Consider the following 167198-nt stretch of genomic DNA (forward strand, 5'->3'; position numbering starts at 1 on the left):
GAGATCCATGCACGTGTAGCCGTATTAAATAAATTTACAGAATTAGGCAGACCTCATACCCAAGTTGTAACCTAAATTTTAGCAACTTAGGAAAACTTTACCTTCAAAGGCTTTATGCAACAAAGCCTTTTTATCTTAAAAATGAAATAATATTTTTTAAATAGCTATAAATGCTATTATTCATTTCATAAAAATTAATGAATACTGGATATTGTTCTTATGGATGAACAAGCTGAAAATTTAACACCGCTTGATCTGAAAATTATGCGTTGTTTACAAGAAAATGGACGCTTAAGTAACGCCGAATTGGCTAAGCTTGTAGGCATAAGTACTTCATCTTGTTGGAATCATACCCAGCGTCTTTTTAAAATAGGGGCAATCTTGGATGTTCGTGCGCGAATTAATCCTGCTACAGTACAGCGTGAAACAATTGTATTAGTAGGTGTGGTACTAGACCGTTCAACACCCGATAGCTTTCAAGCGTTTGAACAGGCATCGGGTGGTTTGGAGAATGTTTTAGAATGTTATCTAGTTGCTGGAGAAGTCGATTATTTTCTAAAAATTCGTGTTAAAGATTTGGCTGCTTTTAACCGATTTCATAGTGAGAAAATTATTGCCTTACCAGGAGTAAGGCAGGTTAGAACATTCTTTGTACTCAATGAAGTCAAAACAGATGGCATGCTGGCATTTTAAAAGTTCAGTATGTTCATCTTTATAGGCTAGGCAGCTTACATCGTTGAAGTTGCCAACTTTAACCCAAATCCAAAAAATAAAATGCCAACTAAGAAAATACTACTTGCTGCAATTTTATGGTTTTGTTTAAAAAATGCCGAGAGCTTAATTCCAGAGAAAATAAGCGCTGTTAAATAGCTAAAGCTAATAATCTGTAAAATAACCGCTAAAATTAAAAAACTTAAAGCTGGATAAGCGTAATCTGGATTAATAAACTGAACAAAGAAAGATAAGAAAAATAAAATCGCTTTCGGGTTAAGTAAACTAATACTTAAGGCGGTTTTATAAGGGTGAATTTTATCTAAAGTAGGTAAATCAGCCATTTCTGGTTGTGGTTGATTACGTAGTTTCCAGCGTTGAATACTGCCTTGTAAAAGCTTAAACCCTAAATAGGACAGATAAAGTGCACCGACGAGCTTGAGAATAATAAAAACCCAAGGAAATGCTTTTAATAAAGAAGCAGCACCCAGTACGGTACAGAGCATTAAAATAAGATCACCAGTAAAAATACCAAGTGCACCCATATATCCGGTTTTAATCCCGTAGCGTGAAGCAATTGACATCACATAAAGAGAATTGGGTCCGGGTAATAACACAATTAGGAATGTACCAATAATATATGTTGTTATATCTGTTATGCCGAACACAAGAAACCCAATAAAAAACCGATTTTTGTCATAATAACAAAAATCGGCAATTTTGTATGAAAAGTGCAGTTTTTAAGGTTTAATTTCTGCATCAATTCCAAAAGATTGACGTAATAAAAAACTTAATTGGTCACGAGCTTTAATAAAGCCATCAACACCACCTTGTAAAAGTTGGAATGCCATTAAGTCATGATTAAGTTCGTCTTTAAAGCTTTGTTCATCTTGAGCAGGTCTAACAATAGCCTCTGCTTGTTTTGCTTGGGTTTCATCAAGTGCAGCTTTAACGGTACGTGTATCTTGCTCAAGCTGGGTAAGTAGCCCCGGTGAAATCGTTAGCAAATCACATCCTGCAAGGCCAAGCACTTGATCAATGCTACGGAAGCTCGCACCCATCACTTGAGTTGGAATATTTTGCTGCTTGTAGTAAGTGTAGATTTTCTTAACTGAAACCACACCTGGGTCTTTTTCGATTGGGTAAGCGTCTACACCTTCAGCCTTTTTGTACCAGTCTAAAATACGGCCGACAAATGGTGAGATTAAAGTCACTTTTGCATCTGCACACGCTTGCGCTTGGTGTAAACCGAAAAGCAGCGTGAGGTTACAGGCAATACCTTCAGCTTCAAGTACCTTAGCAGCTTGAATACCTTCCCAAGTCGACGCGATTTTAATCAAAATACGTGACTGATCAATACCATAACCTTTGTAAAGTTCACATAATTCATGCGCTTTTTTAATGGTTGCTTCAGTGTCATATGAAAGGGCAGCGTCAACTTCGGTTGAAACTCGGCCTTCAATGAGTTTTAAAATTTCTACGCCAAATTTTACGGTTAAAATATCAATGGTTCTTTCAATCAACTCATCACTTTTATAGCCTTCTTCTTTGGCTTGATAATAAGCATCTTCAATCAGCTCTTTACTTTCTGGTTGTTCTGCCGCTGCCGTAATTAATGAAGGATTCGTTGTAGCATCTAAGGGACGAAATTTACGAATGGCATCAAGGTCGCTACTGTCAGCAACAACGGTCGTTAATGTTTTTAATTGGTCAAGTGCTGTATGAGTCATTGATATTCAACATCTTCAGTAATAAATCTTATGTTTTCTTTATAGCACAAACTCTATCCATACTGTCGATATATCAATTGTTATGTTTCAAAGAAAAACGTTTATGTTGTGCATCTAAATTGAAATTATTTTAAGGGACCTGCTGCATTCGCTTATTGCGAATATAGTCAATCAAAAACCGTGCAGCAGCACCAAGTTCATTTTCACGGCTCCAAACTAAGTCGACGTAATATTCAAAATGCGGTGTAAAATCAAATACATCTAATGCTTTTAGCTTGTTGTTTAACTCAGGGTTTTCTTTAAACATTTCTTGTGGCAGTACCCCCCAACCTAAATTATGTAAAATCATTAGGCATGCGGAGTGGTGGTTGTCTGTACGCCAGTAGTGTTTTGAAAATAATAATTCGGGTTTTAACGTCTCATCTCGACTTGCCACCACAATTTGTCTCGTACCCAAAATCTGCTCATAAGAAACATACTCTTGGCTTGCGAGCGGATGGGTTTTTGAAATAACAGGAATTAAAGCTTCACGTTTGAGTTCTACAAACTGCTCTCTATTGTCTAAATGCTCACGTTCAAACATAAGGGCCAGTTGGGCAGAGCCATCTAGTAACATGTTAAGTGCATCTTCTTGAGGGGCAGACACAATATTAATTTGTAGGTCAGGGAAGCGGCTTTCTAACAGGCAAACATAGTCAGTCCAATTGGTATGTAACAGCTCAGATACCACAACAAGAGTGAGGTTTGGTTCAAGACCAGTACTTAATGCATGGGCGTGTTGTTTCCATTGATTCATTTCAATTAATAGTTGCGCCGTTTTTTCATATAGCACTCGTGCTTCAGCTGTTGGGGTAGGTTCACGACCTTTACGTTCAAATAATGTCAGGTTCAAATCGATTTCTAAATTGGCAATAGACATGCTTACAGCAGAAGGAACTTTTCCAAGTTTGCGTGCTGCTGCTGAAAAGGAGCCAGTTTCAATCACGGCCTGAAACATGAGCAATTGTTCTTGATTTATATTCATCTGTCAAAAAAACTGAAAGAACCTGATTGGATTAATCAAAATTATAAAAATAAAATACACATTATCCAAGTAATTATTGAGTATTTAAAAATGTTGATTTCCAAGAGAAGACTCATTCATGCAATCAGTTATGAAGGAATTTTATTGGTCATCATTGCGATTGCATTAAGTTTTATTTTTAACATGCCGATGGAAGTGACCGGAACACTCGGTGTGTTTATGGCAGTGGTTTCAGTTTTCTGGAATATGATTTTTAACCACTATTTCGAAAAAGTAGAGCATAAATATAATTGGGACAGAACGATCCCTGTGCGGATTTTACATGCGATTGGTTTTGAGGGTGGTTTGCTGATTGCGACTGTTCCAATGATTGCATATATGATGCAGATGACAGTGATCGATGCATTTATTTTAGATATTGGCTTAACCTTATGTATTTTGGTTTATACCTTTATTTTCCAGTGGTGCTATGACCATATTGAAGATAAGTTTTTCCCAAATGCTAAAGCTGCATCACTTCATTAAAATTAACTAGTTAAAGTAAAAAAGCACCCATCAGGGTGCTTTTTTGGGTGAATCGTAAAATTATTTCTCTACGATTGCTACAACGCCTTCACCACCTGCTGTACAGATCGAGATTAATGCACGACCTGAACCTTTTTGATTAATCAATTTCGCAGCAGTAGCCAAGATACGACCACCAGTTGCAGCAAATGGGTGACCTGCACCTAAAGATGAACCATTTACGTTAAGTTTAGAGCGGTCAATTGAACCTAAAGGTGCATCTAAACCAAGACGTTCTTTACAGAATTTTTCATCTTCCCAAGCTTTCAATGTAGATAACACTTGAGATGCAAATGCTTCATGGATTTCATAGAAATCGAAATCTTGAAGTTTAAGGTTAGCGCGCTTAAGCATACGAGGTACTGCATAAGCAGGAGCCATCAATAAGCCTTCTTTAGGGCCGTTCTTACCAATGAAGTCAACAGCTGCTGTTTCAGAGAAAGAAAGGTAAGCTAAAACTTCATGGCCGTTTTCTTTTGCCCATTCTTCAGATGCAAGCAATACAACAGAAGCACCGTCAGTTAACGGAGTTGAGTTACCTGCAGTCATTGTTGCAGTTTCGCCTTTACCGAAAACTGGTTTTAACTTAGCAAGTTTTTCAACTGTACTGTCTGCACGTAAGTTGTTGTCACGGTTAAGACCTAAGAAAGGAGTCATTAAGTCATCAAAGAAACCACGCTCATAAGCAGCAGCAAGTTTTTGATGGCTGCTTGCAGCTAGCTCGTCTTGTGCTTCACGAGTAATACCCCATTCTAAAGCAGTGATTGCTTGGTGCTCACCCATTGAAAGGCCAGTACGTGGTTCACCATTGCTTGGTGCATCAAGAAGCTTTTTAAAATCAATTTTTGTTAAAGCTTTAAGGCGGTCTTTACCAGTCTTAGCAACATTGAGCTCAAGTAAAACTTTACGTAAACCATCACCTACAGCAATCGGCGCGTCAGAAGTTGTATCTACACCACCTGCAATACCTACATCGATTTGACCAAGTGCAATTTTGTTGGCAACGACAAATGCTGCTTGTAAACCTGTACCACATGCAATTTGAATGTCATAAGCAGGAGTTTCAGGAGCAAGATCTGTGCTCAATACAACTTCACGAGTCATGTTGAAATCACGGCTGTGTTTCAAAACAGCGCCCGCAACAACTTCACCAATACGCTTACCTTGTAAATTAAAGCGTTCAACCAAACCATTCAATGCTGCTGTCAGCATGTCAGAATTAGACGCTTTGAAATAAGCAGTATTTGAACGTGCAAATGGAATACGGTTGCCACCAATAATTGCAACGCGGCGAACAGTGTTTTGACTCATGGTTTTATCCTGTTGAACAGACGGTTTGGTTTTTGTTGCTTTTGGTGCTGCAGCTACATTTGAAGATGTAGACGGGGTTGCTGAAGCAGCGCTCTTACTACGAGGGTTACGTGCAGGTGCAGTCGTTGAACGAGTACGTGTCGTTTTTTGTGTATTAGTTGCTGCTTTAGGAGTAGTGCTGTTACGCTTAGCCGTGTTAGAAGCCGACTTTGATGTATTTGACACTTTTTCCTGAGCAGAATTCTCGACTGCTGGATTTTCTTGAGTTGTTTTGCTCATAAGGCTTTTCCAAGCATAATAACGATATTCTTGTAAGCTACCTTAACACAATTCAAATAGACCTGTATTGACTAGAATGACATTGTAGATAGCATTCAGGTCAAGACATCCAAAGATGAACTCAAGTATGATTTGGAGTAACTCTAATGAACGACTGATTTCATATTGTTTCTGTCCATCTCATAACATAATGAAACCTGTCGTAGAAAATTCATTTCTTTGAGAGATAATAATCATGACTGATCAATACCAAGCATTTACACAATCTCCTATTGGTAAATTCGTTGTTAAAAATTTGGGTTTACCATCGCCAGTTGCATTAGAGCGTTTTGAAAGTGCTCAGCCAGTAGTGAATGGTGCAGTATTGGTTGGCGCAGCGCCATCAAGTGTATTGTCTGGTGCGATTGCACAAGTACTTAGCAATATTCATGCTGACAGTTATGTAGGCAACAATGTAGCATTACAGCAAGAAGCTGCAAAAGTTGGTTTAAATTTACGCCCATTCAATGCAGGCGACAAAGAATCAAAATTCAAAGCAGTAGTATTTGATGCTTCTGGTATTCAAAACTCAGAACAGTTAAACGAACTTTATAAATTCTTTAATCCGATTGCACGTCAAGTTGCAACTTCTGGTCGTGTAATTGTGATTGGTACAACGCCTGAAACTGCAAAAACTGTAAAACAGGCGATTGCTCAGCGTGCACTTGAAGGTTTTATCAAATCTGTAGGTAAAGAGTTTAAAAAGGGTATTACTGCACAAGTTGTTTATGTAGACGAAGGTGCTGCTGCAAACCTTGAATCAACTTTACGTTTCTTGCTTTCTCCACGTTCAGCTTATGTGTCTGGTCAAGTAATTCGTGTATCTAAAGCAGATGTAGTTGATGTTGATTGGGCAAAACCACTTGCTGGTAAAACTGCATTGGTAACTGGTGCGAGCCGTGGTATTGGTGAAGCAATTGCACATGTGTTGGCGCGTGATGGCGCTCATGTTATTTGTTTAGATGTACCACAACAACAAGCTGACCTTGACCGTGTAGCTGCTGACATTGGTGGTTCTACATTGGCAATTGACATTACTGCTGCCGATGCAGGCGAAAAAATTAAAACTGCTGCGGCAAAACAAGGCGGTTTAGATATTATCGTTCATAATGCAGGTATTACTCGTGACAAAACTTTGGCAAACATGAAGCCAGAGCTTTGGGACTTGGTAATTAACATTAACTTGTCTGCTGCTGAACGTGTAAATGACTACTTGTTAGAAAACGATGGTCTAAATGCAAATGGCCGCATTGTTTGTGTATCATCAATTAGTGGTATTGCTGGTAACCTTGGTCAAACCAACTATGCTGCGTCAAAAGCTGGTGTGATTGGTCTAGTGAAATTTACTGCGCCTATCTTAAAAAATGGTATTACCATTAACGCAGTAGCACCTGGCTTTATCGAGACTCAAATGACTGCGGCAATTCCATTTGCAATTCGTGAAGCTGGTCGCCGTATGAATTCAATGCAACAAGGTGGTTTACCTGTTGATGTAGCAGAAACAATTGCATGGTTTGCATCAACTGCGTCTACTGGTGTAAACGGTAACGTTGTACGTGTGTGTGGTCAAAGCTTGTTGGGCGCTTAAGCACTTTTAGCTAAATAGGGGTGCTTGTGCATCCCTTTTTTATTCAAGAATCTATAAATTATAAAAGGTTAGGTATGAATACTCGTCATTTTAGCCAACTACCAAAAGCGGCATTGGCTTATCCAAAAGTAGTACAAGGCTTAATTTTTAAAAAGCCTCAGGGGCCAAAAATCTTGCCACAAGTTGAATATGTGGTAGACCGTCTTGAAATTGATCAGAGCCATCTCAAAGCTTATAACGAAGTATGTGGCTTCCAAAATAATGGTTTTGTACCGGCAATTTATTTGGCTGTGCTTTCTCAAAGTTTACAAATGCACATGATGACAGCAGAAGCCTTTCCATTTCCAATTTTAGGTTTAGTCCATATCCGTAACCAGATTAAACAAACCAGACCAATTGGTGTAACTGAAAAACTCACTCTGTCATGTAAATTTGGGGAACTAAAACCGCATGATAAAGGTGTTCAGTTTGACTTTATTACTACGGCAAAAGTTGGCAATGAAGTAGTGATGGAAGGTTTAACGACTTATTTATCTCGCCAAAAAGTCGAGAAAAGAGTAGGTGAGAAAGCTAAAGAAGAACAAGCGCCAGCTTATGTTCCAAAGGCAGAGTGGGATATTTTAGAAAACACAGGCCGCCGTTATGCGAAAGTGTCTGGTGATTTTAACTTAATTCATATTCATGCCATTACAGCAAAAGCATTTGGCTTTAAACAGGCCATTGCGCATGGTATGTGGAGCAAGGCTAAAGCATTAGCGAATCTTGAGTTACCTAATGCTTATGAAGCAGATGTCTGGTTTAAGCTACCAATGTTCTTACCGTCAAAAGTTGAGTTTTTAACTGCTAATACAGACAAAAAGACTGACTTTTTGATACGTAATGCAAAATCGAAAAAACCGCATGTTGCAGGAACTGTAAAAACATTATAAAAATATCAGCAGCCTGAACAGAGGTTTGGGCTGCTTTTGAGCAAAATAACAAAAAATGCAAGGAACTTCATGTGATTAAAGAAATTTTACTGGCCGATACCCATAACTATCACGGTATTTTAGATGAACGTTTTATTGATTTAGCCCACCAATTTAGCCGTCTTCAAGACGCTAGAACAGGACAAGGTGGAGCTGCATTAGCGGTTTATTTTAGAGGCCAGAAAGTTGTAGATATTTATACAGGTCTCAAATCACAAACTGAAGCTTGGCAACCCGATACTTTGGCAGTTTGCTACTCTACAGGTAAAGGCGTACTTGCAACCTTAGCGCATATTTTAGTCAGTGAAGGTTTTTTAGAATACGATAAACCAATTGCGACTTATTGGCCTGAGTTTGCTCAAAATGGTAAAGAGCAAATCACTTTACGGCATGTGCTGAGTCATCAAAGTGGTATGTTTGATATTCGAAATATTATTGAAAGTGCGAGGGAAATGCTGGACTGGTCACATATGTTAGATGTGATGGCAGCCACCAAGCCAAGATTCCTTGCAGGACAGGGCAATGCATATCAAGCCTTAACATTTGGTTGGCTTGTCGGTGGCGTGCTTGAAAAAGCAACTGGTCAATCTTTAGATCAGCTCATGCAAAAATATCTCGTTGAACCGTTGCAGTTAGACGGTGCTTATTTTGGTACACCTGCAAGCGAACTGGATCGAGTAGCACGATTAATTATTCAACCAAAATCAGAAAAACCAGCACCTACTCAAGCTGAAAAACCTAACAAACCTCAGCCGCGCAAAAGTTCACTTTCTGAAAAAATGATTACTTGGACTGGACAAGACCCGCAAGATTTTCAGGATGCCATGATTCCAAAAGGAATGAAGAATTTTAGTTTCTTTAGTGATGAGGGATTACAAGCAGTTATTCCAGCAGCAAACGGTACATTTACTGCAAATAGTCTTGCTAAAATTTATGCGATGCTAGCAAATCAAGGCGAATGGAATGGACAACAACTCATTCGCCCAGAAGTATTTAAAGAACTCAGTACCATTCAAAGTTATGCACGTGATCGTGTTATGCCAATTCCGATGAATTGGCGCTTAGGATATCACCGCATTATTACGATGGGTAAACGCGCTAAAAATGGATTTGGACATATTGGTTACAATGGTTCAGGCGCATGGTGCGATCCTGAGCGTGACCTGAGTTTTGCCTATACTCATAACTTTCAAATTGGTTCAATCACGGGTGATTACCGTTTGTGGGGGCTTACTCAAGAAGCCTTGCGTTGCACTGACCAAATTTTAAAAGGCCGTAAAGGTTGGTTCTAATTTTAGTGTTTTAAGGCTGGTATTTTAATTAATGCCAGCTTCTATATTTATAATAATTCTAGACGAATAATTGCTTCGGTATGACGCTTAAAGTCTTCTTCAGCTAAACCTTGTAAACCAAGTTGATAAATACCTTCTAATCCACATACAAAGGCAATGAGCCGCCAAGCTATGTCTGTTGAATTAGATGTATTTTTAAATTCACCTTCTTTCTTGCCACATTCAATTGCTTGCACAATAGATTCATGCCAACTCTGCATGGCAAGGTTATACGCCTTTCGTATTTCCGCATCTTGTTCAATCAAGAGTTCAGCCTCATTCCATAATCGTAAATAAGGCTGAAGTCTGTCGATATTTTCTGCACCTAACAAAATGAATAGCCTTTGAAATTGGCTAGTGGTTTTTAGGGCTTGTTCAATTTCATCAAGTTGTTCCATGAGCTTTAAAAAAGCTTCAGCTTTTAAATGAGATGCTGAAGAAAAGTGGTGGTGAACTTGTCCAGTTGATGTTTGTGCTTCTGTTGCGATTCGGCGTACCGTCATGGCTGTAAAACCTTCAGCCAAAGCAACTTGCATGGCAGCTTGCAGAATCATTTCTCTGCGTTGATCGCGATTAAGATAGGCCATGTTTCTTTCACCTGACTGAATTCGACACAAATTACATTAAAACTAAAAGTTGGACAAGTGTCCAATTGTGTATATAATAACCATGATTTGAACACATGTCCAAGTTTTGGATATTGAAGAGCGTTATGCAAAAAAAATGGTTAATCCTGACAATTATCGTCCTTATTTATTTACCAGTTACGATTGATGCAACGGTGATGCATGTTGCAACACCGTCTTTAAGTGCAGCATTGAATTTAACTGCCAATCAGCTTTTATGGGTCATTGATATTTATTCACTGATTATGGCGGGTTTGATTTTGCCGATGGGTGCACTTGGTGATCGTATTGGCTTTAAAAAATTATTATTTATTGGAACTGCAATTTTTGGAGTCGGTTCCTTGGCTGCGGCTTTTTCTCCAACAGCTTACGCCTTAATTGCTTCCCGAGCAGTTTTAGGTTTAGGGGCAGCGATGCTTATTCCTGCCACTTTATCAGGTATACGTAATGCCTTTACCGAAGAAAAGCAGAGAAATTTTGCACTCGGTCTGTGGTCTACAGTGGGTGGTGGCGGAGCAGCTTTTGGTCCATTGGTTGGTGGTTTTGTACTAGAACACTTCCATTGGGGAGCTGTATTCCTCATTAACATTCCGATTATTTTAGTCGTTCTAGTCATGATTACGATGATCATTCCAAAACAACAAGAGAAAACTGATCAGCCAATTAACTTAGGGCAAGCTTTAATTTTAGTCGTGGCAATTTTAAGCCTCATCTATTCAATCAAATCGGCGATGTACAACTTCTCGGTACTTACAGTCGTGATGTTTGTGGTGGGTATAAGTACTTTAATTCACTTCATTCGAAGCCAAAAAAGAACGACCACGCCAATGATTGATCTGGAATTGTTTAAACATCCAGTGATTTCTACCAGCATTGTGATGGCAGTTGTTTCCATGATTGCTTTGGTTGGCTTTGAATTACTCTTGTCTCAAGAGTTGCAGTTTGTGCATGGGTTTTCTCCATTACAGGCAGCCATGTTTATTATTCCATTCATGATTGCAATTAGTTTAGGTGGTCCATTAGCTGGTATTTGCTTGAATAAGTGGGGGCTTAGACTTGTATCTACTGTTGGTATTTTAATAAGTGGATTTAGTCTATGGGGGCTTGCCCAGCTTAACTTTTCGACCGATCACTTTTTAGCGTGGACGTGTATGGTCTTTTTAGGCTTTAGTATTGAGATTGCCTTACTGGCTTCAACTGCTGCGATTATGTCATCTGTTCCACCACAAAAAGCAAGTGCAGCAGGTGCGATTGAAGGTATGGCCTATGAACTTGGAGCTGGTTTAGGCGTCGCTATTTTTGGGTTAATGTTGTCTTGGTTTTATAGCCGCTCAATTATTTTACCAGCAGAGCTTCCATCGAACTTAATTGAAAAAGCGAGTATCTCGATTGGTGAAACCATGCAATTAGCTTCTAACCTTGAAAGCCATTTGGGAGGGCAATTAATTGCAGTTGCTCAGCAAGCTTTTAGCTATGCACATAGTTGGGTACTCACTATTTCAGCTATTTGTTTCTTCCTTTTAACTGTATTTGTCTGGTTTAGCTTTCCTAAGAATGCAAACTAAAATAAAGGGTAAAAAGAGAGATTTATCTTTCTTTTTACCCTCAAATGTCTTTTTTAATATTTTCTTTATAATAAATTTAGTTATTTAATTCTCATAAACAACCCATTCTTTAATAAATTTCATGTTTTTATTTCAAAATGATTCAATATTCATGTAATTGAAATTTAATGAAAAATTGATTTATCGAAAATTGACTGTAAAAAAATGGTTTGTTAACCTGCTATTCGAAAATCTAAAAACAAATAAAAGAGGCCGCTGTGAATTTTAAATTAAAAACATCACTTATTATTGGAGCAATTGTTGCGTCTTCACTTGTGTATGCCGCAACTGTACTTTCACCAAATCAGAATAATAATAGTGGATCAATACCATCTGGTTATTCAGATTTAGAATTTTCTTTAGCAAATGGGAATTGGGTCAAAAATCTCTCTTTACCAGCAAGTGCTAATAATTCGGACAAAATTACAATTCGTTCTAGTGCTGCTTATAGTAGTTATTTAGATACTTCTAATACGAATATTCCGTTAGAAGTGTTGAAGATAAATAGTGGAGATGTTTATCAATTCATCTTTAATAGCAGTCAAAATAAATGGATTGCTCAGTTAGCGACGGTTAGTCCTACCAATGGTACTAACTATGAGGTCGTACCTTTAACAACCGCATCAATGCAAAAAGTACTCATTCAAAATGACAAATGGACACAAACCATTGCATTACCGAGTGATGTACGTGACGGAACAACCGTACAAGTTGTTTCTACAGCAAGTGCACGCTCAGAGATTGATAAAACAAATTTACTATTCCCGAGCAGTTTTATATTAAAAAATGGCTCTGAATATTGGTTTAAATATTATTCTGCTTTAGGAAAATGGGTTCCAGAGTATATAAAACCTCAGAAGCTAAATGTTCAGCAAATCGGAGCATCTTTAGCCGCGGTAAGTAGTCCACTTACCGAAATTGCATTTGGAGATGGGAACTGGGTCTCGAATTTCACTTTGCCTACCACTGCAAGCGATCGGGATAGAGTTATTATCAAGTCTACAGCGACTTGGTCAGCAAAGATTAATAATACCAATGTTAATAGCCAAGCGACTTTAACGCTTAAAACAGGCGATCAATATGAGTTTATGTATGTAAGTGATAAAGGCTATTGGCAGCTGATCTCTTCACCAACAAAGGTCATTGATTCAACGGCAACAATCCCTGCAACTTTACCGAATATGACTCAGCCCACTTTAAAGGTGAAACTGTCTACATCAAATTGGCAGCCGACCTTGCACCTACCAGCTCAAGCTCAAGTCGGGGATAAGGTGGTTATTGTGTCGAATGCATCGGCAAACACCTATATTAATGCTGCTAATGGCTTGTCTACTGCAATTAAAAATGGTGAAAATCGTCGTTTTATTTACACTGCTCAAGGCTGGACAGTAGATAGTTATACAATTGATATGTTGTTAGTTTCTAGTCCAGAAGTAAATGCAATTTTAGGAGAGAGCGCTGCAAAACTTAGAATGATTGAAGGCGTAAATCTAACAAACTTAACCGCTGAAAATTCAAATGCGCGTTTTTACTTAAGAGATGTGGGCTATTTAACTTATAAAATCCCTGCTACCACTTTAAAAGAAGCGATCTCGACTGGACGAGATGACACGACGGTACAAAATGAGCGTAAACGTGTATTGGCAGACGGTCTTTATTATCAAGGTAATGAGCCGGGCGATGGCGGTTGTGGTTGGGCTTGGATCAATGCTTCGGCATATAACATGATTGGAGCAAATGATATTGCAGGTTGTTCTTTCGCGGCCATGCGCCATGAAGTCGGGCACAATCTTGGCTTGTACCATAATGGTTCAACCAATATTGGCTCAGGTTTTGCTCATCCGTTAGGAAGTACCGCAATGGGTGGTAATAATATTAATTTCTATTCTAGCCCGTATCTATATAACCCTAAATATGGTGTACGTTTAGGTGTAGAAGGAAAAATTGATGCGGTTAGTGTGATTAACCTGAACGCACAAAAAATTTCTCTATATAACTAATCTCTATTTTTAGCTGTAAATAATGAAGAAAAATAAATTGTTAATAGGAACTGCTATCGCTTGTGTGGCGTTAGCAGTTTTAATCTGGTTTGCTTTTTCACAGCAAAGCTCTTCTGCTTTAACGTCGCCTTTAGAAAGTCGACAAGAGTATGGGCCAAAAGTGGCAGATCGTCAGAATGAATTTGCTCGTCAAAATATGCTGAATTTGAGCCCCTCAGAAAAGGAAAAATTGTCTAGGCAACAGATTTTTTTTAATGAAATAGAAAAAGATCAGCTTCCTTCTAATGTTAATTTTCCGCTACTTAAAAATGCGAAAGGTATGGTCATTAAATATGATCCAAATGTGATTGAGCTTAAAAAAGCGGGTGACACTGTTAAGTTTCAAATGTTGGAATATGGCATTAATCGCACAGGTAAAATTGTAGAGATTGAACCTGTTGACCAAGATATTGTTCGGTGGACCGGTAGATTTGACCAAGGCGATCCGAACCAGAATTTCTTTACCATTACTCAAAGTCAAAAAGACCACTATACGATCATGCAAATTTTTACCGAGAAAGGAAATTATTCAGCTGAAATTAAAGATGGTGTAGGGCTCGTGCAAACGATGGATGAAGGTGTAACTGATCAAGAGCTTCATCATGATCATCCTTAGGCAAATAAACACTTCTGGCTTTGAAAAAGAGAGTGGTTCGCAGTTTATCTGTACGGATATGAGCTTTATGCGTTCACACTCTTTTAAAAACAAAGTATGCTTATGCCTGTAACAAGGAGCATACATGTATCAAGTACTTGCTAGAAAATACCGTCCACGTAATTTCAATGAGTTAGTGGGGCAAAACCATGTTTCTCGTGCATTAAGTAGTGCATTGGAACGCGGTCGTCTTCATCATGCTTATTTATTTACAGGAACGCGTGGTGTAGGTAAAACTACAATCGCCCGTATTTTAGCCAAGTGTTTGAACTGTGAAACAGGTGTGACTTCTACGCCATGTGAAGTCTGTGCAACCTGCAAGGCGGTAAATGAAGGTCGTTTTATTGATCTGATTGAAATTGATGCTGCTTCAAGAACAAAAGTAGAAGATACACGTGAACTTTTAGACAACGTTCCTTATGCGCCAACGCAAGGTCGTTTTAAAGTTTACCTGATTGACGAAGTACATATGTTATCGACGCATTCTTTTAATGCGTTATTAAAAACATTAGAAGAACCACCAGAACATGTTAAGTTTCTGTTTGCTACGACTGACCCACAAAAGCTACCGATTACGGTTATTTCACGGTGTCTGCAATTTACTCTACGACCTTTAGCTGTAGATGAAATTACCAAACACCTGGGCGCTATTCTTAAAAAAGAGCAAATTAATGCCGATCAAGATGCAATTTGGCAAATTGCCGAATCTGCCCAAGGTTCACTGCGTGATGCATTATCTTTAACTGACCAAGCCATTGCTTATGGTCAGGGTGCGGTACATCACCAAGATGTTAAAGAAATGCTTGGTTTGATTGACCGTACAATTATTTATGATTTGATTTTAGCGGTTCATCAAAACCAACGTGAAAAAGTGAGTCAGCTTTTATTGCAATTTAGACATCAAGCGCTAGATGTTTCATTGGTGCTTGACCAGCTCATTTCAACATTGCATGAATTGGCAATTTTGCAATATCTACCTGATTTGAGTTTGAAATATAGCGATGAAATCAATCGCAAAATCATGCAGCTGTCTAAGCTGATTTCTGCTCAAGATTTGCAGCTTTATTACCAAATCGCATGTAAAGGTCGTTCAGACTTGCAACTTGCCGTAACGCAAGAGCAAGGTTTTGAAATGTGTATTTTACGCTTATTGGCTTTCCGTCCTTTAGCTCCTAATGAAATTTTAGTTTCAGAGCCTGTTCAACAAAATGGACAAGCAGAAGTAGATTTAAATTCGCAAGCACAGCAAACAGCTCAAGAGATTGCTCCTATAAGTACTGTTCAGCCGGTTGAAGTTATTAATCAACCCGTTATGGTTGAACCTGAACCTGAACCTGAACCTGAACCTGAACCTGAACCTGAACCTGAACCTGAACCTGAACCTGAACCTCAGTCTAATCAGGATTTAATGGTATTTGATCCAAATCATCATGAGCTGATTGGGCTTGAGTCAGCAGTTGTTCAAGAGACTGTTAGTGTTCTGGAAGAAGATTTCATTCCCGTGCCAGAACAAAAGGCAGTACAAGTTCAGGCTGAAAACCAAGCTAGACAAATTGAACCAGAGCCAACTTTTACGGCTGAGCCGCAAGGTTTGTTTGAAACATCTGATACCGAGTTTTCTCTTGGTCAGGATGCACCTGTAACTCATGACTTGGTTTCTGAACCTATTATTGAGCAGCAACCTTTGGTGCAACCCGAAGTGGTTGTTGAAACTGCTACAGCTGTAGAAGAATCTAGCGCAACTGATAACGGGCAGTTGATGATGCCTCAGGATATTTTGAAGCTTTCTGCTCAAGTTTTGGAAGGTGAGTGGACACTTGAAAAATGGGAATACTGGTTTAGAAACAGCCAGCTTTCTCCAGCCGTCCAAGAACTTGCTCAACATGGAGTGATGACTGGTGAAATTGGTGGTAACACGGTTTTCCATATTCCTCAAGAATATGAAAATATGTTGACCCAGTTACAACAAGGCCTCATTGATGCATTAAACCAGCAATGGCCGAATACACAATTTACGGTTGAGTATGGTGCAGTTAATGCATCTACACCTTATGTCATGCAAAGCATTCGTAAAGAAAAAGCTTTCCATAGAACGACAGAGTTATTACAGCAACAACCCGTTATAAAAAGCCTCATAGAAACTTTTGATGGCGAACTCCAAAATATTCAATTAAAGCCATAAATTTACATAAATTTTGATCTGGTGAGAAATGTGGAAATAATCGAATTTTCATATTTTTCACTGGATTGAAATATTCAAGTCACGCCACTGTCATTGTACTTTTCTATGTTAGCCATTTTAGATTTTAAATGGACTATATATCGTCATGAAAAGGCAATGCACAGGAACAACTTCCTTTAAATATTCTTATTTTTTATTGATCGGCGCCATTCTGCTGAGTGGTTGTAACGACTCATCAAATGATAATTCAAATACACCAGAGACAGGTAAAAAGCCTGTAATGCGCTGTGCTCCTTAAACTTAAATAATAAAAAGAACCTGATCATGATTACACGTCGTAAATTTTTAAATTACTCTTTAAATATGGGTTTTGGTGCTGCGGCATTGGCAGCTTTTCCATCTAGTATTCAAAAAGCTTTAGCAATTCCTGCAAATAATAAAACGGGTACTATTCAAGATATTGAACACGTTATTATTTTAATGCAGGAAAACCGATCTTTTGATCATTACTTTGGTACGTTAAAAGGTGTTCGAGGTTTTGCTGACCGCTTTACAATTCCTTTGCCAAATGGTCGTAAGGTTTGGGAACAGCTTAGACGCAATGGGCAAGTTTTAACGCCTTTTCATTTAGACGGTACAGCCAACAATGCACAGCGTGCAGATGGCACACCGCATACATGGAATGACAGTCAGTTAGCTTGGGACAATGGCCGTATGGCGAATTGGCCAACTTATAAGACCGACATATCTATGGGCTATTTTAAAGAAAAAGAAATTCCATATCAGTTTGCACTTGCCAATGCTTTTACGATTTGTGATGCCTACCATTGTTCCATGCACACCGGAACAGATGCGAACCGATCTTTTCATTTAACGGGTACAAATGGGGCAACGCCGACCAAGCGTTCATTTGTAAACAATGAATGGGACTGGATTGATGGTAACCCCGCTACGGCAGATCGCGGTTATACATGGAAGACCTATGCCGAGCGTTTAGAAGAAGCAGGGGTAAGCTGGATTTGTTATCAAAATATGCCGGATGAATGGGGCGATAATATGCTTGGTGCATTTCGTTCCTTTAGAAAGGCAAACATTGCTTCTGGCTACCCAGTTGCAAGTGGTGGCGAACCGAATAAACCGTATGCCGATACGGGCCAAAAACTACCGTATAAAGCCTATGATGCTGCAACGGATAATGCCAAAAATCCACTCTATAAAGGCATTGCAAATACACTACCAGGCAATAAACCTGAAGAATACCTTGACGCTTTTAAAAGAGATATTCGTGAGGGTAAATTACCGCAAGTCTCTTGGATTAATGCGCCATCAATTTACTGTGAACATCCAGATCCTTCAAGTCCAGTTCAAGGGGCATGGTTTATTCAAGAAATTATTGATGCATTAACTGCTGTGCCAGAAGTCTGGAGTAAAACAGCACTGCTTATTAACTTCGATGAAAATGATGGTTACTTTGACCATGTACCGTCACCATCTGCGCCATCACGACTTGCAAATGGTCAGTATGCTGGCAAATCGACATTAAGCAGTGCCGATATGCAGGATGAATATTTTGACCACGCTGCGCCTGAAGGAAGCCATTCTCAGCCTACACCTGATGGTCGTGTTTATGGTCCGGGCCCGCGTGTTCCTTTATATGTGATTTCTCCGTGGAGCCGTGGTGGTTGGGTAAACTCGCAAGTGTTTGACCATACGTCCGTGCTCATGTTTTTAGAAAAACGTTTCGGTGTAAAAGAGCCGAATATTAGTGCGTACCGCCGTGCAGTGTGTGGTGATTTGACCAGTGCATTTAACTTTAAAACACCAAATGCAGATGCTTTACCGCAGCTTGATGGTAAACAAACACGTGTGCAGGCAGATGCATTAAGAGAAAATCAAGAAGCTTTGCCAGCTGTTCCTGTGCCTACGGATATTAAGTTACCGATTCAGCAAAGTGGCATACGTTTGTCGCGTGCGCTACCTTACGAATTGCATACCAGTGCACGCTGTAAAGCGGACGGTAAGGTACAATTAATATTCTCTAATACAGGTACGCAAGCTGCGGTTTTTCATGTTTATGACAAGCTCAACTTAGACCGTATTCCAAAGCGTTATATTGTCGAGCCGAATAAAACTTTAGATGATGAATGGGATGCTTTAAAAGATAACCTAGGTCGTTATGATCTGGGTACTTGGTCCAAATGGCTATCATCGTCACTTCAAAGGAGATGCTCAACGCATTGTTGATAGTGGCGTTAAACCTGAAGTTCGCGTCTGTTATGACATTGCCAATGGTGATGTTTATGTCGAACTTATGAATGAAGGAACCAAGGATGCAATATTGACGGTAAAACCTTGTGCATATCGACAAGATGCGCCATTACAACTTACTGTAAAAGCAGGACAGGTTGTTAAACAACATTGGGCTTTGGCTGACGTCGGGCATTGGTATGATTTTGAAGTAACTAGTCAGAGTGATCCGTATTATTATCGACGTTTTGCTGGTCGGGTCGAAACGGGTGAAGACTCTTTTAGTGACCCTGCAATGATGTAATTTTAGGTGGGCAAAAAGAACAGATCATTTTCTTTTTGCCCCATTTTTCATAATAAATAACTTTTTAAAGCTTCACGAACTGACTCAGAAATGGGCACAGTCTTACGCGTTTCGCGATCTACAAACACATGTACAAAATGACCTTGAGCTGAGGCTTGATCTTGACCTTGTTTAAAGATCGCTAATTCGTAACGTAGTGAAGTCGTACCGATTTTACCAATCGCCACACCTACCTGAATAATTTCTGGAAATGATAACTCTTGTAAAAAGCTACAGGCTGAATCAACCACTAACCCAATTGATTTTGCTTCATGAATATCAAAACCTGTTTTTTGAATGAGTAAAGCATTGGCGGCTGTATCGAAGTAGCTATAGTAAGTCACATTATTCACATGACCGTAAATATCATTATCTGCCCAACGCGTTTGAATGTCTAAAAAGAACTTAAATTGATCTCGGTTTTTTAAAACTGGTTTAGTCATTAATGAATCGCCTGATAAATTGCCAAAGCAGCGGCTTCTGTCATGTCTCGTGGGTTATTTTGTAGTAAGCGAGTTTGCAACATGGCATCTTGAGCAAGCCGAGGTAAACTCGACTCATCAATACCCAAATCTCTAAGTTTTAAGGTCAAGCCACTACGGTCTAAGTGGTTCTGCATATGGTCAATGAACAGATCACACAAGCCATCAGTGCTGCCATTGCTATATGGGTCTAACCATTGCATAAGTTCCGCATAGTATTTTTTTGCATTCGGCGCATTAAATTTTAAAACTTCAACCAGAACTAAGGCATTGGTATGTCCATGCGATAAATGAAAATGCCCACCCAGTGGATAAGCTAAAGCATGTACAGCCGCAACGGGCGAGTTTGCAAATGCTTGACCTGCCAGCATTGAACCAAAAAGCATGTTTTGACGTGCTTCTAAATCATTACCATCTTTAAGAACTTTCGGTAAGTTATGGTTTAGTAGCTTCAAAGCATTCTTAGCTAAAATATCGGTATAAATATTTTTCTTATGTTTAGAGGTATATGCCTCAATGGCATGTACCATCGCATCGATACCTATTGCAGCAGTAATAAGCGCTGGAAGGTTTTGAGTAAAAGTAGCATCAAGAATCGCAGTGTCTGCGTACAGTACTGGAGAGACAATCCCCATTTTTGTTGTCTCGCCAGTAGTCACAATTGAAATAGGTGTTACTTCTGAACCTGTACCCGCCGTCGTTGGAATTAAAATAAGCGGAAGGCGAGCTGTGGTGACTTGGTTTACGCCATACATATCTTGCAAACTTTGAGTCTGGTCGGGGTGGGCGAGTAAAGCGATTACTTTTGCAACATCTAAAGAACTACCACCACCAAAGCCAATAATGGCATCTACATTTTGCTGTTTTGCATAGTTAGCTGCATCTAAAACGACTTGTTCTGGTGGGTCAGCCTGAACATCTGCATAAATGTCATATTCAATATTGAGCGTATCTAAAATTTGAAGAATGGTTAGATGTAATTGATTTTTGATCATGCCTGCATCGGTGACTAGCAATAACTTACGGTAAGTTTTTGAAGACAAAACATTTTGTAATTCTTGTATAGAACCTAAGTCAGAAATGATATTTGGAACGGTTTGAAACTGAAAATGGCTCATATACGTTATTTCCTTATTCTTGAACATTATTGTTGAATGGTTCTATAAGATTCAATCTTTAAATAACTTAGCACAGGACACCTTAAAATAAAGTAGTTCTAGGGCAATTATGTTGGGTATTAGATGACATAAACACTATTGTTATCTGTTTGGGATCGAGAAGGATGTGCAGATGATGCATAAGTTATTTAAAAAGGCATTGAATGGTGGGCTTTTTGTTATTTATAGGCTGGTAGAGATTTTCTGGCAAGCTTCTAATTTATATAATGCCTTAACAATTAATAATTTTATTCGGTTCTAAAAATGAAAATTTCTAAAATTTTACTTAGTGTCATTGGATGTGGTTGCTTCATGTTTAGCTCAGTAGCGATGGCAAAAAACAACTCTGGTGTATTTTCACCTCAAAAGGGTGTAATTTGTGACAAATACATATGCGCAGACAAAAAAGGTATCTCAAAAAAACTTACAACTAAATACTTAGGTCCTTATAAGGCGAATAAGGCTTTCTCTCAAGGCGATTTTGATACTTCAGCATTTACACTCTCAAATGGTGTGTTCTGTGATACCAAAACAAAACTATGTCATGTCGATCGATACTTTGAAAATGGACATCGTAGTAAAATTGATAGAAATACGACTGATAAGTTATTTAAAAATAAATAAATTTTTTAAAAAATTATAAATTGAAATAACCTCATGAAAGCAAATTTTTTACCATGTACCCTGCTAACTATCGACTAATGGTGGGGTTTCTTATTATTAAGTATTTCTGTAATATCAATTTAATAGTATAAGTTGTGAAAAGCCAAATAATTGATTTTATAAAGTAAAAGGGAGGAGTTCATTTTTTAATAGTTTGAATTAAATAATTATTTATCTTAATTCGCGTTGAGGTTGTATAGACGTTACTAAGTAGGAAATATGATCAAGTAACTGCTTCTTATTTTAGGTTTAAGCGTCTTTTCCATTAGGACTTTTTAATGAAAAGTGAAAGTGGGTCTTTTTATTTTTAAGAAAAAGCATAATTGATTTGAGATGGGATTTACATGTTGATGTATACAATTAGATATGTTCATCGGAACAATACTTACTATATCGCTTCAAATAGCGAGGGAAAATTTATTATTTTTGAGTCACTTGATTCTGAGTTCCGAATGGGCCATCAAATTTCTTATGAGAATGGGATAATATTTAATTTGACACTAAATGACGAAACGGATGCAGTTATTAAGCTGGAGAGTAATGAAAAAGGGGCCTATGAGTACTTACATTCAATTAAGTAAATAAGCTTTGTTTTTTGAGAAAAAAACTATGCTATGTTTATTTGCGCTTTAGTGATGAGCAAGTTTAATTCATGAACTGTTTACTAAAAAAAATCAATACAACCACTACGACCTTCAGAAAAGGCTGCGTGTGATTTTTTATTAGAGCGAATTAATAAGATACCCCAACCCAGCCAATAATGGCTGGGTTTATTTTTCTCTGCACATTATTGGTATTTTAGAGAGAAAGATTATGGATAAAAGTCATAACTCAAAATCAGCTTTACTTGTGATTGATATGCAAAATGGCCTATTCAATGCAGAGTCGAAACCTTGTAACCATCAACTTATACTTTCAAATATTCTTAAGCTGATAGAACATCACCGATTGAATAACAGACCCATTATTTTTGTACGTCATGTAGGCGACAAAAATACACCCTTAGATCCAGATAGTCCGAATACTCAACTAATAGCAGACTTATCTTTTAATTCAGATAAAGATTTTGTTATTGAGAAAACTTATCCGAGTAGCTTTAAGAATACGGACTTAAAAGAACTGTTAGAGAGACTTGATATTAAACAAATTATAGTAACTGGAATGAAAACTGAATATTGTATAGATACGACTATTAGAGCTGCCTCAGAGGCTGGATATAAAGTAATGGTAGCCTCTGATGCACATACTACATTTGATTCAATATATTTAAGTGCCCAATATATAATTGATCATCACAACCAGATTTTTAGGAATGCTTTTGCTAAGGTAAACACTACAGAAGAGCTCATCTCTTAGTTTTAATTTATAAATAAAATCGTAAAGATAAGTGCTCTGATAGGTGGTTGAATGGTCTTACAAGGGCATGATTTAGTAAACCCGAAAGGTCTTTTTTATTTTTAAGTATTTCTGTAAGATCATGGGGTTGCTTTAAACAACAATAAACCTTAATGATCAGCGCAAAAGTCATAAGGGGAAGCCTACTTGAAAGAGTAGGCTTTTTTTATTTTTAATATGATAGCTTTCGAACTTGTATCACTGAACTTAAGATGTAGAAATTTATTTTTTAGAATGGATAAGTTTAAGTTCCAAATTATTCAAATCTATAACTTGATTAGATGAATCAACAAGTTTTAATTTCAGTTCTTCATCGGTACTTTTATCAAAAACTTTGACTACATCTTTACCTTCTTCAATAAAATTACCACCTGACTCAAGCATCGCGAGTAGAACAATATTTAGGCTTTTACCCTTTTTAGTGAGTAAATATTCTTTACGCTCTCGTACGCCAACTTCTTTATAAATTGATAGTTCGAATATTTCTAATTGGACAAGATGTTTGAGGCGATCGGTTAAAACTTGCTTTGATATACCTGTATTTTCTAAAAAATCATTAAATTTCGTTACCCCATAGAAAGCTTCTCTTAATAATAAGATTGTCCATCTGTCATTCAATATTTCTGTAATTTTGAATATCCCACAGACGTCTACGGGAAATTTATGTTCTGGAATAAATTGATTTGACATTAGGGGAGGCTCCAATTAGGATGAGTCTTTAATTTAGACCTAGAGTTAATTCAGGTAGCATTATGCCATTTATAAATATACAAACTATAGAAGGTTTACTCGATAAAGACAGTAAGGCCGAACTTTTTAAACGCATAACAGACTTATTTGTAGAAATAGAAGGTAAAGGTAATCCTGCTTTTCGGGAACATGTCTGGATTCGTATTGATGAATATCCACCTGAGCAGTGGCAATTAGGTAGCTTAAGGCCAACGAAGGAAATGATCGAGTTAATGAGTTCAGAAAAATGATTTATCTAAAGCCCTATGAGTAGGGCTTTTATAATTGAATATGATTGCTATCTCTAATTAAATTCAAAATAAAAGTTTAGCGAGTTTATCGCCTGATTTATCAACTTTTAATGTATTGATAAACATTATTTTCCTTTTCAACCCAACTGAGTTTTGACAAAATGCAACAGGCAATTAGGGTCAAGAAAGACTTGGCCAGATTTGTAGCTTGTGGGAATTTTGAAATAACTTTGCAAGCAATCTATTTATTTTTATGTAATTCAAATGTTTGGAACTAATTTCTAATGGAAACACAATATAAGGTTTTATGTGTCTGTTTAGGAAATATTTGCCGCTCACCCACCGCTGAAGTGGTTTTCAGACATTATTGTGATAAGCATCAACTCAATGTAATCGTCGATTCGGCTGGAACGAGTAATTATCATCCAAATAAAGCACCTGATCAGCGTAGCCAAATGCATGCTAAAAAAAGAGGCTATGATTTGTCGTCTTTACGTGCTAGACAACTTTCAACTCGAGATTTTTTAGATTTTGATTTGATTTTGGCAATGGATCATCAAAATTTTGAAGATATTCATGATTTGCTACAAAACGCTATATTTCAATTTGGCAGTCATCAAATTCGAGCAAAAATTGCATTAATGAGTGAGCATGATCCGCAATATCCAAAACAAGCTTTGCCTGATCCTTATTATGGTGGTGAGGAAGGCTTTGAGCGTGTACTTGACCAATGTGAATCAAGTACTTTAGCGTGGGTTAATATCTTAAAAAAACAGTTGAATGTTTAGGAATAGGTTTTTCAATACAATGCAAATTCAAAATCAAGTACAGCTTAAGCCATTCAACACTTTAAGTTTAGATGTGACAGCATCTCATTACACTAAAATCACCTCTATCGAAGATATTAAAGCTGCTTTGGATTTTGCTAAACAGCATGAGTTAAACGTACTTGTTTTGTCTGGCGGTAGTAATATGTTGTTGCCGCAGCAGATTAATGCGCTAGTTATACATCTTGATATTCAAGGTATAGAAGTTTTATCTGAAAATCAGGATTTTGTTCAAGTTAAAGTAGGTGCAGGGCAGGTTTGGCACGATTTTGTTTTATATAGTACTAAGCAGAACTGGTATGGCCTGCAAAATTTAGCACTTATTCCAGGATTGGTTGGTGCTTCACCAGTACAAAACATTGGTGCTTATGGCGTTGAAGTTGGTGAGTTCATTGAGTCAGTGCAAGTCTATGACCGACAGTTTAAAGAGATCAAATCAATTTTAGCAGCAGACTGTCATTTTTCTTATAGACATAGCATTTTTAAAGATGATCCGACACGCTACATCATTACGCATGTCACCTTTAAATTACCTAAGCAGCCTCATTTAAAGTTAAATTATGGTGATTTAAAGCAGGCAGTTGGAGACAATCTAACTGCTGAAAATTTACAAAATCAGGTTATTAACATTCGACAAAGTAAACTTCCTGATCCTAAAGAATATCCAAATGTAGGAAGTTTCTTTAAAAACCCAATAGTAAATGAGCAAGAATTTGAACGTTTAATCACACAATTTTCAACAATTCCACATTATCCTCAAGCTAACGGTAACGTTAAAATTGCAGCTGGTTGGTTAATTGATCAAGCAGGTTGGAAAGGTAAGCAGTTGGGTGTGGTGGGTATGTTTCACAAACAAGCATTGGTTTTGGTGAATTATGCCAATGCATCTCTTGCTGATGTGAAGAAAACTTATCAGGCTGTACAGCATGATGTTGATCAGCATTTCCATGTTATGTTAGAACCAGAACCTGTGCTTTATAACAGTTTAGGTTTAATTGAAAATCATACGGAATAGTTTTATGCCAAAAGTACATTTAATGGTACGTTTTGTACAAGTAGTCACTGTGCTATTTGTACTATTAGGCTGTTTCGTAGTTTTTTTATATTCACCATTTTATTCAAAACTTATTGTAGCTGGGCTTAACTATTTTGTGCCTGTGGATGTGAATGAAGTGGCTGCGGAAAGCCAGAGAAAAGCTGCCTTAAGTGAACATGATAACTTAGAGCCAGGTTCAAATTTATGGATTGCTCGTCAAGCTTATTTAAAGTTGACCGAAGATGCTTTACGTGAGAAAAAAGCAGCAGATTTGGGCTACATCCAAGAAAACTATAAAGCTTTGCAGCAAATTATTCTTTTAGAAGAAAAAGAACAAGAAATGGAAGAAGAGCAAGAAACTTCAGCTGTAAGTGTTCCTTTGGTTGCTAAAAACTCAGAAATAGATGCAGCTGATGAAACAAGTGGTCCTATTGATGAAGCACTTTTTATTAACAGCTCAGAAAATAAAGCGCTTACAGAACAATACACAGAGTTTTTGGCAAGAAAACCTGTAGTACCCGAGCATCAAAAAGCGGTAAGCGAGCCTGAGCAGAAAGTTGAAGATGTCAGTAAAAATCCACTTCAACCTCAACCAAAAAAACTGTCAGAACCTTATGCAATTGTGGTGTTAGGTGGTGGTTTAACTTTAGATAAAAATGGCAAAGACATTGTAGTTAATAGTTATACACGTTTAAGACTGGAAAAAACGTTAGAAGTTGAGCAACAAAATGACCTACCGATTGTGTTGAGTGGTGTTGAGGCACCTTATATGCAGGCATGGCTAAAAAAGCGTGGGGTCGATGCAAAGTTATTAGAACAAAAAAGTATGAATACTTGTGAAAATACTCGTTTTAGTTCGTTACTGCTTCAAAAGAAAGGTGGTGCTCCTACGGTAATGTTAGTCACAGATGAATATCATATGCCGCGTACACGTCGCTTATTTGCTTTGAATGGTATTGAAACGATTCCTGTTATTGCTCCAATGCCAACAGCACTTACACGTTGGCAACCGAGTGTACAAAACTACGATCATAGTCGTCGTGCAAATTATGAATTACTTGCGACAATTCGTGACATGCTATTTGGTTCAAGTGATTGTCGAGAGGTGCCTTAATGTCTGAGATCCCATTTCTCAATCCTGCCGTATTAAAACAACTAGATTTACCGGTGCCTAACCGTGATCTCACTCCGCAAGTTTTAAGCCCTCTTAATTTAAATACATTAGAAGAACCTTCTCGTGAACTTTTAGCATATCGCAAATTATACGGTTTACATTTACTCGACTGTGATCACTGGCAAGGCTATGTCCAAATGCCTTTATTCCGTCTACATGTTCAAGTTTTTAAGCCTAAATTAGACAAAGTACAAGGAACTGTCTGTTTATTACATGGTTATCTTGAACATAGTGGAATATATCAGCCGATTATTCGTGAAATACTTGAACAGGGTTTTAGTGTAATTACCTATGACTTACCTGGTCATGGTTTAAGTAATGGTTCACCAGCAAGTATTCAAAATTTTGATCATTACCAACAGGTTCTGATGGCTGTTTATCGATATGTTAAACATGCAGATCAGTTACCTAAGCCTTGGGTCGGGATAGGTCAAAGTACGGGTGGTGCAATTTGGATGCATCATTTGCTTGAGTATGCAGAAAAACGCCAAGATCCAATTGTTGATAGAGTTTTATTACTTTCACCTTTAATTCGTCCAGCTAAAACAGCATGGTGGCATAATCCAGTGGGACTTGGCATTATTCGCCGCATTAAACGCCAAGTACCAAGACACTTTAGACGTAATAATCATAATCCTGAATTCTTACGTTTTATTCGTTTAAAAGATCCATTGCAGCCACGCATGATGGGTATGGACTGGATTTTGGCAATGTCGAAATGGATGCAGGAAATGGAAGAACGACCTGCTTGTCGTATTCCTGTCTGGTTGGCGCAAGGTGCATTAGATCAAACAGTAGATTGGCGTTATAACATTGAGTTTATTCGCCGTAAGTTTAGGCTTCAAACCTTATTAATGCTTGAAGAGGGGTCTCATCAATTAATTAATGAGCGTGCAGATATACGTGCAGCTTTAACAGGTTTGATTCCAGCCTTTTTGCATGCAAAGCCAAAGCATTTTTATTATTAAAAAAGTAATGCACTCAATCTAGTCAATAGATTGAGTGCATTAGTAGTCAAATCAGATGATTATTTTAAACTCTGATAAAGCTCAACGAAGTTTTTATAGACCGAAGATTGTTTCTGTGGAGAATACATATTGCGCTCAATAATACCTTTGTCAGTTTTAACTAGAACATTAATGTTTTGAGCATTTTTAAATTCCTGTAAGAATTGACTTGGAATAATAAAGTATGTCGTCGAGTGCTTAGGAACAAGTCGACTAACATTCGTTTTCTCAGTAGCTTGAGCTGGTTTATAATTAAACTGCTTTCCATCGATATCAAATACTAACGAATTAATATCATAGAAGTTGTAACTACTACTTAAATGAACATCTACACGAACTTGATTTTTCTGTTTTTCATTCCATTTAACCAGTAAGCTTGGACAAAGTTCTGTAGGTAAGCAATTAAGCTGACCAGCTGTTTTTAGCTCAGATGTTGCTGTCGTGGTATTAGACTTATACGAGGTTGTGCTACAAGCTGCTGTAAGTAAACAAGTACCTAATAAAAATAGGGCTTTTTTCATAATGTAATTCCAAGAAAGCACGTTTAATATTATTTATCTTAAAGATGATAAATTTTACCCCTCATTAAAGAGTTTTTGGACTTAAAAAAGCAAATGGTTTCGTAACTTTAAATTCAGATGTCGCGTCACCTGCATATATATGGCTCTGCTCAGGTCCAAGATCAAGTCTTCGCGTTTTACCGTCTTTAAAATTTATTTTCTTTAAGTCAACCCAAAATAAATTTGGTGATAAGGCTGACTCAAAAAAATAAAGCATCTGTTTATGGTCTGCAACAGTTCTCCAGCGAGTCGATGAAATATTAGGCTCTTCTTGTGTGTTTAAACCGTATGGAACCGATGCATTACGAATTACGCTAAATACAGAAGCCTGCGCTTGTTTCATATCATCATTTTTAGGAATTGCATTGATATAGAATGAAGCGCGAGCAAAACGGTCAGAAGCTCGGTTTGTACCAGGAAGCATAACGGTACCACCAATTTGTTTCCAATATTCTGCCAATGCCAATTGTTTATCAAAAGTAGGTGAGTTAGTCATGATTTGATAACTTCGGCTGTGGTGAATAACTTGCTTACCACCAATGTATTCAATAATTGCGCTATCACCCGTTTTATCTGAAATAGATAAATGTAGTGTCGTTAATCTCGTTTCACCTGGAACGCTATCAGTTACAATTGTATAAGGTTCTTTCTCAAGCGCTTTCACAGCCTCATCTACGGTTGCGAAATTATCAAGAACATATTGTGCCCAAGCGGCAATACTTAACAGTGGTTTATTTGATTTTTTTACGTCAGGATATTGAGATTCAACTAGCCATAAGACATTTGCAACTAAACCAGCCTCATTCATTCCATCAGTTGTAGAGACTTCGTAACCGGTTGCAATAACGCTGCCATATTTAGAAGTCCATTTTATTGATTTAGATCCTGCACTTCCATCGCGGGCAACACCACTTGGCAAAATCCATAAATTCGTACCCGTATCAACCTTCCAGTCCATCGAGCGGGCAGTAATAACATGTTGATTATTGCCTAAATAAACTGCACGTGTACAAGCAACTGCATAGCTACTTAACCCTACAGCCAATGCGACAAAAGATGAAATGAATGTTTTCTTTAACATGAGAATACACCTTCTTGTTATAACAATTTGAGGATATTTATTTAATAAAATTAAAGCATGTATATTATTTATACTTTAATAGTAGGTGAAAAATACATTAAATACAAACTAAAATAAGAAACTAATTTAAGTAGAAATCACATATAAGTTTAAAATAGAAAAGAGCATCACACTTAACTATGATGCTCAAATTATCAAGTTAATATAAGTTAAAAATGATTGGCATCAGCCATATTCCACATTCGGTAATAAAAATTATCACCATCATTATTAAGTTCAGATTGTAAAAGCTCTCCATCTTTTAAGAAAAAGTGCAATTGAGCATAATTCTTAATTTCACGGTCATTTACACGTTGCGCCAAATGATGGGCTTTAATATCCGAAGGATGGCGTAAGCCAGCAGCAGCAATCATTTCAGATAAAGCATGTAATGTATTTTTATGAAAATTAAATACACGTTCTGCTTTAGTTGGCACATGTAAGGCTTTTTGGCGATCTTTATCTTGGGTTGCTACGCCTACAGGGCACTGATTCGTATGGCAACTTTGAGCTTGAATACATCCAACTGCGAACATGAATCCTCTTGCTGAATTGACCCAATCTGCACCTAGTGCAAATGTGCTAGCAATATCAAATGCACTAATAATTTTACCACTTGCACCAATTTTAACTTGGTCTCTTAACCCAGCACCTACAAGTGTATTATGTACAAAACGTAAGCCTTCACGTAACGGTGTTCCAATATAATCACTAAACTCAATTGGCGCTGCGCCAGTTCCACCTTCAGAGCCATCTACTACAATAAAATCAGGAAAAATTTTCGTTTCAAGCATTGCTTTTACAATGCTCATAAATTGCCAAGGTTGCCCAATACACAGTTTAAAACCAACAGGTTTTCCGCCAGATAAAGTGCGTAACTTTTGCAAAAAGTGCATCATTTCAATTGGTGTGGAGAAGCTAGAATGTTTTGCTGGTGAAATACAGTCATGATCACGAGAAACACCACGAATTTCGGCAATTTCAGCAGTAATTTTATGCTTAGGTAAAATGCCGCCATGACCTGGTTTAGCACCCTGTGAAAGTTTTAACTCAATCATCTTGATTTGTGGTAATTGAGATTGTTTAGCAAATTTTTGCTCGTCGAACTTTCCATCTAAAGTACGGCAACCAAAATAGCCACTGGCAATTTGCCAAACAATATCACCACCATTTTCTAAATGATAAGGACTGAGGCTACCTTCACCTGTATCGTGATAAAACCCGCCTAATTGTGCTCCTTTGTTTAATGCGCGTATTGCATTTGCACTTAAACTACCGAAACTCATGGCAGAAATATTCATAATAGAAGCGCTATAAGGTTGAAGGCATTGGCTATTACCAATTTGAATCCGAAAGCTCTTTGGGTCTGCCGGTGGACATGGGCTAATTGAATGAACAATAAATCGGTAATCTTCTTGATATACGTTAATAATTGAACCAAAAGGTTTGTCTGCATTTTCATTTTTAGCACGTTGATAAACTAAACTTCTTTGCATGCGCGAGAAGGGTAGTGCATCTTGATCGGCTTCAATGAAATATTGGCGAATTTCAGGACGTATGTCTTCAAATAGAAAACGAAAATGGCCCATGATCGGGTAATTTCTTAAGATAGAGTGCCTATTCTGTAATACATCATATAAGCCTACTAGACTTAATATACCTGTAAGCACCCATAATCCATTGAGTAAAGTATCAGAAATAAAATAATAGATACTATGTGGTGTATATACAGTTCTGAACCAAGTGATACTAAGTGCAGTAAAAATACATAAGAACCAGATAGAATGGCGTGAAAAAAATGTATTGAGAAATTTATGTCGAATAATTTGTGCTGGACTCGCCATATGTGAACAAATTCCTAATGTTTTACTGGTAGATACCTTGCCAAGAAGCAACTTAAACTACAAGTATGGAATTGTTAGTTTCAATGAGGTGGAGGTCAAAAGTAGTCGATGATGCTTAAGATTAAAAAGTTTAGTATTCTTATATGCCCAGAGCACTATTTACTCATTTTTTAAAATTTGGATATTTTAGATATTATTAAGTTTTAGATTAGGAATAACTCTAATAATATTTATATATTATACTTTTAAGATGAGCGTTTATTGATTTTAAATATGTGAATAATTACAGAAATAATTTTTTTTAAACCGAGCTTTAATATTATAAAAAATTATTTTTTTATGTTTATTGCTGTTTTCTTAAATATTTAGCTAGGCTCTTAGAGCCTTGTTTGCTTGTAATTTGATCGTAAGTGTAAATTTTGACTTGTTGATCTGATATTTTTTAGATTTGTTTTTTGGTAATATTTGTAGATTGATATAGTATTTTAGACCGATCTTATTACAACTATATAGCACTCTAAAAATTAAGTAGGGAATTGGAATGAGCTGGAAGTTATTAACAATTTCTGTTTTTTTTACTGATGTACTTTTATTAGTTTTAATGTTTTATCTAGGCTATGATTTTGAAACTTTTAAGAAAGTTGCTTTAGTTGAATCTTGTCTAGTTGCAGTTGCTATCATTTTTGATGCTATGGAACAAAAAAAGAAACCTATTTTTCCAGGAAGTATTGTCTATCCCTTATTAGGTATTTTATTTATTTTAGGCTTCACACCTATTCTTGATTTTTTTGCTGTAAGACCTAAAGGATTTCATACTTGGGACATAAAAAATATTTTGATCATTGATGCATATAGTGAAAATTATCCATTTAATAAGTTGGCTTGGTACGGAAACGCTTATGTTCAGCTTAGCTTTGCGATGGTAGGTGGGGTGTTGGGGTTCATTTTTCATTTGGTATTTAGGAATACTTAAGCAAGTATGTCTTTCTTTATCAATAATTTTATCTTGTTCTAAAGTTAAGGAAATCAATCAAAGCATATTCTAAATTCTTAGAATTCTTATTCATTAAATTTTAATTTCTTATTCATTTAAAATATATAGAATTAAAAAAATGCCTATTTTTTAATCTTTTAATCTAATATTAGTTCTGAAAATAATGAAATATAAAAAATGATGGTAAAATTTAACTAATGAATTTTTTGTGATTTTTTAATAAAACTAATAAAAAATTGAATAAAATTACCGGAAATTTCTTTAAAAAGTGGTACATACCATATAAATACTTATAATTGAGAAATCCATCGAAATTTGACTTGTTAATAGATATTTAAAATGAAATGAATAGCTATATTTTTGTTGTTTTTTTGTATGATGCGCGCACAGTAGAGTAAAAAAAAAGACGCTTTGAAAAAACAGTCAAAAAAGCTAGTGATTGGATTGGGGAAGGCTAGTTTTTACATCTATTAATTCTTATTGGCGTAATGTAAAAAGGTTTTCAATCATGAAAAAATCTCTCATCGGTTTATCTGCAATTGCTATGGGTTTAATGTCTATCACCGCTGCAAATGCTGCAACGGCTACTGGTACATTAACTGTTAAAGCCACGATTACGAATAGCTGTGTACTTAATACTTCAGCTACAGGCACAACTGCAAATGCAATCTTAGACTTCGGTACTTTGAGTTCTCTTGCGAGCAATGTAGATGCAGACACGACTACTACAGGTGGTACTGCAATTAAAGTCCTTTGTAACAACACTGTGCCATGGACTTTGGCGTTTGACGCAGGTAAAAATGCTCAGACTACTCAACGCCGAATGATTGGTGGAGCAACAAGTAACGAATATATCCCTTATAACCTTTTCTCTGATACTAACCGTGCAACAGCAATTGGTATTGCAACAACAGCTTATAGCGGTACAGGCACTGGTGCAGTACAAACAGTGAACGTATATGGCCGTATCCCTGCTGGCTCAACTTTACCTAGTGCGGGTAGCTATGTTGACACAGTAACTGTGACTGTGACTTATTAATTTTTTAAATAAGTTCTGTTCATTGTTGTCGCTAGCTCTTTTGTAAGAGCTAGCTCTAGCTTAATTTGAGAAAAGTAATTCTGGGCAAGTTATGAAAAAAATATCTTTGTTGCTACAAGTTTATTGTTATTTTTGCCTAGTGTGTTAAATGCTGCCTCAATACGTCTTTCTCCTGTGAATGTTGAAATATTGAGTGATCAATCTGCGTCCTCAATTAGTTTATATAACCAGTCGAACGAAAGTGCTGACTTACAAATACGTATATTTGAATGGACTCAGAATGCTGGACAAGATCAATTAATTCCAACAGATGATATTGCAATTAGTCCACCTTTCTTAAAATTAAAACCGAATGATTCTTATAATTTACGTGTAGTCCGCATTAAGCCAGAACCAATTTCTGGTGAAAAAACTTATCGTATTATTCTTGATGAATTACCAAAACCTATCGATAGTCGTAAAGCATCTCAAGGTGTAAATGTATTACTTCGCTCATCATTACCTGTATTTGTAGTGAATAAAGATGCGATGACTAAACTGAGTTGGTCAATACAGCAAGACCAAAGCAGTGCTTATCTTACTATTAGTAATGTTGGCAATCGCCACGCGCTTTTAAATAATTTAACACTTGTGGATACTACTTCTAATAAAAGTTACCCGATTAAAGTAAATACCGTAAATGGTTATATTCTTTCTGGAAAGTCAAGAAACTTTAATATTAGCCCTGATTTTAAATTCCAAGCTGATCATAAATATAATATTTCATTGAATATTAACGGTAAGCCAGCATCTCTTTAAAGAGGCACATATGAAATATCTCGTAAGTGCTTTGTGTGTTATGTACTTGCCGATTCATGCTTTTGCTGAATCATTACAAGACAACACTAATGCCGCTTTGCCTAATATTCCGGAAGTTTCAAACGCCGCTTTTCAGACCTCTGGTTCTGATAAAGGCTATATACAACTATTTTTAAATATTTCTATCAATTCTAATACTTCTACCGACTTAATATCGGTACATCAAGATCAAGATAGAAAATTATATATACGCGTCCATGACTTAAAAGCCTTAAGACTGAAAATGGATGAGCATATCCCTGACAGCCAATGGGTATGTATTAATGAACTGAAAGGAATCCAGTTTAAGTATCTGGAAAATGAGCAGTCTCTAAACTTACAAGTTCCTGCGAGCATGTTGAGTGATTATTCTGTTGACTTAACTGGTCAACCGACTACAAACACCAACTTACTAAAAATGAAACCTTTAAATGCTGCAATTCTGAATTACAGCATGTATCACACTATTACCAATGATGAGAGTATTTTCTCAGGTTCGGCAGAAGGGATTTTTAACAGCGCGCTTGGTAATTTTTCATCCGGTATTTTATATAACGGTAGTAATGAAAACAGTTATAGCCATGAGAAGTGGGTACGTCTGGAAAGTAAATGGCAATATGTAGATCCTGAAAAAGTTAGGATATATACCCTAGGTGACTTTATTTCCAATAGTTCTGACTGGAGCAGTAGTGTGCGTCTTGCCGGTTTGCAGTGGTCGAGTGCCTATACTCAGCGTGGTGATATTGTTACTTCTGCGCTGCCACAGTTTTCCGGTTCAGCGGCGCTACCTTCTACACTGGACTTATACGTTAACCAGCAAAAGATTTATTCAGGTCTCGTGCCTTCAGGTCCATTTGATGTTAAGCAGCTCCCGTTTATTTCAGGAAATGAAGTCACACTGGTAACAACTGATGCAACAGGTCAGCAAACCATTACTAAAAAACCTTATTACTTTTCATCGAAGATTCTGGCAAAAGGTATCAATGAGTTTTCAGTCGATGTTGGGGTTCCGCGCTACAACTACGGACTGTACTCAAATGATTATGATGATGCCACCTTTGCCTCTGGTGCAATTCGTTATGGTTATAGCAACTCACTGACTTTAAGTGGTGGTGCAGAAGCTTCCACAGATGGTCTTTCCAACGTGGGAACAGGCTTTGCCAAGAACCTGTTTGGTGTCGGGGTGATTAATGCAGATATTGCAGCAAGTCAGTATAAAGATGAAAATGGCTATTCGGCTTTGGTTGGCTTAGAAGGGCGAATTAGCAAGAATATTTCATTTAACACCAGCTACCGTAAAGTATTTGATAACTACTTTGACTTGGCACGGGTGTCTCAAATTCGATATTTAAAAGAAAATCAGATTAATGCTGAATCACAAAACTATTTAAACTACAGCGCGCTGGCAGACGAGATTTTTAGGGCAGGGATTAACTATAACTTTTATACGGGTTATGGTTTTTATGTCGGCTATAACCAGATCAAATACAGTGATCACTCGTATAAGTTACTGTCTGCCAACTTAAGCGGAAGTTTAAACAAGAACTGGGGTTTTTATAGTTCTGCATATAAGGATTATGAGAACCATAAGGACTATGGCATTTACTTTGCGCTGCGCTATACGCCATCTACCAGAGTCAATGCAATTACAAGTGTATCTAATGATAGTGGTAAGACAACCTACAGACAAGAAATCAATGGATTTACCGATCCGCAAATTGGTTCATTTGGATGGGGCGGTTATGTTGAACGAGATCAAGATGCACATACTAACAATGCATCGGTCTATGGCTCTTACCGAGCACGAGCTGCGTACCTGACAGGTCGCTATAACCGAATTGGAGATAATGACCAAGTTGCACTTTCAGCGACAGGATCTTTAGTTGCAGCAGCAGGCCGTATATTTGCGGCCAATGAAATTGGAGATGGTTATGCTGTTGTCACCAATGCTGGACCGCAAAGCCAAATTTTAAATGGTGGAGTAAATTTAGGAGAGACAGATAAGTCAGGAAGATTCTTAATTGCGAATTTAAGACCGTATCAATCTCATCATATCTATCTAGACCCATCTTATTTACCACTGGAATGGGATGTGACAACGACCAATCGAACAGCACTTGTGGGCTATCGCCAAGGAACTTTAGTTGACTTTGGTGCTCATCGAGTTGTTTCAGGATTAGTCAAAGTTGTAGATAAAAATAACTCGCCATTGTTACCGGGTTATAGCGTCCGAATTAATGGACAGCAAGATGCGGTAGTGGGCTATGATGGTGAGGTCTTCGTTCCAAACCTATTAAAGCAAAATAAACTTGAAATAGACCTTCTTGATCATGGTTCATGTCAAGTTAATTTCACTTACGAAAGTCAGCAATACAGTGCTAAAAAATTGGGGCCTTATGTATGTCAATAAGTATTGTAAGTCATAGTTCCTACACGCTAGCCAAAAAGTTTTCATCTACTTTAAAGTATGTTTTAGCTAGTTTATTGTTATTGGTGCTTTATGCTTTTTTTAGTTCAGCACATGCTACCTGTACAGTAACTGGTGGAAACACAACTGGTTCTTATAATTATACAGCAGCAAATATTAATAGTGATGCTACCATTACTTATACTGGGAATATCCGCTGTACGAGTGGTGGAAGTAATGCTCAAATATCAAAATATATGTGCATGAAGACAGTATTTACTGGAGCAACTACTTCAAATAGTAATGTTTCATTACCTTATACGGTTATTGCAACTGTAGGTGGAGCAGGTTTTTCTACTACAAATCAAACTTCAAACTTTTGGTATGGTCCTGTTACTACAGTGGCACCAAATAATATTATTAGTTACTCAGTAAGTATTAAAGTTCCAGCAAGATCGGGTTCTTTAACAGCCTATCCGGTAGGGACTTATATTGGTTCCGTTCAAGTATTTTGGGACATGCAAGCAAATTCGAGCAGTGTATGTGAGGGTGATAGTGGCGGTGGCTGGGACTCGGGTAATATGACGATTACAGCTAACTATGTAGTACCAAGTTTCTGTCAGTTAGATTCCACATCAAATGTCGATTTTGGCAATATTAGTGATATTGGTACAACAAGTCGTGACTACACGGCTCAAGGTGCGATTAATGCAACTTGCAACAATGGAACACCTTATAGCATTTATTTGGGTGACGGCAATAACCGTATAAGCGGTGGATTTAGACGTATGACCAATGGAAGTAGTCAATACATTCCTTATCAGTTATACAAAGATTCTGCTTATGGCACAGTGTGGGATGCTACAGGTGGTACAACAACGGTGGGTGGTTCAGGTGGAGTGTCAAAGACAGGATCTGGCACTAGCCAAATTTCAAATGTATATGGAAAAATTCCGCAAGGAACCGCTATTTCAAGTACGCCCGGTAACTACTCAGATAGCATAGTTGTTACAGTGACTTACTAATATGCTGCCAACTCACTATTCACTTAAAGTAAGCAGATAGTGAGTTGGTAAGTGTATGTTTGTTAAGAATTTTATTTAGTTTGTAGAGAGCTTTGTTTTCGTATTAGTAATATAAACAGTGTGATTAATAAGCTAAATCCGAAAATAGGCAAACTAATTCCTAAAATAATAAGTGTAAGTACCGTGATTATTTTTTGTTGATTGCTTGCGCGCCTCCAGACCAATAAAGTTTGGCTAACAAAATGGTTAGTCGTAAGTTTTAAATTAGACGTTTTAAACCAAGCTTTATATGCATAAATAATCATGATACATAGCCCAAGAGCATATAAGGCGAGTATCAATTGATTGATCCAACCGAATAACACTCCAATATGAGCATCGACCCCCCAGCGTGTAAGTTTTGCAAATAACGAGTAATCTTTAAAAGCTAGTTTGTCGATGACTTTGTGTTGATGTACATCAATCGCTATACTGTCTGCTTGAGTTGGCCATTTACGCTGTAGTTCAGTAACAGTCCAAGCCTGATTTGCATCAACTGGTGGTTTGATTTGTATTTGGGCTGAATGAATTCCATTTGCCCTAGCAATTGCTAATGCAGAGTCGAATTCAGTTGGCATGATCTCTAAATCCGAAGTTTCCATGACCATACTATGATGTTCTTTATGCTCATCATGAGATATTTGGGGTAATGGAGCATTATTTAAAGTTGTGGATAATGTTGGTGTTTGCCAATTTAACCATTGACGAGCGATACGAATATTATCGCCAGCCCATTGAGACCATGTAAGACCAGTAATCGAAATGAACAATAAAAGTGGTAATAGAGTCAAGCCGATAGAGCTATGCCATTTTAATAAACGATTTTTAGATGTTTGTCTGATTTTAAAATTTTGACGACGTTTCCACCAACTATATAGGCCCGTTAGGGTTAAAATGCCCAGCCAGCTTGCAGCAAGTTCACTATAAAAACGACCCCATTTCCCTAATAATAAATTACTATGTAATTGATCTAAGAATGTACGAAATGGAAGTACTCCACTGGTCCCATATACAGTAAGTTGACCTTTTATAGAGAGTGTATAAGGGTCTACAAAAACAGCTTCATTATTTAAATGATGAGCCTTATCAGAAAAAATAACTCGTGTTGTTTGTGTTGAGCTTGGAGCTGGCCTCACTTCTGTAATTTGTGCAGATTCGGGCATCACTTTTTTTGCTGCCTCAACCTGTTGGCTTAGTGAGTGGGTATCTTTATTTAAAGGCTGAACATATAGTGTATCTTTATAGATAGATTGTTCTATCTGAGGAGTAATTGCATATAGAAGACCTGTAAACGCCGCAATAAATATAAATGGGGCAATAAAAATACCAGCATAAATATGCACAAGACGGAAAAGACTACGCCAAAAGCTAGGGGTATGAGGCATGTTGAGAGGTATCAAACAAACTTTGGTGTGAAGTATATCTACTTTATACTTAAATTTTAAAATAATTAAGGGGGTGAGGGTGTTTTGTATATCTAAGCAATTGTAAGAAAGGCTTTTTTAAATTAATAGATTAGAAGATAGAAGTAGACTATGTTGACTACATTGAATAACTGTCGAAAAATATATTCATTTATGGTTATGGGGCAAACTTAAGCCTTTGTTTGGGTGAGTATGAGAAATAATTTATCAATGATTAAATTTCTATTAAATTCATAGTTTATAATTGAATTTTATATAATTAAATAATTTATATATCTATGAAAATTCATCATTTGCGAAGTGCAACTTTTATTATAGAAACTGGGCCTTATTTTATTTTAATTGATCCGATGTTGGGTGATAAAGGTTCGCTTCCTGCTTTTTCATACATCCGCTTTAAGGCTAAAAAGAATCCTTTAGTTGATCTACCTTTGAATGCCCAAGAATTATTAAACAAAGTTACCCATTGTTTAATTACTCATAGCCAAACTTTTGGAATAAAAGCATTTCAACATACTGATCATCTAGATCAAAAGGGTGAGGACTTTCTTATTCAAAAGCAAATTCCTGTTTATTCATTTCAAAATGATGTGTCGTATTTATCTAAATATGGGATAAATGTTCAGGCAGGTATTGATTACTGGAAAGAAATCGAGTTTTTAGGTGGAAGATTGGTTGCGATACCAGCGCGTCATGGGCATGGCTGGATTAGTAAATTGATGGCGAATGGTTGTGGCTTCTATTTAGAATTGCCAAATGAACCTTCTTTATATATTAGTGGTGATACCGTACTCACTCATGATGTTAAAAATGCCTTACTTAAATTTCGACCTGATATTGCGGTAGTTGCTGCGGGACAAGCGCAAATGGATGTGGGGCAGCCGATTCTTATGTCGAAAAATGAAGTATGCGAATTTATTGAGCTTTCGCCTAAATATGTTATTGCTAATCATCTTGAAGCATTAAATCACTGTCCTGTAAAACGAGATGAGATAAAGCAAATTCTGCGTGAAATGAATGCAGTTGACCGTGTACAAGTACCCGATGATGGACAAACACTTATTTATGAAAATTAAGACAAAATTTAATCAATATTTATTAAATGAAAATCTTGTAATTCCATATTTTCTATTATGAATAACGCTATGAGTTTTTTATGTAAATGATAGAATTGCGACGGTCGGTAAGTTGATATCTACTTTGTCTAACTGATGCACAGTCTACAAAATGTTTAAGATTAAGTTTGTAGACTGTTGAACTACAAGTGAGGGTAAATGTAGATATACATATGCAACCATCTAAAATTTTAACCTATTGAAAATACAAAGGTTTATCACTTGCTCCCATCACTTACAATCCAAACCAGACTTGGTGGATTCTACTTTTTCTATTATTCCATTGTTGGTACATTCATGCCGTATTGGAATTTATATCTTCAAGATCAAGGATTTAATTATCAACAAATAGGTATTTTATCATCTATTGCGATTGTGACACGATTTTTTGCACCTTTAGTTTGGGGTTGGATCGCAGATAAATCTGGTAAAAGAATGCTTTTGGTGCGACTGGCAACTTGGATGGAAGCCTGTATATGGTTGGCTATTTTTATAGTTCCTAATACCTTTCAATCTGTCGCTTTACTCATGCTTATTTTTAGTTTTTTCCAAAATGCAATTTTAGCTCAGTTTGAGGGGGTAACCTTATTTTGGTTAGGTGATCAAAGAGCAAAACTCTATGGGAAGATTCGAAAATGGGGATCAGTTGGATTTATTGTAGGTGTATTTACTATAGGTGCCATTTTAGAAATTATTCCAATTTCTATGTTGCCTATTTTATTGCTTGTTATTGCTTCACTTGCATTTATTTGGGCTTTCACTATTCGTGAGCCTGAGGGAGCTCCAACTTCTCAAAAGCATTTAGAGCCTTTATTACCTGTGTTAAAGCGCCCGGAAGTTGCTGCTTTTTTTACAATCGAATTTATTCTCCTTTTTTCGCATGCACCTTTTTATAGTTTTTATAGCAACTTTCTAAAATCTTTAAATTACAGTACGACTGAAATTGGCTTCTTGTGGGCAATGGGGGTTGTCTCTGAAATCGTAATGTTTGCATATGCGGCTACTTTCTTCAAATATTTTTCTTGGCGTAGTCTTGTTGCTATATGTTTGGTTTTAACCAGCATACGTTGGTTGCTAGTCGCTCTCTTTTCTCATTACTTTATAGGTCAGCTATTTGCACAATGTTTACATGCTTTTAGTTTTGGTCTATTTCACCTTATTGCAATGCGGCTTATTTTTCAAAACTTTTCAATAGGACAGCAAGGTCGTGGACAGGCTTTATACAGTACCATGTGGGGATTGGGAGTGGCATTTGGAAGTATTTTAGCGGGTCATTATTGGAAAACTCTGACTGGTGAGCATATTTTTATGATTGCTACGCTCGTTGTGCTATTCGGTTTGTGTTTTGTATTTTGGTTACCCAAACAAATTGAAAAGCCAGCTTCTTAATCGAAACATCACTAACATTGTTAACATTACGTGGTTAAGTGGCTAAATTGTTTTATGGAAAGTATTTATTCGTTACGGTTGAAAAATATTGTTTTTATATGGTTATGAAGCAATGTTTTTCTAAAAAAATGTGCTAACTTAAACTCATGCGTTTAATGATTAATAAATCTATGAAAAATATTTATATTATGGGATTATTATTAGCTTTTTCTGGTTTTGCTATGGCTGAAACAGCAACGCAAAAGCCTGCTGAACAGCCTGTTCGAACTGCAAGTAATCCTAATGCTATACGTATTGTTACGCGTCCTGAGATTATGGGATTATGGGGAATGGAGATTCCAAATAATAAGAAATGTGTAGAGTACTATAACTTCCGCAGTAGTAATGATGTAGTGATCAAAAGTGGTGAGGAATGGTCATATGGTATTTATGAATACCAGCCATCTGATGACCCTAAAGAGCAGTTATCTGCTTTAGTTATGCAGATTAAGTTTGATAATAATAAAGTAGATTGCTCTGGTCAGCAGCAAGATCAGACTGGTGATGTTTCCCAATATTTTGTGCAGTGGAAAAATGACCATACTATTAATTTCTGCTCAACTGCTAAAGGTGAGCAATGTTTTGCAACTTTACGTCGAATGTTGCCATAAATCTAAATAGATATAAAAAAGCCTCTTATTTAAGAGGCTTTTTTATTATGCATGTTATGCAGTTTCAGCTTTCTTCTTTTCTTCCAATTGTTTCAACAAGTGCTTTTCAAGGTAATGGATGTCCATTGCCTGTTCACAGAAGCTTTTGTCTTGCAAGATAAGATCTTTATGCAAAGGAATGTTGGTTTTAATTCCAGTAAGAATCATTTCGTCTAACGCTTGACGCATACGAGCAAGCGAAGTTTCGCGATCTTTACCATGAGAAATTAATTTTGCAATCATTGAGTCGTAGTATGGAGGAATACTATATCCAGGATAGATATGAGAATCTAAACGAATACCTGCACCGCCTGGCGCATAGAAGCTCTCAATTTTACCTGGTGAAGGTAAGAAAGTTGTTGGATCTTCTGCATTAATACGACATTCAATAGCATGACCACGAACTTCAATATCTTTTTGTTGAAGCTCTAGACCTAAACCAGCTGCAATACGTAATTGTTGCTCAATGATATCAACACCAGTAACCATTTCAGTTACAGGGTGCTCAACCTGAACACGAGTGTTCATTTCGATAAAGAAGAATTCACCATCTTCGAACAAGAATTCAAATGTACCTGCACCACGATATTGCATTAACTGACATGCGTTAACACAAGCTTCTAAAATATCAGCACGTGCTTTTTCTGGTAGATTTGGAGCAGGAGCTTCTTCTAACACCTTTTGGTGACGACGTTGTAATGAACAGTCGCGATCATATAAATGAATCGCATGACCATTACCATCACCTAAAACTTGAACTTCGACATGGCGAGGTTTTTGTAAGAAGCGTTCCATGTATACGGTGTCATCACCGAACCACATTTCTGCATCACGTTGAGCCGCTTGAACTGACTCAAGTAATGTGTCTACGCGTTCAACAATACGCATACCACGACCACCACCACCAGCTGCCGCTTTAACAATGAGCGGGAAACCGATTTCTTTAGCTTCTGCTAAAGCGTTGTGGATAGTTACAGCATGGTCACAACCAGGTACTGTAGGTACACCAGCTTTTTTCATTGCAACAATTGCAGAAACCTTGTTACCCATTAAACGAATATGTTCTGGGCGAGGGCCAATAAATGTGAAACCCGAGCTTTCTACAATTTCAGCAAACTCGGCATTTTCTGAAAGAAAGCCATAGCCTGGGTGAATTGCATCAGCACCAGTAATTTCTGCAGCAGTAATAATTGCTGGGATGTTTAAATAGCTGTCACTACTTGCACCCGGACCAATACATACTGCTTCATCAACGAAACGTAAATGCATCAAATCTTTATCAGCATCTGAATATATACCGACAGTTTTGATTCCTAATGTTTTGCAAGCCCGAGTAATTCGTAAAGCGATTTCACCACGGTTTGCAATTAAAACTTTTTGCAACATAGTTGTCCCCGGGGTATTACGCGCGATAACGGAATAAAGGTTGACCGAATTGGATCACATCACCATTTTTCACTAAAATTTCTTCAATCACGCCGCTTTGAGTTGCTTCAATAGGGTTCATGATTTTCATTGCTTCGATAATACCCAAAGTCTCACCAGCAGATACAGTTTGACCTACTTTAACAAATGGTGCTTCACCTGGGCTTGGAGCAGCATAGAACACACCAACCATAGGAGAAGTTTCAACTGCTCCACGTGGGGTTTTTGCAACAGGTGCTTCAGCAACAGGAGCTGCTGGAAGTGCTACACCAGCCGCAGCAACGACAGGATTACGACGAGTTAAAGCGATTGATTGATCACCTTCTTTAACTTCAATCGCTTGCAAGTCAGACTCAATCATTAAATCGATGAGTTTTTTAATTTTGCGGATATCCATGGGCGACTATTCCTGAACTAGTTTGGGTTAGATGGTTGAATTTTTTCAATAGCGTAATCGAGTGCAAAGCTATAACCTTTTGCACCTAGACCACAAATCACGCCAATTGCTTTGTCTGATAAATAAGAGTGGTGTCTAAACGCTTCACGTGCGTGAACATTTGACAAATGTACTTCAATAAATGGAATGGCAACGCCAAGTAGAGCATCACGTAAAGCAACTGAGGTATGAGTAAGGGCAGCAGGGTTAATAATAATAAGTTTTACGCCTTCTGTTTGTGCCTGATGAATACGGTCAACAATGGCACCTTCCCAATTGCTTTGAAATGTATCGAGTGTAATAGAGGCTTGTTTAGCTTGAGCAATAAGTTGTTGGTTGATATTGTCTAGGGTAAGATGACCATATACTTCTGGTTCGCGTTTTCCCAGCAAATTCAAATTCGGTCCATGAATTACCAAAATGGTCGAACTCATTCAGATTGCTCCAGCTCTAAAGTTGCAAATAGTCTTTGCAAGATGTCTGCAAAGTTTGCTTATTATGGCATATGTTTCTACAAGTTTTTTATAATTTCTTTTAATTGTCGCAGAAAGGGTACACCAAATTCGGCTTATATATTGTAAATTTTGCGACGAATTAGCAATGTTAAAAAATGACAAAATTTCAAGTAATTTAACAAGGCTCATTTTAAACCGAATTGACAAAAACAGTTCATGTATTTTGTGTAACGACGGTATGGGCATCTTCAATTGTTAACATTTCATTCCAGCGAGTTAGGTAGTTTTTTGAGCGATGGCATTGTTTCATTTGCCAAGATGGATTGCGCGAGTGATATCCCACTTGTAAATAATGACTACCAAAACGCTTACGAACTGTACCTAAAGTTTCCATTAATTGTTGTCTTTGATGAATAAGTTCCAGAGGCTGCCATAAATCATCAATGTGTTGTTGACGCGCGTGTAGACCACAAAATAATACTCCAATTTTTATATAACTTTTATTTTCTTTATATAAAACATCAATTTGATGCATTGCTGCTTTTGTGATTATGCATAAGTCATCTGTTGCATAGTGAAGACCAATGGCCTGAGAAGTGGCTTTTTTATAAGGTGGCTTATCGGTTTTCTCATAAAGCATGACTTGAATGCAGGCACAAAGTTGTTCTTGTTTCATTAAGCGGCGATGCGCTCGATTAAGATGAAAAATAAGTGCTTGTTTAATAATCTCGATACTGGATAAAGCTTGAGCAAAACTTCGTGACGCTAAAATCCTTTTAGTTGGAATACTAGGATCGTCAAGTTCAATACATGATTGGCCTTTTAGCTCACGAATAGTACGTGCCATGACCACAGAAAATGCCTTTGCCATATGATGTTCATTGGCAAAAGTTAAGTCTAGGCATGAATATACTTCATAACTTTGTAGTTGTTTGACTAATTGGTAGCCAATTCCCCATACTTCTTTGACCGATGTCTGTTGCATGAGGTCTTCCATAATTAATGGATCTAAGGTGATGAAATTACAGATTCCCTTAAAACTTTTAATTTTCTTAGCAAAATGATTGGCAAGTTTTGCTTGTGTTTTTGAATATCCAATTCCAATACAACAAGGTAGACCTAACCATTGGAGGAGAGTCTCTTTCACCTTAAAGCAGTAGTCAGATATATCAATAGATTGAAGGTAAGGAGTGAGATGAATAAAGCACTCATCTATAGAGTAAGCTTCTATATCATCTGGAGAGAAAAATTCACCGAGAACAGCAAAAAAACGACGGGACATCTCGGCATATAAAGTGTAGTTGCTTGAATAGACTTGAACACCAGCTTGCACGGCATCTTTCTCAATTTGAAACCACGGTACTCCCATCTTAATACCTAAAAGTTTTGCTTCTTCACTACGTGACACAACACAACCATCGTTGTTAGATAAAACAACTACAGGTTTATCAATGAGTTTGGGGTTGAAAAGTCGCTCACAGCTGACATAACAATTGTTAATATCAACCAGTGCATAAACTTCGCGGTGTGAGATCTCTCTCATTATTTCATCCCCCCAAATTCATCAACTCAAAATTCATATTTTGAATTTGTAACATAATCAAGTTAACAAAATTATGCACAGATATCTAGGGGAGTTCTGTTTGTTCGTCGAAATTATGAAAAGGATGTAAAAGTAATGAATTGTCAGTTATTGATATGAAAATGTCTGAAAATGATATGTTTAGATAGATATGATCATTTCCATAAGCGGACCGAAAAAGGTTGGAACCTTTATGTATGTGGTAACGGTGGTATGAAACCACGTCATGCCGAGTTACTTGCATCTGACCTTGATAAGGCAACGCTCATTCGTTACATCGACCGTTTCTATATGTTCTACATTCAAACCGCAGACCGTTTACAACGTACGAGTGTATGGCGTGACAACATGGAAGGCGGTCTAGACTACCTTAAATCTGTGATTGTTGAGGACTCTCTTGGTTTGGCTGCCGAGCTTGAGCGCCGTATGGAACACATTATTGGCACATATCAAGACGAATGGCGTACTGCGGTAGAAAATCCTGAAGTTCGTAAACGCTTCCAAACGTATATCAACGCAGGTGCAAATGAGCAGGCCGATCCACACATTCAATTTACAACTGAACGTGGTCAAATCCGTCCATTAACCGAAGCTGAACGTTCAGAAGACCGTATTCGAATGGTTGAAGCATAAAGGAGAACTTATATGAATATTGTACAAGACAAAAATATGCTTCCTGATGATCAATGGATTGACGTTTGTGAACTTGATGATTTAACCCCAAACACCGGTGCAGGAGCGCTAGTGGCTGGACAGGCTGTTGCGATTTTCCGTGTAGGACATGAAAAACGTGTTTACGTGCTGAGTAATAAAGATCCGTTTAGCCAAGCGAATGTCATGAGCCGCGGCATTATTGGTGATTTACAAGGTGAGCGTGTTATTGCATCGCCAATCTATAAACAACATTTTAGTTTGGCAACGGGTCGTTGTTTAGAAGATAAAGACCAAAAATTGGCGGTTTACCCGAGCAAAATTGTTGATGGCCGTGTTTGGGTCAATGCGGTGCCGAAAAAAACTTATATTACCAATACAGGTGTATCACAAGACAAACTTAAACTGGTGCTGATCGGGAATGGTTTAGCAGGAATGCGTTGTCTGGAAGATTTACTTGATATGGCACCAGATCGTTATGAAGTCACGGTGATTGGTGAAGAACCTTGGGGTAACTATAACCGTATTATGTTGTCTCCGGTTTTATCGGGTGAAAAAACCATTGAAGATATTATGCTGCATCCACCGAAGTGGTATGACGATAAAGGCATTAAATTTATTGCTGGTGATAAAGCGGTAAAAATTGATCGTCCACGTAAAGTGGTTTACACCGAAAAAGGGCAAACTGTTGATTATGATCGTTTGATTTTGGCAACAGGTTCGGCTCCGTTTATTCCACCAGTTCAAGGTGTCAACTTAAAAGGGGTGTTAACTTTCCGTGATATTTATGACGTTAACACCATGATTGAGTACTGCGGTTCAAAAACTAATGCAGTCGTGATTGGTGGTGGTTTACTCGGTTTAGAAGCAGCCTACGGTTTAAAACAACGCGGTATGAATGTGACAGTATTGCATTTGATGGACCGCATTATGGAGCGTCAACTTGATGGGCGTGCAAGTCAGTTACTGCGCCATAGTATTGAACAAAAAGGCATTCAAATCATTACCGAAGCTAATACAGAAGCGTTAATTGCTGATGAAAACGGTCATGTCAAACACATCCGTTTGAAAGATGGCACAGTGTTAGATGCTGACCTTGTGGTGTTTGCTGTAGGTATCCGTCCGAATATTGCTTTGGCGCAAAGTGCTGGTCTACGTTGTAATCGTGGTGTGTTGGTGAATGACACCATGCAAACGTTTGACCCAAGTATTTACGCGGTGGGTGAGTGTATCGAACACCGTGGTCAAACTTTTGGTTTGGTTGAACCACTGTGGGGGCAAGCTTTTATTTGCGCGACCCATTTGGCTGAACACGGCAGCTTAACTTTTAAAGCACCGACCGTACCGACTCAGTTAAAAGTCAGCGGTGTCGATGTGTTCTCTGCGGGCAATTTTGAGCCGAAAGATGATTATGAAGACATTATCCTGAACGATGAAAAACGCCAGATTTATAAGCGTATTATCATTCAAAGCGATCGGGTAATCGGTGCAGTATTGTTTGGAGATACTGAAGATGGCATGTGGTATGCAGAGTTAATTGCAGATCAAACTCCTGTTTCTTCATTTAGAAATAAGCTGCTATTTGGTCGAGATTTTGCATTAAAAAATGCAGGCTAAATAGGGAAAGGAGCAGTTATGAATAGTATTCCAAGCGTTGAAATCGATAGCTCCGACCATGTTGCAAAAACAACTAAAACAACATGTCCATATTGCGGTGTAGGTTGTGGTGTTAGTGTAACCGTTCAACAAAAACCTCAAGGACCTGTGGTGCAAGTTGAGGGAGATGCTGAGCATCCTTCCAACTTTGGACGCTTATGTATCAAAGGTAGCCGACTTGCGGATACTTTGGGGTTGGAAACACGGCTACTTCAACCGATGTTTGGTCGTAAGCCACATCGGACTGTAACGACATGGGAGGCAGCAATCAATAAAATTGCCGATAAATTCCAGTCTTGTATCGATCAATATGGTCGCGACAGTATCGCATTTTATGTTTCAGGTCAGCTTTTGACTGAAGACTATTATGTGGTGAACAAGTTTGTAAAAGGCTATTTGGGTACTGCAAATATCGATACTAACTCACGCCTTTGCATGTCATCTGCTGTGGCAGGTCACAAACGTAGTTTCGGTGAAGATATTGTGCCTGCAAGTTATGAAGATTTTGAACATACAGATATGGTGGTATTGGTTGGATCTAACACCGCATGGTGCCATCCTGTGTTGTATCAGCGGATTATGCAGGCAAAAAGCCAAAATCCGGATATGTTTGTGGTCGTGATTGACCCACGCTTTACCAGTACTTGTGAGCAAGCGGATTTGCATTTGCCGATTTTACCGGGTCAAGATGTCGCTTTATTTAATAGCCTATTCCAATATCTATATCAAAATGGTCATGCCGATCAGGCATTTGTAGAGGCTTATACCGAAGGTCTGCAAGATGTTTTGGCAAGCAGCGAGCCAGAAGCTAATGTGGAATATGTGGCAAAGCGTACAGGAATTGCACTTGATAAAATGCAACAGTTCTTTGAGAAATTTGCACAGACTGAAAAGGTAATTACGCTATTTTCAATGGGTGTTAATCAATCAAGTCAGGGTGTGAATAAAGCTAACAGTATTATTAACTGTCACTTACTAACAGGCAAAATTGGAAAGCTCGGCGCTGCACCATTTTCGATGACAGGTCAGCCCAATGCTATGGGAGGCCGAGAAGTGGGTGGCCTAGCCAATATGCTGGCAGCGCATATGGACTTAGATAATCCACTACATCAAAAAGTAGTGCAGACCTTTTGGGATAGTCCATTTATTGCGACTCAAGCTGGCTTAAAAGCAGTTGATTTGTTCCGTGCTGTTGAAGCTGGAAAAATTAAAGCTATCTGGATTATGGCGACCAATCCAGTGGTAAGTTTACCAGATGCCGATCAGGTGAAACGTGCATTAGAAAAGTGCGAATTGGTCGTTGTGTCAGATATCTGTGCCGATACGGATACTACGGCTTACGCTGATATTTTGCTTCCAGCTTTAGGTTGGGGTGAAAAAGATGGAACCGTTACTAACTCTGAGCGTCGTATTTCACGTCAGCGTGCATTTTTACCTGCGCCGGGTGAAGCAAAAGCAGACTGGTGGTCAGTGAGTCATGTCGCGAAAAAATTAGGCTTCGATGGTTTTGAATTTACCAGTGCTGTTGATATTTTCAATGAGCATGCAGCGTTATCTGCACAAGACAATGCAGACATAAATACTCGTGCAGAAAGTAATAATTTCCGTTATTTCAATCTAAAAGGTTTAATGAACCTAAGTAATGCTGAGTACGATGCTCTGCAACCAGTGCAATGGCCAGTGTGGAATAAAAACCAAGACGCTAAAGCCGTTCAACAATTGTTTGGGAAAGGGCAGTTTAGTCATAAAAATGCCAAGGCAAAACTGATTCCAACTGTTGTAATTGATCCAGTTCATGCAGTTTCAGAAGATTATCCGCTCATTTTAAATACAGGGCGTATTCGTGACCAATGGCACACCATGACGCGTACTGGCTTGTCACCAAATCTGACCAGTCATCGTGCTGAACCATTCTGTGAGATTCACCCAAGTGATGCTTTGAAGTTTGGCGTACGTGATCAAGGCTTGGTAGAAGTTCGTTCGAAATGGGGTAGTTGTGTACTACGTGTAACCTTCTCATCGGGTGTGCGTCGTGGGCAAATTTTTGCGCCAATTCACTGGACTGAACAATTTGCGTCCGATGCCCGTATTGGCAAAGTGGTTAACCCAGAAGTCGATGCCATTTCAGGTGAGCCCGAGTTCAAGCATACGCCTGTAACTATTCAACCGTTCTATACCACTTGGCAAGGCGTGCTCTATATTCGTGAAGGATACGATTCGCATATTCAAGAATCGCTACATCACTGTGCATGGTGGACTAAAGTCAAAATGGTGAAAACCAGCCGCTATGAACTTGCAGACCGCCAAACTTTTCATGATACTCAAAAGAATCTGAAAAGCTTTTTACCATTTGCCGATGAAACCTTTGAATGGTTAAGCATAGAAGATATTTCGTCACAACTGAGCCATAGCGTTATTTTGAAAGATGGCATTGTAATTGCAAGTCTATATATTGCACCTCCAGATTTATTGCCAGACCGTGATTGGGTGGCGAGTCTGTTTAAACGAGAACGTTTGAGCGCCTTACACCGCAAAGCATTGCTTGCGGGTATGCCGATGTCGGCTACCAATAATGATGGGCCTTTGGTGTGTAGTTGTTTTAAAGTAGGTAAGAATAAAATTATCGAAGTAATAAAAACACAAAACATTACCCATGAAAAACAGGTTACTGCATGTTTAAAAGCAGGTGGAAACTGTGGATCATGTTTACCTGAAATTCGTGGCTTGATTAAAGCTTGCCAACAAGAGGTGGAAGTGTGAATAAGGGATATCCCGTAACTGATCTGGTCATTCTGGCAGGAGGACAAGCCCGCCGTATGAATGGTTTAAATAAGTTGTTGCAACAATTTGATGGTGAACCCCAACTCATTAAAATTCATCAGAAATTAAGATCATCCGTGTCTGAAATTTGGGTGAATAGTCATCGCGACTATTCAATCTATCAAAGTATTGTGCCCGATATTAAGTGTTTTCAAGATGATGCTTCCGGTTTTTTCGGTCCACTTATGGGGATGAAAAGTGCATGGTCTCATGTAGAAGCAGATTATGTTTTATTTATTCCTTGTGATGTGACTTATATACCTACGCAAGTCGTTGCGAAATTACACAGCACTCTTCGGAAAAATAAACAGGCTCAGGCAGCTTATGTTTCAATTAATGGTGATGCCTTATATCCATTTTGCTTATTAAAACGTGAAAGTCTCATCACCATAACGGAGCAAATTGAAAAGCAACGATTAAGTTTGAAAGAATGCTTTAAGCTTTTGCATGCGCAAGTCGCTATATTTCAAAAACAGAATCTTTTTTTTCATAGCATTAATTCATTGGATGAGCTTCAGCAATACAAACAAATCAAAGCATTTAAAGAAATTTTTACAGCAAATTAACTTCGGATATTAGCGCTTTAAAATTTACATTGGTCGAGTGAACCACATTTTTAATCTTTGTACGGTTGACTATTTATTATTTAAGTTCTATTTTGGAACTTGATGTTTCGTTGCATTGAAATGTATAAAAATAAAGGGAGTCAAAGGGCATGGTTGAAGCGCTGAAGCAAAATAAAACAGATGTGACCGCATGTATTTTATGTTCAAGAAACTGCGGTTTGAGCGTAGAAATTCAAGATAACCAATTTGTTAAAATTAAAGGTAATCCTGAGCATCCATTTTCTCAAGGTTACATTTGCCAAAAAGCCGCAAGATTACAGCATTACCAGAAACATGCAGACCGTTTAACCGCACCTTTAAAACGCCAACCAGATGGCTCGTTTCAAGAAATTAGTTGGGATGTGGCAATACAAGAAATTGCCGATCAATTGGTTCAGATTAGAGATAAATTTGGTGGTACTGCTTTTGCTTCGGTTGGGGGCGGAGGTCAAGGCAATCATCTCGGTGCAGCTTACGGGCGTCAACTTTTGCTAGCCATGAAAAGTTATTATGCTTACAACTCTCTTGCCCAAGAAAAAACGGGTGATTTTTGGCTTAATGGGCGTTTGTTCGGTAGTCAGGCCTGCCATACTACAGAAGATGTTGAACATGCAGATTACGTACTTTTTATTGGAACGAACCCGTTTCAGGCCCATGGCATTCCCAACGCACGAGACACACTAAAACATATTAAAAAAGATCCGAACCGAACCATGGTGGTGTTTGACCCGCGTGTTACCGAAACAGCCAAACAAGCAGATATCCATGTGCAATTAAAACCAGGGACGGATGCTTTTTTAATGTCGGCTATGATTGCGATCATTATTAAAGAAAAGCTTTATGATGCAGCGTTTATTGAGCAACATACACATGGGTTTGAAGAAGTAAAAACAGCATTTAGTCGTGTGCCGATTGAAGACTATATTGCCAAAGCAGATGTTCCAGTCGACTTGATTTACCAGGTTGTTCGAGACTTTGCTAAAGCAAAAAGGGGCTGTGTACGTATCGATTTAGGTATTCAACATACTTTGAATACAACATTAAATGGTTATTTAGAAAAGCTTTTATATTTATTGACTGGAAACTTTGGAAAGCAAGGTACCAATAATTTGCATACCATGTTTATTCCAATTTTGACCGATACGGATGAAAGAAAAGCAAAATATCGACGTAGCGTTTACCATAAAATGTTCCCGATTTCCGGGTTTTTCCCGCCTAATATTTTACCCGATGAAATATTAAAAGCAGGGGAAAAGCGAATTCGTGCTGTGTTTGTAGATAGTTGTAATCCACTATTAACTTACCCTGATACACCAGCTTTTGAGGAAGCCTTTAAAGCATTAGATTTATTGGTTGTAATCGATGTTGCGATGACAGAAACCGCGAGACTTGCACACTATATTTTGCCTGCTCATACTCAGTTTGAAAAATGGGAATTTACTGGTTTTAACTTGGAATTTCCTAAGAATGGTTTTCACCTGCGTCATCCCGTTTTGGCTGCTCAAGCAAATACTTTACCGGAAGCCGAAATTTATACTCGATTACTGGAAGCTATGAATGCTATTCCGAAGAGTTTCCCAGTTTTAGAAAAAATAGCTGCGGTCGCCTCGAAAAAAACTGCCTACTTACCCTACTTGTCGGCGCTAGGACTTACCTTGGCACGACATAAAAAATATATCCCTTTTGCTGCCTCTATCATTTATCGAACTCTTGGCAAACGACTTGGCAATTCTGCAGATTCAGTTGCTTTTTTATTGCCGCTATCTATTCAATATGCTGTTTTACATACCAAAGCAGTACGCCGTGCAGGTTATAAAGGTAATCCGTTAACACAAGGAGTCAAACTATTTGAGCAGATACTAAAGCAACGTTCAGGTATGGTTTTATCTCAACATGAATATGATGAAGTCTGGAAACTGGTGGCTTATAAAGATAAGAAAATACGTCTTGCAATTCCCGAGATGTTAAGTGAACTCGCAAGCTTGAAAAGCCATAACGTTAATATTGAAGAGTTTCCTTTCATTCTTTTATCAGGTGAACGCCGTAGCTACAACGCCAACCAAATTTACCGTGACCCTGCTTGGCGAAAAGTAGATGCAGAAGGTGCACTACGTATTCATCCCGAAGATGCAAGGCACTTAAATGTAGATACAGGAGAGCAGCTTAAATGTATTTCACAACATGGAGAAATTCAGGTAGCTATTGAGTTGGATGATGGGATGAGAAGAGGTGTTGTGTCACTTCCACACGGCTACGGTATGCGCTTTCAAAATGGAGAACCGATTGGGCCACAATTAAACTTACTTATTTCTGCTGAACATTGTGATCCATTATCTAAAACGCCTTACCATAAATATGTACCCATCCGTCTAGAAAAGTGTTAGAAATAGAATCAAGTAAAACATAGATTTTATCGTGCGAACTTGAGATTCATTTTTTAATTGTTCTTGAGACGGTGCGGTGGAAAGTCTATAAAAAATTTAAATATTATGGAAAATAAGTAGAGCTGGAACAAATTTTGCTATTAAAGATCAAAGCACTATTAAGATGCAATTTTTTGTATTTGATTGTTCATAATCGGTGCTCGCAAGATTTGAAATGTTCTCGATATGAGTGCAAATGATGAAACAATACCACTCTGAAACTGCGCCAAGCCTTCTGCAAGATCAATATGGGCGTATCAAGCGTAAGTTACGAATTTCTGTAACTGATCGCTGTAATTTTAAGTGTGTATATTGCATGCCTGAACATCCTGAATGGTTAAATAAACAAGACTTGCTTAGTTTTGAAGCGCTCTTTCAATTTTGTCATTTTATGGTGCAGCAAGGTATCGAGAGTATTCGCATTACGGGCGGTGAACCATTAATGCGTCAAGGTGTTGTTCATTTCATACGAGACTTACAAGCTTTAAAAGCATTAGGTTTAAAACGTATATCGATGACTACAAATGGTCATTACCTTGCTAAATATGCTAAACAACTAAAAGACGCTGGATTAGATGATCTAAACATTAGTTTAGATAGTCTTGATTCAATTCAATTTAAAGAGCTCACTAAGAAAAAGTTAGAACCAGTTCTTGAGGGTATTCAAGCTGCTAAAGATGCAGAACTACCTTTTAAAATTAACTGCGTATTAATGAAAGATAAAAATGACGATCAAATCTTACCCATGGTGAAGTGGTCAATCTCCAACCATATTCCTTTACGTTTTATCGAGTTTATGCCGCTTGATGGTGATGCACTTTGGTCAAATAAAGATGTGGTAAGTGAGGCTGAAATTTTACAGGTATTGCAACCGTATTATTCGGTACAAGTCATCGAGCAGCAACATGAGCCAGCGCGTCAATATCTAATTAACGGTAGCTACCATTTAGGAATTATTTCCACAATTACGCATTCATTTTGTCATCAGTGTGACCGTATACGACTTACCGCAAAAGGCGAACTATATAACTGTTTGTTTGCACCGCAAGGCTTAAATATTAAACCTCAGCTTGAAGCATTGGTAAGTAAACAAAATACGCCAGAATACGAGATGACAGTCCAAAATTTAAATGATTTGGTTCATCCTTATATCTGGCACAAAGCCAAAGGCTTTCATGCCTTACAACATCAACAAACCCGTAAAATCAGTATGCATATGCTTGGGGGATAAATGCAGCAATCTATCCAAATTAAAATCGAATCATTTGGTGCAATTGAAAAATTGCTTCCACAAAATCTTTCGTTAGTTTTCCCCACCGATATTTTAGTTAAAGATGTCTTAGATGAAATTGTTTTATTGCATCCAGAATGTACACAGGCCATGGAAAAATGTGCATGTGCGATTGGTGATAATGTCATCTCCAGACAAGCTACATTAAGTGAGGCATGTACTTTGGTTTTATTATCACCAGTTGCAGGAGGATGAGCCATGCGAGATTTTGCACGTATACAAGAGCAGGCTTTAAGCTTAGATACTTTTGATCCTATTGAATCATTTCCTGAATGCGGTGGAATTGATATTTTTATGGGTACAGTTCGTAACCATCATGAAGGTAAAGCTGTTAAAGCACTGAAATATACCTCGTATAAACCGCTTTCTGAAAAAATGATACGTGAAATTGAACTAGAAATTGAGAAAAAGTATCAGGTATCTTATGTGCGAGTGGTTCATCGGATTGGATATCTAGATGTCGGTGAAACAGCCATTATTGCGATTGCGTATGCAGCCCATCGCCGTGAAGCTTTTCAAGCATGTGAGGAAGCAGTCGAACGGGTAAAACATGAAGTGCCTGTCTTTAAAGAAGAGTTCTTTACAGATGGCACGAGTCATTATGTAGAGGGTTGTTGTATTCGTAAGGATGCTCCACACGACCACAAGCATCACCATCTTGCCGGCCATGAACACTCACACTGAAATAAGTAAGAATAGGATAAATAATGAAAAACGTTGGAATGAAGCCGGAAAGTTATCGTGTTGCCGAAGCACAAGCGATTTTATATGCGCCACCACACTGTATTGAATTATTAAGACAGGGGAATACCGAAAAAGGGGATGCATTAAAAACTGCACGTGTTGCAGGAATTTTGGCAGCAAAACGAACTGATGAGCTGATTCCTTTGTGCCATCCACTGCCGATTTATCGTGCAGATGTTGAATATGAATTAGAACATGATTTTGTAAAGATTATTACCGTGGTCGAAACCATTGGCCCAACTGGCGTAGAAATGGAAGCCTTAACGGCTGCAAGCCTTGCAGGGTTAACCATTTATGACATGTTAAAACCGCATTGTGAACCAGAAGAGCTCTGGATGGATCAATGTAAATTGCTTAAGAAAAAAGGTGGAAAATCACACTTCAAGCGAGTTCTTCGTCAACCTGTTTCGGCTGCGGTTATTGTATTGTCAGATACCGTAGCAGCGGGCAGAAAGCCCGATACTGCCGGAAAATCTGTGGTTGAAACGTTAACTGAAGCAGGATTTGATCCGATTCACTACCAGATTTTGCCAGATGAAGCGGATACCTTAAAAAACTTAGTGCTTGAGTTGAGCAAATCATATGCTTGCATTATGACTGTTGGTGGTACAGGAATTGGCAAGCGTGATATTACGGTTGATACGCTAGAGCCTCTTTTAGAACGTAAATTAGATGGTTTAATGGAAGCCGCACGTTCATTTGGACAAAAACGCACGCCATATGCTGCTATGTCACGTGGAGTGGCAGGGTTTATTGACCGTTCGTTAGTGGTGACTTTACCGGGAAGCCGGGGTGGAGCAAGCGAATCAATGGCTGCTATTTTACCTGCCTTAGTCCATATTTTTGATGTTTGCCGTGATTTACCGCATCCAGGAGGCTATGAATAATGTCAGGTTGTGGTGCTGAGCGTGGATTAATCAGTATAGATGAAGCGCTAGATTTAGTGATTAATAAGCCTAGAAACTTAAACTCTATTCAAAAGACTCTAACAAATAGCCTAAGTAGTTATCTTGCTAAAGATATTTACTCTGAAATTAATCTACCAAGCTTTTCTCAAAGTGCGGTAGACGGTTATGCGCTTTGTAGCCATGCAGAAGATTTAAATAATCAAAAGTTTCAGGTTACTGGCGAGATTCGTGCCGGAAGTGAGAGTCATGACATACTAAGTGAAGGTCAGGCGATTCGTATATTTACGGGCGGCAAAATTCCTGAAGGGACAACGCATGTAGCACGGCAAGAAATCGTATCGGTTATTTCGGCTCAAGAAATTTGTTTAACGGAACATATACGCCCTCAAGCTGATATCCGTTTTACTGGTGAAGAAATCCAGCAGGGGCAGTTGCTTGCTCAAGTAGGACAGTTTCTAAATATTGGAAGCTTGGCTGCTTTAAGTATGGCGGGAGTGCAAGAGCTTACTGTTTATCGTAGACCAAAAGTTGCAGTACTAGTCACAGGTGATGAAGTTGCTCAAACAGCAGATGATTTAATTGATGGAAAAGTCTTTGATGCAAATGGGCCTTTATTAAAAGCTTGGTTTATAGATTATGGTTTAGATATTGAACTCATTCACGTGGCAGATGAAGCTGAACAGGTCACTCAATACTTTAACCAGTTAAAAGACAGCTATGATGTCATCATAACAACAGGCGGAGTTTCGGTAGGAGACTACGACTTTGTTCGACCATGCGCTTTCGAAGTTGGGTTTGAACAAATCTTTTGGAAAGTTAAACAAAAACCGGGTAAACCTTTATTCTTTGCCGAATACCATAATTCACAAGCTAGCCATTCTTGCTATTTGTTAGGCCTACCAGGCAATCCGGCTGCGGTATATGTAGCAATGCAAGTTTACGGTAAATCTTTGCTTGATGCATTGCAGGGCAATAGACAGGGACCAGAATGGTTTACTGCAATTTTAGAGCATGATTTAAAAGAAGATGCACGTGAGCGTTTTTTACGAATGTATGCTTATTTTGATGCAGGACAACTTAGAGTAAAAAGTTTGGCTAAGCAGCAGTCCCATATGCTGAGTAATCTTATGCAAGCCAATTGCTTAGTACGTATTCCTGCGAGTACAAAATTAGAGTCAGGTACATTATTAAAAGGAATTTTTATTTCAAATTAGCCTACAAATAAGCTGAATATGATTAATTTATACTTATAAGTTAATCATATTTTATAAATATTTCTATTCATGGTTATTTAAAAAATAAGCATCATAAGTACATTAAAAACTTATTTTTAAGCTGAATGTTGCATATAACATATTAAGTGGTTTAGGGTATGAATAATAAGGCAAGTAGGCCAGTTCTATATTGAGGAAAGCATAAAGATGAAATGGGATGACATCGGTGATCAACCTTGTTCTGTTGCCCGCATGCTATCAGTAATTGGTGATCGATGGACGATGCTAATATTACGTAATGCTTTTATGGGAATTCGCCGTTTTGATGATTTTCAAAAATCGCTAGGTGTCACTCGTCATGTCCTATCGGATCGTTTAAAGCGTTTGGTTGAATACGAAATTTTAGTCAAAGCTCCTTATTTTGACCGTCAGGAACGCTTTGAATATCGTCTCACTGATAAAGGATTTGAGCTTTATCCAATTATATTATCTATGGCGAACTGGGCAGATAAATGGATGGATCAAGGTTTAGGTAAACCATTGGAATATCGTCATAAAGCTTGTGGTCATAAATTTGAACCAATCATGGTATGTTCGGTCTGCCGTGAACCTTTACATGCAAAACAAGTTCAAGTTACAGCTGGACCGGGCTATTTTGCTTATATAGAACAAAAGCAAAAACAAGCTTAAAGTGTTTTCTTTAAAGACTCTTGCTGAAGTGCCTCTGTAAGAGTCTTATAAATATAATCATGATTTGATTGGGTAATATTAAAACGAATAAAGTGGCCTGCCGATTGTGCTTGGCTAAAGGCATTACCCGGAGCAAGAATTACTTCTCGATTCAGACAAAACTGAGCAATCTTCGCTGCATCTACTCCTTCGGGTAACCGACACCACACAAAAATTCCAGCCTTTGGTTCAATCCATGGTTCTATTCCAATCGATTTAAGTTTCGCTATTGTTTCCTGCATGGCTTGAGCTAAACGAACTTTTAACACATCTAGATGCTTACGGTATGAACCATCGGTTAAAGCTGTGTGTAAAATCTTGGCTGAGAGTCCATTGTGAGAAAAACTGGTGGCTATTTTTAAATCGGTAATTTGATCAATCCATTCTGGTTTCGCAATAATGTAGCCGCAGCGAATAGAAGCAGAGAGCGTTTTAGAAAAACTTCCAATAAAAATCACGCGTGAAAGGTTGTCTAGGGCCGCAAGTCGTGGCGCTGAAGTATGTTCAAAATCTGAAAATATATCGTCTTCAATCACAATCAAATTCGACTGCTCAATGAGTTTTAATAATTGATGAGCGATCGAAAGTGAGAGTGTTGCACCAGTGGGATTGTGTATTCCAGAATTTGTAATGTAAAGCCGTGGATTATGGGTCTCAATCGCTTCTTTAAATGTTTCTAAATCTGGACCATTTGATGTGTAAGGAATACCAATAACTTTAACTTGATGAACTTTAAGTAGGGCATGGAAGTTAAAGTAGCAAGGGTCATCAATCAAAACAACATCATCTGGTTTAAGTAAAAAACGGCAAACCAGATCAATAGCTTGAGTGCCGGAGTCAGTTAAAAGAACTTGGTTTAAGTTTGCTTCTATACCTTTACTTTGCGCTCGCCTAGCGAGTAAATCTCTTAATGCTGGTAGCCCTAGAGGTGACGAATAGCCCATTAAGGTATCATCTTCGTTACGTGTAGCAGATCTTAAAGCTTTACGAATACTTTCAAGTGGCATCCAGTCATTTGGTAACCAACCACAACCAGGTTTAAATGCATCGGGTTTTGCTTCCAAAGACTGACGCGAAATCCATAACGGATCTATAGAACGATCTAATTTAGGGCCTAATTCACTTAAAGCTAAAGGGGCAAGCGGTCCTACGACATAAAAACCGGAGCCACTACGAGATTCAATTTTACCTACGGCAATTAACCGCTCATAAGCTTCAACAATAGTAGAAACAGAAAAACCTAAATCTTTGGATAGTTTACGTACAGAAGGTAAACGGGAGCCTGGCGTTAAAGAACGATTTTTAATTTGCTGTTCAATCTGTGAAATAACAAGCTCGATTTTTGTTTTTGACTGATTCACGTTAACCATCTCTAACTGTACTGCTTATTTATACATAACAGTTTTTTAAAATTGTACTGCTTTGTATCTGGTTTTGATACCATATCACAGCTTAAATTCTTCGTATAGTTGCGGAGAATAATATGCAAAAGTTTATGAATGGTTGGGTAAATGGTTTTATTGGGGTTGCGATTTTTGCAGGCTCATTACCAGCCACCCGTGTTGCGGTTACCAGTTTTGATCCTGGTTTTCTCACGGCGGCAAGAGCAGCCATTGCGGGTATTTTGGGTTTAATTCTTATCTTTTTGCTTAAAGAAAAAAGACCTGCTAAACAATATTGGGGGCCACTTGCTATAGTTGCTTTAGGTGTTGTGGTGGGTTTTCCCTTATTTACGGCACTTGCTTTGCAATATATGGATGCAGCACATTCAATTGTCTTTGTGAGTCTTCTACCGCTCGCTACTGCCATATTCGCAGTAGTGAGAGGTGGAGAAAAACCAAATTTATTTTTTTGGATATTTGCAATTTTAGGCAGCCTGATTGTTTTTACCTACATGTTTTTTTTGTCGGGTGAAGCTTCTTTTGGCATCGGCGATTTATACATGCTTATTGCAATTATTCTATGTGGATTTGGCTATGCGGAAGGCGGAGTACTTTCGAAAAAAATAGGTGGATGGCAGGTGATTTGTTGGGCGCTTATTTTAGCTTTACCAATTATGCTGTTTGCTACTATTTTTTACATGCCCGTTTCTTTCCAAGATGTATCTACATCGGCGATAGCAGGGCTGGTTTATGTATCGTTATTTAGTATGCTTATCGGGTTCTTTTTCTGGTACAAAGGACTTGCACAAGGCGGTATTGCTGCAATTAGCCAGCTACAGCTTTTACAACCTTTAATGGGACTCGCGATTGCCGCACTGTTATTACATGAACATGTAAGTTGGTCGATGTTAATGGTAACGGCAGTAACAATTCTATGTGTCGCTGCCGCTAAAAAGTTCGCATAAAAAATTTATAAACAATTTGCTGGTTTAGGAATGCCTGCCAAACGACTGAGATGGCGCGCAACTAAACCGGTATTAAATTTTTGCTGTAAAACAGCATTATTGATATCAGGACTGACGGTTTTCATTAAGAATTTAATGAGGGGACGAGTCGCTGGAGAATGCCCAAATTGCTGATAAAATTGGCGAACCGCAGCTAAAACTTCAAAATGCCAATCTGTTAATTCAAGATCGAGAGATTTGGCAAGTTCCTGTGCGACTTCTGGATTCCAAATCGTATAGTCGACTAAATGACCATCTTGATCTAATTCTAAATTCATAAAAATGAGCCTAACTATATTATTTCAAAGAAATACATCGATTAAATTGTAAAACCAGATCCGCAAACTGGTCATAATTTAATATCTTAACGTGAGCTAAGGTTTCTGCATCAATTAAATCTTTTTCATGAGACAAACAAGAAACTGAGCCAAACTGCTGACAAATGCTTACGGAAAGCTGTGCGGTTGAATCGCCCATAAAAACAACCTGATCGTCTTGATGAAAAAGCTTTTCAAGTTCTTCAATAATACGAGGGGTATGGTGATAAGAAGCTTGCACCAGATAAAGTGTTGATTGCGTCATTAAATTTACACCTTTATCTACCAATATAAGACATGATCGAAAGATTGGATGAGTTCAGTATCTAACTGAACAAACTCTAGCTCCTGCTCACTGTTTTGAACAAAAGGATGCTGTTTATTTTTGGTCTCAACAAGAATGGGACTCAAGTCATAAAACTCAAAGCTATCCACCATGTTTGAAGCAATTTTAAAAGCATGCTGCAACTGGTCAAAGTTATGTTCATTTTGTAAGAGGCTAAGAGCTGCATCTTTCAATAATACTTTGACTGGTGAGCCAAAGGTTGCTAAAACCATACTAGCGGCGAGGCTTTCATTGACTTGTAGGCTGGTTAGATTGGCTTGGGTCAAAATAACGAGTACAGTTTTCACACAATATACCTTTTAAAAGCAACAATCTAAGTTAACAAAGTAACTTAGAATTGAAGAAGACGAGAGGCTGACTGTACTGCATCAGCAAGTTCACCTAGTCCAACTAACTCAAAGTTGTTCGCTAGGTTGTGATGACTAAGTTGATGGCGACTCGCATTTTCTGCATCGGTAATACCACGTGCAAGGGCGGCGCTGACACAGACAGGAAGTCGGATCGAGAGCTTTTGCCATTCATGCGTTAAATTACGCTGGTCGTCAGGAACCCACTGAAAATCATTCGCAACCTGAACGCCATCTTGGTAAAAGAATACACGAAAGTCTTCATTTTTACTTTTGAGTGCCTGAGCAAGGCCCAGCGCATGCCAAGCATGGATTGAAGTAGGAGCAGAGGTTATTAGTAGTAATGTACTCATTGAGAATTCACTATGGTCATACGTCTAAATGGGCGTAGATACATTAAGAGAAAGGTAAGTATACAATGATTTTAGTGACAGGTGGTTTAGGCTTTATCGGTTCACACATTGCATTGAGTCTGTTGGCTCAAGGCCAAGAAGTGGTTATTGTCGATAATTTGGCTAACTCGACCTTGCAAACGCTTGAGCGGTTAGAATACATCTCTGGTATGTACGTTCCGTTTGTTAAACTTGATGTACGTAATACACCTGCATTGAATAAGGTATTTGAACAATACTCAATTGATGCAGTCATTCACACCGCTGGTTTTAAATCTATTGAAGAATCTAACTTAAAACCGCTCGAATATTACAACGATAATGTCAGTTGCATCATGAGTCTATTACGTGCGATGCAACGTACAGGAGTTCGTCATTTTATCCATTTATCTAGCTTGGCTGTCTATGGAAAATCTGATTTAGAACTGAGTGAAACACAAGATTTCAACTACGCTTATCCAAATCCATATATCAAATCTCAACAGATGATTGAAGAAATCATTCGTGATACCTATAAAATTGATCATGAATGGAAAATTGCGATCTTACGCCTATCAAATATTGTAGGTGCTTTTGAGCATGGTGTGTTAGGTGAGTATGTTGCACAGCTTCCTAAAAATATTGTACCGCTTGCATTGCAAGTTGCAGCCATACAGCGTGATTTAATTGAATTACAAGACCAAGTGTCTACCGAAGACCATACTGTAGAGCGTAGTTTTCTACATGTCTTAGATGTATGCGAAGCTGTAAGTTCAACTCTACTATGGCTACGTGATCAAACCCATTGCTGTGAAGCATTTAATATTGCACATGACCAAGTACATTCAATTCGTCAGTTATTAGATGAAATTTCACAAGTGACCCAAGCTGAAATTGCGACACAATCGGCAATTTATAAGCATGAAGAATTGGCTCAACTTGGTGCAAATGTAGGAAAAGCAAAAACTTTATTACAATGGAATCCGAAACGAACTTTAAAGCAAATGATTGAAGATGAATGGAGATTCTATCAAAACACATTAAATGGAAGATAAGATAATGATTCTTATTTACAATAATGAAATGCTTGAGTACGATACTAAAATTAACTAGCCAAAGCAAAAATTGCTTCAGCCCGTGAGTTCTTTAACCACATAACCGAGGTTTCTATGCAAACACGAATTGAACATGACACTATGGGTGAGATTGAAGTTCCAAATGAAGCGCTATGGGGAGCACAAACCCAACGTAGCTTACAGAACTTCAAAATCGGGCAGGAGCGTTTACCCCGTGCCATGATTCGAGCGATGGGATTGGTAAAAAAAGCAGCAGCAATAACCAATGCAGAGTTAGGACAGTTACCACAAGATTTAAGTCAATATATTGTGGGCGCTGCCGAAGAAGTGATTGCAGGAAAATGGGACTCACAGTTCCCACTCGTAGTTTGGCAAACAGGTTCTGGTACACAAAGCAACATGAACTGTAATGAAGTGATTGCCAATATTGCCAACCAAAAATTAGGTGAAGTGCTGGGCGCACAAAAACCAGTACATCCAAATGATCATGTCAATCGTGCGCAATCTACTAATGACTCATTTCCAACAGCGATTCACGTAGCAGCAAGTTTGCAAATTAATGAATTGCTGATTCCAGCTGTAGAGCAGCTTAAAGCAACTTTGCAGAAGAAGTCCGATGAGTTTCACGATATTGTTAAAATTGGTCGTACTCATTTGCAAGATGCTACACCATTAACCTTAGGCCAAGAATTTAGTGGTTATGTTTCTCAGCTTGAGCACGGTTTAGTACGTCTACAACAAGCTTTAACTGGTTTATATGAGTTGCCATTGGGCGGCACAGCAGTAGGAACAGGGTTAAATGCTCATCCTGACTATGCTGTTAAGGCTGCAACTCAGCTTGCAGCTTTAACAGGTTTGCCATTTGTTACTGCTCCTAATAAATTTGAAGCACTTGCAGGGCGTGATGCCGCTGTTTTTGCATCAGGTGCATTAAAAACGCTTGCAGTAAGCTTAAATAAGATTGCTAACGATATTCGTTGGTTAGCAAGTGGGCCACGCTGTGGTTTTGGGGAAATTCGCATTCCTGAAAATGAACCAGGCTCAAGTATTATGCCAGGTAAAGTGAACCCAACTCAAAGTGAAGCAATGACCATGGTGGTTGCACAAGTGCTTGGCAACGATACCACTATTAATGTCGCTGGTGCTTCTGGTAACTTCGAGTTAAACGTATTTATGCCAGTGATTGCTTATAATTTATTGCAATCTATTCAGCTTCTTGGCGATGCATGCAATAGTTTTAATGATCACTGTGCGGTTGGAATTGAACCTAATCGCGATAAAATTGATCAGTTCTTGCATAACTCTCTCATGTTAGTTACTGCATTAAATCCAGTTATTGGTTATGAAAACTCTGCAAAAGTAGCGAAAACTGCTTATAAAGAGAATAAGACTTTAAAACAAGTGGCTGTTGAGCTTGGTTTAGTAACAGCAGAACAATTTGATGAAGTCGTTAAACCTGAAAAAATGGTTTCGCCAAATAGTAAATAAGCGGTCTATATAGCCATCAGCAGTATCATTTTGTACTGAATGTACAGTACTACTGATGGCTATTATGTTTACACCTTAAATCTAGAGTTGTTCACATGTACTCTAACGTATAGGTCGAAAATAAAAACTACACTAGTAGATCTTCTATATATTCCCAACCATTTGCTTTCATTTCTTCAAATTTTCTTTTTACTTCTTCTTTTGTGTATTCATGAGCGTCTTTTGCTAAAAGAACATGATATGAATTAGAGGCTGGATCTATAGTGACCTCTGTAATTTCTATCGGTTCAATCACACCATTTTCGGTCAAACCAAGATCGGTAAAGCACATTCCTTTTAGTGGAATAACACTGCATTCATATTCTTTCGAAATAAAATAGTGATTTGAATAAGTTGAATAGGTACGTGAAGCGCGGATCTTCATTGATCTCTCCTTTATTTGTAGGGAAGACCTCAATAGTTTGGTGTCTTTTAACAGTTAAAACTGTTTAATTTTTATTGTTTATTTACTATGAATCTTTGTTTTTTATAATTTTTAACCTTCTATCTCAAAATTTCTTATAGAAGCCTTCCATTAAAAGAAGGCTTCAGAATATATAAAAGCTTATTTTAAAATTTTGTAAACTTTCTCTTTGTATTCGTCATTGGAAATGACTCCTTTATCATATTGCTGTTTTAATGATCTATATTGTTGAATACGAATATCTCTTTTGAGACCTATATCATCATGATTTCTAATGTAGTAGAGACTTCGGTCATGATCACTCATATTCACAGTTGGATCTGGAGAGTGAGAGTATGTATTTTGTGGTTTCTCATCTTGATATTGTTTGGCAATTTCAAAAAAATCTACTGCTTTCTTGTTTGAATCGGAACGAAAAGGATTGTGTTGTGATTCGTTAAACTTATGATTTGAATTGTTTATCTCAAGCATACTTCTATGGCGATTTGATTTTTGGTCATAAAACTCTTGTTCAGTTGGGAAGGTAATCGTTTCAGAAAATACAGAAGAAGAAAAAGTACAAATACTTAAAAATAATAAAATTAACTGTGATCTATTCATTTCTTTGGGAGCCAGATGAAATTGAGTAAATCACTGTATTGTAACATTAAATCTTAATAAGAGGCTGAGTTGTAGTATATTTAATGAGCGCTCACTTTTTGAGCTATTAATTCATATCAGCGCTCTTTACAAAGTTAATTGAATTTAATTGTTCTTATATAGCTTAATCAAACTAACTTAGAGTTGAATAAGCTGTCATAATTGTTAAAATGCCCACCTTATCCTGTTTTTGTATTGTTTTTAATTTGCATTTATTTTGCGATATAGAAATTAAACACATAATAAACAGTTGCTTAGCTAAGGATTTTTGAATGCTCTCGATTTATTTAACAGATACCGAACAACATGTGCAGTTTAATGATTACCCAAGTGATCAGCCTGTTAAATTTCTGTTAAATCTTAAAAAGATTTTTCCAAGTACTGGTGATTTACTGTTACCTGTTTTACCCGAAGATAATAATCTGGAAAACGTAACTTGGGAATCAACGACAAAAGACTTTGAAATCTTCAAAAAATTGTTGGCAGGTTGGGGTGTTATTGAGCTTCGTTTAAATGCAATCACAACATATAAAGATAAAAATTTTGCAAATGAGCTCATTAAACAAGCTCAATCTAAACGTAAAAAAGTAGCACAAAAAAATCATCAACTGTCTTTGGTCGCATTGGATTATATTTTTATGCACGAAATTCATGCACTCATTGATGCTGAGTTGGTCACAATTGGTGAGAAGTTTTATTTACCAGCTTTGAGAGAGCAATGGAAAGGTCTAGTTTCTGACCAAGTGCTTGAAGGAAAGCTCTAATAAATAGCAAAAGGTGAATTCAAATAATTCACCTTTGTTTATAATTAAATCAAATACTTTCTTATTTAATTGAATTGCTATACAAAAGTTTACAAGAAAAGAATGCGTTTTTTTAAAAGTGGCAGATACATTGCTTATATAAATACAAAATTATTGCGGGAGAGAGGTTCTTAGGAACCCGCCGAAGGAGCAACAGGCCCGGAAACTCTCAGGCAAAAGGACTGTAATAATTAAAAAATCTGGAGAGCAGCTTAAGATTTATAAGCATGAAGAATAAAAACTTATAAGTCATAAACTCACCGAAGGGGAAGATCGAAATGCTAAAAGGTAGTGTTTAGGTCGAAACTCTCAGGTACAAATGACAGATGGGCTGTACTGATGAAATGTTTTTGCATTTCAGAGGAGTCTGTTATGCCACATGTTATTGTGATTGGTGCAGGAATCACAGGGGTTACTTCAGCCTATGAATTATCTCAATTAGGTTACCAAGTCACAGTGATTGATCGCCATCTTTATCCAGCTATGGAAACATCATTTGCAAATGGAGGGCAATTATCTGCTTGTAATGCAGAAGTCTGGAACCAGAAAGCGACCGTTATAAAAGGTTTTAAATGGATGAGGCAAAAAGATGCTCCTCTATTACTTAACCCTTCTTTTAGTTTGCACAAATATAGCTGGTTAGTTGAGTTTCTATCTCATATTAAAAATTATGAGGCTAACACCATAGAAACTGTTCGCTTAGCATTGCTCGCTCGTAAGCGCTTGTTTGAAGTCGCTGAAAAAGAGCAGCTTCAATTTGATTTGGAGAAACGCGGTATTCTTCATATGTATCACAGTAAGGCTGATTATGATGTTGCTAAACAGGTGAATGACGTCTTAAACAAAGGTACTTTGGAGCGCTATTCAGTTTCACCAGAGGAAATGAAGACAATCGAGCCATCTTTAACTGGTGATTACTTTGGGGGGTATTACACTCCAAGTGATGCAACTGGAGACATTCATAAGTATTCAACTTCTTTAGCTGAAAAGACTAAACAATATGGTGTTCAGTATAAATTTGGGCTTGAAGTGACTGATATTAAGTGTCACACAGATAAAGTAGTGTTGAATTGTCAGCCAAGTGCTGAACATCCTCATCTTTCTCAATCAGATAGCTTTCAATTGGAAGGTGATGTTCTGGTTGTTTGTGGTGGTGTTGGAAGTTATCAGTTGGCTGATATGGTCGGTGAGCGTGTAAATGTTTATCCAGTTAAAGGCTATTCAATTACTGTCCAATTGAAAGATGAGAAAAGTATTAAAAATGCGCCATGGGTGAGTTTGCTTGATGAAAGCGCCAAAATTGTAACGTCTCGTTTAGGCCAAGATCGTTTACGTATTGCAGGTACTGCTGAGTTTAACGGCTATAATCGAGACATTCGAGCGGATCGTATTCAACCTTTAGTGAATTGGGTGAATCGTAATTTTGACATTTCAACTGAGCATGTTGTTCCATGGGCAGGTTTAAGACCGATGATGCCTAATATGTTGCCAGTCGTAAAACAGTCTAAACAGCCACGAGTTTTTTATAATACCGGACATGGCCATTTAGGTTGGACTTTATCAGCAGCGACTGCTGTTTTGGTGAGTCAAGATATTCTGCAGAAATATCCAGCTTAAAAAAGAAAAGCCAGTGTAGATTCACTGGCTTTTTTGTTTTATATCAACTAATCATATAGTCTATAAACACCAGTAAATCGTTCACAGCCTTTTTGTTGGGTTTTCACTACAAGTAAGGTCTTTTGGAAATCGAACTTATATTTGCAGTTATGTTCGTTGTCTAAAATTTCACTTTTTTGTTCAGGAGAGCTATAAGCCATTAGTGAAATAGTTTGCGTATCTTTTCGGTTATTCGGATTACGGTAAGCTAATCCTTCGATTTTGATTTTATCTTTAGCAAGTTGATGAATTTGTAAATGAACAGGTTGAGCTGCAATATGCCCATTTTCAAATTTAAGATAATGCTGCGTTAGGGTTTGCTTAAGTGATGCATAAAAGTTTAAATCATCCCCACGTATATCAAACTGTTGTTGAAAACATGAAGTATTTTTGCATTGTTGAGTATGTTTAAACCACAAAGTCTGTGTATCTTGTAGAAGTTTTAAGGGGGCATCTGTAACTAAGTATGCAGAAAGATATTGATTGTTGAGTTGCTTACGCGCTTCACTAAAGGTTTTTGAGCAAATTTTGAGCTCAGATTTTGAATTTGAGCAGTCCATAGATTCTGCAAAAACAAATGGTGAGCATAAACAACTCAATGTCACGACAAAACTTAATCTTTTCAATTGATTCATATCAGTATTCGACGGCATGATCGCTTATACTTTCAGTCTACTTTGCTAAGTGTACTATAGCGAAACACAACAGCTGAATACAAGATTTCTTAAGTTTTTATAGAAGGGAAGAGTTGATATGGTTGCTCAAATTCGTATTGGACAAGGACTGGATGTACATGCCTTTGAAGAGGGTAACTTCGTAACTTTGGCTGGCGTTCAGATCCCACATACGCATGGCTTAAAAGCACATTCTGATGGTGATGTTGTGTTACATGCGCTATGTGATGCTTTACTTGGAGCACTGGCGCTTGGTGATATTGGTCAGCATTTTCCAGATACCGATCCAGAGTTTAAAGGAGCGGATAGCCGTGTACTGCTAAAACACGTTTATCAATTAATATTAGACCGTGGTTATCGTTTGAATAATGCTGATCTTACTGTAGCTTGCGAACGTCCTAAATTAGCGAAACATAATTTAGAGATGCGCCAAAGCATTGCAGATGTTTTGAATGTGGATTTAAATCAAATTAGTATCAAAGCGACCACCACCGAAAAACTTGGGTTTACGGGTCGCCAAGAAGGAATTTTAGCAACAGCGACAGTATTAATCTCTAATTAAACTAAATCATCAGTTTGTTGCAAAGACTGTTGAAGTTCTAAGGTAGCCTTACGGCCTTGTAGCTGTAAGGTAATGCTATGGATTAGTCCTGTCCAGGTTTCATTGGGTTCCCAAATTTCGTGCAGTAAATCTTGAGAAGTTGGCATGTCCATATTCATATAAAATTGTCTGTATACGTACATGAGACAACTTACACGTTTGTTTTTGGCACAATGTACCCAAACAATTTCATTTTGAACCAAATGATCAATTAAATCTAAAACCAATAAGCATTGGTCAGAAGAAGGTGTTTCCCAGTCAATTGGAATATGAATGTAATTTAAACCATGCTGAAGACAAACCTGATCTTCATTTTCAATACAATTCGATGAATTTGTCAAAGCTAAATTGATAACAGTACTACAGCCATACTCTTTAATGAGTTTGAGCTGTTCAACGGAAGGTTGTGCTGAACTAAATAAGTGTTCGTGAATAATTGAAAATGCAGGGATTTGAGATAGTGATTCTTCAAGGGTTGTCATAATCGCACTCTACAAGAGTAGGCTTGGCTTATTGTGTAGAATGTTATACACGATTCTAGAGTGTAGTTGAAATATAGACTGTTTATATATTCGGCAACATCGTGAAAAATTTTAAAAAATAAACAAGAAAAATAAGAGTTTTATGGAAATAAAAAAAACAGCACCTTAAAGATGCTGTTTTTCTATCGAGATTAAGCTTTTTTCAAATTTTCATTCAATAAAAATTCCATTAAAGCTTTCTGAGCATGTAGGCGGTTTTCTGCTTCATCCCATACGACTGAATTTTTATGATCAAGCATGGTTTCTGAAATTTCTTCACCACGATGTGCTGGTAAACAATGCATAAATAAACAATCTGGATGTGCAAGACTCATCAGTTTTTCATTGACTTGAAACGCTGAAAAAGCATTCTTACGTAATTTTTGTTCTTCTTCTTGTCCCATGCTTGCCCATACGTCTGTAACGATAAGGTCAGCATTTACAGCAGCATCTTCAGCATTGTCAAAAAGCTCAACACAATGTCCAAACTCCGCTAAAAATTCAGGTTTAGGTTCAAAACCCTTTGGCGAAGCAATTTTTAATTTAAAACCCATTAAATGTGCAGCTTCAATATATGAATTACACATATTATTGCCATCACCAATCCAAGCTACGGTTTTACCTTCAATACTACCGCGATGTTCAATATAAGTTTGCAAATCTGCAAGTAACTGACAAGGGTGGTGGTCATCGGTTAGGCCGTTAATCACAGGAACTTTTGAGTAAGATGCAAAGCGTTCAACAATGTCGTGACCAAAAGTACGAATCATCACAATATCAAGCATGCTTGATATAACACGTGCTGAGTCTTCAATAGGCTCACCACGACCTAGTTGTGTGTCGCGAGGTGACAAAAAGATGGCACTGCCACCAAATTGGTTAATACCAGCCTCAAAAGAAATACGAGTGCGTGTGCTCGATTTTTCAAAAATCATTCCCAATACTTTACCAACAAAAGGCTGATAAACCTTATTGCCTTGTTGCATTTTTTTTAGTTCACTTGCGCGTTCTAAGATGCGGTTAAGTTCTAATGTGGATAGATCACGTAAAGTCAGGAAATGTCTTAGAGCCATGTAGCTACTCCATAATAATTGTCTTTGAAATACAACAATTATCTGTTGTTGGCTGGGTGGATGTGGAGAAAAAGAAGTCTACTATACTATAAGCATTTTAAAATGCAAAAGAATTAGACTTTATGGTGGCCTTTTAAGAAAATGTCTACACAATATTCAATATAATCAAAAGCTTCTTTCTCATTGGGTAGAGCAGGCATACCCATAATCATACGCCACTCAATATCGCGTAAAATCCCAAAGTACATGAGTGAAGAATGATAAGGAGAAGGACATGTGATTTCTCCTGCATTGTGCGCAAACTCTAATGCTTGAGTAAGAGTATTCTGTAAGTTGTGTACCCATTTGTCATAAAGGTATTGTATGAGGACTGTATTACATTCGGTCTGTTCGATAATAAGTCGTAAAAACGCGATATGTTCCGGTTGAATGATATGAACGTAAACACGTTCGAGCGTTTGAATCAGATATTCTTTTAAAGTACTTTTTTCAGGATTAAATGGAATACATACATCTTTAAAAAACATTTCACGCTTATAGTCACAAATAGCGGTAAAAAGTCCTTCTTTATTTCCAAAATATTTATAAATAGAGGCCTTTGAACCACCTGCATGATTTACGATATCGTCAAGAGATACAGCATCATATCCTTTTTCCAAAAACAGCTCGGTTGCGCTTAGCAATAAAGCTAAACGACGTTCGATACCGCGGCGCGTCTGAGGTTTGTCACATATAGGATGATGTGACTCAAGGACTGGATCATGCATAAAATTTAATAACAACGATTAATACTGCTTAGCTAGTATATCAAAACTATCTTTACCGATGGACATTGCTATATTCTTCGATTGTCTGCTAAACAATCATATAAGTATGAAACTGAATAAATATTTTAAAATATAAAAGCTTACACGATCTTTTGGAGTTTTTTAGTGATGTAACTATATGTTCACGTTTTATTTTAAAGATTAATTTCCTTATCAATAGATATAAAGAAAAAGCGGCTAAAATCAATTAGCCGCTCTTGTTGTGTATTTTACAATTAAGCTTCAGACAACGTTGCTTTATGTTCGTCCTCATCATCGTCATCAGCAGAATCCATTCCTAGTTCCTTTAACTTTCGGGTTAGGGTGTTGCGTCCCCAACCTAATAGTTCAGCTGCATGACGTTTGCGTCCACGAGTTTGTTGTAGGGCAGCATTAATTAATGTGCGTTCAAACATCGGTGTTGCTATATCTAAAATCTTCATTTCGCCATTTTTGAGCTTTTGAATTGCCCATTGATTTAATAGCTCATCCCAATGATGTAAAGAAATACGCTCAAAAGACGGGGCTGGCTGACTAGTTTCACTAGTTTTTTGAAGTGGTACTTGTTTTAGTTCAGAAGGTAAATCTTCTGGATAAACTTCACGACCAGTAATCATGACAGTTAACCAACGACAGGTATTTTCAAGCTGACGTACGTTACCTGGCCATGGCAGTTGTTGCATATAGTCTGTTGTTTCAGTACGTAAAATCTTTGGACTTACACCTAACTCTTTTCCTGCACGGGCCAAGAAGTGCTGAGCAAGCATTGGTATATCTTCGCTACGATGCGCAAGCTTAGGAATATGAATACGAATTACATTTAAACGGTGATATAAGTCTTCACGGAATCGACCTTCATTCACCAATTTTTCTAAATCTTGGTGTGTTGCAGCGACAATTCGGACATCCACTTTAACCGGGATATGTCCACCAACTCGATAAAATTCACCATCTGCAAGTACGCGAAGTAAACGAGTCTGTGTTTCAAATGGCATGTCACCAATTTCATCAAGAAAGAGAGTTCCGCCATTGGCTTGTTCAAAACGACCTTGATGTTGAGTGTTTGCGCCTGTAAAAGCACCTTTTTCATGACCAAATAATTCCGTTTCGATTAAGTCTTTCGGAATTGCTGCCATGTTTAGCGCAATAAATGGTTTGGCACGGCGCGGTGAATGCTTGTGTAAAGCATGTGCAACGAGCTCTTTACCAGTTCCTGACTCGCCATTAATTAAAACAGTAATGTGTGATTGCGATAACCGCCCAATTGCTCGGAAAACCTCTTGCATGGCAGGAGATTCACCAATAATTTCTGTCGATTGTAGCGGAGAAGCAGTTTTTGTAGCTTCTTGCTGCTGCAATTTATTGATATGCAAAATCGCACGATTGACTAAAGCTAAAGCTTCATCAATATCAAATGGCTTTGGTAAATATTCAAACGCACCAGTTTGATAGCTTGATACAGCTGACTCTAAGTCTGAATGAGCTGTCATAATAATGACGGGTAAGTCGGGGTGTGTGTTTTTTACTTTGGATAAAAAAGTCAACCCATCGATACCAGGCATACGGATGTCAGTTAAGATGACATCGGGCGCATCATGATGTAAACGTTCGAGTGCTGTTTGAGCTTCTTCAAAATTGGTGACGTCAAATCCTTCTTCTTTAAAGGTCTTTTCAAGTACCCATCGCATGGCGCGATCGTCATCAATAACCCATATTTTATTTCGCGACACGGTCTGACTCCCAAGGTAAATATAAGCTAAACATTGTTTTTCCAGGAACTGATTGGCATTCAATCATTCCGTTATGTTGATGCATAATGTTCTGTGCAATACTCAGGCCAAGCCCTGTACCTTTTGCTCGTCCTGTAACCAACGGGTAAAACACAGATTCTAAAATGCTTTCTGGAATACCCGGTCCATTGTCTTCAATATCAACTCGAACAGCCGAGCGGTTGAGCACACCATTAATAGTGACTAGACGTTGAATTCGGGTACGTAAAATTAATTCGGGTTCTTGATCTATAAAAAATGACTTATTTTCTGTAATCGCTTGAATAGCATTAACGCTAATATTGAGCATAACTTGAATTAATTGGTCTCGGTCAGCATTCACATCTGGCAAAGACAAATCATAGTCACGCGTAATTTTAATTTTTTTCTTGGTTTGGTTTGCAATTAAAGACCGAACTCGTTCCAAAGGTTCATGAACATTTACGTTCTCATAACTCGGCAGTTGTCTTGAACCTAACATAGTGTCAGCTAAGTTAGTAAGACGATCTACTTCATTAATAATAACATCTGTAAATTCCGCATAACTCTCGTCATTCAAGCTCCGAGCAAGTAATTGAGTGGCACCTCGTATCCCAGCCAGTGGATTTTTAATTTCGTGAGCAACGCCTCGAACCAACTGTCTAGCCACTTGATGTTGTTGAATTAAGTTTTCTTCTTTAGAAATTTTCAACATACGGTCAATTGGATTTAACTCAATAAGTAAAAGTGGATGGTAACTTTTACCTGCATTTAATTGTGAAACCGTATAATCAACATGTAAGTCTTTAAAGTTGACATTAATCACAGCTTCACGACGTGTATAAGGTTGTCCTGTTTTTAAAGTATTGAGTAAGGCTTCATGTGTATTAAAGGTATCATCTGGCGCATGAAGTAAATTTAAAACTGGCTGCCCAGAAGCGCGTAGCAAACTAATGTCGAAAAGTGCTTCGCAAGCTGAATTCAAATAAAAAATATTAAAATTACTATCGATTAATAAAATCGCAGTAGTTAAATTGTCTACCAAAAGGCGATAGTCGATAGGTGCGTGTTGATCCATTAGCGAATCGTTCCTGTCTTAAAATGGCGCAATGGCATCTTCATTGGTTATCGGTATTCACCGTTATAGAACATGAATGATGCAAAATGTACGCCAACTTTGTTTATGGATTATTTTGAGGTTTCAAGCGTAATTAAAGCGCGCTAAAATCGTTCTTAATATCTTTTGGTCAAAAATAGCAGCCTACTTGCTAATAATAACATGTTCCAACTTGGTGCAATATTGGGTTTTGGTGCAAATATTGGTTGTATTTTGGTGCATTACACAAAGAGTGGGGTTTCCACCTATGCGTGAGACGAGAAAAGACATACAATACGCGCATTCAAGTGGAGCGCAGATTCATGAAGACCCCCAAAGTCGGTTTTGTTTCTTTAGGTTGTCCTAAGGCATTGGTAGATTCTGAACGAATTTTAACTCAGTTAAAGACTGAAGGTTATCAAGTTGCATCAGATTATGATGGTGCTGATTTAGTAGTTGTTAATACCTGTGGTTTTATTGAATCTGCGGTACAAGAGTCGCTAGATGCAATTGGCGAGGCCATGAGTGAAAATGGTCGAGTAATCGTTACAGGATGCTTAGGTAAAGATGAAGATAAAATTCGTCAAATGCATCCGAACGTTTTAAAGGTTACTGGTGCAGCAGCTTATCAAGATGTGATGGAAGCTGTACATGAATATGTACCAGCACCGCCGAAACATAATCCTTTTATTGATCTTGTTCCTGAACAAGGTATCCGTTTAACGCCTAAGCATTATGCTTATTTAAAAATATCTGAAGGCTGTAACCACCGTTGTACCTTCTGTATTATCCCGAGCATGCGTGGTGATTTAGTATCACGTCCAGTTGGTAGCGTGTTAGAAGAAGCAGCTGCTTTAAAACGCGCAGGTGTGAAAGAAATATTGGTTATTTCACAAGATACTTCAGCTTATGGTGTAGATACTAAATATAAGTTGGATTTTTGGAACGGACAGCCAGTAAAAACCAAATTCTTTGACATGTGTGAAGCACTTGGTCAGCTTGGAATTTGGGTGCGTCTACATTATGTATATCCTTATCCACATGTTGATGCAGTGATCGATTTGATGGCTCAGGGTAAAATCCTGCCTTATCTAGATATTCCATTCCAACATGCGAGCCCACGTGTTCTTAAATTAATGAAGCGTCCGGCGCATAGTGAAAATACTCTAGAAAAAATTAAATTGTGGCGTGAAAAATGCCCGGATCTTGTGATCCGTTCTACTTTTGTGGTTGGTTTTCCAGGCGAAACTGAAGAAGATTTCCAGATTTTGCTAGATTGGTTAGTTGAAGCTCAACTTGATCGTGTAGGCTGCTTTACCTACTCACCAGTAGAAGGCGCTACGGCGAATGATTTACCAGATCATGTGCCAGAAGAAATTAAGCAAGAGCGTTACGAGCGCTTTATGCAAGTGCAGCAGCAAATATCTGCTGCCAAATTACAAAAACGTATCGGTCAAACGATGACTGTATTAGTCGATGGTTTGGAAGATGAATATCCTGTTGCTGTTGCACGTTCTTATGCCGATGCTCCGGAAATTGACGGTAATGTCTTCGTAGAAGATATCGATAAGAGCACGATTCAACCAGGTGATATGTTGGAAGTCGAAATTACCGATGCGGATGAATACGACTTATTTGCAAAGTTAATTAAAATTAAATCGGTCTAATCGAATCACGATTCAAAAAGCATTCAGTTTAAGAGGTCTTGGAGCAAAGTCATGGCGGAAACAATAAGCCCCCGTTATTCACGAATTTTATTAAAATTATCTGGTGAGGCATTATCAGGTAATAAAGATATGGGTATTGATGCTCAAGTTTTAGATCAGATGTCACTTTCTATTGCACATTTGGTGGGCTTGGGTGTGCAAGTAGGTATCGTTGTTGGTGGCGGTAACTTATATCGTGGTAGCCAGTTACAAAAAGATGGCTTAGTTGGCCGTGTAACAGGTGACCAGATGGGTATGCTTGCAACTGTCATGAATGGTTTGGCAATGCGTGATGCATTAGTGCGTCGAAACATTAGAACTCGTCTTATGTCTGCATTACCAATTGGTACTGTTGTAGAGTCATATTCAAGCCGTGATGCAATCCGTCATTTAAGCCAAGGCGAAGTTTGTGTTTTCGTTGCAGGAACAGGTAATCCATTCTTTACAACTGATACAGCAGCATGTCTACGTGGTATTGAAATTGAAGCAAATTTAATTTTGAAAGCAACCAAAGTAGACGGTGTCTATAATAAAGACCCAAGCAAATACGAAGATGCAGTCAAATATGATCATTTAACATTTGATCAAGTGTTGGATGAGAAGCTAGGCGTTATGGATTTAACAGCAATTTGCCTATGCCGTGACCACAATGTGCCATTGCAAGTATTTGATATGAATAAATCTGGTGCGCTTTTATCAGTTGTGATGGGTGAAAAAGAGGGTACGCGCGTTACTAAATAATGTACGTGTGCTGCAAAGCTCTTTATACTAGCGCTAAATTAAATTTGTTATATACATCCTTGAATAAATAAGTAAGGAAGATCATATGATTAACGATCTGAAAAAAGACAGCGAACAGCGTATGATGAAAACTCTTGAGTCTTTGGAACAAGGGTTTAATAAAGTTCGTACCGGCCGTGCACACCCATCAATTTTAAATGGGGTAATGGTTCCTTACTATGGTTCTGATGTGCCTTTAAACCAAGTAGCGAACGTTGGTGTTGAAGATTCTCGTACGCTTATCGTTCAACCGTTTGAACGTACAATGGTATCTGCAATTGATAAGGCAATTCGTGAAAGTGATTTAGGTTTAAACCCTATTACTGCTGATTCAATTCGTGTACCTTTACCAGCTTTAACTGAAGAAACACGCCGTGATATGCAGAAAGTTGCACGCAGTGAAGCTGAAAATGCAAAAGTTGCTATTCGTAACATTCGTCGTGATGTTTTAGGTGATATCAAAGCATTATTGAAAGAGAAAGAAATCTCTGAAGATGATGAGCGTCGTGCAGGTGATGATATTCAGAAAATCACTGATAAATATGTTGCAGAAGTAGATAAACGTCTTGCAGCGAAAGAAGCAGAATTGATGAAGGTCTAATTTTATGACCGAATCAGAAGAGTATCATCTTCCTCAGCATGTTGCCATCATCATGGATGGCAACAACCGCTTTGCCAAGAAAAATCAAATGCAAAAAGGCGATGGGCATCGAGAAGGTAAAAATATTCTTGACCCTATTGTTGAGCATTGTATAAAAACTAGCGTTCGTGCTTTAACTGTTTTTGCATTTTCGAGTGAAAATTGGAATCGACCACAATATGAAGTCGATCTGCTTATGAAGCTTCTTGAAGAAACAATTCATGAGCAAATACCTCGCATGAAAAAATTCAATATTGCTTTGCGTTTTATAGGGGATCGTTCTAGATTACCTTCACATTTAGTTGCCTTAATGGAAGATGCAGAGCAACAAACAGTACATCATGACGCCATGACATTAACTATTGCGATTAGCTATGGTGGTATGTGGGATATTGCAAATGCAGCTAAAGAGGTTGCACAAGCAGTTTCTCGTGGTGAAATTGACGCTGATCAAATAAATGTTGATTTGTTCGGAAAATATGTCAGTCTAAACGATCTGCCAGCTGTGGACTTGTTGATCCGTACAGGTGGAGATTTCCGTATATCTAACTTCTTGTTGTGGCAAGCAGCTTATGCGGAACTGTATTTTACGGATACATTATGGCCGGAATTTACAGTCGAGGAATTCGATCATGCACTGAATGTGTTTTCAGGGCGTGAACGTCGTTTCGGTAAAACATCTGAACAAATTCAGCAAGAGAAAATCGAGAAATTATAATGTTAGAGCGGATTGTTACCGCATTGGTACTTGTTGCAGTTGTTTTGGGCTGTATGTTTGCTACGCAATCACATTATCCAATGTTGGTACTTATGATTGTGGCGGCAGCGGTTGCGGGGTATGAATGGTATAAGTTAATGCCTCATGAAGCTGGTGCGGTAGTAAAGCCTAAAGCATGGGGTTATGGTCTACTTGTTGCCTTTGTTTCTGGTGTTGCCTTATTCTTTCATGACATTGCATTGTTGCTATGGTCTGCTTCAATTTTAACTTGGCTCGTTAGTGTATATTGGGTTAAGTCTTTTCCTGAATTTGATGGTTGGTATAACGCGACTCTCTATATTATTGGTTTAATTCTTATCTGTGCAGCAGTGACCGCAATCTTTGTAGTATGGCAAAGCTCACCATGGTGGTTGATGTATTTGTTCTTGCTTGTATGGGGTGCAGATAGTGGAGCTTACTTTGTAGGCCGCAAATTTGGTAAAAGAAAGTTGGCACCCACAGTAAGTCCAAATAAATCGCTAGAAGGATTGTATGGTGGTATTTTAACTACAGTGGTTGTCATGCTTGTAGTGCAATATCAATATTTAAACCTAACTTGGGTTCAACAACTTTTATTCCTGATCTTATCTTTAATTACAGTATTTGGTTCAGTATTAGGTGATTTGTTTGAATCAATGATCAAACGTCGTGCTGGTATTAAAGACTCTGGCCGTGTGTTGCCTGGTCATGGTGGTGTGTTGGATCGTATTGATTCTTTACTCGCAGCAGCCCCGATTTTTGCAACGGGAATGTATATATTAAAGCTTATTGGTGTAGATTTATAGATGACACAATCTGTTTGCATATTGGGTGTAACTGGTTCTATTGGACAAAGTACCTTAAAAATTTTAAGTCAGCATCCAGATAAGTATTCAGTCTTTGCAGTTTCGGCATATAGTCGAATTTCTGAACTTGTTGAAATCTGCAAACAGTTTCGTCCTAAAGTTGTTGTTGTGCCTGAACTGAAGATAGCTGAATTAAAAACATTATTTGCGCAACAAAACATACAAGATATTGATATTTTAGTTGGGCAAGATGGTCTGATTGATATTGCATCACATGCTGACGTTGATATTGTAATGGCTGCAATTGTAGGTGCTGCAGGTCTTTTACCTACTTTGGAAGCTGTTAAAGCAGGTAAACGAGTATTGCTTGCAAATAAAGAAGCATTGGTGATGTCTGGTGAAATCATGATGCAAGCTGCTCTTGATCATCAGGCATTATTATTGCCAGTGGACTCAGAACATAATGCTATTTTCCAGTCATTACCTCATAATTATTTAGAAGTTGAGAGAACTGGGCAACCACAATTAGGTGTATCCAAAATACTACTGACGGCATCTGGTGGTCCCTTTTTAAATCATTCCCTAGAACAATTGGAACATGTAACACCACAACAAGCATGTAAACATCCAAACTGGTCTATGGGCCAAAAAATCTCAGTTGACTCAGCTACTCTTATGAATAAAGGGTTAGAGTTAATCGAAGCATGTCATTTGTTTTCAATATCTGAACATTTTGTTACAGTTGTTGTTCACCCACAAAGTATTATTCACTCTATGGTGCAGTATGTTGATGGTTCAACATTAGCACAAATGGGTAATCCTGATATGTGTACGCCAATAGCACATGCATTAGCATGGCCTGAGCGTTTACAAACAAGTGTTCCTGCTTTAGATTTATTTGAGTATTCTCAACTTAATTTTCAAGCTCCGGATACCCAAAAATTTCCTGCACTAAATCTTGCGAGACAAGCAATGCGTGCAGGAGGTTTGGCGCCTACCATTTTGAATGCAGCGAATGAAATTGCTGTTGAAGCATTCTTAAAGGAAAGGATTGGATTTACACATATTCCGCAAGTGGTAGAGCATACTTTGCAAGATTTAGAGAATGCAGCCGCTGAGAGCATTGAGTGCATTTTAGACAAAGATAAAATGGCTCGCTCAGTAGCTCAACAATATATATCAAGTATTGGAGGCTGAAATGAATGCTCTTTTTATGATTGCAGCAGCGGCTCTTTTACTTGGTCCATTAATTGCAATTCATGAGTTTGGTCATTATTGGGTTGCACGTAAACTTGGTGTTAAAGTTTTAGTTTATTCAATTGGCTTTGGTCCAACTTTACTCAAATGGACCTCTAAAAAGTCCGGCATTAAATATCAGCTTTCTGCTTTACCTTTAGGCGGCTACGTTAAAATGTTAGACGAGCGAGAAGGTAATGTGGCAGAACAAGATTTACCATATGCTTTTAACCGTCAAAAACCATGGAAACGTATAGCTATTGTTGCGGCAGGGCCATTAATTAATTTGATTTTTGCCGTATTGCTTTTTTGGGTTTTATTTTTGCCAGCGCAACAACAATTAAATACTAAAATCGGTAAAATTATACCAAACTCGCCAGCTGCAGCTGCTCAGTTACATGTAGGTGATAAAATTATTGCTGTTGATGGCAAAGAAACAGCAACTTGGGAAAAGTTAAATTTTGCTTTGATCGATCGTGTAGGTGAAACCGGTACTGTAAATATCGATGTAAATCGTGCAGGCACCGAGAAAAATTTTGTATTACCGATAAAAGATTTTTTAAAAAACCAAAATGAATCTGCACTCGATGTATTAGGCTTCTTACCTTATCGACCTGTAATTCCTGCTGTTGTAACAGATTTAACAGCAGATGGTGCTGCAATTCGTCAAGGAATGAAAGTGGGTGATCGTATTGTTGCGATTGACGGTCAGCCTATGAAAGATTGGTTTGATGTTGTTGAGGTTGTTCAGCGCTCTCCAGAAAAGTTACTTAATATTGATGTGTTGCGTCATCAACAGTTGGTTCATTTGCAAGTGATGCCACAAGGAAAACGCGATAATATGGGACAAGTAAATGGTGTTCTTGGTGTAAAAAGTGACGCTGGAAAAATTACAATTCCTGACGAATATAAGCAAACAATCCAATATACTCCAATACAAGCTTTTGAAATGGCTCTTGATAAAACTGGCCAGATCTCTAGCATGATTTTGAACTCAATAGTGAAAATGGTAAAAGGACTTATTGGATTAGAAAATCTTTCTGGACCTATCACTATTGCAAAAGTAGCTGGGCAAAGTGCAGAAATGGGATGGCAAACTTTTATCTCTTTCATGGCATTGATGAGTGTAAGTCTTGGAATTTTAAATTTATTACCAATTCCAATGTTAGATGGTGGCCATCTAGTGTATTACATCATTGAAGCTATTCGAGGAAAGCCTGTTTCTGAACAAATACAAATGTTTGGTCTGAAAATTGGTATGGTACTGCTCGGTAGTATGATGCTTTTAGCTTTATTTAATGATTTTATGCGTTTGTAAACGTGTATGGATTTATAACTTACTGGAAAAAACTGGCATGCGGCACACACATTTTTTAATGCCTTTGGCACTTGTTAGCGCTATGGCAGCGGTACAACAAGCATATGCAGCTGATGATTTCGTTGTTAGAGATATTCGTGTAAACGGTTTAGTCCGTCTTACTCCTGCAAATGTTTATACCATGTTGCCAATCAACAGTGGCGATCGCGTTAATGAGCCGATGATCGCCGAAGCAATTCGAACATTGTATGCCACGGGTCTTTTTGATGATATTAAAGCGTCAAAAGATAACGATACTTTGGTTTTTAATGTTATTGAACGCCCTATTATTTCAAAACTTGAATTTAAGGGTAATAAACTTATTCCTAAAGAGGCGTTAGAACAAGGCCTTAAAAAAATGGGTGTTGCAGAGGGTGAGGTTTTTAAGAAATCTGCTTTGCAAACCATTCAAACAGAATTAGAGCAGCAATACACTCAACAAGGTCGTTATGATGCTAGCGTTACTGTTGATACCGTTGCGCGACCAAATAATCGCGTTGAATTAAAAATTAATTTCAACGAAGGAACGGCAGCAAAAGTTTTTGATATCAATGTAATTGGTAATACTGTTTTTAAAGACAGTGAAATCAAGCAAGCATTTGCTCTTAAAGAAAGCGGCTGGGCTTCAATCGTTACACGCAATGACCGCTATGCGCGTGAGAAAATGGCTGCAAGCCTTGAAGCATTACGTGCTATGTACCTTAACAAGGGTTATATTAATTTCAATATTAATAACTCTCAACTTAATATTAGTGAAGATAAAAAACATATCTTTATTGAAGTTGCAGTTGAGGAAGGTAATCAGTTTAAATTTGGCCAAACTAAATTTTTGGGTGATGCACTGTATAAGCCTGAAGAATTACAAGCCTTAAAAATTTATAAAGATGGCGATACTTATTCTCAAGAAAAGGTAAATGCTGTTAAGCAATTACTTTTGCGCAAGTATGGTAATGCAGGTTATTACTTTGCTGATGTAAATATTGTTCCGCAAATTAATAATGAAACTGGTGTTGTTGACCTAAATTATTATGTTAATCCAGGTCAGCAAGTTACCGTACGTCGTATTAATTTCACTGGTAATAGCAAAACTTCTGATGAAGTATTACGTCGTGAAATGCGTCAGATGGAAGGTGCTTTGGCAAGTAATGAAAAAATTGACTTGTCTAAAGTTCGATTGGAGCGTACAGGTTTCTTTAAAACTGTTGATATTAAACCTGCCCGAATTCCAAACTCACCTGATCAAGTCGATTTGAATGTAAATGTTGAAGAACAACATTCAGGTACCACAACATTGGCGGTAGGTTATTCGCAAAATGGTGGTATCACGTTCCAAGCAGGACTTAGTCAAACCAACTTCATGGGTACTGGTAACCGAGTTGCAATTGATTTGTCTCGTTCAGAAACTCAAGATTATTATAATTTAAGTGTCACTGACCCATACTTCACCATTGATGGAGTAAGCCGTGGTTATAACGTTTATTATCGTAAAACTAAGCTAAATGATAACTATAACGTTAATAACTATGTAACCGATAGTGTGGGTGGTAGTTTAAGTTTTGGTTATCCTATTGATGAAAACCAAAGTTTAAGTGCTTCAGTTGGTGTTGATAATACTAAAGTCACCACTGGTCCTTATGTCTCTACCTATGTACGTGATTATTTATTAGCAAATGGTGGTAAAACTACTGCAACTAGCACCTATTGTTTAGTAGATCTCGACACGAGTGGGAACTGCCCAACTGGTCAAACTTCTGATCCTTATGGAAGCGCATTTGATGGTGAATTCTTTACCTATAACTTAAACTTAGGTTGGTCATATAACACGTTAAATAGGCCGATTTTCCCAACATCTGGTATGTCTCACCGTTTAGGCCTCGAAATTGGTTTACCAGGTAGTGATGTTGATTACCAAAAAGTAACTTATGATACACAAGCTTTCTTACCAATTGGTAGTTCAGGCTTTGTACTTCGTGGCTATGGTAAGCTTGGTTATGGTAATGATTTGCCGTTCTATAAAAACTTCTATGCTGGTGGTTACGGCTCTGTTCGTGGTTATGACAACAGTACCTTAGGCCCTAAATATGCTAGTGTAAATTTACAAGAAACAAAACAAAATGATTCTTCACCTGAAAATGTGGGTGGTAATGCTCTAGTTCAATTTGGTACTGAGTTAGCATTACCTATGCCATTTAAAGGCGATTGGACTCGTCAGGTACGTCCTGTACTGTTTGCTGAAGGTGGTCAGGTCTTTGATACTAAGTGTAATATTAATAACTCTGTTTATGGCAGTAAAGGCATGACCATTAATGGTCAGTCAATTTCAGATGTTAAGAAATATTGTGAAGATAACTATGGCTTCGATTTAGGTAATCTACGTTATAGCGTGGGTGTGGGTGTAACTTGGATTACTATGATTGGGCCACTGTCACTTAGCTATGCATTCCCGTTAAATGATAAACCGGGTGATGAAACTAAAGAAATCCAGTTTGAAATTGGTCGTACTTTCTAAGTACGACTTCATTGAACAACGAAATAAGGAAAGTGATTATATGAAAAAATTAAATGCATTAATGTTAGGATTGGGTTTAACGGTAGCTTCAGTGGCAGCTAATGCAGCTGGTTATGGCGTAATTGATCTAGCTAAAGTTGTTGAAAGTAGTACTTATTTGAAACAACAAAATGCAAGCTTAAACCAGTCTGTAAAACCTACAACGACTAAACTTGAGCAATTGGGTAAAGAGTTAGAGGGACTTCAACGTCAGGCCCAAACTCAAGGCCAAAAAATGAAAGAAGATGATATTAAGAAATTGCAATCTCAGTATCAATCGAAATTAAATGAATTTAATTCTACACAGCAAGGCTTACAATCTAGAGTTCAAACTAGCTTACAAAGTATGAATACAACGTTTGAAACAAGAGTTAAGCAAGCTGCTGAACAGTTACGAAAAGAAAATAATCTTGACTTTGTTTTGAATAAAAATTCAACTGTTGCCTATGACCCTAAGTATGATTTAACTGATAAAATGATTCAAAAGGTTAATTCAATGAAATAAATTAATGAAAGTGCAACAATATCGTTTAGATGAATTAGCTCATCTGGTTCAAGGTGAGCTAATTGGTGAAGGTAGTCTTCAACTTTCGAACTTGGCAAGTTTAGAAAAAGCTAATTCAAACCATATTACTTTTATAAATGGTGAGAAATATCTTGAGCAAGCCAAAATGAGTAATGCTGGTGCCTTCATTGTTACAGCTACTTTAAAAGAACTTCTTCCAGAAAAACATAATTTCATTATTGTTGAAAATCCTTACCTTGCATTTGCAATTTTGACTCATGTGTTTGATAAAAAGGTTTCCATAACGGGGATAGAAAGCACTGCTCAAATTCATCCTTCTGCTATTATTTCGGAAACGGCATATATTGGTCACTATGTGGTTATTGGTGAAAATTGTGTGGTAGGTGATAATACGATCATTGAGTCACATACTAAACTTGATGATTATGTAGAAGTTGGAAAAGATTGTTTTATCGATTCTCATGTCACCATTACGGGTAGCTCTAAATTACAAGATCGTGTGCGTGTACACTCGAGTACTGTGATTGGAGGTGAGGGCTTTGGCTTTGCGCCATATCAAGGTAAATGGCATCGTATTGCTCAGCTAGGTTCGGTCTTAATTGGAAATGATGTTCGAATTGGATCAAATTGTAGTATTGATAGAGGTGCACTTGATAATACAATTTTGGAAGATGGAGTAATTATTGATAACCTTGTGCAAATTGCACATAACGTTCATATTGGTTCAAATACTGCTATTGCAGCCAAATGTGGTATTGCTGGAAGTACAAAAATTGGCAAAAACTGTATTCTAGGTGGAGCATGTGGAGTATCAGGTCACCTTTCAATTACCGATAATGTGACTTTTACTGCAATGTCAATGGTCACAAAAAATATTTCTGTTGCAGGAACTTATTCATCGGGAATTGGATTATTTGAAAATAGTCATTGGAAAAAGACTGTTGTACGCTTGCGACAATTAGCAGATGTGCCATTGACCCAAATCACTAAACGACTTGATCATATACAGGCTCAAATAGAGTCTCTTGAATCAACTTTTAATTTGCGTAAATAGAATATTATGACCGAGTCAACTACCCCTAAATTTGCCATCCCTGAATTACCAATGCAGATTCAAACGATTCGTCAATATTTGCCGCATCGTTATCCATTCTTGTTGGTTGATCGTGTGACTGAAGTTACTGACAATAGTATTGTTGGTTATAAAAATGTTTCTATCAATGAAGAGTTCTTACAAGGACATTTTCCAGAATATCCAATTATGCCTGGTGTTCTAATTGTTGAAGCACTTGCTCAAGTTTCAGGTGTTCTTGGTTTTATTATGAACAATGAAACGCCAAAACCAGGTTCTTTGTTCCTGTTTGCTGGTGCTGAAAGAGTTAGATTTAAAAAACAAGTAGTTGCAGGTGACCAACTTGTATTAAAATCTGAGTTGGTAATGCAAAAGCGCGGCATTTACAAATATAATTGTACAGCTAGCGTTGATGGCATTGTAGCAGCAACCGCTGAGATTATGATTTCACACCAAAAAACAGAGCAGGCATGAGCAATCACGATTTAATCCATTCTACCGCCATTATTGATCCATCTGCAGTAATTGCTGCAGATGTTCAAATAGGACCTTATTGTGTTATTGGTCCTCAAGTGACTATTGGTGCTGGTACTAAATTACATTCTCATGTGGTAGTAGGTGGTTTTACCAGAATAGGCCAAAATAATGAAATCTTTCAATTTGCAAGTGTTGGTGAAGTTTGCCAAGACCTCAAATATAAAGGTGAAGAAACTTGGCTTGAAATTGGTAACAATAATTTAATTCGCGAACATTGCAGCTTACATAGAGGCACAGTGCAAGATAATGCATTAACCAAAATCGGTAGCCATAATCTATTGATGGTAAACACGCATATTGCACATGACTGCATTGTAGGTGACCATAATATTTTTGCTAATAATGTCGGTGTCGCTGGGCATGTACATATTGGTGATCACGTTATTGTGGGCGGGAATTCTGGAATTCATCAATTCTGTAAAATTGATTCTTACAGCATGATTGGTGGTGCTTCATTAATTCTTAAAGATGTACCTGCCTATGTGATGGCTTCTGGTAATCCTGCTCATGCTTTTGGTATAAATACTGAAGGTATGCGAAGAAAAGGTTGGTCTAAAAATACAATTCAGGGTTTAAGAGAAGCTTATAAATTGATATTTAAGTCTGGACTGACTTCTGTTCAAGCTGTTGAACAAATTAAAATTGAAATTTTGCCTTCTGTTCCAGAAGCTCAATTATTAATTGATTCTATTGAGCAATCAGAGCGTGGAATTGTACGCTAATTAATAAGACATAAAAAAAGACACTGTTAAACAGTGTCTTTTTTATGTCTAAATTATTTTTTAAAGAATTTAACTTCTTCAGATTTAGGATATTGCGTAAGTAATTTGTTCTTATATTGGTTTGCTGATGCAATATTCTTATCAACATCCTTTGCAATGCTATACAGTTGATACAATGCTCGAGGAGCTTTACTAGAGTTTGGATATTGATTCGCAACAATATTATAGTTTTTCTTCGCTTCATTGTAGTTCACAGGGTCTGTGGCTAAATGAAATTCAGCTAACCAAAAGTAAGCATTACCTGTATAAATACTATTAGGGTGGTTTTTAATAAAGTTTTGCATTGGGGCAATAGCTTTTTTCGCTCCGCCCTGTTTGTAAGCATCTAAAGCTACTGTATAAGCGGCTTTTTCTAATTCAAGTGGATTTGACTGGTTTTGAGCAGCAGTAGTTTGTTGAGCGTTTGTTACTGGTGCGCTAGGCTGTTGTCCAGAGGTGGTTGAAGTAGGCGGAGCTGCAACTACTTTGTTGCCATCTGTAGGCTGAGAAGAAGGTGCTGATGTATTTGTAGTGGCGCTACTATCGGCAGTCGTATTTGAGCTATCATCTTGGGTCGCACTGTCTGGGTCAACTTTTTGATGTAGTAGCTCTAAACGTTGATCTAAGTCTGTATAGCGGTTGGCTAGATCTTTCTTTAGTTGCTCAATATCATTCGCTTGTTCTTCTAATTGTCCTCTTAATGTGCGGATATCATTCTCTAATTGTTGATTTTTTTGCATCAACTCCCAGTTTAAATTGGTGGGAACTGAAATATTGCTTGAAGAAGTATTAGATGCACTACCATCATTTTGACTTAAACCACGAGACTCGATAGGAATATTTGCGTATAGAGAAGTGGTACTCATTAAGGCAATAAATAATAAAGAATGCTTCTTCATTTGCATGTGTATAAATCCATAATTTTATATAAAAGCCACCTTGAACACCGGAATATAAAAATCAATTCACTAAATATCTAAGGTTTTTCATTGATCAATGCAATTAAAACAGTTAACAGTTTAAATGCAAGGTTAGTTTACAATCTTCAAGCATATTTTATGCAAAATGAAAAAAGAACTTAAGCTCATAAAATTACATTTTCAAATTTTAAGCGATTATTGTTGATGAATTAATCAATCGAAACAGAAACTTGCTGAAAATGGTATAGAAGGGTTGCATCTCTTTTAAAAATCTCTATACTTTGTTTTGCAATGGTAGCCCCGCTGGTGGCTTCGCAATTGTACTCTGTGAACCCCGCCAGGACCGGAAGGTAGCAACGGTAGCAGATCTATGATGTGCCGAAGTTTTGCTAGTGGGGCTGCCACCTTTCTTTTAATCCAATTTTCTTTGGATTGCTTTTAAAATTACATCTAAATCAAACCCTCTATACTGTAAAAATCTAATTTGTTTTGCTTTAAGCTTTGGATCCTTTTCAACAACTTCTCCAAATTTCTTAACTTTAAGCTGATAAGCTTGCTCTACCCAATCAATTTCGTGAATTTCATCAGCGATTAAATCGTTCTCAATCTGTTTGGTTTTTAAAGCTTGTTGAATGCGTTTTGGACCTTTACCTTTACGAATCTGACTTGCAAGCATTTGCTCTGCAACACGTTGGTCGCTTTGATAGTTTTGCTCAGATAACTCTTCAACGAGTTGTTTCACTTCTTCTATATTTTGTGCATAACGGGCTAATTTCTCAATCAGTTCTGCTTTAGAGTAGTCTCGGCGAGTAAGTAAAGCAAAAGCATATGATCGTAAACGCTGGCCAGTAAGTGGGGGGCGCTGTTGAGATTGCTCGTCGTTTCTTTTGAACATATAAGTTTCCTTGTAAAAAAACGCCCCGAAGGGCGTTTTATGACTCATCTATAATTAAGATTCTAATAAAAGATCTGGCTCTTCTTCGTCATCTTCAACTTGTACCGCACCATTTGTACCTGTGGTCAGCAATTGCTCTCGAATATTGCGTTCAATCTCTTCAGCGATTTGCTTATTTTCTTCAAAATAACGAATCACGTTATTCTTACCTTGGCCAATTTTATTACCTTGATATGAATACCATGCACCAGCTTTTTGAACGATATCTTGTTGAACTGCCAAATCTACAAGTTCACCAAGTTGGTTAGTGCCTTTGCCGTATAGGATTTGGAAAATAGCTTCTCTAAATGGAGGAGCCATTTTGTTTTTAACGACTTTAACTTTAGTTTCTGAACCAACGATTTCGTCGCCTTCTTTTACTTGACCGATACGACGAATATCTAAACGAACTGACGCATAGAACTTAAGAGCGTTACCACCCGTTGTAGTTTCTGGGCTACCAAACATAACACCAATTTTCATACGAATTTGGTTAATGAAGATAACCATACAGTTTGAACGTTTAGCGTTACCCGTAATTTTACGAAGCGCTTGGCTCATAAGACGAGCTTGTAGACCCATGTGAGAATCACCCATCTCACCTTCGATCTCTGCTTTAGGTGTAAGGGCAGCTACCGAGTCCACAACGATTAAATCAATTGCGCCTGAACGGACAAGCATATCGGCGATTTCAAGTGCTTGTTCACCATTATCAGGTTGTGAAACAAGTAGATTGTCAATATCTACACCAAGTTTACGTGCATATTGAGGATCTAGGGCATGCTCGGCATCGATGAATGCACATGTACCACCAGACTTTTGACATTGGGCGATTGCTTGCAATGTCATTGTGGTTTTACCAGAAGATTCAGGACCATAAATTTCGATAATACGGCCTTTGGGTAAACCACCAATCCCCAATGCGATGTCTAAAGTTAAAGAACCTGTAGATACGGCTTCAACTGCTTGAACAGTGTTATCACCGAGACGCATAACCGTATTTTTGCCAAATTGCTTTTCAATTTGACTCAAAGCGGCTTGTAATGCTTTGCTTTTATTCTCATCCATCTCAAAAACCTCAATACTCTATGTTCATCACGTTTAACCCAAGTGGATGCATTGAATCTCAACTTGTTTCACAGGGCTAATAGTGACAGATTTTTTCTTTAGCTTCTATATCTTATATATGTGAGTGCGACATAACTCGACGTTTCTATTCATCATCATAAGACCAATGGTCTTCATAATGTTGATCGTTATCCTGTTTAAACCGATTGATTTGTCGCCGATCTTTCTTACTTGGTCTATGGTCAGGTCGAGCTAGATTATGCAATTTTCGTTGGGACGCAATCAACTCCCGTCTCGCAATACTTACTTCAGTTTCTTCATAAAGTTGCTGCGCAACTGGAGCTGGTCCTCGGGTGTTGGAAAGTGCTTTGATAACAACTGTCTTTTTTTCGAAACCTTGTTGAACAACAAGTTCCATTCCAACACGAATTTCTTTAGAAACTTTTACACGCTCATTATTGTGATGTACTTTACCACCTTCAATTGCAGCTTTAGCAATAGAACGAGTCTTAAAAAAACGTGCTGCCCATAACCATTTGTCGACACGCATCGTGTCTACAGCATCGTTTTCATGCAATTTTGACATCATTATCCTTTCTATCAGTTTGATTCAAAACAGACAGTAGCTCTGTAAGCTGATCTAGAGCTTTATACTCTAAATCTTGTGGCTGTCTTTTACTCTTAAGAGTTGAGGGCTGTAATATAGTAAACAAGTGTCTTATACCAAATTTTTCTGCAGTTTTTAAAACTTGAAGAGTATCGTCTAAAAAAATAGTGGTTTTTGGTTCAAAATAATGCAAGCGTTGTAACTCTTGCCAAAACTGAAGATCTTCCTTCGCATAACCCATTTGTTCACTAGATACAATCACATCAAAAAAATCTTGAATAGGGATGTTATCAAGTTTTAATTGTAAACTTGCGCAGTCTGCATTGGTCACTAACCAACATTGATAACCTTGTTCTTTTAGAGCATTAAGTAGCTCCATACATCCTGATCGTGTTTTAATTTTGTGTTGAAATTCTTTCTGAAGATTTAAAACATCTACTCCAGTAGTTTTCGTCCAATAATTTGAGGAGTACCATGAAAGAGTATGCTTATTACTAAGATAAAACTGAGTCAATATTTCTTGGCTTTCTGTTAAAGAGAGTTGATGCGTCTGAGAATGCCGTACAGGTAGACATTCGTTCCAGATAAAGTCGTCAAAAGCCAAATCTAACAAAGTTCCGTCCATATCGAAAAGCACTATTTTAGCCATGTTTTAAGGACTCCAATTTGAATAGACAAGGAAGAAAGTTAGGCTAAGATTATAAGCATTAAAGCCTATAAAAACGGATTGATTTGTTATTATTTCATCATTCAGAGGTCTATCGAGGCTGATTAATAATGGTTGTTAAAAGTGATAAATTCAAATGCTGCCAAGGACTTGATTGTTATTGTGAGGTAGAGAGTCTAATCAAAATTGAGTTATCGCAATTCTGATCAATTTATTCAAAATAATAAATGGAACTTTAAATGATGGGAATCTATCAATAGTACTCTTATGTCTATAAAAGTAGTAATCGCACTATTTTGATTTACATAGTGTACGTATTGACGAACATTTTATAAATTGAACTGTGCATGTTTAAAGTTATATTAAAAATTATCCGAATAATAATTTAGAGTAGGCAATGAAAATTGGATTTATTGGAGGAGCCAATGATGGCATAGTTATCAATGCCGCAAATGGCATTGATACTTATAAACTTGAATGGCATTACAAGGCTGAAAAGCACTGTCAAGAACCATCACTAGGGCTAAATGGTCCTGAATATGACTATTACAATTTATTAATTTTGAGAAAAAACAAAGAGGCAAAACTTTTCTATGTTTTAACTACAATGGACAAAGAAGCTATTGCAGATAAAATTAATGAGTATTGGGATCATTCAACTTCGGTAGGTTATGACTTTGATGAATAGCTCTGGTTTAAATTTATTAGTAATCTTTGATCATATCACTATTTAATATACTCATAACTCAAATTAAGGATTGTATATTTCATAAAGAACGTGTTCTTGAAGTGCGTGTCCATCTGGAAGCTTGGGATGATTGAAGTGTTTAACTTTACGCATTCCTAGTCTTTCCATTAAAGCTTGAGAAGGCTTATTCACTGTTGCTGTAAAAGAAACCACTTTATCTTTATTAAGCACATTGAAGGCATAGTCTAATGCTGCTTTTGCTCCTTCTGTAGCATAACCTTTTTTCCAGTATTTTGTAGCAATCCTCCAGCCAATTTCAATACAAGGGGAAAAATCAAATTGTTCTGGTTGGTCGTGTAGGCCAATAAAAGAGTCCACTTGCTGGCTTTTTAGTTCGCTACTGTTATTGGGCTTGTATTGTGCTGGCTGTAGGTACCGAGATTACCGCTGTAGCTGACTATATGAAGCTTTGGTTCCCCAATGTAGGCTCTTGGGTCTGGATTGGTTTTTTTTCACTAACTTTACTTGTTGTAAATGCCTATAGTGTTAAAGCCTTCGGACTAGTTGAGTACTGGTTTTCCACAATCAAAGTTTTTGCCATTATCGTGTTTATTCTTTTGGCTATTGGTATCTTGACTCAAAGCAATCAGGGAATGAAGCAAGTTGTGACTAATTTGTCAGGGCATGGAGGCTTTTTCCCCAATGGCTTTAGTGGGGTATGGATTGGTGTCATTATTTCAATATTTAGTTATTTAAGTATAGAAATGATCGCCGTCGCAGCTGGTGAAGCAAAAGACCCTGAAAAAGCAGTAAAAAAGGCATTTAAAAGCACAGCACTCCGACTCATTTTGTTCTATTTATTGTCCTTATTTCTAATCGTTACTTTGGTGCCATGGACGGTTTTGATTGGAGCAGATGCAACAAGTCCTTTTGTTATGGTCATGAAGATTGTTGGTATTCCATATGCCGATAGTATTTTAAACTTTATTGTAATTGTAGCTGCCTTATCTGCAATGAATAGCATGCTTTATATTTCAACTCGTATGTTGTTTAGCTTGTCCCGTGCAGGTGATGCACCAAAAGTTTTTGGCCGAATCAGTAGCAACGGTGTACCAGTAAATGCACTGTTGTTATCAGCGGTGGGGATTGGTATTGCTAGTATTGTTTATACGATTAATCCAGCTTCTGCGTTTCCAATCATGATTGCGCTATCGATGTTTGGTGCATTGTTCACGTGGGGCAGCATCTTTGTAACACATATGTTTTTTAGAAAACATATGGCTCAGCAAAGCATCGAGCTGAAATTTAAAATTCCTGCTAGTCGATTCATCTCACTATTTGGTTTTATTGCGATTTTGAGTATTACAGTAACCACTTGGTTTACCAATGAGTTTAAATCTACTTTACAGTTTGGCGTACCTTTGGTGCTTGTTCTGATATTTTGGTTCTACTTAAAACGTTCAACCTTAAAAGTAAGTCTTAAGTCTACTGAAGAGACATTGAAGTAATCGCGATATGAGACAATATGACAATGCTACAACGGTAGCAAATGAAGGTGAAATATTAGCAAGCTTTCAATATAGAAGCTTGCTAAGTTATCAGGCCTATCATCACGTAAAAGATATTAAGTATGGTTCACAGAACCGATCAACGATGGATTTTTTCCCTTTAGAACATGCCAATAAAACCGTGATTTTTATACATGGGGGATATTGGCAGTGGTGTGATAAATCGGACTTTGCCTTTATAGCACCATATATTTTGGCAAAAGGAGCGCAGTGTGTACTTGTAGAATATGACTTGGCTCCTCAAAGCCATATTTCACAAATTGTGGCTCAGACTCAAAAAGCCCTAGATTTTATTGCACAGCAGAATTGGAAAACGGATGAGGTTTTATTAGTGGGCCATTCAGCAGGGGCGCATCTCGGAGCATTATGTTTAAGCCACCCTTTGTTATCTGAGGTGGCTTTATTAAGTGGAATATATGATTTAGCACCTATACAAGCGACTCATTTAAATCATGCATTAAAGTTATCACAAGACGATATTTTAAAATATAGTCCTATTCATCGGGAAGAGAATGTTGATATTCCTTGTACGCTTTTGTGTGGAGAGTTGGAGCTAAGTGAGTTGAAATGGCAAAGCCAAAACTATTTTGATCATAAGTGCAAACAAAATCAGAATCTTATGTCATTAGATATTATTTCGGAAGTTAATCATTATTCTATTTTAGATTATTACTTTAAGTATATATTTTAATAAAATAGAAAATGCGAAATATAAAACTTTGGGAATTAAATTGGATAAATTATAGATTTTAAAAATCAAAAACTTATCCTTGCTCTATAAAAGAGAATACCTCTATCTCAATTGTTAACTTAAGTGTATAGACGGGTTTAAGTGATTGTTAGACCCTCTATGGTAAATCAATTACTTGAACCTAAAGCTAGATTATATATATTTATTTAAATTTTAATAATATATATTCATTGTTTGTTATATGTGGATTGAACTGTAAACTTTGTCACATTTAATTAACTTTTTATTGATATATATGCTTAAGAGTTGACCTAAACTAATATCTCGATTAGATTAAAAAGATAGTGTTTTCTCTCTACGCGACAAATTGTTTAGCTGTTGCTTAGATGAGTTTTATAGTCCGTAGCTTCCCAAGATACGGACTTTTTTATTTTTAAACTTTGCTGTTGAAAGGTGTTTTTAGTACATAAAATCATCAAATTTGCTCATACTTATAGTCATAAGTCACTAAATTTATCAAAGAGGTATTGAAAATACATCTTTAAGCGATTATAGTAGTTCAAGCATATACTGCGTCTGTAAAGTTATTTATTTTTTAATACCCTCATATTTTTTAATATGGGGGTATTTTTTATTAAGAACTAAATCAATAATTAATATATTTATACATTTCTGATACGAAAAATTTGTAGTTGAATAAATTGTAAAATTCTTATGGTTGATAATTTGATTGAATTTTTAAATAATTTTTAAAAGTTTGGTTGTTTCTAAGATTTTATGGATATTTTGAAGTTTCTAAAAAGTTTTAATACAGTTGGTACTTATTTGACTGTTATGCTAGTTGTTTTAATAAGTATGCTTTTATATTTTTATATAATTGCTCCTCAAACGTAAAAAGAAAGGTCCTGAAGGACCTTTTTTAAATTTTTGCATGAGTACCATATTTATCTATCATAATTGAGCTCGCTTCATTTAGACCGCGAACAGTTGCTTTAATATTGTTCTTTTGAAATTTATTTACTACAGAATCTAGCATAGCAACTGAAGTTACATCCCAAATATGAGAATGGGTAAGGTCAATAATGGCTTCTTTAATATCTTCTTTAAAGTTAAAGCCTTGCATAAAATTTTCAGATGAACTAAAAAATATTTGACCACTTAACTTATACAGACGAGCTTCACCTTCTAAGGAGGTTTCTATACGAATATCATTTTCAAGTTTATTTGCTAAGAAAAGTGCTGAAAGTAATACGCCCGTCAATACGCCTAACGCTAAGTTATGAGTGGCAACTACCACGATAACAGTACCAATCATAACAACATTACTGCTTTTAGGATTGTTTTGAAATTGTGTTAGGGAACTCCACTTAAAAGTACTAATAGATACCATAATCATGACAGCAACAAGGGCCGCCATAGGAATAATCTTTAACCAATCATTTAAAAATACAACTAAAATAAGTAAGAATATGCCTGCGCAGAAAGTAGATAAACGTGTGCGGCCACCCGATTTTACATTAATCATTGATTGACCAATCATGGCACAACCGGCCATACCACCCAAAAAACCTGAAGCAATATTAGCAATGCCTTCACACGTAACTACACGACATCACTAAACAGTGATGAGTTGTTTACAAGAAATAAGAGGATGTAAACTTAAGGTGGCGTAAGCATCATGGATATAGAGTTTGAAGCATTTAAAAGTGTTTGAGGAATAGCATAAGATCTAAAAATTAATAAAAGAGATAAGAATAAATTTAAGTTGTTTAACTTAAAAGAACTTTATAAAGATGTTGAGCTCTTTTTAATAGCTACTTTTATGCAACAGAGCCTTTCATAAATTTGGATTTTAATAAATGTGCTATTCATCATAATACAAATCATATAGAGAGCATGTACCAAACTTTTGCTAAAAGTTTAAAAATTCTCGTAAATTTTGAAAATTCATAAGGTGGACATATGAATAAACATTTATTGACTAAAATTGCTTTAATGGGTGCTGCCCAGATATTTGCATTCAATACAGCGTTTGCTGATATTCCTCTTACCCCTGCACAATTTGCTAAAGCAAGAACAGAAAATTTTGATAAAAAAGTTATTTTGTCTAACTTAAATAAACCGCATGCTTTGTTATGGGGGCCAGACAATCAGATTTGGTTAACTGAACGAGCAACGGGAAAGATTATAAGAGTCAATCCTGAGTCTGGTAGTGCAAAAACAGTGTTTCAGGTTCCTGAAATTGTGAATGATGCAGATGGACAAAATGGTTTATTAGGCTTTGCCTTTCATCCTGATTTTAAACATAATCCTTATATCTATATTTCAGGTACTTTTAAAAATCCAAAATCTACAGATAAAGAACTACCAAACCAAACGATTATCCGTAGGTATACCTATAATAAAACAACAGATACATTTGAAAAACCTGTCGATTTGATTGCAGGTTTACCATCATCGAAAGACCATCAGTCTGGCCGTCTTGTTATTGGCCCCGACCAAAAAATCTATTATACAATTGGTGACCAAGGTCGTAACCAGTTGGCTTATTTGTTTTTACCAAATCAGGCGCAGCATACCCCAACTCAGCAAGAGCTGAATAGCAAAGACTACCATACCTATATGGGCAAGGTATTACGCTTAAATCTGGATGGAAGTATTCCTAAAGATAACCCGAGCTTTAATGGGGTAGTTAGCCATATCTATACTTTAGGGCATCGTAATCCACAAGGTTTAGCATTTGCTCCAAATGGAAAGCTTTTACAATCTGAGCAAGGTCCAAATTCTGATGATGAAATTAATCTCATTTTAAAAGGTGGGAACTATGGTTGGCCAAATGTAGCGGGTTACAAAGATGACAGTGGTTATGCTTATGCCAACTATTCGGCTGCAACTAATAAATCACAAATTAAAGATTTGGGTCAAAATGGAGTAAAAGTAACCGAAGGCGTTCCAGTGACTAAAGAGTCTGAATGGACTGGGAAAAACTTTGTAGCGCCTTTAAAAACGTTATATACAGTACAAGATACCTATAACTACAATGATCCAACGTGTGGTGATATGACTTATGTCTGCTGGCCAACGGTTGCACCGTCATCGGCATATGTATATACGGGAGGCAAAAAAGCGATTCCGGGATGGGAAAATACATTATTGGTACCATCTTTAAAACGTGGGGTAATTTTCCGTATTAAGCTAGATCCGACATATAGTGCGACTTTGGATGATGCTATCCCGATGTTTAAAAGCAATAACCGCTATCGTGATGTGATTGCAAGTCCTGAGGGCAATGTTTTATATGTACTGACCGATACAGCGGGGAATGTGCAAAAAGATGATGGTTCTGTAACGCATACTTTAGAGAATCCTGGTTCTCTTATTAAATTTACGTATAACGGAAAGTAGTTTATGTAAAAAACCCAGCTCTATAGCTGGGTTTTTTATACAAGTTTAGATTTATTTATTCAGTTACGACTAATACTGGTACATGGATTTCTCCTAACAGTGCTTGAGTCACACTTCCTAGGAAGAACTTTTTAAAACCTTTTCGCCCATGAGAACCAATCACTAATAAATCAGCTTTTAGCTCAGTTGCTGCTTTGATAATTTCTGTGTGAATTGTTTGACCTTCAACAATCTTTGTTTCAACAGAGATTCCGTGTTGACTAAATTGCTCTTTAGCTTGATCTAAAATGCCCTGAATCGAAGCTCTCGCTTTATTAAAGTAATCTTGCGCGATTTCTGTACTATCGATGATTTCAACTGAAATAAAAGGATCAATAGTGAGCGCATATACTAAAGTGACTTTACTGTTAAATGCTTTTGCAAGACTTGCAGCATGGTTAACGGCAATAAGTGAAGTAGGAGAACCATCGACCGGAACTAAAATATGGTGATAACTCATATATTGCTCCTTATTGCCTTGTGGCAATATTTATTGTTGAAGAACTAAAAATTAGTTATCGTTATGATTATATTATCGCCAATTTTATGGTTTTTATTGTGTGTTTTTAGTGTGTAAAGCGAGCGACTTCTTTTGAATATTCAGACTAATTCATAGAATAGTGGCTTTCTATATAAGCCTGACCTTGTTTAAGAATAGATATAACCTGATTCGCATCAATAGCTTGTTCAAATAAGAAACCTTGTCCAATGTTATATCCGAACTGGAGCAGTAACTCTTGTTGTTCTGGTGTTTCAATACCTTCTGCTATTAGCCTAAGGGAAAGATTGGGTGCAAGTAAGCCAATTGCTTGGACGATTGCATAAATTGATGGGTCATGTTGCATCTTTTGTATAAAGCTACAATCGACTTTTATGCAATCAATTGGATAGTCTCGTATATGCGTTAGAGAAGAAGATCCTGTTCCGAAATCATCTAATGCAATGCGTACCCCATGTTGCTTTAGTTTATTGAGTGCACGAATAACATATTCAGAACCACGATCACCAAGCATATGCTCAGTAACTTCTATTTCAATTAAATGTGTAGGAACATCAAACTGATAAATCTTTTTTAATAGACGTTCAGCGTAATTGTCTCTTAAAAATTCAACTGGCGCTGCATTCAGAGATACAGGAAGTGGCTGAAAACCTAATTTTATCCATTTAGCCATATCATGCAAAACTTGATGTTGCATGATTTCACCAATTTTACTCGCTAAATCATAATCTTTAAATGCTTCAGCAATCTGGGAGGGTAATCCTGTTTGAGCTGATGTTGTGTGCCAACGCAATAATGCTTCAAATCCTACGACAGTATGGGTTTTTAAATCAACTTTAGGTTGATAGTAAGGTTGGATGGTATGGTGACGAATAAGTTGCCGAGCAATGTTAAGCTGTGATGCGATTGCTTCGGTTAATTGCATCATACTGGGGTTATACATACGTATACCACCACGACCTCGAGCTTTTAAGTCATGTAATGCCATGTCTGCACAGCTTAATAAACTCGACTGATCAACAGCATCTTGCGGGTAAATGGCACAGCCGATACTCATTCCACCGTTGAGCACATTGCCAGCATATGTAATAGGGTGATTGAGTTGTTGAAGTAATACTTCAGCGATACCTCGAATATCATCTTCATCTTTTAAATGACTAATAATGACCGCAAATTCGTCTCCACCTAATCTAGCAACAATACATCTTTCATGATCTACGCACTGATTAAAACGTTTCGATAGAATTTTTAGCAAGTGATCACCAGCACTATGACCTATAGTGTCATTAATGTGCTTGAAATGATCTAAATCAATTAAAAGTAACCCTACGCTGGTTTGAGTTTCTCTTGAGTAAGTTAATGTACGTTTTAGTTGTAGTTTAAATGAACGTCTATTAAATAATCCGGTAAGTTCATCTCGCTCACTAATGTCTCTAAGACGATTCTCAGTAAGATATTGCTGAGTAACGTTCCGAGAAACACACAATATTTGAATAATTTCGCCGTTTGTATGTTGGATTGGGGTAAGTATATTGTCCCAATGTTCAGGATCCTGATTGGGTAAAGAACTCATGCCAGCGAATCGAGCTACTTTACCTTGCAAGGCTTTTTTTAACGCAACTCTTCCACGTTTACGTATATGAAGTGGTAAAAGGTCTAACCATGGCATTCCAAATTTTTTTTTATTTTCAGGCACGCCTAGAGCAACGCATCCTGATTTATTCATATGAGAGACTGTGCCATCTGTATTTAAAACTTTAATACAATCGACACTGATATCAAGCATTTGATTTTGTATATCAATATCTTTACGTAAGCTTTGTTGTTCTTGGATGTCTTGATCAATGTCTAAAAAACTAATAAACCATTCATTTTCATGCAAAGATTCATGATATTTTGACAATTGAATTGAAAGCTTACACCATCGATAGTGATGGCTTTTATGTAAAAGACGACATTTAAATTCGATTCTTGATTGGAGTCGTATAGCATCTAACCATTTGTTTTTAACTTCTTCTAAATCGGCAGGGTACACGAAATCTAACCATTGTTGAGATAATGGGGCAGAAGTATCGTGCCAGTATTTTGTACACTCCGTATTGCAATATAAAATTAAGCCTTTTTCATCACTAACCCATGTCGGTAGAGGAATCTGCTCAACAATAAAATGCTTTTGGGTAGTGTTCGACATTGAAGTCATAACATGCCTAAAAATTGCTGAAGAATTAAACTATTTATAAACTGTATTGTAATAGTTGTGTCGTCAGCACAAAAGCTATAAAAACTGGACGTTTGGTGTTTTTTTGAGCTTAAATAAATGTTTTTCTAAAATAGAATTGTAATTACTCATGTATGCATATGTTATTTATTAATTTTTAATTCTATTTAGGTTACTAAAAATAGAGTTTTAACTTTAAAAAAATATGCTTATTTTTGTAAAAAAATTGTTATAAACAGTAGTTTATATATTAGAAAAAGAAGAGATTATGGAGGTAAATAAAGGAGATAAAATATTTTTTAAGGCACAAGTTAGTTTAAATTCACTATTTTACTTAGAAAAATTTATATAAAAAATTAATTTAAATTATTAAGCACAAATACAATAAATACTATTAAGTTTACAAAAATAATATAAAATAAGGCCTTATATTATCGTAAAATTCATTCTGTCGAAAAGGATATATACATCCTTTTTGTGCATTTTATAGCCTACATTTTCCCCAAGATGTAGGTTTTTTTTATGCCATAATTTTATCATGTTACTGTTTATTAACTTTTAAATTATATAAAAAAAGCCATGATGGCTTTTTATACGGTTTCTGGTTTTTTCAATTGTTGTTGAATATAAAGGTTCATATAATACTGCTCTATATAGTCATCAGCATAATTGTTAGCTAAAGTTTTTGTAGCTACCTGTTCATGCTTATTATAACAATTAGTTTCTAAATCCTTCTCAAGTACCCACCATTGACGGTTAATACGACGTACCTGAAACTTATCACTTTTATATTTTCTTTTAGCCATTTTTCCAAAAATTACGATGTAGATAATAGAAGAGAGTTTCTACTGGAGTTGAAAGAACAAGTCAACACGCATAGTGTTTAATTGACTACTTTATGAAATTTAAGTTTCGAGTCATGGTCAGTAAATGTAAAAAAGCCCTCATAAGAGGACTTTAAAATTCAGTAAGTTATAGAAAGTAATTAACGAGATAGATTCTTTAAAAGCATTTTTAAGCTTTCCATCATTTTTTCTAACTGTAAAGGGGTTATGCCTTCAAAAGATTGCTCAAGTACGACGCTGGTTAGGTCATTAATTTTATTTATCATTTCAGTGCCACGTTCAGTAAGATATACACGTGTAATACGTCCATCAGTTTGGCAAGAATATGTTTCAACTAAACCTTCGTCTTTTAAGCGATAAACAATTTTAGTTGTTGTCGACATCTTTGAAATGATCATGTCAGATAGCTCAGAAACACTAGCATGTGGTTTGCTACTGAGTGCAAGCATAATCCGTCGACGAGAATTATCTAGGCCATATTTTTTAAGGGCATTGTCAATATTCTGAACATATTGAGCATGGACCTGAGTAATCCAATAATATGGAAAATCTTCAAGAGTGAAAGATTCTGTTGTAGGTAAAAAACGCGCATACTTCTTTGTCATTGACTTTTCCCCATACCTTGGTGGATCGCATTTTATGAAACTAATCTTAATAGTTGAAAAATATAGTTTCACTAAGCAAGTTATATCAGGACTTTAGGTCGTGAGCAAAATTTATATTGTTTGATTTGACAAGGACAAACTATAAATTTTGCTAATCTGATAAAACTTATTTCTTACCGTTGATTTGAACTTGGCTGCTCGCTTGTTCGTAAAATGAACGATATCTCTTTGCCAGAGAATCCTAGAAAAAAAAATTTGTTTTGAATGTGACATTTCTCTAAATATTTTTTGTCTACAAAGTCATAACCATAAAAAATAAATGCATTTAATAAAGAAATATTTAATATAATCAAATAATTATTATATATTTGCAGCTAAAAAATTTACCAGACATTTAACATTATTCATTCACTAACTTAACTAAATAAAAAATATCTTCATAAATATTTGATTATTAAGTAATTTAATTTTTATTATATTTTAAAGGTTTTAACTTTTTTGATTAATTATTTTAACTTGAATATTAGATTAATTTTTTGACAATTAAGTTTTGTTTCATTGTTGTTTTTTTGTTTGTTTTTGGTATAGTGCGCGTTCAAAATAGAAATGAAAATTTTTGCGTATTCATGATGAAAAAAATATTAGTTAGTTCAATATTAGCTTTTACTATCGGTTTGAATGGCTGTGCGAGTATCATAACTGGCCCTTCACAGATCGTTACGTTTACGAGTGTGCCTGAATCAGCATCTATAGAGATAAAAAACAGAAAAGGTGTGAAAATACATACTGGTCAAACACCTGTTACTGTTAGTTTGAAAAAGGGAGCTGGATACTTTAAGCCTGAAAAATACGAAATAACATTCAGTAAAGCCGGTTATCAAACTAAAACTGTAGAAGTAACTGGAACATTGAGTGGGTGGTATTTGGGTAATATTCTTTTTGGTGGCTTAATTGGAATTTTAATTGTCGACCCATTTACTGGCGCAATGTTTAGACTAGCTCCTAAAGACGTAAATGCAGTTTTAGAAGCTCAAAACTTAAAAGATGATTCTAACCAGAAACCAACTCTTGCAGTGGTATTAGCCCAAGACCTTCCAGAAGAAATTATGGCGCGAGCAGTTCAGATTCAACATTAAAAATTAGCTAGTAATAAAAAGGGAGAATTAATATTCTCCCTTTTTATTAACTTATGAGTTTGTTAATAGTTTTTCTTCTTGGTTCCTTTTTAGGATGGCATAACTTACACCTGTTACGATGCTTCCGGCTGCAATTGCTGCTAGATATAACCAAGCATGATTAATTGCATTTGGAATTAGAAGTACAAATACACCGCCGTGTGGGGTAACGAGTTCACAGTGAAATAAAGCAACCAGTGCTCCAGTTACTGCGCCACCTAAAATACAAGTTGGAATAACACGCATTGGGTCTTTTGCTGCAAATGGAATTGCACCTTCTGAAATAAAGCATAAACCAAGCACGAAAGCAGCTTTACCTGCATCTTTCTCGCCTGTACTAAATTTATTTCTAGCGAGGAAGGTTGCAATTGCCATGCCTATTGCAGGAACCATACCACCTGCCATAGTGGCTGCCATTGGCATATAGGTATTGGTTGTAAGTAAACCAACCGTAAAAGCATAAGCTGCTTTGTTAATTGGGCCACCTAAATCAATACACATCATACTTGCCAGAATAATTCCCATTAATACGGCATTTGTGGTGCCCATGTTATTGAGGAAATCTTTCATTAACTCAAAAATATGTGCTACAGGTTGACCAACCACATAGAACATAATGAGACCAACAAATAATGTTCCTAATAGTGGAATAATTAAAATAGGTTTAAGAGACTCTAAGCTAGTTGGTAGTTTAAGTTTTTTGGCAATAAATAATGCGATATAACCAGCAAGGAAGCCAGAAACAATACCACCTAAAAAGCCCGCTTGTAGCTGTGCAGCCAATAATCCACCAATTAAACCAGGGGCAAGACCAGGGCGGTCTGCTATGGAATATGCAATATAACCTGATAGCATCGGTACCATCAGCATAAATGCTGCTGCACCAATCTGTTTTAATATAGCTGGCAGGCTACCAACTTGTTCTGCGGCATTCAGGCCAAAACATAAAGAAAGTGCAATTAATAGACCACCTGCAACAACCATGGGTAGCATATAAGAAACACCAGTTAATAAGTGTTTATATACTCCAACTTTTTCAGTTTTCTCTTTATTTTCCGTTGTAGCTTGTTGTTTACCTTGTTCTAAAACTTGTGCATTCGCAATTGCCTCTGCAAATGCCTTGTCGGTTTGTTTTAAGGCAAAGCCAGTACTGCATCGATAAACACGTTTTCCTACAAAACGGTCTGTGTTGACTTCAATGTCAGTTGCAAGAATAACAATATCGGCATCCGCAATCGCTTGTGCTGACAAAATATTCTTCGCACCCACTGAACCTTGAGTTTCTACATCGATTTGATATCCAAGTCTCTCTGCACCTTGCTGTAACGCTTCGGCTGCCATAAATGTATGGGCAACTCCAGTTGGGCAAGCAGTAATTGCAACAAAGTGAGTTGCTGCATTTGAAGTCTGTTTAGGTTTTTGAACCCATTCATTCGCTGGTTTCGAGTGTTCAAGCGCAGTTAACAGTGCCTTATCTGCATCTTCTTTAATATCTTCAATAGAAACTAGAGATAAAGTACTTTGACCAAAAATATTTATGTTTTTAGGTTGTTGCCCAATAATAATCACATGATTAAAGTCATCACTTGATTCAAATTCATCGAGTGAAATAACACTGTGTTTATAGCCATGTTGTGTTGCGACTAAAGCAAGTTTACGAGCTAAAATCAAAGCATTGACTTGCTGTTGCGGACTATTCGTGACAAATAATAAATGTTTAGCAGTTTGCATCAGATTCACTCAATGAATTGATAGTAGTTTGTGCTTTTAATTGGTCTAGAACTTCTGGATTAGGAATTCGAAAACCAATTTGTGTTACAGCATGGCTTGCAATTGCTGTCGCAGTTTTTAAAGTTTCTTCAGGAGAAAGTTGGTTTACAAGTCCGTGAATCATACCTGCTAAGAGAGAGTCACCAGCACCGACTGTACTTTTTACAATAACTTTTGGTGCTTGAGCATGTAGGGGGTGTGAGGCATGCAGCCAATTTACGCCACCTTCACCCATTGAAATAACCACATGCTCAATATCGCTTAAGCTGTCAAAAAGTTTTCTTTGTTCAGCATAGCTTGTTGCAGGACGTTGATAACTTTCTACGAGCTCATCAGTATTAGGCTTGATCATCCAAGGTTGACATGCAATTGCGGCAACCAAAGCTTTACCACTAGTATCTAATGCAACTTTTTTATTTTGTTTTTTGATTAGTTTAATAAGTTGTTGTAACTCATCAATACTAAAACCTTGGGGTAGGCTACCAGCTATTGCAACCACTTCAACTTGTGGTAACAGAGCTTCAATCTTATTAAATAGGCTTTGTTTGTCTGTTTCAGAAACAAAGAAACCTTTGCCGTTTAAATCGGTCATCCGCCCAGAATGCTCAGCAATTTTTATATTTTGGCGTGTTTCGCCATCAATATAAATGAATTCGGGTTGAAATTGAGCTTGGGTAAAATGTGTATCGAAAATTTGTCGATTATGCTCGCCTAAAAAACCAGTTACGATGACATCGTGACCTAAGTCTTTTAATACTTGTGCAACATTAAGGCCTTTACCAGCCGCATGAATTTCTACCGACTTTTGTCGGTTTACTTCACCTACCTGTAACTCATTTAGTTGGATGGTTACATCAATTGCAGGGTTTAAAGTAACTGTTAAAATTTTAGCCATTACTATTCCCAATTTTATAAGTCTTGTTCAGAGAGCTGGCGTACAGCAGGAGCGCTATCACACAGTAAAGCTTGTTGCGCAAGTTTTTGAGCATGACTATAGCTCAGCGTACGAATTTGGGCTTTTACTAGTGGAATGCTATTTGGTGACATACTCAGTTCGTCCACGCCCAATCCCATGAGAATAGGTACAGCTTTCGGATCTGCTGCAAGCTCACCACAGATGCCGACCCATTTGCCGTGTTTGTGGGCAGCTTTAACAGTTTGATCAATCAAGTTCAGAATACTTGGGTGTAAACCATCTGCTTCAGCTGAGAGTATTGGGTGGCCTCTGTCAATCGCTAAAGTATATTGAGTCAGGTCATTTGTACCTATACTGAAAAAGTCGACTTCTTGTGCAAGAATTGGTGCAAGCAAAGCAGCAGAAGGAACTTCAATCATAATGCCAACTTGTAAATTGTCACATGGATGTTGAGCCCTTACTTCATCAAGAATCACTTTCGCAGCACGCCATTCTTCAACGCGCCCAATCATAGGGAACATAATTCGTAATGGACGATTATCCGATGCTTTTAATAAAGCAGTTAATTGCTGTCTTAAAAGCTCGGGGCGTCTTAAAGTTAAACGAATTCCTCTTAATCCTAAGAATGGGTTCTCTTCCTCAGCAATTGGTAGGTAAGGTAAAGGTTTGTCACCACCTACGTCTAATGTTCGTACAACAAGTGGGCGGCCAGCAAGTGCATCTAATACCACTCGGTAGTCAGCTTCTTGAACAGTTTCACTCGGTGCACTGCTATGAGACATGAAAACCAGCTCTGTACGAAGTAATCCAATCGCTTCTGCACCACATTCTACTGCTTGTGCTGTTGCTTGAACTTTACCTAAATTTGCCGCAATTTCGATTTGGTGTTGATCTAAAGTAATAGCAGGTTCTTGGCTATGACGTTCGGCTTCTTCACGAATTTGACGCTGTTGCTCACGCTCTTGCTTGGCTTGTTCGATTTGAACTGTATCTGGATTTAAAACAAAAGTTCCTGTGTCACCATTAATGAGTAGGGTACTTTTCTGATCAATTTCCAAGACTTGTTCACCAGCACCAACAATAGCTGGAATGCCTAAAGCACGTGCTACAATTGCACTATGAGCACTTGCACCGCCTATAGCAGTCAAAATACCTGCAACACGGTCTTTGTTAAGACGAGCGACATCGCTTGGCCCAACATCATGCATAATTAAAATATACGGCTCTTTAGGCTCTTCAATAACCACTTCGCCACATAGTTGTGTTAAAACACGGTCACCAATATCACGTAAGTCTGTTGCACGTTCAGCGAGTAAACGATCTGGTAATGCTTCCTGCGCTTTAGCCGCAGCCTCAATGTGATCATGCCAAGCAGCTGGCGCTGATAGATTGTGGTTAATTTTTTGATAGACACCATTAATCAAATCAGGGTCATCAAGCATTTCTAAATGAGCTTGAAAGATTTGCTTAATTTCAGAAACATCGGATTTGGCAATAACTTGATGGATATTGTTTTTTACGGCATGTAATGCAATATCTAAATTTTCTTTTTCAGCTTTTACGCTTAAACCCATACGTTCATATTGATAAACCTTTGGTTTAATCACATGTACTGGTCCAAAAGCCAAACCGCTTGATGCCGCGATTCCTATGTTGTTGTTTCCTAGTGTTTTTGCGCTTGATGGAGATGGTTGTAAAGAAACCTGTTCGGATACTTGACTGGTTGTTGCTATTGCTTCGACTTCTTCGCCTAAGCCTTGCTCTACTGCAAAAATCACTTTATCTAAGGCATCTACTGCATCGGTTTCTGGTTCTGCAATAAAACGTAGAGTTTGACCACGTTTACAACCTAAGGCTAAAAGACGAGTTAAACTTTTAGCGGAAACAAAGTTGCCATCATCTACAGCAACTTGGATGTCGCCTTGAAAAGTTTTGGTCAAATTGACTAAGTGCGTAGCTGGTCGAGCATGTAAGCCATGTGCATTTGCTAATACCACTGAACGTTGAGGCCAGTCTGGAATAACATCAGCCCCAATAATTTTTGCAATTTCGTTTGGAGTTTGGGTTTTATCTAACTCTGCAACTTGTTTTGGGTTGAATAAAATATCAATTAAACGATTAAATCTTGCATTATCGAGCTGATCATTCGCTGCTATACAAACTAATGTATTTAGCTTTTTCCCATTTAGTTCTAAAACGTTTGATGGTTTAGTAATACTAATAGCAGGTTGTTGAACAAATTGATTGCTAGAAATAGACCAAATTTGATCTTGTAATTGAATGGCTTGTTCTGGATTGAGTGAACTTAAGAAACCACATTTTACAAAATTATGTTTTTTTAGTGTCTGAGAAGCTGTCCAAAATAAATCTTCGATATCTTGTGCATCAATTTCAGTTTGGATGAGGTTTTCATGAAGTGCTAAAGATAGTGGCTGAGCTTGTAGTAATTCTATAATTTGTTCAGGTTTTGAAGCATTTTTTACTTGTTCACTTACATCATGCATTAATGCGCGAGTAAGAATTTGCAAAACTTGCAAATGTTCATCAGATTTTGCTGCAATAACGACAGCTAAATAGATTTTATTTTCTCCATCCCAAATTACGCCTTCCGGAAAATGGGCTAAGCGAATACCTGTTTTTAAAATATATTCACGTGATTGGGGAGTGCCGTGTGGAATGGCAATACCTTGGCCTAAATAAGTCGCGCTTTGTTGTTCACGATTGATGAGTCCTGTTATATATTCAGGTGTAACTAACCCATCATTTTCTAATATATCTACTAGACACTTTAATGCATGTGTTTTATCAACAGCATGTTGATTCATATGAATATGTTGAGGCTCTAGTGCTAGCATAATTATCCTTGAACAATTTCTTTGGCTTTAGCTAAAACAGAAAAAAAGAAGCTGTATGCATTAAACAAGTATATTTACTTATTTTTGACAACAGCTTCAGATGAATTACCTTAGCAGAACTTTAAATGTATATCGACGCATTTAAGTAAAAAGTAGTTCGTTTTTAATACAAAAAAACCTCTAAGTAGGATTACTGACTTAGAGGTGAAAATAAAAGCAGAGTTTAATGATTAATTTCTTGTTCTAAAATAGACCAAAGTTTTTGATGTGATTTTTTGAATAACAACATATGGCCAATTGATTTATATCCTAAATCTTTTGGATTAAGTTCAATCATTTTTTTATTTGCATTTGGATATAGACTTAATAATTCTTTTACATTGCATTTGGTTGCAATCTCATCGTCATCAGCCCAAATCGCAGTAATTGAACACTGAATTTCTGAATGAAAATCATGAAAAATAGTCTTGCCGATGGCATTTTTGACATATCCGGGATGGCTACAAAATTCTCGCCATTGTTGAGCAACTTTTTTAGGTAGGTTTTCTCCCATACCAATGAATTGAGTTGCGCCATATCCTTTAACGAGACTAGAAATAGGGAAGATAAGATTAAACATCACTGGCGCTAGAAACTTAGTTTTTCCTTTAAGACCTTTAATATTTCCTGTTGAACATGCAACGGCTATAACTTTTGCGACTTTATTATAATTAGGCACGACCCCAAGTAATTGTCCGCCAGCACTGTGTCCAATAAGAATAACCTGATCTGCTCCAGTTTTAATTAATAGAGCATCAATGGCAGCTGGTATATCGAATATGCCCCAATCGGTAATGCTTGCGCTACTTTGCTTTAAAGTACCATGTAGTGATTCACCAATTCCTCGGAAGTCAAAACTCAATACATCGTGGCCTTGTTGGCTTAACCATGCCGCAAAGGAGTGATAAAAGTTTTTAGTAATACCCGTTGCTGGACAAATAAGAATAGGGTGGTCAGCTTTCTTTTCTTGAGCAGGATAAAATTGTGCTGCAAGTTGATAGCCATCTTTACAGGTAATCCAAAAAGATTCAAAAGTCTTATCCATATATTTAGAGCTAATTATTTAATCATTCATCTTAATGTACATGAGTTCTGAAAAGGTACTTGATTAAAATGTGACTATAAAGTCAAGATTTATGTTATACAGCTCTTCAAATTTTAATAAAACGAATAAAGGAAATGATGGAAATATCGAAAGCTGTACAGTTGGCTATTGTCTTTAGTGGTGTCTTTTTATGGATAGGAATGTTAACAGGGGTATGGAAATATTGGCAAATTCGCCGTTCTGAATTAAGCCGTGCACATTATTATGTAGACATTGCACATAGAAGTAGTTTGCTTTATGCAGCAGCTACACTCACTTTGGCTGCATTAAGCTATTTCACGGTTTTAAGTGAAGATATAGCTCTATGGTGTGTATTTGCAAATATACTATTTTTTAGTTTCTCAATTTTAGTTTATATCATTCATGGTTTTTTGCAGGATACGAGCAATCAGTTTAAGCAACCACATAGATTAGGGCATTTTAGTTTACCGGCATGGTTGATGACTTTCATGATGATTGCTTTAATTATTACTGAGTTATTAGCCACTGCTATTTTACTAATGGGAACCATTCTATTATTTTTAGGTAAATAAAAAATGGATGATCGCTCATCCATTTTTTTAAATTCTATTATTTCTGTCGACTCATTCGTCTTTTAGCTAATTTTCGCATTTTGTGATCGACAAAGGCCCATACACAAAATACAAAAGAAACAACCATGGCGTATACAAAGTACTCGGGTTTCAGATTCCCTTTAATCATACCTTGAAACAGTAAAGTGAGCATAAGAGCAAGCGTGGTTACTCCATACACAACTGAATCTTTACTGTTCAGAGTGTTAATGAAGACTTGTTTGTTGAAATGTAATGATAACATCTCCATCCCTCCTTGTGGTTGCGCTAAAACCAAATGTTTTAGTCAAGAATAAGTTTAATGTTGTACTTGTATTTTTAGCTTAATTCAATAGTCAATTGAAAATTTTTTGAACAGTTTTATGAAAACCTCTATATTTATAAATAGTTAAGGTATAAGAAAGGTAAATATTAAATATTTTTGTATAAAATACTTAATATTTTAGAAAAGAGAAATTTTTAGGTGAAAAGTAAAATAATTTCTCTTTTCTTACAATTTGCTTTAGTTGCTTTGTTTCTTTAAAAACACATCAATGGCATGTTGTGCAATTTCAGCATCTTCAAAAGATTGGACACCAGAAACACCAATTGCGCCTAAAATCTGGCCTTCATAAATAATCGCTTTTCCGCCTTCTAGCATACCTTTAGCACTTGGCAGACTTAAGAAACCAAGACGGCCATTTTGAAGAAGTTCTTCGTAAAATTTTGAAGGGCGGCCGCTCATTGATGAGCATTTAGCTTTTTCTAGACAGATATGTGTACTGAGAGGAGAAGCGCCATCTAGACGTTTCATAAGTAATAAAGAACTTGTTTCATCAACAATAGCGATACTCACTTTAAAGTTATGTTCTATTGCATATTTTTGAGCTTCTTCCATTAAAAACTCTGCATCTGCTAATGTCAGATAATATTTACTTTTCATTTATGCTCTTCTTTCCTGAGTAAGCTAAAAATTATTTTAGTATAATATTACAGTAAAAATTAATTATATCTATAGTTGAATTGTCATCAAATACTGGTGTTTGAAATAAAATGCTGGTTGGGTAAACGCAGCATTTTATTCGATATATAAAATCATGTTTGGGTAAAACTCGATTTCAAAAAACACCAGATTAAATGTTTTTATGTTTAACTTTATCGATAAGGGTTGTTACCGCAAGAACAATTAAAGATGGGATCAGCCATGCTAGGTTTTGTTCATTTAATGGTAAATGCTGAAGGAAAGTAGGAAGATTATCTCCAAAACCTGCAACTTTAAGCCCATCGATGATTCCGAAAATGAAAGCAATACTTGTTACCGAACCAACAATAAAAGACGGCTTATGCCAAAATTTCCAGAAGAAGCTAAGCATAATCACCACAATAGCAGGTGGATAAATTGCACTTAAAACTGGAACAGATACGGCAATCAGTTTGGTCAATCCAAGATTAGAAATAATGAAAGAGAAACCAACTAGAATGAAAACTAAAAGCTTATAAGGTAACTTGGTCAATTGGGCAAAATATTCACCACATGCACAAGTTAAACCAATTGCAGTCACCATGCAGGCTAAGAAAATGAGGCCAGTTAGGAATAATGAACCCATATTACCAAAAGCATGTTGAACATAGGCATGTAAGATTACAGCACCATTTGCTGCATTTGGTGCAACTTCGTGGCTACCCAAACCTAATTTAAATAAGCTTAAGTAAACTAAAGTAAGACCAACACCTGAAATAAGGCTAGCAATAATTGCATATTTGGTTACTAGTTTGTTATCGGTAACACCGCGCGAGTAAATTGCTTGAATAATTACAATACCAAATACTAAAGCTCCTAAAGTATCCATCGTCAAATAACCATTTACGAAACCTTCTGAAACAGGAGAGTTCACGTAATGATTGATTGGAGCAGGAACATAGCCCGAAGGAATCATAACCGCTGCAATTCCTAAAATTGCGAGAGCAATAATTTTTAGGGGAGCGAGTACATGTCCAACAGTATCTAAAAGCTTGTTTGGATATAACGAAACTACAGTTACAAAGGAAAAGTAGATTGCGCTATAGATTAAAAGGCTACTACTTGATGTTCCAAAATATGATGAAAAACCGATTTCATATGAAACAGTTGCAGTACGTGGAGTCGCAAATAAAGGACCTACTGATAAATAACAAACAACAGTTAAAATCAGACTTGCTATTCGGCCTAAAGGAGAACTAATAATTTCAATGGAACCCTGCATGCGAGAGAGTGCCATAATCGTAATGACAGGTAGGCCAACTGCAGTAATCAAAAATCCTATGGCTGCCAACCATACATGATCACCTGCTTGTTGAGCGACAATGGGAGGAAAGATAATATTGCCAGCTCCAATAAAGAGCGCAAAGGTCATAAAACCTAAAGCAATAATATCTCCAGTACGAAGTTGTTGCATAAATCAAATTTAACAAAAAAGAAAGAATTTTAGAGCAAACGAGAGCATGATCAAGCGCTATTTTATGTGAAAAAGCTTTTTTTCCGACCTTATAAATCATTCAGAGATATGAAAAATATCAAGTGGTTAAGTTATCTAGTTGAAAAACCTTTGAAAGAAATAAAGAAAAGATTTTTTATATCTGACTTTTTAAGAAAATTATGTAAAAATAAAAATATCAATTTCTATTATGAATGTTGAATATTTGGGCATTTACAGCTTCCTGCCTACTCTACATCCGTTCTAAAATATTCGAAATTAACTTACATTTTTGTAGACATGGTAAAAGCAATGTCTACGAGGATAAAATTGAATGAGAGCTTCTACTGTTACAATTAAAACTGAACAAGACCTGGAAAAATTGCGGATTTCTGGCCGTTTGGCTGCACAAGTTTTAGAAATGATAGGTGAGTATATTAAACCCGGTGTAACAACCGAATATTTAGATAATATTTGTAATGATTACATCATAAATACGTTAAAAGTGATTCCTGCCAATGTGGGTTACCACGGTTTCACAAAAACAATATGTACCTCAGTTAACGAGGTGGTTTGTCATGGTATTCCTTCACCAAATAAAATTTTAAAAGATGGTGACATTATTAATATTGATGTAGCGATTATTAAAGATGGCTACTTTGGTGATACAAGCCGTATGTACTATGTGGGTAATGTAAATCCACATGCCAAAAAACTAGTTGAAACAACTTATGAAGCAATGGTTGCTGGTATTCACACAGTTAAACCTGGGGCAACTTTAGGCGATATTGGTTACGCTATTCAATCAGTTGCTCATCGTGAAGGGTATAGCATTGTTCGTGAATATTGTGGGCATGGGATTGGTAAAGTCTATCATGAGCAGCCTAATATTCTGCATTATGGGCAACGCGGACAAGGATTAGTTTTGAAGAAAGGTATGGTCTTTACGATTGAACCTATGGTGAATGCAGGGAAACCTCAAGTTAAAGAATTAAACGATGGTTGGACGGTTATTACTCAAGATCTTTCTTTATCTGCCCAATGGGAACATATGGTCGCTGTTACAGATACAGGTTTTGAATTGTTGACACCGTGGCCAGAAGGTGTGGGAAGCTATCCGAAAATTTAATCGCTAAAAGTATAAAAAGTTCGATGTCTCATCGAACTTTTTTATTTTTTAATATTATGAATGCTCAGAAAGATGCTCTACCAAATAGTCAATAAATACGCGTACCGCTGGAAGCAATCCTCTACGAGACGGATAAACTGCATGAAATATACCATGAGCCGCTTTCCAGTCTGGCAAAATTTGTACAAGCTGGCCGGATTTCACAAAATCTTCAGCAGCTGTTTCTGGTAATAAGGCAATACCGCAATTTTGACTTGCGAGTTGGGCAAGCATATAAAGATTGGTCCCCATCACAGTTGGACTGACTTTGACTTTTTTTAATTGATTGTCTGGTCCATGTAAGGTGAATTGTTGATCTAAATGCTCTTCAGATAAGCTTAAAATACGATGCTCACTCAATTGTTCTGGCGTCTTTATATTACCAAATTCATTTAAATAAGCCTGACTTGCAAATAGACTCTGCTCTATAAGTGAAAATTGTCTTAACACTAAGCTTGGATCATCATCTAATTTAGATCTGACACGTAAAGCAACATCAATACCTTCATTAATAACATCAACACGGCGGTTACTTACGATAAGTTGTAAGCGTATTTCAGGATATTTTTTTAAAAAGGCCGGCAAAATTTTAGGTAGTTGGTTTTGGGCAATATCTACAGGAACACTTACTTTGACCACACCTCTAGGTTGAATACTCAAGTGGTCGACTAGATCATGAGCAGCTTGAGCAGCATTCATCATGACTTGAGCATGTCTATAGATATCCATACCAATGTCAGTAACGGCGAAATGGCGTGAGCTGCGTTGTATTAGACGAACTCCTAAATTTTCTTCTAAATTATAAACACGACGACTTAATTTTGATTTTGGGATGTCAGTAACACGTTCAGCGGCGCTAAATCCACCATGCTCAACAACAAGGGCAAAACAATAAAAATCATCAAGATCGGTGAGCATTAAGATATCCTATTTATGCAACACTAAAGATTTTACATTATTATTTTTGCAACGATAAAGTTTGATTTTAATTTTTTGTAAAAAGCATATAAAAAGGACTCGAAAAGCAAATTTAGATGGTTTGAAATGCAAATGTAATGACATTGAAATTGTGTTGTGTGTCGTTTTTCGAATTAAAAATCAAATATGGTGTTTATACGTTATTTTTCATAAAATATATTTTTATCAAATTTTTTTAAAGTATGTCTTACCAGTTAGTTGAATTAAAAGATGCAACTGCAAATATTCTTTGCCCAATTTGTAAGCTTGCAGTTATTGATTGGTCACAAGAGCAATACGTTCAACCTTGTGAACATACATTGTTTATTGCAATGGATTTAGGCTTTGAATTTGTGGCTGACCGTTTTGAAGAATCTATGACTCAAAATGTAGATGAGTTACATGAAGATCCAAATATGAATGTTTTTGACGCGATAACGAGCACATCATATAAAAATTTGACTATTTTAAAATCAGATCTTGGTGTTGATGGTTTGTTCCGTTATGTCGGCATAAGTGATTGTTAATTTGATGAGTATAAAAAAGCCAATCTTTCGATTGGCTTTTTTATTATTAAGCTTCTGGAGCTGCGCTATATTGTTCAACTAATGGTTTTAATTCGCCATTTTGGAACATTTCAAGCATGATATCGCTACCACCGATAAGTTCGCCATTTACCCATAGCTGTGGGAAAGTAGGCCAGTTTGCAATTTTTGGTAAAGTTGCACGAATATCAGGGTTTTCTAAGATGTTCACATATGCGAATGGACGACCAATTTGACTGAGCGCCTCTACTGCACGTGCAGAGAAACCACATTGTGGAAACTGTGGAGTGCCTTTCATGTAAAGTAAAACGGGATGCTTCGCAATTTGATCGCGAATTAACGCTTCAGTATCACGTGCTTGTTCAGTCATATGTAGATCCTCAACTAATCTTGCAGCATTATAGGGTGTGTTCACATTGGTTTGCAAACAACCTTACTGTCTAAAGTTGCATAGAATATTCAATATTTTATTGTATAAACCGAAGTGATAGTAAAAAGCAGACGAAATTTTAGATAAATGAGTGATGAGCCTTTTCATCAGCGCAAGTTTTTGTTTATATAAACCCTTCTTAAAACCTCATACAACAGAGTTCGTGATGACTGATATTACCCTAGCTCCAGTACAACCTGATCAACCAACACACTTAATGGCTACTTATGGTCGCCAAGCGATCAGTTTTGTCCGAGGCCGAGGGGCATATCTATACACACAAGATGGTACAGAATATTTAGATGCATTAACGGGTATTGCTGTCTGTGGTTTAGGACATGCTCATCCTGCTATTGCTGAAGCAATTGCTGAACAAGCAGCAACGCTTGTACATACCAGTAATTTATTTGAAATTCCTTGGCAAACTGCTGCTGCTCAGAAGCTTGCTGAAGTTTCTGGTATGGAAGAAATCTTCTTTTCAAATAGTGGTGCCGAGTCAAATGAAGGTGCAATCAAAATTGCTCGTAAATTTGGTACTCAACAAGGTATAAGTCTGCCAAAGATTATTGTGGCTGAACAATCATTTCACGGTCGTACTTTGGCGACACTCTCTGCAACAGGGAACAAGAAAGTACAAGATGGTTTTGCTCCTTTAGTAGAAGGCTTTATTCGAGTGCCATTTGGTGATATCGAAGCGATTCAAGAAGCTGCTCTACAACATCCAGATATTGTTGCTATTTTGATTGAGCCGATCCAAGGTGAAGGTGGTATTAATACTGCGCCACAGGGATTTAGCTATTTAGAAGAAGTTCGCCATCTTTGTAATCAGCACAACTGGTTGATGATGTTAGATGAAATTCAAACTGGTAATGGTCGTACTGGTAAATACTTTGCATATCAACATACCAATATTATTCCAGATGTTTTAACCACTGCTAAGGGATTAGGGAATGGTTTTCCTGTGGGTGCTGTAATGACCCAAGGTAAAGCTGTAGGGTTATTAGGGCCTGGTAGCCATGGATCGACTTATGGTGGTACGGTATTGGGTTCTCGTGTGGTTTATACGGTAATTGATACAATCCAGAAGGAAAATGCAGTAGAGAATGCAGCAGTAGTGGGGAACTATATTGTTGATCAATTACGTGCTCAATTAGCAGATAAAGGCGTACAGGTGCGTGGTTTTGGTATGATGATTGGTATTCAATTACCTAAAGATTGTGCTGAACTCGTTGCGATTGCTCGTGATGAATACAAGCTTATTATTAATGTAACAGCAGGTTCTGTAGTTCGCTTATTACCTCCAATTAATATGACTCAAGCTCAAGCTGATATTTTGTTAGAACGTTTAGTTGCTTTAATTACCAATTATCTTTAAGTTTTAAAGGCAATAAAAATGGGCGATTAACGCCCATTTTTATTTTGTACGTTTAGCCAGAAATATATTGCTTTAATTGTTCAATTAAAACTTTTTGGTCTTCCATTGCTGCTTTAACTAAGTCACCGATTGAAATAAAACCAACTAGTTTTCCATTTTCTAATACAGGTAAGTGACGTAAATGACGATCGGTCATGAGCTGTAAACATTCTTCAACTGTATTGTTTAGGCCTACAGTGATTACTTTTGCTGTCATAATTTCAGCAACTGTTGTGCTATAAGACGAGCGTTCCATTAGAGTTACTTTTCGAGTGTAATCACGCTCAGATAGTATTCCGACTACTGTTTCACCCTCTGCTACGACTAAAGCTCCAATTCCTTTTTCAGCCATAATCGTGATTGCTTCAAGGACAGTTGCTTCGGGCGAGATTGTGAAAATAGCTTGTTGTGATTTGTTCTTAATTACTTGTGCAACGATAGTCATTTCTTCTGTCCTGTTGTTTTATCATTTTGATTTAAATTAGCCTGATTTTAGAAAATTGCAAAGACTCCATAGTCACTCAAATACAAGTTTTATGCTCAAGCGTTCAAAAAGCACTCTATATGTGGTGGCTTAAAAAATTAAGCTACCTGCCATTTAGGATGATTAAAAAAGAAATGATGCATTTGCTGAGTAGATAACTTTAACTTGCGGTGAGATGAATTAAACAAAGCAGGGGTAACTTTTAACCGTGTTAAGGTTGGTAGTAAAGATTCATGGAAGTCTTTTGGAGTGATTTTTCTAGGTTTGTAATTAGGCCAGTGAGTTTTAGCATATCGATGCGCCTGAACTCCATTTAACCAAAACGGGAAAATAAAATCTTCCTGATCCGATTTAATGGCCCATCCTTCGTCAAATAGTCCCCAAAGAACCCCGCAGTACATCATGGTTCTTAAAATATAAATCTTGATCATCAAGTCTTTAGAAACCGGTTGTAGATTACTTAAATTATTCATTTTTCAATTTAAAGGTTTTTAACTTATCTAGCTTATTATAAGAGAATCACATGACATTTCAGTTTAAACAGGTGTCAAAACGTAAACAAATATTGATGACTAGAAATATCAATGATAAATACCAAATAAAAATATTGTTTTCTTAGGTATTGAAGAATCTTATTGGGCTTATGATTTATTTAGTTTTTACGGGTATAAAACGCCACCTGAGCAAGACAAAGCGACTAAAGCTTTGGTGAAGCGCAAGAAAAATAGCAATTTAATTTGTCTATATTGATAACTTTGGCTTTTTATAGACGTAAAAAACGCCACCTAAGTGACGTTTCTTTATGCTTGCATGGTGGCCAGTTTCTGCCAATATTGTGCTTTCAGGGAGTCACGTTCAACACGGAAACCTTGATAGTATAATTCTGCTAAGAATAGTGCAGCTTTACCGTGACCAGCACGAGCAACTTCTTCTAACTGTGCAACTGCATCTTGGAAATTCATTTGAGAGTGAATTGTGTTAACCGCAGTTGCGTATACATGTTCTAAATCATGATGAGAGATACGTTGAATCATATAAAACTCCTTATTGTAATTATGATTACTTTTTCTAAAGGTCGCTGCCTTTAATCTAATTTAACTTAGAATTGTTAAACTAATATTACAGATTAATTGATTTGTCAACTATTGATCAGCTTTCTTTATTTCACTATTAGGATACATGATTAAACATTATTCGCAAATAATTTTGAGTAAAATCAATATGAGAATAAAAGACAAGGAGAATAACTATGACAAATACAATCGATGGCTTTGTTTTTGATACTCCTCCTAAAGAGGACCAAATAATAGAGCTTGCTCATTATCATCGTAAATTATTAGACGAAGCAATTTTTCATCAAGAAATACATTTAGGTGATTATTGTTTGGCACAAAGGAAACGCGTTTTTGATTACGCTAGCCAATTAGATCCTAGTCAAAAAGCTCAGTTCTATAATATATATGATGGTGAGCTTAGAAAAATTGCAGATGAAGATGAATTGCACCCAGCAGATGCAGAAGAAGGTTTGAGCATTTTTGCTATGTTCCTTGTTTTAGTGATTATTGCTGCAATTTTATACTTCTCTGTAATTCGATCTCTCATCAGCTAAAGTTTGCGATCCAGTAGGGATAAAGAATATTAGCCTTACTGGATTTTGATCTTGTGCTGAAGTGCATTGAACCCTACACTACATAAATTAGAGGTAGGTCATGCTCACATTCAAACAAAATTTTCTTAAATTAAAGTCTGAGTTAAAGGCAGAGCAATGTTTTAATCTAGTTGTGATTATTATTATTGCCTGTATTTTTGTACTTTCTTATTTAGCATTACTTCGTCCTGTCAATTCAGAGCAATACCAAAGAATTGTACAACTTTCTCGACAGGCGACTTATCCTAGAACTCAGGATATGGCTGAGTTGATTATGACTCAATCTGAGATTCATCGAGCAGAGTATCTGAAATTAATGCATGCTTATCAATTTGAACACAATCATATCAAAGAATATCCAGCATTAGCGCAAGAAGATACTCAATAAGTATTGTCTTTATTTCAACAAGGTTTTGCTCGCTATAGGAGCAGGCAAAAACTTGAATTTATGCTAAACTTTCCGTTTTTTAACACGCTGCTTTTCAAGGAATCGGCATGCAACAACAATCGAATATGCAAAATAAATTCTTGATAGATGCTGAGATCGGGGATGACGATGTCACATTGCCTAATTTACCTGCTATCGATGTTCCTATCGTTGAATCACCTGTTAAGCAAGAAGTAAAAGTTGAAGAAGCTGTTGAAACTACACCTTCTTTAGAGTCAGAAAAGCCAAAATCTGGTTTCTTTGGACGAATGAAAGATGGTTTGACTAAAACCCGTCGTAATTTCACTGATGGTATGGTCAACATCTTAATTGGTGGTAAAGAAATTGATGATGAGTTGCTTGAAGAAGTAGAAGAGCAGTTATTAGTTGCTGATATTGGTGTTGAAGCAACCAAAACAATTATTACCAACTTGACTGAACGTACCGCTCGTGGCGATTTGATTTATTCACATTCACTTTATAAAGCTTTACAAGAAGAGTTGGTTGCTTTGCTTGCGCCTCGTGTTAAGCCTTTACATATTGACCCAAATAAATCGCCATATGTGATTTTAATGGTTGGTGTGAATGGTGTAGGTAAAACAACGACAATTGGTAAACTTGCTAAGCGTTTACAAGGCGAAGGTAAAAAAGTAATGCTAGCTGCAGGTGATACATTCCGAGCAGCTGCTACTGAACAATTGCAAATTTGGGGTGAGCGTAACGATATTTCTGTTGTTGCTCAAGGCCACGGTGCGGACAGTGCTTCGGTTATTTTTGATGCTTTTGAAAGTGCGCGTGCAAAAGGTATTGATGTACTAATTGCGGATACCGCAGGTCGTTTACATAACAAAAGCAACTTGATGGAAGAGCTTAAGAAAGTTAAGCGTGTTATGCAAAAAATTGATGCAACCGCACCGCATGAAATTATGTTAGTAGTGGATGCTGGTACAGGGCAAAATGCAATTAACCAAGTACAAGAATTTGACCAAGCAGTAGGATTAACTGGTATTACTATTACTAAGTTAGATGGTACTGCCAAAGGTGGTGTACTGTTCAATATTGCAAGCCGTACTCATGTGCCAATTCGTTTCATTGGTGTTGGTGAAAAAATTGATGATTTAAGACCGTTCTCGGCGAAATCATTTGTAGCAGCATTATTTGAAACAGAAAAATAATGTTTAGTTAAGTTGATAAGACCTCACGAAATAGTGAGGTTTTTTTATATTAATATCTTTTTTTATTGTTGCGAAAATAAAACGAACTGTCATATTTTTAATGCTGATTATAAGAAATGAGTTTCATAGACTATATTCATTCCCAAACAACGGCCAATGGTCAATCAAATAGGTAGGAAATAACAAAATGTCTACTTTCTTAGATAAAATTAAAAACCGTCGTACTATTTATGCAATTGGTAAAAATGTTGCATTAGATCGCACTAAAATTGAAGAAACAATTCGTGAAGCGGTTAAACATAGCCCATCATCATTCAACTCACAATCTTCACGTGTAGTGACACTTTATGGTGAATCACATGCTAAATTTTGGAATTTAGTTCGTGAAGCATTACGTAAAATTGTTCCTGCAGATTCTTTTGCTGGTACAAATGCGAAAATTGATAGTTTTGTTGCTGGTGTTGGTACAGTATTATTTTATGAAGATCAAGCTGTTATTAAAAGCTTACAAGAGCAATTTGAATTGTATGCAGACAATTTCCCAGTTTGGTCTGAACATTCAACTGCAATTGCTCAGTTCGCAACTTGGACGGCACTTTCAGAGCTAGGCTTGGGTGCATCTTTGCAGCACTATAACCCAATTGTTGACGCAGATGCTGCTGCTGCATTTGATGTACCTGCAAATTGGAAATTACGTGCTCAGCTAGTATTTGGTTCTGTTGAAGCTCCTGCTGGTGAGAAAGCATTTATTAGCGATGAAGATCGTTTTAAAACATTCAACTAAGTTTGGTTGATGAAAAGAGCACCTTGTAGGTGCTCTTTTTTTTGCTTGAAAAATGGGTTGTAACTTTGTTTTAAAATAGATAATGACTAAAATTCAATAATATATTTTAAAAAAATTAAGGCTAAGTTTGTATACATAAAGCTTGTCATAAAATGGTCATAATCATGTTGCATATTGCTCATGTTTTTACAAACTATTAAATATTATAGAGACGTGAACAGATGACTTTAAGATTAAGTGTTGCTGCGATTGGTTTATTACTCAGCGGTTCAGTATTTTCAGCAGTTACAATTACAGCACCAGAGGAAATTGTAATCCTTGCGGTGAATGGTCAAGAAGTCAGCTCTGGATTATTTCGTTCTTCTAAAAATAGTTACAAAGTCGATGCCGGCGAAACAAACTTAAGTGTACGTTATCAAGAATATTTTGAACATTTAAATGGTGAGCACGATATCGTTAAGTCGGGCGTGGTTACAATTCAAACACCAACATTAAAAGACGGCCAAACTTATAAGCTGGCGATGGTTGATGTGCCAAAAAAATATGAACAAGCAAAGAAATATGCTGAGCAACCAACAGTGGCTTTATATAATTCAAATAATGAACTAGTTGTTCAGCAAACTGGTGCAAACAACGAAGCAAAACCTTGGTTTGCAACTGGCTTGTTGGGTAAGGTCGCTGACTTTACAACAAAACCTTCTAAACCTCAGCCTCAAGCTGTTTATGCTGCTGCCAAGCCATCTACTTCTCAAGTTACTACATCTGTTGCTGCCACCGTTCCTTCGACAGGTGCTGCGCAAAGCAATGATCAACGGTTGGTTGAAGTGTGGCAGAAATCTTCTAAAGCTGAGCGTCAAAAATTTATGGCTTGGTTGGCAGAACAATCAAATTAAATTATTGCTATTCAAAATAAAGCCGATTTAATATCGGCTTTATTTTTATAATATTTTAAATAGCCTAAGTATATTTATGATGAATTTAAATTTCCGTCTAGCAGAATTGAGTGACATAACATCATTGGTCGATTTAATTAATCAATCGTATAGAGAGCAACAAGGTAGAAGCTGGACAACTGAAATTGAATTTGTAAAAGGGCAACGTATTAGCCAAGAGCAACTACAACAGCAATTAGAGTTGTCTAATTCATTACTAATAGTTGCAGAAATAGATTCTTCTAAAATTGTTGCGTGTATCGGGTTAAATTTTCAGAATAATAATGTTGAGATTGGAACGTTCTGTACCGATCCTAATCTACAGAACATGAAAGTTGGCCGCTGTGTTTTGGAATATGCTGAACAGTTTGCTTTGCAAAAAGTCCCTGAATTGGAGAGTGCGATCATGTATGTATTAGATGTTCGTTCAGAACTGATAGCTTATTATGAAAGACGCGGATATACAAAAACAGGTCATGTAGAACCATATCCATATGAAGCAGATGTTGGAGTTCCTCTTGTGCCTATACAACTGATTGAAATGAAAAAGGACCTCAAATGAGGTCCTTTTTTTAGGTTAAAAACCAGATGTAATAGCCTAACAGCATAAGAGGCCAAGCGATCCAAGGGCTAAATAACCATTTCCATAACCAGAAGTGGGGTACGAAACCAACACCATAGATAAACCCTCCGGAAATTCCCACCATAACCAGCATAAGCTGACTATGGTTGTAGTGTCCGTTTGCATCTAGCATCAGTGAAGGATGAACCAATAAAATTGCAGCAAGCGGCAATGCCAACAGAAAGGAAATGGCCATTGCAAATGCTTGAGCTTTTCGTTGATTTGATGTTGTCATTGCATTTGCCATGATCTATTCCTCATCTAAATCTTGATGATGTTCGATATAAAGCGCACTGAGTACACCCGCAAAACATGCCATCAAAATTCCAAGAATCCATGCGAAATACCACATATACTTCTCCTTATTAGTACAAGCTGTGCGAGTTTGACTCGATATGTTTGTTGGTAATCACGCCCCACATTTTGTAATACGACCAAGTGGTATATATCAAAATGATTGGAACAAATATACAAGCAGCAACTGTCATAACGCCTAAAGTGCGATGGCTTGATACAGCATCCCACATTGTTAAGCTAGAGTTCGGATTAACACTCGATGGTAACAAAAATGGGAAGAGAGCAAACCCAGCAGTTAAGATCGCACCTACAATCATTAAGCTTGTTCCAGCAAAACTTAAACCTGCTTTTGCTTTTGATGCCGTAAAGAGTGCGATAAGTGCCCCTAAAATTGCGAGAACTGGAGCAACTTTAGTGATTGGATAGTTACTGTAATTGTTCATCCAACCGGGGTTATTATTTGTGATGACTTGTTTCGCCAAAGGATTAAGGGCAGCATTTGGATCAATTGCGGCTGCATAGCTATAACCTGGTACTTGACCGAAGTACAACCATGCACCAATGACAAGGAAACAAATTAAGAATACTGCTGCCATAATTTGTGTGGCTTTAGCAGAACGTTGTTTTAAAGCACCGTCTGTGCGTAGCATTAGCCAAGCACCACCATGCGCACACAACATAGATAAACTAACAATACCGCAAACTAAGGCAAATGGGTTAAGAAGAGCAAAGAAGCTACCTGAATATTCAGAGCGCAATGTGCTATCTAAACTAAAAGGGATACCTAAGAATAAATTACCGAACGCTACACCGAAAACTAGAGCAGGCACGGCACCACCTATACATAGTCCCCAATCCCAAGAGTTACGCCATTTTGTATTTTCAAGTTTAGAACGATAGTCAAAACCTACGGGGCGTAAAAATAGGGCAAATAGCACAAGTAATAAAGCCCAATACATTCCCGAGAATGCAACTGCATAAACCATTGGCCATGCAGCAAATAAGGCACCACCTGCGGTAATAAACCAAACCTGATTTCCATCCCAGTGCGGTGCAATGGTATTAATAGCCGCACGGCGTTCATTATCAGTTTTACCAACAAAAGGCATAAGTGCCATTGAGCCCATATCGAAGCCATCGGTTAAAGCAAACCCGATGAGTAAGACTCCAACTAACACCCACCATATGATTTTTAGGAGTTCGTATTCAATCATGATAAAGCCTCCCCATTAACAGCTGCTTTTGTCTCTTGCTTTTCAAAATGATATTTACCAGTGTGAAGTGAGCTTGGTCCTAAGCGAGCAAATTTAATCATTAAGTACATTTCAATAATTAAAAGGACAGTGTAGAACGCTGCTAACGCGAGGATAGAGCCCCATACATCACCTGTACTTAAACTCGAAGTTGATAAGTGAGTTGGTAGAATTTCACCAATAGACCAAGGTTGACGGCCACCTTCAGCAACGAACCAGCCTGTTTGAGCTGCAATCCATGGAAGTGGTAACGCAAACAATGCATATTTGAGTAACCACGGTTTATTTTCAGCATTTCTTTTTGCTACAGCCCAAGTGGCTAAAATGAAAAGAAGCAACATTAAGAAACCAGAGGCCACCATTGCACGGAATGAGAAGAATAGAGCAGTCACATTTGGAATGGTGTCTTTAACAGCGGCTTGAATGTTTTGTTCACTTGCATCCACGACATTTGGTGCGTATTTCTTAAGAAGTAAGCCATAGCCTAAATCTTTTTGATTTTTTTCAAATGAAGCTAATAACTCTGGTGAACGGTCTCCAGCACGTAGTTTTTCAAGTTCAGCATAAGCAAGCATACCGTTACGAATACGGACTTCGTGCTGTTGCATTAAGTCTTTTAGACCAGTGACTTCTTTGGTTGTTGAGCGAGTTGCAATTAGACCTAATGCATAAGGAATTTTAACTGCATAGTCTGTTCGCATTTCTTCATGGTTTGGCACACCAAATAAAGTAAATGGAGCAGGAGCAGGGTGAGTATCCCATTCTGCTTCAATTGCAGCGAGTTTAGTTTTTTGTACATCACCTAGTTCATAACCAGACTCATCACCAAGCAAAATCACTGAAAGTGTAGAGGCAAGACCAAAAATGGCAGCAATCGCGAATGAACGGCGGGCAAAAGGCAGATCACGTTTTTTAAGTAAGTAGTAACTTGAAATTGCGAGTACGAAAATTGCACCTGTTACGTACCCAGCAGAAACAGTATGTACAAACTTAACCTGTGCTACAGGGTTAAAAATAAGTGCACCGAAATCTACAAGCTCCATACGCATTGTTTCAAAGTTAAATGCTGCACCTACAGGGTTTTGCATCCAGCCATTGGCAACTAAAATCCAGAGAGCTGACATATTAGAGCCAAGGGCAACTAACCAAGTAACCCCTAAATGCTGTACTTTACTCAGACGGTCCCATCCGAAGAAGAATAAACCGATAAATGTTGACTCAAGGAAAAATGCCATCAAGCCTTCAATTGCTAATGGGGCACCGAAAATATCACCAACATAGTGTGAGTAATATGCCCAGTTTGTTCCGAATTGGAACTCCATGGTGAGGCCAGTAGTTACGCCTAAGGCAAAGTTAATACCGAATAGTTTTCCCCAAAATTTAGTCATATCCTTGTAAATTTCTTTACCCGATATAACGTAAGTGGTTTCCATAATAGCCAGAATGAATGCAAGGCCTAGGGTCAAGGGTACGAAAAGAAAGTGATACATTGCGGTCATCGCAAACTGGAACCGCGAAAGATCAACCACGCTTTCAGAAATCATCAACGTGTCTCCTTAATATGGGAAGTATTATCGCCAGCAATATGCTCAGCGACTTGATTGTCGAAATTTTTGGGGATGGTGGGAGCATCAAACCAAATATGTTTGATTGTTAAGAGAAGTACGACTTTAATTATTAGAATAATCGTGATTTCTCTAACTAATTTGGCATTTATATCTAGATTTTTAAGGCTCATAAAATAAACCTCGATACATATTAATTTTATTATTAATCAAAATATATTAAAAATAAACAATAAATATATTTTAAATAAAAACTTAATTATATTATTTATTTAAAACAATAGCTTAGGTGTTTAAATAATTTAAAATAAAATATCTTACTAAAATGGTTTGAATTGATTGTTAAATCCAACTAAAACACTTGTAAATAATAAAAATTAAATCCAACTAAAATGATTGGTTATTTTTTATTCTGAGTGTTTTGGTTGGTTTAAAATAAAAATTGAACAAATAGAAGGGAGTGGATATGACTCAGTTAAGAAAGAGCATCCATAAAAAAATATTGTTTTGATAAATCTTAAAAAGAGTATGAAAGTGTAAAATTAGTCTGGTGCAAATAAGTCGTTGGACATCGAAATCTTTTTTGCAAGATAATGGCTTTTTTGAACTCTCACTAAAATCACTTGTGAATATAATTCTAATTCACCATATTCTGGTTCAACTTGAACATAATGTAGTTGACCAAATTCATCTCTTACGCGTGCTTGAGCTGAAAAACCTGGTCTAGCACTGCCGCTTGAGATAGTTGCTAGTCGTCCTAACAGATTGTAATTGGTGTGAGTGAGCTTTGGTTTAATCACTTGGTCAAGACAGTGGATCATGAATACAGTAAAAAAGATTGCGATTACCAGTGCAGGAATAATTAAATAAAAAGGAGTAATAAAGTAATGCTGTATTGCAAAGAAAGAGAGTTGTAAGAAATAACCTGCAAAGCTGAAATTAATAAGTAAAAAAACGAAAATTAGAGCTTTAGAAAATTTAACATTCAGTAATGGGGAATTAGTAAGCCAGACGGGTGCAATTTTTTTAAGTAGTTGGCTTGGACGTAATCCAATATACATACCAATGGTTTCTACCACGCTGAGCAATATCAAAGCCACAACACTTAAATGAAATGGCATAAGATAATAATTAAAAAAGAAATCAGCCATGGTAGAAACTCTAATGTTGATGATCTTAGTCTACGATATAAATACCGCCATCTGAATGGACTTTAATCTCAACTTTATTTAAGAAATCACCTAAACAAGGACCTGATATACATTCACCAGTTTCCACGTTAAATAAAGCACCGTGAGTAGAACATTGAATATATTCTTGGTCTTGATCTAGAAATTGATTTTCTAAGTATTCAAGTTCTGTTTGCAAATGTGGGCATAAATTCTGATAAGCATAGAATGAGCCATCACGCTGTGTAATGAAAATAGTCGTTCCTTGTAAAGTGTCAAAAGCTCTAGCTTCACGCTCAGGAACTTCTTCCGTCATACAGATCCTTTCCATTTCAAGCACATTCCTTCTGAAAATTTTCAAGAAGTTTAGCATAGTCATTAATGGCTAAACGAGGACCAAATTGAGACACAACTTCACTAGAAATTAGGATGGCTAACTGTGCAGCAGCATTTAAATCTTCGTGATGGTTTAATGCATAGAGGAATGCGCCTGCAAAAGCATCACCAGCGCCATTTGTATCTACAGCTTCTACGTGACGACCTGCCACATGAAAATGTTGCGTAGGGTTTGCAACTAAAGCACCTTTTGCACTTTGTGTAATCACAATGGTGTGGTTTTTAAAGCGTAATTGAGCAAGTGCATCTTCTACGGTAGTCGTATTGGTATACATTAAAGCTTCTTGTTCATTACAGAACAATAAATCTACACCATCATCCATCAGCTCTTCTAGACCTTCACGGGCATATTGAACCATTGCAGGATCTGATAAAGATAAAGCGATTTTAACGCCGTGAGCTTTTGCAATTTCTCGTGCTTGTTTTACTGCTTTACGAGCTGTTTCACTTGTAGAGAGGTAACCTTCAATATAGAGCCATTTTGCTCTTTTTAACGGCTCAAAATCGATTTGATCTTGAGAAAGTTCAGCCGTAATACCTAAATAAGTATGCATGGTACGCTCAGAGTCTGGGCTAATAAGTACCATACAGGTACCTGTTACACCTTCACTGATTGACTTAGGAGTGGTTTGGATGCCAGCTTCGTTTAGACCTTGTAGATAAATTTCGCCCAATTGATCATGACCAACACGACACCCATAAAAAGCGCTACCGCCTAATGCACTAAAGGCTACAGTTGTATTTGCTGCAGAACCACCACTTGCTTGACCTTTGTAATCTTGAGTTTGCTTTAATTTTTCATATAAAGCAGATTGTGTTTCACCGTCAGACAACTGCATGGTGCCTTTTTGTAAGCCTTGCTGACTAAGAAAATCATCAGACACTTTAAATTCTTGGTCGATTAATGCATTACCAATTGCAAAAAGATCTACAGTTGCCATATGTGTTGTCACAGAGTAAAAAATCAGATTTATAAGTTTACACCATTGCTCACCTTTGCTGTAGTTTGTTGAATAAAATTCAGTTAATTCAGCGATTAGCAGACGAAGTGTGTTTTGACTAGGCTATTGAAATAATCCTTTTAATAAATATTATCAATTAATAATGATTCTTGATAATATTTACAAAGGTATAGTATTTCATTGAAACTTCGCGTGAAATTATTCGTAGCGAACTTACATGAAGCGTTCTATTTTATTTGTTTCATCATTTGGGGTTATAACAGGCCATGTATATGCCGCAGAGACAGACTCACAGGTCCTAACCAATCTTCCAACAATTTCAGTAAAAGCGGAGAAGGAAAAAAGTTTAAAACAAGAAGTGGGACAAGCATCTAGTGCCACTAAGGGACTGATGCAATTAAAAGATGTTCCTCAAATTGTAAATGTTGTACCGAAACAAATTTTAAGAGAGCAGACAGTGACATCTATGCAAGGTGCCTTGCAAAACGTTGCTGGTTTGAGCTTTAGTGTCGGGGATGGACAACGTGATCAGGTCATGATTCGCGGTTTCTCAGCAATCACAGATAACTATGTAGATGGTATTCGCGATGATGCATTGTATTTCCGTGATATGTCGAATGTTGAACGAGTTGAGGTACTAAAAGGACCTGCTTCTGTACTTTATGGACGCGGTTCGGCGGGTGGGTTGGTCAATAAAATTAATAAAAAGCCAATGGATGAATCTTTGCGTGAAGTGAGCCTGATTGGTAGTACTACAGGTCAACGCCGTGCAGAAGTCGATGTGAATGAAAAAGTAGCAGAGAATGTTAAGGTTCGTTTAACTGGTGCAGTTGAAGACTCAGATGGTTATCGTGATCAGGCCTTTTTAAAACGTCAGGCGGTGGCTCCATCAGTACAGTGGGATATTAGCGATAAAACTAAACTTTTACTTCAGGCTGACTATTTGCATGATGATCGTTTAGCTGATCAAGGCTTCCCGACAGATCCAATTACAGGTAAACCTGTTAAAACAAATCCTAAAACTTTTTATGGTGCATTAAACGGTAAAGAGGTCGGGGATGTTGACACTGAAATCTCAAGTCAAACTATCAGCTTAGACCATGAGTTTAATGATCAACTCAAATATCATGGTGCAGTTCGCCACTATAACTACTCATTAGACCGTCAATATAGTGTTGATACGCATCCTGCTGATAAGTCAAAAATTACTCTGACTCAAAATAAACGCTTGCGTAATGAAGATGGCGTGTATATTCAGCAAGAATTAAGTAGTTTATTTAATACTGGTTTCTTAAAGCACAATACTTTGATTGGTGCGGAATATAGTAAGCAGCACAAAGATGAAATACTTTGGCAAGGCGCTAAAACCACAACTGATTTGTATAATCCTGAATTAGAGTATTGGGCTCCGATTAATACAGGCTCAACAACTGCACGTAATAATAATAGTAATACCTTTGAAAACTACGGTATCTATTTACAAGACTTAATGACAGTTACAGATCAGCTGAAAGTTTTAGTTGGTTTACGTTATGACAATCTATCTCAAGATCGCAATGATAAAGTGAAGTCTCAAATATTAAATAGAACTGATAACACCTATTCTCCACGAATCGGATTGGTTTATCAGCCAGTAAGCAATATTTCACTCTACACTTCTTATAACCGTTCTTTCCAGCCTTTAGCTGATTCATTTGTTTTATATACAAATAGTGCTGATTTAAGTCCTACAAAAACTGAAAATGTTGAAGTCGGTGTGAAGTGGGATGTAAATGATCAATTGAATGTAACATTGGCTTTATTTGAAATGAGCCAAACCAATATTCAAAATCAAGATCCAGCTAATCCAACGCAAGCACTGTTAGCAGGCGAACAAAAAACCAAAGGTGTTGAACTTTCATTAACAGGTCAGTTGACTGATCAATTGTCCGTGTTAGCTGGCTATTCTTATATGAATGGTAAGATTGAAAAATCGACCATTGGATTTACGGGTAATCACTCAGCGCTTACGCCAAACAACACAGCTAACCTGTGGTTAAAATACCAAATTAATGATCATTGGTATGCCGCTGTAGGTGGTCGTGGTGAATCATCACGTTTTAGCGCGCCAGACAACAAAAACGTTTTACCAGGTTATGCTGTTGTAAATGCAGCTTTAGGTTATCAAAGTGAACGTTATGATGTGAACTTGAACTTAAATAACTTGTTTGATCGTGATTACTTTGTTTCAGGTCATAGTGGAGCAAATGATTCAAACATGATAGGTGACCCGTTAAATGCACAAGTCGCACTTCGCTATCGTTTTTAATTAACAAATATCCAAAAAAGCTCATCGAAATGATGAGCTTTTTTGTGTGTTGTATAGCATATAGATAGTATTAAAAGGTTTTGTTCTGCTAGGATACAACCACGTGGGCTATGTGTTTGATATCAAAGCTATGCCCATGAAAACTAATACTCAACAAAAACATAGTATTTTACTTGGTTTTTGTTCGCCAATCTCAAGCCGACTCAGGCTATAATGAGACTTATTCACTTATCCGATATGTTAGGAGATCACATGACTGTAGATGTCACTGAAACCATTTCTCAAACTGTTCACCCTGCGTTTCAGTTGCTACGTCAGCACCATGTTGAAGCATTAGATATTTTAGTGTCTGAATATAAGCATAAAGTCACAGGTGCGGTGCATTATCACTTGGCAACTGATTATGATGAAAATGTATTCCTTGTTGCGTTCAGAACACAACCGATGGATTCTAAAGGAACTGCACATATTTTAGAGCATACAGCTTTATGTGGTTCTGAAAAGTTTCCTGTTCGTGACCCATTCTTTTTAATGATTCGCCGTTCATTAAATACATTTATGAACGCGTTTACAGCAGCAGATTGGACAGCCTATCCATTTGCAACTCAAAATAAGAAAGATTTCCAAAACTTACTCTCTGTTTATCTTGATGCGGCTTTTTCAGCAAATTTAAATCCTCTTGATTTTGCTCAAGAAGGTATTCGTATTGAACTTGAAAATGACCAACCTGTATATAAAGGCGTAGTGTTCAATGAAATGAAAGGTGCAATGAGTGCACCGTCTGATCAGCTTTATCACCAGTTGGCTCATCATCTATTCCCTGAAACTACATATCACTACAACTCAGGTGGTGATCCTAAAGATATTCCTGATTTAACCTATGAACAGTTAGTCGAATTTTATAAAACTCATTACCATCCAAGTAATGCGGTATTTATGACCTTCGGTAACCAAACGGCATATGAGTTACAAGAGCAATTTGAAAAACTAGCTCTACATAAGTTTGCTGCGGGTACAACTTTATATTCAAAACCAGAAAAACGTTTAACAGCACCTGTAGAAGTTACAGAAAACTATGCTGTTGATGGAGATGAGTTAAAAGATAAAACTTACCATGTATTGTCTTGGTTGTTACCGCAAGCGAGTGATATCAAACTACGTCTAGGTATGCGTTTGGTTGAAGGTGTTTTACTTGAAAACTCCGCGTCGCCACTACGTCATTATTTAGAAACTTGTGGTTATGCTCAGTCAACTGGTCCATTAATGGGCGTAGATGACAGTAACTTTGAAATGACATTCTATTGTGGCGTTCAAGGTTCAAACCCAGAGTATGCAGAAAGCTTTAAAGATGGTGTTTTAAAAATTTTACGTGAAGTGGCTGAAAAACCAATTGATTCTGCTTTGGTTGATGCGATTTTGCATCAAATCGAATTGCATCAACGTGAAATTAATGGTGACGGTACACCATATGGCTTAAGCCTGATCTTAAATGGTTTAAGTGGTGCTATTCACCATAATGACCCAATTCAAATTTGGGATGTTGACAGTGCCATTGCTCAGGTCAAAGAAGAACTCCAAGACCCAATGTGGTTATCTAATTTAATTCAAACACATTTGCTGGATAACCCGCATCGTGTCCAAATGACTTTAGTACCGGATGCAACTAAGTCTGTAAAAGAGCAAGAAGCTGAAAAGGCACGTTTAGCTGCGATTGGTGAAAAGCTTACTGAAGAAGACAAAGCAGAGATAGTTGCTAAAACTAAAGCATTACAAGAACGTCAAGATACGCCAGATAATCTTGAGCTATTACCTAAAGTTGGTCTAGAAGACGTTCCTGCTGACTTGCATATTGTACAAGGTCAATTGCGTGAAATTATCTGTAATCGAATGGATACGCCGTTGAATTTGTATCATGCCGGAACGAATGGTATTTACTATCAACAAGTCCTCATTCAGATTCCTGATGATGTTGTTAGCTCACCATATTTCAATTTGCTCTCTATCTTAATGGGTGAAGTTGGTGCAGGTGAGTATGACTATCTTGAACTACAAAACTTACAAACAGCTGTAAGTGGTGGTTTGGGAATGGGTGCTTCGTTACGCAGTAAAGTTGATGATAAAGACAAAATTAGTGCTTGGTTAACTTTAACGACTAAATCTTTAACTCAGAAGTTCGATGCGATTCATTTATTAAAACTAGCATTTGAACAACTTCGCTTCGATGAGAAAGAGCGCATTATTGAGTTGTTACAGCAACGTAAGACACGTTGGCAGTCTCGTTTATCAGGAGCTGGTCATAGTTATGCGATGCAGATTGCATCTCGTAATATGAGTGCATTAGCTCAACGCGACTATCAAAACACTGGCTTAGGTGCGTTGAACTGGTTGGGTGAGCTTGTTACTAAAATTACTCAAGACGATGCCGCTTACGATGCACTTATTGCTGAATTGAAGCATATCCATTCCAAATTATTGCAAGCACCTAAACAGTTCTTATTGGTATGTGAAGAGCATCAGTCAGAGCGTTTAGTTGAAGAAATTCAAAATGTTTGGGATAAGCTAAACGTTGATAAAGCAGCAACTAAGTTAACTGAAGTTGAGCAAGAAAATACGAACGAACATGAAGCATGGTTAATTCAAACCAATGTTCAGTTCTGTGCTTCTGCATATCAAGCAGTTGAAGTGTCTCATCCAGATGCAGCACCTTTAATGGTGTTGGCAGCCTACTTGCGTAATGGTTTCTTACACAGCGCTATTCGTGAAAAAGGTGGTGCTTATGGTGGTGGTGCTAGTTATGATGGAAATGCATGTTCATTCCGTTTCTTTAGTTACCGTGACCCACGTTTAGCTGAGACGTTTAAAGACTTTGAAGCGAGTGTGCAATGGTTGCTAAATACAGAGCAACAACCTCATCAACTAGAAGAAGCAATTCTTGGTCTGGTGGCGAGTATGGACAAACCTGGTTCACCGGCAGGTGAAGCAATTACAGCATGTTATGCACTGTTACATGCAAGAACTCCAGCTTTCCGCCGTACCTTACGTGAAAGACTATTGCATGTGACTCTAGAAGACTTACAACGTGTTGCGCGTCAATATTTAGTTGAACAAACACCTGTAAAAGCTGTGGTTGCACCTTTTGCAAAACGTGATGAATTGCAGCAACTGGGCTTTACAATTAAACAAGTTAATTAAAATAAAAATTGGAGATGAACATGGCGTTCAGACAATTTGAACGCACATCATTACAGCTAAGTATGGGAACCCTGCTTAGCTGTTTATGTGCGTCGGTGGCATATGCTGACACCTTAGCCCCTGTAAAACCTGCGACCGTAGATGCATGTGTTGCCCTTGCTTCAAATGCTGATCGCCTAGCTTGTTATGACTCTGTATTTAAACCCTCGGCTTTGCCCGCTCTGCAAGCTGCAGCAGTTCCAGAGCCTGTTAAAAAAGTTGATGAGCCTGCTGTTCAGCCTGAAACATTTAAAGAGAAGGTTGTAGATACGGTTAGTAATATTAAAGTAATAGGGAAGGCTCCAAAAATTGAGCCTACCACTTCTTTACTAGACCAACGGTGGGAGTTATCTGAAAAGAGTAAGCTTGGTGTTTGGAATATTCGTGCTTATCAGCCTGTCTATTTACTACCTGTATTTTGGACTAGTGATAAAAATGAATTTCCAAGTAGTCCAAATCCCAATAACACTGTTAAAGAAGCTCAAGATTTGAAATCGACGGAAACTAAATTTCAAATTTCTTTAAAAACTAAAGCTTTGGAAAATATTTTTGGCAACAATGGTGATTTGTGGGTGGGGTATACGCAATCTTCACGTTGGCAGACATTTAATGCTAAAGAATCTCGTCCTTTCCGTGAAACGAACTATGAGCCTGAAGCAAGTTTAATGTTTAGAACAAACTATGAGTTGCTCGGTTTAGATGGTCGTTTATTAGGTGTAACTTTAAATCACCAGTCAAATGGTCGTTCAGATCCGTTATCTCGTAGCTGGAACCGTGTCATTTTTAATGTGGGCTTAGAGCGTGGTAACTTTGCTGTCATGCTTCGTCCTTGGGTACGCATTAATGAAACTGCCAAAGATGATAACAACCCTGATATTGAAGATTATGTTGGGCGTGGGGATTTAACTGCTTTTTATAAGTGGAAAGATAACGATTTCTCTTTAATGCTACGTCACTCACTAAAAGGTGGTGATGACTCTCATGGCGCAGTTCAGTTTGACTGGGCGTTCCCAATTAGTGGTAAGTTACGTGGTCACTTTCAGCTATTTAATGGATATGGTGAAAGCTTAATTGACTATAATCACCGTGCAACTTATGCAGGTTTGGGTGTTTCACTCATGAACTGGTACTAAGTTCAAGTTGATAAAAATGCCGCTGTAAAAGCGGCTTTTTTTATTAACCAATTTGAATGTTGGCCTGAGGATGTTTGAGGCGACTCTTTTTAGGTGTGGCGATCAAATATGCCAGAGTTAAAGGTCCAAGTCTTCCTGCAAACATAAGTAGGCTTAAGATAAACAGGCTACCATTATGTAAATCTGGTGTAATACCACGAGAGAGTCCAACTGTGCAGGCTGCCGATACCGCTTCAAATAATAAGTTCATAAAGTCAGCTTTCGGTTCTAAAAGCAAAAGTATGAAGAACCCAATAAATATAAGAATGCTGGTAATTGCAGTAACTGCTAAGGCCTTATAAGTAGTTTCATGAGAAACAGAATGATTGAAGACTCTAATTTCATCTGTACGTCTTAGAAATGAAAGTACACTTAAAACCAATATCGCAAAGGTTCCTACCTTAATACCACCAGCGGTACTGAGTGAGCCGCCACCAATAAACATGAGCAGCATCATAACCAAGGAACTACTATTAGTCATTGCACCTGTATCAATAGTATTAAACCCTGAAGATCGTGGAACCGTCGCTTGGAACCAAGCATGTAAAGCTTGATCGCCTACACTCAGCATTCCTAATGTATGTGGGTTCTGCGCTTCTAGAGCCCAGATTAATATGAAGGCGACTAAATTAATAATCGCAATTGTTGTAAGTATTAGTTTGCTATTGGGGCTTAGTTTTTTCCACTTTTTGTTCTGTTTGATATCCATCAAAACTAAAAAGCCAAGTCCACCTAAGATATAAAGTAAACTCACTGTAAGGCAGATGACATAGTTGTTTTGGAATCCCATTAAACTATTATTAAATAAAGAAAAACCCGCATTGTTAAATGAAGAAATACTATAAAAAATTGCATAATACAAACCGCGAGCAAAACCAAACGCAGGTGTAAATGCAGTCGTAAGAATTATGGTTCCGATCAATTCAAAAAGAAAAGTATAGGTGACAACACCTTTTGCAACAAAAGTCACTTTAGAGAGGCTAGTTTGACCGAGACTGTCTTGAGCCATCATTTGCTGCTTAAGACCAACTTTCGGCGATAGACTTAGTGCAGCCAAAATTGCAAAAGTCATGAAGCCTAAACCACCTGACTGAATCAGTAATAAAATAATGACTTGCCCAAAAAGTGTAAAAGATTGATGAATATTTAAAACAGATAAACCTGTAATGGTAACCGCTGAGGTTGCTGTAAATAATGCATCCATCCAGCTGACATGTCCGTTATTGGCAATAGGAAGCTTAAGCAACAATGTGCCGAATATAATAAATGCTAGAAACCCTAACGCTAATAAAGATGGAGGACTTAAATTTAGTGTTTTGTGTGGCTTAGGTTTAAGAGACATATTTTCTAGTTCGTTTTCTTATGAGAAACAATGTGAGAGTTTTTTAAGTTGCTGTAAATGACCTTCCAAAATAATAATATCATGCATTTTTAAGGTAAAAGTCTCATCAGTTTCAAATAGAATTTGCTGCTGTCTTTTTACAAGTAGTGTTTTAACCTGTGGTGCTTGCTGCATAATTCCATACAAGTTAATACCATTTAATTTCTCGGGAATATCAATTTTCACAATATAGTGATCATCATCTAAAGACATGTAACGACTCACCATAGGGTAATTGAGTGCTTGCGCAACACGTACGCCCATGTCTTCTTCAGGATGAATGATTTTATTGATATTGAGGTGAGACAAAATTGTGTGGTGGGCTTTAGTTTTTGCTTTTACCCAGATTTTATCAATACCGAGATTTTTTAAATTCAGCACACATAAAATACTGGCTTCAATATCTTCACCAATTGCAACGACAACTGCATCACAATTTTGAATGTTTAATTCATCTAGTACATGTTCATCTGTAGCATCAGCAATGACCGCATGAGTTAAAACATCGGCAAGGTTCTCTACATTCTTTTTGACTGTATCAATGCCAATAACATCATGATTTAATTTTGTGAGTTCTTGAGCAACTGTTGCTCCAAAACTTCCCAAGCCGATGACCGCGAACTGTGCCATAAATAACCTTTTATACTTAATTAGGGCTTTATTTTTAATGAAATTTTCTTTGAGATAAAGACAAGCAATGTAAATATAAAAAATATTGGGCTTAAATTATAAAAAAGCCGACAAATTTGCCGGCTTTTTATCAAAATAAAAGATTATTTCAAGAAACGCTTATAACCCACATTGTCAGTAATTTCTGCATATGGATAGCTAATTTGCTCTAGAGTTTCGATTAAGCCATCTGGATTTTGTTTGGCATCTGTTGCTTGTAAACCAACCAATACGCGACCTTCAGCAGCACCGTGGTTACGGTAATGGAACAGGGTAATATTGTGGGTTGGGCCTAAACGAGTTAAGAATGTGAGTAATGCACCTGGACGTTCAGGGAACTCAACACGGAACAATCTTTCATCGTCAAGATTGGCATGACCACCAATCAAGTAACGAATATGCAATTTAGCAACTTCATCATCAGATAAATCATCGACAACATAATTTTGTTGTTTAAGTTGCTCTAAAATTTCATGACGTTCAGCATCACCACCTTTTAAGCTAATACCCACAAAAACTTGTGCTTCTTCTGTGTTATTTGCGCGGTAGTTAAATTCGGTAATATTACGACCTTGTAGGGCACGGCAGAAACCTAAGAATGCGCCTTTTTCTTCAGAAAGCGTAACCGCATAAATTGCCTCGCGTTGCTCACCTAGTTCAGTACGCTCTGCAATGTAACGTAAACGGTCAAAGTTCATGTTGGCACCACAAACAATCGACACCATGTTTTTACCGCTAATTTTATGCTCAGCTACATATTTTTTAATACCAGCTAAGGCCATTGCACCTGATGGTTCAACAATGCTGCGGTTTTCATCAAAGGTATCTTTAATTGCAGCACAGATTTCATCTGTATTTACAGTAACAATATCTGGCTCAACAATTGGGCCAGAATTATCTGATTTGCGAAGACGAATAATATCAAACGGCAAAGCACCAATTTGGGCAACTGCTGTACCATCTGCAAATAAGCCTACATGTGGTAGCACTACACGTTCATTGGTTTCTAAAGCTGCTTTTAAGCAAGCAGACTCTTCATATTCAACACCAATTATTTTTACATGTGGTGCAACTTCACCTAGGTAGGCAGCTACACCAGCAATTAAACCACCACCACCAACAGCAACGAATACATATTCCACATCGCGCCATTGGCGTAAGATTTCATTCGCAATAGTACCTTGACCAGCAATAACCAGTTCATCGTCATAAGGAGGAATAAAAACTAATCCTTCTGCTTCGGCACGTTGTTGAGCATATTTGTTTGCAATATCAAAGCTATCGCCATGTAATACAACTTGGCCACCTAATCGCTTAACTGCCTGAACTTTAATATCTGGAGTAGTGCTTGGCATAACAATAATTGCAGGAATGCCTAAACGTTGACCAGATAATGCCACGCCTTGTGCATGGTTGCCCGCAGATGCACAGATTACACCGCGCTCAAGTTGGTCTTTCGGTATTTGACTAATACGGTTATAAGCACCGCGTAATTTAAAAGAAAAAACTGGTTGTAAATCTTCACGCTTAAAACGAATTGTATTATTTAATTTTTGACTAATTCGTGGAGCTGCTTCGAGAGGTGTTTCAATTGCAACATCATAAACCGTTGCTTGTAAAATTTGTCGTACCACACGAGACAGCATGTTCATCTTCCCTATAACAGTTTAAAATAGGAAATTATTGTAGCAAACCCTTGTGCATTTGCGCCGATTATTGGCGCATAAATGTCAAAAAATAGTTGAGTGATGTAATGAGCCTATATGCAACCCAAGATGAAAAGAAACAAGCTGCTGCGAAAGCTGCTTTAAAACACTTACCCAAAGGTGGCATTTTAGGGGTAGGAACTGGAAGTACTGTAAATTTTCTAATTGATTTATTGCCTGAATTGCAGTTAGAAGCAGCGGTAGCAAGTTCGCAAGCAACAGCAGACCGTCTTAAAAAATTAGGTATCGAAGTGGTTGATATGAACCATGTAGGTGGTTTAGACGCCTATGTTGATGGTGCAGATGAAATTGACCGTCATATGCATATGATCAAAGGCGGCGGAGCAGCATTAACTCGTGAAAAAATTGTAGCTTCAATTGCTAAAAAATTTGTATGTATTGTTGATGATTCGAAATGGGTAGATCAACTTGGTCGTGATTTCCCATTACCAGTAGAAGTAATTCCAATGGCGCGCTCTGCTGTAGCTCGTAAATTGGTCAGCTTAGGTGGTGATCCAGTTTACCGCGAAGGTGTGGTGACAGATAATGGAAACGTTATTTTAGATGTATTTAATTTGAACATCTTAAATGCAATTGATTTGGAAAAGACCATCAACAATATCCCAGGTGTTGTAACTAACGGTATTTTTGCGTTAAACCCTGCAACTATTGCAATTGTTGCAACAAATAATGGTATTGAAGAGCGTACTGCACAGTAATGTCTGTGGAAATGCCAGAAATTAAAATTGTTCGTCACGTAAGGGCAAGAAAATTGCGCTTACGTGTTGAGCCTGCCTCTATACGACTGACTGTCCCGCTATTTTGTAGCAAGAAACAGATTCAGCAGTTTTTGGCTCAGTCTGAACAATGGTTGATCGAGACGTGGAGTAAACAGCAACACGTTCAATCAGCATCGTTTGAGATTCCTTCAGAAATTTCTTTTTTCAATAGAGAACAGCCTTTTCAAGTTGTTGTACAAAAGCAACATCGTATTTTTCAATTTGATTGGGAAAATAATTATTTATTCATTAAAGACCAACAACCTTATCAAGCTTTACAAAATGCCGTGATTGCTTATGCCAAACAAGAGTTGCCACTTCTTTTGTCAGAGCTTAGCCAAAAAACTCGGCTGAGTTATGCAGAATGTGCAATTCGATGTCCTAAAACACGTTGGGGAAGTTGTAGTAGTCAACATAATATTATGCTGCATGCAGGCTTGGTTCTTATGCCAGCCCAAATTACCCGTTATGTTTGTATTCATGAGTTAGCACACACCAAACACTTCGATCATAGCCCTGCATTTTGGGCCGAAGTTGCAAAGTTCGACCCTCACTATATGCAGAACCGCAGACAATTAAAAGCCAATCCATTGCCTGCGTGGTGGTATATAACAGCTTAGCTAAAGCTACATTCCAATTGTTTTGTTTGTAATACATCTGGGGCTTTGCGGCTATCAAGGCCAGCTTGGGCGCTGACAATTTTATTGGCTTTAATATGTAACTGTATAAAATTATATTGCTGCGTTGAGTTATTTGGTTCAGATGAGCTTGAGTTAAGTAAGTAACTATAACTTGCAGCATCTGTTTGCAGTAAGTTGTCTGTACTATCCGCACTCAATGCAGAACGATAAATCTGAGAACCTTGAATTAACTCAATTTGTCCATTTGCACGGAAATTAAGTTGGCAGCCTGATGCGCTGTTTTCATAGTGACCGACTAAATAGTCTGTGGCAGGTAGTTTAGGGTCAGAAATATTAATGCTGGTTAAGCCTTGTTTACACGGATAAGCCGAACCATTACAAGTGGCTGTAATGCCGCTAAAGCCCACTGCACGTCGATAATCACCCGCACCATCTATACGGAAAAAATCAGTAGTATTTCCAGAAGGCACAACCCCAGAATAGAGTTTTTTCTGCAAAAGAGCATATCCTGTTTGGTCTAAACTAGACTGACTTTGTGAATCTGCCAGTTGCAATGTGGCAGCTTTTAAATTAGTAGCAAAATAATCACGAGTTGCTTTTTGATTAGCTGCAATGTCCAAAAGCGTATTTTTTACAGGCTCAATATTATCTGGTGAAGGGCTAAAAATAGGTGTCATGGTTGTATTATCACCAATAAGTTTTTTGCCATCTAAATATCCATCTTTTAAATCGGTTGCAAGGCTATTTGTAAGTTCTTGATAAGCATTCAAATTGCCGTGGATCGTATTCCAATATTGTAAATATCCAAAGCTAAGATAGCTGTCCACATAAGTACTGGGTTGCTTTGTTGAATACTGTAATAAATTTAGAACAGTCAGAGGGCTAGCTGGACTCAAGCTTGGTATGGCTGCATCTTTAAATGCACTAATAAGCGCTGTGTAAACATCTTGAGAAGCCAAGTCAGCATGAGATACTTCAATTAAGTTCGGATTTATAGTTTCTTGTGGCAGTTGACCTGATCGGATTACAGCACGTTGATAAATTGCTTCTGAAGTTGGACTAATCAGTTGAGTTTTATTACTGATTGAGCTTGGGGTAATAAAAGCGTGATAAACACCAGAAATACTTTGATATTTAGAATTAATCGGGTCAAATACTTGAGATGAAGCCTGAGTTATGACTTCAACTCGATAAAGACGGTTCAATTTAGTACTTGGAAGCTTAATATTATAACTTGTTAAACTCGCAACTTGGGTATCAATCAAAATACTATTATCGGTATTGTCATAGACCTTAAGTTGAATATTACGCATTTCGACAGGGGTTTTAAGTGTGAAATCTGTCGTAACTTCAGGAGTTGGCACAGTAGGTGTCGTTGTATTAGATGAACTGCTACTACTGCCACCACCACATCCCACAAGGACTGCGCTTAAAATTAAAGTACTAAGGCCGAGATAAGTGCGCAACTTTGTTTCTTTTGATTGATCAAGCATCCTAGCTCTCCAAAAATGAGTCTGGTATTTATTTACTGATATTTGTTTGGTTCTGACAGACCAGCAAGTGCTATGTAATTAAGGCTAAAAATAAAAAAATTAAAATTACCAAGCATGAAATGGTTTTGTAAGCCTGGACATCCTGTCATACTACCGCAAGTATAGATTCAATATTTGAGGTAATGCACGTGATTTCTGTCGGAATTGTTGGTGGAACTGGTTATACAGGCGTTGAACTATTACGTATTTTATTACGACATCCAAAAGCGCAGGTTCGAGTTCTGACTTCACGTACAGAAGCAGGCAAACCAGTTGCTGATATGTTCCCAAACTTACGTGGGCATACAGATCTTCAATTTTCAGATTTAAATATTGATGCATTAAAAGAATGTGATGTTGTATTCTTTGCGACCCCACATGGTGTTGCGATGCAGCACGCAAAAGATTTGATCGCAGCAGGGACTAAAGTTATTGATTTGGCAGCGGACTTCCGTTTACAAAATCTTGAACAGTTTGAAAAATGGTATGGCATGGAACATGCGTGTCCAGATGTACTGAAAGATTCTGTTTATGGTTTAACTGAATTAAATCGTGAAAAAATTAAGCAAGCTCAAGTCATTGGTAACCCAGGTTGTTATCCAACAACTGTTCAATTAGGTTTGGCTCCACTTTTAAAATCTGCACAAGCATTGATTGAAACTAAAAACATTATTATTGATGCTAAATCAGGGGTTTCAGGTGCTGGCCGTAAAGCAAGCTTAGGCATGATTTACAGTGAAAATGCCGATAACTTTAAAGCCTATGGTGTTGCAGGTCATCGCCATCATCCAGAGATTGTTGAAGCATTAGAAAATATTGCGGGACAGAAAGGTGGGTTTGATGGTCTATTATTTGTACCGCATTTGGTACCAATGATTCGCGGTATGTTGAGTACAATTTATGTGGACTTGACAGAGACAGGTAAGCAAACAGACTTACAAGCTTTGTATGAAAACTTCTATGTAAATGAAAAATTTGTAGATGTTATGCCTGCAAACAGCTCACCTGAAACACGTAGTGTGCGTGGAGCAAACGAGTTGCGTATTGCTTTGTATAAACCGCAACCAAATAAACTCATTATTTTGGTGGCGCAAGATAACCTTGTAAAAGGTGCATCTGGTCAAGCTGTACAAAATATGAACCTTATGTTTGGTTTTAATGAAGACGAAGGCTTACAAGGGATTGGTTTATTACCATAAAAAACTCTTTTTTGCTTCACACACATTTAAATTTCGATTTAAATGTGTGTCTTGACTCTGATCTTAAACACTGAGATGACGATGCAAAACTCGGAACAGACGACTTCTGTAGAAAGTTCGTTGCAAAAGAAAAAATTTTTAAACACTAATAAACCTTTGTTTATTGGTGCCGCTATTTTAGTAAGTGGTTGTTTTGCGCTCGGCTATACAATTGGACACCGTCAAGGTTTAACTGTTGTAGGTTACGATGCAGATGCAGAGCAATTGGTTGAAGTAGTGCAAAAGCAAAAAACAGCGTTAGATGCAGTCAATAAAAGCCTGAACGCTGCTGTACAAGAGCGTGATGTTGCTGTTACAAATGCGAATGATCTGTTTACAGCACTGAATCAAGCAAATGCTGATAAAACACAACAAGAAGGTATGAGTAATATCTACCGAGAAATTTTAAGACAACGCGGTGGTTTAAGCTTAACGATTCAAAATTTGGCAATTAAGCCATTACCAGAAAATGCTTATGAATATCAGCTTGATCTGGTACAAGTGAGTCCAAGTAAACGCCGTGCTTCTGGCTCAGTAGAGATTAGGCTGATTAAAGATACAGAAGTTTTGGTTGTACCGCTTGAAGATAAGAACTTTAACTTCACTGATTTTGAGCGTTTAACAGGCCGTTGGACCATGCCTAAGGGTTTCACACCTCAGTTTATTGAAGTGCGTTTAACGGGTGGTTCTGATACACCTGTGATTAAGCGTTTTAGTTGGCAGCGTGGTGCACCTGTCGAAACACCTTCTGCTTTTGTTGCAGAAATTCCCCAAGCTGAAGCAAATTCACAATAGTAACATCATATGCGAACAAATAAGCGTCAAACAAATTTAAAAGATATTAAGGCTTCTTTTCAGCAGTCTGGCTATGTCGATTGGCACTTCAATCCACGCTTAAGTGATTCGCAAAACGAAGATCATGATGGAGACGTTGTTGTTCAAACAGCACCTCCCGAACTCAAGCGTCCGCCCTTATATGCAGTAGTATTATTGAACGACGATTACACACCAATGGACTTTGTAATTGAAATTTTACAACAATACTTTGCAATGAATCTTGACCAAGCAACTCAAGTAATGCTAACAGTACACTATGAAGGTAAAGGTACTGCCGGGGTATATCCAAGAGACATCGCGGAAACCAAGGCAAACCTTGTTAATAATTACGCTCGATCGCAAGGTCATCCATTACTTTGCCAGATTGAGCCTAAAGCATAAGGGGGTCACATGCTCAGTCGTCAATTAGAAGTATCATTACGTTTGGCTGTTAGCATGGCTCGTCAAAAGAGACATGAGTTTCTTACAGTTGAACACTTACTATTAGCCTTACTCGATAACGATTCGGCTGTGAATGCATTAAAAGCATGCGGAGCTGATATTGTTTCTTTACGTAAAGAATTAGAAGAATATGTAGAACAACATACTCCTAAGCTTGGCGAAAATAGCGAGCAAGCTCCACATCCAACTGAAAGTTTCGACCGCATTTTGCAACGTGCAATTTTCCACGTTCAATCGAGTGGTGGTGATCGTACTGTTGAAGGTGCGGATGTTTTGGTCGCAATGTATTCAGAGCGTGATTCTTTTGCTGTTTATTTACTTAAACGTCATCAAATTAATCGTTTGACTTTGACTCAATACTTGTCTCATGGGACACGTAAAGACGAAGTTCAGGTTGAAGAAGAAGTTGAAGACATTGAGGGTGAAAGCAATTCAGGCAATGCAGGGCCATTGGAACTTTATACGCTTAATTTAAATGTTGAAGCGCAAAAAGGAAAAACAGACCCACTTATTGGCCGTGAAAAAGAAATTGAGCGTACAGCGCAAATTCTTTGCCGCCGTCGTAAAAACAACCCATTGCTAGTGGGTGATCCAGGTGTAGGTAAAACTTCAATTGCAGAAGGCCTTGCTTGGCTCATCGTAAATGGTAAAGCACCAAAACCGCTGAGCAATGCAGAAGTATATAGTCTCGACATTGGTGCATTGGTCGCGGGTACAAAATACCGTGGTGACTTTGAAAAACGTTTAAAACAATTGCTGAATGCTTTGAAGAAAAATCCAAATGCGATTTTATTCATTGATGAAATTCATATGATTATTGGTGCAGGCTCAAGTATGGGCAGCACTATGGATGCATCGAATCTCATTAAACCAGCTTTGGCAAATGGTACTTTACGTTGCATTGGTTCAACGACTTTCCAAGAATATCGTCAGGTATTTGAAAAGGATCATGCGTTATCTCGTCGGTTCCAAAAAATTGATGTAAATGAACCAAGCATTTCTGAAACTATCGATATTTTACGTGGCTTGAAAACTAAGTTTGAAGATTTCCATCACGTACAGTATGACGACAAAGCTTTGGTTTCTGCGGTTGAGCTTTCTGCGAAATTTATTAATGATCGTTTCTTGCCAGATAAAGCAATTGATGTCATCGATGAAGCAGGTGCTCAGCGTCGCTTAAAAGCAGAAAGTGAAGACAGCTTAATTACTGTTGAAAATATTGAAGACATTGTTTCTAAAATTGCGCGTATTCCGCCTAAGACTGTGTCTAAAGATGATAAATCAGTACTTGAAAATCTTGAGCGTGACCTAAAACGTGTTGTCTTTGGTCAAGACGAAGCAATCACTGCATTGGCTTCTGCAATCAAGTTGTCACGTGCTGGTTTGAAATCACCAGACAAGCCTGTGGGTAGCTTTGTATTTGCTGGTCCAACCGGTGTTGGTAAAACTGAGGTTACGAAGCAATTAGCAAAACTTTTAGGCGTTGAGCTTGTTCGTTTCGATATGTCAGAGTATATGGAGCGTCATGCTGTTTCTCGTTTAATTGGTGCTCCTCCGGGTTATGTAGGTTATGACCAAGGTGGTTTGCTCACAGATGCGATCCATAAAAATCCGCATTGTGTCTTGTTGCTTGATGAAATTGAGAAAGCACATCCTGATGTGTTTAATCTGTTGTTGCAAATCATGGACCATGGTGCGTTGACAGACAATAATGGCCGTAAATCTGACTTCAGAAATGTCATTATTGTATTGACCACAAACATTGGTGCAGAAAGTATTTCACGTGCAAGCATTGGATTTACAGAGCAAGATCATAGCTTAGATAACCAAGATGCAATGAAGCGTGCATTCTCACCAGAGTTCCGTAACCGTTTAGACAGTGTTATTCAGTTTAAAGCTTTACCAACCACAGTGATTGAATCTGTAGTTGATAAATTCTTAACAGAATTACAAGCACAGTTAGATGAAAAGCGTGTGGTTCTAGATGTAGATCAAAGTGCGCGTGACTGGTTGGCAACCAATGGTTATGATCGTTTAATGGGTGCTCGCCCAATGCAACGTCTCATTCAAGAACACTTGAAGAAACCATTAGCTGAAATGATTCTGTTTGGTGAACTTGCAGATCATGGCGGTAATGTAGCGGTATCAGTGAAGAAAGAAGAGGGCAAAGCAGTTGGTCTTAAACTTGAAGTTTTTGAAGATCACCATACGGCAGAACCAGCTTAATTTATGTTAATTGATAGTCTTTCTATAACCCGAATACTCAGTGTGTTCGGGTTATTTATTATTACTGCCATCGCTGAGATTTTAGGGTGTTACTTTCCTTATCTTATTCTAAAAGAAGGGAAGTCCGCTTGGTTGTGGTTGCCGACAGTCTTAAGCTTGGCTCTCTTTGTTTGGTTACTTACATTACATCCCGCAGCCTCTGGACGAATTTATGCGGCCTATGGTGGTATTTATATTTTTACCGCGCTGATGTGGCTACGTTTTGTCGATCAGGTTGCTTTAACGAGATGGGATATTTTGGGTGGGTTGATTGTACTTTGTGGTGCCAGTTTGATTATTTTACAGCCGCAAGGATTAATCCGTTAATTATGAAAGTGGCCAGTTAAGTTTTAAGTGAAAAAGTAAGAAATATTTTCGCAAAAAACACTTGTCAAACTCATCAACAATGCGTATTTTAGATTTAAGGAACATTTTTTAATATTTGAGATAAAGATGTTAAATCAATCTGTGAATTCTAACGCTTACTTTTATTTCTGGCAATTTAGATAGTTGCCTGAGCGTATTCGGGCACGAAAGTTGCCCATCACAGTTAATACCTGATCGGCAACCCCGATCAGGTTTTTTTATGCTTTATCTTTTTCAAATCGAGGAACTCAAAATGAACAACATGACTTATTCATACTTTAGCAACTTTTATTGGTTTTACTTTTGCCTACCTTTGCCAACGAATAGATCCAAAACGCTTAAATAAATGATCGGACTGATTCGGTTTCAGTCCAAAGGAAAAGACCAATGAATGCTTTAAATACTCTACTAACTCAAAGTAATACAAAAGAAACACCAGTTAGTTTACCTGTCCAGTTAAAAGCTAAATATCCGCTTGTGCAGACCTTCGCACGTCAAATTGCAGAACACCGCCAAATTATTCAAAATATTCTTGCTGGTAAAGATCAGCGCCTCATGGTTATTACTGGACCATGTTCAATTCATGACCCAGTTGCGGTTCTTGAATACGCAGAAAAACTGCAAAAATTACAAGAAAAAGTTAAAGATCAAATATTCATCGTGATGCGTGCTTATATTGAAAAGCCGCGTACAACTGTGGGTTGGAAGGGTTATATGTATGATCCAAATCTTGATGGATCATCTAATCTACAATTAGGTTTAGAAAAATCACGTGAGCTTTATTTACAAATTATTGAAAAGGGTTTGCCGATTGCGAGCGAAATTCTAAGCCCAATGGCAACGGGCTATTTTGATGATTTATTGGCTTGGGGTGCAATTGGTGCTCGTACCAGCGAGTCTCAGATTCACCGTGAAATCTCAAGTCACATGCCATATAGCATTGGTTTCAAGAATGGTACAGATGGTTCAATTCAAATTGCTTTAGATGCTATTCAGTCGGCACAAAATGAGCATCAATTTTTAGGAATGAATCAGCAAGGTTTACCTTCAGTTATTCAGAGTGCTGGAAACCCATTGCCGCATTTGATTTTGCGTGGAGCAAATCATGGTCCTAATTATGATTTAGCTTCAATTCAGGCAATACGTGAAAAACATAAACTAAACCTTCCTGCATTAGTTATTGACTGTAGTCATGGCAACAGTGGTAAAGATCCTTTACATCAACCAGAGGTTTTACAGCAAATCGTTGCTGAGCGCTTAAAAACGCAAGTAAAGGGTGTCATGATTGAAAGCCATTTAGTTGATGGTAATCAGAAAATTTCATGTGAAATGACTTATGGGCAGTCAGTGACAGATGGTTGTTTAGGCTGGGATAAAACGGAGCAGCTTTTGTTAAGCGTTGCTGAACAATTAAAGGTAAATGAGTTAGCTCATTCAGCTTAATATTTTATAAATTTAAAAAAAAGGGATCTGTTTTAGCAGATCCCTTTTTTTAAGAAGCATGTTTTAGTTCGGATAAAAAAGTGGTGATTTCATGACCGAATTTTTTCGGTTCGGTTAATAATGGTGTGTGACCTGAGCGCTCGAAATAAATTGCTTTTGCATTTTCAACACTGTGTGCAATCAGTGTTTGACCAGTTTCTGGGTAAAGTGTCGAATTACGGCCAATAAAGAAAGTAGTAGGGCACTGTAATTGTTGAAGTGCCTCACGATAATCTTCATTGTGAAAAAGATAATTTTCGACATACCAAAATAAGTAGTCTAAACGTTGAATGGGTAATAGATACTTCTGTAAAAAAGGTTGTTTTAAAGCCGTTTTAAAAACAAATGGACTAAATGGATTGTTGCTTTGCAATTCAATAAAATCTACCCATAATCGTACAAGTTCCTGACGGTCTGGAAGCGATAATTCATAAAGGTATTTGGCATTTTTGTGTTTTGCTAATAATTGATAAATATCATTGAGTAGTTGTTTAAATTGAACATGTAGCGGGCCAAATAAACCATATTGCCACGTTGAATCTACTGATATTTTAGGCGTTTGATCAATATGTAAATAGGCTTTTAATTGCTGCGCCAGATGAGCATGCTTCATACCATGCATTGCTGTGGTAGCGCCCATTGAGTAGCCCATTAAAATAAAGTTATCAAGTTTTAATTGCTCAATTAAATGGGCAATATCTTGCCAATGACTAGAAATGGCATCTTGCTCGGGAATGGCACAATTTTTTGAACCGCCAAAACCACGCCAGTCAGGAATAATAAACTCGTATTCTTTACGATTTGCATAGATAAAAGGTAGCCATTGCCAACTCTGCATACCTAATCCAGATAATACTAATACCGGTTCACCACGACCAACACGGCGTACAAATAAACTTTCCTGATCGGGCATGGTGTAATAAGGCATGTTTATTCTCCAGATACGTTATCTTGAGCAAAAAGTTTTAATTGAGGAATGACTTGTTCTAACCATTTGATCCATTCAGTTTCCATGGTAATACCGAGTTCCAAGATCATTTTGTGGATATATAGCACTCGATTATTCAAGTCATCGTTGTCTTTAAAATCTTTATCATAAATACTTTGATAAAGCTTAAGCTTTTCTTTGTGTAAACCAAGATGTCGCAATAGTTCGGGCAATATTTGATTATTGCTCAATTGTGCTTCTGCACGCAATCTTACCATTAAGTCATCTCTAAGCTGTGCAGGTTCACTTTGCTGTGTCATCCATGAAGCCAGTTCTATACGCCCAAGTTGTTCGACCTGATAAGTTTTTTTTCGGCCACTATCCATCTCATTTTCTAAAGTAGAGACCCAGCCTTTTTTAAGCATGTTGTTGAGTTCACGATAAATTTGCTGATGTGTGGCATTCCAAAAAAAGCCCATAGAACGGTCAAAACGGCGAGCAAGTTCAAAGCCAGTGCTTGGACGTTCTAGTAAGCTGGTTAGTAAAACATGGGGAAGTGACATGGCAATCCGTTTGTAAGCAAAAGTAAAGTGTGACTCATAAGATTATGCAACATGTTGCATAAAAGTCAAAATTTGATTATAAATTTGTGCAACAAGTTGCATTAAGCAAGCATATTAGCAAGCCAAGGAGTTGTTATGTCGTTATATCCACATTTATTAAAACCATTAGATTTAGGTTTTACGACATTAAAAAATCGCGTATTGATGGGATCTATGCACGTTGGTCTAGAAGAGGCGTCAGGTGGTTACGAACGTATGGCAGCTTTTTATGCAGAGCGTGCTAAAGGGGATGTTGGACTCATTGTTACTGGCGGTATTGCACCCAATCAGGCAGGTTTAACCTTTGCTCATGCTTCTAAGTTAGATAGCACAGAAGAAGCTGAAAAACATAAAGTCATTACCGAAGCCGTCCATGCTGCTGGCGGAAAAATTGCATTACAAATATTACATACAGGCCGATATTCTTATCAGCCAGAAATTGTTGCGCCTTCGGCAATTCAAGCACCAATTAACCCAATTAAACCTAAAGCAATGACTTCTGCAGAGGTTCAACAAACGATTGATGATTTTGCAAACTGTGCGAAGCTTGCGCAATATGCCGGTTATGACGGTGTTGAAATTATGGGCTCTGAAGGTTATTTAATTAATGAGTTTATAGCAGCAAGAACAAACCATCGTGACGATGAATGGGGTGGTAGCTATGAAAACCGCATTCGTTTTCCTATCGAGATCGTAAAACGCACACGTGAAATAGTCGGTGAAAATTTTATTATTATTTATCGTTTATCGATGCTTGATTTGGTTGAAGGTGGCTCTACTTTAGAAGAAGTCATTCAACTTGCTAAAGCGATTGAAAAAGCAGGCGCTACCATTATTAATACAGGCATTGGCTGGCATGAAGCCCGTATTCCAACAATTGCCACAAAAGTACCAAGAGCTGCATTTACTTGGGTCACCGAAAAATTAAAAGGCGAAGTTTCAGTTCCATTAATTACCTCAAACCGTATTAATACACCTGAAATGGCTGAGCATGTATTAGCATCGGGTCATGCTGATATGGTTTCAATGGCACGTCCAATGCTTGCAGATCCTGAGTTTGTTTTAAAAGCAAGTGAAGGTCGTAGTGATGAAATCAATACCTGTATTGGCTGTAACCAAGCCTGTCTTGATCATATTTTCTCTATGAAAATCGCAACATGTTTAGTTAACCCTCGCGCATGTTATGAAACAGAACTGATTTTTAAAGAAGCACAAAATCAGAAGAATATCGCTGTCATTGGTGCAGGACCAGCAGGTTTAAGTTTTGCTGTATATGCGGCAGATCGTGGACACCAAGTTAAAATTTTTGAAGCAAGCCATCAAATTGGTGGTCAGTTTAATATCGCAAAAACTGTACCGGGTAAAGAAGAGTTCTACGAAACATTACGTTATTTTAATCGTCAAATTGAACTAAGTCCAAATATTGAACTTGTATTAAATCATAAAGCAACTTATGAAGAGTTAAGCCAATCGGGCTTCGATGAAATTGTAGTTGCAACTGGTGTAACACCTCGTCAATTACAATTTGAAGGTATTGATCATCCAAAAGTGTTGAGCTACTTACAAGTACTTAAAGAACGTGTACCAGTAGGTCAACGTGTTGCCATTATTGGGGCAGGTGGTATCGGTTTCGATACCGCTGAATATCTAACCCATGAAGGTGAAAGTGGTAGTTTAAATCCTGAAAAGTTCTATGAAGAATGGGGTATTGATACTCACTATGAGCATGTTGGTGGTTTAAAGCAGCCGAAAGTTGAGGCCTCTGAGCGAGAAATCTATTTGTTACAACGCAAAGCTTCTTCTGTGGGTGCGGGACTAGGTAAAACAACTGGTTGGATTCACCGTACAGGGCTTAAGAATAGAAACGTGAAAATGTTAGCAGGCGTACACTACGAAAAAGTCGATGATCAAGGACTTCATATTACGGTTGATGGAAAACCAACAGTGCTTGAAGTTGATAATGTCGTAATTTGTGCGGGCCAAGAATCATTTACGGCGATGTATGACCAATTAAAAGCAGATGGTAAGAATGTTCATTTGATTGGTGGTGCTAAAGAAGCCGGTGAGTTGGATGCTAAACGTGCTATTCGTCAAGGTGCTGAACTAGCAGCGGTTCTTTAATGAGTTAAGTGAGCATTGTCTTAATTAAGAGAATGCTCACTACTAAAACCAATTTGAAGGAAAAGAAAAATGACACTTGTAACAACGAAACAGTCATTAGAAAAATGGCACCACATGATTCAATCAAACGACTTATCGAACTTAAATGATTTGCTCGCAGATGATGTCGTTTTCCGTTCACCGGTTGCTTATAAACCTTATGAGGGAAGACAAGTTGTTTTCTTTATTCTTACTAATGTGATTCAGGTATTTGAAAACTTTACCTATCACAGAGAATTCTACACAGAAGATGGCGAAAATGTAGTGCTTGAGTTTAGTGCGAATGTAGGTGACAAATTATTGAAAGGGATTGATATGATCCGTTTTAATGAGCACGGTAAAATTATTGATTTTGAAGTAATGATTCGTCCAATGAGTGGTTTAGCTGCATTGGCTGAACAAATGGGTGCAAGAATTACTCAGTTCAAACCTCAATAGTTTTTTATTAAATAGCCTAAGTTTTTTGAGGTATATTAAATGTGGTTAAAACTTTCAACATTGCTTTTATTGCCTATATTATTTGTGCAAGGCAATAAAGTCCGAAAGAATACTCCACGTTTATTAGAGCCTAAAGGTGAACGAGAAGGTGGCATTGGTCAAGGCAAGCCTTTATCTCTGCTTATTTTGGGAGATTCAGCAGCAGCTGGCGTGGGTGTAGAAACACAAAAAGATGCTTTGTCTGGTGCTATTATTCAAGAACTGCAAAATGAATTTTTCCTCCAGTGGAAACTTCATGCCAAAACTGGTGATACGACCCGACAAGTTTTTCATGCTTTACAGCATTTAGAAGAGCGGAAGTATGATGTAATTGTGACATCTATTGGTGTAAATGATGTTACTAAGTTGACTTCTGCCAAATCATGGATCCAACAACAAAAACAATTATTTGAGCATATTCAGAAACGTTTTCAACCAAAACTGATCATTGTTTCTGGAGTGCCTCCAATGCAACATTTCCCAGCTTTACCCAATCCATTGGCTTGGTTATTTGGGCAATATGCAGAGCAAATGAATCAAAAATTACAGCAATGGTTAGCACCACAGAGCCAGTTTAAATTTCTTCAATATGATATTGAAACTTTTCAAGCCATGAATTTGACAATGGCAAGTGATGGTTTTCATCCTAGTAAGGAAGTTTACGAAATTTGGGGAAGGCAGATTGCAGCTTTAGTGCGGCAATCATTTCACTCATAGTCATAGGTAGTCATTGGATATGGGCATATCTGTTTTTAGTAAAATTAAAGATTTCGGTTCAGAGTTGTTCGATTTAGTATTAGGGGCAGAGCATCCAAAAGTTTATTATGATCCTCAAGGGCAAATAAAAGATGTGTTGGAGAAGCTCCCTCAACTCAAGCAGAAATATCGTCCTACACCTTGGTTGACGAATAATCATGTTCATTTACTCTATTTCGATCTTATTAGAAAACAATCAATAAAATTGGAATATGACCGGATTGATCAACTTACGATGAGTGATGGCGGTATTACCGCAATTGCTTGGTATGGTTATAATTTACCAGCAGATACACCAACGGTTGTAATCATGCATACCATTACAGGTACTCCTGAGAGTATGCGTGAGTTGGTGCGCGATTTAAATCAATATACAGGCTGGCGAATTGCATTATGCCTTCGCCGTGGTCACGCAGGTTTACCAATGCCTGTGCCACAAATTTCTCTTTTTGGTTCAACTCGTGATTTAAAAGAACAGCTTGACCATATTCAAAGCTTATTTCCCGCATCAGATTTATATGCGGTAGGTTCATCGGCAGGTACAGGCTTGCTTGTTCGCTATTTGGGTGAGCAAGGTGAAGATACGCCTTTTAAAGCTGCCTTTGCGATGTGTCCAGGTTATAACACGGAAATTGGTTTTAAAAATGTTCATCCTTTTTACAGTAAAATGATGACCAAAAAGCTCTTTAAGTATTTTATTTATCCGTATCAAAATACGTGGAGCAAAATTGCATCTTTAGAAAAAGTTTTATCGACTACCAATTTAGAAGAATTTGAAAAAGAATACTTCGAAATGGCTGGTTTTCAAGATTACGAAACTTACTGTAAATCTATTAACCCGATTTATGTTTTTGAGAATATTAAAATTCCATTAGTGATTTTGAATGCTGAAGATGACCCAGTTTGTTCAATTAAAAATTTGGAGCCATATAAAGAGCCAATTCAACAAATGAGTACTGTAGCTGTAGTGACAACTAAAAAAGGGAGTCATTGTGCATTTTATGAAGGGTGGCGTAGCACTTCATGGGCAGCACGTCTCATGTCTGATTATTTTTTAATTGAACGTAATAAATAGACAATCATCAAATGCATCAATAAAGCCCAGACTTTGGGCTTTATTTTTTTACCCCTTAAGATAAAAGTAGTGATTCATTTATTCCAAGTTTTACTTTGGTAGCAGCAACCAGAGCTTTCTCATCTGTTTGGTTGGGGTGAAAGTTAAAACGATAATATTCAAGAAACTTTGGAATTAAAGCTTTATATTGTGTGCTTGCAAAACCAAAAAAGTTGCGCCAAGTTTTAAAATTAGTCAGTTGTTTGTCGCGTTTCATTAAAATAATTTGGTAAATGGTCGAAAAAGCGGTAATCAGGATTAAACTAAAAGTAAATACTGAAATACGTGGAATATAAGCACTTAATCCGTTGCCATATAAATGCTGATATAAGTCGAATGCAACAGCTTTGTGTTCGGTTTCTTCTACGCTGTGCCATAGCCATAAGTTACGAATAGTAGTATCAGTCATAAGCTCATTTACTGATTGCATCATGCTAACTACAAGTACTGCGGTGTAGTGCTCTAAACCAACCGTTACAAGTAAATTCCATTTTTTGCTAAAAACTTTTTCAATACCTTTAAGAATAATCCCTGTTGCTTTTTCTAGAGACTCAGGATTTAAACCATGCTGCTGTGCACTAACATGAAAAGCATGATGCTCTTTAGAATGCATTGCTTCTTGGCCAATGAAAGCACCAATCTCTCTGTCTAAAGTTTCATTTTCTTTTGCCTTAGCACGTAAAGCACGCACAGATCTAACAAAGTATGATTCTCCTTCGGGAAACAAAGTAGAAAGACCTGTGAAATAATGGGTGAGTGAGGGCTCGTGATTGCACCAATAACGTGGAATATTTTCAAAATTGTAGTCCATACGACGTACTGGAAAAGAGGCGGGTACACGGTTTAAAGCTGTTTTCATTTTCTTGCTCCAATCTTTTTATCTTTAAGTTCTAAAAAGGAACTTGATGATAGAAAGTATAAGTAGATAGGGTTGGAGTCAATGATTTTTGAATGGATGAAACTAGATTGTCCCGAAATGATAGGCAGAGAAGTTTTGAAGATAAAAGCAAAGAAATTAAATTTATTTTTATTATGAATATTATATAAATGCCCAAATCAAAAAATTAATTTGGGCATTATCCGACACACGCTTAGTTCTTAAGCGCTGGTGTTGCAGCGGCAATTGCAGCAGCCACTGCATCATCTTCTGTCTTAGCAGATTCAGTTGCTTTAGCTGGTTTTGACTGAGCTTTTTCAGCTTTAGGTTCTGCTTTAGCCTCAGTTTTCTTTTCTGGTTTAGGTTCTACTTTTGGTGTCTCAGATTTAGGTTGTTCAGCAACTTGTGTCTGTGAAGATTCATCAGAATGTGCAGGACGAGTTTCACGGCGAATTTCAGTTGTAGTGTTGTTTGTTTCTTCACGATGAACTTCAACTTGTGGTTGTGCTTCAACTTGAGCTTCTTGATGAGTATCCACACTCTCTAAAGACTCAAATTTTGCAGGCTTCGCTGGTTGAGGTTCTGAAACAGCAGTTTCAACCTTGTCTTGCTCTTCTTCTTTAGGTGTCTCTTTTTTAACGCATGCGGTTAACAATAGTCCAGCCGCAATTGCAGCACAGATTAAAAGTTTTTTATTTGCCATTGCCCTAAACAACATTTAATTGAGGAGTTGGCATTATAACAGTAAATAGCAATGAAAAAATCATGTGAGATTGAGCTAATTTTTTATTAAAAATGCTGCTAGAATAACCAGTTGTTTATTGTTCTTTGAATTGATGCGGTTTGACTTTGCTTTATAGGGGCAGAGTACAGTAAAATTGCCAAACATTGTAGGCCGATTTCGGCTTGATTGTATGAGAAACTTAATGACCCATTTTATTTTTGTCACTGGTGGTGTGGTTTCATCACTAGGTAAAGGTATTTCTGCTGCTTCTGTTGCTGCACTTTTGGAAGCTCGTGGCTTAAAAGTCACAATGGTTAAAATGGATCCTTATATTAATGTCGATCCAGGGACAATGAGCCCATTCCAGCATGGTGAAGTTTTTGTTACCGAAGATGGTGCAGAAACCGACCTCGATCTGGGTTATTACGAACGTTTCTTACGTCGCGCTAAAATGACCAAGCTAAACAACTTTACGAGTGGTCGCGTATATCAAGACGTTTTAAATAAAGAGCGTCGTGGTGATTACTTGGGTGGTACAGTTCAGGTTATTCCTCATATTACCGATAATATTAAAGAACGTGTTCTTCGCGCAGGCGAAGGCTATGATGTTGCTATTGTAGAAATTGGTGGCACCGTAGGTGATATCGAATCATTACCGTTCATGGAGTCGGTTCGTCAGTTAATGGTTGAGCTTGGTCATAAACGTACCATGCTTATGCATTTAACCTTGTTGCCATATATTAAATCGGCAGCAGAGTTGAAAACTAAACCAACTCAGCACTCTGTAAAAGAGTTACTTTCAATTGGTATTCAGCCAGATATTCTGATCTGCCGTACTGAATATGATGTAGATGTTGATACTAAACGCAAAATTGCATTGTTCACTAACGTAGAAGCGCGCGCTGTAGTGGTATGTAAAGATGCGAAAACGATTTATCAAATTCCACGTACATTCTATGAACAAAACGTTGATGACTTGATCTGTGAACGTTTTGGATTTAATGATCTTCCAGAAGCAAACCTAGAAGATTGGGACAATGTAGTCGAAGCATTGTTGAACCCTGAATACACTTTACGTGTAGCTATGGTTGGTAAATATGTTGAATTACCAGATGCTTATAAGTCTGTAAATGAAGCATTATTACATGCTGGTATTAAGAATCGCGTAAAAGTACAAATTGATTACGTCAATGCTGAAGAGCTTGAGAGTCAAGATGTATCTATTTTAAGTACAGCTGATGCAATTTTAGTTCCAGGTGGTTTTGGTGAACGTGGTACTGAAGGCAAAATGAAAGCTATTCAGTACGCTCGTGAAAATCGTATTCCTTTCTTAGGAATTTGTTTAGGCATGCAATTGGCAGTTATTGAATATGCTCGCCATGTTGCAGGTATGCCAGAAGCTTCTTCTACAGAATTTAACCGCTCTACAAAATATCCACTTATTGGCTTAATTACTGAGTGGTTGGATGAGCGTGGTGAATTACAACAACGCAGTCTCGAATCTGATTTGGGCGGAACAATGCGTTTAGGTGCACAAAAATCAGAATTGGTTGAAGGCACAAAAACACGTGAAGTCTACGGAAAAGCTGAGATCACTGAACGTCATCGTCACCGTTATGAAATGAATAACCGTTTCATTGAGTCGATTGAAAAAGCTGGTATGAAAATTTCTGGTTATTCTTCAGCACAACATTTGGTTGAAACTGTAGAAATTCCTGAACATCCTTGGTTTATTGCTGTACAATTCCACCCGGAATTTACAAGTTCACCACGTGATGGACATCCATTATTTGCTAGTTTTATTGACGCTGCGAAAACTCAGCATCAAAAAAGTAAATAATGCGATTTAAATAAACTGGGAAAGTTTAAATGTCACAATTAAAACCACAAGAAGTTGTACGTTTAGGCAATATACAAATGGCAAATCATTTGCCATTTGTATTATTTGGCGGAATGAACGTACTTGAATCAAAAGATTTAGCTTTTGAAATTGCAGAAACGTATGTAGATATTTGCAAACGTTTAGAAATTCCTTATGTTTTTAAAGCGAGTTTCGATAAGGCAAATCGTTCTAGTCTACATTCATTCCGTGGCCCTGGACTTGAAAAAGGTATTGAATGGTTAGGTGATATTAAAAAGCATTTTAATGTTCCGATCATTACTGATGTGCATGAACCATATCAAGCTGCACCAGTTGCAGAAGTAGCCGATATTATTCAGTTACCTGCTTTCTTAAGTCGTCAGACTGATCTTGTTGAAGCGATGGCAAAAACACAAGCTATTATTAATATTAAGAAAGCCCAGTTTTTAGCACCTCATGAAATGCGTCATATTCTGCACAAATGTTTAGAAGCAGGAAATGACAAACTCATTCTTTGTGAACGTGGTTCAGCATTTGGTTATAACAATCTTGTTGTAGATATGCTTGGCTTTGACATCATGAAAGAAATGAATGTGCCAGTTTTCTTTGATGTGACACATGCGTTGCAAACCCCTGGTGGTCGTGCTGACTCGGCAGGTGGTCGTCGTGCTCAAATTACAACTTTAGCACGTGCTGGAATGGCAACTGGCTTGGCTGGGCTATTCTTGGAAGCTCATCCAGATCCAGAACATGCAAAATGCGATGGACCTTGTGCATTACGTATGTCACAACTTGAGCCATTCTTGGCGCAAATAAAAGAATTGGATACTTTAGTTAAAGGATTCAAAAAGTTAGACACCCATTGATGCAGTAATCTGCATCTCGTTATTCATTCAACAGAGGAATTGTTCATGAGCCAAATCGTTGACATTCGTGCACGTGAAATTTTGGACTCTCGTGGTAACCCAACCATCGAAGCAGACGTAATTTTAGAATCTGGCGTTGTTGGTCGTGCATGTGCACCGTCTGGTGCTTCAACTGGTTCTCGTGAAGCTTTAGAACTGCGTGACGGTGATAAATCACGTTACTTAGGTAAAGGCGTTCGTACAGCAGTTAATAACGTTAATACGTTGATTCGTGATGCTTTGTTGGGTAAATCAGTTTTTGAGCAAAAAGACATTGATAACACAATGATCGCGCTTGATGGCACTGAAAACAAAGAAAAATTAGGTGCTAACGCAACTTTGGCTGTGTCATTGGCTGCTGCGCGTGCTGCTGCTGAAGAAAAGAAACTTCCTCTTTTCCAATACATCGCAGATCTTCGTGGTCAAACAATTTTGACAATGCCTGTACCGATGATGAACATCTTGAACGGTGGTGAGCATGCTGACAACACTGTTGATATTCAAGAGTTTATGATTGAGCCAGTAGGCTTCACTTCATTTGGTGAAGCTTTGCGTGCTGGTGCTGAAGTATTCCATTCTTTAAAATCAGTTTTAAAGAAACAAGGTTTGAATACTGCTGTGGGTGATGAAGGTGGTTTTGCACCTAACCTTCGTTCAAACGAAGAAGCAATTACTGTAATTCTTCAAGCAATTGAACAAACTGGTTATAAAGCTGGTTCAGATATGATGCTTGCACTTGACTGTGCATCTTCAGAATTCTACAAAAACGGTCAATACGTTTTAGAAGGTGAAGGCAACCGTGCATTTACAAGTCATCAATTTGCAGACTACTTAGCTGGTCTTGTAAATCAATATCCGATTATTTCAATCGAAGATGGTTTAGATGAATCTGATTGGGAAGGTTGGAGCTACTTAACTTCAATCCTTGGCGATAAAATCCAATTGGTTGGTGACGATTTATTCGTAACTAACCCTAAGATTTTACAACGTGGTATTGATGAGAAAGTTGGTAACTCGATTCTTATCAAATACAACCAGATTGGTACATTGACTGAAACTTTAGATGCAATCTACCTTGCTAAAGCAAATGGTTACTCAACTGTTATTTCTCACCGTTCTGGTGAAACAGAAGATTCAACTATTGCTGATTTGGCAGTAGGTACTGCAGCTGGTCAAATCAAAACTGGTTCACTTTGCCGTTCTGACCGTGTTGCTAAATATAACCAATTGCTTCGTATTGAAGAAATGACTAAAGCGGCTTACCGCGGTAAAGCTGAGTTCAAAGGTTTAAACTAATCTTTTGAATAATGCTTTGCTTATTTAAATATTGATGAAAAATTAATATTTAAAATAAAAGTGCTATTTCTACTTCTTAGAAATAGCACTTTTTTTATTTATCCTAAACGCCGAGTTTTTAAAGATTCAGCCCAACTATGATGATGACAACGAGAACATTGTTGATCGAGTTTATTTAAAACCTTAGTCTCGCCACATTTCATACAAGAATAAAAAGTATTAATTTTAAGTACATCAGCTTTATGATAGGCATCTGGGAATAAAGGAAGTCCCCATTTAACATCTTCATCCTCATAATAAAGCAAGCTCAAAATCCCATCGGACTCAAGTAAGGCTGTTCTGACTTGACCTAAGTGTTCTACATTCTGTTGCCGCATTTCTGAGAAAAATTCATCGTGAGAATATGTTTGTTTCTGAAAATCTTTGTAGACCAAAAGACCCTCTTTGACGACGCAAAGAGCTCTTCCTTCTAACAATGTTTCAATTTTTTTGTGCTTTATCATACCCCAAGTGATAAGGCGATATAAAAAGAGGATTGCAACAAAAACTACTAAAGCGTGTGCAATTGGAACGTCTTTAGTAAACATAGGGTCACCAGCTGCAGATCCTAAACATAAAATGATAGCTAGTTCGAATAAAGAGAGTTGTCGAATACCACGTTTACCAGATAGTCTTAAAAAGCTAATGATAATAATGAACATGACAGCGCATCTTATTAAAATTTCTAAAGCAAAGCTCCATGTGGTATCACCAATAAAAATATTAGAAAGATCCATCTTTATCTCGCTTTTTCAAATTTTACAGATAGGGTAGATTTAAAATTCATAGCAAAATAAAAATCAAAAAACTATAGTTTTTAATTGGTTATTGGTTAAAAATACAAAAGATGTGTGATCGTGTATTAATTAAAAATAAATGAAATTCGTAGTGCGATTTTAATACATAGATTATTGTAGTCTCTCAAGAATAATTATTTTGGTTTGGCCTATGATCTATGTGGCACTTGCTGTTATTGGAGTTCTTTCAGGGCTGATTAGTGGAGTAGTTGGAACTGGATCATCAATTATTTTATTACCAATTCTTGCTTATATTTTTGGGGCCAAACTTGCTGTACCTATTATGGCAATTGCTGCAATTATGGGGAACATTTCACGTGTGATAATGTGGCGTAAAGAGCTTAATATTAGAGCATTTCTTTTATTTACAAGTTTGGGCATACCAGCAACGATACTAGGAGCCAATACATTATGGGTGATGTCATCTGTATTGTCTAACTTATGTATAGGTGTATTTTTCTTCTGTTTAATACCGATTAGGCATTATGCCAAACGTCATAGTTTTAAATTTAGTTCATGGCAAATGGTCATTGCTGGGGGAGTGCTGGGCTATATCACAGGTGTTGTTTTTTCGACAGGCCCCTTATTACTCCCAGTTTTTAATGGTTTCGTTTTAACGAAGGGAGCTCTCTTGGCGACTGAGGCTGCCGCTTCATTTGGTATCTACGTAACAAAAAGCTTAACTTTTGGTGCACTTGGCGTTTTAAAACAAAATATTTTAATTGCGGGAGTTGCTGTTGGTTTTTCTCTAATTATTGGCAATTATATTGGCAAAACTTTTGTAATAAAGATGTCTGAGAAAACTTTTGATTTATTGCTAGATTGTATGTTGGTGATTGCTGGTTTTTCGATGATATTGGCAGTTTTTAATCATTCTTAACAATCACTTTTATATGCATAGATTGATTTATAAACAGTTGTGTTTATAAACATTATTTTCCTTTCCAATTGAGTTTAATTTTGACAAAATGAAACATGTCACAATGGTTAATTTAAAGTAATATGGCCATTCATAGTTTTGCAGGAATGTTGCAGGAATTTTGCATGTCGCTTGTAAATTGTCATACAATACAAAAACTTAATAAAGTTTTTAATTAAAGCTCTTAATGCTATGTTAGAAGTATTTCGATCCACTTCAAGCAAACTTATTTTGCTACTGGTTATTGTTTTAGTAGCTATATTGCAATATCAGTTCTGGTTAGGTGAGGGTGGTTATTTTCCTCATCAAGCACTTATGCAGCAAATTCAACAACAAGCTGAAGTAAATGATGAGCTTAAAGAACGAAACCGTATTTTGGCAGCTGAGGTTTTCGACCTAAAAAATGGTACGGAAGCGATAGAAGAACATGCTCGTCTGGATCTTGGTTTGGTTAAGCCTCACGAAACATTTGTTCAAATGAGTACAATCAGTACTAATTATAAGCCTATTTATATTGACCCGAACGCTAAAGTAGATTTGGAAACTAATGAGACACCTCCATCACCAGATATCCCAGACTAAACTATGGGCAGTTATTCCTGCTGCTGGTTCAGGAAGTCGTTTTTCCAAAACTGAATTAAAGCAATATCAATACATTCAAGATGTGACAGTGTTAGAGCATACTGTTAAGCGTTTAGCTGAGCTTCCATTAGCTGGCTATGTCTTAGCAATTGGTGCGCAGGATACTCTTGCTTCTACTTTAGCTTTTAGCGAAAAGCATAAGGCACATTTTTGTAATGGTGGTGCTGAGCGAGTCCATTCGGTTTTAAATGCGCTAAATTATCTGTCACAAATTACAGATGAAGATGATTGGGTGTTGGTACACGATGCTGCACGACCTTGTGTAACTCTTGATTGCTTAAATGCTCTTGTTTTGCATGCGATAAGTTCAAATCAAAGTGCTATTTTGGCAATTCCTGTGCGCGATACGTTGAAGCTTGTAGATAAAGAACAGCAGATTAATAAAACGGTAAGTCGAGAGTTATTGTGGCAGGCTCAAACGCCTCAAATTGCAAAAATTGGGACACTTAAAAAGGCGATTGAACAAGCGCTCATTAATAATTTGACTATTACTGATGAGGCAAGCGCGCTTGAGTTTATGGGGGAGAGCGTACATGTAGTTATGGGACGGTCTGATAATATAAAAATTACTTATCCCGATGATTTAGAACTTGCGCGTTTGATTCTGCAATCACAATCTTAATATTTTATATACTTAATAGCAGGCTATTTTATTTTAAAATAGCCTAAGTATACGTTTCATTTCTACACATCTATTCAAAATAATTTATATTTTTTTTATAGCGGAAGTAGATAACATCATTATGTAATTTAATTAGATAATGTTCGATAGTCGAACAAAAAAATCCTAAATCGAACAAAAATGTATGTAGCTTACTAGATCAAAATCTGAAAATTATCAAAAATAATCAAAAGGGAAATCTAAGGGAAACACTCGGGATTGAGTGAAATATTTATCTATCTTATTACCCCAGTGTGCCTATTTTCTTACCTTTCTCTTCTTCAATGAGCACAATGGAGTTGTCTAATGATTGACAAAAGTAAGTCCTCTCTTAGCGAGGTTCTATCGCAAATTAAAGATGGTGCAACCATTCTGATTGGTGGTTTTGGTACCGCAGGACAACCCGCTGAACTCATTGACGGTCTTATTGAACTGGGTATTAAAGATTTAACCATTGTCAGCAATAACGCCGGTAATGGCGATTACGGTCTGGCTAAACTGCTTAAGGCTGGTTCGGTTAAAAAAGTGATTTGTTCTTTCCCTCGTCAGTCAGACTCTTATGTGTTTGATGAACTTTACCGTGCTGGGAAAGTTGAGCTTGAAGTGGTTCCACAGGGTAATCTGGCGTGTCGTATTCAAGCTGCTGGTATGGGTTTAGGTGCTGTATTTACACCAACAGGTTTTGGAACACTTTTGGCCGAAGGCAAAGAAACTCGCGAGATTGATGGGAAAGATTACGTACTTGAATATCCGATCAAGGCTGATTTTGCCTTGATTAAAGCCTATAAGGGCGACCGCTGGGGCAATCTGGTTTACCGTAAATCTGCACGTAACTTTGGCCCGATTATGGCCATGGCTGCGGATGTCACGATTGCTCAAGTTTCTGAAGTGGTTGAACTGGGTGGATTAGACCCTGAGCACATCATCACCCCAGGTATCTTTGTACAGCATGTTGTACAAGTACAACCCGCACAATAAGCAATAAGGAGAAATAACATGAGCTACCAGAAACTCAGCCGTGACCAGATTGCAAAACGTGTGGCACAAGATATTCCAGATGGCGCCTATGTGAACTTGGGTATTGGTTTACCAACCAAAATTGCGAGCTATCTACCTGACGACAAAGATATTTTCCTTCATTCTGAAAATGGTCTATTGGCTTTTGGCCCACCGCCAGCGGCAGGTGAAGAAGACCCTGAACTGATTAATGCGGGTAAAGAGTTCGTGACCATGCTTGAAGGCGGCAGCTTTTTCCACCATGGCGACTCATTTGCCATGATGCGTGGTAGTCACCTTGATATTGCGGTACTTGGTGCATTTCAGGTGGCAGCGAATGGTGATTTGGCGAACTGGCACACGGGTGCACCTGATGCGATTCCTGCCGTAGGTGGTGCGATGGATTTGGCTGTAGGTGCTAAAAAAGTATTTATCACCACAGACCATGTGACCAAGCAAGGTGAGCCGAAAATTGTGGCTGAGCTGACTTATCCGGTAACGGGTAAACACTGTGTTGACCGTATTTACACCGATCTTTGTGTGATTGATGTGACTAAAGATGGTTTAAAGGTGATTGAGAAAGTTGACGGTCTTAGCTTTGATGAGTTACAGGCTTTGACTGGTGCAACTTTGATTGATGCGACTCAAGGGTAAGGAAGTAGGGAAATGACATTAAAAAACGCTTATATCATCGATGCCATCCGTACTCCATTCGGCCGTTATGCCGGTGGCCTTGCACCTGTCCGTGCCGATGACCTTGGCGCTGTGCCGATTAAAGCTCTCATGCAGCGTAACCCAAATGTAGATTGGGAACAGGTCGATGATGTGATCTATGGCTGTGCCAACCAAGCGGGTGAAGATAACCGTAACGTCGGCCGCATGTCAGCACTGCTTGCTGGTTTGCCGTATCAAGTACCAGCAACCACCATTAATCGTTTGTGTGGTTCATCACTCGATGCGATTGCTATTGCTGCCCGTGCGATTAAAGCAGGTGAAGCGAACTTGGTGATTGCAGGTGGTGTGGAAAGCATGAGCCGTGCACCTTATGTAA

Annotated in this window: 159 protein-coding genes, 1 other RNA gene, 5 pseudogenes and 1 riboswitch; of the genes and pseudogenes, 96 read left to right on the forward strand and 69 right to left on the reverse strand. The window is 37.4% G+C overall.

The features are described from left to right. Positions 1 to 219: 219 nt before the first annotated feature. The gene (locus tag MSG95_RS07130; RefSeq protein WP_004701051.1) at positions 220 to 693 is read left to right on the forward strand and encodes an Lrp/AsnC family transcriptional regulator; all 474 of its coding nucleotides are present in this window, start codon (positions 220 to 222) and stop codon (positions 691 to 693) included. Positions 694 to 728: 35 nt separating this feature from the next. Here MSG95_RS07130 and leuE read toward each other — a convergent pair whose 3' ends face one another. From leuE to MSG95_RS07145, 3 genes are all read right to left on the reverse strand, one after another. Next, the gene (gene leuE, locus MSG95_RS07135; RefSeq protein WP_004701054.1) at positions 729 to 1379 is read right to left on the reverse strand and encodes a leucine efflux protein LeuE; all 651 of its coding nucleotides are present in this window, start codon (positions 1377 to 1379) and stop codon (positions 729 to 731) included. 72 nt (positions 1380 to 1451) lie between these two features. Then, positions 1452 to 2441 carry a transaldolase gene (gene tal / locus MSG95_RS07140; RefSeq protein WP_077166286.1) on the reverse strand — a complete coding sequence of 330 codons (990 nt, stop codon included), beginning with the start codon at positions 2439 to 2441 and terminating at the stop codon, positions 1452 to 1454. A 130-nt stretch (positions 2442 to 2571) separates the two neighbouring features. After that, positions 2572 to 3465 (reverse strand): LysR family transcriptional regulator, encoded by an 894-nt coding sequence (locus MSG95_RS07145; RefSeq protein WP_077166287.1) that lies wholly within the window; start codon positions 3463 to 3465, stop codon positions 2572 to 2574. 90 nt (positions 3466 to 3555) lie between these two features. Here MSG95_RS07145 and aceI point away from each other — a divergent pair, with 90 nt between their 5' ends. After that, a complete protein-coding gene (aceI, locus tag MSG95_RS07150; protein ID WP_151819556.1) occupies positions 3556 to 3990 on the forward strand; it encodes a chlorhexidine efflux PACE transporter AceI in 435 nt (144 codons plus the stop codon). A gap of 60 nt (positions 3991 to 4050) precedes the next feature. Here aceI and MSG95_RS07155 read toward each other — a convergent pair whose 3' ends face one another. Continuing rightward, positions 4051 to 5619 (reverse strand): acetyl-CoA C-acetyltransferase, encoded by a 1569-nt coding sequence (locus MSG95_RS07155; protein ID WP_077166308.1) that lies wholly within the window; start codon positions 5617 to 5619, stop codon positions 4051 to 4053. A gap of 235 nt (positions 5620 to 5854) precedes the next feature. Here MSG95_RS07155 and MSG95_RS07160 point away from each other — a divergent pair, with 235 nt between their 5' ends. The 3 genes from MSG95_RS07160 (at position 5855) to MSG95_RS07170 (ending at position 9506) form a co-directional block, all read left to right on the forward strand. After that, on the forward strand, positions 5855 to 7246 hold the full coding sequence (locus MSG95_RS07160) for a 3-oxoacyl-ACP reductase (protein ID WP_019458676.1): 1392 nt from the start codon (positions 5855 to 5857) through the stop codon (positions 7244 to 7246). Between the two features lie 74 nt (positions 7247 to 7320). Further along, positions 7321 to 8175, forward strand: a complete 855-nt coding sequence (locus MSG95_RS07165) for a MaoC family dehydratase (RefSeq protein WP_077166309.1) — start codon at positions 7321 to 7323, stop codon at positions 8173 to 8175. A 71-nt stretch (positions 8176 to 8246) separates the two neighbouring features. Then, entirely contained in the window at positions 8247 to 9506 is a 1260-nt protein-coding gene (locus MSG95_RS07170; RefSeq protein ID WP_077166310.1) for a serine hydrolase domain-containing protein, read from the forward strand. Between the two features lie 47 nt (positions 9507 to 9553). On the opposite strand, the gene MSG95_RS07175 is transcribed toward MSG95_RS07170, so the two are convergent. Next, on the reverse strand, positions 9554 to 10132 hold the full coding sequence (locus tag MSG95_RS07175) for a TetR family transcriptional regulator (RefSeq protein WP_019458679.1): 579 nt from the start codon (positions 10130 to 10132) through the stop codon (positions 9554 to 9556). A 125-nt stretch (positions 10133 to 10257) separates the two neighbouring features. Here MSG95_RS07175 and amvA point away from each other — a divergent pair, with 125 nt between their 5' ends. From amvA to MSG95_RS07200, 5 genes and pseudogenes are all read left to right on the forward strand, one after another. Then, positions 10258 to 11736 (forward strand): multidrug efflux MFS transporter AmvA, encoded by a 1479-nt coding sequence (gene amvA / locus MSG95_RS07180; RefSeq protein WP_077166311.1) that lies wholly within the window; start codon positions 10258 to 10260, stop codon positions 11734 to 11736. A gap of 257 nt (positions 11737 to 11993) precedes the next feature. Next, positions 11994 to 13775, forward strand: a complete 1782-nt coding sequence (gene cpaA, locus MSG95_RS07185) for a metalloendopeptidase CpaA (protein ID WP_077166312.1) — start codon at positions 11994 to 11996, stop codon at positions 13773 to 13775. 22 nt (positions 13776 to 13797) lie between these two features. Next, the gene (gene cpaB, locus MSG95_RS07190) at positions 13798 to 14430 is read left to right on the forward strand and encodes a metalloprotease secretion chaperone CpaB (protein ID WP_077166313.1); all 633 of its coding nucleotides are present in this window, start codon (positions 13798 to 13800) and stop codon (positions 14428 to 14430) included. A 124-nt stretch (positions 14431 to 14554) separates the two neighbouring features. Further along, the gene (locus MSG95_RS07195) at positions 14555 to 16651 is read left to right on the forward strand and encodes a DNA polymerase III subunit gamma/tau (protein ID WP_324645001.1); all 2097 of its coding nucleotides are present in this window, start codon (positions 14555 to 14557) and stop codon (positions 16649 to 16651) included. A 324-nt stretch (positions 16652 to 16975) separates the two neighbouring features. After that, a pseudogene (locus tag MSG95_RS07200) lies at positions 16976 to 19202 on the forward strand (phosphocholine-specific phospholipase C). A 47-nt stretch (positions 19203 to 19249) separates the two neighbouring features. Here MSG95_RS07200 and MSG95_RS07205 read toward each other — a convergent pair. Next, entirely contained in the window at positions 19250 to 19684 is a 435-nt protein-coding gene (locus MSG95_RS07205; RefSeq protein ID WP_031983137.1) for an acyl-CoA thioesterase, read from the reverse strand. Further along, complete coding sequence (locus MSG95_RS07210) at positions 19684 to 20841, reverse strand: iron-containing alcohol dehydrogenase (RefSeq protein WP_324624915.1); 1158 nt, start codon at positions 20839 to 20841, stop codon at positions 19684 to 19686. The genes MSG95_RS07205 and MSG95_RS07210 overlap by 1 nt, the downstream gene beginning before the upstream one ends. A 303-nt stretch (positions 20842 to 21144) precedes the next feature. On the opposite strand from MSG95_RS07210, the gene MSG95_RS07215 reads away from it, so the two are divergent. From MSG95_RS07215 to MSG95_RS07225, 3 genes are all read left to right on the forward strand, one after another. Then, positions 21145 to 21504, forward strand: a complete 360-nt coding sequence (locus MSG95_RS07215; protein WP_190977673.1) for a YcgJ family protein — start codon at positions 21145 to 21147, stop codon at positions 21502 to 21504. A gap of 389 nt (positions 21505 to 21893) precedes the next feature. Further along, complete coding sequence (locus MSG95_RS07220) at positions 21894 to 22124, forward strand: hypothetical protein (RefSeq protein WP_031944961.1); 231 nt, start codon at positions 21894 to 21896, stop codon at positions 22122 to 22124. 232 nt (positions 22125 to 22356) lie between these two features. Next, positions 22357 to 22899: a cysteine hydrolase family protein gene (locus MSG95_RS07225; RefSeq protein ID WP_151819617.1), complete on the forward strand. Its 543-nt coding sequence runs from the start codon at positions 22357 to 22359 to the stop codon at positions 22897 to 22899. A 261-nt stretch (positions 22900 to 23160) separates the two neighbouring features. Here MSG95_RS07225 and MSG95_RS07230 read toward each other — a convergent pair whose 3' ends face one another. Further along, the gene (locus MSG95_RS07230; protein WP_077166164.1) at positions 23161 to 23628 is read right to left on the reverse strand and encodes a winged helix-turn-helix transcriptional regulator; all 468 of its coding nucleotides are present in this window, start codon (positions 23626 to 23628) and stop codon (positions 23161 to 23163) included. Positions 23629 to 23690: 62 nt separating this feature from the next. Here MSG95_RS07230 and MSG95_RS07235 point away from each other — a divergent pair, with 62 nt between their 5' ends. From MSG95_RS07235 to MSG95_RS07255, 5 genes are all read left to right on the forward strand, one after another. Beyond that, positions 23691 to 23918, forward strand: coding sequence for a tautomerase family protein (locus tag MSG95_RS07235; protein WP_077163375.1), 228 nt, complete (start codon positions 23691 to 23693; stop codon positions 23916 to 23918). A gap of 284 nt (positions 23919 to 24202) precedes the next feature. Further along, entirely contained in the window at positions 24203 to 24706 is a 504-nt protein-coding gene (locus MSG95_RS07240; RefSeq protein ID WP_004701092.1) for a low molecular weight protein-tyrosine-phosphatase, read from the forward strand. A 19-nt stretch (positions 24707 to 24725) separates the two neighbouring features. Beyond that, positions 24726 to 25760, forward strand: a complete 1035-nt coding sequence (gene murB / locus MSG95_RS07245) for a UDP-N-acetylmuramate dehydrogenase (protein WP_077163374.1) — start codon at positions 24726 to 24728, stop codon at positions 25758 to 25760. 4 nt (positions 25761 to 25764) lie between these two features. Next, on the forward strand, positions 25765 to 26895 hold the full coding sequence (locus MSG95_RS07250) for a YdcF family protein (protein ID WP_077166163.1): 1131 nt from the start codon (positions 25765 to 25767) through the stop codon (positions 26893 to 26895). After that, positions 26895 to 27923, forward strand: coding sequence for an alpha/beta hydrolase (locus MSG95_RS07255; protein ID WP_004701095.1), 1029 nt, complete (start codon positions 26895 to 26897; stop codon positions 27921 to 27923). The genes MSG95_RS07250 and MSG95_RS07255 overlap by 1 nt, the downstream gene beginning before the upstream one ends. A 59-nt stretch (positions 27924 to 27982) precedes the next feature. Here the strand turns inward: MSG95_RS07255 and MSG95_RS07260 are convergent, their stop codons facing one another. The 3 genes from MSG95_RS07260 to MSG95_RS07270 all read right to left on the reverse strand — a co-directional run bounded on the left by MSG95_RS07260 (position 27983) and on the right by MSG95_RS07270 (position 31486). Beyond that, entirely contained in the window at positions 27983 to 28486 is a 504-nt protein-coding gene (locus MSG95_RS07260; RefSeq protein WP_308964945.1) for a hypothetical protein, read from the reverse strand. Between the two features lie 61 nt (positions 28487 to 28547). Beyond that, positions 28548 to 29603: a linear amide C-N hydrolase gene (locus tag MSG95_RS07265; protein WP_324645002.1), complete on the reverse strand. Its 1056-nt coding sequence runs from the start codon at positions 29601 to 29603 to the stop codon at positions 28548 to 28550. A 209-nt stretch (positions 29604 to 29812) separates the two neighbouring features. Beyond that, entirely contained in the window at positions 29813 to 31486 is a 1674-nt protein-coding gene (locus tag MSG95_RS07270; RefSeq protein ID WP_077166294.1) for an FMN-binding glutamate synthase family protein, read from the reverse strand. Between the two features lie 541 nt (positions 31487 to 32027). On the opposite strand from MSG95_RS07270, the gene MSG95_RS07275 reads away from it, so the two are divergent. From MSG95_RS07275 to MSG95_RS07295, 5 genes are all read left to right on the forward strand, one after another. Next, complete coding sequence (locus MSG95_RS07275; RefSeq protein ID WP_077166295.1) at positions 32028 to 32459, forward strand: hypothetical protein; 432 nt, start codon at positions 32028 to 32030, stop codon at positions 32457 to 32459. Positions 32460 to 32988: 529 nt separating this feature from the next. After that, positions 32989 to 33519 carry a spore coat U domain-containing protein gene (locus tag MSG95_RS07280; protein ID WP_019458698.1) on the forward strand — a complete coding sequence of 177 codons (531 nt, stop codon included), beginning with the start codon at positions 32989 to 32991 and terminating at the stop codon, positions 33517 to 33519. Positions 33520 to 33621: 102 nt separating this feature from the next. Further along, positions 33622 to 34317, forward strand: coding sequence for a molecular chaperone (locus MSG95_RS07285; protein ID WP_324645010.1), 696 nt, complete (start codon positions 33622 to 33624; stop codon positions 34315 to 34317). A 40-nt stretch (positions 34318 to 34357) separates the two neighbouring features. Then, on the forward strand, positions 34358 to 36766 hold the full coding sequence (locus MSG95_RS07290; RefSeq protein WP_324624641.1) for a fimbria/pilus outer membrane usher protein: 2409 nt from the start codon (positions 34358 to 34360) through the stop codon (positions 36764 to 36766). After that, positions 36757 to 37788 (forward strand): spore coat U domain-containing protein, encoded by a 1032-nt coding sequence (locus tag MSG95_RS07295; RefSeq protein WP_151819621.1) that lies wholly within the window; start codon positions 36757 to 36759, stop codon positions 37786 to 37788. The genes MSG95_RS07290 and MSG95_RS07295 overlap by 10 nt, the downstream gene beginning before the upstream one ends. Before the next feature lie 71 nt (positions 37789 to 37859). Here MSG95_RS07295 and MSG95_RS07300 read toward each other — a convergent pair whose 3' ends face one another. After that, the gene (locus MSG95_RS07300) at positions 37860 to 39212 is read right to left on the reverse strand and encodes a PepSY-associated TM helix domain-containing protein (RefSeq protein ID WP_077166214.1); all 1353 of its coding nucleotides are present in this window, start codon (positions 39210 to 39212) and stop codon (positions 37860 to 37862) included. A 317-nt stretch (positions 39213 to 39529) separates the two neighbouring features. On the opposite strand from MSG95_RS07300, the gene MSG95_RS07305 reads away from it, so the two are divergent. The 3 genes from MSG95_RS07305 to MSG95_RS07315 all read left to right on the forward strand — a co-directional run bounded on the left by MSG95_RS07305 (position 39530) and on the right by MSG95_RS07315 (position 42405). Then, positions 39530 to 40327 carry an MBL fold metallo-hydrolase gene (locus MSG95_RS07305; RefSeq protein WP_077166215.1) on the forward strand — a complete coding sequence of 266 codons (798 nt, stop codon included), beginning with the start codon at positions 39530 to 39532 and terminating at the stop codon, positions 40325 to 40327. Between the two features lie 261 nt (positions 40328 to 40588). Further along, the gene (locus MSG95_RS07310) at positions 40589 to 41755 is read left to right on the forward strand and encodes an MFS transporter (protein ID WP_213033587.1); all 1167 of its coding nucleotides are present in this window, start codon (positions 40589 to 40591) and stop codon (positions 41753 to 41755) included. Positions 41756 to 41901: 146 nt separating this feature from the next. Continuing rightward, positions 41902 to 42405 carry a hypothetical protein gene (locus MSG95_RS07315; RefSeq protein ID WP_004701120.1) on the forward strand — a complete coding sequence of 168 codons (504 nt, stop codon included), beginning with the start codon at positions 41902 to 41904 and terminating at the stop codon, positions 42403 to 42405. Between the two features lie 54 nt (positions 42406 to 42459). On the opposite strand, the gene accC is transcribed toward MSG95_RS07315, so the two are convergent. The 4 genes from accC to MSG95_RS07335 all read right to left on the reverse strand — a co-directional run bounded on the left by accC (position 42460) and on the right by MSG95_RS07335 (position 46303). Continuing rightward, positions 42460 to 43830, reverse strand: a complete 1371-nt coding sequence (gene accC, locus MSG95_RS07320) for an acetyl-CoA carboxylase biotin carboxylase subunit (RefSeq protein ID WP_004701123.1) — start codon at positions 43828 to 43830, stop codon at positions 42460 to 42462. Between the two features lie 16 nt (positions 43831 to 43846). Next, a complete protein-coding gene (gene accB, locus MSG95_RS07325; RefSeq protein WP_004701124.1) occupies positions 43847 to 44266 on the reverse strand; it encodes an acetyl-CoA carboxylase biotin carboxyl carrier protein in 420 nt (139 codons plus the stop codon). A gap of 17 nt (positions 44267 to 44283) precedes the next feature. After that, positions 44284 to 44739 carry a type II 3-dehydroquinate dehydratase gene (gene aroQ / locus MSG95_RS07330; protein ID WP_004701126.1) on the reverse strand — a complete coding sequence of 152 codons (456 nt, stop codon included), beginning with the start codon at positions 44737 to 44739 and terminating at the stop codon, positions 44284 to 44286. 235 nt (positions 44740 to 44974) lie between these two features. Further along, positions 44975 to 46303, reverse strand: coding sequence for a Y-family DNA polymerase (locus tag MSG95_RS07335; protein ID WP_077166216.1), 1329 nt, complete (start codon positions 46301 to 46303; stop codon positions 44975 to 44977). 210 nt (positions 46304 to 46513) lie between these two features. On the opposite strand from MSG95_RS07335, the pseudogene MSG95_RS07340 reads away from it, so the two are divergent. The 11 genes and pseudogenes from MSG95_RS07340 to MSG95_RS07390 form a co-directional block, all read left to right on the forward strand. Further along, positions 46514 to 46975, forward strand: a pseudogene (locus tag MSG95_RS07340) (nitrite reductase (NAD(P)H)); the annotation flags it as partial. Between the two features lie 12 nt (positions 46976 to 46987). Then, on the forward strand, positions 46988 to 48610 hold the full coding sequence (nirD, locus tag MSG95_RS07345; RefSeq protein ID WP_077166222.1) for a nitrite reductase small subunit NirD: 1623 nt from the start codon (positions 46988 to 46990) through the stop codon (positions 48608 to 48610). Positions 48611 to 48628: 18 nt separating this feature from the next. Further along, a complete protein-coding gene (locus MSG95_RS07350) occupies positions 48629 to 51409 on the forward strand; it encodes a nitrate reductase (protein WP_077166223.1) in 2781 nt (926 codons plus the stop codon). Continuing rightward, entirely contained in the window at positions 51406 to 52035 is a 630-nt protein-coding gene (gene mobA, locus MSG95_RS07355; RefSeq protein WP_077166224.1) for a molybdenum cofactor guanylyltransferase, read from the forward strand. Before MSG95_RS07350 ends, mobA begins: the two co-directional genes overlap by 4 nt. A 149-nt stretch (positions 52036 to 52184) precedes the next feature. Beyond that, on the forward strand, positions 52185 to 54458 hold the full coding sequence (locus tag MSG95_RS07360; protein WP_151819523.1) for a molybdopterin-dependent oxidoreductase: 2274 nt from the start codon (positions 52185 to 52187) through the stop codon (positions 54456 to 54458). A gap of 229 nt (positions 54459 to 54687) precedes the next feature. Beyond that, positions 54688 to 55728: a GTP 3',8-cyclase MoaA gene (gene moaA / locus MSG95_RS07365; RefSeq protein ID WP_077166225.1), complete on the forward strand. Its 1041-nt coding sequence runs from the start codon at positions 54688 to 54690 to the stop codon at positions 55726 to 55728. Beyond that, positions 55729 to 55983 (forward strand): MoaD/ThiS family protein, encoded by a 255-nt coding sequence (locus MSG95_RS07370; RefSeq protein ID WP_077166226.1) that lies wholly within the window; start codon positions 55729 to 55731, stop codon positions 55981 to 55983. A 3-nt stretch (positions 55984 to 55986) separates the two neighbouring features. Then, positions 55987 to 56472, forward strand: a complete 486-nt coding sequence (locus tag MSG95_RS07375) for a molybdenum cofactor biosynthesis protein MoaE (RefSeq protein WP_077166227.1) — start codon at positions 55987 to 55989, stop codon at positions 56470 to 56472. A 23-nt stretch (positions 56473 to 56495) separates the two neighbouring features. Further along, the gene (gene moaCB / locus MSG95_RS07380; protein ID WP_000799986.1) at positions 56496 to 57419 is read left to right on the forward strand and encodes a bifunctional molybdenum cofactor biosynthesis protein MoaC/MoaB; all 924 of its coding nucleotides are present in this window, start codon (positions 56496 to 56498) and stop codon (positions 57417 to 57419) included. Next, a complete protein-coding gene (locus tag MSG95_RS07385; RefSeq protein WP_077166228.1) occupies positions 57419 to 58654 on the forward strand; it encodes a molybdopterin molybdotransferase MoeA in 1236 nt (411 codons plus the stop codon). Before moaCB ends, MSG95_RS07385 begins: the two co-directional genes overlap by 1 nt. Positions 58655 to 58861: 207 nt before the next feature. After that, entirely contained in the window at positions 58862 to 59344 is a 483-nt protein-coding gene (locus MSG95_RS07390) for a winged helix-turn-helix transcriptional regulator (protein WP_019458721.1), read from the forward strand. Here MSG95_RS07390 and MSG95_RS07395 read toward each other — a convergent pair. After that, positions 59341 to 60744: a PLP-dependent aminotransferase family protein gene (locus tag MSG95_RS07395; protein WP_077166229.1), complete on the reverse strand. Its 1404-nt coding sequence runs from the start codon at positions 60742 to 60744 to the stop codon at positions 59341 to 59343. The two genes, MSG95_RS07390 and MSG95_RS07395, sit on opposite strands and share 4 nt — an antisense overlap. Before the next feature lie 122 nt (positions 60745 to 60866). Here MSG95_RS07395 and MSG95_RS07400 point away from each other — a divergent pair, with 122 nt between their 5' ends. Then, a complete protein-coding gene (locus tag MSG95_RS07400; RefSeq protein WP_213033588.1) occupies positions 60867 to 61730 on the forward strand; it encodes a DMT family transporter in 864 nt (287 codons plus the stop codon). 5 nt (positions 61731 to 61735) lie between these two features. Here the strand turns inward: MSG95_RS07400 and MSG95_RS07405 are convergent, their stop codons facing one another. The 4 genes from MSG95_RS07405 to tusD are packed head-to-tail and all read right to left on the reverse strand — an operon-like array spanning position 61736 to position 63132. Then, complete coding sequence (locus MSG95_RS07405; RefSeq protein ID WP_001047539.1) at positions 61736 to 62047, reverse strand: TusE/DsrC/DsvC family sulfur relay protein; 312 nt, start codon at positions 62045 to 62047, stop codon at positions 61736 to 61738. Between the two features lie 19 nt (positions 62048 to 62066). Continuing rightward, positions 62067 to 62351 (reverse strand): DsrH like protein, encoded by a 285-nt coding sequence (locus MSG95_RS07410; protein WP_077166230.1) that lies wholly within the window; start codon positions 62349 to 62351, stop codon positions 62067 to 62069. A 17-nt stretch (positions 62352 to 62368) separates the two neighbouring features. After that, the gene (locus MSG95_RS07415; protein ID WP_077166231.1) at positions 62369 to 62719 is read right to left on the reverse strand and encodes a hypothetical protein; all 351 of its coding nucleotides are present in this window, start codon (positions 62717 to 62719) and stop codon (positions 62369 to 62371) included. A 44-nt stretch (positions 62720 to 62763) separates the two neighbouring features. Further along, positions 62764 to 63132: a sulfurtransferase complex subunit TusD gene (tusD, locus tag MSG95_RS07420; protein WP_000105719.1), complete on the reverse strand. Its 369-nt coding sequence runs from the start codon at positions 63130 to 63132 to the stop codon at positions 62764 to 62766. A 65-nt stretch (positions 63133 to 63197) separates the two neighbouring features. On the opposite strand from tusD, the gene galE reads away from it, so the two are divergent. Together galE and fumC are read left to right on the forward strand one after the other, a co-directional pair. Further along, the gene (gene galE / locus MSG95_RS07425; protein WP_151819522.1) at positions 63198 to 64205 is read left to right on the forward strand and encodes a UDP-glucose 4-epimerase GalE; all 1008 of its coding nucleotides are present in this window, start codon (positions 63198 to 63200) and stop codon (positions 64203 to 64205) included. Between the two features lie 114 nt (positions 64206 to 64319). Then, entirely contained in the window at positions 64320 to 65714 is a 1395-nt protein-coding gene (gene fumC, locus MSG95_RS07430; RefSeq protein WP_077166233.1) for a class II fumarate hydratase, read from the forward strand. Positions 65715 to 65841: 127 nt separating this feature from the next. Here the strand turns inward: fumC and MSG95_RS07435 are convergent, their stop codons facing one another. Both MSG95_RS07435 and MSG95_RS07440 read right to left on the reverse strand, forming a co-directional pair. After that, positions 65842 to 66138, reverse strand: a complete 297-nt coding sequence (locus MSG95_RS07435) for a hypothetical protein (protein ID WP_077166234.1) — start codon at positions 66136 to 66138, stop codon at positions 65842 to 65844. 180 nt (positions 66139 to 66318) lie between these two features. Beyond that, positions 66319 to 66777, reverse strand: a complete 459-nt coding sequence (locus MSG95_RS07440) for a hypothetical protein (protein ID WP_068933673.1) — start codon at positions 66775 to 66777, stop codon at positions 66319 to 66321. A gap of 311 nt (positions 66778 to 67088) precedes the next feature. Between MSG95_RS07440 and MSG95_RS07445 the strand changes: the two genes are divergently transcribed. Further along, positions 67089 to 67580, forward strand: a complete 492-nt coding sequence (locus MSG95_RS07445; RefSeq protein WP_077166176.1) for a hypothetical protein — start codon at positions 67089 to 67091, stop codon at positions 67578 to 67580. Positions 67581 to 67726: 146 nt separating this feature from the next. Then, positions 67727 to 67814, forward strand: a riboswitch (glycine riboswitch). 177 nt (positions 67815 to 67991) lie between these two features. Next, a complete protein-coding gene (locus MSG95_RS07450) occupies positions 67992 to 69236 on the forward strand; it encodes a D-amino acid dehydrogenase (RefSeq protein ID WP_077166175.1) in 1245 nt (414 codons plus the stop codon). A gap of 47 nt (positions 69237 to 69283) precedes the next feature. On the opposite strand, the gene MSG95_RS07455 is transcribed toward MSG95_RS07450, so the two are convergent. After that, positions 69284 to 69928 (reverse strand): A1S_1983 family putative colistin resistance protein, encoded by a 645-nt coding sequence (locus tag MSG95_RS07455; protein WP_213033586.1) that lies wholly within the window; start codon positions 69926 to 69928, stop codon positions 69284 to 69286. A gap of 100 nt (positions 69929 to 70028) precedes the next feature. Between MSG95_RS07455 and ispF the strand changes: the two genes are divergently transcribed. Beyond that, the gene (ispF, locus tag MSG95_RS07460; RefSeq protein WP_077166174.1) at positions 70029 to 70511 is read left to right on the forward strand and encodes a 2-C-methyl-D-erythritol 2,4-cyclodiphosphate synthase; all 483 of its coding nucleotides are present in this window, start codon (positions 70029 to 70031) and stop codon (positions 70509 to 70511) included. Here ispF and MSG95_RS07465 read toward each other — a convergent pair. The 5 genes from MSG95_RS07465 to glnL all read right to left on the reverse strand — a co-directional run bounded on the left by MSG95_RS07465 (position 70508) and on the right by glnL (position 75776). Then, on the reverse strand, positions 70508 to 71032 hold the full coding sequence (locus MSG95_RS07465; RefSeq protein WP_077166173.1) for a protein tyrosine phosphatase family protein: 525 nt from the start codon (positions 71030 to 71032) through the stop codon (positions 70508 to 70510). The genes ispF and MSG95_RS07465 overlap by 4 nt on opposite strands. A gap of 191 nt (positions 71033 to 71223) precedes the next feature. Next, on the reverse strand, positions 71224 to 72144 hold the full coding sequence (gene argF, locus MSG95_RS07470; RefSeq protein ID WP_004701186.1) for an ornithine carbamoyltransferase: 921 nt from the start codon (positions 72142 to 72144) through the stop codon (positions 71224 to 71226). A gap of 113 nt (positions 72145 to 72257) precedes the next feature. Next, the gene (locus tag MSG95_RS07475; protein ID WP_004701188.1) at positions 72258 to 72911 is read right to left on the reverse strand and encodes a TetR/AcrR family transcriptional regulator; all 654 of its coding nucleotides are present in this window, start codon (positions 72909 to 72911) and stop codon (positions 72258 to 72260) included. Positions 72912 to 73186: 275 nt separating this feature from the next. Further along, positions 73187 to 74680 (reverse strand): nitrogen regulation protein NR(I), encoded by a 1494-nt coding sequence (gene glnG / locus MSG95_RS07480; protein WP_004701189.1) that lies wholly within the window; start codon positions 74678 to 74680, stop codon positions 73187 to 73189. Next, on the reverse strand, positions 74667 to 75776 hold the full coding sequence (glnL, locus tag MSG95_RS07485) for a nitrogen regulation protein NR(II) (RefSeq protein WP_004701192.1): 1110 nt from the start codon (positions 75774 to 75776) through the stop codon (positions 74667 to 74669). Before glnL ends, glnG begins: the two co-directional genes overlap by 14 nt. Before the next feature lie 341 nt (positions 75777 to 76117). On the opposite strand from glnL, the gene rimO reads away from it, so the two are divergent. The 12 genes from rimO (at position 76118) to lpxA (ending at position 88460) form a co-directional block, all read left to right on the forward strand. Further along, positions 76118 to 77461 carry a 30S ribosomal protein S12 methylthiotransferase RimO gene (gene rimO / locus MSG95_RS07490; RefSeq protein ID WP_004701193.1) on the forward strand — a complete coding sequence of 448 codons (1344 nt, stop codon included), beginning with the start codon at positions 76118 to 76120 and terminating at the stop codon, positions 77459 to 77461. Between the two features lie 51 nt (positions 77462 to 77512). After that, positions 77513 to 78241, forward strand: a complete 729-nt coding sequence (gene pyrH, locus MSG95_RS07495; RefSeq protein WP_000852257.1) for a UMP kinase — start codon at positions 77513 to 77515, stop codon at positions 78239 to 78241. Positions 78242 to 78326: 85 nt separating this feature from the next. Beyond that, complete coding sequence (gene frr, locus MSG95_RS07500; protein WP_004701195.1) at positions 78327 to 78881, forward strand: ribosome recycling factor; 555 nt, start codon at positions 78327 to 78329, stop codon at positions 78879 to 78881. A 4-nt stretch (positions 78882 to 78885) separates the two neighbouring features. Next, on the forward strand, positions 78886 to 79638 hold the full coding sequence (gene uppS, locus MSG95_RS07505) for a polyprenyl diphosphate synthase (RefSeq protein WP_019458734.1): 753 nt from the start codon (positions 78886 to 78888) through the stop codon (positions 79636 to 79638). Then, a complete protein-coding gene (locus MSG95_RS07510) occupies positions 79638 to 80462 on the forward strand; it encodes a phosphatidate cytidylyltransferase (protein WP_077166172.1) in 825 nt (274 codons plus the stop codon). The genes uppS and MSG95_RS07510 overlap by 1 nt, the downstream gene beginning before the upstream one ends. Next, complete coding sequence (gene ispC / locus MSG95_RS07515) at positions 80463 to 81659, forward strand: 1-deoxy-D-xylulose-5-phosphate reductoisomerase (RefSeq protein ID WP_077166171.1); 1197 nt, start codon at positions 80463 to 80465, stop codon at positions 81657 to 81659. Between the two features lies 1 nt (position 81660). Next, entirely contained in the window at positions 81661 to 83016 is a 1356-nt protein-coding gene (gene rseP, locus MSG95_RS07520; protein ID WP_019458737.1) for an RIP metalloprotease RseP, read from the forward strand. 37 nt (positions 83017 to 83053) lie between these two features. Continuing rightward, positions 83054 to 85564: an outer membrane protein assembly factor BamA gene (gene bamA / locus MSG95_RS07525; RefSeq protein ID WP_049065199.1), complete on the forward strand. Its 2511-nt coding sequence runs from the start codon at positions 83054 to 83056 to the stop codon at positions 85562 to 85564. A 40-nt stretch (positions 85565 to 85604) separates the two neighbouring features. Then, complete coding sequence (locus tag MSG95_RS07530) at positions 85605 to 86108, forward strand: OmpH family outer membrane protein (RefSeq protein ID WP_004701206.1); 504 nt, start codon at positions 85605 to 85607, stop codon at positions 86106 to 86108. A 4-nt stretch (positions 86109 to 86112) separates the two neighbouring features. After that, a complete protein-coding gene (gene lpxD / locus MSG95_RS07535; RefSeq protein WP_004701209.1) occupies positions 86113 to 87183 on the forward strand; it encodes a UDP-3-O-(3-hydroxymyristoyl)glucosamine N-acyltransferase in 1071 nt (356 codons plus the stop codon). A 6-nt stretch (positions 87184 to 87189) separates the two neighbouring features. Next, a complete protein-coding gene (gene fabZ, locus MSG95_RS07540) occupies positions 87190 to 87675 on the forward strand; it encodes a 3-hydroxyacyl-ACP dehydratase FabZ (RefSeq protein WP_000140523.1) in 486 nt (161 codons plus the stop codon). Then, the gene (lpxA, locus tag MSG95_RS07545) at positions 87672 to 88460 is read left to right on the forward strand and encodes an acyl-ACP--UDP-N-acetylglucosamine O-acyltransferase (protein WP_077166170.1); all 789 of its coding nucleotides are present in this window, start codon (positions 87672 to 87674) and stop codon (positions 88458 to 88460) included. Before fabZ ends, lpxA begins: the two co-directional genes overlap by 4 nt. A gap of 53 nt (positions 88461 to 88513) precedes the next feature. Here the strand turns inward: lpxA and MSG95_RS07550 are convergent, their stop codons facing one another. Next, positions 88514 to 89404, reverse strand: a complete 891-nt coding sequence (locus tag MSG95_RS07550) for a YbgF trimerization domain-containing protein (RefSeq protein ID WP_077166169.1) — start codon at positions 89402 to 89404, stop codon at positions 88514 to 88516. 316 nt (positions 89405 to 89720) lie between these two features. On the opposite strand from MSG95_RS07550, the gene ffs reads away from it, so the two are divergent. Beyond that, positions 89721 to 89817, forward strand: an RNA gene (gene ffs, locus MSG95_RS07555) — signal recognition particle sRNA small type. A 14-nt stretch (positions 89818 to 89831) separates the two neighbouring features. On the opposite strand, the gene MSG95_RS07560 is transcribed toward ffs, so the two are convergent. The 4 genes from MSG95_RS07560 to MSG95_RS07575 all read right to left on the reverse strand — a co-directional run bounded on the left by MSG95_RS07560 (position 89832) and on the right by MSG95_RS07575 (position 92677). Further along, positions 89832 to 90314 (reverse strand): regulatory protein RecX, encoded by a 483-nt coding sequence (locus MSG95_RS07560; RefSeq protein ID WP_019458742.1) that lies wholly within the window; start codon positions 90312 to 90314, stop codon positions 89832 to 89834. Between the two features lie 54 nt (positions 90315 to 90368). After that, positions 90369 to 91421 carry a recombinase RecA gene (recA, locus tag MSG95_RS07565; RefSeq protein WP_004701217.1) on the reverse strand — a complete coding sequence of 351 codons (1053 nt, stop codon included), beginning with the start codon at positions 91419 to 91421 and terminating at the stop codon, positions 90369 to 90371. A 145-nt stretch (positions 91422 to 91566) separates the two neighbouring features. Next, complete coding sequence (locus MSG95_RS07570; RefSeq protein ID WP_077166178.1) at positions 91567 to 92007, reverse strand: RNA-binding S4 domain-containing protein; 441 nt, start codon at positions 92005 to 92007, stop codon at positions 91567 to 91569. After that, entirely contained in the window at positions 91991 to 92677 is a 687-nt protein-coding gene (locus MSG95_RS07575) for an HAD-IA family hydrolase (RefSeq protein WP_191106228.1), read from the reverse strand. Before MSG95_RS07575 ends, MSG95_RS07570 begins: the two co-directional genes overlap by 17 nt. Positions 92678 to 93092: 415 nt before the next feature. Here MSG95_RS07575 and MSG95_RS07580 point away from each other — a divergent pair, with 415 nt between their 5' ends. Next, on the forward strand, positions 93093 to 93383 hold the full coding sequence (locus MSG95_RS07580) for a hypothetical protein (protein WP_077166168.1): 291 nt from the start codon (positions 93093 to 93095) through the stop codon (positions 93381 to 93383). 63 nt (positions 93384 to 93446) lie between these two features. On the opposite strand, the pseudogene MSG95_RS07585 reads toward MSG95_RS07580, so the two are convergent. After that, positions 93447 to 93758: pseudogene (locus MSG95_RS07585) on the reverse strand (GNAT family N-acetyltransferase); the annotation flags it as partial. Here MSG95_RS07585 and MSG95_RS07590 point away from each other — a divergent pair. From MSG95_RS07590 to MSG95_RS07600, 3 genes and pseudogenes are all read left to right on the forward strand, one after another. After that, positions 93755 to 94891, forward strand: a pseudogene (locus MSG95_RS07590) (amino acid permease); the annotation flags it as partial. The pseudogenes MSG95_RS07585 and MSG95_RS07590 sit on opposite strands and share 4 nt — an antisense overlap. Before the next feature lie 7 nt (positions 94892 to 94898). Continuing rightward, positions 94899 to 95642 (forward strand): alpha/beta hydrolase, encoded by a 744-nt coding sequence (locus tag MSG95_RS07595; RefSeq protein ID WP_077166298.1) that lies wholly within the window; start codon positions 94899 to 94901, stop codon positions 95640 to 95642. 777 nt (positions 95643 to 96419) lie between these two features. Further along, positions 96420 to 96536, forward strand: a complete 117-nt coding sequence (locus MSG95_RS07600) for a hypothetical protein (protein ID WP_077163328.1) — start codon at positions 96420 to 96422, stop codon at positions 96534 to 96536. Positions 96537 to 96561: 25 nt separating this feature from the next. On the opposite strand, the pseudogene MSG95_RS07605 reads toward MSG95_RS07600, so the two are convergent. After that, positions 96562 to 97236, reverse strand: a pseudogene (locus MSG95_RS07605) (SulP family inorganic anion transporter); the annotation flags it as partial. Between the two features lie 368 nt (positions 97237 to 97604). Between MSG95_RS07605 and MSG95_RS07610 the strand changes: the two are divergent. Further along, a complete protein-coding gene (locus MSG95_RS07610) occupies positions 97605 to 99047 on the forward strand; it encodes a glucose/sorbosone family PQQ-dependent dehydrogenase (RefSeq protein WP_077166297.1) in 1443 nt (480 codons plus the stop codon). A gap of 55 nt (positions 99048 to 99102) precedes the next feature. On the opposite strand, the gene MSG95_RS07615 is transcribed toward MSG95_RS07610, so the two are convergent. From MSG95_RS07615 to MSG95_RS07630, 4 genes are all read right to left on the reverse strand, one after another. Beyond that, on the reverse strand, positions 99103 to 99546 hold the full coding sequence (locus MSG95_RS07615) for a universal stress protein (protein ID WP_002050707.1): 444 nt from the start codon (positions 99544 to 99546) through the stop codon (positions 99103 to 99105). A 145-nt stretch (positions 99547 to 99691) separates the two neighbouring features. Continuing rightward, positions 99692 to 101785, reverse strand: coding sequence for a GGDEF domain-containing protein (locus MSG95_RS07620; protein WP_151819504.1), 2094 nt, complete (start codon positions 101783 to 101785; stop codon positions 99692 to 99694). Positions 101786 to 102393: 608 nt separating this feature from the next. Beyond that, on the reverse strand, positions 102394 to 102609 hold the full coding sequence (locus MSG95_RS07625; protein WP_004701241.1) for a hypothetical protein: 216 nt from the start codon (positions 102607 to 102609) through the stop codon (positions 102394 to 102396). A gap of 179 nt (positions 102610 to 102788) precedes the next feature. Continuing rightward, positions 102789 to 103253 carry a MarR family winged helix-turn-helix transcriptional regulator gene (locus MSG95_RS07630; protein WP_002050629.1) on the reverse strand — a complete coding sequence of 155 codons (465 nt, stop codon included), beginning with the start codon at positions 103251 to 103253 and terminating at the stop codon, positions 102789 to 102791. A 629-nt stretch (positions 103254 to 103882) separates the two neighbouring features. Here MSG95_RS07630 and MSG95_RS07635 point away from each other — a divergent pair. After that, positions 103883 to 104389 carry a hypothetical protein gene (locus tag MSG95_RS07635; protein WP_077166078.1) on the forward strand — a complete coding sequence of 169 codons (507 nt, stop codon included), beginning with the start codon at positions 103883 to 103885 and terminating at the stop codon, positions 104387 to 104389. Positions 104390 to 104440: 51 nt separating this feature from the next. Here the strand turns inward: MSG95_RS07635 and MSG95_RS07640 are convergent, their stop codons facing one another. The 4 genes from MSG95_RS07640 to MSG95_RS07655 form a co-directional block, all read right to left on the reverse strand. Beyond that, positions 104441 to 106159 (reverse strand): fructose-specific PTS transporter subunit EIIC, encoded by a 1719-nt coding sequence (locus MSG95_RS07640; RefSeq protein WP_039250593.1) that lies wholly within the window; start codon positions 106157 to 106159, stop codon positions 104441 to 104443. After that, the gene (gene pfkB, locus MSG95_RS07645) at positions 106146 to 107093 is read right to left on the reverse strand and encodes a 1-phosphofructokinase (RefSeq protein ID WP_077166075.1); all 948 of its coding nucleotides are present in this window, start codon (positions 107091 to 107093) and stop codon (positions 106146 to 106148) included. Before pfkB ends, MSG95_RS07640 begins: the two co-directional genes overlap by 14 nt. 14 nt (positions 107094 to 107107) lie before the next feature. Further along, positions 107108 to 109969, reverse strand: coding sequence for a phosphoenolpyruvate--protein phosphotransferase (gene ptsP, locus MSG95_RS07650; protein WP_077166074.1), 2862 nt, complete (start codon positions 109967 to 109969; stop codon positions 107108 to 107110). 223 nt (positions 109970 to 110192) lie between these two features. Next, complete coding sequence (locus MSG95_RS07655; RefSeq protein ID WP_019458755.1) at positions 110193 to 111053, reverse strand: alpha/beta fold hydrolase; 861 nt, start codon at positions 111051 to 111053, stop codon at positions 110193 to 110195. A gap of 137 nt (positions 111054 to 111190) precedes the next feature. Here MSG95_RS07655 and MSG95_RS07660 point away from each other — a divergent pair, with 137 nt between their 5' ends. Then, positions 111191 to 111646, forward strand: coding sequence for a hypothetical protein (locus MSG95_RS07660; RefSeq protein WP_077166072.1), 456 nt, complete (start codon positions 111191 to 111193; stop codon positions 111644 to 111646). A 37-nt stretch (positions 111647 to 111683) separates the two neighbouring features. On the opposite strand, the gene MSG95_RS07665 is transcribed toward MSG95_RS07660, so the two are convergent. The 3 genes from MSG95_RS07665 to brnQ form a co-directional block, all read right to left on the reverse strand. Continuing rightward, entirely contained in the window at positions 111684 to 111929 is a 246-nt protein-coding gene (locus MSG95_RS07665; protein WP_004701257.1) for a hypothetical protein, read from the reverse strand. Between the two features lie 258 nt (positions 111930 to 112187). Next, entirely contained in the window at positions 112188 to 112607 is a 420-nt protein-coding gene (locus MSG95_RS07670) for a GlcG/HbpS family heme-binding protein (protein WP_002050687.1), read from the reverse strand. A gap of 190 nt (positions 112608 to 112797) precedes the next feature. Beyond that, the gene (brnQ, locus tag MSG95_RS07675) at positions 112798 to 114099 is read right to left on the reverse strand and encodes a branched-chain amino acid transport system II carrier protein (protein WP_019458757.1); all 1302 of its coding nucleotides are present in this window, start codon (positions 114097 to 114099) and stop codon (positions 112798 to 112800) included. Positions 114100 to 114451: 352 nt separating this feature from the next. Here brnQ and map point away from each other — a divergent pair, with 352 nt between their 5' ends. Continuing rightward, positions 114452 to 115246: a type I methionyl aminopeptidase gene (gene map / locus MSG95_RS07680; RefSeq protein WP_039250584.1), complete on the forward strand. Its 795-nt coding sequence runs from the start codon at positions 114452 to 114454 to the stop codon at positions 115244 to 115246. 54 nt (positions 115247 to 115300) lie between these two features. On the opposite strand, the gene MSG95_RS07685 is transcribed toward map, so the two are convergent. After that, the gene (locus MSG95_RS07685) at positions 115301 to 116203 is read right to left on the reverse strand and encodes a LysR family transcriptional regulator (protein WP_039250583.1); all 903 of its coding nucleotides are present in this window, start codon (positions 116201 to 116203) and stop codon (positions 115301 to 115303) included. A gap of 242 nt (positions 116204 to 116445) precedes the next feature. Here MSG95_RS07685 and MSG95_RS07690 point away from each other — a divergent pair, with 242 nt between their 5' ends. Further along, entirely contained in the window at positions 116446 to 116769 is a 324-nt protein-coding gene (locus MSG95_RS07690) for a hypothetical protein (protein WP_077166071.1), read from the forward strand. Between the two features lie 46 nt (positions 116770 to 116815). Here MSG95_RS07690 and grxD read toward each other — a convergent pair whose 3' ends face one another. After that, complete coding sequence (gene grxD, locus MSG95_RS07695) at positions 116816 to 117157, reverse strand: Grx4 family monothiol glutaredoxin (RefSeq protein ID WP_002120913.1); 342 nt, start codon at positions 117155 to 117157, stop codon at positions 116816 to 116818. A gap of 226 nt (positions 117158 to 117383) precedes the next feature. On the opposite strand from grxD, the gene MSG95_RS07700 reads away from it, so the two are divergent. Beyond that, positions 117384 to 118592 (forward strand): aspartate aminotransferase family protein, encoded by a 1209-nt coding sequence (locus tag MSG95_RS07700; RefSeq protein ID WP_019458762.1) that lies wholly within the window; start codon positions 117384 to 117386, stop codon positions 118590 to 118592. A gap of 52 nt (positions 118593 to 118644) precedes the next feature. On the opposite strand, the gene MSG95_RS07705 is transcribed toward MSG95_RS07700, so the two are convergent. From MSG95_RS07705 to MSG95_RS07715, 3 genes are all read right to left on the reverse strand, one after another. Then, on the reverse strand, positions 118645 to 119076 hold the full coding sequence (locus MSG95_RS07705; RefSeq protein WP_004701271.1) for a CBS domain-containing protein: 432 nt from the start codon (positions 119074 to 119076) through the stop codon (positions 118645 to 118647). Between the two features lie 137 nt (positions 119077 to 119213). Continuing rightward, on the reverse strand, positions 119214 to 119588 hold the full coding sequence (locus tag MSG95_RS07710) for a DUF2750 domain-containing protein (RefSeq protein WP_004701273.1): 375 nt from the start codon (positions 119586 to 119588) through the stop codon (positions 119214 to 119216). A gap of 327 nt (positions 119589 to 119915) precedes the next feature. Further along, positions 119916 to 120149, reverse strand: coding sequence for a hypothetical protein (locus tag MSG95_RS07715; protein ID WP_002121063.1), 234 nt, complete (start codon positions 120147 to 120149; stop codon positions 119916 to 119918). A gap of 215 nt (positions 120150 to 120364) precedes the next feature. On the opposite strand from MSG95_RS07715, the gene MSG95_RS07720 reads away from it, so the two are divergent. The 6 genes from MSG95_RS07720 (at position 120365) to MSG95_RS07745 (ending at position 124643) form a co-directional block, all read left to right on the forward strand. Next, positions 120365 to 120724, forward strand: coding sequence for a hypothetical protein (locus MSG95_RS07720; RefSeq protein ID WP_004701275.1), 360 nt, complete (start codon positions 120365 to 120367; stop codon positions 120722 to 120724). A gap of 100 nt (positions 120725 to 120824) precedes the next feature. Then, a complete protein-coding gene (locus MSG95_RS07725) occupies positions 120825 to 121151 on the forward strand; it encodes a hypothetical protein (protein ID WP_004701277.1) in 327 nt (108 codons plus the stop codon). Positions 121152 to 121258: 107 nt separating this feature from the next. Continuing rightward, entirely contained in the window at positions 121259 to 122365 is a 1107-nt protein-coding gene (ftsY, locus tag MSG95_RS07730) for a signal recognition particle-docking protein FtsY (protein ID WP_077166070.1), read from the forward strand. 187 nt (positions 122366 to 122552) lie between these two features. Continuing rightward, positions 122553 to 123149, forward strand: coding sequence for a nitroreductase family protein (locus MSG95_RS07735; protein WP_004701282.1), 597 nt, complete (start codon positions 122553 to 122555; stop codon positions 123147 to 123149). Positions 123150 to 123370: 221 nt separating this feature from the next. Further along, positions 123371 to 124042 carry a DUF2057 domain-containing protein gene (locus MSG95_RS07740; RefSeq protein ID WP_077166069.1) on the forward strand — a complete coding sequence of 224 codons (672 nt, stop codon included), beginning with the start codon at positions 123371 to 123373 and terminating at the stop codon, positions 124040 to 124042. A gap of 76 nt (positions 124043 to 124118) precedes the next feature. After that, positions 124119 to 124643: a GNAT family N-acetyltransferase gene (locus MSG95_RS07745; RefSeq protein ID WP_077166068.1), complete on the forward strand. Its 525-nt coding sequence runs from the start codon at positions 124119 to 124121 to the stop codon at positions 124641 to 124643. Positions 124644 to 124653: 10 nt separating this feature from the next. On the opposite strand, the gene MSG95_RS07750 is transcribed toward MSG95_RS07745, so the two are convergent. From MSG95_RS07750 to MSG95_RS07785, 8 genes are all read right to left on the reverse strand, one after another. Continuing rightward, entirely contained in the window at positions 124654 to 124953 is a 300-nt protein-coding gene (locus MSG95_RS07750; protein WP_081400415.1) for a cyd operon YbgE family protein, read from the reverse strand. Beyond that, positions 124954 to 125055, reverse strand: a complete 102-nt coding sequence (gene cydX / locus MSG95_RS07755; protein WP_002120988.1) for a cytochrome bd-I oxidase subunit CydX — start codon at positions 125053 to 125055, stop codon at positions 124954 to 124956. A gap of 13 nt (positions 125056 to 125068) precedes the next feature. Beyond that, a complete protein-coding gene (gene cydB, locus MSG95_RS07760; RefSeq protein ID WP_019458767.1) occupies positions 125069 to 126214 on the reverse strand; it encodes a cytochrome d ubiquinol oxidase subunit II in 1146 nt (381 codons plus the stop codon). Then, positions 126211 to 127797 (reverse strand): cytochrome ubiquinol oxidase subunit I, encoded by a 1587-nt coding sequence (locus MSG95_RS07765; RefSeq protein ID WP_004701290.1) that lies wholly within the window; start codon positions 127795 to 127797, stop codon positions 126211 to 126213. The genes cydB and MSG95_RS07765 overlap by 4 nt, the downstream gene beginning before the upstream one ends. Further along, positions 127797 to 127991: a cytochrome oxidase putative small subunit CydP gene (gene cydP / locus MSG95_RS07770; RefSeq protein WP_004701293.1), complete on the reverse strand. Its 195-nt coding sequence runs from the start codon at positions 127989 to 127991 to the stop codon at positions 127797 to 127799. Before cydP ends, MSG95_RS07765 begins: the two co-directional genes overlap by 1 nt. Positions 127992 to 128360: 369 nt before the next feature. Then, the gene (locus MSG95_RS07775) at positions 128361 to 128969 is read right to left on the reverse strand and encodes an OB-fold-containig protein (RefSeq protein ID WP_077166067.1); all 609 of its coding nucleotides are present in this window, start codon (positions 128967 to 128969) and stop codon (positions 128361 to 128363) included. 25 nt (positions 128970 to 128994) lie between these two features. Beyond that, a complete protein-coding gene (locus MSG95_RS07780; RefSeq protein ID WP_004701295.1) occupies positions 128995 to 129303 on the reverse strand; it encodes a Rieske (2Fe-2S) protein in 309 nt (102 codons plus the stop codon). A gap of 16 nt (positions 129304 to 129319) precedes the next feature. After that, on the reverse strand, positions 129320 to 130324 hold the full coding sequence (locus MSG95_RS07785) for an adenosine kinase (RefSeq protein WP_077166066.1): 1005 nt from the start codon (positions 130322 to 130324) through the stop codon (positions 129320 to 129322). A 238-nt stretch (positions 130325 to 130562) separates the two neighbouring features. Here MSG95_RS07785 and MSG95_RS07790 point away from each other — a divergent pair, with 238 nt between their 5' ends. The 3 genes from MSG95_RS07790 to MSG95_RS07800 all read left to right on the forward strand — a co-directional run bounded on the left by MSG95_RS07790 (position 130563) and on the right by MSG95_RS07800 (position 137017). Further along, positions 130563 to 132653, forward strand: a complete 2091-nt coding sequence (locus MSG95_RS07790; RefSeq protein ID WP_077166065.1) for a TonB-dependent receptor — start codon at positions 130563 to 130565, stop codon at positions 132651 to 132653. Positions 132654 to 132905: 252 nt separating this feature from the next. Next, positions 132906 to 135845 (forward strand): insulinase family protein, encoded by a 2940-nt coding sequence (locus MSG95_RS07795; protein ID WP_077166064.1) that lies wholly within the window; start codon positions 132906 to 132908, stop codon positions 135843 to 135845. Positions 135846 to 135865: 20 nt separating this feature from the next. Continuing rightward, positions 135866 to 137017, forward strand: a complete 1152-nt coding sequence (locus MSG95_RS07800; protein ID WP_151819506.1) for a phospholipase A — start codon at positions 135866 to 135868, stop codon at positions 137015 to 137017. A 43-nt stretch (positions 137018 to 137060) separates the two neighbouring features. Here MSG95_RS07800 and MSG95_RS07805 read toward each other — a convergent pair whose 3' ends face one another. From MSG95_RS07805 to ilvA, 3 genes are all read right to left on the reverse strand, one after another. Then, the gene (locus tag MSG95_RS07805; RefSeq protein ID WP_077166062.1) at positions 137061 to 138398 is read right to left on the reverse strand and encodes a TrkH family potassium uptake protein; all 1338 of its coding nucleotides are present in this window, start codon (positions 138396 to 138398) and stop codon (positions 137061 to 137063) included. A gap of 18 nt (positions 138399 to 138416) precedes the next feature. After that, the gene (locus MSG95_RS07810; protein WP_004701301.1) at positions 138417 to 139067 is read right to left on the reverse strand and encodes a potassium channel family protein; all 651 of its coding nucleotides are present in this window, start codon (positions 139065 to 139067) and stop codon (positions 138417 to 138419) included. Between the two features lie 143 nt (positions 139068 to 139210). Then, positions 139211 to 140758, reverse strand: coding sequence for a threonine ammonia-lyase, biosynthetic (gene ilvA / locus MSG95_RS07815; protein WP_171220315.1), 1548 nt, complete (start codon positions 140756 to 140758; stop codon positions 139211 to 139213). Positions 140759 to 140859: 101 nt separating this feature from the next. Here ilvA and rpiA point away from each other — a divergent pair, with 101 nt between their 5' ends. Next, on the forward strand, positions 140860 to 141531 hold the full coding sequence (gene rpiA, locus MSG95_RS07820) for a ribose-5-phosphate isomerase RpiA (RefSeq protein ID WP_004791976.1): 672 nt from the start codon (positions 140860 to 140862) through the stop codon (positions 141529 to 141531). Continuing rightward, positions 141531 to 142211 carry a SprT family zinc-dependent metalloprotease gene (locus tag MSG95_RS07825; RefSeq protein WP_077166061.1) on the forward strand — a complete coding sequence of 227 codons (681 nt, stop codon included), beginning with the start codon at positions 141531 to 141533 and terminating at the stop codon, positions 142209 to 142211. Before rpiA ends, MSG95_RS07825 begins: the two co-directional genes overlap by 1 nt. Here MSG95_RS07825 and MSG95_RS07830 read toward each other — a convergent pair. Continuing rightward, the gene (locus tag MSG95_RS07830; protein WP_077166060.1) at positions 142208 to 143725 is read right to left on the reverse strand and encodes a hypothetical protein; all 1518 of its coding nucleotides are present in this window, start codon (positions 143723 to 143725) and stop codon (positions 142208 to 142210) included. The genes MSG95_RS07825 and MSG95_RS07830 overlap by 4 nt on opposite strands. 182 nt (positions 143726 to 143907) lie before the next feature. On the opposite strand from MSG95_RS07830, the gene argC reads away from it, so the two are divergent. The 6 genes from argC (at position 143908) to MSG95_RS07860 (ending at position 150354) form a co-directional block, all read left to right on the forward strand. Further along, entirely contained in the window at positions 143908 to 144963 is a 1056-nt protein-coding gene (gene argC, locus MSG95_RS07835; protein WP_077166059.1) for an N-acetyl-gamma-glutamyl-phosphate reductase, read from the forward strand. A gap of 75 nt (positions 144964 to 145038) precedes the next feature. Continuing rightward, on the forward strand, positions 145039 to 145797 hold the full coding sequence (locus tag MSG95_RS07840) for a DUF6776 family protein (protein ID WP_077163309.1): 759 nt from the start codon (positions 145039 to 145041) through the stop codon (positions 145795 to 145797). 9 nt (positions 145798 to 145806) lie between these two features. Continuing rightward, a complete protein-coding gene (gene clpS, locus MSG95_RS07845; RefSeq protein WP_077166058.1) occupies positions 145807 to 146220 on the forward strand; it encodes an ATP-dependent Clp protease adapter ClpS in 414 nt (137 codons plus the stop codon). Between the two features lie 9 nt (positions 146221 to 146229). Beyond that, the gene (gene clpA / locus MSG95_RS07850; RefSeq protein ID WP_077166057.1) at positions 146230 to 148506 is read left to right on the forward strand and encodes an ATP-dependent Clp protease ATP-binding subunit ClpA; all 2277 of its coding nucleotides are present in this window, start codon (positions 146230 to 146232) and stop codon (positions 148504 to 148506) included. A 3-nt stretch (positions 148507 to 148509) separates the two neighbouring features. Further along, positions 148510 to 148872: a YnfA family protein gene (locus MSG95_RS07855; RefSeq protein WP_049065675.1), complete on the forward strand. Its 363-nt coding sequence runs from the start codon at positions 148510 to 148512 to the stop codon at positions 148870 to 148872. Between the two features lie 426 nt (positions 148873 to 149298). After that, entirely contained in the window at positions 149299 to 150354 is a 1056-nt protein-coding gene (locus MSG95_RS07860) for a 3-deoxy-7-phosphoheptulonate synthase (RefSeq protein ID WP_077166056.1), read from the forward strand. A 49-nt stretch (positions 150355 to 150403) separates the two neighbouring features. On the opposite strand, the gene MSG95_RS07865 is transcribed toward MSG95_RS07860, so the two are convergent. Both MSG95_RS07865 and MSG95_RS07870 read right to left on the reverse strand, forming a co-directional pair. Then, the gene (locus MSG95_RS07865) at positions 150404 to 151321 is read right to left on the reverse strand and encodes an alpha/beta fold hydrolase (protein ID WP_077166055.1); all 918 of its coding nucleotides are present in this window, start codon (positions 151319 to 151321) and stop codon (positions 150404 to 150406) included. Positions 151322 to 151323: 2 nt separating this feature from the next. After that, on the reverse strand, positions 151324 to 151884 hold the full coding sequence (locus tag MSG95_RS07870; RefSeq protein WP_004701316.1) for a PadR family transcriptional regulator: 561 nt from the start codon (positions 151882 to 151884) through the stop codon (positions 151324 to 151326). Positions 151885 to 152019: 135 nt separating this feature from the next. Here MSG95_RS07870 and MSG95_RS07875 point away from each other — a divergent pair, with 135 nt between their 5' ends. The 4 genes from MSG95_RS07875 (at position 152020) to MSG95_RS07890 (ending at position 156391) form a co-directional block, all read left to right on the forward strand. Beyond that, positions 152020 to 154044, forward strand: a complete 2025-nt coding sequence (locus MSG95_RS07875) for an NADPH-dependent 2,4-dienoyl-CoA reductase (RefSeq protein WP_077166054.1) — start codon at positions 152020 to 152022, stop codon at positions 154042 to 154044. A 69-nt stretch (positions 154045 to 154113) separates the two neighbouring features. Beyond that, complete coding sequence (locus MSG95_RS07880) at positions 154114 to 154521, forward strand: nuclear transport factor 2 family protein (RefSeq protein ID WP_077166053.1); 408 nt, start codon at positions 154114 to 154116, stop codon at positions 154519 to 154521. A 39-nt stretch (positions 154522 to 154560) separates the two neighbouring features. Beyond that, positions 154561 to 155277 (forward strand): SGNH/GDSL hydrolase family protein, encoded by a 717-nt coding sequence (locus MSG95_RS07885; protein ID WP_077166052.1) that lies wholly within the window; start codon positions 154561 to 154563, stop codon positions 155275 to 155277. 19 nt (positions 155278 to 155296) lie between these two features. Further along, positions 155297 to 156391, forward strand: coding sequence for a YheT family hydrolase (locus tag MSG95_RS07890; protein ID WP_077166051.1), 1095 nt, complete (start codon positions 155297 to 155299; stop codon positions 156389 to 156391). Positions 156392 to 156446: 55 nt separating this feature from the next. Here the strand turns inward: MSG95_RS07890 and MSG95_RS07895 are convergent, their stop codons facing one another. Together MSG95_RS07895 and MSG95_RS07900 are read right to left on the reverse strand one after the other, a co-directional pair. Beyond that, positions 156447 to 157289, reverse strand: coding sequence for a metal-dependent hydrolase (locus MSG95_RS07895; RefSeq protein ID WP_139344809.1), 843 nt, complete (start codon positions 157287 to 157289; stop codon positions 156447 to 156449). A gap of 232 nt (positions 157290 to 157521) precedes the next feature. Continuing rightward, on the reverse strand, positions 157522 to 158010 hold the full coding sequence (locus tag MSG95_RS07900; RefSeq protein WP_004701329.1) for a hypothetical protein: 489 nt from the start codon (positions 158008 to 158010) through the stop codon (positions 157522 to 157524). Positions 158011 to 158233: 223 nt separating this feature from the next. Here MSG95_RS07900 and MSG95_RS07905 point away from each other — a divergent pair, with 223 nt between their 5' ends. From MSG95_RS07905 to eno, 3 genes are read left to right on the forward strand one after another with little or no spacing between them, the layout of a single operon-like run. Then, a complete protein-coding gene (locus MSG95_RS07905) occupies positions 158234 to 159871 on the forward strand; it encodes a CTP synthase (RefSeq protein WP_004701331.1) in 1638 nt (545 codons plus the stop codon). A gap of 29 nt (positions 159872 to 159900) precedes the next feature. After that, complete coding sequence (gene kdsA / locus MSG95_RS07910; protein WP_077166050.1) at positions 159901 to 160758, forward strand: 3-deoxy-8-phosphooctulonate synthase; 858 nt, start codon at positions 159901 to 159903, stop codon at positions 160756 to 160758. Positions 160759 to 160803: 45 nt separating this feature from the next. Beyond that, positions 160804 to 162093 (forward strand): phosphopyruvate hydratase, encoded by a 1290-nt coding sequence (eno, locus tag MSG95_RS07915; protein ID WP_077166049.1) that lies wholly within the window; start codon positions 160804 to 160806, stop codon positions 162091 to 162093. A gap of 98 nt (positions 162094 to 162191) precedes the next feature. Here eno and MSG95_RS07920 read toward each other — a convergent pair whose 3' ends face one another. Further along, on the reverse strand, positions 162192 to 162869 hold the full coding sequence (locus MSG95_RS07920; protein ID WP_151819508.1) for a DUF421 domain-containing protein: 678 nt from the start codon (positions 162867 to 162869) through the stop codon (positions 162192 to 162194). 211 nt (positions 162870 to 163080) lie between these two features. On the opposite strand from MSG95_RS07920, the gene MSG95_RS07925 reads away from it, so the two are divergent. The 6 genes from MSG95_RS07925 to MSG95_RS07950 form a co-directional block, all read left to right on the forward strand. Further along, a complete protein-coding gene (locus MSG95_RS07925) occupies positions 163081 to 163809 on the forward strand; it encodes a sulfite exporter TauE/SafE family protein (RefSeq protein ID WP_077165644.1) in 729 nt (242 codons plus the stop codon). 231 nt (positions 163810 to 164040) lie between these two features. After that, positions 164041 to 164430 (forward strand): cell division protein FtsB, encoded by a 390-nt coding sequence (gene ftsB / locus MSG95_RS07930; RefSeq protein WP_004701341.1) that lies wholly within the window; start codon positions 164041 to 164043, stop codon positions 164428 to 164430. Beyond that, entirely contained in the window at positions 164396 to 165112 is a 717-nt protein-coding gene (ispD, locus tag MSG95_RS07935; protein WP_004701344.1) for a 2-C-methyl-D-erythritol 4-phosphate cytidylyltransferase, read from the forward strand. Before ftsB ends, ispD begins: the two co-directional genes overlap by 35 nt. 345 nt (positions 165113 to 165457) lie before the next feature. Beyond that, positions 165458 to 166129 (forward strand): 3-oxoacid CoA-transferase subunit A, encoded by a 672-nt coding sequence (locus MSG95_RS07940; protein WP_019458793.1) that lies wholly within the window; start codon positions 165458 to 165460, stop codon positions 166127 to 166129. Positions 166130 to 166147: 18 nt separating this feature from the next. Continuing rightward, positions 166148 to 166801, forward strand: coding sequence for a 3-oxoacid CoA-transferase subunit B (locus tag MSG95_RS07945; RefSeq protein ID WP_077165643.1), 654 nt, complete (start codon positions 166148 to 166150; stop codon positions 166799 to 166801). A gap of 12 nt (positions 166802 to 166813) precedes the next feature. Continuing rightward, positions 166814 to 167198: beta-ketoacyl synthase N-terminal-like domain-containing protein (locus MSG95_RS07950; protein ID WP_324624640.1), on the forward strand; the 385-nt coding region annotated here is incomplete at its 3' end.

It is taken from the genome of Acinetobacter sp. IK23, assembly GCF_035615275.1.
GTDB lineage: Bacteria > Pseudomonadota > Gammaproteobacteria > Pseudomonadales > Moraxellaceae > Acinetobacter > Acinetobacter seifertii.

Bases quoted from the DNA above. Each gene is read 5' to 3' on its own strand.
- MSG95_RS07130 (WP_004701051.1), top strand. From the start codon at position 220: ATGGATGAACAAGCTGAAAATTTAACACCGCTTGATCTGAAAATTATG.
- tal (WP_077166286.1), bottom strand. From the start codon at position 2,441: ATGACTCATACAGCACTTGACCAATTAAAAACATTAACGACCGTTGTT.
- MSG95_RS07145 (WP_077166287.1), bottom strand. From the start codon at position 3,465: ATGAATATAAATCAAGAACAATTGCTCATGTTTCAGGCCGTGATTGAA.
- aceI (WP_151819556.1), top strand. From the start codon at position 3,556: ATGTTGATTTCCAAGAGAAGACTCATTCATGCAATCAGTTATGAAGGA.
- MSG95_RS07155 (WP_077166308.1), bottom strand. From the start codon at position 5,619: ATGAGCAAAACAACTCAAGAAAATCCAGCAGTCGAGAATTCTGCTCAG.
- MSG95_RS07160 (WP_019458676.1), top strand. From the start codon at position 5,855: ATGACTGATCAATACCAAGCATTTACACAATCTCCTATTGGTAAATTC.
- MSG95_RS07165 (WP_077166309.1), top strand. From the start codon at position 7,321: ATGAATACTCGTCATTTTAGCCAACTACCAAAAGCGGCATTGGCTTAT.
- MSG95_RS07175 (WP_019458679.1), bottom strand. From the start codon at position 10,132: ATGGCCTATCTTAATCGCGATCAACGCAGAGAAATGATTCTGCAAGCT.
- amvA (WP_077166311.1), top strand. From the start codon at position 10,258: ATGCAAAAAAAATGGTTAATCCTGACAATTATCGTCCTTATTTATTTA.
- cpaB (WP_077166313.1), top strand. From the start codon at position 13,798: ATGAAGAAAAATAAATTGTTAATAGGAACTGCTATCGCTTGTGTGGCG.
- MSG95_RS07195 (WP_324645001.1), top strand. From the start codon at position 14,555: ATGTATCAAGTACTTGCTAGAAAATACCGTCCACGTAATTTCAATGAG.
- MSG95_RS07205 (WP_031983137.1), bottom strand. From the start codon at position 19,684: ATGACTAAACCAGTTTTAAAAAACCGAGATCAATTTAAGTTCTTTTTA.
- MSG95_RS07210 (WP_324624915.1), bottom strand. From the start codon at position 20,841: ATGAGCCATTTTCAGTTTCAAACCGTTCCAAATATCATTTCTGACTTA.
- MSG95_RS07215 (WP_190977673.1), top strand. From the start codon at position 21,145: ATGAAAATTTCTAAAATTTTACTTAGTGTCATTGGATGTGGTTGCTTC.
- MSG95_RS07220 (WP_031944961.1), top strand. From the start codon at position 21,894: ATGTATACAATTAGATATGTTCATCGGAACAATACTTACTATATCGCT.
- MSG95_RS07225 (WP_151819617.1), top strand. From the start codon at position 22,357: ATGGATAAAAGTCATAACTCAAAATCAGCTTTACTTGTGATTGATATG.
- MSG95_RS07230 (WP_077166164.1), bottom strand. From the start codon at position 23,628: ATGTCAAATCAATTTATTCCAGAACATAAATTTCCCGTAGACGTCTGT.
- MSG95_RS07235 (WP_077163375.1), top strand. From the start codon at position 23,691: ATGCCATTTATAAATATACAAACTATAGAAGGTTTACTCGATAAAGAC.
- MSG95_RS07240 (WP_004701092.1), top strand. From the start codon at position 24,203: ATGGAAACACAATATAAGGTTTTATGTGTCTGTTTAGGAAATATTTGC.
- murB (WP_077163374.1), top strand. From the start codon at position 24,726: ATGCAAATTCAAAATCAAGTACAGCTTAAGCCATTCAACACTTTAAGT.
- MSG95_RS07250 (WP_077166163.1), top strand. From the start codon at position 25,765: ATGCCAAAAGTACATTTAATGGTACGTTTTGTACAAGTAGTCACTGTG.
- MSG95_RS07255 (WP_004701095.1), top strand. From the start codon at position 26,895: ATGTCTGAGATCCCATTTCTCAATCCTGCCGTATTAAAACAACTAGAT.
- MSG95_RS07265 (WP_324645002.1), bottom strand. From the start codon at position 29,603: ATGTTAAAGAAAACATTCATTTCATCTTTTGTCGCATTGGCTGTAGGG.
- MSG95_RS07270 (WP_077166294.1), bottom strand. From the start codon at position 31,486: ATGGCGAGTCCAGCACAAATTATTCGACATAAATTTCTCAATACATTT.
- MSG95_RS07275 (WP_077166295.1), top strand. From the start codon at position 32,028: ATGAGCTGGAAGTTATTAACAATTTCTGTTTTTTTTACTGATGTACTT.
- MSG95_RS07280 (WP_019458698.1), top strand. From the start codon at position 32,989: ATGAAAAAATCTCTCATCGGTTTATCTGCAATTGCTATGGGTTTAATG.
- MSG95_RS07290 (WP_324624641.1), top strand. From the start codon at position 34,358: ATGTACTTGCCGATTCATGCTTTTGCTGAATCATTACAAGACAACACT.
- MSG95_RS07295 (WP_151819621.1), top strand. From the start codon at position 36,757: ATGTCAATAAGTATTGTAAGTCATAGTTCCTACACGCTAGCCAAAAAG.
- MSG95_RS07300 (WP_077166214.1), bottom strand. From the start codon at position 39,212: ATGCCTCATACCCCTAGCTTTTGGCGTAGTCTTTTCCGTCTTGTGCAT.
- MSG95_RS07305 (WP_077166215.1), top strand. From the start codon at position 39,530: ATGAAAATTCATCATTTGCGAAGTGCAACTTTTATTATAGAAACTGGG.
- MSG95_RS07315 (WP_004701120.1), top strand. From the start codon at position 41,902: ATGCGTTTAATGATTAATAAATCTATGAAAAATATTTATATTATGGGA.
- accC (WP_004701123.1), bottom strand. From the start codon at position 43,830: ATGTTGCAAAAAGTTTTAATTGCAAACCGTGGTGAAATCGCTTTACGA.
- accB (WP_004701124.1), bottom strand. From the start codon at position 44,266: ATGGATATCCGCAAAATTAAAAAACTCATCGATTTAATGATTGAGTCT.
- aroQ (WP_004701126.1), bottom strand. From the start codon at position 44,739: ATGAGTTCGACCATTTTGGTAATTCATGGACCGAATTTGAATTTGCTG.
- MSG95_RS07335 (WP_077166216.1), bottom strand. From the start codon at position 46,303: ATGAGAGAGATCTCACACCGCGAAGTTTATGCACTGGTTGATATTAAC.
- nirD (WP_077166222.1), top strand. From the start codon at position 46,988: ATGAATATTGTACAAGACAAAAATATGCTTCCTGATGATCAATGGATT.
- MSG95_RS07350 (WP_077166223.1), top strand. From the start codon at position 48,629: ATGAATAGTATTCCAAGCGTTGAAATCGATAGCTCCGACCATGTTGCA.
- MSG95_RS07360 (WP_151819523.1), top strand. From the start codon at position 52,185: ATGGTTGAAGCGCTGAAGCAAAATAAAACAGATGTGACCGCATGTATT.
- MSG95_RS07370 (WP_077166226.1), top strand. From the start codon at position 55,729: ATGCAGCAATCTATCCAAATTAAAATCGAATCATTTGGTGCAATTGAA.
- MSG95_RS07375 (WP_077166227.1), top strand. From the start codon at position 55,987: ATGCGAGATTTTGCACGTATACAAGAGCAGGCTTTAAGCTTAGATACT.
- moaCB (WP_000799986.1), top strand. From the start codon at position 56,496: ATGAAAAACGTTGGAATGAAGCCGGAAAGTTATCGTGTTGCCGAAGCA.
- MSG95_RS07385 (WP_077166228.1), top strand. From the start codon at position 57,419: ATGTCAGGTTGTGGTGCTGAGCGTGGATTAATCAGTATAGATGAAGCG.
- MSG95_RS07390 (WP_019458721.1), top strand. From the start codon at position 58,862: ATGAAATGGGATGACATCGGTGATCAACCTTGTTCTGTTGCCCGCATG.
- MSG95_RS07400 (WP_213033588.1), top strand. From the start codon at position 60,867: ATGCAAAAGTTTATGAATGGTTGGGTAAATGGTTTTATTGGGGTTGCG.
- MSG95_RS07405 (WP_001047539.1), bottom strand. From the start codon at position 62,047: ATGAATTTAGAATTAGATCAAGATGGTCATTTAGTCGACTATACGATT.
- MSG95_RS07410 (WP_077166230.1), bottom strand. From the start codon at position 62,351: ATGACGCAATCAACACTTTATCTGGTGCAAGCTTCTTATCACCATACC.
- tusD (WP_000105719.1), bottom strand. From the start codon at position 63,132: ATGAGTACATTACTACTAATAACCTCTGCTCCTACTTCAATCCATGCT.
- galE (WP_151819522.1), top strand. From the start codon at position 63,198: ATGATTTTAGTGACAGGTGGTTTAGGCTTTATCGGTTCACACATTGCA.
- fumC (WP_077166233.1), top strand. From the start codon at position 64,320: ATGCAAACACGAATTGAACATGACACTATGGGTGAGATTGAAGTTCCA.
- MSG95_RS07435 (WP_077166234.1), bottom strand. From the start codon at position 66,138: ATGAAGATCCGCGCTTCACGTACCTATTCAACTTATTCAAATCACTAT.
- MSG95_RS07440 (WP_068933673.1), bottom strand. From the start codon at position 66,777: ATGAATAGATCACAGTTAATTTTATTATTTTTAAGTATTTGTACTTTT.
- MSG95_RS07445 (WP_077166176.1), top strand. From the start codon at position 67,089: ATGCTCTCGATTTATTTAACAGATACCGAACAACATGTGCAGTTTAAT.
- MSG95_RS07450 (WP_077166175.1), top strand. From the start codon at position 67,992: ATGCCACATGTTATTGTGATTGGTGCAGGAATCACAGGGGTTACTTCA.
- MSG95_RS07455 (WP_213033586.1), bottom strand. From the start codon at position 69,928: ATGCCGTCGAATACTGATATGAATCAATTGAAAAGATTAAGTTTTGTC.
- ispF (WP_077166174.1), top strand. From the start codon at position 70,029: ATGGTTGCTCAAATTCGTATTGGACAAGGACTGGATGTACATGCCTTT.
- MSG95_RS07465 (WP_077166173.1), bottom strand. From the start codon at position 71,032: ATGACAACCCTTGAAGAATCACTATCTCAAATCCCTGCATTTTCAATT.
- argF (WP_004701186.1), bottom strand. From the start codon at position 72,144: ATGGCTCTAAGACATTTCCTGACTTTACGTGATCTATCCACATTAGAA.
- MSG95_RS07475 (WP_004701188.1), bottom strand. From the start codon at position 72,911: ATGCATGATCCAGTCCTTGAGTCACATCATCCTATATGTGACAAACCT.
- glnL (WP_004701192.1), bottom strand. From the start codon at position 75,776: ATGGATCAACACGCACCTATCGACTATCGCCTTTTGGTAGACAATTTA.
- rimO (WP_004701193.1), top strand. From the start codon at position 76,118: ATGAAGACCCCCAAAGTCGGTTTTGTTTCTTTAGGTTGTCCTAAGGCA.
- pyrH (WP_000852257.1), top strand. From the start codon at position 77,513: ATGGCGGAAACAATAAGCCCCCGTTATTCACGAATTTTATTAAAATTA.
- frr (WP_004701195.1), top strand. From the start codon at position 78,327: ATGATTAACGATCTGAAAAAAGACAGCGAACAGCGTATGATGAAAACT.
- uppS (WP_019458734.1), top strand. From the start codon at position 78,886: ATGACCGAATCAGAAGAGTATCATCTTCCTCAGCATGTTGCCATCATC.
- MSG95_RS07510 (WP_077166172.1), top strand. From the start codon at position 79,638: ATGTTAGAGCGGATTGTTACCGCATTGGTACTTGTTGCAGTTGTTTTG.
- ispC (WP_077166171.1), top strand. From the start codon at position 80,463: ATGACACAATCTGTTTGCATATTGGGTGTAACTGGTTCTATTGGACAA.
- rseP (WP_019458737.1), top strand. From the start codon at position 81,661: ATGAATGCTCTTTTTATGATTGCAGCAGCGGCTCTTTTACTTGGTCCA.
- bamA (WP_049065199.1), top strand. From the start codon at position 83,054: ATGCGGCACACACATTTTTTAATGCCTTTGGCACTTGTTAGCGCTATG.
- MSG95_RS07530 (WP_004701206.1), top strand. From the start codon at position 85,605: ATGAAAAAATTAAATGCATTAATGTTAGGATTGGGTTTAACGGTAGCT.
- lpxD (WP_004701209.1), top strand. From the start codon at position 86,113: ATGAAAGTGCAACAATATCGTTTAGATGAATTAGCTCATCTGGTTCAA.
- fabZ (WP_000140523.1), top strand. From the start codon at position 87,190: ATGACCGAGTCAACTACCCCTAAATTTGCCATCCCTGAATTACCAATG.
- lpxA (WP_077166170.1), top strand. From the start codon at position 87,672: ATGAGCAATCACGATTTAATCCATTCTACCGCCATTATTGATCCATCT.
- MSG95_RS07550 (WP_077166169.1), bottom strand. From the start codon at position 89,404: ATGCAAATGAAGAAGCATTCTTTATTATTTATTGCCTTAATGAGTACC.
- MSG95_RS07560 (WP_019458742.1), bottom strand. From the start codon at position 90,314: ATGTTCAAAAGAAACGACGAGCAATCTCAACAGCGCCCCCCACTTACT.
- recA (WP_004701217.1), bottom strand. From the start codon at position 91,421: ATGGATGAGAATAAAAGCAAAGCATTACAAGCCGCTTTGAGTCAAATT.
- MSG95_RS07570 (WP_077166178.1), bottom strand. From the start codon at position 92,007: ATGTCAAAATTGCATGAAAACGATGCTGTAGACACGATGCGTGTCGAC.
- MSG95_RS07575 (WP_191106228.1), bottom strand. From the start codon at position 92,677: ATGGCTAAAATAGTGCTTTTCGATATGGACGGAACTTTGTTAGATTTG.
- MSG95_RS07580 (WP_077166168.1), top strand. From the start codon at position 93,093: ATGAAAATTGGATTTATTGGAGGAGCCAATGATGGCATAGTTATCAAT.
- MSG95_RS07595 (WP_077166298.1), top strand. From the start codon at position 94,899: ATGAGACAATATGACAATGCTACAACGGTAGCAAATGAAGGTGAAATA.
- MSG95_RS07600 (WP_077163328.1), top strand. From the start codon at position 96,420: ATGGATATTTTGAAGTTTCTAAAAAGTTTTAATACAGTTGGTACTTAT.
- MSG95_RS07610 (WP_077166297.1), top strand. From the start codon at position 97,605: ATGAATAAACATTTATTGACTAAAATTGCTTTAATGGGTGCTGCCCAG.
- MSG95_RS07615 (WP_002050707.1), bottom strand. From the start codon at position 99,546: ATGAGTTATCACCATATTTTAGTTCCGGTCGATGGTTCTCCTACTTCA.
- MSG95_RS07620 (WP_151819504.1), bottom strand. From the start codon at position 101,785: ATGACTTCAATGTCGAACACTACCCAAAAGCATTTTATTGTTGAGCAG.
- MSG95_RS07625 (WP_004701241.1), bottom strand. From the start codon at position 102,609: ATGGCTAAAAGAAAATATAAAAGTGATAAGTTTCAGGTACGTCGTATT.
- MSG95_RS07630 (WP_002050629.1), bottom strand. From the start codon at position 103,253: ATGACAAAGAAGTATGCGCGTTTTTTACCTACAACAGAATCTTTCACT.
- MSG95_RS07635 (WP_077166078.1), top strand. From the start codon at position 103,883: ATGAAAAAAATATTAGTTAGTTCAATATTAGCTTTTACTATCGGTTTG.
- MSG95_RS07640 (WP_039250593.1), bottom strand. From the start codon at position 106,159: ATGCAAACTGCTAAACATTTATTATTTGTCACGAATAGTCCGCAACAG.
- pfkB (WP_077166075.1), bottom strand. From the start codon at position 107,093: ATGGCTAAAATTTTAACAGTTACTTTAAACCCTGCAATTGATGTAACC.
- ptsP (WP_077166074.1), bottom strand. From the start codon at position 109,969: ATGCTAGCACTAGAGCCTCAACATATTCATATGAATCAACATGCTGTT.
- MSG95_RS07655 (WP_019458755.1), bottom strand. From the start codon at position 111,053: ATGGATAAGACTTTTGAATCTTTTTGGATTACCTGTAAAGATGGCTAT.
- MSG95_RS07660 (WP_077166072.1), top strand. From the start codon at position 111,191: ATGGAAATATCGAAAGCTGTACAGTTGGCTATTGTCTTTAGTGGTGTC.
- MSG95_RS07665 (WP_004701257.1), bottom strand. From the start codon at position 111,929: ATGTTATCATTACATTTCAACAAACAAGTCTTCATTAACACTCTGAAC.
- MSG95_RS07670 (WP_002050687.1), bottom strand. From the start codon at position 112,607: ATGAAAAGTAAATATTATCTGACATTAGCAGATGCAGAGTTTTTAATG.
- brnQ (WP_019458757.1), bottom strand. From the start codon at position 114,099: ATGCAACAACTTCGTACTGGAGATATTATTGCTTTAGGTTTTATGACC.
- map (WP_039250584.1), top strand. From the start codon at position 114,452: ATGAGAGCTTCTACTGTTACAATTAAAACTGAACAAGACCTGGAAAAA.
- MSG95_RS07685 (WP_039250583.1), bottom strand. From the start codon at position 116,203: ATGCTCACCGATCTTGATGATTTTTATTGTTTTGCCCTTGTTGTTGAG.
- MSG95_RS07690 (WP_077166071.1), top strand. From the start codon at position 116,446: ATGTCTTACCAGTTAGTTGAATTAAAAGATGCAACTGCAAATATTCTT.
- grxD (WP_002120913.1), bottom strand. From the start codon at position 117,157: ATGACTGAACAAGCACGTGATACTGAAGCGTTAATTCGCGATCAAATT.
- MSG95_RS07700 (WP_019458762.1), top strand. From the start codon at position 117,384: ATGACTGATATTACCCTAGCTCCAGTACAACCTGATCAACCAACACAC.
- MSG95_RS07705 (WP_004701271.1), bottom strand. From the start codon at position 119,076: ATGACTATCGTTGCACAAGTAATTAAGAACAAATCACAACAAGCTATT.
- MSG95_RS07710 (WP_004701273.1), bottom strand. From the start codon at position 119,588: ATGAATAATTTAAGTAATCTACAACCGGTTTCTAAAGACTTGATGATC.
- MSG95_RS07715 (WP_002121063.1), bottom strand. From the start codon at position 120,149: ATGATTCAACGTATCTCTCATCATGATTTAGAACATGTATACGCAACT.
- MSG95_RS07720 (WP_004701275.1), top strand. From the start codon at position 120,365: ATGACAAATACAATCGATGGCTTTGTTTTTGATACTCCTCCTAAAGAG.
- MSG95_RS07725 (WP_004701277.1), top strand. From the start codon at position 120,825: ATGCTCACATTCAAACAAAATTTTCTTAAATTAAAGTCTGAGTTAAAG.
- ftsY (WP_077166070.1), top strand. From the start codon at position 121,259: ATGCAACAACAATCGAATATGCAAAATAAATTCTTGATAGATGCTGAG.
- MSG95_RS07735 (WP_004701282.1), top strand. From the start codon at position 122,553: ATGTCTACTTTCTTAGATAAAATTAAAAACCGTCGTACTATTTATGCA.
- MSG95_RS07740 (WP_077166069.1), top strand. From the start codon at position 123,371: ATGACTTTAAGATTAAGTGTTGCTGCGATTGGTTTATTACTCAGCGGT.
- MSG95_RS07745 (WP_077166068.1), top strand. From the start codon at position 124,119: ATGATGAATTTAAATTTCCGTCTAGCAGAATTGAGTGACATAACATCA.
- cydX (WP_002120988.1), bottom strand. From the start codon at position 125,055: ATGTGGTATTTCGCATGGATTCTTGGAATTTTGATGGCATGTTTTGCG.
- cydB (WP_019458767.1), bottom strand. From the start codon at position 126,214: ATGATTGAATACGAACTCCTAAAAATCATATGGTGGGTGTTAGTTGGA.
- MSG95_RS07765 (WP_004701290.1), bottom strand. From the start codon at position 127,797: ATGATTTCTGAAAGCGTGGTTGATCTTTCGCGGTTCCAGTTTGCGATG.
- cydP (WP_004701293.1), bottom strand. From the start codon at position 127,991: ATGAGCCTTAAAAATCTAGATATAAATGCCAAATTAGTTAGAGAAATC.
- MSG95_RS07775 (WP_077166067.1), bottom strand. From the start codon at position 128,969: ATGGCTGATTTCTTTTTTAATTATTATCTTATGCCATTTCATTTAAGT.
- MSG95_RS07780 (WP_004701295.1), bottom strand. From the start codon at position 129,303: ATGACGGAAGAAGTTCCTGAGCGTGAAGCTAGAGCTTTTGACACTTTA.
- MSG95_RS07785 (WP_077166066.1), bottom strand. From the start codon at position 130,324: ATGGCAACTGTAGATCTTTTTGCAATTGGTAATGCATTAATCGACCAA.
- MSG95_RS07790 (WP_077166065.1), top strand. From the start codon at position 130,563: ATGAAGCGTTCTATTTTATTTGTTTCATCATTTGGGGTTATAACAGGC.
- MSG95_RS07795 (WP_077166064.1), top strand. From the start codon at position 132,906: ATGACTGTAGATGTCACTGAAACCATTTCTCAAACTGTTCACCCTGCG.
- MSG95_RS07800 (WP_151819506.1), top strand. From the start codon at position 135,866: ATGGCGTTCAGACAATTTGAACGCACATCATTACAGCTAAGTATGGGA.
- MSG95_RS07805 (WP_077166062.1), bottom strand. From the start codon at position 138,398: ATGTCTCTTAAACCTAAGCCACACAAAACACTAAATTTAAGTCCTCCA.
- MSG95_RS07810 (WP_004701301.1), bottom strand. From the start codon at position 139,067: ATGGCACAGTTCGCGGTCATCGGCTTGGGAAGTTTTGGAGCAACAGTT.
- ilvA (WP_171220315.1), bottom strand. From the start codon at position 140,758: ATGAACATGCTGTCTCGTGTGGTACGACAAATTTTACAAGCAACGGTT.
- rpiA (WP_004791976.1), top strand. From the start codon at position 140,860: ATGAGCCTATATGCAACCCAAGATGAAAAGAAACAAGCTGCTGCGAAA.
- MSG95_RS07825 (WP_077166061.1), top strand. From the start codon at position 141,531: ATGTCTGTGGAAATGCCAGAAATTAAAATTGTTCGTCACGTAAGGGCA.
- MSG95_RS07830 (WP_077166060.1), bottom strand. From the start codon at position 143,725: ATGCTTGATCAATCAAAAGAAACAAAGTTGCGCACTTATCTCGGCCTT.
- argC (WP_077166059.1), top strand. From the start codon at position 143,908: ATGCACGTGATTTCTGTCGGAATTGTTGGTGGAACTGGTTATACAGGC.
- MSG95_RS07840 (WP_077163309.1), top strand. From the start codon at position 145,039: ATGACGATGCAAAACTCGGAACAGACGACTTCTGTAGAAAGTTCGTTG.
- clpS (WP_077166058.1), top strand. From the start codon at position 145,807: ATGCGAACAAATAAGCGTCAAACAAATTTAAAAGATATTAAGGCTTCT.
- clpA (WP_077166057.1), top strand. From the start codon at position 146,230: ATGCTCAGTCGTCAATTAGAAGTATCATTACGTTTGGCTGTTAGCATG.
- MSG95_RS07855 (WP_049065675.1), top strand. From the start codon at position 148,510: ATGTTAATTGATAGTCTTTCTATAACCCGAATACTCAGTGTGTTCGGG.
- MSG95_RS07860 (WP_077166056.1), top strand. From the start codon at position 149,299: ATGAATGCTTTAAATACTCTACTAACTCAAAGTAATACAAAAGAAACA.
- MSG95_RS07865 (WP_077166055.1), bottom strand. From the start codon at position 151,321: ATGCCTTATTACACCATGCCCGATCAGGAAAGTTTATTTGTACGCCGT.
- MSG95_RS07870 (WP_004701316.1), bottom strand. From the start codon at position 151,884: ATGTCACTTCCCCATGTTTTACTAACCAGCTTACTAGAACGTCCAAGC.
- MSG95_RS07875 (WP_077166054.1), top strand. From the start codon at position 152,020: ATGTCGTTATATCCACATTTATTAAAACCATTAGATTTAGGTTTTACG.
- MSG95_RS07880 (WP_077166053.1), top strand. From the start codon at position 154,114: ATGACACTTGTAACAACGAAACAGTCATTAGAAAAATGGCACCACATG.
- MSG95_RS07885 (WP_077166052.1), top strand. From the start codon at position 154,561: ATGTGGTTAAAACTTTCAACATTGCTTTTATTGCCTATATTATTTGTG.
- MSG95_RS07890 (WP_077166051.1), top strand. From the start codon at position 155,297: ATGGGCATATCTGTTTTTAGTAAAATTAAAGATTTCGGTTCAGAGTTG.
- MSG95_RS07895 (WP_139344809.1), bottom strand. From the start codon at position 157,289: ATGAAAACAGCTTTAAACCGTGTACCCGCCTCTTTTCCAGTACGTCGT.
- MSG95_RS07900 (WP_004701329.1), bottom strand. From the start codon at position 158,010: ATGGCAAATAAAAAACTTTTAATCTGTGCTGCAATTGCGGCTGGACTA.
- MSG95_RS07905 (WP_004701331.1), top strand. From the start codon at position 158,234: ATGACCCATTTTATTTTTGTCACTGGTGGTGTGGTTTCATCACTAGGT.
- kdsA (WP_077166050.1), top strand. From the start codon at position 159,901: ATGTCACAATTAAAACCACAAGAAGTTGTACGTTTAGGCAATATACAA.
- eno (WP_077166049.1), top strand. From the start codon at position 160,804: ATGAGCCAAATCGTTGACATTCGTGCACGTGAAATTTTGGACTCTCGT.
- MSG95_RS07920 (WP_151819508.1), bottom strand. From the start codon at position 162,869: ATGGATCTTTCTAATATTTTTATTGGTGATACCACATGGAGCTTTGCT.
- MSG95_RS07925 (WP_077165644.1), top strand. From the start codon at position 163,081: ATGATCTATGTGGCACTTGCTGTTATTGGAGTTCTTTCAGGGCTGATT.
- ftsB (WP_004701341.1), top strand. From the start codon at position 164,041: ATGTTAGAAGTATTTCGATCCACTTCAAGCAAACTTATTTTGCTACTG.
- ispD (WP_004701344.1), top strand. From the start codon at position 164,396: ATGAGACACCTCCATCACCAGATATCCCAGACTAAACTATGGGCAGTT.
- MSG95_RS07940 (WP_019458793.1), top strand. From the start codon at position 165,458: ATGATTGACAAAAGTAAGTCCTCTCTTAGCGAGGTTCTATCGCAAATT.
- MSG95_RS07945 (WP_077165643.1), top strand. From the start codon at position 166,148: ATGAGCTACCAGAAACTCAGCCGTGACCAGATTGCAAAACGTGTGGCA.